This window comes from Herbaspirillum sp. 1130 (assembly GCF_017833835.1).
Classification (GTDB): Bacteria; Pseudomonadota; Gammaproteobacteria; order Burkholderiales; family Burkholderiaceae_D; genus Herbaspirillum; species Herbaspirillum huttiense.
In genome coordinates, this window is record NZ_JAFICQ010000004.1 from 166125 (window position 1) to 391677 (window position 225553).

The 225553-nt window shown below is 60.8% G+C and carries 222 protein-coding genes, 2 tRNA genes and 3 pseudogenes (2 of these 227 only partly in view); 86 read left to right on the forward strand and 141 right to left on the reverse strand.

Annotated features, from left to right (window positions below):
- Positions 1–610, reverse strand: the 5' portion of a protein-coding gene (locus tag JOD78_RS18525; RefSeq protein ID WP_134137452.1) for a fumarylacetoacetate hydrolase family protein. It extends 134 nt beyond the left edge of the window; the window shows 610 of its 744 coding nt (coding positions 1–610); the start codon lies at positions 608–610; the stop codon falls past the left edge of the window.
- Positions 611–834: 224 nt separating this feature from the next.
- On the opposite strand from JOD78_RS18525, the gene JOD78_RS18530 reads away from it, so the two are divergent.
- Positions 835–1281 carry a MerR family transcriptional regulator gene (locus tag JOD78_RS18530; RefSeq protein WP_209567308.1) on the forward strand — a complete coding sequence of 149 codons (447 nt, stop codon included), beginning with the start codon at positions 835–837 and terminating at the stop codon, positions 1279–1281.
- A complete protein-coding gene (locus tag JOD78_RS18535) occupies positions 1278–2309 on the forward strand; it encodes an aldo/keto reductase (protein WP_121045185.1) in 1032 nt (343 codons plus the stop codon). Before JOD78_RS18530 ends, JOD78_RS18535 begins: the two co-directional genes overlap by 4 nt.
- A 22-nt stretch (positions 2310–2331) precedes the next feature.
- On the opposite strand, the gene JOD78_RS18540 is transcribed toward JOD78_RS18535, so the two are convergent.
- Positions 2332–2970, reverse strand: a complete 639-nt coding sequence (locus JOD78_RS18540) for a carbonic anhydrase (protein ID WP_034338314.1) — start codon at positions 2968–2970, stop codon at positions 2332–2334.
- Between the two features lie 299 nt (positions 2971–3269).
- Here JOD78_RS18540 and JOD78_RS18545 point away from each other — a divergent pair, with 299 nt between their 5' ends.
- The 3 genes from JOD78_RS18545 to JOD78_RS18555 are packed head-to-tail and all read left to right on the forward strand — an operon-like array spanning position 3270 to position 4998.
- Positions 3270–3938, forward strand: a complete 669-nt coding sequence (locus JOD78_RS18545; protein WP_204725811.1) for a CsgG/HfaB family protein — start codon at positions 3270–3272, stop codon at positions 3936–3938.
- 29 nt (positions 3939–3967) lie between these two features.
- A complete protein-coding gene (locus JOD78_RS18550) occupies positions 3968–4339 on the forward strand; it encodes a DUF4810 domain-containing protein (RefSeq protein ID WP_121045189.1) in 372 nt (123 codons plus the stop codon).
- Positions 4336–4998, forward strand: coding sequence for a DUF799 domain-containing protein (locus tag JOD78_RS18555; protein ID WP_121045191.1), 663 nt, complete (start codon positions 4336–4338; stop codon positions 4996–4998). Before JOD78_RS18550 ends, JOD78_RS18555 begins: the two co-directional genes overlap by 4 nt.
- 104 nt (positions 4999–5102) lie before the next feature.
- Here JOD78_RS18555 and JOD78_RS18560 read toward each other — a convergent pair whose 3' ends face one another.
- The 4 genes from JOD78_RS18560 to JOD78_RS18575 form a co-directional block, all read right to left on the reverse strand.
- Entirely contained in the window at positions 5103–6434 is a 1332-nt protein-coding gene (locus JOD78_RS18560; protein ID WP_121045193.1) for a sigma-54 dependent transcriptional regulator, read from the reverse strand.
- Positions 6427–8247 carry an ATP-binding protein gene (locus JOD78_RS18565; RefSeq protein ID WP_121045195.1) on the reverse strand — a complete coding sequence of 607 codons (1821 nt, stop codon included), beginning with the start codon at positions 8245–8247 and terminating at the stop codon, positions 6427–6429. The genes JOD78_RS18560 and JOD78_RS18565 overlap by 8 nt, the downstream gene beginning before the upstream one ends.
- A 108-nt stretch (positions 8248–8355) precedes the next feature.
- Entirely contained in the window at positions 8356–9747 is a 1392-nt protein-coding gene (locus tag JOD78_RS18570) for an MFS family transporter (RefSeq protein WP_121045197.1), read from the reverse strand.
- 424 nt (positions 9748–10171) lie between these two features.
- Complete coding sequence (locus JOD78_RS18575; protein WP_134137456.1) at positions 10172–12484, reverse strand: NADP-dependent malic enzyme; 2313 nt, start codon at positions 12482–12484, stop codon at positions 10172–10174.
- A 402-nt stretch (positions 12485–12886) separates the two neighbouring features.
- Between JOD78_RS18575 and thiL the strand changes: the two genes are divergently transcribed.
- From thiL to JOD78_RS18590, 3 genes are all read left to right on the forward strand, one after another.
- Positions 12887–13852 (forward strand): thiamine-phosphate kinase, encoded by a 966-nt coding sequence (gene thiL / locus JOD78_RS18580; protein ID WP_134137457.1) that lies wholly within the window; start codon positions 12887–12889, stop codon positions 13850–13852.
- Complete coding sequence (locus JOD78_RS18585; protein ID WP_134137458.1) at positions 13849–14394, forward strand: phosphatidylglycerophosphatase A; 546 nt, start codon at positions 13849–13851, stop codon at positions 14392–14394. The genes thiL and JOD78_RS18585 overlap by 4 nt, the downstream gene beginning before the upstream one ends.
- Before the next feature lie 139 nt (positions 14395–14533).
- Positions 14534–15016 carry a CinA family protein gene (locus JOD78_RS18590; RefSeq protein WP_088754874.1) on the forward strand — a complete coding sequence of 161 codons (483 nt, stop codon included), beginning with the start codon at positions 14534–14536 and terminating at the stop codon, positions 15014–15016.
- Between the two features lie 73 nt (positions 15017–15089).
- Here the strand turns inward: JOD78_RS18590 and pyrF are convergent, their stop codons facing one another.
- Positions 15090–15908, reverse strand: a complete 819-nt coding sequence (gene pyrF / locus JOD78_RS18595) for an orotidine-5'-phosphate decarboxylase (protein WP_121045205.1) — start codon at positions 15906–15908, stop codon at positions 15090–15092.
- A gap of 165 nt (positions 15909–16073) precedes the next feature.
- Between pyrF and JOD78_RS18600 the strand changes: the two genes are divergently transcribed.
- Genes JOD78_RS18600 through JOD78_RS18610 form a run of 3 tightly spaced genes read left to right on the forward strand, consistent with a single transcriptional unit; the run spans position 16074 to position 18084 of the window.
- Positions 16074–16667 carry a LemA family protein gene (locus JOD78_RS18600; RefSeq protein WP_039784541.1) on the forward strand — a complete coding sequence of 198 codons (594 nt, stop codon included), beginning with the start codon at positions 16074–16076 and terminating at the stop codon, positions 16665–16667.
- A 21-nt stretch (positions 16668–16688) separates the two neighbouring features.
- Positions 16689–17549 carry a TPM domain-containing protein gene (locus tag JOD78_RS18605; protein WP_204725816.1) on the forward strand — a complete coding sequence of 287 codons (861 nt, stop codon included), beginning with the start codon at positions 16689–16691 and terminating at the stop codon, positions 17547–17549.
- A 1-nt stretch (position 17550) separates the two neighbouring features.
- Positions 17551–18084, forward strand: coding sequence for a TPM domain-containing protein (locus JOD78_RS18610; RefSeq protein WP_134137461.1), 534 nt, complete (start codon positions 17551–17553; stop codon positions 18082–18084).
- Between the two features lie 307 nt (positions 18085–18391).
- Here the strand turns inward: JOD78_RS18610 and dacB are convergent, their stop codons facing one another.
- Positions 18392–19840 (reverse strand): D-alanyl-D-alanine carboxypeptidase/D-alanyl-D-alanine-endopeptidase, encoded by a 1449-nt coding sequence (gene dacB / locus JOD78_RS18615; protein WP_121045216.1) that lies wholly within the window; start codon positions 19838–19840, stop codon positions 18392–18394.
- Between the two features lie 362 nt (positions 19841–20202).
- On the opposite strand from dacB, the gene JOD78_RS18620 reads away from it, so the two are divergent.
- Complete coding sequence (locus tag JOD78_RS18620) at positions 20203–21441, forward strand: diguanylate cyclase (RefSeq protein WP_245202204.1); 1239 nt, start codon at positions 20203–20205, stop codon at positions 21439–21441.
- Positions 21442–21653: 212 nt separating this feature from the next.
- Here the strand turns inward: JOD78_RS18620 and JOD78_RS18625 are convergent, their stop codons facing one another.
- On the reverse strand, positions 21654–21836 hold the full coding sequence (locus tag JOD78_RS18625) for a hypothetical protein (RefSeq protein WP_006462830.1): 183 nt from the start codon (positions 21834–21836) through the stop codon (positions 21654–21656).
- 885 nt (positions 21837–22721) lie between these two features.
- Between JOD78_RS18625 and mgtA the strand changes: the two genes are divergently transcribed.
- A complete protein-coding gene (mgtA, locus tag JOD78_RS18630) occupies positions 22722–25484 on the forward strand; it encodes a magnesium-translocating P-type ATPase (protein ID WP_121045218.1) in 2763 nt (920 codons plus the stop codon).
- 127 nt (positions 25485–25611) lie between these two features.
- Here the strand turns inward: mgtA and JOD78_RS18635 are convergent, their stop codons facing one another.
- Both JOD78_RS18635 and JOD78_RS18640 read right to left on the reverse strand, forming a co-directional pair.
- The gene (locus tag JOD78_RS18635) at positions 25612–26010 is read right to left on the reverse strand and encodes a CPCC family cysteine-rich protein (protein ID WP_245202206.1); all 399 of its coding nucleotides are present in this window, start codon (positions 26008–26010) and stop codon (positions 25612–25614) included.
- Positions 26011–26019: 9 nt separating this feature from the next.
- Positions 26020–26361: a hypothetical protein gene (locus tag JOD78_RS18640; RefSeq protein ID WP_121045220.1), complete on the reverse strand. Its 342-nt coding sequence runs from the start codon at positions 26359–26361 to the stop codon at positions 26020–26022.
- A 478-nt stretch (positions 26362–26839) separates the two neighbouring features.
- Between JOD78_RS18640 and JOD78_RS18645 the strand changes: the two genes are divergently transcribed.
- From JOD78_RS18645 to JOD78_RS18685, 9 genes are all read left to right on the forward strand, one after another.
- The gene (locus tag JOD78_RS18645) at positions 26840–27733 is read left to right on the forward strand and encodes a nitrilase family protein (RefSeq protein WP_034336282.1); all 894 of its coding nucleotides are present in this window, start codon (positions 26840–26842) and stop codon (positions 27731–27733) included.
- A 78-nt stretch (positions 27734–27811) separates the two neighbouring features.
- On the forward strand, positions 27812–28984 hold the full coding sequence (locus JOD78_RS18650; RefSeq protein ID WP_121045222.1) for a substrate-binding protein: 1173 nt from the start codon (positions 27812–27814) through the stop codon (positions 28982–28984).
- Positions 28985–29066: 82 nt separating this feature from the next.
- Positions 29067–29900 (forward strand): branched-chain amino acid ABC transporter permease, encoded by an 834-nt coding sequence (locus JOD78_RS18655; protein ID WP_034337308.1) that lies wholly within the window; start codon positions 29067–29069, stop codon positions 29898–29900.
- A 73-nt stretch (positions 29901–29973) separates the two neighbouring features.
- On the forward strand, positions 29974–31704 hold the full coding sequence (locus JOD78_RS18660; protein WP_245202227.1) for a branched-chain amino acid ABC transporter ATP-binding protein/permease: 1731 nt from the start codon (positions 29974–29976) through the stop codon (positions 31702–31704).
- The gene (locus tag JOD78_RS18665) at positions 31701–32408 is read left to right on the forward strand and encodes an ABC transporter ATP-binding protein (RefSeq protein ID WP_121045226.1); all 708 of its coding nucleotides are present in this window, start codon (positions 31701–31703) and stop codon (positions 32406–32408) included. Before JOD78_RS18660 ends, JOD78_RS18665 begins: the two co-directional genes overlap by 4 nt.
- A 123-nt stretch (positions 32409–32531) precedes the next feature.
- Positions 32532–33533: an asparaginase gene (locus JOD78_RS18670; RefSeq protein WP_209567312.1), complete on the forward strand. Its 1002-nt coding sequence runs from the start codon at positions 32532–32534 to the stop codon at positions 33531–33533.
- Positions 33534–33542: 9 nt separating this feature from the next.
- On the forward strand, positions 33543–34703 hold the full coding sequence (locus JOD78_RS18675; protein ID WP_121045229.1) for a transporter substrate-binding domain-containing protein: 1161 nt from the start codon (positions 33543–33545) through the stop codon (positions 34701–34703).
- A gap of 4 nt (positions 34704–34707) precedes the next feature.
- Complete coding sequence (locus JOD78_RS18680; protein ID WP_199725133.1) at positions 34708–35349, forward strand: ANTAR domain-containing protein; 642 nt, start codon at positions 34708–34710, stop codon at positions 35347–35349.
- Positions 35350–35594: 245 nt separating this feature from the next.
- Positions 35595–35747, forward strand: coding sequence for a hypothetical protein (locus JOD78_RS18685; RefSeq protein ID WP_158601286.1), 153 nt, complete (start codon positions 35595–35597; stop codon positions 35745–35747).
- A 187-nt stretch (positions 35748–35934) separates the two neighbouring features.
- Here JOD78_RS18685 and JOD78_RS18690 read toward each other — a convergent pair whose 3' ends face one another.
- From JOD78_RS18690 to JOD78_RS18750, 13 genes are all read right to left on the reverse strand, one after another.
- Positions 35935–36858 (reverse strand): formylglycine-generating enzyme family protein, encoded by a 924-nt coding sequence (locus tag JOD78_RS18690; protein WP_227022826.1) that lies wholly within the window; start codon positions 36856–36858, stop codon positions 35935–35937.
- A gap of 229 nt (positions 36859–37087) precedes the next feature.
- Positions 37088–37645 carry a TetR/AcrR family transcriptional regulator gene (locus JOD78_RS18695; RefSeq protein WP_209567314.1) on the reverse strand — a complete coding sequence of 186 codons (558 nt, stop codon included), beginning with the start codon at positions 37643–37645 and terminating at the stop codon, positions 37088–37090.
- Positions 37646–37654: 9 nt separating this feature from the next.
- Complete coding sequence (locus JOD78_RS18700) at positions 37655–38125, reverse strand: nuclear transport factor 2 family protein (protein WP_121045233.1); 471 nt, start codon at positions 38123–38125, stop codon at positions 37655–37657.
- A gap of 234 nt (positions 38126–38359) precedes the next feature.
- Positions 38360–38974: a hypothetical protein gene (locus JOD78_RS18705; RefSeq protein ID WP_227022821.1), complete on the reverse strand. Its 615-nt coding sequence runs from the start codon at positions 38972–38974 to the stop codon at positions 38360–38362.
- A gap of 17 nt (positions 38975–38991) precedes the next feature.
- Complete coding sequence (locus tag JOD78_RS18710) at positions 38992–40110, reverse strand: HAMP domain-containing sensor histidine kinase (RefSeq protein ID WP_121045235.1); 1119 nt, start codon at positions 40108–40110, stop codon at positions 38992–38994.
- Positions 40107–40742, reverse strand: a complete 636-nt coding sequence (locus JOD78_RS18715; RefSeq protein WP_039784527.1) for a chemotaxis protein CheB — start codon at positions 40740–40742, stop codon at positions 40107–40109. Before JOD78_RS18715 ends, JOD78_RS18710 begins: the two co-directional genes overlap by 4 nt.
- Entirely contained in the window at positions 40739–41590 is an 852-nt protein-coding gene (locus JOD78_RS18720) for a protein-glutamate O-methyltransferase CheR (RefSeq protein ID WP_039784526.1), read from the reverse strand. Before JOD78_RS18720 ends, JOD78_RS18715 begins: the two co-directional genes overlap by 4 nt.
- Positions 41575–45063 (reverse strand): response regulator, encoded by a 3489-nt coding sequence (locus tag JOD78_RS18725; RefSeq protein ID WP_199725140.1) that lies wholly within the window; start codon positions 45061–45063, stop codon positions 41575–41577. Before JOD78_RS18725 ends, JOD78_RS18720 begins: the two co-directional genes overlap by 16 nt.
- Before the next feature lie 274 nt (positions 45064–45337).
- Entirely contained in the window at positions 45338–45997 is a 660-nt protein-coding gene (locus JOD78_RS18730; RefSeq protein ID WP_209567316.1) for a DUF1345 domain-containing protein, read from the reverse strand.
- Positions 45998–46126: 129 nt separating this feature from the next.
- Positions 46127–46651, reverse strand: coding sequence for a preprotein translocase subunit SecD (locus tag JOD78_RS18735; protein ID WP_204725822.1), 525 nt, complete (start codon positions 46649–46651; stop codon positions 46127–46129).
- Positions 46648–46866, reverse strand: coding sequence for a hypothetical protein (locus JOD78_RS18740; protein ID WP_034330326.1), 219 nt, complete (start codon positions 46864–46866; stop codon positions 46648–46650). The genes JOD78_RS18735 and JOD78_RS18740 overlap by 4 nt, the downstream gene beginning before the upstream one ends.
- 115 nt (positions 46867–46981) lie before the next feature.
- The gene (locus JOD78_RS18745) at positions 46982–48445 is read right to left on the reverse strand and encodes a sensor histidine kinase (RefSeq protein ID WP_121045241.1); all 1464 of its coding nucleotides are present in this window, start codon (positions 48443–48445) and stop codon (positions 46982–46984) included.
- A 16-nt stretch (positions 48446–48461) separates the two neighbouring features.
- Positions 48462–49124 (reverse strand): response regulator transcription factor, encoded by a 663-nt coding sequence (locus JOD78_RS18750; protein ID WP_008331064.1) that lies wholly within the window; start codon positions 49122–49124, stop codon positions 48462–48464.
- A gap of 373 nt (positions 49125–49497) precedes the next feature.
- On the opposite strand from JOD78_RS18750, the gene JOD78_RS18755 reads away from it, so the two are divergent.
- Together JOD78_RS18755 and JOD78_RS18760 are read left to right on the forward strand one after the other, a co-directional pair.
- Positions 49498–51729 (forward strand): TonB-dependent siderophore receptor, encoded by a 2232-nt coding sequence (locus JOD78_RS18755; protein WP_209567318.1) that lies wholly within the window; start codon positions 49498–49500, stop codon positions 51727–51729.
- A 17-nt stretch (positions 51730–51746) separates the two neighbouring features.
- Positions 51747–52433 carry a Fe2+-dependent dioxygenase gene (locus JOD78_RS18760; protein ID WP_034330332.1) on the forward strand — a complete coding sequence of 229 codons (687 nt, stop codon included), beginning with the start codon at positions 51747–51749 and terminating at the stop codon, positions 52431–52433.
- 7 nt (positions 52434–52440) lie between these two features.
- Here JOD78_RS18760 and mdtD read toward each other — a convergent pair whose 3' ends face one another.
- The 5 genes from mdtD to JOD78_RS18785 form a co-directional block, all read right to left on the reverse strand.
- The gene (mdtD, locus tag JOD78_RS18765) at positions 52441–53868 is read right to left on the reverse strand and encodes a multidrug transporter subunit MdtD (RefSeq protein WP_209567321.1); all 1428 of its coding nucleotides are present in this window, start codon (positions 53866–53868) and stop codon (positions 52441–52443) included.
- Between the two features lie 101 nt (positions 53869–53969).
- Positions 53970–54824, reverse strand: coding sequence for an ABC transporter permease (locus JOD78_RS18770; RefSeq protein ID WP_121045247.1), 855 nt, complete (start codon positions 54822–54824; stop codon positions 53970–53972).
- 56 nt (positions 54825–54880) lie between these two features.
- Complete coding sequence (locus JOD78_RS18775) at positions 54881–55708, reverse strand: ABC transporter ATP-binding protein (RefSeq protein WP_121045249.1); 828 nt, start codon at positions 55706–55708, stop codon at positions 54881–54883.
- 124 nt (positions 55709–55832) lie between these two features.
- Positions 55833–56846 (reverse strand): ABC transporter substrate-binding protein, encoded by a 1014-nt coding sequence (locus tag JOD78_RS18780; protein ID WP_121045251.1) that lies wholly within the window; start codon positions 56844–56846, stop codon positions 55833–55835.
- A gap of 66 nt (positions 56847–56912) precedes the next feature.
- On the reverse strand, positions 56913–57968 hold the full coding sequence (locus tag JOD78_RS18785; RefSeq protein WP_121045253.1) for an ABC transporter substrate-binding protein: 1056 nt from the start codon (positions 57966–57968) through the stop codon (positions 56913–56915).
- 158 nt (positions 57969–58126) lie between these two features.
- On the opposite strand from JOD78_RS18785, the gene JOD78_RS18790 reads away from it, so the two are divergent.
- From JOD78_RS18790 to xylB, 9 genes are all read left to right on the forward strand, one after another.
- Positions 58127–58798, forward strand: coding sequence for a response regulator (locus JOD78_RS18790; protein WP_034338420.1), 672 nt, complete (start codon positions 58127–58129; stop codon positions 58796–58798).
- Complete coding sequence (locus JOD78_RS18795) at positions 58791–60170, forward strand: sensor histidine kinase (RefSeq protein ID WP_121045255.1); 1380 nt, start codon at positions 58791–58793, stop codon at positions 60168–60170. Before JOD78_RS18790 ends, JOD78_RS18795 begins: the two co-directional genes overlap by 8 nt.
- A 208-nt stretch (positions 60171–60378) precedes the next feature.
- On the forward strand, positions 60379–61650 hold the full coding sequence (locus JOD78_RS18800; RefSeq protein WP_204725825.1) for a sugar ABC transporter substrate-binding protein: 1272 nt from the start codon (positions 60379–60381) through the stop codon (positions 61648–61650).
- Between the two features lie 77 nt (positions 61651–61727).
- Positions 61728–62606, forward strand: a complete 879-nt coding sequence (locus tag JOD78_RS18805; RefSeq protein ID WP_209567323.1) for a sugar ABC transporter permease — start codon at positions 61728–61730, stop codon at positions 62604–62606.
- Complete coding sequence (locus JOD78_RS18810) at positions 62594–63406, forward strand: carbohydrate ABC transporter permease (protein ID WP_134223054.1); 813 nt, start codon at positions 62594–62596, stop codon at positions 63404–63406. The genes JOD78_RS18805 and JOD78_RS18810 overlap by 13 nt, the downstream gene beginning before the upstream one ends.
- 9 nt (positions 63407–63415) lie before the next feature.
- Positions 63416–64453: an NAD(P)-dependent alcohol dehydrogenase gene (locus JOD78_RS18815; protein WP_209567325.1), complete on the forward strand. Its 1038-nt coding sequence runs from the start codon at positions 63416–63418 to the stop codon at positions 64451–64453.
- A 2-nt stretch (positions 64454–64455) separates the two neighbouring features.
- Positions 64456–65676: a sn-glycerol-3-phosphate ABC transporter ATP-binding protein UgpC gene (ugpC, locus tag JOD78_RS18820; RefSeq protein WP_209567327.1), complete on the forward strand. Its 1221-nt coding sequence runs from the start codon at positions 64456–64458 to the stop codon at positions 65674–65676.
- Complete coding sequence (locus JOD78_RS18825; RefSeq protein WP_134223057.1) at positions 65612–66493, forward strand: AraC family transcriptional regulator; 882 nt, start codon at positions 65612–65614, stop codon at positions 66491–66493. The genes ugpC and JOD78_RS18825 overlap by 65 nt, the downstream gene beginning before the upstream one ends.
- 32 nt (positions 66494–66525) lie before the next feature.
- Positions 66526–68007 (forward strand): xylulokinase, encoded by a 1482-nt coding sequence (xylB, locus tag JOD78_RS18830; protein ID WP_121045270.1) that lies wholly within the window; start codon positions 66526–66528, stop codon positions 68005–68007.
- Positions 68008–68019: 12 nt separating this feature from the next.
- On the opposite strand, the gene JOD78_RS18835 is transcribed toward xylB, so the two are convergent.
- The 5 genes from JOD78_RS18835 to JOD78_RS18855 all read right to left on the reverse strand — a co-directional run bounded on the left by JOD78_RS18835 (position 68020) and on the right by JOD78_RS18855 (position 71907).
- Positions 68020–69429, reverse strand: a complete 1410-nt coding sequence (locus tag JOD78_RS18835; RefSeq protein ID WP_121045272.1) for a DUF2130 domain-containing protein — start codon at positions 69427–69429, stop codon at positions 68020–68022.
- 140 nt (positions 69430–69569) lie between these two features.
- Positions 69570–69644 (reverse strand) — tRNA-Val (locus JOD78_RS18840).
- Between the two features lie 148 nt (positions 69645–69792).
- Positions 69793–70527: a DNA polymerase III subunit epsilon gene (gene dnaQ, locus JOD78_RS18845; RefSeq protein ID WP_039784504.1), complete on the reverse strand. Its 735-nt coding sequence runs from the start codon at positions 70525–70527 to the stop codon at positions 69793–69795.
- A 62-nt stretch (positions 70528–70589) separates the two neighbouring features.
- Positions 70590–71024 carry a ribonuclease HI gene (gene rnhA, locus JOD78_RS18850; protein WP_034340887.1) on the reverse strand — a complete coding sequence of 145 codons (435 nt, stop codon included), beginning with the start codon at positions 71022–71024 and terminating at the stop codon, positions 70590–70592.
- An 88-nt stretch (positions 71025–71112) separates the two neighbouring features.
- Positions 71113–71907, reverse strand: coding sequence for a class I SAM-dependent methyltransferase (locus JOD78_RS18855; protein ID WP_034340883.1), 795 nt, complete (start codon positions 71905–71907; stop codon positions 71113–71115).
- A gap of 62 nt (positions 71908–71969) precedes the next feature.
- Here JOD78_RS18855 and gloB point away from each other — a divergent pair, with 62 nt between their 5' ends.
- A complete protein-coding gene (gene gloB / locus JOD78_RS18860; RefSeq protein WP_209567329.1) occupies positions 71970–72764 on the forward strand; it encodes a hydroxyacylglutathione hydrolase in 795 nt (264 codons plus the stop codon).
- Positions 72765–72782: 18 nt separating this feature from the next.
- Here the strand turns inward: gloB and JOD78_RS18865 are convergent, their stop codons facing one another.
- A complete protein-coding gene (locus JOD78_RS18865) occupies positions 72783–73043 on the reverse strand; it encodes a hypothetical protein (RefSeq protein ID WP_134040367.1) in 261 nt (86 codons plus the stop codon).
- Positions 73044–73104: 61 nt separating this feature from the next.
- On the opposite strand from JOD78_RS18865, the gene JOD78_RS18870 reads away from it, so the two are divergent.
- Positions 73105–74637: a transglycosylase SLT domain-containing protein gene (locus tag JOD78_RS18870; RefSeq protein WP_209567331.1), complete on the forward strand. Its 1533-nt coding sequence runs from the start codon at positions 73105–73107 to the stop codon at positions 74635–74637.
- Between the two features lie 152 nt (positions 74638–74789).
- Here the strand turns inward: JOD78_RS18870 and JOD78_RS18875 are convergent, their stop codons facing one another.
- The 4 genes from JOD78_RS18875 to JOD78_RS18890 all read right to left on the reverse strand — a co-directional run bounded on the left by JOD78_RS18875 (position 74790) and on the right by JOD78_RS18890 (position 80395).
- On the reverse strand, positions 74790–76379 hold the full coding sequence (locus tag JOD78_RS18875; protein ID WP_209567333.1) for a dipeptide ABC transporter ATP-binding protein: 1590 nt from the start codon (positions 76377–76379) through the stop codon (positions 74790–74792).
- Positions 76376–77431 carry an ABC transporter permease gene (locus JOD78_RS18880; protein WP_121045278.1) on the reverse strand — a complete coding sequence of 352 codons (1056 nt, stop codon included), beginning with the start codon at positions 77429–77431 and terminating at the stop codon, positions 76376–76378. Before JOD78_RS18880 ends, JOD78_RS18875 begins: the two co-directional genes overlap by 4 nt.
- Positions 77428–78498 (reverse strand): microcin C ABC transporter permease YejB, encoded by a 1071-nt coding sequence (gene yejB / locus JOD78_RS18885; RefSeq protein ID WP_209567335.1) that lies wholly within the window; start codon positions 78496–78498, stop codon positions 77428–77430. Before yejB ends, JOD78_RS18880 begins: the two co-directional genes overlap by 4 nt.
- Before the next feature lie 70 nt (positions 78499–78568).
- The gene (locus JOD78_RS18890) at positions 78569–80395 is read right to left on the reverse strand and encodes an extracellular solute-binding protein (protein ID WP_121045280.1); all 1827 of its coding nucleotides are present in this window, start codon (positions 80393–80395) and stop codon (positions 78569–78571) included.
- A 370-nt stretch (positions 80396–80765) separates the two neighbouring features.
- Here JOD78_RS18890 and fabI point away from each other — a divergent pair, with 370 nt between their 5' ends.
- Together fabI and JOD78_RS18900 are read left to right on the forward strand one after the other, a co-directional pair.
- Complete coding sequence (fabI, locus tag JOD78_RS18895; protein WP_121045282.1) at positions 80766–81548, forward strand: enoyl-ACP reductase FabI; 783 nt, start codon at positions 80766–80768, stop codon at positions 81546–81548.
- A gap of 401 nt (positions 81549–81949) precedes the next feature.
- Positions 81950–83491 (forward strand): DEAD/DEAH box helicase, encoded by a 1542-nt coding sequence (locus JOD78_RS18900; RefSeq protein WP_121045284.1) that lies wholly within the window; start codon positions 81950–81952, stop codon positions 83489–83491.
- Positions 83492–83569: 78 nt separating this feature from the next.
- Here the strand turns inward: JOD78_RS18900 and JOD78_RS18905 are convergent, their stop codons facing one another.
- From JOD78_RS18905 to JOD78_RS18920, 4 genes are read right to left on the reverse strand one after another with little or no spacing between them, the layout of a single operon-like run.
- Positions 83570–84205, reverse strand: a complete 636-nt coding sequence (locus JOD78_RS18905; protein ID WP_121045286.1) for a PqiC family protein — start codon at positions 84203–84205, stop codon at positions 83570–83572.
- A complete protein-coding gene (locus JOD78_RS18910; RefSeq protein ID WP_121045288.1) occupies positions 84202–85830 on the reverse strand; it encodes an MlaD family protein in 1629 nt (542 codons plus the stop codon). Before JOD78_RS18910 ends, JOD78_RS18905 begins: the two co-directional genes overlap by 4 nt.
- The gene (locus JOD78_RS18915; RefSeq protein ID WP_051156264.1) at positions 85827–86588 is read right to left on the reverse strand and encodes a paraquat-inducible protein A; all 762 of its coding nucleotides are present in this window, start codon (positions 86586–86588) and stop codon (positions 85827–85829) included. The genes JOD78_RS18910 and JOD78_RS18915 overlap by 4 nt, the downstream gene beginning before the upstream one ends.
- A complete protein-coding gene (locus JOD78_RS18920) occupies positions 86585–87226 on the reverse strand; it encodes a paraquat-inducible protein A (protein ID WP_209567337.1) in 642 nt (213 codons plus the stop codon). Before JOD78_RS18920 ends, JOD78_RS18915 begins: the two co-directional genes overlap by 4 nt.
- A gap of 780 nt (positions 87227–88006) precedes the next feature.
- Here JOD78_RS18920 and leuA point away from each other — a divergent pair.
- Positions 88007–89710 (forward strand): 2-isopropylmalate synthase, encoded by a 1704-nt coding sequence (gene leuA / locus JOD78_RS18925; RefSeq protein WP_121045291.1) that lies wholly within the window; start codon positions 88007–88009, stop codon positions 89708–89710.
- A 338-nt stretch (positions 89711–90048) separates the two neighbouring features.
- Positions 90049–91788, forward strand: a complete 1740-nt coding sequence (locus JOD78_RS18930; RefSeq protein WP_121045293.1) for a methyl-accepting chemotaxis protein — start codon at positions 90049–90051, stop codon at positions 91786–91788.
- Between the two features lie 85 nt (positions 91789–91873).
- Here the strand turns inward: JOD78_RS18930 and egtB are convergent, their stop codons facing one another.
- Both egtB and egtD read right to left on the reverse strand, forming a co-directional pair.
- A complete protein-coding gene (gene egtB / locus JOD78_RS18935; RefSeq protein WP_121045295.1) occupies positions 91874–93241 on the reverse strand; it encodes an ergothioneine biosynthesis protein EgtB in 1368 nt (455 codons plus the stop codon).
- A 54-nt stretch (positions 93242–93295) separates the two neighbouring features.
- Positions 93296–94270 carry an L-histidine N(alpha)-methyltransferase gene (egtD, locus tag JOD78_RS18940; RefSeq protein WP_134137506.1) on the reverse strand — a complete coding sequence of 325 codons (975 nt, stop codon included), beginning with the start codon at positions 94268–94270 and terminating at the stop codon, positions 93296–93298.
- Positions 94271–94589: 319 nt separating this feature from the next.
- Here egtD and JOD78_RS18945 point away from each other — a divergent pair, with 319 nt between their 5' ends.
- Positions 94590–96425 carry an ABC transporter transmembrane domain-containing protein gene (locus tag JOD78_RS18945; RefSeq protein ID WP_245202207.1) on the forward strand — a complete coding sequence of 612 codons (1836 nt, stop codon included), beginning with the start codon at positions 94590–94592 and terminating at the stop codon, positions 96423–96425.
- 97 nt (positions 96426–96522) lie between these two features.
- Positions 96523–97641, forward strand: a complete 1119-nt coding sequence (locus tag JOD78_RS18950) for an NADH:flavin oxidoreductase/NADH oxidase (RefSeq protein WP_121045301.1) — start codon at positions 96523–96525, stop codon at positions 97639–97641.
- An 84-nt stretch (positions 97642–97725) separates the two neighbouring features.
- Here the strand turns inward: JOD78_RS18950 and JOD78_RS18955 are convergent, their stop codons facing one another.
- The gene (locus tag JOD78_RS18955; RefSeq protein ID WP_034330216.1) at positions 97726–98367 is read right to left on the reverse strand and encodes a DedA family protein; all 642 of its coding nucleotides are present in this window, start codon (positions 98365–98367) and stop codon (positions 97726–97728) included.
- Positions 98368–98743: 376 nt separating this feature from the next.
- Between JOD78_RS18955 and JOD78_RS18960 the strand changes: the two genes are divergently transcribed.
- The 4 genes from JOD78_RS18960 (at position 98744) to JOD78_RS18975 (ending at position 102765) form a co-directional block, all read left to right on the forward strand.
- On the forward strand, positions 98744–99529 hold the full coding sequence (locus JOD78_RS18960; RefSeq protein WP_121045303.1) for an SDR family oxidoreductase: 786 nt from the start codon (positions 98744–98746) through the stop codon (positions 99527–99529).
- A gap of 53 nt (positions 99530–99582) precedes the next feature.
- Positions 99583–100515 (forward strand): 3-keto-5-aminohexanoate cleavage protein, encoded by a 933-nt coding sequence (locus JOD78_RS18965; RefSeq protein WP_121045305.1) that lies wholly within the window; start codon positions 99583–99585, stop codon positions 100513–100515.
- A gap of 162 nt (positions 100516–100677) precedes the next feature.
- Complete coding sequence (locus JOD78_RS18970) at positions 100678–101649, forward strand: thymidylate synthase (protein WP_034330222.1); 972 nt, start codon at positions 100678–100680, stop codon at positions 101647–101649.
- A gap of 54 nt (positions 101650–101703) precedes the next feature.
- Positions 101704–102765: a nitronate monooxygenase gene (locus JOD78_RS18975; RefSeq protein ID WP_134223077.1), complete on the forward strand. Its 1062-nt coding sequence runs from the start codon at positions 101704–101706 to the stop codon at positions 102763–102765.
- A gap of 13 nt (positions 102766–102778) precedes the next feature.
- Here JOD78_RS18975 and JOD78_RS18980 read toward each other — a convergent pair whose 3' ends face one another.
- From JOD78_RS18980 to JOD78_RS18995, 4 genes are all read right to left on the reverse strand, one after another.
- A complete protein-coding gene (locus tag JOD78_RS18980) occupies positions 102779–104260 on the reverse strand; it encodes an efflux transporter outer membrane subunit (protein ID WP_034330232.1) in 1482 nt (493 codons plus the stop codon).
- Positions 104261–104349: 89 nt separating this feature from the next.
- On the reverse strand, positions 104350–105561 hold the full coding sequence (locus JOD78_RS18985; protein WP_134137512.1) for an efflux RND transporter periplasmic adaptor subunit: 1212 nt from the start codon (positions 105559–105561) through the stop codon (positions 104350–104352).
- Between the two features lie 114 nt (positions 105562–105675).
- On the reverse strand, positions 105676–108342 hold the full coding sequence (gene mdoH, locus JOD78_RS18990; protein WP_209567339.1) for a glucans biosynthesis glucosyltransferase MdoH: 2667 nt from the start codon (positions 108340–108342) through the stop codon (positions 105676–105678).
- Complete coding sequence (locus tag JOD78_RS18995; RefSeq protein ID WP_121045313.1) at positions 108315–109940, reverse strand: glucan biosynthesis protein G; 1626 nt, start codon at positions 109938–109940, stop codon at positions 108315–108317. The genes mdoH and JOD78_RS18995 overlap by 28 nt, the downstream gene beginning before the upstream one ends.
- Before the next feature lie 345 nt (positions 109941–110285).
- Here JOD78_RS18995 and JOD78_RS19000 point away from each other — a divergent pair, with 345 nt between their 5' ends.
- Complete coding sequence (locus tag JOD78_RS19000; protein ID WP_134137514.1) at positions 110286–110780, forward strand: dihydrofolate reductase; 495 nt, start codon at positions 110286–110288, stop codon at positions 110778–110780.
- Between the two features lie 211 nt (positions 110781–110991).
- Positions 110992–113244: an arginine/lysine/ornithine decarboxylase gene (locus JOD78_RS19005; RefSeq protein WP_121045317.1), complete on the forward strand. Its 2253-nt coding sequence runs from the start codon at positions 110992–110994 to the stop codon at positions 113242–113244.
- 80 nt (positions 113245–113324) lie between these two features.
- Here the strand turns inward: JOD78_RS19005 and JOD78_RS19010 are convergent, their stop codons facing one another.
- Together JOD78_RS19010 and JOD78_RS19015 are read right to left on the reverse strand one after the other, a co-directional pair.
- Complete coding sequence (locus JOD78_RS19010; protein WP_034330199.1) at positions 113325–113855, reverse strand: chromate transporter; 531 nt, start codon at positions 113853–113855, stop codon at positions 113325–113327.
- The gene (locus JOD78_RS19015) at positions 113852–114484 is read right to left on the reverse strand and encodes a chromate transporter (RefSeq protein ID WP_121045377.1); all 633 of its coding nucleotides are present in this window, start codon (positions 114482–114484) and stop codon (positions 113852–113854) included. The genes JOD78_RS19010 and JOD78_RS19015 overlap by 4 nt, the downstream gene beginning before the upstream one ends.
- A gap of 100 nt (positions 114485–114584) precedes the next feature.
- On the opposite strand from JOD78_RS19015, the gene JOD78_RS19020 reads away from it, so the two are divergent.
- A complete protein-coding gene (locus JOD78_RS19020) occupies positions 114585–115511 on the forward strand; it encodes a LysR family transcriptional regulator (protein ID WP_134137515.1) in 927 nt (308 codons plus the stop codon).
- 105 nt (positions 115512–115616) lie between these two features.
- Here the strand turns inward: JOD78_RS19020 and dcd are convergent, their stop codons facing one another.
- Together dcd and JOD78_RS19030 are read right to left on the reverse strand one after the other, a co-directional pair.
- Positions 115617–116186: a dCTP deaminase gene (dcd, locus tag JOD78_RS19025; RefSeq protein WP_039784915.1), complete on the reverse strand. Its 570-nt coding sequence runs from the start codon at positions 116184–116186 to the stop codon at positions 115617–115619.
- 121 nt (positions 116187–116307) lie between these two features.
- Positions 116308–117129 carry an enhanced serine sensitivity protein SseB C-terminal domain-containing protein gene (locus JOD78_RS19030; RefSeq protein WP_245202208.1) on the reverse strand — a complete coding sequence of 274 codons (822 nt, stop codon included), beginning with the start codon at positions 117127–117129 and terminating at the stop codon, positions 116308–116310.
- Between the two features lie 115 nt (positions 117130–117244).
- On the opposite strand from JOD78_RS19030, the gene JOD78_RS19035 reads away from it, so the two are divergent.
- Positions 117245–118699 carry a hypothetical protein gene (locus tag JOD78_RS19035; RefSeq protein WP_209567341.1) on the forward strand — a complete coding sequence of 485 codons (1455 nt, stop codon included), beginning with the start codon at positions 117245–117247 and terminating at the stop codon, positions 118697–118699.
- 167 nt (positions 118700–118866) lie between these two features.
- On the opposite strand, the gene hrpA is transcribed toward JOD78_RS19035, so the two are convergent.
- On the reverse strand, positions 118867–122925 hold the full coding sequence (gene hrpA, locus JOD78_RS19040; RefSeq protein WP_209567342.1) for an ATP-dependent RNA helicase HrpA: 4059 nt from the start codon (positions 122923–122925) through the stop codon (positions 118867–118869).
- Positions 122926–123110: 185 nt separating this feature from the next.
- Here hrpA and argA point away from each other — a divergent pair, with 185 nt between their 5' ends.
- The 3 genes from argA to JOD78_RS19055 all read left to right on the forward strand — a co-directional run bounded on the left by argA (position 123111) and on the right by JOD78_RS19055 (position 127695).
- Entirely contained in the window at positions 123111–124424 is a 1314-nt protein-coding gene (argA, locus tag JOD78_RS19045; RefSeq protein ID WP_199725134.1) for an amino-acid N-acetyltransferase, read from the forward strand.
- Between the two features lie 97 nt (positions 124425–124521).
- A complete protein-coding gene (locus JOD78_RS19050; protein ID WP_008331210.1) occupies positions 124522–124794 on the forward strand; it encodes an oxidative damage protection protein in 273 nt (90 codons plus the stop codon).
- A 147-nt stretch (positions 124795–124941) separates the two neighbouring features.
- Positions 124942–127695: a pitrilysin family protein gene (locus JOD78_RS19055; RefSeq protein ID WP_209567344.1), complete on the forward strand. Its 2754-nt coding sequence runs from the start codon at positions 124942–124944 to the stop codon at positions 127693–127695.
- Between the two features lie 88 nt (positions 127696–127783).
- On the opposite strand, the gene rpiA is transcribed toward JOD78_RS19055, so the two are convergent.
- From rpiA to JOD78_RS19070, 3 genes are all read right to left on the reverse strand, one after another.
- A complete protein-coding gene (gene rpiA / locus JOD78_RS19060; RefSeq protein ID WP_039784469.1) occupies positions 127784–128464 on the reverse strand; it encodes a ribose-5-phosphate isomerase RpiA in 681 nt (226 codons plus the stop codon).
- Positions 128465–128549: 85 nt separating this feature from the next.
- Entirely contained in the window at positions 128550–130313 is a 1764-nt protein-coding gene (locus JOD78_RS19065; protein WP_034331239.1) for a cation:proton antiporter, read from the reverse strand.
- 476 nt (positions 130314–130789) lie between these two features.
- Positions 130790–131302, reverse strand: a complete 513-nt coding sequence (locus JOD78_RS19070) for an Lrp/AsnC family transcriptional regulator (protein ID WP_008331218.1) — start codon at positions 131300–131302, stop codon at positions 130790–130792.
- Between the two features lie 202 nt (positions 131303–131504).
- On the opposite strand from JOD78_RS19070, the gene JOD78_RS19075 reads away from it, so the two are divergent.
- Positions 131505–132647, forward strand: coding sequence for a branched-chain amino acid ABC transporter substrate-binding protein (locus JOD78_RS19075; protein ID WP_039784467.1), 1143 nt, complete (start codon positions 131505–131507; stop codon positions 132645–132647).
- Positions 132648–133054: 407 nt separating this feature from the next.
- Here JOD78_RS19075 and JOD78_RS19080 read toward each other — a convergent pair whose 3' ends face one another.
- Positions 133055–134473: a hypothetical protein gene (locus JOD78_RS19080; RefSeq protein ID WP_209567346.1), complete on the reverse strand. Its 1419-nt coding sequence runs from the start codon at positions 134471–134473 to the stop codon at positions 133055–133057.
- Positions 134474–134705: 232 nt separating this feature from the next.
- On the opposite strand from JOD78_RS19080, the gene JOD78_RS19085 reads away from it, so the two are divergent.
- On the forward strand, positions 134706–136349 hold the full coding sequence (locus tag JOD78_RS19085) for a DNA repair protein (protein WP_209567349.1): 1644 nt from the start codon (positions 134706–134708) through the stop codon (positions 136347–136349).
- A gap of 86 nt (positions 136350–136435) precedes the next feature.
- Here JOD78_RS19085 and JOD78_RS19090 read toward each other — a convergent pair whose 3' ends face one another.
- Positions 136436–137278: a site-specific integrase gene (locus tag JOD78_RS19090; protein ID WP_245202209.1), complete on the reverse strand. Its 843-nt coding sequence runs from the start codon at positions 137276–137278 to the stop codon at positions 136436–136438.
- A gap of 86 nt (positions 137279–137364) precedes the next feature.
- Positions 137365–138096, reverse strand: coding sequence for a hypothetical protein (locus JOD78_RS19095; protein WP_209567350.1), 732 nt, complete (start codon positions 138094–138096; stop codon positions 137365–137367).
- A gap of 269 nt (positions 138097–138365) precedes the next feature.
- On the opposite strand from JOD78_RS19095, the pseudogene JOD78_RS19100 reads away from it, so the two are divergent.
- Positions 138366–139166 (forward strand): annotated as a pseudogene (locus tag JOD78_RS19100) (branched-chain amino acid ABC transporter substrate-binding protein); the annotation flags it as partial.
- 213 nt (positions 139167–139379) lie between these two features.
- Here the strand turns inward: JOD78_RS19100 and JOD78_RS19105 are convergent.
- The gene (locus JOD78_RS19105) at positions 139380–139706 is read right to left on the reverse strand and encodes a plasmid stabilization protein (protein WP_209567351.1); all 327 of its coding nucleotides are present in this window, start codon (positions 139704–139706) and stop codon (positions 139380–139382) included.
- A 297-nt stretch (positions 139707–140003) separates the two neighbouring features.
- On the opposite strand from JOD78_RS19105, the gene JOD78_RS19110 reads away from it, so the two are divergent.
- Together JOD78_RS19110 and JOD78_RS19115 are read left to right on the forward strand one after the other, a co-directional pair.
- Entirely contained in the window at positions 140004–140510 is a 507-nt protein-coding gene (locus tag JOD78_RS19110) for a hypothetical protein (RefSeq protein ID WP_209567352.1), read from the forward strand.
- A 118-nt stretch (positions 140511–140628) separates the two neighbouring features.
- Positions 140629–140704 (forward strand) — tRNA-Thr (locus tag JOD78_RS19115).
- 413 nt (positions 140705–141117) lie between these two features.
- On the opposite strand, the gene JOD78_RS19120 is transcribed toward JOD78_RS19115, so the two are convergent.
- The 11 genes from JOD78_RS19120 to JOD78_RS19170 form a co-directional block, all read right to left on the reverse strand.
- The gene (locus tag JOD78_RS19120; RefSeq protein ID WP_209567353.1) at positions 141118–142158 is read right to left on the reverse strand and encodes a tyrosine-type recombinase/integrase; all 1041 of its coding nucleotides are present in this window, start codon (positions 142156–142158) and stop codon (positions 141118–141120) included.
- A gap of 43 nt (positions 142159–142201) precedes the next feature.
- The gene (locus JOD78_RS19125) at positions 142202–142450 is read right to left on the reverse strand and encodes a DUF4224 domain-containing protein (RefSeq protein ID WP_209567354.1); all 249 of its coding nucleotides are present in this window, start codon (positions 142448–142450) and stop codon (positions 142202–142204) included.
- Positions 142447–143487, reverse strand: coding sequence for a DNA cytosine methyltransferase (locus JOD78_RS19130; RefSeq protein WP_209567355.1), 1041 nt, complete (start codon positions 143485–143487; stop codon positions 142447–142449). The genes JOD78_RS19125 and JOD78_RS19130 overlap by 4 nt, the downstream gene beginning before the upstream one ends.
- On the reverse strand, positions 143487–143858 hold the full coding sequence (locus tag JOD78_RS19135; protein ID WP_209567356.1) for a hypothetical protein: 372 nt from the start codon (positions 143856–143858) through the stop codon (positions 143487–143489). Before JOD78_RS19135 ends, JOD78_RS19130 begins: the two co-directional genes overlap by 1 nt.
- On the reverse strand, positions 143855–144001 hold the full coding sequence (locus JOD78_RS19140; protein ID WP_008330650.1) for a hypothetical protein: 147 nt from the start codon (positions 143999–144001) through the stop codon (positions 143855–143857). Before JOD78_RS19140 ends, JOD78_RS19135 begins: the two co-directional genes overlap by 4 nt.
- Positions 143998–146049 carry a replication endonuclease gene (locus JOD78_RS19145; RefSeq protein WP_209567357.1) on the reverse strand — a complete coding sequence of 684 codons (2052 nt, stop codon included), beginning with the start codon at positions 146047–146049 and terminating at the stop codon, positions 143998–144000. The genes JOD78_RS19140 and JOD78_RS19145 overlap by 4 nt, the downstream gene beginning before the upstream one ends.
- Positions 146039–146392: a hypothetical protein gene (locus JOD78_RS19150; protein WP_209567359.1), complete on the reverse strand. Its 354-nt coding sequence runs from the start codon at positions 146390–146392 to the stop codon at positions 146039–146041. Before JOD78_RS19150 ends, JOD78_RS19145 begins: the two co-directional genes overlap by 11 nt.
- A 94-nt stretch (positions 146393–146486) precedes the next feature.
- Positions 146487–146714 (reverse strand): hypothetical protein, encoded by a 228-nt coding sequence (locus JOD78_RS19155; protein ID WP_209567361.1) that lies wholly within the window; start codon positions 146712–146714, stop codon positions 146487–146489.
- Positions 146715–146793: 79 nt separating this feature from the next.
- The gene (locus tag JOD78_RS19160) at positions 146794–147144 is read right to left on the reverse strand and encodes an ogr/Delta-like zinc finger family protein (RefSeq protein ID WP_245202210.1); all 351 of its coding nucleotides are present in this window, start codon (positions 147142–147144) and stop codon (positions 146794–146796) included.
- Between the two features lie 135 nt (positions 147145–147279).
- Positions 147280–147477 (reverse strand): hypothetical protein, encoded by a 198-nt coding sequence (locus JOD78_RS19165; protein WP_134136198.1) that lies wholly within the window; start codon positions 147475–147477, stop codon positions 147280–147282.
- A gap of 18 nt (positions 147478–147495) precedes the next feature.
- Positions 147496–147711, reverse strand: a complete 216-nt coding sequence (locus tag JOD78_RS19170; RefSeq protein ID WP_134040294.1) for a hypothetical protein — start codon at positions 147709–147711, stop codon at positions 147496–147498.
- 78 nt (positions 147712–147789) lie between these two features.
- Between JOD78_RS19170 and JOD78_RS19175 the strand changes: the two genes are divergently transcribed.
- Together JOD78_RS19175 and JOD78_RS19180 are read left to right on the forward strand one after the other, a co-directional pair.
- On the forward strand, positions 147790–148248 hold the full coding sequence (locus JOD78_RS19175) for a helix-turn-helix transcriptional regulator (RefSeq protein ID WP_245202211.1): 459 nt from the start codon (positions 147790–147792) through the stop codon (positions 148246–148248).
- A gap of 91 nt (positions 148249–148339) precedes the next feature.
- Positions 148340–149035, forward strand: a complete 696-nt coding sequence (locus JOD78_RS19180; protein ID WP_209567363.1) for a DUF1496 domain-containing protein — start codon at positions 148340–148342, stop codon at positions 149033–149035.
- Here JOD78_RS19180 and JOD78_RS19185 read toward each other — a convergent pair whose 3' ends face one another.
- Genes JOD78_RS19185 through JOD78_RS19250 form a run of 13 tightly spaced genes read right to left on the reverse strand, consistent with a single transcriptional unit; the run spans position 149036 to position 159744 of the window.
- On the reverse strand, positions 149036–150265 hold the full coding sequence (locus JOD78_RS19185; RefSeq protein ID WP_209567365.1) for a contractile injection system protein, VgrG/Pvc8 family: 1230 nt from the start codon (positions 150263–150265) through the stop codon (positions 149036–149038).
- Positions 150262–150813, reverse strand: a complete 552-nt coding sequence (locus JOD78_RS19190) for a phage tail protein (RefSeq protein ID WP_209567367.1) — start codon at positions 150811–150813, stop codon at positions 150262–150264. Before JOD78_RS19190 ends, JOD78_RS19185 begins: the two co-directional genes overlap by 4 nt.
- Before the next feature lie 11 nt (positions 150814–150824).
- Complete coding sequence (locus tag JOD78_RS19195; RefSeq protein WP_209567369.1) at positions 150825–153449, reverse strand: phage tail protein; 2625 nt, start codon at positions 153447–153449, stop codon at positions 150825–150827.
- On the reverse strand, positions 153450–153563 hold the full coding sequence (locus tag JOD78_RS19200) for a GpE family phage tail protein (protein WP_209567371.1): 114 nt from the start codon (positions 153561–153563) through the stop codon (positions 153450–153452).
- An 8-nt stretch (positions 153564–153571) separates the two neighbouring features.
- Complete coding sequence (locus tag JOD78_RS19205) at positions 153572–153889, reverse strand: phage tail assembly protein (RefSeq protein ID WP_209567373.1); 318 nt, start codon at positions 153887–153889, stop codon at positions 153572–153574.
- A 59-nt stretch (positions 153890–153948) separates the two neighbouring features.
- A complete protein-coding gene (locus tag JOD78_RS19210) occupies positions 153949–154458 on the reverse strand; it encodes a phage major tail tube protein (protein WP_112076923.1) in 510 nt (169 codons plus the stop codon).
- Between the two features lie 57 nt (positions 154459–154515).
- Positions 154516–155691 carry a phage tail sheath protein gene (locus tag JOD78_RS19215; protein ID WP_209567375.1) on the reverse strand — a complete coding sequence of 392 codons (1176 nt, stop codon included), beginning with the start codon at positions 155689–155691 and terminating at the stop codon, positions 154516–154518.
- A 24-nt stretch (positions 155692–155715) separates the two neighbouring features.
- On the reverse strand, positions 155716–155994 hold the full coding sequence (locus JOD78_RS19220; protein ID WP_209567377.1) for a phage tail protein: 279 nt from the start codon (positions 155992–155994) through the stop codon (positions 155716–155718).
- A 2-nt stretch (positions 155995–155996) separates the two neighbouring features.
- On the reverse strand, positions 155997–157229 hold the full coding sequence (locus tag JOD78_RS28045) for a phage tail protein (protein ID WP_245202212.1): 1233 nt from the start codon (positions 157227–157229) through the stop codon (positions 155997–155999).
- Complete coding sequence (locus JOD78_RS19235) at positions 157226–157846, reverse strand: phage tail protein I (protein ID WP_209567379.1); 621 nt, start codon at positions 157844–157846, stop codon at positions 157226–157228. Before JOD78_RS19235 ends, JOD78_RS28045 begins: the two co-directional genes overlap by 4 nt.
- Positions 157839–158762, reverse strand: a complete 924-nt coding sequence (locus JOD78_RS19240; RefSeq protein ID WP_209567381.1) for a baseplate J/gp47 family protein — start codon at positions 158760–158762, stop codon at positions 157839–157841. The genes JOD78_RS19235 and JOD78_RS19240 overlap by 8 nt, the downstream gene beginning before the upstream one ends.
- Positions 158759–159103: a GPW/gp25 family protein gene (locus JOD78_RS19245; RefSeq protein ID WP_204727237.1), complete on the reverse strand. Its 345-nt coding sequence runs from the start codon at positions 159101–159103 to the stop codon at positions 158759–158761. The genes JOD78_RS19240 and JOD78_RS19245 overlap by 4 nt, the downstream gene beginning before the upstream one ends.
- A complete protein-coding gene (locus JOD78_RS19250; RefSeq protein ID WP_209567384.1) occupies positions 159100–159744 on the reverse strand; it encodes a phage baseplate assembly protein V in 645 nt (214 codons plus the stop codon). The genes JOD78_RS19245 and JOD78_RS19250 overlap by 4 nt, the downstream gene beginning before the upstream one ends.
- A 199-nt stretch (positions 159745–159943) precedes the next feature.
- Between JOD78_RS19250 and JOD78_RS19255 the strand changes: the two genes are divergently transcribed.
- Positions 159944–160093 (forward strand): hypothetical protein, encoded by a 150-nt coding sequence (locus JOD78_RS19255; RefSeq protein WP_209567385.1) that lies wholly within the window; start codon positions 159944–159946, stop codon positions 160091–160093.
- Positions 160094–160474: 381 nt separating this feature from the next.
- Here the strand turns inward: JOD78_RS19255 and JOD78_RS19260 are convergent, their stop codons facing one another.
- From JOD78_RS19260 to JOD78_RS19320, 13 genes are all read right to left on the reverse strand, one after another.
- Positions 160475–160723, reverse strand: a complete 249-nt coding sequence (locus JOD78_RS19260; RefSeq protein WP_209567388.1) for a hypothetical protein — start codon at positions 160721–160723, stop codon at positions 160475–160477.
- Positions 160724–160798: 75 nt separating this feature from the next.
- Complete coding sequence (locus tag JOD78_RS19265; RefSeq protein WP_348534274.1) at positions 160799–160942, reverse strand: phage virion morphogenesis protein; 144 nt, start codon at positions 160940–160942, stop codon at positions 160799–160801.
- A gap of 13 nt (positions 160943–160955) precedes the next feature.
- Positions 160956–161384: a DUF2267 domain-containing protein gene (locus JOD78_RS19270; protein ID WP_209567390.1), complete on the reverse strand. Its 429-nt coding sequence runs from the start codon at positions 161382–161384 to the stop codon at positions 160956–160958.
- Positions 161385–161532: 148 nt separating this feature from the next.
- Complete coding sequence (locus JOD78_RS19275; RefSeq protein ID WP_209567391.1) at positions 161533–162003, reverse strand: phage virion morphogenesis protein; 471 nt, start codon at positions 162001–162003, stop codon at positions 161533–161535.
- The gene (locus JOD78_RS19280) at positions 162000–162485 is read right to left on the reverse strand and encodes a phage tail protein (RefSeq protein ID WP_209567393.1); all 486 of its coding nucleotides are present in this window, start codon (positions 162483–162485) and stop codon (positions 162000–162002) included. The genes JOD78_RS19275 and JOD78_RS19280 overlap by 4 nt, the downstream gene beginning before the upstream one ends.
- On the reverse strand, positions 162439–163008 hold the full coding sequence (locus JOD78_RS19285; protein WP_209567396.1) for a lysis system i-spanin subunit Rz: 570 nt from the start codon (positions 163006–163008) through the stop codon (positions 162439–162441). The genes JOD78_RS19280 and JOD78_RS19285 overlap by 47 nt, the downstream gene beginning before the upstream one ends.
- The gene (locus JOD78_RS19290) at positions 163005–163535 is read right to left on the reverse strand and encodes a glycoside hydrolase family 104 protein (RefSeq protein ID WP_209567398.1); all 531 of its coding nucleotides are present in this window, start codon (positions 163533–163535) and stop codon (positions 163005–163007) included. Before JOD78_RS19290 ends, JOD78_RS19285 begins: the two co-directional genes overlap by 4 nt.
- On the reverse strand, positions 163532–163942 hold the full coding sequence (locus JOD78_RS19295) for a hypothetical protein (protein ID WP_245202213.1): 411 nt from the start codon (positions 163940–163942) through the stop codon (positions 163532–163534). Before JOD78_RS19295 ends, JOD78_RS19290 begins: the two co-directional genes overlap by 4 nt.
- A gap of 4 nt (positions 163943–163946) precedes the next feature.
- Positions 163947–164156, reverse strand: coding sequence for a tail protein X (locus tag JOD78_RS19300; protein WP_209567400.1), 210 nt, complete (start codon positions 164154–164156; stop codon positions 163947–163949).
- A complete protein-coding gene (locus JOD78_RS19305) occupies positions 164156–164647 on the reverse strand; it encodes a head completion/stabilization protein (RefSeq protein WP_209567402.1) in 492 nt (163 codons plus the stop codon). Before JOD78_RS19305 ends, JOD78_RS19300 begins: the two co-directional genes overlap by 1 nt.
- 89 nt (positions 164648–164736) lie before the next feature.
- The gene (gene gpM / locus JOD78_RS19310; RefSeq protein ID WP_209567404.1) at positions 164737–165456 is read right to left on the reverse strand and encodes a phage terminase small subunit; all 720 of its coding nucleotides are present in this window, start codon (positions 165454–165456) and stop codon (positions 164737–164739) included.
- Positions 165456–166499 (reverse strand): phage major capsid protein, P2 family, encoded by a 1044-nt coding sequence (locus JOD78_RS19315; RefSeq protein WP_209567406.1) that lies wholly within the window; start codon positions 166497–166499, stop codon positions 165456–165458. Before JOD78_RS19315 ends, gpM begins: the two co-directional genes overlap by 1 nt.
- Positions 166500–166550: 51 nt before the next feature.
- Complete coding sequence (locus JOD78_RS19320; RefSeq protein WP_209567408.1) at positions 166551–167393, reverse strand: GPO family capsid scaffolding protein; 843 nt, start codon at positions 167391–167393, stop codon at positions 166551–166553.
- A 143-nt stretch (positions 167394–167536) separates the two neighbouring features.
- Here JOD78_RS19320 and JOD78_RS19325 point away from each other — a divergent pair, with 143 nt between their 5' ends.
- The 8 genes from JOD78_RS19325 (at position 167537) to JOD78_RS19360 (ending at position 174153) form a co-directional block, all read left to right on the forward strand.
- Positions 167537–169318, forward strand: coding sequence for a terminase ATPase subunit family protein (locus JOD78_RS19325; RefSeq protein ID WP_209567409.1), 1782 nt, complete (start codon positions 167537–167539; stop codon positions 169316–169318).
- The gene (locus JOD78_RS19330; RefSeq protein ID WP_209567410.1) at positions 169318–170370 is read left to right on the forward strand and encodes a phage portal protein; all 1053 of its coding nucleotides are present in this window, start codon (positions 169318–169320) and stop codon (positions 170368–170370) included. The genes JOD78_RS19325 and JOD78_RS19330 overlap by 1 nt, the downstream gene beginning before the upstream one ends.
- A 342-nt stretch (positions 170371–170712) precedes the next feature.
- Positions 170713–171075 carry a hypothetical protein gene (locus tag JOD78_RS19335; protein WP_209567411.1) on the forward strand — a complete coding sequence of 121 codons (363 nt, stop codon included), beginning with the start codon at positions 170713–170715 and terminating at the stop codon, positions 171073–171075.
- A gap of 549 nt (positions 171076–171624) precedes the next feature.
- The gene (locus tag JOD78_RS19340) at positions 171625–172032 is read left to right on the forward strand and encodes a response regulator (protein WP_209567412.1); all 408 of its coding nucleotides are present in this window, start codon (positions 171625–171627) and stop codon (positions 172030–172032) included.
- 563 nt (positions 172033–172595) lie between these two features.
- A complete protein-coding gene (locus JOD78_RS19345) occupies positions 172596–172826 on the forward strand; it encodes a hypothetical protein (protein WP_209567413.1) in 231 nt (76 codons plus the stop codon).
- A gap of 345 nt (positions 172827–173171) precedes the next feature.
- Complete coding sequence (locus JOD78_RS19350; RefSeq protein WP_209567414.1) at positions 173172–173336, forward strand: hypothetical protein; 165 nt, start codon at positions 173172–173174, stop codon at positions 173334–173336.
- A 216-nt stretch (positions 173337–173552) separates the two neighbouring features.
- Positions 173553–173789, forward strand: coding sequence for a hypothetical protein (locus tag JOD78_RS19355; RefSeq protein ID WP_209567415.1), 237 nt, complete (start codon positions 173553–173555; stop codon positions 173787–173789).
- Between the two features lie 70 nt (positions 173790–173859).
- Complete coding sequence (locus JOD78_RS19360) at positions 173860–174153, forward strand: hypothetical protein (protein WP_204725861.1); 294 nt, start codon at positions 173860–173862, stop codon at positions 174151–174153.
- 1012 nt (positions 174154–175165) lie between these two features.
- Here JOD78_RS19360 and JOD78_RS19365 read toward each other — a convergent pair.
- From JOD78_RS19365 to JOD78_RS19385, 5 genes are all read right to left on the reverse strand, one after another.
- Positions 175166–176221, reverse strand: coding sequence for a DNA cytosine methyltransferase (locus JOD78_RS19365; RefSeq protein WP_209567416.1), 1056 nt, complete (start codon positions 176219–176221; stop codon positions 175166–175168).
- Positions 176222–176238: 17 nt separating this feature from the next.
- Positions 176239–178029 (reverse strand): ATP-binding protein, encoded by a 1791-nt coding sequence (locus tag JOD78_RS19370; RefSeq protein ID WP_209570847.1) that lies wholly within the window; start codon positions 178027–178029, stop codon positions 176239–176241.
- A gap of 632 nt (positions 178030–178661) precedes the next feature.
- Entirely contained in the window at positions 178662–179147 is a 486-nt protein-coding gene (locus tag JOD78_RS19375; protein ID WP_121043181.1) for a YetF domain-containing protein, read from the reverse strand.
- Between the two features lie 189 nt (positions 179148–179336).
- Positions 179337–179543 (reverse strand): KGG domain-containing protein, encoded by a 207-nt coding sequence (locus tag JOD78_RS19380; RefSeq protein ID WP_121043183.1) that lies wholly within the window; start codon positions 179541–179543, stop codon positions 179337–179339.
- A 169-nt stretch (positions 179544–179712) separates the two neighbouring features.
- Complete coding sequence (locus tag JOD78_RS19385) at positions 179713–180255, reverse strand: CinA family protein (protein WP_227022754.1); 543 nt, start codon at positions 180253–180255, stop codon at positions 179713–179715.
- A gap of 85 nt (positions 180256–180340) precedes the next feature.
- Here JOD78_RS19385 and JOD78_RS28050 point away from each other — a divergent pair.
- The 3 genes and pseudogenes from JOD78_RS28050 to JOD78_RS19395 all read left to right on the forward strand — a co-directional run.
- A pseudogene (locus JOD78_RS28050) lies at positions 180341–180490 on the forward strand (capsid portal protein); the annotation flags it as partial.
- Between the two features lie 510 nt (positions 180491–181000).
- Positions 181001–181324: pseudogene (locus JOD78_RS19390) on the forward strand (helix-turn-helix domain-containing protein); the annotation flags it as partial.
- A gap of 95 nt (positions 181325–181419) precedes the next feature.
- Positions 181420–181767: a hypothetical protein gene (locus JOD78_RS19395; RefSeq protein WP_134136752.1), complete on the forward strand. Its 348-nt coding sequence runs from the start codon at positions 181420–181422 to the stop codon at positions 181765–181767.
- A gap of 13 nt (positions 181768–181780) precedes the next feature.
- Here JOD78_RS19395 and JOD78_RS19400 read toward each other — a convergent pair whose 3' ends face one another.
- From JOD78_RS19400 to JOD78_RS19410, 3 genes are all read right to left on the reverse strand, one after another.
- Positions 181781–182002, reverse strand: a complete 222-nt coding sequence (locus JOD78_RS19400; RefSeq protein WP_121043187.1) for a hypothetical protein — start codon at positions 182000–182002, stop codon at positions 181781–181783.
- Positions 182003–182137: 135 nt separating this feature from the next.
- The gene (locus tag JOD78_RS19405) at positions 182138–182500 is read right to left on the reverse strand and encodes a hypothetical protein (RefSeq protein ID WP_209567719.1); all 363 of its coding nucleotides are present in this window, start codon (positions 182498–182500) and stop codon (positions 182138–182140) included.
- A 405-nt stretch (positions 182501–182905) separates the two neighbouring features.
- Positions 182906–183376 (reverse strand): Lrp/AsnC family transcriptional regulator, encoded by a 471-nt coding sequence (locus tag JOD78_RS19410; protein ID WP_209567419.1) that lies wholly within the window; start codon positions 183374–183376, stop codon positions 182906–182908.
- A gap of 108 nt (positions 183377–183484) precedes the next feature.
- Between JOD78_RS19410 and JOD78_RS19415 the strand changes: the two genes are divergently transcribed.
- Positions 183485–184048: an alpha/beta hydrolase gene (locus JOD78_RS19415; RefSeq protein WP_166675591.1), complete on the forward strand. Its 564-nt coding sequence runs from the start codon at positions 183485–183487 to the stop codon at positions 184046–184048.
- A 199-nt stretch (positions 184049–184247) separates the two neighbouring features.
- Here the strand turns inward: JOD78_RS19415 and JOD78_RS19420 are convergent, their stop codons facing one another.
- The 6 genes from JOD78_RS19420 to JOD78_RS19445 form a co-directional block, all read right to left on the reverse strand.
- The gene (locus tag JOD78_RS19420) at positions 184248–184502 is read right to left on the reverse strand and encodes a hypothetical protein (protein WP_209567420.1); all 255 of its coding nucleotides are present in this window, start codon (positions 184500–184502) and stop codon (positions 184248–184250) included.
- Between the two features lie 188 nt (positions 184503–184690).
- The gene (locus JOD78_RS19425; protein WP_209567421.1) at positions 184691–184987 is read right to left on the reverse strand and encodes a barstar family protein; all 297 of its coding nucleotides are present in this window, start codon (positions 184985–184987) and stop codon (positions 184691–184693) included.
- 94 nt (positions 184988–185081) lie between these two features.
- Positions 185082–185786, reverse strand: a complete 705-nt coding sequence (locus JOD78_RS19430; RefSeq protein ID WP_209567422.1) for a hypothetical protein — start codon at positions 185784–185786, stop codon at positions 185082–185084.
- 126 nt (positions 185787–185912) lie between these two features.
- The gene (locus JOD78_RS19435) at positions 185913–186578 is read right to left on the reverse strand and encodes a hypothetical protein (RefSeq protein WP_209567423.1); all 666 of its coding nucleotides are present in this window, start codon (positions 186576–186578) and stop codon (positions 185913–185915) included.
- Positions 186579–186685: 107 nt separating this feature from the next.
- Positions 186686–187960 carry a hypothetical protein gene (locus JOD78_RS19440; RefSeq protein WP_134136749.1) on the reverse strand — a complete coding sequence of 425 codons (1275 nt, stop codon included), beginning with the start codon at positions 187958–187960 and terminating at the stop codon, positions 186686–186688.
- Positions 187961–188051: 91 nt separating this feature from the next.
- Positions 188052–188618: a hypothetical protein gene (locus tag JOD78_RS19445; RefSeq protein ID WP_134136747.1), complete on the reverse strand. Its 567-nt coding sequence runs from the start codon at positions 188616–188618 to the stop codon at positions 188052–188054.
- A 403-nt stretch (positions 188619–189021) separates the two neighbouring features.
- On the opposite strand from JOD78_RS19445, the gene JOD78_RS28305 reads away from it, so the two are divergent.
- Positions 189022–189330, forward strand: a complete 309-nt coding sequence (locus tag JOD78_RS28305) for an ATP-binding protein (RefSeq protein WP_310159889.1) — start codon at positions 189022–189024, stop codon at positions 189328–189330.
- Here JOD78_RS28305 and JOD78_RS19455 read toward each other — a convergent pair.
- Positions 189232–189813 (reverse strand): hypothetical protein, encoded by a 582-nt coding sequence (locus JOD78_RS19455; RefSeq protein ID WP_134040312.1) that lies wholly within the window; start codon positions 189811–189813, stop codon positions 189232–189234. The genes JOD78_RS28305 and JOD78_RS19455 overlap by 99 nt on opposite strands.
- Positions 189814–190013: 200 nt before the next feature.
- Positions 190014–190919, reverse strand: a complete 906-nt coding sequence (locus JOD78_RS19460; protein WP_209567424.1) for a LysR family transcriptional regulator — start codon at positions 190917–190919, stop codon at positions 190014–190016.
- Positions 190920–191021: 102 nt separating this feature from the next.
- On the opposite strand from JOD78_RS19460, the gene JOD78_RS19465 reads away from it, so the two are divergent.
- Together JOD78_RS19465 and JOD78_RS19470 are read left to right on the forward strand one after the other, a co-directional pair.
- Positions 191022–191348, forward strand: coding sequence for a nuclear transport factor 2 family protein (locus JOD78_RS19465; protein WP_209567425.1), 327 nt, complete (start codon positions 191022–191024; stop codon positions 191346–191348).
- The gene (locus JOD78_RS19470; RefSeq protein ID WP_209567426.1) at positions 191345–192127 is read left to right on the forward strand and encodes an SDR family oxidoreductase; all 783 of its coding nucleotides are present in this window, start codon (positions 191345–191347) and stop codon (positions 192125–192127) included. Before JOD78_RS19465 ends, JOD78_RS19470 begins: the two co-directional genes overlap by 4 nt.
- On the opposite strand, the gene JOD78_RS19475 is transcribed toward JOD78_RS19470, so the two are convergent.
- The 6 genes from JOD78_RS19475 to JOD78_RS19500 all read right to left on the reverse strand — a co-directional run bounded on the left by JOD78_RS19475 (position 192117) and on the right by JOD78_RS19500 (position 196351).
- Positions 192117–192590, reverse strand: coding sequence for an energy transducer TonB (locus JOD78_RS19475; protein ID WP_121043207.1), 474 nt, complete (start codon positions 192588–192590; stop codon positions 192117–192119). The two genes, JOD78_RS19470 and JOD78_RS19475, sit on opposite strands and share 11 nt — an antisense overlap.
- Before the next feature lie 89 nt (positions 192591–192679).
- Positions 192680–192916 carry a hypothetical protein gene (locus tag JOD78_RS19480; RefSeq protein ID WP_083859584.1) on the reverse strand — a complete coding sequence of 79 codons (237 nt, stop codon included), beginning with the start codon at positions 192914–192916 and terminating at the stop codon, positions 192680–192682.
- Positions 192917–193007: 91 nt separating this feature from the next.
- The gene (locus JOD78_RS19485; protein WP_121043209.1) at positions 193008–193661 is read right to left on the reverse strand and encodes a hypothetical protein; all 654 of its coding nucleotides are present in this window, start codon (positions 193659–193661) and stop codon (positions 193008–193010) included.
- 120 nt (positions 193662–193781) lie between these two features.
- A complete protein-coding gene (locus tag JOD78_RS19490) occupies positions 193782–194381 on the reverse strand; it encodes a hypothetical protein (RefSeq protein ID WP_209567427.1) in 600 nt (199 codons plus the stop codon).
- On the reverse strand, positions 194299–194715 hold the full coding sequence (locus JOD78_RS19495; protein ID WP_209567428.1) for a hypothetical protein: 417 nt from the start codon (positions 194713–194715) through the stop codon (positions 194299–194301). The genes JOD78_RS19490 and JOD78_RS19495 overlap by 83 nt, the downstream gene beginning before the upstream one ends.
- A 13-nt stretch (positions 194716–194728) precedes the next feature.
- The gene (locus tag JOD78_RS19500; protein WP_121043213.1) at positions 194729–196351 is read right to left on the reverse strand and encodes a methyl-accepting chemotaxis protein; all 1623 of its coding nucleotides are present in this window, start codon (positions 196349–196351) and stop codon (positions 194729–194731) included.
- A gap of 419 nt (positions 196352–196770) precedes the next feature.
- On the opposite strand from JOD78_RS19500, the gene JOD78_RS19505 reads away from it, so the two are divergent.
- Positions 196771–197454, forward strand: a complete 684-nt coding sequence (locus JOD78_RS19505) for a hypothetical protein (RefSeq protein WP_121043215.1) — start codon at positions 196771–196773, stop codon at positions 197452–197454.
- A 383-nt stretch (positions 197455–197837) separates the two neighbouring features.
- Here the strand turns inward: JOD78_RS19505 and JOD78_RS19510 are convergent, their stop codons facing one another.
- Positions 197838–198404, reverse strand: coding sequence for a hypothetical protein (locus tag JOD78_RS19510; RefSeq protein WP_121043217.1), 567 nt, complete (start codon positions 198402–198404; stop codon positions 197838–197840).
- A gap of 80 nt (positions 198405–198484) precedes the next feature.
- On the reverse strand, positions 198485–198826 hold the full coding sequence (locus JOD78_RS19515; protein ID WP_121043219.1) for a hypothetical protein: 342 nt from the start codon (positions 198824–198826) through the stop codon (positions 198485–198487).
- Between the two features lie 240 nt (positions 198827–199066).
- Between JOD78_RS19515 and JOD78_RS19520 the strand changes: the two genes are divergently transcribed.
- The gene (locus JOD78_RS19520; protein ID WP_209567429.1) at positions 199067–200224 is read left to right on the forward strand and encodes a tetrahydrodipicolinate N-succinyltransferase N-terminal domain-containing protein; all 1158 of its coding nucleotides are present in this window, start codon (positions 199067–199069) and stop codon (positions 200222–200224) included.
- A gap of 528 nt (positions 200225–200752) precedes the next feature.
- On the opposite strand, the gene JOD78_RS19525 is transcribed toward JOD78_RS19520, so the two are convergent.
- Entirely contained in the window at positions 200753–201094 is a 342-nt protein-coding gene (locus JOD78_RS19525; protein ID WP_121043219.1) for a hypothetical protein, read from the reverse strand.
- 240 nt (positions 201095–201334) lie between these two features.
- On the opposite strand from JOD78_RS19525, the gene JOD78_RS19530 reads away from it, so the two are divergent.
- Positions 201335–202525: a tetrahydrodipicolinate N-succinyltransferase N-terminal domain-containing protein gene (locus tag JOD78_RS19530; RefSeq protein ID WP_134136745.1), complete on the forward strand. Its 1191-nt coding sequence runs from the start codon at positions 201335–201337 to the stop codon at positions 202523–202525.
- Positions 202526–202718: 193 nt separating this feature from the next.
- Here the strand turns inward: JOD78_RS19530 and JOD78_RS19535 are convergent, their stop codons facing one another.
- From JOD78_RS19535 to JOD78_RS19550, 4 genes are all read right to left on the reverse strand, one after another.
- Complete coding sequence (locus JOD78_RS19535; protein WP_209567430.1) at positions 202719–203642, reverse strand: SGNH/GDSL hydrolase family protein; 924 nt, start codon at positions 203640–203642, stop codon at positions 202719–202721.
- Positions 203643–204011: 369 nt separating this feature from the next.
- Complete coding sequence (locus tag JOD78_RS19540; RefSeq protein WP_227022752.1) at positions 204012–204497, reverse strand: hypothetical protein; 486 nt, start codon at positions 204495–204497, stop codon at positions 204012–204014.
- A gap of 24 nt (positions 204498–204521) precedes the next feature.
- Positions 204522–205112 (reverse strand): hypothetical protein, encoded by a 591-nt coding sequence (locus JOD78_RS19545; protein ID WP_209567432.1) that lies wholly within the window; start codon positions 205110–205112, stop codon positions 204522–204524.
- Positions 205066–206160, reverse strand: a complete 1095-nt coding sequence (locus JOD78_RS19550) for a DNA/RNA non-specific endonuclease (RefSeq protein WP_209567433.1) — start codon at positions 206158–206160, stop codon at positions 205066–205068. Before JOD78_RS19550 ends, JOD78_RS19545 begins: the two co-directional genes overlap by 47 nt.
- Before the next feature lie 232 nt (positions 206161–206392).
- Here JOD78_RS19550 and JOD78_RS28250 point away from each other — a divergent pair, with 232 nt between their 5' ends.
- Positions 206393–207727 carry a PAS domain-containing methyl-accepting chemotaxis protein gene (locus JOD78_RS28250; RefSeq protein ID WP_280921004.1) on the forward strand — a complete coding sequence of 445 codons (1335 nt, stop codon included), beginning with the start codon at positions 206393–206395 and terminating at the stop codon, positions 207725–207727.
- A 208-nt stretch (positions 207728–207935) separates the two neighbouring features.
- Positions 207936–208172, forward strand: coding sequence for a hypothetical protein (locus JOD78_RS19560; RefSeq protein WP_039784455.1), 237 nt, complete (start codon positions 207936–207938; stop codon positions 208170–208172).
- A 14-nt stretch (positions 208173–208186) separates the two neighbouring features.
- Here JOD78_RS19560 and JOD78_RS19565 read toward each other — a convergent pair whose 3' ends face one another.
- Complete coding sequence (locus JOD78_RS19565) at positions 208187–208813, reverse strand: LysE family translocator (RefSeq protein ID WP_121043231.1); 627 nt, start codon at positions 208811–208813, stop codon at positions 208187–208189.
- Positions 208814–209038: 225 nt separating this feature from the next.
- On the opposite strand from JOD78_RS19565, the gene JOD78_RS19570 reads away from it, so the two are divergent.
- Together JOD78_RS19570 and JOD78_RS19575 are read left to right on the forward strand one after the other, a co-directional pair.
- Positions 209039–209416 carry a response regulator gene (locus JOD78_RS19570; protein ID WP_121043233.1) on the forward strand — a complete coding sequence of 126 codons (378 nt, stop codon included), beginning with the start codon at positions 209039–209041 and terminating at the stop codon, positions 209414–209416.
- 201 nt (positions 209417–209617) lie between these two features.
- On the forward strand, positions 209618–209920 hold the full coding sequence (locus JOD78_RS19575; protein WP_034333405.1) for a hypothetical protein: 303 nt from the start codon (positions 209618–209620) through the stop codon (positions 209918–209920).
- A gap of 90 nt (positions 209921–210010) precedes the next feature.
- On the opposite strand, the gene JOD78_RS19580 is transcribed toward JOD78_RS19575, so the two are convergent.
- The 8 genes from JOD78_RS19580 to JOD78_RS19610 form a co-directional block, all read right to left on the reverse strand.
- Positions 210011–210196 carry a hypothetical protein gene (locus JOD78_RS19580; RefSeq protein WP_227022751.1) on the reverse strand — a complete coding sequence of 62 codons (186 nt, stop codon included), beginning with the start codon at positions 210194–210196 and terminating at the stop codon, positions 210011–210013.
- A gap of 202 nt (positions 210197–210398) precedes the next feature.
- Positions 210399–211139, reverse strand: a complete 741-nt coding sequence (locus tag JOD78_RS19585) for a hypothetical protein (protein ID WP_134136740.1) — start codon at positions 211137–211139, stop codon at positions 210399–210401.
- Positions 211140–211200: 61 nt separating this feature from the next.
- Positions 211201–211824 carry an OmpA family protein gene (locus tag JOD78_RS19590; RefSeq protein WP_310839838.1) on the reverse strand — a complete coding sequence of 208 codons (624 nt, stop codon included), beginning with the start codon at positions 211822–211824 and terminating at the stop codon, positions 211201–211203.
- Positions 211817–212284, reverse strand: a complete 468-nt coding sequence (locus JOD78_RS19595) for a FecR domain-containing protein (protein ID WP_209567436.1) — start codon at positions 212282–212284, stop codon at positions 211817–211819. The genes JOD78_RS19590 and JOD78_RS19595 overlap by 8 nt, the downstream gene beginning before the upstream one ends.
- 176 nt (positions 212285–212460) lie before the next feature.
- A complete protein-coding gene (locus JOD78_RS19600; protein ID WP_134136737.1) occupies positions 212461–213135 on the reverse strand; it encodes an SOS response-associated peptidase family protein in 675 nt (224 codons plus the stop codon).
- A gap of 91 nt (positions 213136–213226) precedes the next feature.
- Positions 213227–213385 (reverse strand): hypothetical protein, encoded by a 159-nt coding sequence (locus JOD78_RS19605; RefSeq protein ID WP_166675081.1) that lies wholly within the window; start codon positions 213383–213385, stop codon positions 213227–213229.
- Between the two features lie 232 nt (positions 213386–213617).
- Positions 213618–213740, reverse strand: a complete 123-nt coding sequence (locus tag JOD78_RS28255) for a hypothetical protein (RefSeq protein ID WP_255475323.1) — start codon at positions 213738–213740, stop codon at positions 213618–213620.
- Positions 213741–213914: 174 nt separating this feature from the next.
- Positions 213915–215294, reverse strand: a complete 1380-nt coding sequence (locus tag JOD78_RS19610; protein WP_134136736.1) for an iron-containing redox enzyme family protein — start codon at positions 215292–215294, stop codon at positions 213915–213917.
- A 172-nt stretch (positions 215295–215466) separates the two neighbouring features.
- Here JOD78_RS19610 and JOD78_RS19615 point away from each other — a divergent pair, with 172 nt between their 5' ends.
- A complete protein-coding gene (locus JOD78_RS19615; protein ID WP_034334548.1) occupies positions 215467–215715 on the forward strand; it encodes a DUF3297 family protein in 249 nt (82 codons plus the stop codon).
- 212 nt (positions 215716–215927) lie between these two features.
- Here the strand turns inward: JOD78_RS19615 and JOD78_RS19620 are convergent, their stop codons facing one another.
- From JOD78_RS19620 to JOD78_RS19630, 3 genes are all read right to left on the reverse strand, one after another.
- On the reverse strand, positions 215928–217868 hold the full coding sequence (locus JOD78_RS19620; protein ID WP_134136734.1) for a methyl-accepting chemotaxis protein: 1941 nt from the start codon (positions 217866–217868) through the stop codon (positions 215928–215930).
- Between the two features lie 464 nt (positions 217869–218332).
- Positions 218333–219874 carry a methyl-accepting chemotaxis protein gene (locus JOD78_RS19625; protein ID WP_121043245.1) on the reverse strand — a complete coding sequence of 514 codons (1542 nt, stop codon included), beginning with the start codon at positions 219872–219874 and terminating at the stop codon, positions 218333–218335.
- Between the two features lie 243 nt (positions 219875–220117).
- On the reverse strand, positions 220118–220912 hold the full coding sequence (locus JOD78_RS19630) for a transporter substrate-binding domain-containing protein (RefSeq protein WP_121043247.1): 795 nt from the start codon (positions 220910–220912) through the stop codon (positions 220118–220120).
- 809 nt (positions 220913–221721) lie between these two features.
- On the opposite strand from JOD78_RS19630, the gene JOD78_RS19635 reads away from it, so the two are divergent.
- From JOD78_RS19635 to JOD78_RS19645, 3 genes are all read left to right on the forward strand, one after another.
- Positions 221722–222030, forward strand: coding sequence for a hypothetical protein (locus tag JOD78_RS19635; RefSeq protein WP_034334554.1), 309 nt, complete (start codon positions 221722–221724; stop codon positions 222028–222030).
- A gap of 138 nt (positions 222031–222168) precedes the next feature.
- Positions 222169–223074, forward strand: coding sequence for an EamA family transporter RarD (rarD, locus tag JOD78_RS19640; protein ID WP_121043250.1), 906 nt, complete (start codon positions 222169–222171; stop codon positions 223072–223074).
- A 121-nt stretch (positions 223075–223195) separates the two neighbouring features.
- Positions 223196–224755 (forward strand): GGDEF domain-containing protein, encoded by a 1560-nt coding sequence (locus JOD78_RS19645; RefSeq protein ID WP_227022750.1) that lies wholly within the window; start codon positions 223196–223198, stop codon positions 224753–224755.
- 127 nt (positions 224756–224882) lie between these two features.
- Here the strand turns inward: JOD78_RS19645 and JOD78_RS19650 are convergent, their stop codons facing one another.
- Positions 224883–225553, reverse strand: partial view of a class 1 fructose-bisphosphatase gene (locus JOD78_RS19650; RefSeq protein WP_039784418.1) — the 3' portion only. The gene runs 331 nt beyond the window's last position; only the last 671 of its 1002 coding nucleotides appear in the window; its start codon lies off the right edge, out of view; its stop codon occupies positions 224883–224885.

Consider the following 225553-nt stretch of genomic DNA (forward strand, 5'->3'; position numbering starts at 1 on the left):
GGCGCGCGCAATGCAGCGCCAGCCAGCCCAGCATGGGCCACAGGTCAGCCGGGTTGCCGCCGGTGGTGCGGGTGATCTCCTGGCCATCGATGTGCAGACTGGCCGCGATCTGGCGCAACGAAAGCGTGGCCGGCAGCGGCTGGGCGGCACCGATGATCAGGGCACCGTGGCTTTGCAGGTCGGCCATGCCGGCCCAGGGGTTGGTACAGGGCGGATGTCCGAGGCGCGTCTCCACCACTTCGATGGCCGGCAGGATGGCGTCAAAGACCGTGCGCAACTCGGCCTCATCCGGCACCTGATCGCCGGGATGGTAATCACGCCCGACCCGCAAGGCCAACTCCACTTCCAGACCGCGCATGCGCCATTGCGGCCCGCGCAATGGCGCCCCCGAGGCCAGTACGCCGGAGGCCGGCAGCGGCGCACAAGCTGGCAGGCTGCCATCCCCCTTGCTCCCGACCTTCCAGCCCCCGATCGGCCCCAGGCGTTGCAGTTGAGCGTCCTGCACGGCGTAGGCGATATCGGCATCGCCGACGGCCAGGCGGCGCCAGTCCAGGGCCAGACCACTGTGGCGGGCGTCGAGCAGGAGTTGGGTGGCGGCGTCGATATGCATGCGGGAATTCTCCGAAACAGAAAAGAAGGCAGCGCGCATTGTACTGGCTGCCAAGGCGCTCGCCCACAGAAAGCGCGGCCGTGAACTAGCCGCCACCAGCGCACTCCGATCTGAATGCCGATAATGGCAGACAGCGCTTGACTTGGAGCGCACTCCGATCTGAATGCCGATAATGGCAGACAGCGCTTGACTTGGAGCGCACTCCAACTTCTAGACTGGCTGCCATGACGACTTCCCTGACCATTGCCCAAGCGGCCGACGCCACCGGCCTGTCGGTGCATACCCTGCGTTACTACGAACGCATCGGCCTGCTCGATCCGGTGGAACGGCGCGACAACCGCCATCGCCGCTACACCCAGGAAGACCTGAACTGGATCGATTTCCTGAAGAAGCTCAAGGCGACAGGTCTGCCGGTGCGCGCCATGCTGCGCTACGCCGAGCTGCGCCGCGAGGGCAATACCCTGGAAAGCGTCAGAGAACGCAAAGCCATGCTGCAGGCGCATACGCTTTGCGTCCAATACACCCTGGCCGAGCTGCAGGAGAACCTGGCCGTCCTGCAGCGCAAGCTGGTCCTGTACGACGAACTGGAGCAAAACGCCCGTGCTGAACCTGCCCGCGCACTCCCCAACAGCAAAGCCGACGCTCCTCCCCCCGAAAGGATGGCACCATGACCGAACCCCTCACCTCTCACCTGCAACCGGAATCCCACGTGGGTACCCGCCGCCTGGGCAGCAACGGCCCGCTGGTCTCGGCCATCGGCCTGGGCTGCATGGGCATGAGCGATTTTTATGCGCAGCGCGACGACGCCGAATCGCTGGCCACCATCGACCGCGCCCTGGAGCTGGGCATCAACCTGCTCGACACGGCCGACATGTACGGCCCCTACACCAATGAAGAACTGATCGGCCGCGCCCTCCAGGGCCGGCGCGACAAGTTCTTCATCGCCACCAAATTCGGCATCCGGCGCGATCCGGCCAATCCCTCCGCGCGCGGCGTCGACGGCAGCCCGGCCTATATCAGGCAGGCGGTGGAAGGCAGTCTCAAGCGCCTGGGCATCGAAACCATCGATCTCTACTACCAGCACCGCATGGATCCGAACACCCCCATCGAGGCCACCATGGGCGTGCTGGCCGACCTGGTGCAGGCCGGCAAGATCCGCTACATCGGCTTGTCCGAAGCTTCGTCGGCCACACTCGAGCGCGCGCACCGGGTGCATCCGGTGACGGCGCTGCAAAGCGAATATTCCTTGTGGACGCGCGATCCGGAAACCGAGGTGCTGGCCACCTGCCGCGCACTGGGCATCGGCTTCGTGGCCTACAGCCCGCTGGGACGGGGCTTCCTGACGGGCGCGCTGCAACGCTTCGAGGATCTGGCCGAGGATGATTTCCGCCGCACCAATCCGCGCTTCCAAGGCGAGAATTTCGCCCGCAACCTGCGGCTGGTGGAGCAAGTGAAGGAAATGGCAGCCCGGCATGGCTGCACGCCGAGCCAGCTGGCCCTGGCCTGGGTGATGGCCCAGGACCCGCACATCGTGCCGATCCCCGGCACCAAACGCCGACGCTATCTGGAAGAGAACGCGGGCGCGTTCTCGGTGAAGCTTTCTGCGCAGGACCTGATGGCGCTGGAGGCCGTCTTCCCGCGCGGGGCAGCCGCCGGGGAGCGCTATACCGAGGCCAGCATGAAGATGCTCAACCTCTGACCAGCGCCTTTCTCAAGGCAGGTCAGTCGTTGCTGCTGGCTGCCGGATGCTGGGCCAGCGGCACGAAGGTATTGGTCGCCGTATCGTGCGCCAGGATGGACCCGCTCTCGATGTCGTAGACCCAGCCATGCAGCCCCAGCCGGCCCTGTGCCAGCGCCACGGCCACCGAGGGATGGGTGCGGATGTTGTTCAGTTGCGCAATCACGTTCTCGCGCACCATGCCGTCGATGCGGTCCTTTTCGGTTTCGTGGTGGCGCGACTCGTTGATCATCCGGGCGGCATCGGTGTGATGCAGCCAGTTGCGCACGGCCGGCATGTGGTCCAGGCAGGCGCAGGTAGCCACGGCCGTCATGGCGCCGCAATCGGAGTGGCCGCAGATGACGATGTCCGACACCTTCAGCTGGGCCACCGCGTATTCCACCGTGGCGCTCACGCCGCCCGGCTCCGGACCGAAGGACGGCACGATGTTGCCGGCATTGCGGATGACGAACAGGTCGCCCGGTTCGCGCTGGGTCACCAGCTCGGGCACCATGCGACTGTCGGAACAGGAAATGAACAGGGTGGTGGGCGTCTGGCCGTTGGCCAGGCTCTTGAACAGTTCTTTGCGGGAAGGGAAGACATCCTGCTGGAAACGCAGGAAGCCATTGATGATGTCGCGCATGTGGGGAATAGCCTTGATTCTTGATGAAGATGGACGCCAAGCGTCCGCGTGAGGCGGATGATATCACCCGCCATCATGCGGGCCCGCACGGACCGTGATCAGCATGATCAGGGATCTGCTTTTCCATTAAATTTCATCAAGAAATAGCGATTTTTCTACATCTTTTCCTCTTGTCTGCTGATAAAATTGCCGCCTCGAAACTTGCCCACACGCAATGTGCGACACTTTCGAGCGCATCAACATGAATCGAAGGGCAGTCGGGCTGCCCTTGTCGACATCAACAATTCGGGGAAAAGACTATGTTTAGCAGGTATGTCACGACCGTGGCGGTAGTTGCCATGGTGACGGCGCTGGGGGGGTGCGCCACGGAGAATTCACGCAGTCTGCCGGTGGCCCAGGTGGCCAGCGCGCAACAGGCCTACCAGGGAGCGCGCAGCCCGATCGCCGTCGGCAAGTTCGACAACCGTTCCAGCTATCTGCGCGGCATCTTCTCGGATGGCGTGGACCGTCTGGGCGGCCAGGCCAAGACCATCCTGATCACCCATCTGCAGCAGAGCAACCGCTTCTCCGTGATGGACCGTGACAACATGGGCGAGCTGGCGCAGGAAGCCAAGCTGAACAAACAGACGCAAGCCCTCAAGGGGGCCAACTATGTGGTCACCGGTGACGTCACCGAGTTCGGCCGCAAGGAAACCGGCGACCGCCAGCTGTTCGGCATCCTTGGCCGAGGCAAGTCGCAGGTGGCCTATGCCAAGGTCGCGCTGAACATCGTGGACGTGAACACCTCGCAGGTGGTGTACTCGGCGCAAGGCGCAGGCGAATACAGCCTGGACAACCGCGAGATCGTCGGATTCGGCGGCACCGCCAGCTACGACTCCACGCTCAATGGCAAGGTGCTTGACCTGGCCATCCGCGAAGCGGTGCAGAACCTGGTGACCGGTATCGATTCCGGCGCATGGAAGCCCTGAGCCCCTCCCACGAACGCAAGAGACCGACCATGATGAACAAGAAACTCGCTGCCGGGTTCGCCCTCGGCCTGGCGCTGGCCCTCTCCGGCTGCGCCAATCACCAGCAGAAATCCCTCTATGGCTGGGGCAATTACCAGGACCAGCTGTACGAACACTTCAAGACCGAAGGCAACGGCAATGCCGCCGAAATCGCCGCGCTTGAAGAGAACCTGCAGAAGATGCGCGCCAACAACGACGCCGTGCCCCCCGGCTACCACGCCCACCTGGGCATGCTGTACGCCGCCATCGGCAAGGAAGACCAGCTGATCCAGGAGCTGCAGACCGAGAAGACGCTGTTCCCGGAATCGGCGCCTTACATGGACTTCCTGATGCGCAACTACAAGAAGGGATTGAGCAAATGATGCTGAACAAATTCAAGGCGCTTGGCGCCCTACTGCTGGCATTGCTGGCTTCGGGCTGCGCCACCAAGCAAAAGCCGTATGACTATGCCGAGTTCAAGGCGGCGCGTCCGGCCTCGATCCTGGTATTGCCGCCGATGAACAGTTCTTCCGAAGTCATCGCCCCCTACGGCATGCTGGCGCAGGCCACCCAGCCGCTGGCCGAATCGGGCTACTACGTGATCCCGGTCTCGCTGGCCAGCGAGACCTTCAAGCAGAACGGCCTGGCCAACGCGGCCGACATTCACGAGGTGCCGGTCAAGAAGCTGCGCGAGATCTTCGGTGCCGACGCCGGGCTCTACATCAACATCACCGACTATGGCACCTCCTACAAGGTGGTGCAGAGCGATACGGTGGTGTCGGCTGAGGCCAAACTGGTCGACCTGCGTTCCGGCAAGACCCTGTGGCAGGGTTCGGCCAGCGCTTCCAGTGCGGAAGGTCGTCAGAACCAGAACAATGGTCTGCTGGGTGTACTGCTCTCGGCCGTGGTCAACCAGATCATCAGCACCACCACCGACGCCAGCTACAAGATGGCCAGCGTGACCAGCAACCGCCTGCTGCGTGCCGGTGGCAACAACGGCCTGCTGTATGGCCCGCGTTCGCCGCAATACCAGAAGGACTGAGCAGGCCCCTGCTCGCAATGCTTGCGTCGCAAGCTCTGCTGAACAGCACAACGCCGCTGCGGATCCTCACCGCAGCGGCGTTTTTTCATCTGCACACAGGGCAGTCAAGACCCGGCCAACTGATATTTGCGGATCTTGTCGTAGAGCGTCTTCTTCGGAATGCCCAGCCGCTCGGCCGCCTGCGCCACGCTGCCCTCGCTGTCCTTGAGCGCGGCGGCGATCAGCCCGGCCTCGAACTGCTCCACCTGCTCCGGCAACGATAGCGCCGGCGATGGCAGTACACCAGCGGTAGCCATCTGCTCCACACCCAACACCCAGCGGTCGGCGAAATTGCGCAGCTCGCGCACATTGCCCGGCCAGTCGCGCTGCTGCCACTGCTGCATCTGCGCCGCCGTCCACGACGGCACCTCGCGCCGGTAGCGCACCGCTGCGGCCTGGCAGAAATGCGCCAGCAGGAGCGGGATGTCGCTGCTGCGCTGGTTCAGCGCCGGCAGGTCGATGGAAACCACACCGATACGGTAATACAGGTCTTCGCGGAACTGCCCCTCGGCCGACAGCTTGAGCAGATCGGCCTTGCTGGCCGCTACCACCCGGCAGTCGATGGCCACCGATTCATTGCCTCCCAGCCGCTCCAGACGGCGTTCCTGCAGCACGCGCAACAGCTTGACCTGCAGGGCCAGCGGCATGCTTTCGATTTCATCCAGGAACAGCGTGCCGCCGTTGGCATATTCCAGCTTGCCGATGCGGCGCTTCTGGGCACCGGTAAAGGCCCCCGCTTCATGGCCGAAGATCTCGCTCTCGAACACCGTCTCCGGCAAGGCCCCACAGTTCAGGGCCACGAACGGCCCCTTGCGGCCACTGGCAGCGTGCAGCTGGCGCGCCACCACTTCCTTGCCGCTGCCGGTCTGGCCATTGATGAGCACATCCACGTCGGCCGGCCCCAGGCTGCGGATCAGCGTGCGCACCCGCTCGATGGCCGGTGACTGGCCCACCAGCGGCGGCAGTTCGGGATCATGTGCCCAGGCTTCGCGCAGGCGACGGTTCTCCAGCACCAGGCTGCGCTTCTCCTGGGCGCGCAGGGCGATCTCCAGCAGGCTGTCCGAGCCGAACGGTTTTTCCACGAAGTCATAGGCCCCGGCGCGCATCGCCTCGACCGCCATGCTGACATCGCCATGGCCGGTGACCACGATCACCGGCAAATCCGGATCGATGTGCATGACATGGGCCAGCACCTGCAAACCCGACCAGCCCGGCAGGCGCACGTCGGTCACCAGCACGCCGGGGAAATCCCGGGTCAGCAGCGGCAGGGCCTCTTCGGCACTGGCGCAGGCGGTCACCGTAAAACCTTCCAGCTCCAGGGCCTGGGCCGTGGCGCGGCGCACCGCCTGTTCATCTTCGATCAGCAAGGCGCTGGGGGCAGCGGCGGGGTTATCCATCAGATTCATTCTCCGTCTTCAACAGCGGCAGGCGCACCACGAATTCAGCGCCGCCCTGTTCATGATTATGTGCGCTCAACTGGCCGTTCATGGCCTGGACGATGGACGAGGAAATCGCCAGCCCCAGTCCCAACCCCTTGCTCGACGACTTGGTCGTGAAGAAAGGCTCGAACAGGTGCGGCACTACCTCATCAGCGATGCCGGCACCGGAATCGCGGATCCGCAGCACGGCCTGCTGGCGCTCTGCGTCGACCTCCAGGATCACGCAGACGCACTTGCGGGGTGCTTCTTCCACCGCATCGAGCGCATTGCGCAAGAGATTGACGATGACCTGCTCGGTGCGCACGGCGTCGCCGGTCACATGCACAGCCAGCGGCATGGCGATGTGCGTCTCGACCTCTTGCTTCTCGAAGTCGCTGGACAGCAGCCGTAGCGATGCCTCCACCGCGTGGCGCAAGTCGACGGCCGCCACGGCTTGCCCGCTCTTGCGTGCAAACCCCTTCAGTTGGCCGATGATCTTGCCCATGCTGGCACTGGCGTGGCTGATGTGTTCCAGGTTCTCGGCCACCTGCGCGTTCTGGCCGCGTGCCAGAAACTTCACCGAGTTGTCGGCGAAGGCGCGGATGGCGGCCAGCGGCTGGTTCAGTTCATGCGTCATCCCGGCGGCCATCTGGCCCAGCATGGCCAGTTTGCCAGCCTGCACCAGTTCATCTTGGGTGGTGCGCAACAGGCTCTCGGTCTGCTGCAGCTTGGCGTACTTGGCGGCGATGGCCTGGTTGGCCGCAGTCAGTTCCTGGGTGCGCTGGGCGATCTTCTGGTCCAGTTCCTCGGCGGCGCGGCGCAGGGCGTTGCGCGAGGCCAGCCGCTCCTGCAGGCGGCGCCGGTGCTGGTACCAGGCCAGCAGCGAGATGGCCAGCGCCACCATGAAGAGCGCGGCCGCCATGGCCGAGAGCATGGCCGAACGCTGCATGCGCGCCTGCGAGGGAAACAGCATCAACTGCCATCCCAGCCGCCCCACCGGCCGCGATACATGCGTACCGAAGCCGCGCTGCAAGGTCGGCGGCAAGGTCGAGACCGGCGTGATGGGCAGGTCCGCATACTGATGGGTTCCCTCCAGCTCACGCTGCACCGGCGCGCTCAGGGCTTGCAGGCTGTGGTACTTCCATTCGGGCCGGTTGCTGAGGAACACCACGCCGCCGGCATCGGTGAGCGTGATCGGATCGCTGCTGCTGCGCCAGGTATGTTCGAACTCGGCCAGGTCCACCTTGACCACCATCACCCCGATGGGCAGGTCACCCTCGGCCTGGTCCTGTCGGCGATAGATGGGCTGGGCGATGAAATAGCCCGGCTCGCTGGAGATGTTGCCGATGCCGTAGAAGCGCCCCGCCCTGCCCTGGATGGCCTCGCGAAAGTAGGGACGAAAACCGAAGTCGCGGCCGACGTAACTGAATTCTTCATCCCAGTTGCTGGAAGCCAGCGTCACCCCATCGCGGTTAAGCATGAAGATATTGACCGCGCGCGACTGCTGCTGGATGGTCTTGAACGCGCGATTGAGCCGATCCACCGACAGCGCATCCTCGGGATGCTGCAAGACCTGCCGCACATCGGACTGGAAGCCCAGGGCAAAGGGCAAAGCTTCATATTTCTGCAGGATCGATTCCAGGTCCAGCGCGGCGATCTGCAATTGCGCGGCGGCCTGATTCTGCTGATCGCTCGCGGCGCGCCCCAGCGCGATGCGATAGGTCAGCCCGCAGACCAGCAAGGTGGCCGCCAGGAAGAGGGTCAGGATCAGCAGGTTTCGTCGCGCGCGCATGAAGGATAGGGTCAAAAGCAGCGCGGCGCCCCGCAGGGCGCCGCGTTGGAGGCGTCATGATAGCGCGCCGCGCGCCACCGCAGGCAGCCGCGCGCGGGCCAGCACCGATCAGGCTGGCTTGTGCAGCTTGCCGGAAGCGGCATCGGCCTCGCCGTGCTCATCGTCCGGGTTCATGGCGACATCACCCTTGAGGTGGCCGTCACGTTGCGGGTCCGGCATGCGCAGGCTGATGATCAGCGCCACCAGGCACAGTGCGCTCACGTACCAGTAGAAGGCCGATTCCACGCCCGCCGACTTCAGCGACAGCGCCACAAATTCAGCCGAACCACCGAAGATGGCGTTACCGACCGCATACGACAGGCCCACGCCCAGCGCACGCACTTCAGGCGGGAACATCTCGGCCTTGATCAGGCCGCTGATGGAGGTGTAGAAGCTGACGATGGTCAGGGCCAGGATGGCCAGGGCCATGGCCACGCCGGGGCTGGAAACGTCCTTGAGGAAGTGCAGGATCGGGAAGGTGCCGACCATGCCGAAGAAGGCGAAGCACAGCATGGAGTTGCGGCGGCCGATCTTGTCGGAGATGGCACCGAAGATCGGTTGCAGGATCATGTAGACGAACAGCGCGCCGGTCATGACGCCGTTGGCGACCTTGGGGTCCATGCCGGCGGTGTTGACCAGGTACTTCTGCATGTAGGTGGTGAAGGTGTAGAACATCAGCGAGCCGCCGGCGGTGAAGCCCACCACGTTCAGGAAGGCGCGCTTGTGCTGCAGCAAGCCCTTGAGGGTACCGGCTTCCTTCTTCTTGCGGGCACCGGCCGAGGAGGTCTCGGCCAGCGAGCTGCGCAGGTACATCGCCACCAGCGCACCGACCGCGCCCAGCACGAAGGGAATGCGCCAGCCCCAGGCCATCAGCTCGGCCTTGGTCAGCCACTGCTGCATGGCGAACAGCACCAGCACGGCCAGCAACTGGCCGCCGATCAGGGTCACGTACTGGAAGGAGGCGAAGAAGCCACGGCGGCCATTGGGCGCCACTTCACTCATGTAGGTGGCCGAGGTGCCATATTCACCGCCCACCGACAGGCCCTGGAACAGGCGCGCCAGCAACAGCAGCGCCGGAGCCCAGGCGCCGATGGTGGCGTAGGTCGGCAGCACGGCCACGGCCAGCGAGCCGCCGCACATCATCAGCACCGAGATCAGCATGGAGGTCTTGCGGCCGTGCTTGTCGGCAATGCGGCCAAACAGCCAGCCGCCGATGGGACGCATCAGGAAACCGGCAGCAAACACGCCCGCCGTGTTCAGCAACTGGCTGGTGGGGTCGCCCTTGGGGAAGAAGGCCGGCGCGAAGTAGATCGCACAGAAGGAATAAACGTAGAAGTCGAACCACTCCACCAGATTGCCGGAGGAGGCGCCAAGGATGGCGAAGATGCGCTTGCGGTATTCGGTGGCGCTCAAGGGCGTGCTGGTGGTGCTGGGCGCGCTGCTTTGCGGGGTGACACTCATGGAGATCTCCTGTTATGGCCACAGGCCCGTCCGATGGACGCGACGTGCGGCGGGTCATCTTGCTTTGATTGAACCGGAACAAGGCATAACGCAGAGGCCAGCGGGACCAGGCGCGTGAAGACGATGCAAGAGCGCATCAGGTGTCTGTCTCCGTGTTTGCTTTTTTGTTTTGATGTTCATATTGCAGGCTTCGTGCCAGCACGAAAAGCTGGGCAATCAGATCGCAAGCCATTGATTGCAAACGGTTTTATAAAGATCAGCCAAAAAGAACCCGCCAAGCCGGTGCGGATTCCCGGAATGCTGCTGCGCGGCATGTCCGGGAATCCAGCCAGGCGCGCAATGAAAAACGGCGCATGTCTTTCGACATGCGCCGTTTTCAAGGTCTTGCGGTCTTTACGGTCTTGCGATCCGACCGAGGCTGCGATCAGCGTTCGGACAAGGCATCCATGACGCACAGGGCCGTCATGTTGATGATGCGGCGCACGGTCGCCGACGGGGTCAGGATATGCACCGGCTTGGCGCAACCCAGCAGGATCGGGCCAATGGCCACACCGTTGCCCGATGCAGTCTTGAGCAGGTTGTAGGCGATGTTGGCGGCATCGATGTTGGGCATGACCAGCAGGTTGGCGTCACCCTTCAGCGGCGAATCCGGAATCACCGCATTCAAGAGCTTGGAATCGAGCGCGGTATCGCCGTGCATTTCGCCATCGACTTCCAGGTCCGGCGCGATTTCGCGCAGGATGGCCAAGGCTTCGCGCATCTTGCGGGCCGATTCGCTGTTGCTGGAACCGAAGTTCGAATGCGACAGCAGTGCAGCACGCGGATGCAGGCCGAAACGACGCATTTCTTCAGCGGCCAGCATGGTGATCTCGGCCAGCTCGCGGGCGTTGGGGTTTTCGTTGACGTGGGTGTCCACCATCACCAGCTGGCGATTGGGCAGGATCACCGCATTCATCGCGGCATAAACGTTCACGCCTTCACGCTTGCCCAGCACCTGGTCGATGTAGTGCAGGTGCAGCTGGGTGGTGCCGTAGGTGCCGCAGATCATGCCGTCGGCATCGCCCTTGTGGATGGCCATGGAGCCGATCAGGGTATGGCGGCGGCGCATTTCCAGCTTGGCGTACTGCTCGGTGACACCCTTGCGGCGCGACATCTCCAGGAAGCTCTGCCAGTAATCGCGGTAGCGGTTGTCGAAGTTGGGGTTGATGACCTCGAAGTCGGTGCCGGCACGCAGGCGCAGGCCGAACTTCTTGATGCGCTGTTCCAGCACTTCCGGACGGCCCACCAGGATGGGCTTGGCCAGGTTTTCATCGACGATCACCTGGACGGCACGCAGCACGCGCTCTTCTTCACCTTCGGCGTAGACGATGCGCTTCTTGGCCTCGGCAGCCTTCTTGGCGACCTGGAAGATCGGGCGCATGAAGGTACCGCTGTGGTAGACGAACTGTTCCAGCTTCTCGATGTAGGCATCCATGTCCTGGATCGGACGGGCGGCCACGCCGGAGCTTTCGGCAGCACGCGCCACGGCCGGCGCGATCTTGATCATCAGGCGCGGGTCGAAGGGCTTGGGAATGATGTATTCCGGGCCGAAGGACAGGTTGGCGATGCCATAGGTCGAGGCCACGATATCGGACTGCTCGGCCTGGGCCAGCTCGGCGATGGCGTGGACGGTTGCGATCTCCATCTCGCGGGTAATGGTGGTGGCACCCGAATCGAGCGCGCCGCGGAAGATGTAGGGGAAGCACAGCACGTTGTTGACCTGGTTCGGATAATCCGAACGGCCGGTGGCGATGATGGCGTCGTCACGCACGGCCATCACTTCTTCCGGCAGGATTTCCGGGGTCGGGTTGGCCAGGGCCAGCACCAGCGGACGGGCCGCCATCTGCTTGACCATCTCGGGCTTCAACACGCCGGCAGCGGACAGGCCCAGGAAGATGTCGGCATCCGGGATCACTTCGGCCAGGGTGCGGGCGTCGGTTTCGCGGGCGAAACGTTCCTTGTCCGGGTCCATCAGTTCCTTGCGGCCCTTGTAGACCACGCCGGCCAGGTCGGTGACGAAGATGTTTTCGATCGGGAAGCCCAAATCGACGATCAGGTCCAGGCAGGCCAGCGCCGCTGCGCCCGCGCCGGAGACCACCAGCTTGACGTTCTTGATGTCCTTGTTGACGACTTTCAGGCCGTTCAGGATGGCCGCGCCGACGATGATGGCGGTACCGTGCTGGTCATCGTGGAAGACCGGGATCTTCATCTTCTCGCGCAGCTTGCGCTCGATGTAGAAGCATTCCGGCGCCTTGATGTCTTCCAGGTTGATGCCGCCGAAGGTCGGCTCCAGGGCCGCGATGACGTCGATCAGCTTGTCCGGGTCGGTTTCATTGATTTCGATGTCGAAGACGTCGATGCCGGCGAACTTCTTGAACAGCACGCCCTTGCCTTCCATCACCGGCTTGGAAGCCAACGCACCGATGTTGCCCAGGCCCAGCACGGCGGTACCGTTGGTGATCACGGCCACCAGGTTGCCACGGGCGGTGTAGCGGAAGGCGTTGAGCGGGTCGGCGACGATTTCTTCGCAGGCCGCCGCCACGCCCGGAGAATACGCGAGGGAGAGATCACGCTGGTTGGTCAGCAGCTTGGTGGGCGTGACCGCGATCTTGCCCGGGGTCGGAAACTCATGGTAATCCAGCGCTGCCTGACGAAGTTGCTGACGCACTTCTTCTTTCTTACTGATCATCGAATCCATACTCTGTATTCTCTAGTTGACTTGCGAAGGGGGTCGATTCTAGCAGAGGTCGGCCTTCAATCATAGGCCGCCGGGCTCATGCTGCTCCGCGCAAAGCCTTTTCCGGACTGGCTTTGCGGCCTGTCACCCCAAACCCGTGATGACCGCGAACATGGCCTTTCCGGAGCCAGATGACGACCAGTTGTCGCCTGATGTGCGCAGTTGCGCGCAGCTTGATTTCCCGTACGAGAGGCTGACACCGCCCTTGACTATCCGGTATTGGGGAAAACCCCTATCCCTTCACTCGCCTCACTTGCGTCCTGCCGTAACGCCACATCAAGGCAATTTGCGCTGCATCGCAACATGCGTCGTCGCCGGGATATTGTGCGCCTGAAGCCGTGACGGATTGGTTACAATCGCGCCATGCTTTCCGAATTCGAACTCATCGCGCGCTATTTCAGCCGCCCGCCCGCTCCTGACAGCCGCACGGCCTTGGGTGTGGGTGACGACTGCGCGCTGATGACACCGGCCCCGGGGATGCAGCTGGCCATTTCCAGCGACATGCTGGTGGCAGGCCGCCACTTCTTCCCGGATGCCGATCCCCTGCTGCTGGGCCACAAGTGCCTGGCCGTCAATCTCTCCGACCTGGCCGCCATGGGCGCGCAGCCGATCGCCTTCACGCTGGCCCTGGCCTTGCCGGAAGCCCGCGCTGACTGGCTGGCACCGTTCTCGCAAGGCATGCTGGCGCTGGCCGATGCCCATGGCTGCGAGCTCATCGGCGGCGACACCACCAAGGGCCCGCTGACCATCAGCATCACGGTCTTCGGTGAAGTGCCACCGTTACAGGCGCTGCGCCGCGATGCTGCCCGTGCGGGCGATGACATCTGGGTCTCCGGCACGCTGGGCGATGCCCGTCTGGCACTGGCCGGCTACCGCCAGGAATTCGACATCAACAGCGAAGCGCTGCAGCTGGCTGCCCCGCGCATGCATGCGCCTACCCCGCGCGTGGCGCTGGGTCTGGCCCTGCGCGGCATAGCCCATGCCGCCATCGACATCTCCGATGGCCTGGCGGGCGACCTCGGCCACATCCTCGATCGTTCACATGTGGGGGCGACGCTGGACGTGGACGCCCTGCCGCCCGGCCCGGCCTTGCAGCAGCGCGACCTGCACCTGCGCCGCCGCTTTACCTTGTCCGGTGGCGACGATTACGAACTTTGCTTCACTGCCCCGGCGCGCCAGCGCGAGGCGGTCCTGAAGGCGGCCCAGTCCGCCGGCACCACCGTCACCCGCATCGGCCAGATCGATGCGCAGGCCGGTCTGCGGCTGCTGGATGCCGCTGGTGAACCGCTGCAGGACACACCGGATTCCTTCGATCATTTCCGTTCATGAACCCAGCTTCTTCGCCCTTCCCGCCGCCGCCTTCGGCCTCTCCCCGCAAACGCAAGCCGACCCCGCACTTCATGCTGGCGCATCCGGCCCACTGGATCGCCCAGGGCTTCGGCAGCGGCCTCTCGCCCATCATGCCGGGCACGGCCGGAACGCTCTTCGCATGGCTGTCCTACGTGGTGCTGTCGACACGCTGGCCGCACGTCTTCACGGCGGCCAACTGGCTGGCGATCATTGCGGCCGGGTTCATCATCGGCATCTGGGCCTGCCATCGTACCGGGCAGGCGCTCAATTCGCCCGATGACGGCAGCATGGTGTGGGATGAGATCATCGCCTTCTGGCTGGTGCTGGTGCTGGTGATGCCGGCCAGCCTGAAGACGCAGTTCGCGGCTTTTGTGGTGTTCCGCTTCTTCGACATGGTCAAGCCGCCCCCGATCGCCTGGTTCGACCGGCGCTTCAAGGGCGGTTTCGGCGTGATGTGGGATGACATCGTGGCGGCCTTCTACACCTTGCTGGTGTTCGCGTTTTGGCGCACTTATTGGTAACGGGAAGTGAACAATCGGAGCTTGTCCGATACAACATTTCCTGACATCGGAGTATGCTAGTTCACGCACGTCGTTGATCAACCGACCGCAGCGCGCCCGCCACCCTGGGCAGACTGCGGCACAGCCGAGGATGACACTCATGGACAGCACCCTGGACCTGGCCACCCGCGTCGGCCACACCCTCAAAGCCAAAGGCCTGCTCCTGGCCACTGCAGAATCCTGTACCGGTGGCGGCATCGCCCACGCCATCACTGAAATCGCCGGATCCTCGGAATGGTTCGATTGCGGTTTCGTGACCTATTCGAATGCTTCCAAGAACGAATTGCTGGATATTTCCGAAGCCCTGATCGCCCAGCATGGCGCAGTCAGCGAGGAAATCGCCGGTGCCATGGCCGAAGGGGCAGTGGCCAACAGCAGCTCGGACGTGGCCGTCTCCACCACCGGCATCGCCGGCCCCGGCGGTGCGGTACCGGGCAAGCCGGTTGGCACGGTCTGCTTCGGCTGGCGCGTGGGCGACAAGACCTATACCGAACGCCTGGTCTTCAAGGGCGACCGCCAGCAGGTACGGGCCCAGACCGTGGAACATTCGCTCAAGGGCTTGCTGAAGCTTCTGGCAGACTGAAGCGGCACGCATGAAGAAAAAGGCGGCGCTCCCATGGAGTCGCCGCCTTTTTCTTCATCTGTGCTTGCGCGGATCAGCGGAAGCGGTTGATCTCGTCACGCGTCTGGATGGCCACCCGGCGCGCCGCAGCGGCGAAATCTTCGCCGGCTTCCGGCTTGGCGTAGAGGATGGCACGTGAAGAATTGATCATCATGCCCGTGCCCGAGGCCGTCTTGCCGGAGGTGACCGTCGCTTGCACGTCGCCCCCCTGGGCACCCACGCCCGGCACCAGCAGCGGCATGTCGCCGATGATGGCGCGCACCTGCGCCAGTTCGTGCGGGAAAGTGGCACCGACCACCAGGCCGCACTGGCCATTGGTATTCCACTTCTCGGCCACCAGGCGCGCCACGTGCTGGTACAGCGGCTTGCCATCGACTTCCAGGAATTGCAGGTCGGAACCACCGGCGTTGGAGGTGCGGCACAGCACGATCACGCCGCGATCCTTCCATTCCAGATAGGGCGAGACCGAGTCCCAGCCCATGTAGGGGCTGACCGTGACGACGTCGGCGTCATAGCGCTCGAAAGCTTCGCGGGCATACTGCTCGGCAGTGGCGCCGATGTCGCCGCGCTTGGCATCGAGCACCAGCGGGATCTCGGGGTAGTTCGTGCGCAGGTAGGCGCAGATGCGCTCCAGCTGCTCTTCCGCGCCGAGGGCAGCGAAATAGGCGATCTGCGGCTTGAAGGCACAGGCGGCTTCGGCGGTGGCATCGATGATGGCGCGGCAGAATTCGAAGATCGCGTCCGGCTTGCCCTGCAGCTCGGCGGGGAATTTCTTGAGGTCGGGGTCCAGGCCGACGCACAGCAGGGAATTGCGCGAAGTCCACGCAGCGTTGAGTTTCTCGATGAATGTCACGGTGATGCCTTTAACTGAAAGATGCGCTATTGTAGCGCGCCGGCCTGTCCAGACCTCGATTTTTGACTGATGTTCAGGGTTTTTCACGGAACATCGGGCACTTCAGGAGGTTTGCATGGTCTCATGCGCTCCCTTTGCTTCACTTTTTGCTACGAGGAAAACAACATGAAAAAACTCTTCGCCTGGCTGGCCATTGCCATGACGGCCCTCACCCTCTCCGGCTGCGGCTACAACGAATTCCAGGCCAAGGATGAAGCCACCAAGGCGGCTTGGGGCGAAGTGGTCAACCAGTACCAGCGCCGCGCCGACCTGATCCCGAACCTGGTCAACACCGTAAAGGGCTATGCCTCGCACGAGAAGGACACCCTGGAAGCCGTCACCCGCGCCCGCGCTGCGGCCACCAGCTTCCAGATCACCCCGGAAGTGCTCAACGACCCCAAGGCCTTTGCCAAATTCCAGGAAGTACAGGGGCAATTGTCGTCGGCGCTGTCGCGCCTGATGGCGGTCTCCGAGAACTACCCGCAGTTGAAGGCCGACACCAGCTTCCGCGACCTGCAATCCCAGCTGGAAGGCACCGAAAACCGCATCACCGTAGCCCGCCAGCGCTATATTGCCGCTGTGAAGGATTACAACATCCTGGCGCGCAGCTTCCCCACCAACATCACGGCCAAGCTGTTCAGCTATGAAGTCAAACCCTCGTTCACGGTAGAAAACGAAAAAGCCATCTCGACCGCGCCCGCGGTCAACTTCGGCAAGTAAGCACAGGAGCCCAGATTGGCCATGCGCAAGCTGCTCCTGACCTGCTGGCTGCTGGCGTGGATCGCGCTGGCCGCCCCGGCCCGTGCCGATGACGGCCTGGTGCCGGTGCCGCCGCTATCGGCCCACGTGATCGACCAGGTCCACCTGCTGCAGCCGCAGCAGCGCCAGGCCCTCGAAGGCGTTCTGGCCGAGATCGAACAGCGCACCGGCAGCCAGATCGGCGTGTTGCTGATGTCCTCCACCGCGCCCGAAGCCATCGAGCAATACAGCATCCGCGTGGCCGAGGCCTGGAAGCTGGGCCGCAAGGGCGTCGATGACGGCGTGATCCTGATCGTCGCCAAGGACAATCCCAAATCCCTGCGCCGCCTGCGCATCGAAGCAGGGCGTGGGGTACAGGGCAGCCTCACGGATGCGCAATCCAAACGCATCCTGGAAGACGTGATCGCCCCGCATTTCCGCCAGAACGATTTCTATGGCGGGCTGGCGGCGGGAGTGACGGCCATCACCACCTTGCTGGAACAGGAAAAGCTGCCACCGGCCAAGCGCTCGTCCAGTGCGGTACAGACCGATGATGGCGGCGGATGGATCACGCTGATGGTGATCGGGCTGTTCCTGGTCGTGTTCTTCACGGTATTGCTCAAGTCGCGCCGCAGCAGCCGCAATGCCCTCAACAGCAATGACTGGGGCCGCGGCGGCAGCACGACCGCCGGCGTCATCATCGGCAGCCTGGTCGACGAGGCCTTGCGCCAGGCCAGTTCCGGACGGGGCGGTTCGCGTTCGGGTGGCGGCGGCTTCGGTGGTGGATTTGGCGGATCATCCGGCGGCGGCTTCTCCGGCGGTGGCGGCACATTCGATGGCGGCGGTGCCTCGGGAGACTGGTGACATGGCGCACAACAACGCATCCCCTTCCCTGTTTGCGCGCATGTTGCGCCACTTGCGCATGACGCGTGCGGCGGCACGGCGCATCTTTCCCTCTTCCACCCTCAAGGCGATCCAGGCCAGCATCGGCGAAGGTGAGCGGCAGCATCGCGCGCAAGTGCGCGTGATCGTCGAAGCCGCGCTCACGCTGGGCGCAGTGCGGCGCGGCGAGAGCGCGCGGCAGCGCGCGCATGAGCTGTTTTCGCATTACCGCATCTGGGATACCGAAGAAAACTGCGGCGTGCTGGTCTATCTCAACCTGGCCGACCGCAAGGTCGAGATCGTGGCTGATCGCGGCATCAACGCCCGCGTCACGCGGGAGCAATGGCAGCAGGTGTGCAAGCAGATGACTGCCGGATATGCCGCCGGCCAATACGAGGCCAGCACACTGCAGGCACTCGCCAGCCTGCACGCCATCCTGGCGAAGGTCTTGCCGCGCGACCCTGGGGGCCGCGACGAGCTGCACAACGAACTCTCGGACAAACCCTTGCTACTTTGATGCCATGAAAATACTGTTCTGGCTGGTGGCGCTTGCCGCACTGTTGCTGCTCCTGCGCATGATCATGCGCCGCGTGATGCCCCGGCCGCAGCCACCCGTGCATTATCGCGCTCCCTCCTATTACACCAAGGCACGCTATAGCTCACCGGGTGTTCCTGCAAGCAACGGCGCTGGCTGGGCCGGCGACGTCAGCAGCTCCGGCAGTGGCTCTGACGGAGGAAGCGGGGGCGACTGCGGCGGCGGGGATGGCGGCGGAGGGGGTGATGGCGGAGGCGGCGGCTGCGATTGAAGCCGCCCGTTCTTCATCTCAACCGTTTTCGTAGACCCACTGCAACAAGGCATCCTGCGCCTGCTGCCCATTCGGCGCAGCAGCGTGATTGATCAGGAACACCACCACATAAGTCTTGCCCGAGGCCGCCTGCACATAGCCCGCAATCGAACGCACGTCATTGAGCGTGCCCGTCTTGATGTGCGCCTGTCCGGCCACGCTTTGCGTCTTCAGGCGACGGCGCATGGTGCCGTCGTAACCGACCAGCGGCAGCGAGGAGACGAATTCCGGCATCAACGGCGAACGGTAGGCCTGTACCAGCACGCTGGCCAGCAGCGCCGGCGTGACGCGCTCCACGCGCGAAAGACCGGCGCCGTTCTCGATGGCCAGGCCATTGGTATCGATGCCCTTGTCATTGAGCCAGCCGCGCACCGCGCGCGCGGCATTGACGGTGTCACCGGGCTGGCCGGTCATCTCCGCCCCCAGCGTCAGCAGCACCTGGCGCGCCATCACGTTGTTGCTGTACTTGTTGATGTCGCGGATGACTTCCGGCAACGGCGGCGACTGCACTTCCACCATCAGCCGCGCCGAAGGCGTGACCTGCCCGTTGACCACACGCCCGGCAAAACTGCCGCCGAGGTCGGCCCACATTTGTACAAAACTCGCGCCTACATACTGCACATTGTTCATGCGATACGGATGGACATACCACACGCGCGGCCCGCAGTCGGCGCTGTAGCTGCCGGTGAAACTGACGGCGTTGGGGTCGTTGTTCATCTTCAGCTTGCCCTGCCAGTCGCCGCAGGGCTCCTGCGACAAGCGCGGCGGCGTGACGGTGATGCCGGCCATCGGTGGATCCATGCTCACGCTGACCACGCCACTGGCGGCATCCGGCTCAAAACGGAAAGCCTGGGTGCGGTAATTCATCAGCAGGGCATCGGGGCCGGCGTTGTATGGCTTTTGCGGATCGCCATCGAACTGCGAGGGGTCATAGCTGGACTCCGCAAAATACGTACGATCCAGCACCAGGTTGCCGCGAATGTCCTTGATGCCGCGTGCGCGCAGCTGGCGCAGGAACAGCCAGAAATTCTCCAGCACCAGCTTGGGATCGCCCCCGCCCTTGAGGATCAGGTCGCCATTGAGCACGCCCCCGGCAAGCGTGCCATCGATGTAGGCCTGGGTCTTCCAGGTATAGGTCGGCCCGAGGATTTCGAGCGCGGCATCCGTGGTCACCAGCTTCATCACGGAGGCCGGATTGAATGGCTGCCCGGTATTGTTGGCCGCCAGCATGCGCTTGCCGTTGTCGGCATCGACCACCACGACGCCGGTATTCTGCTGCGGAATATGGGCCACGCGCAGCGCCCCCACCACCGCAGGCGGCAAGCCCTGTGCATGGACGAGGGGGACGGCGCTGCTGGCCAGCAGCGCCAGCCACAACGAAGAAAGACCAAGCCGGGGAGACTTCACGAGACGGGGGAAGCGGAACATGATGGAGACGGAAATGAGGAGCAGGCATTATAAGGGGATGCATGACCGGCCGTCGGTGCAGCAGGCGGGGATGACGACATCGGCGCGTCACCTTGCCATGCGACACTAGAGTCTGTTCTCATCCTGCTTGAAAGACGCGATGTGAACGGCCCGGCCTGACACTGACCAATGCCCGGCGGAAACGGTTCCCCGTGTGCGCAAGATCCCGGTCAAGGCAAGCGCAGAGCGGGCTTGCGAACAGCCGCCAGATGGCGTTACGCTGCGTGACTGATAATCATCGCTTGCATGTAATCGTGCGTACCAGAAACTCCGGCGACCGCTGGCCCGGCTGACATCACCCGCGGACCAGACGAAAGAAAAACATGAACATGTCCTCCCCCTCCAATCCCGATTGCCCCACCCCGCGACCGCCCGCTGCACGCCTGCTGGCCTTGCTGCTGGACGTACTCAATCCGATCGCCCTGCTACGCCAGCGTCCCGCGCGTTCCGGCGAGGCGAGCCAGGCGGCGCTGGCCGGCAAGGGCGTGCGCTTCGTGCAGCGCATCTACCGTCTGCGGGTGATTGGCCTTGGCGTGGGATTTTTCTGCGTCGCCGCCGGCTTCCTGCAGCATCCCGTGCCATGGCCGCTGTGGCTGTTGCTGGGTGTGCATGGCTACCTGTGGCCGCATCTGGCGCGCCAGTGGGCCCTCAGGTCGGCGATCCCGTATCGTGCCGAACGACGCAACCTGGTGATCGACGCCGCCTTTGGCGGTTTCTGGATTGCAGCGCTGCAGGGCAACCTGGTGCCCAGTGCGGTCATCATCTCGATGCTGTCGATGGACAATATCGCCGCCGGCGGACTGCGCCTGTTCATGCGCGGCCTGTACGCAACCCTGGTGGCGGGCGTGCTGGGATGGTGGCTGCTGGGTGCGCATTTCCTGCCGCAGTCGGACCTGACCACCATCCTCGCCTGCCTGCCGATGATGATGCTCTATCCCCTGGCGCTGGGACAGTCGACCTACCTGATGTCGAAGAAGCTGGCCGATCGCTCACGCCAGTTCGAAATCGTCAGCCAGCTCGACGGGCTCACGCTGCTGTTCAATCGCCGCTACTGGGAGAGCCTGCTGCTGGGCGAATTCGAACGCCTGCACCGCCAGAGCTCCGCGCAGCACCAGACCTTCCTGCTGTTGCTGGACCTGGACCACTTCAAGAGCATCAACGACACCTGGGGCCACCTGATCGGCGACGAAGTGCTGCGCAACTTCGCGCGCCTGCTGCGGACCATGCTGCGCGAACAGGATGCGATCGGACGTTACGGCGGTGAGGAATTCGGCGTGATCCTGCGCGACGTGTCGCCAGCCGATGCGCTGGCGCTGTCACAGCGGGTGATCGAAGCGGCGCGCACCAGAAATGATGAAAACAATTTATATGGTTGTACGGTCAGTGCCGGACTGGTGCCCTTCTCTGCGGACATGGACGCTCATTTCGTCTGGCTGCAACGCGCCGACCACGCCATGTACTGCGCCAAGGAAACCGGGCGCGATCGCCTGGTGGTCTGGGATCCGGCGCTGGAGCGCGCGCCGCGCATGCCCAATCAGCCGCCGCCTCCCTGCTGCGTATAGGCGTGCAGCGAAGAAGCCACGAAAGCGATGGACGCAAAAAAGGCCGATGTTTTCGGGGCCGCCACGAGACCACTGTGAAAACATCGACCTAGGGAAATCAAGGCGGGGCGATCAGCATGACGGAATGATAGGCGTACTTCCCTAAAAAAATGCCTGCGCCGATGCCCCGGCCACTGCCGCAACGAGCGGCAAAGCGGGCCGCAGAAAGCCCGCTAAATTAGCACTGGCAGTGCTTCCAGTACTAAAAGCGCAAGCAGTGCGCCGAAGACCGCACCCACTGCTCTCAAACTGGTTCGGACCATCCGTGACGCCACCGGAACCTCGCCGCAGAGCAACAAACCCGCCAGCGCCATGGGAATGAAGAACATCAGATTGTTCATGATGAGGTTGGGCATGATGCGTCTCCTGGTCGAGTTTATTGGTTTTGCGCGGGGTTACTGCGCGTACTCTGTTCGGGCTTGCCTCGTTTCGAGTATAGGCCGTACACCATGGAAGACAAGGCTCACCCGGCGAGAATCGGTGCTGCACAGCAGCGTCCAGAGCAGCGAAATACCGCTTCACCATCCTCGCTGTGAAGCAGAAAGCTTCCGCTCCGTCTTGTTGCAGATGCACAAATTTTCGGCAACGCGGGCGAATTTGCCTTGACCCTGTTTTCCGCGCGGGCGTAGAATTCGCCCGTTCTCATTTTTTGGAGTCCCTCTCATGGGCACTTGTTCGGGTGACAGTTGTTGCCGGTTAATTCCGGGTTAAGCCTCAGCAAGGATTTCAGCAGGACTTCATCCTGTCGTCATCTTGCACCAGGCAGATGACGGCAATTCATGTCGGCAGCGCGCGGTCTTTCCAGGCCGGTTTTCAGCAGCGCCGCTGACAACGACATTCCCTCACAACGACAGATCGACGATCGACCGCCGCAGACACGGCGTCAGAACGCAGCTGCATCGCGACCGCATTGCCCGCTCCATCGAGCCGGCAGCCGGCTCGCCTGATGCCGCGCGCGTCATGACGCACCGCCTTCCGCATGGCCAGCCGCCATGCGGCTGCACGTCTGTTGCCGCCGTCAGGTGCCGATGACAGGGTCTCCGCTCAACCAGGCGGAGGCTGCAATGCGACAGACACATTCATCATGAACACGCGAAGACCCAGCGCGCCGCGTCCGGCCGCCCGTCTTGGCGGGGGCCGTCCACGGCGCTGACCCCGATGCCGGCCTGCCCTGCTGCAGGCCGACGCGATGCAAACCGCTTCGTCCACGGGACGAGGCCCAACAAGAAAAGAAGCACGCCATGAATCTGAACCTGCTGAAAGAAACCTTTGTCAGCTTCATCCGCGCACGCGGTATGGACCGTCACTTCCGCCGCCTGGGCATGGACATGTTCCGCAGCGCCCCGGTGACCAAGGAAGTCCCGCAAACCCTGGCCGAGCAATTGAGCGAAGCCTCCCGCAGCGAAGCCCAGGCCCTGCTGCAGCGCCTGCAGTCGCGCCCCGACGGCCTGACCGAAGCGGAAGCCGATGCCATCCGTGAACACAGCGGCCCCAATGAAGTCGAGCACGAAAAGCCGCTGACCTGGTACGTCCACCTCTGGCACTGCTACAAAAACCCCTTCAACCTGCTGCTGACCCTGCTGGCCGCGGTCTCCTTCTACACCGAGGACATGAAGGCCGCCATCGTCATCGGCACCATGGTGGTGGTCTCGACCTTGCTGCGCTTCGTGCAGGAAGCACGTTCCAACACCGCCGCCGACAAGCTCAAGGCCATGGTCAGCAACACCGCGACCGTGATGCGCCACGACCAGGTCGAAGAGATCGCCGCCGAAGCGCAGCGTTACTTCGACGTGTTGCTGCACCCCAAGGGCGCGCGCCGCGTCGAGGTACCGATCCACAAGCTGGTGCCGGGCGATATCGTGCTGCTCTCGGCGGGCGACATGATCCCCGCTGACCTGCGCCTCTTGGCCGCCAAGGACCTGTTCGTGAGCCAGGCCGCGATGACCGGCGAATCGCTGCCCGTAGAAAAATTCGTCACCCCCAGCAACCTCAACACCAGCAGCCCGCTGGAGCTGGACAACCTCTGCTTCATGGGCACCAACGTCGTCAGCGGCTCGGCTACGGGCGTGGTGCTGACCACCGGCAAGCGCACGTATTTTGGTGCGCTGGCTGAGCGCGTCACCGCCACTGACCGCACGCCGACTGCCTTCCAGGCGGGCGTCAACAAGGTCAGCTGGCTGTTGATCCGCTTCATGCTGGTGATGACGCCGGTGGTGTTCTTCATCAACGGTTTCACCAAGGGCGACTGGGTGGAAGCCTTCCTGTTCGGTCTCTCCGTGGCCGTAGGCCTGACGCCCGAGATGCTGCCCATGATCGTGACCTCGACCCTGGCCAAGGGCGCGGTGGCACTGTCGCGCAAGAAGGTGATCGTCAAGCGGCTCGATGCGATCCAGAACTTCGGTGCGATGGACGTGCTGTGTACCGACAAGACCGGCACGCTCACGCAGGACAAGATTTTCCTGGAACGTCATACCGACATTCATGGCGAACCCGACGACGAAGTGCTGCAATACGCCTACCTGAACAGTTATTACCAGACCGGCCTGAAGAACCTGCTGGACGTGGCCGTGCTGGAGCACGCCGAGCTGCAACGTGAAATGTCCATCGCCTCGGCCTATCGCAAGGTCGACGAAATTCCTTTCGACTTCCAGCGCCGCCGCATGTCGGTGGTGGTGTCCGAGCGCGAGGATCACCACGAGCTGATCTGCAAGGGTGCGGTCGAGGAAATCGTCTCGGTGTGCTCGCGCGCCCGCGTCAATGGCGAAGTGGTACCGCTGACCCCGGCCTTGCTGGAAGAGATCCGCGCCACCACCGGCAGCCTCAACGCCGAGGGCCTGCGCGTGGTCGGCGTGGCCGCCAAGGACTTGCCGCCGACCAAGGAGGTGTACAGCCTGGCTGACGAATCGGATCTGGTGCTGATCGGTTACATCGCCTTCCTCGATCCGCCCAAGGAATCGACCGCCCCTGCCCTGGCCGCATTGCGTGCGCATGGCGTGAAGGTCAAGATCCTGACCGGCGACAACGAACTGGTCACCGCCAAGATCTGCCGTGAGGTCGGGCTGGAGGTCAAGGGCATGCTGCTGGGTTCGTATGTCGAGAAGATGAGCGATGCGGAGCTGTCGCAGGCGGTGGAGACGGTGACGGTCTTCGCCAAGCTCTCGCCGGCGCACAAGGAACGCATCGTGCGCGTTCTGCATGATCGCGGACACGTGGTCGGCTTCATGGGTGATGGAATCAATGATGCGCCGGCCCTGCGTGCTGCCGACATCGGTATCTCGGTGGATACGGCGGTGGATATTGCCAAGGAAGCGGCGGATCTGATCCTGCTGGAGAAGAGCCTGATGGTGCTGGAAGAAGGCGTGCTGGAAGGCCGCAAGACCTTCGCCAACATGCTGAAATACATCAAGATGACGGCCAGCTCCAACTTCGGCAATGTCTTCTCGGTCCTGATTGCCAGTGCCTTCCTGCCTTTCCTGCCGATGCTGCCCTTGCATCTGCTGGTGCAGAACCTGCTGTATGACGTCTCGCAGATCTCGATTCCCTTCGACAACGTCGACAAGGAATTCCTGGAAAAGCCGCAGCGCTGGGATGCCGGCGACATCGGCCGCTTCATGGTCTTCTTCGGTCCGATCAGCTCGATCTTTGATATCACGACCTTTGCGCTGATGTGGTATATCTTCGGCGCCAGCACGCCGGAACATCAAACCCTGTTCCAGTCCGGCTGGTTCATTGAAGGGTTGCTGTCGCAGACGCTGATCGTGCACATGATCCGCACGCGCCGCATCCCCTTCTTCCAGAGCCGCGCCTCGTGGCCGCTGATGGGGATGACACTGGTCATCATGGCCATCGGCATTGCGATCCCGATGACGCCGCTGGCGCATTACTTCAAGCTGGAGGCGCTGCCGCTGTCGTACTTCCCGTGGCTGGTGGCGATCCTGGTCGCCTATGCGGTGCTGATCCAGGGGATGAAGGGGTGGTATGCCCGGCGGTATGGGTGGCAGTGAGCTGATGAATCAGTAACGATCGTTACTGATCAGAGTTGATCAGAGTTGAAATGAAAACGCCTGCTCGATGGAGCAGGCGTTTTTGCGTGAGCAGAGTTCTGCGCCTGTTGATCGCCGCTTGCCCGCTTCAATTGCTATCGGGCCACGATTGTCGAATCCAGCAATACAGGCCACCGAGCGATGTCACGCTCTTGCGCTCAATCCCATCGATGCCGGGAAGATCAACAGGCCGCTCCCGGAGCGGAAACCAACCGGCGTCTCGCGTATTACCTTCCATGAGCTTGCGTGCAGTTTTCACCATTGCTCGGTCGCAAGCACCAAACTGCACGAAATTGACTTGGGCCTCCATCAGGCTGCAGGAATTGGCACCGCTTGCATAAGGATAGTACAGCTGCAGTTCATCGTCCTCCCAGAAGCAGACGGAGCAAATTTCATGAGAACCTGGTGGTTCAGAAAACACCTCGTGGCCACAGCAGGGGCAGGTGAACATGATGTCTGGACTTTCATTTTGGCCAAAATCGTTCATCCGATTCTGCTACCGATAGTGCAGCAGTGCTACCCAAAGCATGGTCAGCATCACTCCTGAAAAACCCACACAGAGTGTGATCGAGAACATTCGGGCGGCAAGAATCAAGAAGCGTAGCTGTTTTTCCTTGAGCATGTCTTTTGATGCAGGCCCCCAAACAAGCTCACGCGAGAGAGACGTTCCAATCCCACCTTGCGTGATCGAATACCATCTCGCTCCGATGGGGAAATTTTTTGCTTTCAAGATCCGTGCGAAGAGCGACTCCCGGATAAGCTGACGCGCAATAATTGAAACCCCTGTTAATGGGGCGAAGACGATGAAGAGAAGCAAATCAGGTCGATCAATGATCATCAGCTCGAGAAATCAATGGGTGCTTTTTGGATTGAACATACTCGCTAAAGCGATACATCTTGGGGGAGCAAGGAATCATGATATTAGCGGCGGAAGCAGTCCTTCACTAATGAAATAACTGACGATACTCCCTACTGTGGATATCGATATCGGGACTTGGGCCCCATGCACGACCTGCGAAAAAAACCACCGCAACAGAAAGCAGTCCAGCTGGATTTTTCGTCTCCCCCTCTTCAGTTAGCCTGACGTTTCGGACGACGCTGATCACAACATCGCCTTTACAAGGGCAAGGTGTGACACGACCAGCAATGATGACACGTATTGACGCGTTCATTTGAGTGATGCAATAATCGCCTCGCTGCCTAGGAACGCCACCAGGCAGTACTCCCAGCAATATTGCTGACCATACATACCGGCTATGAAAGCCCCTGACATGCGCATCAAGCGCAGTCAGGGGCTTTTTGTTTTGGAGATTCGCATGTCGTCACAGGAAAACACCTCGCCGCCCTCGTTTCCATTGATCAAGGTGGCAAGCGTCCAGATGGAGCCCCACATTGGCCGCAAGGAAGAGAATGTTGCCCGTTCCATTGCCTTCATCGATCGCGCCGCCGCCGAGGGGGCCGAGCTGGTGGTCTTGCCCGAGCTGGTCAACAGCGGCTATGTCTTCGCCAGCCGCGCCGAAGCCTTCGCCTTGGCGGAAGTCCTGCCCGACGGCCCCACCACCCAGGCCTGGATGGCCGCCGCGCGGCGCAACGGTATCCATGTCGTGGCCGGCATCGCCGAACGCGAGGGCGACCGGCTCTACAATTCCGCTGTGGTGATTGGCCCGGACGGCTGGCTGGGCGTCTACCGCAAGCTGCATCTGTGGGGCGACGAACATCTGTTCTTTGAAGCTGGCGACAAGGGATTACCCCTGTTCCACACACGCTGGGGACGACTGGGCGTGGCGATCTGCTACGACGGCTGGTTCCCGGAAGTGTATCGGTTGCTTGCCATGCAGGGTGCTGACGTCGTGGCGATGCCAACCAACTGGGTACCGATGCCAGGGCAGCCAGACAACCGCCAAGCCATGGCAACTTCACTGGCGATGGCCAATGCCCATAGCAACGCGCTCACCATCGTGTGCGCCAACCGTACCGGCACCGAGCGCGGCCAGCCCTTCATCGGACAGAGCGTGATCATTGGCGCGCAAGGCTGGCCGCTGGCCGGGCCGGCACCGGAGGACGGCGAGCAAATACTGTATGCCAGCCTCAATCTCAAGGAGTCGCGCCAGGCACGCCACCTCACTCCCTTCAACCATGTGCTGCGCGACCGTCGCGACGACCTCTACGACCCGATGCTGGGCACGGGTTGGCCGCTGCCGCGGCACTGAACCGCTTGCCGTTTGCCGTACCGCTTTTCTTTCAGGATCCATTCCATCCATCCACTCACACCGACTGAGGAGTTCATGATGAACAGATTCACTTTCGCGCTGCCCCATGGCGTATTTGCTGTCGCATTTTCCCTGCTTGCCGCAGCTGCGCCGGCCCACGCCGCCGAGCCCATCCGCATCGGCGTGGCGGTCGGGCTATCGGGTGCCAACAGCGTGGTGGCACCGGCCGTAGTGCAGTCCTCGCAACTGGCGGTCGATGAAATCAACGCCGCGGGCGGCATCATGGGACGCAAGCTGGAGCTGGAAATCGTCGATGACGCCTCCGGCGCAGTGGGCGCGCAGAAAGCTTTCGATACGCTGGTGTTCCAAAAGAGGGTCAACGCCGTCATCGCCATGGAAACCAGCGCCGCACGCAATGCCGCGCTGCCGGTGATCAGCCGCGGCAAGGTACCTTACATCTACACGTCCTTCTACGAAGGTCGCTCGTGCAATAAATGGATGTACGCCAACGGCTGGGTGCCGGAGCAACAGGTGGCGCCGGTAGTGGATTACTTCAGCAAGTCCATGAATGCCAAGACCTTCTTCCTGGTCGGCAGCGACTACGCCTTTGGCCGAGGCATGCTGGAATTCACCAAGAAGTACATCGAGCAGAAAGGCGGCAAGGTCGTCGGCGAAGAATACCTGCCCATCGACGGCAGCGACTGGACCACGGTAGTTTCGAAGATCCGTGCCAGCAAGCCGGACGCCCTGATCAGCGCCACCGCCGGCGGCGCACCCAATGTGTCGCTGGCGAAGCAGCTCAAGGGAGCCGGTCTGACGCTACCCTACGGCAACCTCGCCATTGACGAGGGTACCGCCAGGACCATGGGCGATGCCGCCACCGGGCTCTACATGTCGGCTTCTTACCTGACCAGCATCGATACGGCGGAAAACAGGAAATTCATGGACGCGCTGAAGAAAAAATTCGGCGCCGACCTGAAGACCCCCAATGAATTGTCCGAGCCCCAGTACGAAGCCTTCTATCTGTACAAGGCCGCCGTCGAGAAAGCCGGATCGACTGACAGCGACAAGGTGAGCAAGGCGCTCGGCGAAGTGTCGTTCAACGGTCCGCGTGGCACGGTGGCGATGAACAAGAGCCATCATGCGCCGCTTTCCATGCGCCTGGGCCAGGTGCAGGCCGACGGATCGATCCGTATTCTGGAGACCTTCGCCAGCGTCGACCCCGGCAACCAGTGCCCGAGCATCAAGTGATGGCGGCAGGCAGGACCGCCTTGCGATAACAACGCCGCCGCGGCCATGACCGCGGCGGCCTGAGAAACGAGAGGAGAGCGCCATGGCGCTATTGCTGGATATGCTGACGACGGCCGCGATGCTGTTCGTCGTCACCGCCGGACTGATGATGATCTTCGGTGTCATGAAGATCGTCAATTTCGCCCACGGGGCCTTGCTGACCTTGGGCGGTTACGCCAGTTACGTAACCACGCGTCTGCAACTCGATCCCTGGCTGGGATGGCCGCTGGCGCTGGTAGCTGGTATCGCCGTGGGCATGCTGGTCGAAGGCGTGATCGTTCGCCGCCTTTACAAGCGGCCGCTGGACGCCATCCTGGCGACATGGGGACTGAGCATCGTGATTGGCCAGCTGATCGTGATGGCCTTCGGTCGAGAGGTGCAGTTCGTCAACGCACCGCTGACCGGGACCTGGAACATCCTCGGCGTCGACTACTCCGCCTACCGCCTGTTGCTGGTGCCGCTGGCGCTGGGCATCTGCCTGCTGCTCACGGCGCTGCTCAACGGTACGGATTTCGGCGTGCGTACCCGCGCAGTGATCATGAATGAGGAACTGGCCAGCAGCCTGGGCATCCATTCCGGCCGCGTACGCTTCGTCACCTTCAGCCTGGGTGCCGGACTGGGCACACTGGCCGGCGCGATGATCACGCCGCTCTCCAGCGTCGACCCCAATATGGGCCTGCCCTGGCTGATCAGTGCCTTCATGCTGGTGATGATCTCCGGCCACTCAATCCTGAGCCTGCTGCTGGCCTGCATGGTATTCGGTGCTGCGCAGGTGCTGGTCAGCACCTACGCCAATCCTGTGCTCGGCGGTCTCACCATCGCCGTCCTCGCTGCAGTGACCTTGCGTATCCGACCGAAGGGGCTGGCCCGTGCGTAACTCCTCTTATTCTTCCGCCGCACCTTCCTCACGGGCGGGTGCCGCACGCGTACGCCATTCTCTGCGCAGCGTCTTGCTGTTCGTCGGTGTGGGCCTGCTGTTGCTGGCTGCCGGGCCGTGGATCTTCGACACCTACCTGCAAAACATCCTCATCAAGGCCTATTTCATGGCCATCGTTGCGATGACCGTCGATATTCTGTGGGGCTATACCGGCTACCTCACGTTCGGCCAGTCGGCTTTCTTCGGAATCGGTGCCTATGCCGCCGGACTGGTGTTCACGCATGGCGGCTTCAGCCCTGTCACGGTCATGCTGGCAATCGGCACCACCATCGCCGCCGCAGCAGCGGTGGCGGCGCTGGCCGGATGGCTGTCGTTCTATCGCGGTGCGTCGCCGTTCTTCGCCACCGTGATTTCGCTGGTGCTGCCCATCGTGCTGACCCAGCTGCTGCTGTCGGGTGGCAGCTGGACCGGCTCCAGTTCCGGGCTGACCGGTTATGACAGCTTCGATTTTTCCCTCGACGCCTGGTATTGGATCTCGGGCGGCATGCTGGCAGTGGCTGCGCTGGCCGGCTGCTTGCTGGTGCGCTCCGATGCCGGCCGCCTGCTCGCCGCCATCCGCGACAATGAGCAGCGCTGCAGCTATCTGGGCATCAACACCTCGCTGGTGAAAATTACGCTGCTGGTGGCCATGGCAGTACTGGCCGGTCTGGCCGGATTCGGCTACGGCGCTTTCAGTGGCGTGGTCGCACCCGAGCTGGCCGGCTTCGCGCTGGGCACGGAATTCATCATCTGGGTCGCGCTGGGCGGGCGCGGCAGCCTGTGGGGACCACTGATCGGTGCCGTATTGATCAATGTTGCCACCGCCTATCTCAGCAGCAGCATGCCCTTTGCCTGGCAATTGATCCTGGGCGCAGCGTTCATCCTGGTGATCGTACTGCTGCCCCAGGGCCTGGTGCCGCTGCTGTTGCGACCCCTTGGCCTGGGCCGCGCAAGCGCGCATCAGCCGGGCCTGGAAGAATGTGCCGGCGTGACCGGCGGCGATGCGCAGGCGGAGGCGATCCGCATGCGGGGAGTGGCCCGCCACTTCGGCCCGCTGAAGGTGCTGCGCGGCATCGACTTCGCCGCCCGTGCCGGCGAGCTGGTCGGGCTGATCGGTCCCAATGGAGCCGGCAAGACTACACTGATGCGCTGCATGAGCGATGGTGCCGAGCGCAGCGCCGGCAGCATCGCGCTGTGCGGCAGCGACATCGGCCAATTGCCGCCGGAGGCCTGCGTCAGCCTCGGGCTGGGACGCAAGTTCCAGAACGCCAATATCTTCGACACACTGACCGTGGCGCAGTGCCTGCGCATCGCCCGTGCGCGGCTTGAACGGCCGGCCCTGTTCCGGCGTGCGGACGTGCTGCATCTCCCCCCTTATGCCTTGCACGTGATGCGCGCCACCGGTCTGGATGAGAAACTCGACAGCGTCGCCGGGGATCTCTCCCACGGCCAGCAGCAGGCGCTGGAACTGGCCATGGTGTTGGCGCTGGAGCCCCGTGTGGTGCTGCTGGATGAACCTACCGCCGGGCTCACCAAGGCCGAGCGTACGCAGATCGGCGGGGTACTGTCTTCGCTCGCGCTCAAGTACCGGCTGTGCTGCCTGCTGGTGGAGCATGATGTTGATTTCGTGCAGCAGATCGCCACCCGCATCGTGGTGCTGCATCAAGGTGCGATCGCCATGGAAGGCAGTTTCGATGAGGTGGTCAATTCGGAACTGGTCAACACCATTTATTCAGGCAGTATCCACGCAACGGAGGCGCAATGAGATCATCGGCACTGGTGTTGGACGGCATTACCAGCGGCTATCGTGCGTCGGTCGTGCTGCGCGGCGTGTCGCTGAACATCGCGCAAGGCGAGGCCGTAGCCCTGCTGGGCAAGAATGGCATGGGCAAGAGCACTCTGCTCAAGACCATCATGGGCTACCTCGGCAAGCAGGGCGGTGCGATCCACCTGCACGGGCGCAACATCACACACTTGGCACCGCACCGCATCGCGCGCCAGGGGGTGGCCTATGCGGCACAGGAGAACGCCCTCTTCGCCGAACTGAGCATCGGCGACAACCTGCGCCTGGGGCTGGCGCAGCCGGCGTTGTTCGAAGAGCGCTTCGCTGCCGTCGACCCCCTGTTCCCGGTGTTTCGCAGCCGGCTGCAGCAATACGCCGGCACCCTCTCCGGCGGTGAGCAGAAGATGCTGTTGCTGGCACGCGCCCTGATGATGCGGCCCTCGGTGATCCTGCTGGACGAGATCACCGAAGGCTTGCAGCCCTCGGTCATCGACCGCCTGGCCAACGCGCTGCAGGAGGAGCGCAGGCAGCACGGCACCACGCTGCTGCTGGTTGAACAGAACGTGCCCTTCGCGCTGCAAGTGGCGGACCGCTACCTCATCATCAAGCAGGGCGAGCTGGTCGAGGAGGGGCCCGCCAAGCGCGACGGCGCGGCAGAACTTGTCTTCGGGCACTTGCGCGTATGACGTGGGCATGGGTTGCGCCGCTTGTCCCGGCACCCGCTCTGTGACGATAATCGGTGCGATCCCCCATCCCGCGTGCCGGGCCGCTGCGGCCGCGGGCATATTTCTTGCCAACCATTCGATGCCATGATGAGTTCAGCCCAATCCAACCTGCCCCTCTGCGTTTACATCTCCACCGGTGGCACCATTGCCATGAAAATCGACCCGGTCCGAAAGGCGCCGGTGCCCGCCCTCTCGGGCGATGAGCTGCTGGCCACCGTGCCCGGCATCCGCGCCATCGCGCAGCTGGAGGTCGTCAATCTGTTCAACGTACCGTCCGGCTATATGGATCCGCCACGCTGGATCGCCCTGCAGCAGGCGGTCGCAGCCGCGCTGGAGCGCCCGGAAGTGGACGGCGTGATCGTCTCCCACGGCACGGATACGCTGGAAGAAACCGCGTGGTTCCTTGACCTGACCCTGGCCAGCGACAAGCCGGTAGTGCTGATCGGTGCGCAGCGCAATGCCTCCAGCCCGGATTTCGACGGACCGCGCAATCTGCTCAACGCAGCGCGTGTGTGCGCCAGCGCGCAAGCGCACGGCCTGGGCGCGATGATTGCGATGAACAACCAGATCAACGCCGCCCGCGATGTCAGCAAGACCCATACTGCCGACGTCGAGAGCTTCAAGTCCGGTGATTTCGGCGTGCTGGGGGTAGCCGATGAAGATCGCGTAGTTCTCGCGCGCCGGCCGATGCGCCGCCAGCATCTGCCCTTGCTCGGCGGTACTTTGCCACGGGTCGAGATCATCCCCATGTTCGGCGGAGCCAGCGGTGACTTGCTGCGCGCTGCGGTGACGCTGGGCGCAAGCGGGATCGTGATCCAGGCGCTCGGCTGCGGCAACGTGAATGCCGACATGTATGAGGCAATCCGGTACGCCACCGGACAGGGCATCCCGGTGGTGATCTCCACCCGTGTGCCCCATGGCCGCGTATCGCCGTCCTACGGTTTCGACGGCGGCGGTGCTACCCTCAAGGCTGTCGGCGCAGTCTTCGCCGATGACCTGAGTCCGCAGAAAGCCCGTATCCTGCTGATGCTGGCCCTGCAATCCACGCAAGACACGGACCGCTTGCAGGCGCTGTTCGACCGATAAGGACCGACCATGAATTCCACTTCATTCCAGGATACGCGCGTGCGACAGGAAGATGGCTGGCGCATTGGCGTGCTGTTTTCTCGGTCGGGCGCAACCGGGGTCACGGAATCTGAACACTTTTTCGGGACCGCGCTGGCGATCGAAGAGATCAACCAGCTCGGTGGTGTGCTCGGCCGGCCCTTGGTGCCGGTGGCCTACGACCCCAAGGGCGACATCGCGGAATATCGCAAGCTGGTCACGCGCCTGCTGCTGGAGGACGAGATCAACGTGGTATTCGGCTGCTCGCGCTCATCCAGCCGCAAGGCGGTGCTGCCGGTCATCGAACGCAACAACGCACTGCTGTGGTACTGCTCCTTCTATGAGGGTTTCGAGTATTCACCCAACGTGATCTATACCGGTGCCGTCCCGAACCAGAACAGCGTGCAGCTGGCCGCCTACCTCATGCAGAACAAGCGCACCCGCTTCTTCCTGGTAGGTACCGACTACATCTATCCGCGCGAATCCAATCGCGTCATGCGCGACATGGTGGAGCAGCATGGTGGCGAGATCCTCGATGAAATCTATCTGCCGCTGGAAGCCGGCCGGGGCGAACTGGAAGAGGTGCTGACCGACATCAAGGCGGCCCAGCCCGACGTGGTGTTTTCGACGCTGGTGGGACAATCGGCGCGGCTGTTTTACCAGCTTTATCCCGAGTTCGGATTCGATCCGACGACCACACCGATCGCCAGCCTCTCGATGGCGGAGGAAGAGATCCGCCTGATCGGTGCCCGGCACTGCGCGGGCCACATCACAGCCGCGACCTATTTCGGTTCGCTGGACAATGAGAGCAACCGGCATTTCCTCGCCCTCTGGCGCAAGCGTTTCGGCGACCGGCCCACCAGCACCTGGTCGGAGATGGCCTATGCCCAGGTCCACCTGTTTGCGCGCGCCCTGCAGCGCGCAGGCAGCCTGGACCGGCGCAAGCTGGTGGAGGCCACTCATACGGTGTCATTCGATTCGCCTGAAGGGCGCATCAGTGTCGACGCAGACAACAATCATTGCGCCCTTACCCCGCGCATTGGCATCTGCCGTAGCGACGGACAGTTCGACATCGCCTGGGAAGCGTCGGAGCCCGTCAAGCCGGACCCCTATCTTTCCACTTTCGGCTTTTCCGGTTTCTGGTTGAGGTAAGGTCATGGGACAAAGCCTTCGCCGACTTTACGAGGACCTGCGCAGTATCTGCGTAGCCGTCGTCTATCCGCCCGGAGAAGACCGGGACGTAGTGATCCAGCAGTTGCAGCGCATCGGTTGCCGGCTGCGCGTGATCTGGCCTAGTCCAACGGAGCCGCCGACCGGAGCCGACGTCATTTTCTTCCAGATATCGCAGGAGCTCGAAGGACGCAGCGGATGGAATGCCAGCGCCGTGGATGCGGCCCTGGTCGCCTTGTCCGACTATGAAAGCCCGACCACCTTGAAGCTGTTGCTGGACACCAAGGCGCACGGTGTGCTGACACGTCCGTTCCGCTCGCAAGGCATCCTGAGTACGCTGGTGCTGGCGCGCTCTTCACAGGGTTTTCAACAACGGCAGCAGGCCAAGATAGACAAGCTCGAATCGACCATCAAGTCACGCCGGCAGATCGAGAAGGCGATTCGTGTGCTGGTTGAATACCAGAAGCACAGCGAAGAAAGCGCTTACCAATTCATGAGGGAGCGTGCCACTGGCCTGCGAGTGACTGTCGCGGAAGTAGCAACGATGCTGTTGGAAACCCAGGATGCGATGGAGAAACTGGGTTTCCTCGCAGCGGGAAAGGGGAAGAACCCCGGTGACGGGGTATAACGATGACACTCCTGTAGTGCGATGAACAGACGGCGTTCAAGCAGGTGAAACGTTCGTCCGTTCTTCGCCGGAGGGAGAGTTTTTCTTGCTTGAGAATCTCAACCCACCCACTCCCTCCGCGCGTTGCCGAACGCCCCCATTTCAACTGAAACACGTCTCCGCTCCGCTGAAATCCGGTTGAAACCCCCGAGGATCAAGCTTCACCCATACCAGCCGCACCGATCCTCACCCAACCGGAGAACACCATGCGCATCCACGCTACCTGCCTCGTCGCTGCCCTCATGTCCCTGGCTGCTGCCGGCAACGCCGCTGCCACCACCATCTGCCGCTATCGTGCCGACGACGGCCACTGGTTCATGCACATGCTGGAAGCGCTGGCCAACATCACTTACTGCTGAGTCTCGCAGTCACCCTCACCGGAGCAATCACATGGACTACTTCATCCACTCTGCGTTCGACCTGATCTGCTCGGACGTGCCAACCATCGTCGCTGGCTTGTTCGTGAAAGTGATTTGACGTCCTGCGCTACTGAGCCATTCTGGCCGGATGCGGAAGCCGACGCGCTGGCAGCGCCCGACGCAATTTTCAATGCCGGACTTCCACATCCCGCACCAGCCTGATCCCCACCAGCGTATAGCGCGTGCTGACGGTATTCCAGTTCCGGAAGGCACACCGCGCATACAGTGACCAGGTATGCCACGAGCCGCCGCGCCGCACCTTGGTTTCCCCGTTGGACGGCCCACGCGGGTCGGCCAGCGGCGAACGCGCATAGGTCTCTTCGCCATACCAGTCGGCGGTCCATTCCCAGGCATTGCCTACCATGTCATACAGCCCGAAGGCATTCGCCGGGAAACTGCCCACCGGCGAGGTGAAGGCGAAGCCGTCGTGACTCTTCAGCGCGCGACCGGCCATGCGTGGCCAGTAGGGAGCAGCGTCGGCATCAAAGGTGTTGGAGATCTGACTCAGGCCCTCCGGATCATCGCCATTGGGATAGCGCGTCGTCGTCCCCGCGCGGCAAGCGTATTCCCATTCGGCTTCGGTCGGCAGACGATAGTGCGCGTGCTCTTTCTCACTGAGCCAGGCGGCAAGGGCTGATGCATCATTCCAGGTGACGTTGAGTACCGGATGATCATCGGTCTGGGGGAAGCCGGGGTTTTTCCAGCTGTATTGCGGGCTGCGGCCTTCGAATGCGTCTTTGCGTTCGGTCTTCTCAGGATCGTAGTGCGGGTTGTAGCCGTAACCGCCGGTCTGATCGCGAATGGATTCCGGGGTATAGCCCGACTCGGCCACGAATTTCGCGAACTGGGCCACGGTGACCAGATGCTTCCCGAGATAGAACGGATGGGTGATCAGCACCTTGTGCCGCGGCCGTTCATCGTCGAGATCGCGCAGCCGCCGCTCCTCATAATCCGGATAGGCCTGCTTCAGCGCGGCCAGCGACTCCTCGGTTCCCATCCAGAATTCGCCCGCCGGGATCAGCACCATCTGCATGCCAATGGAGTTTTCCATCGTCACAGGCGGTTGAGTTTTTTCCTCTGCAGAAGCGAACAGGCATGTCGACCAAAGCAACATCGCCGTCCATCTGATGAATCGGTGTTTCAAGGTACTCCCCCCTTGTATCCGCAGTTGTCGTCCTCGTTGAAACTCAAACATCAAGTACACGGCCTGTCCGATGACGGATCGCTCGCAGAACACGACGGCAACCCCATGCCGTTGCATTCACCTGCTGGACGGGAGATCAGCCCAACAGCCGCTTCTGGAAGCGCTTCAACGCATCGGCAAACACATCGGTACTGTCCAGGGCGCGCGCCAGCACCAGCGCCCCCTGTATTCCGCCCACGACTTCCTCGGCCCGCGTTCTGGCTTCCTTCGGCTTGCGCCCGGTCCGCACCAGGGCGGACGCGAGCGCATCGATCCAGGCGATGAAGTAATCACGCACCATCACGGCAAAGCGATCGCGCTCATTGCCCAGCGCAAAGACGCCGACCAGGCAGACACGCTGCCCCGAGAGGAAATAGCGGCTGACGTCGTCGAACATGGCCTTGATGCCTGCCACGGCATCGTCACGCTCGTTCAACGGCTCGAACACATGCTGCCGGAACCACGCATCCACGTGGCCCAGCACGGCTTGCGCCATCTCCTCCTTGCCGCCCGGGAAAAAGTGATAGATGCTCCCCTTGCCCAGCCTGGTCCCTTCGCTGATGCGCGCCAGGCTCGCCCCTTCGAAGCCATAGGTGCGGAAGACTTCCGCCAGCAGGGGGATCACATCGTCTTTTTCCGCAATGACTCTAGCCATTCATTTTCCTCAGATACCGAAATCGCTCAGCCCGGGATGATCCGCCGGGCGCGGGCCACTATTGTCCCACAGGAATTTGCGTTCTTCCGGCTTGATCGGATGCTCGTTGATGCAAGCGTGACGGTGATGCATCAGGCCCTGCGCATCGAATTCCCAGTTCTCGTTGCCGTAGGCGCGATACCACTGGCCGGAATCATCATGGTACTCGTAGGCAAAGCGCACGGCGATGCGCGCACCGTCGAAGGCCCACAGCTCCTTGACCAGGCGGTAATCCAGCTCACGCGTCCACTTGCGCTTGAGCAGTGCGGTGATGGCTTCACGGCCCTGTGCGAATTCGGCGCGATTGCGCCACCAGCTGTCTTCGGTATAGGCCAGTGCAACTTTTTCAGCGTCACGGGTATTCCAGCCGTTTTCGGCAAGACGGACTTTTTCGATGGCGGTTTCACGAGTGAAAGGGGGAAGCGGCGGGCGAATCGACATGATGTTTCTCCAATTAGTGTACCTTTCAGTACCGTATGTACTGTTCGGTACACACAATATAGACCGATCAACTTTGAATGACAAGCGATTTCTCGACGGATGTCGTCTTGCCGGCACAGCTTGAATCCAGCCTGTGCAAGACCAGGAGAATATTGCGAGGAGATTTCGCAGCGCCTAAAAAAAACCTGCTTCGAGGAGCAGGCGTTTCGGGTACAAGACAAGTATGACCAGGCCCTAATGCCTGGCCTTCAAGGACGCAAGATCGTTCTGTTGGAGCCGGGCCAGATTCATTCCCGATGCCACCAATATAACGGAAGCTGCCCAGCACCAGAATGCCGGGTACTGGGTGAACTCTTTCGCAAAGAGGGGAGCGAACAAGGTGTCCACGGCCGCCAGCGTAAAGAACAAAGAGCAGCGTGGATGGCTGATCAGTGGCCCCTTCCAGGCGATGAAAAGGGAAACGATCATGCCGGCGTTGACCAAGGCGTAACTGCCCATCCAGATCAGTTGCGGTTCCAGTCGATCAAAGATGGACATCAGGAAGACGAACGAATAGATCAGGGCCGCGTATCCCAGATCAGTGTTCTGCAAAGGAAGGAACAGCGAGATCATGAACAGCACCCATCCCGCCACCACCAGATAGCGCGCCTTGTTCAGATGTGGCGTGGTGGCAGAATTATCGGGATTGGCGTTGTGCATGGACGTCGATGGCTCCGGATCGAAAAGTTGAAATGCTTCCGTACTTTGTTGGCAGAAGACCGATGGAAAAGCGGAAGGTTCTTCACCTTCAGAAGTCTGGTTGACTCCGTAGTTCTGCTTGCCGCCGTGGCCATCGCCCAATTCATTCACTGCGGACTCAACGACGCTCAGCGCCTCGGCAACCTCACCGTCACCATGGTCTGCACCTGGTCATCCGAACTCATGGTGATGCTTCCACCATGCGACTTGACGATCTGCTGGGCAATGAACAGGCCCAGTCCGAGACCTTCCTTGCGGCCGACCTCACGCTCGCCACCGCGGAAGGGATCGAAGATCACCGGCAACAAGGCCGCCGGAATGACGCCGCGATTGGCGATGGTCATGACCACTTCCTGCTCGCTGCGGCCATCGATGCCGATGCAGATCGGACTGTCCGCCGCGCCGTGCTGCAAAGCGTTGCCCAGCAGATTGGCCACCACCTGGCCCAGGCGGTCGCCATCCCAATAGCCATTGTCATCGCCCTCGATGCGGCGCTCGACCACACTGCCCGGATACGTGGCCTGGTATTCCTGTACGACCCGTTCGGTGATCTCGCCCAGGCAGGCACTGGCACGCACCAGCGGGATGCCGCCGGCCAGGCGCGCGCGGGCCAGATCGAGCATGTTGTCGATCAGCTTGGCCATGCGCTTGCCGCCATTGAGAATCTGTTGCGAGGCCTTCTGTGCCACCTCTTCCTTGTACGTCCGCTGCAGCAGCGTGGCCGCCATCACCACCGCGCTCAGCGGATTGCGCAGGTCGTGGCCGAGGATGGCCACGAACATTTCGTTCATGCGCAGGGTCTCGGTGCGCTGCTTCAACTCCAGCGCCAGCAACTGCTTCTGGCGATACAGCTGGAAGAACACATCGGCCTTGTTGCGCAGGATATGCGGCTCGATGGGCTTGTAGAGGAAGTCCACTGCACCACTCTCATAGCCCTTGAACTGGCGGCGCTCATCACGTACACCCGCCGTGACGAAGATCAGCGGCACGTTGCGGGTACGCTCGCTGCCGCGGATCAGCTCGGCCAGCTCGAAGCCATCCATGTCCGGCATCTGCACGTCCAGGAAGGCCAGTGCCACGTCATGCTGCAGCAGCAGTTCGAGCGCCTCCAGGCCCGAGCGCGCCAGCAGCAGCTCGACATCGTCCCGCTGCAGCAGGGCCGAGAGGGCCAACAAGTTTTCGTCGAGATCATCGACCAGCAGGAATTTCACCCGCGGCAGGTCTCTGTCTTTGTATTTTTCTGTCACCTGCGTTCCTTTTCCTGGTCATTCCCCGATACGCCCAGGGTGCGCAGCAGATCGGCGATCTGCGGGAGCGTGAGCACATAATCAATCTGTCCCAGCGCCAATGCCTGCGCCGGCATGTAAGGTACCTGTGCCTGTTGCGGACTTTGTACCACGGTCACGCCACCGGCGCGCGCAATGGCCTGCAATCCGGCCGCACCGTCATGATTGCCGCCGGTCAGCACGATGCCCAGCAAACGCTCGCGGTAAACATCGGCCGCCGATTCGAACAGCACATCGATGGCCGGGCGCGAATAATTCACCAGTTCATCGTTGGACATGGCCAGCACCGGCCCCTGATCACTGCGATCCACCAGCAGATGATAATCCGGTGGCGCAAAGTAAATCACGCCCGGCTGCGCCGGCTCCTTGTCCTGGGCTTCCACTACCGGCTGGCCGCAGCGATCGGCGAAGATGGTGGCCAGCAGGCTGGGGCGTTCACGCGGAATGTGCAGTACCACCATGGTCGCCACCTGCGCACCACGCCGCAGCGCCGGCAGGATTTCCGACAAGGCTTCCACGCCACCGGCAGAGGCACCGATGACGATTGCATCAATCGCACGGCCACCCAGGGCCGGCAGCGGGACGAGGCTCATAGCTCCCCCTTCTTCTGAAAGATGCGATCTTCCCGCACCACTTCATCGAAGGCAGGACCGTGCGTCGAGAAACGCATCGATTCCTTCGAACCCAGTCCCAGGAAGCCCTTGCGCACCAGCGATTCGCGGAACAGGCCCAGCGCGCGCTCCTGCAAATGGCGATTGAAATAGATCAGCACGTTGCGGCAGGACACCAGGTGCATCTCGGCAAAGACACTGTCGGTGGCCAGGCTGTGATCGGAGAAGACCACGTTCTTGCGCAGCGACTTGTCGAAGACGACGGCACCATAAGCGGCCGTATAGTAATCCGAAAGCGAGGTCTTCGCCCCGGATTTCTGGTGGTTGCTGGTAAAACCGGGGATACGGTCGAGCTCGTAGACGCCGGCCTCGGCCTTCTTCAGCGCGGCCTGGTTGATGTCGGTGGCGTAGATGATGCTGCGGTCGAGCAAGCCTTCCTCGCGCAACAGGATCGCCAGCGAATAGACTTCCTCTCCGCTGCTGCAGCCGGCCACCCAGATCTTCAGGGAAGGATAGGTGCGCAAGAGCGGAATCACCTTTTCGCGCAGCGAGAGGAAATAGCTGGGATCCCGGAACATCTCGCTGACCTGCACCGTGAGGTAATCCATGAGCGCGGGGAATACCGTCGCATCATGCAGCACCTTGTCCTGCAATTGCGACAGCGTTTCGCAGCCGAACCGGATCATGGCGGTGGCAAGGCGGCGCTTGAGTGACGCACCGGCGTAGCCGCGAAAGTCGCAGTGATACTTGAGGTAGATGGCATCCAGCAACAACTGCATCTCGATATCGAAATGCTGGTTGGCCAGTGCCTGATTTATTTCGGCATCCATACGCGTACCAGGGACAGCAGTTTTTCCACATCCAAAGGCTTGGCGATGTAATCGTTGGCGCCGGCGGCCAGGCATTTCTCCTGGTCATCCTTCATGGCCTTGGCGGTCAGGGCGATGATGGGCAGGCGCTTCCAGACGGCTTGCTTGCGGATCTCGCGCATGGCGGTCAGGCCATCCATCTCCGGCATCATGATGTCCATCAGCACCAGGTCGATCGGCGCGCCCGGCTGTTCCTGGCTGCGCTGCAGGGCCTCCAGGGCTTCGCGGCCGTTGCGGGCGATGTCGACCTTCATGCCCTTGGGTTCCAGCACGGAGGATAGCGCAAAGATGTTGCGCACGTCGTCTTCCACCACCAGGATGCGTCGGCCTTCGAAGACCGTCTCGCGGTCGCGCGCCACCTTGAGCATGCGCTGGCTCTCCGGCGGCAGCGTGGTTTCCACCTGGTGCAGGAACAGCGTGACTTCATCGAGCAGGCGTTCCGGCGAGCGCGCATCCTTGATGATGATGGAGCGCGAGAAGCGGCGCAGGTGCTGCTCTTCCTCGGCCGACAGCGAACGGCCGGTATAGACGATCACCGGCGGGAAAGCCACGTGTTCCTGCTCGGCCATCTTTTCCAGCAACTGATAGCCGGACAGATCGGGCAGGTTCAGGTCCATCACCATGCAATCGAAGGTGGTCTCGCGCAGGCGGGCCAGTGCGTCGGCGGCCGTGCGCACGCCGACCAGGTTGATGTTCTCGCCGGCCAGCAACTGGCGGATGCTGTCGAGCTGGCGCGCATCGTCCTCGACCACCAGGACATGGCGCAGGCCCTGCAGGAACTTGGCTTCCAGCTTGCGGATCGCGCCTACCAGTTCTTCTCGCTGCACCGGCTTCAATGCGTAGCCGATGGCACCGCGCTCCAGTGCCTCGTGCGAATAATCGGCCACCGAGACCACGTGTACCGGGATGTGGCGGGTCTTGGGATTGCGCTTGATCTGATCCAGCACGCCCAGGCCGGAGAAGTCAGGCAGGTTCATGTCCATCAGGATGGCGCTGGGGCGATACATCTCCGCCGCCGACACGCCCTCATTGGCCGAATGCGTGACCACGCACTGGAAGCCCATCTCGTGCGCCAGGTCGCGCAGGATCATGGCGAAGGCGGTGTCATCCTCGATTACCAGGATCAGGCGCGAGGACGATTCAATGCGGTGACGGTCATCATCGATGGCGATGTCCTGCAGTTTCGCCGGCGTACCCGGCACCACCTGCGGGCTGGGGATACGGATATCAGGCGCGGTAGCGACTTGCGCCGCCTGCAAGGTCGCAGCCGCCGCCGACGGTGCGGCAACGGCCGCCGGCGTCCGCACTACGGCCTGCTCGCCGCTGTAAACCTGCGGCAGCGAGAGCGTGAAGATGCTGCCCTCGCCTACCCGGCTCTGCACCTGAATATCGCCCCCCAGCAGATGCGCCAGGTCGCGCGAGATCGACAGGCCCAGCCCGGTGCCACCGTACTTGCGATGGGTGCTGCCATCGGCCTGGCGGAAGGCTTCGAAGATGAACTGATGCTGGTCGGCCCCGATGCCGATGCCGGTATCGCGCACGGCGAAAGCGATGCGGCCGCCGGCATCCGCATAGATGCGCAGGCTGACCTCGCCCTTCTCGGTGAACTTGATGGCGTTGGAGAGCAGGTTCTTGAGGATCTGGCCCAGGCGCTGCATGTCCGTTTCCATACGCTGCGGCACGCCCGGATCGACCTCGACCTTGAAGCCCAGGCCCTTCTGCTGGGCCGTCATGGCGAAGCTGGCCTTGAGTTCCTCGGCCATCTTGCTGACCACGAAGGATTCGGAAACGATATCCAGCTTGCCCGCTTCCATCTTCGAGAGATCGAGGATGTCGTTGATCAGGGCCAGCAAATCATTTCCCGCCGAGGAAATGGTTTGCGCGAAACGCACCTGCTCGTCGGACAGGTTGCCCTGCTTGTTGTCGGCCAGCAGCTTGGCCAGGATCAGGGTGGAGTTCAGCGGCGTGCGCAGCTCGTGGCTCATGTTGGCCAGGAACTCGCTCTTGTACTGGTTGGCGCGCTCCAGCTCGGTGGCTTTTTCCACCAGCACCACCTGAGTCTTGGCCAGGTCGTCCTTCTGGATTTCCAGCAGTTGCGTCTGTTCTTCCAGCTGGGCATTGGTTTCTTCCAGCTCGGCCTGCTGCGTTTCCAGGCGCAGCTGCGAGGCCTTCAGGGCCTGGCCCTGCTCTTCCAGTTCTTCGTTGTTGACGCGCAGTTCTTCCTGCTGTGCCTGCAATTCCTCGGACTGGCGCTGGGTTTCTTCCAGCAGTTCTTCCAGACGGGTGCGGTCCTTGGAGGAACGCACGGCAATGGCGATCTGGTCCGACAGGCGCGCCAGCAGCTCTTCTTCCTCGGCCCGCACCTGGCGCAGGAAGCCAAGTTCAAACACGGCCTGCACCACACCATCGGCCGCTGCCGGCACGATCAGCAGCTCACGCGGTGCATGGCGTCCCACGGAAGAGGAAACGGTCAGGTATTGCGCCGGCACTTCCTTGACGTGCATGGCGCGATTGAGTTTGGCGGCCTGGCCCAGCAGGCCCTGGCCATCACGCAGGTGCGGCGGTTGTTCGCTCTCGTTTTCTTCCAGCGCATAGGCTGCGAAGCGCTGGAAGTCGCCGCTATCGGTGCGCAGATAGATCGCGCCGACCTGAGCATTGAGGTAGGCGGTCAGGAAGGCCAGCGTGTTTTCACCCAGCGCCCCCAGGCGTTGTTCGCCCTGCAGGCGTTCGGCCAGGCCCATCTGGCCGTTGCGGATCCAGGTCTGTTTTTCGCGGGCGCGATAATCGCGCGAAGTGGTCATGGCTGCGGCAATGATGAGTACCAGCAGCAAGCCCGAGCCGCCCCAGGCGACGGCGGTGGAAAACACCACGGCATCGCGCCAGTCGGATTGGCGGCTGGCCAGCAGGTCGCGTTCCTGTTCTTCCATGTCGCGCGACAGCACGCGCACGCGGTCCATGAACATTTTGCCGCGATCGGATTGCACCACGGCCAATGCGCCGGCCGCATCGCCATTGCGACGGCGGCTGACGGTCTCGGCCAGTTCTTCAAGTTTGTCGGCGACCACGCGCTCGATCTGCGACAGGCGCTGCAACTGATCCGGATTGTCGGAAAGCAGCTCGCGCAGCCTGGCGATCTCCCCGGGCAACGCGGCGCGTGCCTGGTTGTAAGGGCTCAGATAGGATTCGGTGCCAGTGAGCAGGAAACCGCGCTGGCTGGTCTCGGCATCCTTGAGCGTGGAGACCAGCACCTGCAACTGCTCGCGCACCTTCATGGTATGCGAGACGGCATTGGCGGCCAGGCCCCGGCTGACCGAGGCTTCCCAGGTAAACAGGGCAATCAGCACCACCGCCAGGATGGCGACGGAAAAACCGATCAGCGGCCCCAGCGGCAGCGGCGGTCCGGAAAATGCGCCCTTGCCCTGGCGCTTCAACATGGCAATACGTTCTTCAGCTTGGCTGGAATAAACCCGCACGGTGCGCTCCGTTGTTCGAATCGTTGGTCGAGCTGCGGGGGTTCTGTGTGTCGCTGTGTCCCCCTCCCCTTGGTCTTGCGTCCGGGAAAGCCGCCGATTATACGGGCGGCTTCCGGTTTGCGCAGAGCGCCGGCGCGGCGCTTGATCGCGCACTCACCCGCCTCTGAACCCGGCTAGGACAAAGCGCTGCCGGTTCGGTTCCGCAGCGCTGTCATCCTGGCACTGACACTCGCTTTCAGGTACCGGCCAGGCCGGCCGCGATATTGATGGACAAGCCGATGATGGCGGCATTGAACACGAAGCAGATCAGCGAATGCGCCAGCACCGACTTGCGTAACGCACGCGAGGCCACGGCCACATCCGATGTCTGCACTGCCACGCTGATGGTGAAGGCGAAATACAGGAAATCCCAGTAGCCGGGATTGCGTATGCCGTCCGGGAAGCGCAGCGGCAAGGCCTCCGGGTCATCGTCATCGGCGTAGAAGAGGCGCGCGTAATGCAGCGTGAAGATGGTCCCGATCAGGGCCCAGGAGCCGAACACGGTGGAGGCTGTAAAGGTATAGCGCAACAGCCTGCCGCGCTCGTCGTGATGGCTGCTGCCGCCCAGTTCCAGCAAGATGGCGAGCAAACTCGCAATGGCTGCCACGCAAACCATCACCAGTACCACGTGGGCGCTCTCGTCCTCGGTCTCGGCCAGGCGCTTGACGGCCTTGGCATCGGCCCGCAGCATCATCACCCACAGGCTCAGCAAATAGAACCAGACGCCGGCATTCCAGCCGATCAGGCTGCGGCCGATCCAGGTACTGGCGGGGAGAACGGTGGCGGCGGCGATCCCGATGGCAATGCCGATGAGCAAGCGCGGATGGACCTGGACGATGTGGCGGGCGACGGACATTGTTCTTGTTGATGTTGTGAGTCTTCTGTAAGGGCAGCGTCAATGCAGTGCCGCGAATGGGCAGGACATTAGCATGCCCTGCCCGCCCCTGCCAGCCATGCTTTCCCTCAGCATGCGCGGGCAGGCGGCCTAGTTACCCTTGGACAGCAGGTTGGCCAACCGCACTGCGTCCTCGAAACTGGACAATCCGGTCAGGGCCATGGTGTTGATGGTCATCGGGCCTTGCACGCTGGCCACATTGGTCACGCGACCTTCCAGCACGGCGGCGAGCTGGCGACCCATCAACTCGCGCGAGGCCGCCGCCAGCCTGGCGGTCCCGGTGGGCGAGAATTGCAGTACCAGCACTGCACGTCCGGCCGCATCCTTCTGCGCCGACGCGCGCTGCACGTCGCCGGCATCGAGTGCGGCGCGCGGGGCGAGATAGATGTCGCCACCCGGTGGTTCGCTCAGGCGCGCCTTGATCCAGCCCTGGGTCGGTACGGTAGTCGCACCGCGCAGTTCAAACAGGGTTGATGAGGAGAGGCCAGTGTCCGCGCTGCCCGAGGCACCGCCCGTGGCACAGCCCGCCAGCACCAGGACGGCACCCGCGGCGGCACCCAGCAACAGGGTGCGGCGACGCGCGGAAAAGCAAGGGGAAGCAGGCAGGCGGCTCAAAATTCGTGCTCCTTCAAGGCGCGCTGCGCGCGTTCGCGGGCGCTGGCCAGGGCTTCTTCCTCGGTCGGGAAGAGGCCTACCGGAATGTAGGTTTCAGCGATCTCGGGCTCGCGCGACAGGCGCACGAAGACTTGCGCCTCGAAGCCTTCATCCGGTTTTTCCACCGCATCGTAGCGGGCGATATGGGTGCCACTTTGCAAGACCTTGTCCGTCATGCTGCCTCCTGAGTCGTTCACGATGAAGCCCATTTGACACAGGGGCAGGCATGAGGTTCTGCATGAAAACGATGTCGTGCGGCAACTGCGGCCAGTGCGGCCATCGCCGCCGGGCTCAGCCCGCCAGCGGGAAGCGTACCGTGAAGATGGTGCCCTGCCCTTGCTCCTTGCAATCGACCGTGATGACGCCGCCATGGTCGTGCGCAATCTCGCGCACGATGGCCAGGCCCAGGCCGCTGCCGGCGATCTTGTCATTGGCACGATAGTAGCGGTCAAAGATGAGCTCGCGATGCTCGGGAGCAATGCCTGGGCCGGAATCTTCCACCGAAAGCACGGTGGCCCCCTCTTCTTCCAGGCAGCGCACCGTCACCGTTCCGTGCAAGGGGGAATAGCGCACGGCATTGTCGATGAGGTTGTCGATCAGGTCGGCGAGCAGGAAACGGTCGCCGCGCAGGCGTGCCGGCTGCAGGTCGAAGCCGAGGTCGATGTGTTTCTTGTCGGCCTCTTCGATGAAGTGCTGCACCGATTCTTCCACCAGCTTGTGCAGCGACAGCTCCTCCAGCTTGCGGCTTTCGAACAGGCCCGGCTCCGAGCGCGCCAGTGCCAGCAGCTGCCGGCTCTGGCGGATCATGCGTTCCACCGAAGAGTTCATCATCGCCAGCGAGCGGGCGGTGTCGGGCTGGTCCTGGTGCTTGTCATGCAGCAGTTCCAGTTGCAGCTTCAGGCCCGTGAGAGGCGTGCGCAATTGATGGGCAACGTCGGCCATGAAATTCTGCTGCGCCTGTTCACCCTTGCTGATGCGGGCCATCAGTTCGTTCATGGCCACGATCAGCGGCTGCAATTCCACCGGCGCACCAATGCCATCGATGGCCCCCAGCTTGCCGTGGCCGCGTTGCTCGAGATTGCGCTGCAGGCTCTTCAAGGGACGCAGCCCGCGCCGCACGGCGATCAGCACCACCGACAGCGACCCGAAGGTCAGCCCGCCATCCAGCAGCAGGAAGGACAGCAGGATGGTGTAGTGCGCACGATCGCGCTTGCGGATGGTCTCGGCCACCGCCACCGAGATCACGCCATTCTTGACCCGTACCTGCATGGCGGAAATACGCACCGGTTCACCGCGCATTTCGCCGTCATAGTTGAAGGGCCGGTCGAACGTCTCGCTCTCCGGCAGTTGCGGGAAGCCCTTGTCGCCCACCAGGATCTCGCCCTGCGAATTGCGCACGGCAAAGAAGGTGGTGTCGGAGTGATTGCTGCGCAGGATCTGCTCGGCCTGCTGGGTCAGCTCGGCAGTGGTGCGTTCCTGGCGATGGCGCACCTGGGCATACAGGCCCCAGGTGGAATCCATCAGGTTCTGGTCGAAGGCGTGCTGGGCCGGCAGCCAGGCCAGCCAGTAGGTCAGGCCGGCACCGACCAGATTGAGCAGCAGCAAGGGCGCGATCAGCCACTTGAGCAGATCGCGCCGGATGCTGGCGTGGGTGACAGGTGCTGCGGGCGGCGTGGCAGGGGAGGCACTGGTCGAGTTATCCGCGCTGCTCGCATTGGCCGCACTGGCGGGCGGCTGCTGGTCGATGACCGTCATGACGCGGCCTGCCGGCTCAGTTCTCGCTCTTTTCGAGCATGTAGCCGAAGCCGCGGATGGTACGGATGACCACGCCCGAATCCGCAATCTTCAGACGGATGCGCGAGACATACACCTCCACCGCATTGATCGTGAAATCCTCGCCCCAGGGCAGGACGGCATCGATGATCTGCTGCTTGGAGACCACGCGCGAAGCGTGTTGCATCAGGTATTCCAGCACCGTCCATTCGCGCAGGGACAGTTCGATCTTGCGGCCGTCGATGTCGGCGCGCTTGGTGGCGTTGTCCAGCGACAGCCCGCCCACGGTCAGCTGCGCCGGCTGCGGCGCACTGCGGCGGATCAGCGCCTTGATGCGCGCCACCAGTTCGGGGGTGGCGAAGGGCTTGACCAGGTAGTCATCGGCACCCAGCTCAAGGCCATGCACGCGGTCGGGGATGGTGTCGCGTGCGGTCAGCAGCAGCACCGGCGTGTTGTTGCCATTGGCGCGCATGCGGCGCAGGACTTCGAAACCGTCGATGCCGGGCAGGCCGATGTCGAGCACCAGCACGGCCGCGTTGAAACGCTGCGACAGCGCATCGTTGCCGTTGTTGACGGTATGCACGGTAAAACCGTGCGAGTTGAGTACCCGCGACAGACCGTCGGTGAGTACCGGGTCATCTTCGACCAGCAGAACATTCATAGGGGGACTTCGGTAGAGAAAAACGGCGCAAAACATCTGCGTAACCGCTGCATCGTATTGCAGCCCAGGCAATGCTGCAAATCAGGCGATCCCCCAGGCGGGCAGCGGCATGTAAAGAGTGTTTCTTTTTCGTCACACTCAGTTCACCGTCAGCTTCATGACAGCGATTTGTCAGCCTTCCGCCTTAATCTTGCCAGCCATGCGAATGAGAATCCAACTCATTAGCATGCAAAAAAAAAGAACACTGGTCATCAGCCAGCCAAACGGACTTCCTTGTTGCCATTGAAGGACGGAGTAGCCAGCCATTCGAGCCGATCCTGCGCAAGCGGGATCGGCTCATCGTTTCCTACTCCACTTCACCGACAAGAAGAACATGAACCGTCTCACACCGATCGCCGCCGCATTGGTGGCCACGTTTGCCGCTCCCCTCTCCGCCCACGCGCAGCAGGCCGCTCCCGCTACCAGCGCGACCGCCACCACAACCACTGGCAGCCAGCTGGCCCCGGTGACGGTGGAAGGCCGCCGCGATGATTTCGCCAGCACCGGCACGGCCATCACCAAGCTGCCGGCCGACCTGCACGACGTGCCGCAATCGGTGACGGTGGTCAACAAGGCGCAGATGCAGTCGCAGGGCGTCAGTTCGCTGGCCGATGCGCTGCGCAATGTCTCCGGCATCACGCTGGGCGGTGCCGAAGGCGGGCAGATCGGCAACAACATCAACCTCAACGGTTTCTCGGCGCGCACCGACATCTATCTGGACGGCTTCCGCGACCGTGGCCAGTACTACCGTGACACCTTCGCCATCGAAGAAGTGGAAGTCCTGATGGGGCCCTCCTCGATGCTCTTCGGCCGCGGCTCGACCGGCGGCATCATCAATCAGGTCAGCAAGAAAGCCAACCTCAAGGCGGCTACCGAGATCACCGGTTCGGTGACCACCAATGGCCTGGTGCGCAGCACGGTCGACGTCAACCGTCCGCTGTCGGACACCTCGGCCCTGCGCATCGAAGCCATGGCCCAGAACGGCGCGGCCAGCACGCGCAACCAGACCGATGTCCAGGACTTCGGCCTGGCCGGTTCCTATGTCTGGGGTATTGGCACCTCCACCGAAATCACGCTCTCGGCCCTGCTGCAGCACAACCAGGACCAGCCCGATTACGGCCTGCCGCCGCTCAACGGCCACCCCGTCAACGTCGACCGCAACACCGCCTATGGCTTGAACAGCGACCGCACCATCCAGGACGTGGCGGCGTTCAATGCCGGCATCAAGCACAAGATCGCGCCCGACGTCACCCTGCGCAACCAGACCCAGTTCAACTACGTGCACACCAATGCGGTGGAAACCGCGCCCAATACCATCGGCACGGTTTCCTCCAGCGGCTTCACGGCGCTCACCAATGCGGCCAGCAGCCTGCCCCTGTCGAGCCTGTTCGTGCGCGGCCAGAGCCACGACCGCAACATCAACGACTACTCCATCTTCAACCAGACCGAACTGGCCGCCAAGTTCAGCACCGGCAGCGTCAAGCACGATGCGCTGGTGGGCGTGGAAGTTGGTCACGACGGTTACGACAACCAGAATTACTACCGCAACGGCAGCTGCAATGGCCGTTCGCTCAATGCAAGCGGAGCCACCACCGGCTACATGGATTGCGTGAGCCTGGTCAATCCTTCCTACAGCGCCGCCGGCAGCAGCGTGGCCGATACCGCAGGCAACCGTGCCGGCGGCAGTGCCAACACCATCGCCGCCTATGTCGGCGACACCATCGAGCTGGTGCCGCACTTCAAGCTGGTCGGCGGGCTGCGCTATGACCGCTACGTGGCCAGCATCAGCAACTCGATCAACTCGGGCAATACCGCCGGCTCCACCGCACTGGGCTATGCGCAGCAGAGCGTGAACTTCGTGAGCGTGCGTTCGGGGGCGATCTGGCAGCCCAGCGCGGCGCAGTCGTATTACGTTTCCTACGGCACTTCCTTCAATCCCTCGCTGGAGCAGCTGACCGGCACCACCGGCCAGCAGAACCTCGACCCGGAAAAGAACCGCTCCTATGAACTGGGCGGCAAGTGGGACGTGGCCGAAGGCCTGGCGCTGACCGCCGCCGGCTTCCAGATCACCAAGGAAAACGCCCGCAGCCAGGTGGCCACCGGCGTCTATGAGCTGGCCGGCACTGTGCGCGTGAACGGCGCGCGTGCGGGCGCCACCGGCCGCATCACACGCGACTGGCAGATCGCCGCCAACTACACCTACCTGGATGCCAAGTTGGTCGGCGGTGCGGTGGCCGATACCTCGGTCGGCAAGATCCCGGTCAACACGCCCAAGCACACCTTCACCACCTGGACCACGTATGACGTCGCGCCGCACTGGCAGGTTGGCGGCGGCGCGACCTACATGTCGCAGCGCTATGCCAATGCCACCAACACGGTGCAGGTCGGCGGCTACACACGTTACGACGCGATGCTGGCCTACACCACCAAGGCCTACGACATCCGCCTGAACCTCTACAACCTGACCGACAAGATGTATTACGATGCGCTGATCCAATCCGACGGCGGCCGTTCGGTCCCGGGTTCGGGCCGCACCGCGCTGCTGTCGCTGACCTATCGCATGTAAGGAAAGAGGACGCGCCCATGCTCATCACCATCCCCCAGCTGCTGGACCCGCAAGCCCTGCAGACCGTGCGCAGCCTGCTGGACAACGCAGGACCGGCCTGGGTGGATGGGCGCGTCACGGCGGGCTACCAGGGCGCGCCGGTGAAATACAACCAGCAGATCGACGAGCAGTCCGACGTCGCCCTGCAATGCCAGCGCATCATCGTCTCCGCGCTGGAGCGGCACCCGCGCTTCATCAGCGCGGCGCTGCCCAACCTGATCTACCCGCCCATGTTCAATCGTTATGGCGAGGGCATGACCTTCGGTGCCCACGTCGATGGCAGCGTGCGCATCCATCCGCACAGCGGACGCAAGCTGCGTACCGATGTCTCGGCCACGCTGTTCCTGGCCGATCCGGAAGACTACGATGGCGGCGAACTGCAGATCGATGACAGTTACGGCATGCACAGCGTCAAGCTGGCGGCGGGCGACATGGTGCTCTATCCGGCCACCAGCCTGCACACCGTCACCCCGGTCACGCGCGGCGTGCGCGTGGGCTGCTTCTTCTGGGTGCAGAGCCTGGTGCGCGACGATGGCCAGCGCCAGATGCTGTTCGACATGGACAATGCCATCCAGCGCCTGAACCAGACCGACGCCGATGCGCTCGCACGGCGCACGCTGGTAGGCTGCTATCACAACCTCCTGCGCCAGTGGAGCGAGACCTGACCCGCGCTCAGCTGAAGTAACGCGGATCCATCTTGCGGAACACCCAGGCCGAGACCAGGGTGATGAGCCCGACGATCACGAAGGTGATCTGGAAGCTGGCATTGGTGGCGATGCCCGCCTCGCTCTTGAAGAGATTGACCATGGTCCCGCCGATGGTCACGCCCAGGCCGATGGCCAGCATCTGCACCATCGAAAAAAGACTGTTGCCGCTGCCCGCATCTTCCTTGCGCAAGCCCTTCAGGGTCACGCTGTTCATGGCCGCGAACTGCATGGAATTGGACGCCCCGAACACCGCCAGCTGCACGATGGACGCCGCCAGCGGCCAGCCCGGCGTGATCAGCGCGAACGATACGATGGAGATCCCGACGATGGCGGTATTGATCAACAGGAAGCGGTCATAGCCAAAGCGCTTGACCAGCGGCGCGATCCACGGCTTGGCAATGGTGCCCGCAATGGCAGCCGGCAGCAGCAGCATGCCCGCGTGCAGCGGTGAATAGCCCAGCCGCACCTGCAACAGCAGCGGCAACAGGAACGGCACTGCAGACGAACCGATACGGCAGACCAGGTTACCTGCCAGTCCGATGCTGAAGTTGGGTTCCCCGAACAAACCGAGCCGGAACAGTGGACGCGGATGAACGGACGCATGACGCCAGTAGACCAGTACAGTCAGTGCTGCCAGAGCGAACAGTCCCAAACTCCAGCCAGTACGGTGGGTATCGAAAGGCACGTCCAGCGCCAGCGAGAAGGCCACCATGCAGGCGGACAGCAAGGCACAGCCGTATAAATCAAAGCGAGGTGTACCGGTAAGGCTGTCATCGGGGAGGAAGTACAGTACGGCCCCCATCCCCAGTACACCTACCGGAAGGTTGATCAGAAAGATCCAGTGCCAGGACAGGCTTTCTACCAGCCACCCGCCCAGTACAGGACCGACCACCGGACCGAGCTGCCCGGCAATCGAGATCGAGGCCAGTGCAGCGATGTATTGCGCGCCCGGCACTGCCCGCAGCACGGCCAGGCGCCCGACCGGCAGCAGCATGGAGCCGCCCAGCCCCTGGATCACGCGCGCGGCCAGCAACAGCGGCAGGGTCGGCGCCATGGCGCACAGCACCGAACCCAGCGCGAACAGCAGGATCGCCGCGAAATACACGCGGCGCGTGCCGAAGCGGTCGGCCAGCCAGCCCGAGGCAGGCGTGAGCGAAGCCATCGTCAAGGTGTAGGCCACCACCACCGGGTGCATGTTCAGCACCGGCTCGCCCAGGCTGCGCGCCATGGCAGGCAAGGCGGTGTTGACGATGGTGGTGTCCAGCGTCTGCATGAAAAAGCCGGACGCCACGATCCACAGCAGCGCGCGCTGGGTCACGGGATCGTTGAGGGAGGGTGAGGCGGACGGAGTTGCAGCAGTGTCACTCGGGCGAGGCGGCTGGTTGGCTGACATGACGGAAAGGAAGTGGAAACGCGCGGATCAAAACACGGCGGGGACACGTTGGCGTGTCCCCGACCAGTACCGCGTCATTTTACGCCCTCAGGCATTTCTCATCAGAAGGCCTGCGGGCGCCACTTCAGCAAGCGCCGTTCCAGCGCATGCAAGAGCCAGTCCGCCGCCAGTGCCACCACGGCCAGCACGATCATGGCCGCGAACACACCGCTGGCATTGAAGGCCCCTTGGGCGGTGGAGATCAGCAGGCCGATGCCCTGCTTGGAACCGAGGAACTCCCCGACCACCGCACCGACCAGTGCAAACCCGAAGCTCACGTGCAGGCTGGCCAGGATCCACGACAGTGCCGACGGGATCACCACCGCCATGGTCACCTGGCGCGGCGAGGCGCCGAGGATCTGGGCGTTGGCGATCATGTAGCGGTCGGCTTCCCGCACGCCCTGGAAGGCATTGGCGAAGACCACGAAGAACACCATCACCACCGCCAGCGCCACCTTGGAAGCCATGCCCAGCCCGAAGGCGATGACGAAGATGGAGCCCAGCACCACGCGCGGAATCGAATTGGCGATCTGGATGTAGAGGCTGAAGACGTCCGAGAGCAGCTTGTTGCGCCCGAGGATGATGCCGGCGATGACCCCGGCCACCGAACCGATCAGAAATCCCAGCACGGTTTCTTCCAGTGTCACCAGAACCTGCGTCCAGAGCGGGCCTTGCGAGGTGCCCTCGACCATCCACTCGACGATCTGCGCCACGATGGCCGACGGCTGCGAGAAGAAGAAGGGATCGATCCAGCCGAGGCGCGCACCGCCTTCCCAGCCGCCCAGCACGATCACCAGGATGGCGATGCGCAGGCCGATGACCAGTTGTTTTCGCGCGCGGATCTTGCGCCGGGCCTCGGCTTCGACGCCGGCGATGTCCATCGTCGCGGCGCTGTGGCTGGCTTGTGCTTGTGTCATGGGAGTCCCCTGTGGTTCTGAATTGAATAGGCGATGTGGCTGCGTGGCATGGCGCCTCAGGCGATATGCACTTCCTCGCGCAGATCGGCCCAGATGCGCCGCGAGATATCGATGAAGCGCTGCTCGTAGCGCACTTCCTCCATCACGCGCGGACGCGGCAGGTCGATCGGATAGACGCTCTTCAAGGTAGCCGGGCGGGCGGTGAGCACGTAGACCTTGTCGGCCAGCGCAATGGCTTCCTCCAGGTCATGGGTGACGAATACCACCGAACCCGAATGGGCCGACCACAGGCGCAGCAGTTCGTCCTGCATCAGGGTGCGGGTCTGCATGTCCAGTGCCGAGAAGGGTTCGTCCATCAGCAGGATCTCGGGACTGTTGATGAAGGTCTGGGCCAGCGCCACGCGCTTGCGCATGCCGCCGGAAAGCTGGTGCGGATAGTGGTCGCCGAACTTGTCCAGGCCCACGCGGCGAATCCATTCGTCGGCCAGCGCATGAGCCTGCTCCTTGGACTGGCCACGGAACATGGGACCAGCGGCGACGTTGTCGCGCACGCTGCGCCAGGGAAAGACCGCATCGTTCTGGAACACGAAACCGATGCGCGGGTCGATGCCATTGACCGGCTGCCCCATCACCCGCACCTCGCCCAGGGTCGGCTTGAGCAGGCCGGTGATGAGCGAAAGCGTGGTCGACTTGCCGCAGCCGGTCGGGCCGACCACGGCCACGAATTCGCCGCGCGCCACGCTCATGGAAAAATCGCGCAGGGCCACTGTCGCCCGGCCGTCGGCCGTGATGAAGCGGCAGCTCACGTTGCGCAATTCAATGGCAGGCGTGGCCTGGGCGGCCTGGCCGGCGGGGGTGAAGGCCTGCTGGTGGATGGCGTTCATCGTGGGGCTCTTTCGTGGCTTGGGGTTGAATTCGGGTTGAGCGCGCCCCTGACGCGCTGTCGCGCATCATGGCGTATATCGTTTATATAATTTTCAGGAAGACTGGCCCGCAGCCAGTCCCAGCCTATTTCACGGCGTTGACGAACTCATCGGTGTAGGTCTTGGACAAGTCCACATGCTTGCCCTTGACGTTGGGATTGAACCCGGACAGCACGGCCAGCACGGTCTCCGGCCCGCCCTTGGGCATCTTGCCGTCCGGGGAATACATGGGCAGCGAATTGTTCAGGGCCTGTATATACAGCGCCTTGTTGCTGCCGTAGTAGTCCTTGGGCATCTTCTCGGCGATCTGCTCGGCGGTGTGCGTGTTGATGAACTTGAGCGTTTTCACGAAGGCACGTGCCAGCTTCTGCGCTTCCTCCTTGTGGCTGTTGAGCCAGCTGCGCTGTACATACACGCTGGAGGCCGGGTACAGCCCGCCGAGCGCCTTGACCGTTCCCTCCACGGTACGCATGTCGACCAGCACCTGGGCATCGCCATTCTTGAGCAGCAGCGAGGCGGTCGGTTCGGTGGTCATGCCGGCATCGATGCGGCCCTGCTTCATGGCGGCGATGAAGGTATTGTCCGCGCCCACCGGCAGCACCGAGAACTGCTTGGAGGTGATGCCGTGGCGCGAGGCCAGGTATTGGGTCAGGAAGTTGGTGGACGAGCCCAGCCCGGTCACCCCCAGGGTCTTGCCCTTGGCATCGGCCATGCTCTGGAAGTGCGGCGCGGCCTTGGTGGAGACCAGTTCCACTTCGCCCGGCACCTGGCCCAGGATGGTGATGGCCGTGATTTCCTTGCCCTTGGTCTGCAGGTCGATGGCGTGGTCATAGAAACCGACCACCGCCTGCACGGCCCCGGCCAGCAGTTCGTTCTCGGCATCGACCCCGGCCGGCTGCGACTGCAGTTCCACGTCCAGGCCCTCTTCCTTGAAGTAGCCCAGTTGTTCGGCCAGCTTGGCGGGCAGATAGACCATCTTGTTGATGCCACCCACCATGATGGTGACCTTGGCGGCAGCCATGGCGTGGATCGGCAATGCGGCCAGCATGGTGCCGGCAACGGCCAGCGACAGCAGGCCACGGCGGAGATTTTTGTTCACGTCAGCTCCAGGAAATCAGTGCGAAAGCCCGTGGATTCTACGGTGCCTTCATATAACCGGCAAAATTCACTTTACCGCGTCGACAAACTCGTTGGTATAGGTCTTGGAGAGGTCGATGTTCTTGCCCTTGATGTTGGGATTGAACCCGGCCATCACCTTCAACACCTGTTCCGGCCCGCCGGCAGGCATCTTGCCATCGGGCGAATACATGGGCAGCGAAGCCTTGAGCGCCTGCACGTAGATGGCCTTGTTGCCGCCGTAATAGTCCTTGGGCATCTTGTCGGCCACTTCTTCGGCCGAATGGGTCTGGATGTATTTCAGCGTCTTGACGAAGGCGCGCGCCAGCTTCTGTGCGTCGGCCTTGTGGCTCATCATCCAGGAGCGATGCACGTAGAGGCTGGAGGCCGGATACAGTCCGCCCAGCGCGGCCTTGGTGCCTTCCACGCTGCTCATGTCGACCAGCACCTTGGCCGCACCGGAGGCCAGCAGGATGGAGGTGGTCGGCTCGGTGGTCCAGGCCACGTCCACGCGCTTCTGCTTCATGGCGGCGATCAGGGTATTGCCGGCACCGACCGGCAGGATCGAGTAGTCGCCCGCCTTGAGACCGGCGCGGCTGGCCAGGTATTGCGCCAGGAAGCTGGAGGACGAGCCCAGCCCGGTCACGCCCAGGGTCTTGCCCTTGAGATCGGCCATGCTGCGCACGCTGTCGGCGAGGTCGGCGCGCACCATCTCCATGCCGCCCGGCACCAGCAGCAGCTGGGTGATGGAAGTGACTTCCTTGCCCTTGCTCTGCAGGTCGATGGAATGATCGTAGTAGCCGACCACGGCCTGCACGGCCCCGGCCAGCAGTTCATTCTCGGCATCGACCCCGGCCGGCTGCGATTGCAGCTCCACGTCCAGGCCTTCTTCCTTGAAGTAGCCCAGGCTTTCGGCCAGCTTGGGCGGCAGATAGATGAGCTTGTTGATGCCGCCGACCATGATGATGATCTTGTCGGCTGCATGGGCTTGCGGGGCCGCCAGGCCCAGGGCGCAGGCAGCGATGGCGGTGGCGCCCAGGGTCCGCAGGCGGCGGCGCAGTGCAGGCGTTCCGAGGGGCGGGAACACGCGAAGGTCGTGACGCATTATGATTGTCTCCACATTTTGGTTGGATGGTCTGTCGCCATCTCTTGTAGACTGCGGGCCTATTCTAAGAAGCCGAAACCTTCATCCAGCTTTCCAAATTCCGGCTTTCTGCTTTGCAGCGCAACAAAAAAGAACCTCCAGAAACACGAGACCATCGCATGAAATTGCTCCTGATCGAAGACAATCCCCAGCTCGCCCACTGGCTGGAGCAGATCCTCAAGGAACACAAGTTCAAGGTCGATATCGCCGCCGATGGCGAGATCGCCGACCAGGTCCTGCGCGACGAGAACTACGACGTCGTCCTGCTGGACCTGATGCTGCCCAAGCTGCACGGCAAGAACGTGCTGCGCCGCCTGCGCGAGCGCCACAACGGCGTGCCGGTGATGATCCTCACCGCCAGCGGCTCCATCGATGAAAAGGTCGAATGCCTCGGTGCCGGGGCCGATGACTACCTGGTCAAGCCCTTCGAGATCCGCGAACTGGTGGCCCGCATCAAGGTGCTGGTGCGCCGCCAGACACCCGACAAGGCCGCCGAGATCCACTGCGGCGACCTGGTGTATGACAGCAATACGCGCCAGTTCGCGGTGGCCGGCGTGACGCTGGCGCTCCCGGCGCGCGAACATGACGTGCTCGAAGTGCTGATGTTGAAGCAAGGCAAGACGGTTTCCAAGACCGCGTTGATGAAGGGGGTCTTCAGCCTGTCCGAAGAGCCTAGCGCGGACGCCATCGAAATCTACATCTCGCGCCTGCGCAAGAAACTGGAGCACTCCAGCGCGGCCATCATGACCCTGCGCGGCCTGGGCTATCTTCTCAAACAAAAAGATGATTGACAGCCTGCGCCTGCGGCTGCTGTGGTGGCTGCTGATTCCGATGGCGGTCTACGTGGGCCTGTCTACGGGCGACGCGTATGACAATGCCGTCTCCAGCGCCACCCTCGTGCAGGACCGGGCACTGCTGGCCTCGGCCCGCATGATGGCCGGCCAGGTCGGCTGGAACGATGGTGCACCGGTGGTCTCGATCCCTCCTGCAGCGCTGGAACTGTTCGCCTCGCCGGCGCAGGATGCGGTGTATTACCAGGTGCGCATGGATGACGAGACGCTGCTGGCCGGACGCCCCGACTTCCCCGCCGAGCCTGACTTTGCGGCGCTCTATCCGGTCTATACCACGACCACCTTCGAGGGCAAGCCGCTGCGCGTGGTCAGCTACATCCGCGCGCTGTTCGATGAAGGTACGCTGCGCATGGTGGCGGTCTCGGTGGGCCAGACCATGCAGGGACGGCAGGAAATGATCGACGACCAGTGGCATGCCTCGCTGCGGCGTCAGATCGTGCTGCTACTGCTGGCCATCAGCCTGGTGGTGCTGGGCCTGACGATGGAATTGCGGCCGCTGCTGGCGCTCAAGGATGAGCTGGCCACGCGCGAACCGGATTCGCTCACGCCGCTGCGTGCCGGTGGCCTGCAGCAGGAATTGCGGCCCATCGTGGAGGCCATCAACCAGTACATCTTCCGCCTCAATGCCCAGGTGACGGTGCAGAAGCGCTTTGTGGCCGATGCCGCGCACCAGTTGCGCACGCCCCTGGCGGTGATCGATTCGCAGATCCAGTTCGCGCGCCAGCTGGACGATCCGGCGCGGGTGAAACAGGTGCTGGCCTCCTTGCAGGAAGGCAGCCGCAGCATGACCGACCTGACCAACAAGCTGCTGCTGCTCTCGCAGGCTGAAGCTTCCAACAGCAGTGCCTTCCCGCGTGCGCCGGTGGACCTGCTGGCGGTGGCCGCCATGGTGCTGGAGGAACTGGCCGGACTGGCGCTCAAGAAGGGCATCGACCTGGGGCTGGAGACCACGCTGGAGAGCGCCATGGTCAACGGCAATGAGGCGCAGCTGATGGGCTTGCTGATGAACCTGATCGACAATGCCCTGCGTTATACGCCGGAGGGCGGCAAGGTCACGGTGGGACTGGAGCAGAAGCGCAGCCAGATCATCATCACCGTGACCGACAACGGGCCCGGCATCCCGGCCGAGGTCCGCGAGCGCGTCTTCGAGCGCTTCTATCGCAATGCCGCGCCGGACCAGCCGGGCTCGGGCCTGGGCCTGGCCATCGTGCGCGAGATCGTGCAGGCTTCGCAGGGCGCGATCCGGCTCGATGCACCGGCGCAAGGTAGCGGGCTGGTGGCTACCGTGAGCCTGCCGGCGCTGGCGGGCTGAGGCCTTTCTTTCCCATGCAGCGGTAATACAAAAACGCGCAGCCCCCACAACAAACGATCAAAAAGTATCAGCCCGCCGCACGCTTTTGGCGTGGAGCGGCGCGCCCTGCCCTCGTACTCTTGCTCCTGCCTGTGAAGGCAAAGGGTGCTTGCGAATCCCCCCGCCTCTGCGCCCGACCTGAACGATAAAAAATACCAGGAGACAACCCGTGAACAAGATCTGCTTGGGCGCCGCGTGCGCCGTCCTTGGCGCTGCCCTGCCCTTGGTGGCATCGGCGCAGTCCTGCAATGTCCCCGTGCTGAAGGTGCTGGCGCAGAAGAGCCTGGGCCTGACGGTGATGGAGAAATCGCTGGCCGATTACCAGAAGCGCACCGGCACCCGTGTGGAGATCAGCTACTTCGGCGAGAACGACCGGCGCGCCAAGTCGCGGCTGGATGCTTCCACCAAGGCCGGTTCCTACCAGGTGTATTACGTCGATGAAGCCAACGTGGCCGAGTTCGCCTCGGCTGGCTGGATCGTGCCGCTGCTGAAATATTTCCCCAAGGAGGCCGACTATGACGACTTCCTGCCCGGCCGCCGGGCGGTGGCCAGCTACAAGGACGTGGCGTATTTCGCGCCGCTGATCGGCGGTTCCGATTTCCTCTTCTATCGCCGCGACCTGCTGGAGAAGGCCGGCCTGCCGGTACCGCGCACGCTGGACGAACTGGTGGCCGACATCAAGAAACTGCATTCGCCGCCCGGCGTCTATGGCTGGGTGGCGCGCGGCCAGCGCGGCTCGGGCATGAACGTGTGGCGCTGGGCGCCCTTCATGCTGGCCCAGGGCGGCCAGTGGACCGACAAGAACAACCAGCCGGCCTTCAATTCACCGGCGGCTGTCAAGGCTACGCAGCTCTATGCGGAACTGTTCAAGTACGGCCCACCCGGTGCGGCCACCTATGACTGGAGCAATGCACTGGAAGCCTTCCGCTCGGGCAAGGTGGCCTTCATGATCGAGTCCACGCCCTTCGCCGACTGGATGGAAGACAGCAGCAAGTCCAGCGTGGCCGACAAGGTCGGCTATGCCCGTCCGCCGGCACCGCTGCCCTCGGCCGCTTACGGCCACGGGCTGGCCATCTCCGCCATCGGTGCCAAGGACGAATGCACGCGCCAGGCGGCCGGCAAGTTCATCGCCTTTGCCACCGGCAAGGAACAGGAACAGGCGCGCCTGCGCGACAAGGTCTTCAGCGACTACAACCGCACCAGCACCATCCAGAGCGACTACTTCCAGAAGAACGTCAAGCCGCAGATCCTCGCCGGCCTGAAGGACACCACCCCGGTCTCCAAGCTGACCATCTGGCCCAGCCCGCAGTGGCCGGACATCGGCGACAACCTGGGCGTGGCGCTGGAAGAAGTCTTCACCGGTACCCAGAAGGACATCCCCCGTGCCCTGAACGAAGCCGCCCAGTATGCGCAGGATGCGATGGAACACGCGCGTAAATAATTTACTTCATTCAACCGCGTCAAACGATGTAGCCGCCCTGTTCCCTTGCCGGAACGGGGCGGACTCCGGAGTCCTGCATGTTCAATCGTGGAAAGACCTCGCTGCCCTACCTGTTCCTCGGCCCATCGCTGCTGGTGATGCTGGTACTGGGGCTGGTACCGACGGTGGCGGCGATCAACCTGGCACTGAAGAACCGTGTGCTGCGCTATCCCGACAGCGACTACGTCTGGCTGCGCAATGTCGAGCGGCTGATGTCGGACCGTCGCTTCCTCAATGCCATTGAAGTCTCGGCGATCTGGGAAGTGGTCACCGTGCTGGGTGCGGTGGTGGCCGGCATCCTCATCGCCATCTACCTGTTTGAAAACGTCCATGGCAAATGGCGGCAAGCCATGTGCGTCTTGCTGATCACGCCGGTGCTGCTGCCGCGCGTGTCGGCCGCCTTCATCTGGAAATTCATGTATTCGCCGCTGACCGGCATCCTGGGCTGGCTGCTGGGGCTGGCGGGCATCCATGACACGGCCTTCCTCTCGGACCCGCTGCTGGCGCTCTATGCAGTCGCTGCTGTCGATATCTGGCAGTGGGGATTGTTCTTCGCCGTGATCGTCCTGAAGCTGCTGGAAACCCTGCCGCCCGAGCCGCTGGAGGCGGCACGGCTGGACCACGCCCGCACCTGGCAGGTGTATGCCTACATCGCCCTGCCGATGTTGAAGGCCCCGCTCATCAGCCTGGTCTTCATCAAGATGGTGGAGTCGCTGCGTTCCTTCGACCTGATCTACGTGATGACCAAGGGTGGGCCGGGCGTGGCCACCGAAACGTTGGACATGTATGCCTATGCGCAAGGCATCGGACTGTCCGGCAAGGTCTCGTATGCGTCCACCATGGCGGTGCTGATGATGGTGGCCACCACGCTGATCTTTACCCTGATCTGGAAACGGGTGAGCAAATGGGAAGACTGATCGCACGCTGCGCCGTCTGGGGCGTGGGCATCCTGCTGGTGCTGGTGGCAGTGTTTCCGCTGCTGTGGGCGCTGCTCAATTCGCTGAAGACCTTGCTGGATATCGTCACGCCGACACCGCGCTTTCTCTTCACGCCGACGCTGGAGAACTATCGCCAGGTCATCGGCAGTCCGGAAGTGCTGGTGGGCCTGACCAACAGTGCCGTCATCGTCGGCAGCGCCGTGCTGCTGGGTACGCTCATGGGTGTGCCGGCGGCCTACGTGATTGCGCGCTATCACGTGCCGGGCAAGCGCGACATCCAGTTCTTCCTGCTCTCGCTGCGCTTCCTGCCGCCGGTGGCGGTGGCCATTCCGCTCATTGCGATCTGGGTCGACCTGGGGCTGTATGACACGCGCTTCTCGATGATCGTGACTTACCTGCTGACCACGCTCTCCACCATCACCTGGCTGTCGATCCCCGTGTTCCAGCGCATGCCGCGCGAGATCGAGGAAGCCGCCACCCTCGACGGCTATGGCCCCTATGCGGTGTTCTGGAAGATCGCCCTGCCCAACTGCGCCGGCACCTTGCTGGGCGGGATCATCTTCAGCTTCGTGCTGGTGTGGAACGAACTGATGATCGCCCTGGCGCTGACCTCCTCCAACAGCGCCACGCTGCCGGTGGTGGCCTCGGCCTTTACTTCCATGGGGCAGGAAGTGCCGTGGGGCGTGATCAACGCTTCCACCGTGTTGCTGGCGCTGCCGCCCCTGATCTTTGTCGGCGTGTTGAGCCGGCTGTTGAATTCCATCCTCACCGGAAAATAAGGAGACCCCATGCAAGCCCTCGTACTCGAAGCTACGCGTGAACTGGCCCTGCGCGACATCGACCTGCCGCAGGATCTCGGTGCCCAGGATGTGCGCATCCGCATCCACACCGTGGGCATCTGCGGCAGCGACCTGCACTACTACACCCACGGCCGCATCGGGCCCTTCAAGGTGGAAGCGCCCATGGTGCTGGGGCACGAGGCCTCGGGCACCATCATCGAAGTCGGCAGCGACGTTACGCAACTGAAGGTCGGCGACCGCGTCTGCATGGAGCCGGGCATCCCGCGCCTGGATTCGCCGGCCACGCTGCGCGGCCTGTACAACCTCGACCCCTCGGTGCGCTTCTGGGCCACGCCGCCCATCCACGGCTGCCTCACCGGCAGCGTGGTGCATCCGGCGGCCTTCACCTATCGGCTGCCGGACAATGTCAGCTTTGCCGAAGGGGCCATCGTCGAACCCTTGTCCATCGGCCTGCAGGCCGCCACCAAGGCGCGCATGAAGCCGGGCGATACGGCCGTGGTGATCGGTGCCGGCACCATCGGCGCCATGAATGCACTGGCAGCCCTGGCCGGGGGTGCGGCGCGCGTGATCCTGGCCGATGTGGTGGCCGAGAAGCTGGCCCACTTCGCCAACAATCCCGCCGTCATCACGGTGGATGTGACGCAGCAGGCCTTGCCCGACGTGGTGCAGCAAGTCACCGAGGGCTGGGGTGCCGATGTGGTGTTTGAGGCGTCGGGCCATGCCGGCGTCTACCAGACCTTGCTGGATCTGGTGTGCCCCGGTGGCTGCGCGGTGCTGGTGGGCATGCCGTCGGAGCCGGTGGCGCTGGACGTGGTGACCATGCAGACCAAGGAAGTGCGGCTGGAATCAGTCTTCCGCTATGCCAACATTTTCCCGCGCGCACTGGCGCTGCTGAGCTCGGGAATGATCGATGTGAAGCCTTTCATTTCACGCAGCTTCCCCTTCTCCCGGGGGATCGAGGCCTTCGAGGAAGCCGCGCGCGGCCGTCCGCAGGATGTGAAGATCCAGATCGAAATGGAAGGCTGACCATGGCCGACATCCGCTGCCAGGGCTTGTCCAAGCATTACGCCGGTGGCCCGCCGGTATTGCATCCGCTGGACCTCACCATCGGTGATGGCGAATTCGTGGTCCTGCTCGGCCCCTCGGGCTGCGGCAAATCGACCATGCTGCGCATGATCGCGGGCCTTGAAGAGATCAGCGGCGGCACCCTCTCCATCGGCGGCAAGGTGGTCAACGCGCTGCCTGCGCGGGATCGCAACGTGGCCATGGTGTTCCAGAACTACGCGCTCTATCCGCACATGAACGTGTATGACAATATCGCCTTCGGCCTGCGCCGCCTGAAACGCCCGGCCGACGAGATCGACCGCCGCGTGCGGGAAGTGGCGGCCATGTTGAATCTGGATGCCCTGCTCGAGCGCAAGCCGCGCGCCATGTCCGGTGGCCAGCAGCAGCGCGCGGCGATTGCCCGCGCCATCATCAAGACGCCGTCGGTGTTCCTGTTCGATGAGCCGCTCTCCAACCTCGATGCCAAGCTGCGCGCGCAATTGCGCGGCGACATCAAGCGCCTGCACCAGCGCCTGCGCACCACCACTGTCTACGTCACCCACGACCAGCTGGAAGCCATGACCCTGGCTGACCGCGTCATCCTCATGCAGGGCGGACAGATCGTGCAGGCGGGTTCGCCGGCCGAGCTCTATCGTTATCCGCGCACGCTCTTTGCGGCCGGATTCATCGGCACGCCTGCCATGAACTTCCTCGATGGCGTGGTCGAACGCGACGGCGCGACGCTCTCCGTGCGCTGCGAAGACCAGCGCTGGATCCTGCAAGATGAAAGGTTTTCACGCCTGATGCCGGGAATGTCGGTAAAGTTGGCGGTGCGTCCTGACTATGTCCGCATGGCCGGCGAGCAGGACGCCGCCCACAGCCTGACCTGCGCGGTCGATGTGGAACTGGTGGAGATCCTGGGGGCCGATGCGCTCCTGACCACCCGCTGGGGCGCACAGACGCTGACCGCCCTGGTGAGCGCGCAGCACCTGCCGCAGGCGGGACAGCGCCTGCACCTGGCCTTCGATCAGCACGCGTTGCACGTGTTCGATGTACAAAGCGGAGAGAACCTGTCGCTGCCGCCCGCCGCCTTCGCGGCCGGCGGACAAGACGACGGCCCGCATGGCAAGGAGACAAAGCATGAGTCCGGATCTGGAGCTGGTCCATACCCGCCAGGACGAATCGTTCAGGGCGTGGGTGCATGACTACCCGCATACGGTGGCCAAATGGCATTTTCATCCTGAATACGAAGTCCACGTCATCACCGCATCCAGCGGCAAGTTTTTCGTGGGCGACTTCATCGGTGACTTCGCTCCCGGCAACCTGGTGCTGACCGGACCCAACCTGCCGCACAACTGGGTCAGCAACCTGGGCGCGGATGAGCACGTGGGCGCGCGCGACCTGGTGCTGCAATTCTCGCGGCCCTTCGCCGACCGCATGCTGGGGGCCATCCCGGAGCTCTCGCCCTTGCAGGATCTGCTGGAGGGCGCGGCGCGCGGATTGCAGTTTCCTGATGCGCTGGGCAGGTCGATCATTCCGCTGATGCAGGACCTGGCGCAGGCCGGCGGTGCGCGCCGTGTGGTGCTGATGATGAGCGTGCTGGAACAGCTGGCCTCCTGCCGCGAACGCAGGCCGCTGGCCGGCCCGGGATACGACCTGGATGCCCAGCGCCACATGTCGTCCACCATCAACCAGGTGCTTTCCTGCATCCGCCAGAACCTGGGCGGCAACCTGCGCGAGAGCGATGTGGCCGAACTGGCGGGGATGAGCGTAAGCAGCTTTACGCGCTTCTTCAAGCGGCATACGGGCTGCACCTTCATCCAGTACCAGAACGGATTGCGCCTGAACGAAGCCTGTGAATTGCTGATGTGTACCGAACTGAGCGTGACCGAGGTGTGCTACCGGGTCGGGTTCAACAATCTTTCCAATTTCAATCGCCAGTTCCTGGCTCACAAGGGCATGCCGCCCTCGCGCTTCCGTGCGCTGCACCGGCTCAACGATGAAGTCCGGGCGGTCGCGTAGCGCCTCTCCACTTGCACGCAAAGGAAAATGATTTGAGCTATCTCGGCATCGACCTCGGCACTTCCGAAGTCAAGCTTGTCCTCACCGACGACGACTCCCACGTCATCGCCACCAGCAGCGCCCGCCTGCGGGTGGACAACCCGCATCCGCTGTGGTCCGAGCAGGCGCCGCAGGCCTGGTGGAACGCCACGCTCGACGCCATCGCCGCGCTGCGCGCCGAGGCCCCGCAAGCCTTCCAGGCCCTGCGCGGCATCGGCATCTCCGGCCAGATGCATGGCGCCACCCTGCTGGATCGCAACGGCAATGTATTGCGCCCGGCCATCCTGTGGAACGACATGCGCGCCCATGCGGAATGCGTCGAGCTGGAAGCGCTGGTACCGGATGCGCCTGCCATCACCGGCAATCGGGCCATGCCGGGTTTCACGGCACCCAAGCTGCTGTGGCTGTCGAAATACGAACCGGCGGTGTACCGCGCCATCGACAAGGTCTTGCTGCCCAAAGACTACCTGGGCTGGAAACTGACGGGAGAATTCGTCTCCGAGATGTCGGACGCGGCCGGTACGCTCTGGCTGGACGTGGCGCAGCGCGACTGGTCCGACCGCATGCTGGCGGCCACCGGGCTGGATCGCAGCCACATGCCGCGCCTGGTCGAAGGCAGTGACGTGGCCGGCCAGTTGCGCGAGGAGTTGCGACGCGAATGGGGCATCAGCGGCCCGGTGGTGGTGGCCGGTGGTGCCGGGGACAATGCGGCCAGCGCCGTGGGCATCGGCGTGATCCAGGCGGGGGATGCCTTCCTGTCGCTGGGCAGCTCGGGCGTCTTGTTCGCAGCGACTGCACGGCATGCCCCGAATCCACAACAGGGCGTGCATGCGTTCTGCCACTGCCTGCCGGGGCAATGGCATCAGATGAGCGTGATCCTGTCGGCCGCGGCCAGCCTGCATTGGCTCTCGGGCGTGACGGCGCGGCCGGTGGCGGAGCTGGTGGCAGGGGCGGAGCGATTGACGGCGACGCAGCAGGCACAGGCACCGCTGTTCCTGCCGTATCTGAATGGCGAGCGCACGCCGCACAATGATGCGACGGCCAAGGGCGTGCTGTTTGGCATGACGCCCGCGCATGAGACTGCGGATCTGGCCTATGCGGTGATGGAGGGCGTGGCCTTTGCGATGGCCGATGGCTATGCGGCCCTGCAGGCTGCGGGCACTACGCTGGAGAGTGCGGCTTTTGTGGGCGGCGGGTCGCGCAGTGCGTTCTGGGGAGAGCTGTGTGCTACCGCCCTGGGGATTCCTCTGCGACGGCATGCAGGGGCGGAAGTGGGTGCGGCGCTGGGGGCGGCGAGGCTGGGGAGGTTGGCGCGGACGGGGGAGGATGCGGCCAGCGTGTGTACCGCTCCCCAAATTGAACAGACCTATCAACCAGTCACTGCGCATCAGGACCAGAGCGCCCGCAGACTGGAGCGTTACCGCAGCCTCTACCGCGCATTACGCGGCGAGTTTGCGGCCTTCGCCGGGGCGTAAGCCCGGGCTGGCTTACTGTTCCTCCTCGCCCTGCTCCTTCTTGACCTCCGCAAACTTCGCCGCCATGGTCGGATTGCCGCGCGTCAGGCGCTTGATGGTCACATCCTGCGCCTTGTCATTGGCCAGCCGCAGGTTGCGGTCGGTGCCGAGCAGGGCTTCCTTGGTCTTCTGCAGGTGGTCGATGGACTTGTCGATCTCGTCGATGGCGGTCTGGAAGCGGCGCGAGGCCAGGTCGTAGTTCTTGGCAAACGCCGCCTTGAAGGTATCCAGCTCGGATTCGAAATTGGTGATGTCGATGTTCTGCGCCTTCACCACCGCCAGCTCATTCTTGTATTTCAGCGAATTGAGCGCGGCGTTCCTCAACAGCGTGATGATGGGAATGAAGAACTGCGGACGCACCACGTACATCTTCGGATAGCGGTGAAATACATCCACAATCCCGGTGTTGTACAGCTCGCTCTCCGGCTCCAGCAGCGAGACCAGCACGGCGTATTCGCAGCCCTTCTCCTGGCGGTCCTTGTCCAGTTCCTTGAGGAAATCTTCATTGCGATTCTTGGTCGCGGTGCGATCGCTCTCGTTCTTCATCTCGAACATGATGGAGACGATCTCGGTGCCACCTTCATCCGTATCGCGGAAGATGTAGTCGCCCTTGCTGCCGCTGCGCGCATCGTTGTCCTTCTCGAAATACGCACGCGGGAAGGCGGTGGCGCGGATGCGGTTGAACTCCGTCTCGCAGTGCTGCTCCAGGGTCTCGCCGACCATCTTGGTGGAGAGCCGCGCCTTCATGTCCCGCAGGCGCTCGATCATGTCTTCGCGGTCCTTCAGCTGGGTCTCGTATTTGTCCTTCAGTGATTTCTCGGCCAGCTGCTTTTCCAGCTCGGCGTGCATCAGCTTGCTCTTGAGTTCGTCGCGCTGTTTCTCCACCGCGCCGACGGCTTCGTTGACGGCCAGCTTCTGGGTCAGGGCGATGGAATCCATCTTCGCTTTCAAGGCCTGGATCTCGGCATCCTTCTCGCTGGCGGTCTGCTGCAGCTGCTGGGCCAGGCGCGCCTGGGCCAGTTGCTGCTCGGCGAGCTTTTCCCTGCGGGCCTGCTCCAGGTCGTGGGCCAGCTTGTCACGCTCGCGCTCCACGTTGGCCATGGCTTCGGCCACGGCCATCTTCTGCGCCATCTCGCCGGCTTCCAGACGCGCTTTCAATTCCTGGATCTCGGCATCGCGGGCCGCGGCCGCCTTCTGCAACTCGGCTTCGGACTTGGCGCGTGCCAGTTCGATGGCGTTGCGCTTGTCCTGCTCAGCCAGTTCCAGACGCTCATGCAATTGCTGCTCGAAGGCGCTGTCGCGCACTTGCGAGAGGATGTCGGCGTAACCGGCTTCATCGATCTTGAAGGCTTTGCCGCAGTGGGGGCAGATGATGTCGTGCATGGCTGTTCGGATCCTGTTCTTGACGAATGGCCGCTAGCTTAACGGATCACGCCCGTCATGCAGAGAGAGAAAACGAGGAAAGAAAACGGAAGAAAAGGCAGAAATGCGAAAAGCCCGCACAAGGCGGGCTTTTCTGAATTTGGTGGAAAGTGCAAGGTTTGAACTTGCGACCCCTGCAGTGTGAATGCAGTGCTCTACCACTGAGCTAACCTTCCGTACCTGACTGGCTTTTTGCTGCAGCACCAATCGAGAAGCGAGATTATGCCAACGTTTTTCGACCTGCGCAAGTGCTTCGTAAATAATTCTTCATTTTTTATCGACAACGCTGCCGGGCAACGACAACGGCCTCACCACTACGCCGCTTCACGCCGCCTCTGCAGCCGCTTCCGGCGGCGGCGGTTCAAAGCGCCACACGCAGCTGCCGCGCGCTTCCTTGTCGAGCTGGTTGAGCACGTCTTCATGCAAACCCAGTTCTTCCTCGCTGGCGGCCACCACGATCACTTCGGCCAGCGGGGCCAGTTCCAGCTTGCCCTCGCCTTCGCTGACTTCTTCCTCCGCCCCCAGGTCCATGGTCAGCGAATTCTGGCCGCGCGTCATCGACAGATAGACCTCGGCCAGCAGCTCCGCATCCAGCAGCGCGCCGTGCAGCACGCGATGGGCGTTGGAGATGCCGTAACGGTCACACAAGGCATCGAGCGAATTGCGGCGGCCCGGGTGCAGTTCCTTGGCCATCTGCAGCGAGTCCACCACGTCGGAGACGTGCTCCTTGAACGGCGGCAGACCCAGCAAGGCCAGTTCCGCATCCAGGAAGCCGACGTCGAAAGGCGCGTTGTGGATGATGATCTGGGCACCGCGTACATAGTCGAGGAACTCGGCGGCAATCTGCTTGAAGGTCGGCTTGTCGGCCAGGAATTCGGTGGTCAGGCCGTGCACGGCCAGCGCGCCTTCTTCGGAGTCACGCTCGGGATTGATGTAGAAGTGAAGGTTCTTGCCCGAAAGCTGGCGGTTGAGCACCTCCACACAGCCGATTTCCAGGATGCGGTTGCCGTTGCGCGGCGAAAGGCCCGTGGTTTCGGTATCGAGGATGATCTGACGCATGCTTGCTCCTGCTGATGTTGTTTGCTGCTAAAACGCTGATATGAAAGAAAATGCCGGGCCGGTCAGCCTATGCTGTCCACGCCCCGGTTGGCCAGCTGGTCGGCGCGCTCATTGCCGGCGTGGCCGTTGTGGCCGCGCACCCAGCGCCACTCCACCTGGTGCTGCTGCTGGGCAGCATCCAGCGCCTGCCACAGGTCGGCGTTCTTGACCGGCTCCTTGCTGGAGGTCTTCCAGCCGCGTGCCTTCCAGCCGTGGATCCACTCGCTGATGCCCTTCTGCACGTACTGGCTGTCGGTGTGCACCACCACTTCGCAGGGACGCTTGAGGGCATTGAGGGCCTGGATCACCGCCATCAGTTCCATGCGGTTGTTGGTGGTGTTGGGCTCGCCACCGAAGATTTCCTTCTCCTTGCCCCCGGCCACCAGCAACGCTCCCCAGCCGCCACGGCCGGGATTGCCCTTGCAGGCGCCATCGGAATAAATCTCTACTTTGTCCATGCTCTTCACTTCAATCTGGTTGCGTATGCGCATTTGCGCATGACAGGCGGGCCGCGATGATACCTGATCGCGCCGACACGCCCTGGTTTCAATCGGTTTTGTGGATGCGGTTGGTCACCGGCACGCCGCGCGGCGCCTTCAGCTTCTGGCGCTGCAGGGCCGGGCCGATCAGGCGCATGCCGGGCACCCGCTTGATGGCCTGGACGATGTAAACCGCACCGAAATACGGCCACCAGCGGTCGCCCGCCTTCTCCATGAAACCGAAGCGGTCCAGCCATTGCGCCGTCTCGCAGGGCGGCGCGTAGCAGCCGAAGTGGCCGCGGTTGACTTCCATGTTCAGCAGCTTCAGCCAATCTTTCAGGCGCGGCAGGCGGATGAACTCGCCATCCTGCGGCAGGAAGTGGGCACCGGTCAGGCGTCCGGCCACCTGGCGCATGCCCCACAGGCTGCTGGGATTGAAGCCGCAGATGATGACCTGCCCTTCCGGAATCAGCACCCGCTCCACCTCGCGCAGGACCTGGTGCGGCTCGGCTGCGAATTCCAATACGTGGGGCAGCACCACCAGGTCCAGGCTCTGGGTGGCAAAGGGCAGTTCGCCGAAATTCTGCGTCACCACCTGGGGAATTTCCAGCTCGGATTGCCCTTCCACCGGCATGCGGTTGTCAGCCAGCCAGCGATAGGGCATGCGGTTGGCCTGCAGGGCGTGGATCTGGGGCGAACCGATCTGCACCGCGTTGAAGCCGAAGATGTCGGCCGTCAGCGCATTGAGGTGATGCTGCTCCCACTGGCGCAGGTAATCGCCGATGGGCGTCTGCAACCAGGCGGCCAGGTCTATAATTTCCGCGTTGTTCGCAGTCACAGCAGTTTCAGCCTTGTCAGCCATCTCTTCTTTCGCGCCTCATGACCCAGCCAGCCAAGCCAGCTCAAGCAGATCAGAAAACTTCATTGGACGTCCTGGCCGTACCGGCGTTCGACGACAACTACCTGTGGATCATCCATGACGGGCGCCATGCCGCCGTGGTCGACCCCGGCGACGCGGTCCCCGTCCTGGCCGCATTGCAGGCCGAGGGCCTGACGTTGGCCGCTATTCTACTGACTCATCACCACGCTGACCATGTCGGCGGTGTGGTCGAGCTGGCGCGCAGCGCCGTGAGCGACGAGTTCCCGGCCATCCCGGTCTACGGGCCGGCGCGCGAGCAATCCCGCATCAAGGGGATGACGGTCCCGCTGCACGGGAATGACGAAGTGACGATCCCTACGCTGGGCCTTTCATTGCAGGTCATCGACGTGCCCGGCCACACCTTGGGCCACATAGCGTATTACTCGGCAGAACAGGGTTTTGTCTTCTGCGGCGATACCCTCTTCGCCGGTGGCTGCGGCCGCCTTTTCGAAGGCACCCCGGCACAGATGGTGGAGTCACTGGCCAAGCTCAGCAGCCTGCCGGGCGATACCCGAGTGTATTGCGCCCACGAATACACCCTCTCCAACCTCAAGTTCGCGGCCGAGGTCGAGCCCGGCAATGCCGAGCTCAGCGACCGCATCCAGCACGAGCGCGCCAAGCGGGACCAAGGGGAAGCCACCGTCCCGACCAACATTGCCCTGGAGCGCGCGACCAATCCCTTCCTGCGGGCCCATCAAAAAGAAATCCAGGAATCACTGCAAAAGGCAGGCCGATTGACGGAGTTGAATGAAGTTAGCAGCTTTGCAGCGCTGCGCGAATGGAAGAATACCTACAGATAGCGCCAAATTGAGGGCCAGTTAGACGCAAAAACCAGCGAAATCAAGGACTTGGCTTTGTAACAGAGGCCAATTTTTGCTTGACTGGCGAAAAGGGTCTTCCGTACACTCCTCCAATTCCCCAAATTGGGCACCAGTGTTTTTACGAACTTTTACGAAACGCTGTCCTCTCTGCACCACGCCGGGGAAATTCGCAGCTTCCGACCTTGCATTACCGTCAACCTGCACGCGCCCGTGATCGGACTGATCCGGATTCCGCCGGCAGGAGGTGTCGAGCTTCATTACAGCTCTGCAACGGAAGCGCCGCACCCAACTTTTGCCTCTGGCACAGGATATCGCCCACATGCAGCGTACTTTGAAACAACTCGCCATTGCCGCCCTGTTCTGCGCTGGTACCCCGCTGCTCTCCCACGCCAACGATATCTCGATCTACCCCGCCCCCTTCAATGCGATCAATCCCGAACTGGCCGGCAATGCCCTGCCGGGGATGAATGACATCGACATCTGGACGCGCATTCGCAAGGGCTTCGGGATTCCTGATCTGGACAATTCGCTGGTGGAGAGCCAGACCCAGTGGTACAGCTCCCGCCCCGACTACATCCAGCGCACCACGGTGCGCGCCTCGCGTTATCTGTTCCACGTGGTCCAGGAACTGGAAAAGCGCGGCATGCCCACCGAGCTGGCGCTGCTGCCCTTCATCGAATCGGCCTTCAATCCGGAGGCCCTTTCCACCGCCAAGGCAGCCGGCATGTGGCAGTTCATCCCCTCCACCGGGCGTGACTACAACCTCAAGCAGAACATGTTCACCGACGAGCGCCGCGACGTGCTGGCCTCGACCGATGCTGCCCTGACCTATCTGCAGAAGCTCTACGGCATGTTCGGCGACTGGCAGCTGGCGCTGGCGGCCTACAACTGGGGCGAAGGTTCGGTGCAGCGCGCCGTGAACCGCAACCTGGCGGCCGGCCTGCCGATCGACTTCAATACGCTGTCGGCGCAGATGCCCAACGAGACCCGCAACTACGTGCCCAAGCTGCAGGCGGTCAAGAACATCATCGCCACCCCGGCTGCCTTCGACATCGCCCTGCCCAAGGTGGACAACCAGCCCTACTTCGTCACCATCGGCAAGACCCGCAATATCGACGTGAAGGTCGCCGCGCAACTGGCCGAGCTGTCGCTGGACGAGTTCAAGGCGCTGAACCCGCAATTCAACCGCCCCGTCATCATCGGCGGCGAAGATACCAAGATCCTGCTGCCGGAAAGCAATGCCGAGAAGTTCAAGTCCAACATGTCCAAGTGGACCCAGGCTTTCTCGACCTGGACTGCCCACACCGTCTCCAGCGCCCGTGAGCGCATCGAGACCATCGCCAGCAAGTTCGGCACCACGCCTGAAGTGATCCGCAGCGTCAACCAGATCCCGCCGCGCATGGTCCTGAAGGCCGGCTCAACCATTCTGGTCCCGAAGAATGAAGAGACCGCCGCGCTCGATACCGACCTGACCCCGGAAATCGCCGACAACGCCCGTCTGGCCATCGCCCCGGATGTGCCGGAAACCCGCCGCATCTATGTCAAGGCCGGCAAGCGCGACACCCTGGCCGGCATCGCCAGCCGCTACCGCGTGAGCGTGGCGCAGATCAAGGAATGGAATGGCCTGAAGCGTGACACCTTGGCCGCCGGCCAGAGCCTGCAGCTGCAAGTGCCCAATGCCGCCGCCCACGCCGCACCGACGCGCGTAGCGGCCACGCACCACGCTGCCCCGGCACGCCGCCAGGTGGCATCGGCCAAGGCCCCGGTGCGCAAGGCTGCACCGGCACCGGCGCGCAAGGTCGCCGGCAAGCCGCTGACACTGGCCTCGGGCAACGGCGCCCGCAAGCAATAATCCGGAGGAAACCGGAGGAGACCCGGGCGGCTTGACCGCCTACAACAAGAAGACGCGCTCCAAAGCACGGAAGAAGAACAACGATTGCAGTCTGCATGGACCCGAAGCCCCGGAGCTGATCCGGACTTCGGGTTTTCTTTTTGCCGGGCCGCTCAGTGTGCGGCTTCAGCGTAGGTGGCAGCGGCCACCAGGCGGCGTGTGTATTCCTGCTGCGGCTGTTTGAGGACCTGTTCGGCCGGACCGCTCTCGACCACCTTGCCATCCTTCATCACGATCACCTGGTGCGCCATGGCCTGCACCACGGCCAGGTCGTGGGTGATGAACAGATAGGCCAGTCCATGCCGGCGCTGCAGGTCGGCCAGCAGTTGCAGCACCTGCTGCTGCACGGTCACGTCCAGGGCGGAAGTGGGCTCGTCCAGCAACAGCAGTTCCGGCTGCAGCACCAACGCACGGGCGATGGCGATGCGCTGGCGCTGGCCGCCGGAGAATTCATGCGGATAGCGTTCCAGCACCGCTGCCGTGAGGCCGACTTCTTCAAGGGCGGAGACGATGGCCTCGCGTTGCTGCTCCGGCGTCTTCCCGGGATGATGCAGGGCCAGCCCTTCGCCCACGATCTGCTCCACCGTACGGCGCGGCGAGAGCGAGGCGAAAGGATCCTGGAACACCACCTGCATGCGCGCGCGCAAGGGCCGCAGTTCACGGCTGCTGCGCTCGGAAATCGGCGTCCCCTCAAAACGGATGCTGCCCGCTACGCTGGCCGCCGACAGCCGCAGCAAGGCCATGCCCAGCGTGGACTTGCCGGAGCCGGATTCACCAACAATGCCAATGGTCTCGCCGCGCCGCAATTGCAGGTCGATGCCATCGACCGCATGGAAGGCGCGCTTGGCGAACCAGCCCTGCTTGATGTGATAGGTGCAGCGCACTTTTTCCGCCTGCAGGACCACGGGCGCTTGTGCCGGCACGTCGGCCGCATTGCGCTGCGGACGGCTCTGCAGCAGCTTGCGGGTGTACGGCTGCTGCGGATTGGCGAAGAGCTCGGCAACGCTCGCGCTTTCGACCAGTTTGCCCTTTTCCATCACGCCGACGCGATCAGCGAAGTGGCGCACCAGGTTCAGGTCGTGCGAGATGATGAGCACGGCCATGTTCTCTTCGCGCTGCAACTGGTTCAGCAGCGCCAGGATCTGCACCTGGATGGTCACATCCAGGGCCGTGGTCGGTTCATCGGCGATGAGCAGCTTGGGCTTGCAGGCCAGGGCCATGGCGATCATGGCGCGCTGGCGCTGGCCACCCGAGAGTTCATGCGGATACGACAGCGCCCGGCGCGCGGGTTCCGGAATGCCGGTCTTTTCCAGCAGCGCGACGGCCCGCGTAGCGGCATCGCGCGCATTGAGGCCCTCATGCAGCATCAACACCTCGGCGATCTGGTTACCGATGGTGAAGAGCGGGTTCAGGGCCGTCATCGGTTCCTGGAAGATCATCGCCACGTCATTGCCGCGCACCTGCTGCATCTGGCGTTCGCTCTTCTTGAGCACGTCCTGACCGTCGAGCAGGATGCTGCCTTCGTAGCGGGCATCCTGATTGAGCTGCATCACCGCCAGCGAGGACACCGTCTTGCCCGAACCGGATTCCCCCACCAGGGAAAATTTTTCACCGGGTGCAATCGTGAAGCTCACGCGATCCACCACCACGGTGTCGCCGAAGCGCACCGTCAAGTCCTTCACTTCCAGCAGCGGGGCGCTCATGCCTTCCTCCGTACGTCCAGGGCGTTGCGCAGGCCGTTGCCGATATTGGTCAGCAGCAGCAGGGTCACGGTCAGCACCACGAAGGTGGCCACCGCGATCCACCAGGCATCCAGATTGTTCTTGCCCTGGGCCAGCAGCTCGCCCAGGCTCGGGGTCGAGGGCGGCACGCCCAGGCCCAGGAAGTCCAGGCTGGTCAGCGCCAGGATGGCCGCACTCATGCGGAACGGCAGGAAGGTCACCACCGTGGTCATGCTGTTGGGCAGCACGTGACGCCAGATGATGAGGCGATCGGGCAAGCCCATGGCGCGCGCAGCCTGCACGTACTCGAGATTGCGGTTGCGCAGGAAATCCGCGCGCACGTAGTCCGACAGGCTCATCCAGCCGAACAGGGACAGCAGCACCAGCAGCAGCCCCAGGCTGGGCTGGAAGATGGAGGAGAAGATGATGAGCAGGTACAGCTCCGGCATCGAGCCCCAGATTTCGAGCAGACGCTGGGTAATGAGGTCGGTACGACCAGCAAAGTAACCCTGCACCGCACCGGCAGCCACGCCCAGGATCACACCGATGAAGGTCAGCGCCATCCCGAACAGCACCGACACGCGGAAGCCGTAGAGCAGGCGCGCGAAGACGTCACGGCCACGGTCATCGGTGCCCAGCCAGTTTTCGGCGGAAGGCGCCGCCGGATTGGGTTCCTTGGCGAAGTAGTTCAGGGTGTTGTAGCCGTAGCGGTTGAGCGGATAGATGACCCAGTTGCCGTCCTTGCGGAATTGCTGCTCGATGAAGGGATCGAGATAGTCGGCGGGCGAGTCGAAGTCGCCGCCAAAATGCTTGTCTGAATAATCCTTCAGCATCGGAAACATCAGCTTGCCCTGATAGCTGGCCACAAGCGGCTTGTCGTTGGAGACCAGTTCAGCGCCCAGGCTCACGATGAAGAGAATGGAAAAAATCACCAGGCTCCAGTAGCCGGCGCGGTCCGCACGGAACCGCAGCCAGATGCGGCGGCTGGGCGAAATGGAACGGGTGGAGGGAGTGGCGGGGGTCGTCATGCTCATTTCGCCAGGCTTTCGAATTGGACGCGCGGGTCTGCCCACACGTAGCAAAGATCACCGACCAGCTTGACCACCAGGCCGATGAGGGTAAAGAGATACAGCGTGCCCATCACCACCGGATAGTCGCGCCAGATCGCCGATTCATAGGCCAGCAGGCCCATGCCATCGAGCGAAAACAGCGTCTCGATGAGCAGGCTGCCGGCGAAGAAGGAAGCGATGAAAGCCGAGGGAAAACCGGTCACCAGCGGAATCAGGGCATTGCGGAAGACATGCTTGTACAGCACCTTGCGCTCGGAGAGTCCCTTGGCGCGCGCAGTCAGCACGTATTGCTTGCGGATCTCTTCAAGGAAGGTATTGCGGGTGAGCATGGTGATGACGGCAAAGGCACCGATCACCGAGGCGAAGACCGGCAAGGTGATGTGCCACAGGTAATCGGTGATCTTGCCCGTGAAGGAGAGGCTGGCCCAGTTGTCCGAGGTGAGGCCGCGCAGCGGGAACCACTGTACGAAGCTGCCGCCGGCAAACAGCACCAGCAGGAACACGCCCAGCACGAACCCGGGAATGGAATAGCCGACCAGCACCAGGCCGGTAGTGGCGGTATCGAAGCGGCTGCCTTCGCGCACCGCCTTGGCAATGCCCAGCGGCACCGAGATCAGGTAGCTCAGCAGGAAGGTCCACAACCCGATGCTGATGGAGACCGGGAACTTGGATTTGACCAGGGTCCAGACATCACCGTGGTGATAGAAGCTCTTGCCGAGGTCGAAGGTGAGGAAGCCCTTGAGCATGGTCCAGAAACGTTCCACCGGTGGCTTGTCGAAACCGTAGAGCTGCTTGATCTCGGCGATGCGCTGCTCGTCGATGCCCTGCCGTCCGCGATAGGCGGACGCACCACTGGCCGCCCCGCCACCGGAGGCTTCACCACCACCGCCGCGCCCTTTCATCTCCAGCATCGCTTGTTCCACCGGGCCTCCCGGCACGAACTGGATGACCGCAAAGGTGATGGCCACCACGCCGAAGAGCGTGGGGATCATCAACAGCACCCGCTTCAAAATGTAGGACCAGATATTCATGCCTGCCACCATCCTCGTTCTTGTCCGGCGCGCGCGGCGCGGGTCTTGGTCTTTTCATTCATCTGTTGCCTCATCGCGCCTTCTCCTCCCACCAGGTGCCGATCACGTAGGGATCGGCCTGGTAATACAGCGGAGCCACCGCCGGAATCCCGAAGCGGTTCTGGTAGGCGATGCGGTGCGTGGAGGAATACCAGTGCGGCACCACGATGTACTTGTGCAGCAGCACGCGGTCCAGGGCGCGGGCCGCAGCGGTGAGCTTGACCCGCGTATCGGCGGCCACCACCGTCTGCACCAGCTGGTCCACCACCGGGTCCTTCAGGCCCCAGGCATTGTTGGAGCCCTTTTCGTCCGCCGCGCGCGAACCAAACATGTCGAACAGTTCGTTGCCGGGGCTGCTGGTATCGGGGAAGCGCACGCTGGTCATGTCGAAATCGAAGTCTTCCATGCGCTTGGCCACCAGCGCGTAGTCGGCACTGCGCTGGACCACGTCGATGCCCAACGTACGCAGGTTGCGCGCAAAGACGCTGATGACGCGCGACATCGAACTCTGGTCATCGAGGATCTCGAAGGACAGCGGCACGCCCTGGGCATTGCGCACAGCCCCGTCGCGATACACCCAACCGGCCTGGGCCAGCAGTTCGCGCGCCTGGCGCAGGTTGGCGCGCAAGGAAGATGGCGGATTGGTCGAGGGCGGAACCGGTGCCGGTCCGAAGACGGCCGGATCGACCTTCAGGCCCTTGGCCTGCAGCGACTTCAGCAAGGCCAGCTCATCGCCCTGCGGTTCACCGGTAGCCGCCAGCTGGCTGTTGTTGAAGAAGGAGTAGATGCGCGTGTACTGGCCGTAGAACAGCTGGCGGTTCATCCATTCATAATCCAGCGCCAGCCCGATGGCCTGGCGCACCCGCACGTCCTTGAACTGGTCGCGGCGCAGGTTCATCACGAAGCCCTGCATGCCGGCACCGTTGGAATGCTTGAATTCCTTCTTGACGATGCGGCCGTCGCGGAACTGCGGGCCGGTGTAGCTGCGTGCCCAGTTCTTGGCGCTGTATTCCACCACCACGTCGAACTCGCCAGCCTTGAAGGCTTCCAGCCGTGCCAGGTCATCCTTGTAGAAGCGGTAGACGATACGCTCGAAGTTGAACATGCCGCGCCGGGCCGGGACATCCTTGCCCCAGTAGTCCGGATTGCGCTTGTAGATGATGCTGCGGCCGGTGTCATAGCTTTCGATCAGGTAGGGACCGGTGCTGATGGGCGGCGTCAGCTGGATCTGGTCGAAGGGTGTGCCCTGGGCCCACTTCTTTGAGAAGACCGGCACGCTGGAGACGATCAGCGGCAACTCATGGTTGTTGCTGGCGAAATCGAAGCGCACCGTCGCGGCATCGACCACCACGCAGCCCTTCACATCGGCAAAGACCGATTTGTATTGCGGCGCGCCCTTGGCGATCAGGGTATCGAAGGAATACTTCACATCCTCGGCGGTGACCTTGTCGCCGTTGTTGAAGCGCGCCTTGGGATTGAGGTGGAAGGTCATCGACATGCGATCTGCAGCCAGCTTCATATCGTCGGCCAGGAGGCCATAGACGGTGGCGACCTCATCGCCCGAGGAAACGGCCAGGGTCTCGAACATCAGCTGGTCGACGTTGGCGGCGGCCACGCCCTTCATCGACATCGGATTGAACTTGTCGAAACTGGTGCGGCGGTCCGGATTGGCCAGGTACAGCGTGCCGCGCCGGGGCGCATCCGGATTGACGTAGTCGAAATGGGTGAAGCCGGGCCCGTACTTGGGGGTGTCATACAGGGAAAAGGCGGGCTCGGCGGCGGCCGGGGTGCCCTGGGCCAGGGCGGCGGCCAGCAGGCAGGAGAGGAAAATCTGGGCTGTCTTCAGGGGCGGGACCATGCGGTTGTCTGTCTGCACTCTCGTGGGCGGTGATGTCTCGGGGGCAAGCAAGTCCCGCGCCTGTGGGCTCTGGCCGACTGCCTGCAGCCTGCAGGACGGGATCGGGAAACGATTTCCGTGTCGGGGCATTGTAAAGAGAGCAGCGATTACAGGGAAGCAATTAAAGCAACTTAACAAATGCAGCCCGGCCCGCTACACCCTGCCCTGCCAGCGCTGCAAAGGTTGCCCCGCCTGCCGCTAGCCCCTACAATCCGGGTCTGTCCCATCCCGGCTGCCGCCCCGCGCGCTGCCGCTATTACTTACCGGCCGCGCCGCGCCTGCTTCTGCCAGCCAGAGGCGCACCGCACGCGGCGGACCCTACGGAGTCAACATGGCATTTCTGCAAGGCAAAAAAATCCTGATCACCGGCTTGCTGTCCAACCGTTCCATCGCCTACGGCATCGCCCAGGCGTGCAAGCGCGAAGGCGCTGAACTGGCCTTCACCTATGTCGGTGAACGCTTCAAGGACCGCATCACCAAGTTCGCCGAAGAATTCGACAGCAAGCTGGTCTTCGACTGCGACGTTGGCAGCGATGAGCAGATCAATGCCCTGTTCGCCGATCTCGGCAAGTCCTGGACCCAGCTCGACGGCCTGGTGCACGCCATCGGCTTTGCCCCCTCTGAAGCCATTGCCGGCGACTTCCTGGAAGGTTTCTCGCGCGAAGGGTTCAAGATCGCCCACGATATCTCCGCCTACAGCTTCCCGGCCATGGCCAAGGCGGCCATGCCGCTGCTGTCGTCCAACGCCGCCCTGCTGACCCTGACCTACCTGGGTTCGGAGCGCGTGGTACCCAACTACAACACCATGGGCCTGGCCAAGGCCTCGCTGGAAGCCTCGGTGCGCTACCTGGCTGAATCGCTGGGTCCCAAGGGCGTGCGCGTCAATGGCGTCTCCGCCGGCCCCATCAAGACCCTGGCCGCCAGCGGTATCAAGGGCTTCGGCAAGATCCTGGGCGCAGTGGCCGCCACTGCCCCGCTGCGCCGCAACGTCACCATCGAAGACGTGGGCAATGCCTCGGCCTTCCTGCTCTCCGACCTGGCCTCCGGCATCACCGGCGAAATCACTTACGTGGACGGTGGCTTCTCCCGCGTCGTGGGCGGAATGGCAGAGTAATTGCCGGATTAAGCAAGCGTTCCCCACAATAAAGAGACAGTTTCTCGAAATAGCCTCGTGCTAATTTCGATGTTTTAGGGTATGATTCGCCTTGTGCATTGCAATAACCAATGCACAGGCGAATCGGACGTGAAATCTGTCCTGCAGCGTTTCCAGCCGTATTTGCCCAAGCAGCTTCGCAAGCCTTACCTGTCATTACGACAAGTTCCCAGTAAAAGCCCCCCGCCCTTGGCATCCCTTGATGATGCCGTCCCGGCGCAAAGCTTTTGTGCCGAAATTTCTTTGTATTTTTCATAGTCATTTCGTCGGTTGGCGTTGCTTTTTTTCGTTCAGGCACTCGATGTCCGGCGCGCTTTCGTGCGCCCGTCTCGTGCCTGGCGTTCACTTTCACGAAAGAGATTATGACTTTTGAAGCACTCGGCCTGAACCCTTCGATCATCAAAGCCCTGACCGAAGCAGGCTATACCTCCCCGACCCCGGTCCAGGAAAAGGCCATCCCCGCCGCCATCAGCGGCCAGGATCTGCTGGTGTCCTCGCAGACCGGCTCGGGCAAGACCGCCGCTTTCATGCTGCCTTCGCTGCACCAGCTGGCAGACCTGCCGCAGGCACCGCAAGCAGCCCGTACCCCCAACCAGGAACGCCAGGCTACCCGTGCCCGTGGCGAGCGTCCGCGTTACCAGCCGGCCCAGCCGAAGATGCTGGTGCTGACCCCGACCCGCGAACTGGCCCTGCAAGTGACCACCGCCACTGACAAGTACGGTGCCTACATGCGCCGTGTGCGCGTGGTGTCCATCCTGGGCGGCATGCCTTATCCGAAGCAGATGCAACTGCTGTCGCGCAATCCGGAAATCCTGGTGGCGACCCCGGGCCGTCTGATCGACCACATGGAGTCGGGCAAGATCGACTTCTCGCAGCTGCAGATCCTGGTGCTGGACGAAGCCGACCGCATGCTGGACATGGGCTTCATCGACGACATCGAAAAGATCGTCGCCGCGACCCCGGCCACCCGCCAGACCATGCTGTTCTCGGCCACGCTGGACGGCGTCGTCGGCAACATGGCCAAGCGCATCACCAACAACCCGCTGACCATCCAGATCGCCAGCTCGTCGACCCGTCATGAAAACATCATGCAGCGCGTGCACTTCGTGGATGACCTGTCGCACAAGAACCGCCTGCTGGACCACCTGCTGCGCGACACCAGCATCGACCAGGCCGTGATCTTCACCGCCACCAAGCGTGACGCCGACACCATCGCCGATCGCCTGAACATCGCCGGTTTCGCGGCCGCCGCCCTGCATGGCGACATGCACCAGGGTGCCCGCAACCGTACCCTGAACAGCCTGCGCCGCGGCCAGGTGCGCATGCTGGTGGCTACCGACGTGGCAGCGCGCGGCATCGACGTGCCGGGCATCACCCACGTGTTCAACTACGACCTGCCCAAGTTCGCTGAAGACTACGTGCACCGTATCGGCCGTACCGGCCGTGCCGGCCGCAATGGCGTGGCGATCTCGCTGGTCAATCACGCCGAAGGCATGCAGGTCAAGCGTATCGAGCGCTTCACCAAGCAGACCATTCCGGTGGATGTGGTCGAAGGTTTCGAGCCGAAGAAGTCGGCTGCACCGCGCAGCCCGCGCAAGCCGGGCGGCTGGCGTCCGGGTGATGGCCGCAGCAACAGCGGCCCGCGCTTCGGCGCTGGCAACCGCGAAGGCGGCGGTCATCGCGAAGGCGGTTTCGGTGGCAACCGTGAAGGCGGCCATCGCGAAGGCGGCTTCGGCGGCAATCGTGAAGGTGGCTTCGGTGGCAACCGCGAAGGCCGCAGCTTCGGCGGCGCCAAGCCGGCCGGCAACGGCCCGCGTCGCGAAGGCGGCGGCGGCGGTGGCTACAAGGGCAATGGCGGCGGCTTCCGCGCCGACGGCCCGCGTCGCTCCTACGGCGATCGCTGATCGCTGCAAGCTGTCCTGATGTTGAAAAGCCGCTTCCAAGGAAGCGGCTTTTTCTTTGGTGCTACAGAATGCGCTCGTTCAACTTGCGCACTGCCCACCCTGCCCCGTCTGCAGAGCTCGAACATTATCGGCAATCGCCTGCACCGCCTGCCCCACCGCCTTCTGCGTGGCGGCGACAACGTCGGCATTGGCACCGCCGCCGACACGTTCCACCACGGTCAGGCGGCAGGCTGCGCCGCGGCGGTCATCCGAGCGCGTGATGGTCCATCCGAAACTGGCCTGGACCTGGCCGTTGCGGGCTGCGTCGAAATCACGCAGTTCCACGTTGATGCGATAGCTGGCCTGGTCCGCCGGTCGCCCCCCACGCGAGACGTCAATGGCCCCCAGCTTTGCCGCCACGCCCGCAGACAGCGCATCGCGTAATTCATTGTTGAAGGGCGAAGACCAGCGGTCCTGCTCCAGCACCTCCACCCGCGTGGCATCGCTGCGCACCACCAGTTGCGGCCGCGCCAGGCGCTCCGGCACCGACACCGGCATCACTTCGATGAAGGTCTGCGGTCCCTGGCTGGCCGTGCGCGCGACGGCACCGTCGGCCGGTACAGCCAGCGTGTAGAACTGCGTCGGCGGCGAGCTGCCGCAGGCAGCCAGCAGTGCTGCGGCCAGGGCGGCGGCCGTCAGGGTCTTGAGGGAGAACGAAGTCTTGTCTTGCATCATGGCTCCTGTTTGCCCCGGATCAGCGATTCCGGATGCTGTTGCAGGTAATCGGTGAGGATACGGATCGAGGCCGCAGCCTTGCTCAGTTCCTGCATGGTCTGGCGAATATCCGACTGCAGCGGTGCGTCATCCGACAGCGTACGCTCGGCCGCATTCAAGGTCTTGCGCGCATCCTTCATCGCCGCCTGCATCTCCGGTGCGATGTCGTTGTTGATGCGGGCCGCCGTCTGCTCGGCCGTGGTCAAGGTCTTGTTCAAGGTCTTGAGGGTGGTCTGCAGATCGCGGCCGATCTCGTCGAACGGGACCTTGGAGAGCTTGCCGGCAATGTCGGAGAGCTGCTGCTGCAATTCATCCAGGCTGCCCGGGATGGTCGGCAGTTCCAGCGGGACCCTGTCCGGATCGATCTGCGCCGGCTTGGCCTTGGGGAAGAAATCGATCGCCACGTACAGCTGGCCCGTGAGCAGGTTGCCGTTGCGCAGCTGGGCACGCATGCCGCGCTTGACCAGCATGCGCAACAACTGCGCGTTGGAACGGCGCTGCTCGCCGGTCTCTTCGTGGAAGCGACGGCCCAAACGATCCGGATAGATCTGCACCAGCACCGGCATGCGGAATTCACCACGCGTCTTGTCGTACTCCACCCCGATGCTCTTGACCTCACCCAGTACCACGCCGCGGAAGTCCACGGTAGCACCCGGTTGCAGGCCGCGCAGCGACTGGTCGAAATACAGCAGCGCGGTCTGTGGTACGCCGTCCGGTTCCTTCATGGCGGTGCTTTCGTCTTCTACCAACGGATACTCGCTGCCCTCCTTCGCCGGGGGGCTCACGCGCTCTTCATCGCGGTCGCGGAAGGCAATGCCGCCCAGCACCACCGTCGACAGCGCCTGCGTATGCAGCTTGAAGCCGCTGGCATTGAGCTCCATGTCGAAGCCGCTGGCATGCCAGAAGCGCGAAGCCTGGGTGACGAACTTGTCGTACGGCGCGTTGACGAAGATGCGCAGCGTCACGCCACGGCCATCACTGTCGAGGTCATACGCCACCACCTGCCCGACCTTGATGCGGCGATAGAAGATGGGAGAACCGATATCGAGCGAACCGAGGTCATCGGTATGCAGCACGAACTGGCGGCCCGAGGCATCGCGCGTGACGATGGGGGGCTGTTCCAGGCCCACGAAGTTCTTCTTGGTTTCTTCGGAAGCACCGGCATCCGCGCCGATGTAGGCCCCGGAAAGCAAGGTGCCCAACCCCGAAATACCGGAGGCGGCGATGCGCGGACGGACCACCCAGAAACGCGTGTCCTCGGCATTGAAACCGGAAGCATCCTGATTCAGCTGGATACCGACCAGCACGTGCGAACGGTCGGCGGCCAGCTTCAGGCTCTGCACCTGGCCAATTTCGACATCCTTGTATTTCACCTTGGTCTTGCCGGCTTCCAGTCCTTCTGCAGAACGGAAACTGACGGTCACCATCGGGCCGCGTTCGACCAGGATCTTGGCGACCAGGGTCAGCCCGACGATGGCGGCGACGATGGGAATGAGCCACACCAGCGAGGGCAACCAGTTGCGCTGGCGTGCGCGGCGCGGTTGCAGCAGCGCCGGTTTGTCATCGGAATGGTCGGGTGGAGTCATGCGGTTTCCTGTGGCTTGTTGGCGTTGTCATGGGGAGAAGCAGGTTCGGGGAGAGGCTCACTTGAGACGTCCGCAGCCGGATCGGTCGGGCGTTCATCCCAGATCAGGCGCGGATCGAAGGCCAGCGAGGCCAGCATGGTCAGCACCACCACCGCACCGAAGGCGGCGATGCCAATGCCGGCGTGAATGTTGGCGAAGCCGTGGATCTTGACCAGTCCGGTCAGCACCGAGACGACGAAGACGTCCAGCATGGACCAGCGTCCGATGGCCTCGACCACCCGATACAGTTTGGCGCGCTGGAGACGGCGCCAGCGGCTGCGGCGGCGCGCCGAGAAGACCAGGATGCCCAGCGCCACCAGCTTGAACAGCGGTACCAGGAAGCTGGCCACGAACACCACCAGTGCCAGGCCCCATTCGCCGGAAGTCCAGAAATAGATGACGCCGGAAAGGATGGTGTCGCGCTGCTCATCGAAGAGGGTACTGGTGACCATCACCGGCATCATGTTGGCCGGGATGTACATGATGCAGGCGGCAATCAGGAGCGCCCAGGTGCGGGTGAGGCTGTCGATCTTGCGCACGTGCAGCGGTGCATGGCACACGCCGCAGGCTTGATGGGGCTGCGCGCCTTCCCATACGGTGCCGCAGTGATGGCAGCCGATCACGCCGAGGGACGCGGCATCCTGCACGGGCAGGTCTTCGTCCGGCTCCTGGGTGAGGTCGGGCACGTGCGGTGCAGCCTGGCGGGTGAAGACACTCATGCGCCAGCCTCCTTGTCGCCATATTGCTCGACTTGCTGCTGTTCCCATACGTGCCACAGATAGCGTGGATTGAAGGACACCACCACTGTCAGCAGCACCGTCAATCCACCGAAGGACCACAGCGCCGGACCGGGAATCACCTCGGCCATGTTGGAGAGTTTGATCAGCGCCACCAGCACGCCCAGCATGAAGACTTCAATCATGCCCCAGGGCCGGGCTGCCTGCATCAGGCGCAGCAGCAGCACGAAGCCCGGCGGACGCGTATCACGCGCTCCCGGCAGCAACAGGTAGAGCAGCACACCGAGCTGGATCAGCGGGAACAGCAAGGTCGTCGCCAGCACCAGCAGCGCCACTTCCGACATGCCATCGCGGGTCAGTGCCACTACCGCACCGATCAGCGTCGTCTGGCTGGACAAGCCCTGCAGTTCGATGGTGACGATGGGAAAGGTATTGGCGATCACGAACAGGATCAGCGCACCGATGGTCAGCGGCAGCAGATGCTGCAGGCGGCGGCCGGTATCGCGCTCCAGCTCAGCACCGCAGCGCAGGCAGCGGGCGATTTCGCGCTCACCCAGCGCCATGCGCTGGTAGACGGCGTCGCATTCTTCGCAAACGATGAGGTCGGTGCGTTTTTGCATGGATGATGACGGTTCCTGGCGATGCGCTCCCGGGTGGCGGAGGCCTCGCCCTACTGTTGTTCGTTGTTCGTGGCAGACACGGGCGCCGGTACCAGCGCGACATGCGTCGTGCCTTATATGGAAAAAGGACTACTGCAGTGCTTGTTTTTGAGCATTTTCACCCGGCGGCGTTCCATCCTCACAAGGAATTGATGCAGCAGCAATAAAAATAACTGACCCGTTGGTTATTAACAAGACGATTCTAGCAACGAAATTATTGGAGCGCGCTCTTCTTTTACGCTTGTAAAAAAAGATTGCCCTTGACAGACGCGGGGCCAATCTTCTACATTGCACGGATGACTTCCGCAGCAATCACCTCCATCCGCCACAACAGCGCCAGCGCCCTGCTAGCGTTGCTATCGGTGTCGCTACTACTAGCCTCGCGCTAAAATTCGTAGTTCCTGCCGTTTCCGCTGACTCCACGCGATCTGGCAACCTCAAAAAATCCAGCAGTACTCGCAGTACAACCAGGCAGTGACGCGCCATCCGTGATGAAGCCGACGTCGCTGCCCACCAGGCGAAGCATATGCATTCGATGATCCGCACAATCCGCAACCAGCGCACGCAGCCCTTGCAGGCCGGCCGTGCGCTGCGGGAGATGCCGCCTCTGGCTCTATGAAGGGTTGCCTGGCCACGCGCTCGTGGCAGCCAGGCAACCCGATCCGCCACATCTGACGCACTGAAGCATTCCAGTACTTGAACTGAAGCATTCCACGCCATCCGGAAACCAAGAGGTCCATCATGATGTTAAGCAACCCCGCCGCCAAATACCGTCCCTTCCCTGCCATCGACCTGCCTGATCGCACCTGGCCCAGCAAGGTCATCGACACGCCGCCGATCTGGATGAGCACCGACCTGCGCGATGGCAACCAGGCCCTGATCGAACCGATGAACGCCGAGCGCAAGCTGCGCTTCTTCGAACTGCTGTTGAAGACCGGCCTGAAGGAAATCGAAGTCGGCTTCCCCTCTGCCTCGCAAACCGATTTCGACTTCGTGCGCAAGCTCATCGTCGAGAACCGCATTCCCGATGACGTCACCATCATCGTGCTGACCCAATCGCGCGAAGAACTGATCCGCCGCACCGTCGAATCGCTGGAAGGTGCCAAGAAGGCCATCGTCCACCTGTACAACTCGGTGGCCCCGGCCTTCCGCAAGATCGTCTTCAACATGTCGCGCGAGGAGATCAAGAACATCGCCGTCACCGGCACCCGCCTGGTCAAGGAACTGACCGATGCGCGTCCGGGTACCGAATGGCGTTTCGAATACTCGCCGGAATCCTTCAGCACCACCGAACTGGATTTCTCCAAGGACATCTGCGATGCCGTCTGCGAAACCTGGGGTGCCACTCCAGAGCGCAAGGTCATCCTGAACCTGCCCTCCACCGTCGAGTGCGCCACCCCCAACGTCTACGCCGACCAGATCGAATGGATGTGCCGCAACCTGAAGCATCGCGCCAGCGCCATCATCTCGGTGCACCCGCACAATGACCGCGGCACCGCCGTCGCCTCGGCCGAGCTGGCCGTGATGGCCGGCGCTGATCGCGTCGAAGGCTGCCTGTTCGGCAACGGCGAGCGCACCGGCAACGTCGACCTGGTTACGCTGGCACTGAACCTGTACACCCAGGGCGTGAACCCGGGCCTGGACTTCTCCGACATCGACGTGGTGCGCCAGGTGGTGGAAGAGTGCAACCAGATCCCGGTGCACCCGCGCCATCCGTATGTCGGCGACCTGGTCTTCACGGCCTTCTCCGGCTCGCACCAGGATGCGATCAAGAAGGGCTTCGCCAAGCAGCAGCCGGACGCCATCTGGGAAGTGCCCTACCTGCCGATCGATCCGGCCGACCTGGGCCGCAGCTACGATGCCGTCATCCGCGTCAACAGCCAGTCCGGCAAGGGCGGCATGGCCTACCTGCTGGAACAGGAATATGGCCTGGCCCTGCCGCGCCGCCTGCAGATCGAATTCTCGCGCGCCATCCAGCGCGAGGCCGATGCCACCGGCAAGGAAATCGCCGCCTCCGACATCCACGCCATCTTCCAGCGCGAATACCTGGAGCGCGTCGAACCCTACGTCTATCGCGCGCACCGCATGTCGGAAGACACCGCCAAGGCCGAGTCCATCAACATCGAAGTCGACATCGTGCGCAATGGCCAGCCGGTCACCGTGCGCGGTAGCGGCAACGGTCCTATTGACGCCTTCGTGCATGCGCTGGGCCTGGACATCAAGCTGATGGACTTCCATGAACACGCCATCGGTGCCGGTGCCGACGCCAAGGCCGCCAGCTACATCGAGCTGCGCCTGAACGAAGCGCCAACCGGTTTTGGTGTCGGCATCGATGCCAACATCGTGACCGCCTCCTTCAAGGCCGTGCTGTCTGCCGTGAACCGTCAGATCGCCATCAGCGAGAGCGCCAACCAAGCTGGCTCCGCACAGGCCAAGGCTGCCTGAAACGGAATCCGGCCGGCGATCCCGGCCATTTCCTGAACGCAACGCCGCCCTACCGGGCGGCGTTGTTGCGTTAACGGCGTGTCACTTTGCATCAAGCTCTGCCGTTGATCTTGTCCATCTGCCACTGTGGTCCGGCTGCCACGTTGACGCCCGGAAACCCGCGCCAGCCGCGGCTTTCCTTGATTCCAGACAACTCTGCAGAAATTACTTGAGTCAAACGTTCTGATTGCGCGTAACTGGCTTAATATAGGTTTCTGGTTGTCACACCAGTCAAAGACACACGCCACGGTGACATCTCTACCATGCAAGTCGCATCCACATTTTTCGGGGGGAAAATCATGCGCTTCAACAATCTCAACATTTCCACGCGTCTGACCATCGGCTTTTCGGCCCTGATCCTCGTGATCGCTGCCATCGTCACGCTGAGCATGGCCCGGCTGGGCGACATCAACGAGTCGCTGGAACTGGTAGTCAATGACCGCTACAAGAAGATCAACATCGTCAATGCCATATCCGGCAAGGTGGACGATGTCGCCATCTCGCTGCGCAACCAGTTGTTCATGACCGATCCGGCCCAGATTGAGAATGAGCGGAAGACCATCGAAACGCTCTCTGCAGAGAACACCAGGCTCTACGATGAACTGGGCCGCCTGATCATCAATCCCGAAGCCCGCGCCAAGTTCGACAAGGTGACCGAAACCCGCAAGAGCTACTCGGCCCTGCGCAAAGAGATCGACCGGCTCGCCACCACTGGTGAGAAGGATGCCGCCATCAAGCTGATGCTGGAAAAGATGGTGCCGCTGCAAAAGACCTATTTCGCCCAGCTCGATGACCTCTCCGACATGCAGCAGAAGCTGATGGACAAGTCCGTCGCCGATGCCGAGGCCACCTACATCACCACGCGCAACATCATGGTGGTGTCCGGTGTGCTCGCGGCGATGTTCGCCGCTTTCATCGCCTGGACCATCTCGCGCAGCATCACCCGTCCGCTGAGCCGCGCGGTGGAAGTAGCCGAGACCGTGGCAGCAGGCGATCTCACTGCGGTCATCGATGCACATTCGACCGATGAAACCGGACGCCTGCTGCAGGCGCTGGCCGCCATGAACCAGAAGCTCAAGGCCATCGTGCTGGAGGTGCGGCGCGGTACCGACTCCATGGTGACCGCATCGACCCAGATCGCCACCGGCAACCTGGACCTCTCTTCGCGCACCGAGGAGCAGGCCAGCGCGCTGGAAGAAACCGCCTCCTCGCTGGAACAGCTGACTTCCAGCGTCAAGCAGAATGCCGACCACACCCGCAAGTCCAGCGAGCTGGCCGGCAATGCCACGCAAGTGGCCAATCAGGGCGGCCAGGCCGTCAAGCAGGTGGTGCAGACCATGGGGGCCATCAATGACTCCTCGCGCAAGATCGTGGACATCATCTCGGTGATCGACGGCATCGCCTTCCAGACCAACATCCTGGCCCTGAATGCCGCGGTGGAAGCGGCGCGCGCCGGTGAGCAGGGCCGCGGCTTCGCCGTGGTGGCCTCGGAAGTGCGCGGACTGGCGCAACGCTCGGCCACTGCCGCGAAGGAGATCAAGGAACTCATCAATGATTCCGTCGGACAAGTGACGGCCGGTACCGAACTGGTGGCGCAGGCGGGCAGCACCATGGATGAGGTGGTGCAGAGCATTGAGCAGGTCAGCCACATCGTCGGCGAGATTTCCGCTGCCACGCGTGAGCAGAGCGATGGCATCGAGCAGGTCAACCAGGCCATCATGCAGATGGACAACACCACCCAGCAGAACGCCGCGCTGGTGGAAGAAGCCGCCGCTGCGGCCCAGGCCTTGCAGGATCAGGCGCAGCGGCTGCTGGAACTGGTGAGCGTATTCCGTCTGGATGAGCGGGGCGCTGCGCCCGCACCGGTCATGCAAGCCGCACCGCTGCGCAGCGCGGCACCTGCACCGGCCACGGCCCTGCCAGGCAAGCCCGCCCCCGTCAAACCGCAGGCGGTGCGCGCCCCTGCCGCTGCGCCAGCACCACGTGCACTACCCGCCAGCAGCAAGGAAGAGAAATCGGAAGAGTGGGAAACCTTCTGAGACTTCAAGCGTATTTCAGCAATATTGCGCGTAGCACGGACCTGGGCCGCACGGCCCTGAAACATATTGAGGCGAAAAAAACCGATCAGCCTTGGCGGGCCAGCCGTATGCCGCTGACCTGCCAGCGTGCGGTCGCCGGGAAAAAGTTGCGATAGGTCAGCCGCGCATGGTTCAGTGGTGTGGCCGAGGATGAGCCACGCAGCACGTACTGGTTGACCATGAATTTGCCATTGTATTCACCCACCGCACCCGGTGCAGCGCTGAAGCCGGGGTAAGGCGCATAGCTGCTGCTGGTCCACTGCCAGGCCACGCCAAAAAATTCACGTCCGCTTCCTTGCAGGCGTGCGGCGGCATGTTCCCATTCGGCTTCGGTCAGCAAGCGCGCACCAGCCCAGCGGGCATAGGCATCGGCCTCGTAATACGAGAGATGCACGGCAGCCGCATGCGGCTGCAGAGGCTGCGCGCCATACTCGGTGAACTCGCGCCACTGCCCATCAGCGCCACGGCGCCAATACAGGGGATGCGACAGCCCCTCCTGCCTCTTCCATTCCCAGCCTTCAGACAGCCACAGCCCCGCGTCCTCGTAGCCACCGGCCTCGACGAAGGCCAGGTATTCGGCGTTGTTCACCAGCCGCGACGCACACTGGTAAGCCTCGACGAACTGGCGATGGCGCGGGGTCTCGTTGTCGAAGCAAAAGCCGCTGCCGGCATGGCCGATCTCCACCACACCGGCTTCGATGCGATGCCACTGCAGCTCCAGCGCGGCCGGATCATCCAGTTGCAGGTTCATCGGCAGCGGCTGGTACGCAGGCTGCAGCGGGTTCATCGACAGCAGGATCTTGATGTCGGTGAGCATCAGCTCCTGGTGCTGCTGCTCATGCTGCATGCCCAGTTCCAGCAAGGAGAGGAAACCCGCCAGTTGCGGATGGGCCTCCCCCGCTTCGGCCGGGTCGGCCTCCAGCGCATCGATCAGCAGCAGCATGCGTGCGTCCACCTGCTCGCGGTAGGCCAGTATGTCGTCCAGTGAGGGCCGCGTGAGCAGGCCGCGCTGCGGCCGCGGGAATTTCTCGCCGACGCCTTCGTAATACGAATTGAAGAGCACGCGGAACTGCGGATGGAAAGGCGTGAAGCCTCTCTGGAAACGCTCCAGCAGGAAGGTCTCGAAGAACCAGGTGGTATGCGCCAGATGCCACTTGATGGGGCTGGCATCGGGCATGGCCTGCACGCAGCAATCCTCGGCCGAGAGCGGCTCGGCGATCAGCAGCGACTGCCGGCGCAGACGCCGGTAGCGATCGCCCAGCCGTTCGCGCGGGCGATGGTTGACCTGCTGGACGGCGGCGTCGATGACCGCATCGATGGTGGCGGCAGTGGCCGCTGCGACCACCGCCATGGGTTGCTCGGCCAGCTCGTCGTCGTGCGTGGTGGCGCGATCATGGGTAATGACGGAAGGCATCCGGTCTCCTGCAAGAATCATTGAATCAACATCGGCAAGCGTCCCAAACCTTCCTCAACGCGCCTGCGCATGGCACACCGCGAACCAGCGCCGCTCATCGAACCACATACGGCAATTGCCGAATCCGGCCTCTTCCAGCAGGCCGAGGATGTCCTGCTCGGTGAACTTGTGGCTGTATTCGGTATGGATGCGCTCGCCCTGGTGGAAGGTGCGACGCCCGCCCGGCCAGCGCACGATGAGGTCGCGCCGTGCTTCCAGATGCATTTCGATGCGCTGCTGGCGCGCGTTGTAGAAGGCCACGTGGCGCCAGTCGCGCGGGGCGAAGTCGGTCCCGGCCAGGGCGTTGACGTGGTTGAGCACGTTGAGGTTGAACGCTGCCGTCACGCCGATGGCATCGTCGTAGGCCGCTTCCAGGACACGCGCATCCTTCACCAGATCCAGTCCGATCAGGATGCCGCCCTCACCCGGTCCAACCGGCAGGGCTGCACGCACGCGACGCAGGAAATCCAGCGCCTGGGCCGGATCGAAATTGCCCAGCGAGGAGCCGGGATAGAAGAACAGCCGGCGCTGCGCATCCACCGTCTCCGGCAGCGCCAGCGTGGCCGAGAAATCCATCGCCAGCGGCAGCATGGGCAGCTGCGGGAAGCGCTTCTGCAAACCCGCCACCGACTGATGCAGGAAATCGGTAGAAATATCCACGGGCACATACTGGCGCGGCCGCAACGCGTCGAACAGCGAAGCGGCCTTGACGCAGTTGCCTGCGCCCAGGTCGATCAGCGTACAGGACTGGCCGACGGCGGCAGCGATGGCTTCCTGATGCGCGGCGAAAATGGCCGCCTCGGTACGGGTAGGGTAATACTCGGGCAAGGCGCAGATGGCCTCGAAGAGCTTGCTGCCCAGCGGATCGTAGAAATACTTGGGCGAGATGACCGCTTCGCGGGCGGTGAGCCCGGCCAGCAGTTCGGCGTGCGGTGCGCGTACTTTCGGCGCGGCCTCCCATGGGGAGGGGATCAGTGCGGGTTGGGCCAAGCGACTCTCCTTGCCGGTGTGGGGTTGGGATGATGCTGATGCCTGCTGCTGCGCTGCTCCGGTCGGGCCGACCACGCCCGAATCCGGATACTCTAGCAGGGTGATGCAGGCAAGCAATGGCTGACGAACAACATTGCGATACGCTTGCGGTCGCGCGATCCATGCGCGGACTGTCTATACTTATGCCTCTTCCGAGTAAGCCAGCCTCCGTTGGTTCAACGCGGCAACAAGATTTTTCCGGCGGTGGCCAGTGTCTCTGACCGTGCGGCAACATGCACGGACCGGTTGGCCTGGCGGCCTCAACAGCTCATCCATTTCCATGGCCTCCACGACTCCTCTCCGCACCGACTCACCTGCCCCTGACGTGCCGCCCGGCCCCGACTCCCCCACTGCCCGCAAATCCGCCCTGGCAGCCTTGCGCGGACTGGCTCCCTTCCTCGCCCCCTACAAGAAGCAATTCCTGCTGGCCGGCCTGGCGCTGCTGGTGGCGGCCGGTGCCACGCTGGCCGTGCCGTATGCCTTCAAGCAGATGATCGACCTCGGCTTCGGGGCCGCCGGCAGCAAGAGTGCCACGCACATCAACCTGTATTTCGTGGCCCTGTTCGGCGTGGCCTGCGTGCTGGGGGTGGCGACTGCAGCACGCTTCTACATGGTGTCCTGGCTGGGTGAACGGGTGACGGCCGACCTGCGCAGCGCGGTCTATGCCCACGTGGTGACGCAGAGTCCCGAATTCTTCGAAACCACCAAGACCGGCGAAGTGCTCTCGCGCCTGACCACCGACACCACCCTCATCCAGACTCTGGTGGGCACCAGCATTTCGATGGCCCTGCGCAATGCCCTGCTGTTCCTGGGCGGCATGAGCATGCTCTTCATCACCAGTGCCAAGCTGACCTCCATCATCATCGTCATGCTGGCCGCCGTGGTGCTGCCCATCGTGTTCTATGGCCGCCGCGTACGCAAGCTCTCGCGCGCCTCGCAGGACCGCGTGGCCGACGCCGCCGCCATGGCCGGCGAAATCCTCAACGCCATGCCGACCGTGCAGGCCTTCACCCATGAAGAAATCGAAGCGCGCCGCTTCGGCGACTCGGTCGAGCGCGCCTTCCAGACCGCGATGGACCGTATCCGCGCCCGTTCGCTGCTGACCGTGGTGGCGATCCTGCTGGTGTTCGGTGCCATCGTCTTCGTGCTGTGGCTGGGCGCGCATGCGGTCATGCAAGGCAACATGAGCGGCGGCGAGCTGGGCCAGTTCATCCTTTACGCATCCCTCGTGGCGGGTTCGCTGGGGGCGCTGTCGGAAGTGATGGGCGATACCCAGCGCGCTGCAGGTGCCACCGAACGCCTGCTCGACCTGCTGGCGGCGCAGTCGCCGGTGCAGTCCGTGCTGCTGCCGGAGAAATTGCCGCCGCGCACCGCCAATGGCGCCGCGCTGCAGATCGAGGCCGTGGACTTCCACTATCCCTCGCGCCCCGGCAGCGCATCGCTGTCGGGCTTCTCGCTGGACGTGCGTGCAGGAGAAACGGTCGCCGTGGTCGGCCCTTCGGGGGCCGGCAAGACCACGCTGTTCCAGCTGCTGCTGCGCTTCTACGATCCACAGCAGGGCAGCATCCGGCTCGATGGCGTGGACATCCGCTACCTGACCCTGCAGGACCTGCGCAATGCGATCGGCATCGTGCCACAGGACACCGTGATCTTCTCGGCCAATGCGATGGAAAACATCCGCTTCGGCCGCCCCGGTGCCAGCGATGCGGAAGTGATTGCCGCCGCCCAGATGGCGGCAGCCCATGAGTTCATCGAACGCCTGCCGGACGGCTACCAGTGCTTCCTCGGTGAACGCGGCGTGCGTCTGTCCGGCGGCCAGCGCCAGCGCATCGCAATTGCCCGCGCCCTGCTGAAGAACCCGCCGCTGCTGTTGCTGGATGAGGCCACCAGCGCGCTGGATGCCGAATCCGAACGCCTAGTGCAAAGCGCCCTGGAAGCCGCCATGGTCGGTCGTACCACCCTGGTCATCGCGCACCGCCTGGCCACCGTGCAGCGGGCCGACCGCATCATCGTGCTGGAACACGGGCGCGTCGTCGAGACCGGCACTCATGCCGAACTGGTGGCCCGCGATGGGCTTTACGCCAGCCTGGCGGCATTGCAGTTCGAGACGCAATAAGACAATACGCGGGGGGGCGCCGACGCACTTTTTGGAAATCCCCTAGACTGCGCATCTCGGCATCGTCCCGATGCCACGACATGACAGGAGTTCTTGCATGAGCAGTCAATTGTTTTCGCCGCTGACCCTGCGCGGCGTCACCTTGCCCAACCGCATCGCGGTTTCGCCGATGTGCCAGTACTCGGCCGAGGATGGCTTCGCCAACGACTGGCACCTGGTGCATCTGGGCAGCCGCGCCGTGGGCGGGGCCGGCCTGGTCATCATGGAGGCCACCGCGGTCGTGCCGGAAGGCCGCATCACCAGCGCCGACCTCGGCATCTGGAAGGATGAGCACATCGCGCCCCTGCGCCGTATTACCCGTTTCATCGAACAGCAGGGTGCCGTCCCCGGCATCCAGCTGGCTCATGCGGGGCGCAAAGCCAGCGCCCTGCGCCCCTGGGATGGCCCGGCCGGCAGCGTGCCGGTGGCCGAGGGTGGCTGGCTGCCACAGGCACCCTCAGCCCTGCCCTTCGACACGACCTATACCGAGCCGCACGCCTTGACGGTGGCCGAGATCGCCTCGCTGGTGCAGGCCTTTGCCGACGCCGCCCGTCGCGCGCTGGCTGCCGGTTTCAAGGTGATCGAACTGCACGGTGCGCACGGCTACCTGGGTCACCAGTTCCTCTCGCCGTTGAGCAACAAGCGGACCGACCAATATGGCGGCAGCTTCGAGAACCGTATCCGCTTCCTGCTGGAAACGGTGCAAGCCACCCGCGCCGTCTGGCCGGCCGAGCTGCCACTGCTGGTGCGCCTGTCGGCCACCGACTGGACCGAAGGCGGCTGGAATGCCGATGACACGGTCGCGCTCTCGACCCGCCTGCGTGACATGGGTGTCGATCTGGTCGATGTTTCCACGGGCGGCAACCTGCCCTCGGCGGCCATTCCCGTCGGGCCCGGCTACCAGACCGGCTTTGCCGCGCGTGTGAAAAACGAAACGGGGATCGCCACCGGCACGGTCGGCATGATTACCGAAGCGATCCAGGCCGAGCACGTGCTGCGCACCGGCCAGGCCGACCTGGTGCTGCTGGCGCGCGAACTGCTGCGTGATCCCTACTGGCCGCTGCATGCCGCGCAGCAATTGCGCGAAGACGTGGCGTGGCCGCCGCAATACGTGCGGGCCGCGTCCAGCAAGACGCCGTTGCGGCCGGATGTGCAATATGGCGGCAAGCAGGACTGAGCCGCTCCAGCCCGCATCCAAAAAAAATGCCGGTCAGCTCTGCGCTGACCGGCATTTTTCATTGCCTTGACGTCGGTGGAGCAATCAGCCCGGACGGCGTTTGTGGCGGAAGTACTCGATGATGCCCGGCAGGATCGACAAGATCACGATGGCCACGATCAACAGGCTCAGGTTCTTCTTCACGATGGGCAGGTTGCCGAAGAAGTAGCCGGCATAGCCGAAGCTGGCCACCCAGGCGATGCCGCCGATGACGTTGTAGAGGAAGAAGCGCGAATAGGTCATCGCGCCCACACCCGCCACGAAGGGCGCGAAGGTACGCACGATGGGTGCGAAGCGGGCAATGATGATGGCCTTGCCGCCGTGCTTCTCGAAGAAGGCATGGGTCTTCTCCAGGTATTCCTTCTTGAAGATGCGCGAGTTCGGCTTGTCGAACACCTTGATCCCCAGCATCTTGCCGATCTGGTAGTTGGTGCTGTCGCCCAGGATGGCGGCCACGATCAGGGTCAGCAGCATCAGGTGGATGTCATAAGCCCCGGTAGCAGCCAGTGCACCGGTGACGAACAGCAGTGAATCACCCGGCAGGATGGGCGTGACCACCAGGCCGGTTTCGCAGAAGATGATCAGGAACAGGATCAGGAACAGCCAGGGTCCATAGGAAACGGCCAGTTCGGCCAGGTGACGGTCGATGTGGACGATGAAATCGACCAGGAACAGAAGGATATCCATAAGCCTGTGTGAAAGAGGGGAAGTGGCGAAAAGTGGGCATTGTACCAACAGCCTGCCACGCTCCCGTGAATTTTGATGCAGCGCGGCAGCGACGCCCTGCCCGCCTGCCTTCCACGGCGATTGATGAAAGTTTTTCTCCGCCCGCGCAATCTGTTCATCCTGCCCGCGCCCCACCCTCCTCGCCGCTGCGCCCCAGCCCGCTTCCCATGCGCTCCGGCGGCGAAATCGGCCGATTTGATCGGCAGCCGCTGGTCAGGATGCTGTCGTTGACGCTCCGGTCCGGCTCTACTACAGTCGTCCGCACCCGACCGCCCCCCACGACAAGATCAGCCAGCGCTGGCATCCGGGCCGGATGAACCCCTCAGGAGACAAACCCATGGAACTGAATCTGCAGGACCAGAAAGTCATCGTCACCGCCGGTGCCCAGGGCATCGGCCTCGCAATTACAGAAACGTTCATCAAAGCAGGCGCTCAAGTGCATGTCTGCGATATCAATGAGGCTTTCCTGGCCGATGCCCGTGCCCGCCTGGCAGGCGCGGCGGTGAGTTTCAGCCGCACTGACGTGGCCAGGCCCGAGGAAGTCGATGCCATGTTCGCCGACCTGGCCTCGCGCTGGGATGGACGGCTGGACGTGCTGGTCAACAATGCCGGCATCGCCGGACCCACCCTGCCGGTGGAAGACATCGCTCCGGCCGACTGGGACCAGACCATCGCCATCAACCTGACCGGCCCCTTCCTCTGCACCCGGCGTGCGGTGCCGATGCTCAAGCAGAACGGCGGCGGTGCCATCATCAACATCTCTTCAGTCGCCGGCCGGCTGGGCTTTGCACTGCGCACGCCCTATTCGGCCTCCAAGTATGGCGTCATCGGGCTGACCGAGACCTGGGCCATCGAACTGGGGCCGTCCAACATCCGCGTCAACGCCGTCTTGCCCGGCATCGTCGAAGGGCCGCGCCAGGAGCGCATCGTGGCGGCCAAGGCAGCGGCCTACGGCATCGAACATGAAGAAATGCGCGCTCGGCTGCTTTCCAAGGTCTCGCTGCGGCGCATGGTCAGCGCCCAGGATATTGCCAACCAGATCCTCTTCCTCTGCTCGCCCGCCGGCGCGGCCATCAGTGGCCAGAGCCTGTCGGTGTGCGGCAATGTGGAAACGCTGGCCTGAGCTGGCGCAACGGCCTTCTTTCCTTTTCCTTCATCTTTTCAGGAGCTAGCCCCATGGCCCAGCCTCGCAAAGTCATCATCACCTGCGCCATTACCGGTGCCATTCATACGCCCTCCATGTCGCCCTATCTGCCGGTCACGCCCGAGCAGATCCGCGACGAAGCCCTGGCCGCGGCCGACGCCGGCGCGGCCATCGTGCACCTGCATGCGCGCGATCCGCAGAATGGCAAACCGACGCAGGATCCGGACGCCTTCCGCAAATTCCTGCCGCAGATCAAGACCGCCTCCAACGTGGTCATCAACCTCACCACGGGCGGCGCGCCGACCATGGGGGTGGAAGAGCGGCTGCAACCGGCCTTGCAGTTGAAGCCGGAAGTGGCGTCGCTGAACATGGGCTCGATGAACTTCGGCCTGTATGAAATGCTGAACCGCTTCAAGGATTTCAACTACGACTGGGAACAGCCCTACCTGGCCGGCTCCGATGACCGCATCTTCCGCAATACCTTCAAGGACATCGCCTACATCCTCGAATCCTGCAGCGCCAACCAGACCCGCTTCGAGATCGAGTGCTATGACATCGGCCATCTCTACACGGCCGCGCACTTCATCGACCGTGGATTGATCAAGCCGCCCTTCCTGATCCAGTCGGTCTTCGGCCTGCGCGGCGGCATCGGCAACGATGTCGAAGACGTGATGCACATGAAGCGCACCGCCGACCGCCTCTTCGGCGACGCCTACTTCTGGTCGGTGCTGGGTGCCGGGCGCGGCCAGATCCCGATTGCCACCATGGCCGCCGCCATGGGCGGGCATACCCGCGTGGGGCTGGAAGATTCACTCTGGGATGGCCCCGGCCAGCTGGCCAAAAGCAATGCCGACCAGGTGCGCCGCATCCGCACCGTGATCGAGGCGCTTTCCTTGCAGGTGGCGACGCCCGACGAGGCGCGCGCGATGCTGCAGCTCAAGGGCGGGCAGAACGTCGGTTTCTGAGGCAGGCGCGGCCCCATCGATGACACCGGAGCGGGCGACCGCCTCCGGTGTTTTTCTTCATATTGCTGCGATGACAAGCTGTTCCGGTATCCGATGTTCAGGCCGTCGATAGGCTACAATCCCCCATCCTTCGGCCTCCCGGCCAGCCTCCCGAACATTGCAATGAAACAATACCAAGACCTCATCCAGGACGTGCTGACCAACGGCTCCTGGCAAGACAACCGCACCGGCATCCGTACCCTGAGCATTCCCGGCGCCATGATGCGCTTCGACCTGCAGAAGGGTTTTCCGGCAGTGACCACCAAGCGCCTGGCCTTCAAGTCGGTGGTGGGCGAACTGTGCGGCTTCCTGCGCGCCACGCGCAGCGCGGCCGATTTCCGCGCGCTGGGCTGCAAGGTCTGGGACCAGAACGCCAACGAAAACGCCGACTGGCTGGCCAATCCGTTCCGCACCGGCACCGATGACCTGGGCCCGGTGTATGGCGTGCAGTGGCGCGAATGGCCGGCCTACAAGCTGATCGACGCCGCGCACACCGCACAGATCGACGCGGCCCGTGCCAAGGGCTTTGCCATCGTCTCCTCGCTGCAGGACAACGGTGTGGAAAAAGTCCTGCTCTACAAGGCCGTGGACCAGCTGCGCGAGTGCCTGGACACCATCGTCAAGAATCCCGGCAGCCGCCGCATCCTGTTCCACGGCTGGAACTGCGCGGTGCTGGATGAAATCGCCCTGCCCGCCTGCCACCTGCTGTACCAGTTCCTGCCCAACCAGAGCACGGGAGAGATCTCGCTCTGCCTGTACGTGCGCAGCAACGACATCGGCCTGGGCACGCCCTTCAACCTGGCCGAGGGTGCGGCGCTGCTGCACCTGGTGGCACGCCTGACCGGCTACAAGCCGCGCTGGTTCAGCTACTTCGTGGGCGATGCGCACATCTACGAAAACCATATCGACATGGTCAAGGAACAGTTGACGCGCGAGCCCTATCCGCTGCCGCAACTGGCCATCGCCGAGCGCGTGCCGGAATTCGCCAGGACCCGCGAGTACGCCCCGCAATGGCTGGAACTGGTCGAGCCGACCGACTTCTCGCTGGTCAACTACCAGCACCACGCCCCGCTGACCGCGCCCATGGCGGTCTGATCCACCTCGGCAAGCCGGCTCCGTTGAGGGCCGGCCTGCGCTTAGGGAGTTCGCATGTCCAACGCGCTGCTGCAACGACTGGGCCTGGCCCATCCCATCATCCAGGCCCCGATGGCGGGCAGTTCCACCGTGACCATGGCAGCGGCTGCCTCCAATGCCGGTGCGCTGGGCTCGCTGGCGCTGGGGGCCTCTTCGGTGGCGCAGGCGCGCGAGGCGCTGGCGCAATTGCATGCCCTCACCGACAAACCCTTCAACGTCAATTTCTTCTGCCACCAGCCGGCCGTCCTGGATCCCGCCCGCGATGCCGCGTGGGTCAGGCACCTGCAGGGCCATCTGGACGAATTCGGCGGCAGCATCAGCCTGCCCCTGAAAGAGATCTACCAGAGCTTCATCGTCGATACCGGGATGCAGCAACTGGTGCTGGAATTGCCCCCGGCCGTGGTCAGTTTCCACTTCGGATTACCGGACGCTGGCGTCATCCAGTCACTGAAAAACGCCGGTGTCTTCCTGATGGCCACCGCCACCAATCTGGACGAAGCACGCCAGATCGAGGCAGCCGGACTGGATGCCATCGTCGCGCAGGGTATTGAAGCCGGCGGCCATCGCGGCATCTTTGATGAACACAAGGATGAGGAAATCGGCACCTTCGCCCTGGTACGCCTGCTGGCCACGCAGTGCCGGCTGCCGGTGATCGCCGCCGGCGGCATCATGGATGGTGCCGGCATTGCGGCAGCCCTGCGGCTGGGCGCGCAGGCGGTGCAACTGGGCACGGCGTTCCTGCTCACGCGTGAATCGGGTGCCAACGCCGCCTACAGAAATCTGCTCAAGAGTTCACGTGCCCGGCACACGCGCGTGACCGCCGCCATCTCCGGCCGCCGCGCACGGGGCATCGTCAACCGCTTCATGGAAGAAATCGACATATCGCCTGCAACCCCCATCCCTGCGTACCCCGCCGCCTACGACGCCGGCAAGCAGTTGCACGCCATGGCCACCGCCAGGGAGGTGCACGAGTTCGGCGCCCACTGGGCTGGCCAGGGCGCGGCGCTGATCCGGGATGGCTATACGGTCGGGGAACTGGTGCACCTGCTGGTGCAGGAGTGGCAGGCGCAGGGCTGACCCGCGCCTGGATTCAGGAGACGGTGTCGGTGCTGGCAGCGCCGGGCTCCGCCGGCACCTGCTTGTCCTGCCAGCCGCCACCCAGGGCCTTGTAGAGCGAGACAGTCGCCTGCAGGCGCTGCAGCTTGATCTGGCCCAGCTGGTTCTGGGCTTCCGACAAGGTGCGCTGGGTATCGAGCACCACCAGCAGATCCTCGGCCCCGGCGCGATAGCGGATCTCCGCCAGCTCGAAGGCGAAGCGCGCCTGGTCTACCTCATTGACCTTCAGGCGATAGCGCTCTTCCAGACTGCGAATGGCCCCCAGGGCCTTTTCCACTTCCGACAGCGAGGTAATCACGCGCTGGCGATACACCTGCACCAGTTCTTCCTTCTGCGCCTCGGCCAGCGCCTGCTGGTTGCGCAGGTTGCCGCCGTCGAAGATCGGCGCGATCAGGCTGGTACCGAGATTGGCGAACAGATTCGGACCATTGAAGAGCGACAGCAAGGCATTGCTCTGCGCCCCGGTGGAACCGGTCAGCGAGATGCTGGGGAAGAGCGAAGCCCGCGCCACGGCCACATTGGCATTGGCCGCCGCCAGATTGGCTTCGGCACGGCGAATGTCGGGGCGACGCGTCAGCAGTTCCGACGGCAGGCCCGCCGAAATACGCGGCATCTGGATCTTCGCCAGGCCCTTTTCCTCGACCTTGAAATTCTGCGGCGGACGGCCCAGCAGGATGGCCAGCGCGGTCTGCGCGTCCTGCTCCTGCTGCTGCAGGTCGGGGATCAGCTGGCGCTGATTGGCCAGCGCCGAACGCTGGCGCGCCAGGTCCAGCGGCGAGGCCGAACCGGCGCGGCTTTGCGCCTCCACCAGACGCAACACGCGCTCGGCATTGTTGACGTTCTGGCGTGCGATCTCCAGCCGGTCACGCAGCGACAGCACCTGCAGATAGGTGGAAACGATGCCGCTGGTGACCGTCAGCGCCACCGTCTCGCGGTCGTAGCGATTGGCGCGCAAGGTCGCTTCGGCGGCTTCGACACCCGCGCGGTTCTTGCCCCAGAAATCGATTTCGTAGCTGACCTGCAGGCTGGCATTGGCGCTGTTGGTGGGCGTGCCGCCGGAGATGGGCATTTCGCGGTTGGCACCGGCATTCAGGCTCACATTGGGCAGCAGCGGTGCACCGGCGATGCGGGCTTGCGCCTCGGCCTGCTTGATGCGCGAGAAGGCGGCAGCGATTTCGTAATTGTTGCGCTGGCCTTCCTGCACCAGGGAAGACAATTCACCACTGCCAAACTGTTTCCACCAGTCGGTATCGGGCCACAACTGCTCGGCGTGCGCCACGTCCGCAGAAGCACCGCCGCCCCATTTGTCGGGCACCTGCATTTCGAGGATGGGATCGGGCTGCACCTCACGCGTGACGCAGCCGCCGATGGCCAGCACCAGCGCGGCCGCCATCGCCACCCGCGTCATGCGGGGCCATGGAGAAGACGTCAGCAGCGGTGTATTACGCAGTGTCATGGGCTTGAACATCGACAGATGAAAACAGAGAGGACCGGGTCACCCCGCGAAGCCGTTACTTTACAGCAAGCCTCGCGCCCGTCCCGCGATTACTTGGCGGCGGCGTTGCCATCGCCCGCCGGTGCCGGCGGATTGGCCGGCAGCAGTACCTGCTCGCCCTCCTTCAGACCGGACAGCACCTGAGCACGTTCGCCATCGCGAATGCCGATCTTGATCTTGCGCGTTTCCAGCGTGCCATCGGCCAGCACCACCTTGACGGTCTGGGTGCCATCCATGCCGGGCTTGGTCACCAGCGAGCGCGGAATGGCCGGCACGTGTTCCGCCCGCGCCAGCACGAAATACACGTCGGCACTCATGCCGCTCATCAGTTCGCGGCTGGGATTGGCCACATCGAAGAGCACGGTGTAATACGCCTTCTTGCCTTGGCGGCCGGAGTCATCGGTGGGCAGCAGCATGATCTGGCGCAGCTTGCCGCTCCAGCGCTTGCCGGGGTAGCCGGGGGTGGTGAAATACGCGGTCATGCCCTTTTGCAGGCGTGTCACGTCCTCTTCCGATACCGGCACCTGCACCGTCATGCGAGAGAGATCGGCGATACGCATCAGCACTTCCTGGTTGGCGCTGACCATCTGGCCGGGGCGCGCGTTGAGGGTGACGATGGTACCGCTGACCGGGGCCTCGATGCGGGTCTGCTTCTGCACGGCCTCATCTTCACGAATGGCCGCTTCGGTCTGCTGGATCTGGGCGTTGGTGGCGTCCACGCGGGAAGCCGCCGCATACATGTTCATGCGGCTGGATTCGTAGGACTCTTCGCGGGTGGCGTTCTCGGCCTTCAACTGGGTCTGGCGCTGGAACTGCAGTTGCGCAAAGTCCAGCTGCGCATTCTGCCCGGCCAGCTCGGCCTTCAGGCGCGCCAGCGTGGCGCGGTTGCTTTCGATGCGGCTGTTCTGCACGGCCGGCGCGACGGTGGCCAGCAGGCGTCCGGCCTTGACTGCCTCGCCGATCACCACTTCCACGTCCGAGATCTGGCCGGCCACCTTGGAGCCGACGTCCACATAATCCTGGGCCACCACATTGCCGGTGGCGTTGACGACCTGCTCCAGGTCGGCACGTTCGACGGCCACCGTTTCCAGCTTCACCGGAATCGGCTTGGGCGGAGCAGGCGGCGGCGACTGCCGCGCATAGAGCGCATAGCCGCCGCCCAGCACCAGCACCAACGCGACGACACTCCACCAGGCTTTCTGCCGGGCAGGCGCATGGGTGGTCGGGACTACGTGCGGAAGTTGGTCGTGCGGCTCGGTCATGTCACAGGCGGCAAACGTTCAATCAAGTCAGGGTCAACAAAGCGTGATGATCCCTGCAAAAGATGACGGCCGAATGTCTTCGGCCGTCCCCTGTTCCGGTCGTGGTCCGCCCCCTCAGGCGGCCAGTGCCGGTGATGCGATGGCGGCGGCAGGTGCCGCTTGCTGGCGCGCGGCATGCCAGTCCGGATGGACCTCGGCAGCACCGCTCCAGACCGCCTGGTGCAGTTGCGACAGCAGGCCCGGTTCTTCCAGGATGCTGTTTTTCTGCTTGTCGTTCAGCGCGTCCGGCCCGTCCTTGAGCGCGGTGCGCACCAGCTTCTCGCGCAGATGCTGCGTCAGTTGCGGTACGTGCGGATGCGCATGCGCGGTGGCACACATCAGCGCATTGAAGGACGGATCGACCACGGCCTCGACGAAGCCCGGCAGCGGCGGGGTCTCTTCATGATGGCGCACGGTTTCGCGCAGCTCGAACGGTGGCGTGGTCTCTTCAGGGATCTTGAACAGACCCGCACGACGGAAGCCACGGCCATACGTCACGCGTGACGACAGCACCGACACCGGCACCGACACCGCCAGCGAACCGGCAATCGGAATCAGCCAATAGATGAAGGACGGATTGAGCCAGTACACCAGCGCGCCCCAGGCCACGCCCAGCACCGAATGCCAACCGTGGCGGCGCACCGCCTCACCCCAGCCGGTTTCATTGTCGGCACGCGGCGGCGACTTCCAGCCGGCGTTCCAGCCGAGGAAGGCCCCCAGCACGAAGCGCGTATGGAACAGCATGCGCACCGGGGCCAGCGCCATCGAGAACAGCAGCTCAATCACCATGCTCACGAACAGCGCCAGCGCACCGCCGAAGCCGCGCGCGCCCTTCACCGCAAACAGCAGCACGGCCAGGATCTTGGGCAGGAACAGGATGGTGGCGGTGGCCGAGACCAGCGCCAGTGCCTTCTCCGGATGCCATTCCGGCCAGATCGGGAAGAGCTGGCGCGGTGCCGTGAAATACTGCGGATCGATCAGCGTATGCGCTGCCAGCAGCACCGTGGAGAGGATCAGGAACAGCCCCCACAGCGGTGCCGACACGTAAGCCATCACACCGGTGACGAACACCGCGCGATGCACCGCGTGCATGCCACGCGCCAGGAACAGGCGGAAGTTCATCAGGTTGCCCTGGCACCAGCGGCGGTCCCGACTGAGTTCATCGAGCAGGTTGGGCGGCATTTCTTCGTAGCTGCCGTCCAGGTCATAGGCGATCCACACCGACCAGCCTGCACGACGCATCAGCGACGCCTCCACGAAGTCGTGCGACATGATCGGACCGGACAGGTTGCCCTTGCCCGGCAGCGGCGCCAGCGCGCAGTACTTCATGAAGGGCTGCAGGCGGATGATGGCGTTGTGGCCCCAGAAGTGCGACTCGCCCAATTGCCAGTAATGCAGGCCGGCCGTAAACAGCGGGCCATACACGCGGGTCGAGAATTGCTGGATGCGCGCATACAAGGTATCGCGCCCGGCTGCGCGCGGTGCGGTCTGGATGATGCCCGCGCCCGGATGGGCTTCCATCAGGCGGGTCAGCTTGGTGAGGCATTCGCCGGTCATGACGCTGTCGGCGTCGAGCACCACCATGTAGCGATAATCGGCCCCCCAGCGGCGGCAGAAGTCGTCCAGGTTGCCGCTCTTGCGTTTGACGCGACGACGGCGGTGGCGATAGAAGATGCGTCCGAAGCCACCGGTCTCGCGGCACAGGCGGTCCCATGCGGCGGTTTCGGCGGCGCAGATGTCGGCTTCGCCGCTGTCGCTCAGGATGAAGAAATCGAAGTGCTGAATCTGCCCGGTGCGTTCCAGCGACTCGTAGGTCGCGCGCAAGCCGGCGAAAACGCGTGCCACATCTTCGTTGCAGATGGGCATGACGATGGCCGTGCGGGCCTCCGGCGCGATCTCGGTATGGCCGGCCTTCTCGTGCGAGATGAGGTACTTGTCATCACCGCGCATGAGGAGCAGGAATCCGGTCATGGCCGTCCAGAACCCGGCCGAGACCCACAGGAACAGCAGTCCGAACAGGAACAGCACCACCATCTCCAGCGGCTTGGTGCCGTGATACGGCAACACGTCGCTCATGAAATAGGTGGCCATGGAGGTCTGCAGCGCCATCAGCACCAGCAGCGTAATACGGCGGATGTTGCCCGTATGCTGCCAGTGCCCCTTGGGATCGGGGGCCTCGGACTGGTCCAGGTGATCCTCGATGTAGCGCGGTTCGTCATCCACCGGCGGCGCGGCTTCAGCCACCTTGGCGCGGCCCTTGCGGGCGCGGCGCCAGCGGCTGGGACGGCGTTCCAGGCGGCGGTTTTCCTCTTCCACCCAGCGCGAGAAAGGATTGAGTTCGCCCCACGGGCGCGGCACCATCGATTTGCGATGCATCGGCGGGCCGACCGGAATGCGCGGCTGGCCGCGCTCTTCACCAATGGGAGGAACGGGCGCACCCTGCACAGCCTGTGCCGCTTGCGCAGCAGGGACGGCCGCCGGTTGCGCGGCGGGATACATGAGGCGCAGGCGCGCATCGACCGAAGCTTGCGCCGCGGCCGGTACCAGGCTGGCATCGCGCCCGGAGGCCTCGGCCAGCACGCGGTGCAGGTCGGCCACCGGATCGCCGGAGCCGATTGCACCCGCGCGCGCAGCCAGGTCCTGGCGTTGCTCAGGCGACAGCGGCAGACGCGCGAGGTAATCCTCCAGCGTCTGCGAGGCTGCCGAAGTCTGCCTTAGTTGGGGGGTAATATGTAGCTCCACGTTTCAGACAAGGTTGTGCCGCCGTTGGCATTGCGCAGGAAACCGCGCAGCTCGACGGGCTTGTTTTCTTCCAGGCGGCGCAGCTTGACTTCCACGCGCCAGCCGCCGGTCATTTCATTCTTGCGGGTGGTGACGCTGGCCAGCTTGCCATTGGCATCGGCCTCGACCACGCCTTCCACGCGCGCATTGGCGGGCAGCTTCTTGAGGTTGCCGCCGTCGAAGTCGATGGCCAGCTGCTGCACTTCATCCTGCTTGCCTTCCTGCTTGGGACGGTAGCCGTGGCCGAACAGGGTCTGCGTGACGAAGGCCAGCGGCGGACGCTTCTCGTTGTCCTTCTGCCAGGACAGGCGGTATTCCACGTTCAGCGGCTGGCCAGGCTTGGGCAGCGTGTTGGGAATCCAGTAGGCCACGATGTTGTCGTTGGTCTCGTCGGGCGTGGGAATCTGCACCAGCTCCACGCGGCCCGAACCCCACTTGCCCTTGGGCTCGACCCAGGCGCTGGGGCGCGACTGGTAGTTGTAGTCCAGGTCTTCGTAGTGCGAGAAATTGCGGTCGCGCTGCATCAGGCCAAAGCCCTGCGGATTGTCGAAGGAGAACGAAGTCACCAGCAGGCGCTTGGGGTTCACCAGCGGACGCCACAGCCATTCGCCGGTACCCGACTGCATCGACAGGCCGTCCGAGTCATGCACTTCCGGACGGAAGTCATCAGCCGGACCCGGCTGGTTCTCGCCGAAGAGGAACATGCTGGTCAGCGGGGCGATGCCCAGCTTGGTGACATTGCTGCGCAGGTAGAGCTGGGCCTTGACGTCCATGGCGGTATCCACGCCGGGCTTGAGGACGAAGCGATAGGCACCGGTGGCGCGCGGCGAATCCAGCAGCGCATAGATCACCAGTTCCTTGGCCTCGCCCGAGGGACGCTCCAGCCAGAATTCGGTGAAGCGCGGGAATTCCTCGCCCGAATAGAGTGCGGTATCGATGGCCAGCCCGCGCGCGGAGAGGCCATAGCTCTGCCCCTTGCCCATGGCGCGGAAGTAGCTGGCTCCGTGGAAGGTCAGCACGTCATCCTTGACCTTGGCCGAGTTGAGCGGGAAGCGGATGCGGAACCCGGCAAAGCCGATGTTGCGCAGGGTGCGCGGATCGACGCTGCGGTTGGCGCTGTAATCGAAGAGCGCCGGATTGAAATGAATCTCGCGCACGGCGTCGCCGACCACTTCATTGATCTTGACCGGCTCGGTATAGCTCGCGCCCAGATGGATGAAGGACAGTTCGAAAGGCAGCTTCTGGGCGCGCCAGTACGACTTGTCATCGCGGAAGTAGATCTGGCTGGCCTGCTCGTAGCTCAGGTCCTTGAGCGACTTGGGCAGATCATCGGCGGGCTTCTTGTACGACTTGCCGGCCAGCGCCTTGGCGCGGGCGGCCACCGTATTGAAATCAAAGGCCAGGGCAGCTTGCGGCAAGGCCAACGCCAGCAGACCCGCCAGGGTCGCCGGAGCGGCAAGGCGACGCCACCAGGTCGATCGTGCGGCACTGCGCCGGGAAACGAGTCCCTCGTGCGGCCAGGAGGTGGTGTGAAGCAGCATTATTGTTTTGTCTGACATGCAATTTTCTGGTTGATTGCCCCGGCAGACACTGGAAGCAGCGCCGCACCGGAAAGCAGGCGCTAGTTTACCCAAATGTGGCGGGGATTGTTCGCTAGTTCATATGAAGATGGCATGCTTGCAGAGGGAATCGCCCTGAGGGACAGTATTTCCTGAATGAAACTTCATTCGCCTGCAAACCCGGCCCCGGCGCGCGCAAGCGGCCAGCCGGTTCAGGTATAAGGGCAGGTGGCGGCGCATAAAGTTCCGTGCCGCAGCATGGCTGCTGTAACATTATGCTTCTGTCGCCCTTGCATCCGGCCGTGCGCCGGGCTGCAGGCCTTCCGTCCGAACCCAGATTCCCGCATGACCACAGCTTCCGGCTCCCTCACCATCGTCGTCGCCACCGACCTCAACAACGGCATCGGCATTCGCAACACCCTGCCCTGGCATCTGCCGGAAGACCTGGCCCATTTCAAGCGCACCACCTCGGGGCATGCCATCCTGATGGGCCGCAAGACCTTTGAATCGATCGGCCGGCCGCTGCCCAACCGGCGCAACATCGTCATCACCCGCAATGCCGAATGGCAACACGCGGGGGTGGAGACGGCGGCTTCGCTGCAGGAGGCCGCCGCGCTGGCGCAAGGTGCACCGGCCTTCATCATCGGCGGTGCGCAGATCTACGCGGAAGCCCTGCCGCTGGTGGACCGGCTCATCATCACCCGCATCAACCAGGCTTTTGATTGCGACGCCTTCTTCCCGGCCCTGGACCCGCTGCTGTGGCAGGAGACGGCACGTGAGGACCACCGGTCCGAAACTTCCGGATTGGACTACGCTTTTGTGACATACGAAAGACGTTGAACCACGTCGGCGCGAGGCTGTTGTTTTTTCCCTTTTTTGCTTAAACTGCGCACCTCTTTAGCGCAGTTGGCGCGCACGTTGCGCGCATATCTGCGACAATCCCGCTTTCATTTTTCCGGCGCGCAAGCACTGCCAGCCCAGGCGCTTTTCTTTTCACCCCCTGCGCGCGCCCGCCTACCCGGTCCCACGCGCGCAAAGCCTGGAGAAATCCATGAAATTCCGATTCCCCATCGTCATCATCGACGAAGACTTCCGCTCCGAAAACACCTCGGGCCTGGGCATCCGCGCCCTGGCCGACGCCATCGAAGCCGAAGGCATGGAAGTGCTGGGCGTGACCAGCTACGGCGACCTGGCCCAGTTCGCCCAGCAGCAGTCGCGCGCCTCGGCCTTCATCCTGTCCATCGACGATGAAGAAATGGGTGCCGGCTCTGACGAAGAAACCGACCACGCCCTCAAGGCCCTGCGTGCCTTCGTGAGCGAAATTCGTCACAAGAACGCCGACATCCCCATCTACCTCTACGGTGAAACCCGCACCTCGCGCCACATTCCCAACGATGTGCTGCGCGAACTGCACGGTTTCATTCACATGTTCGAAGATACGCCGGAGTTCGTGGCGCGCCACATCATCCGCGAAGCCAAGTCCTACCTGGACGGCCTGGCCCCGCCGTTCTTCCGCGCCCTGGTCGATTACGCCCAGGATGGCTCCTACTCCTGGCACTGCCCCGGCCACTCCGGCGGCGTGGCGTTCCTGAAGTCGCCCGTGGGTCAGATGTTCCACCAGTTCTTCGGCGAACGCATGCTGCGCGCCGACGTCTGCAATGCCGTGGAAGAACTGGGCCAGCTGCTGGACCACACCGGCCCGGTGGCCAACTCGGAACGCAATGCGGCGCGCATCTTCAATGCCGACCACTGCTACTTCGTCACGAACGGTACCTCGACCTCCAACAAGATGGTCTGGCACTCGACCGTGGCACCGGGCGACATCGTCGTCGTGGACCGCAACTGCCACAAGTCCATCCTGCACTCCATCATCATGACCGGCGCGATTCCCGTGTTCCTGATGCCGACCCGCAACCACCTGGGCATCATCGGACCGATCCCGCTGGAAGAGTTCACCCTGGAAAGCATCCAGCGCAAGATCGAAGCCAACCCCTTCGCCCGCGAAGCCAAGAACAAGAAGCCGCGCATCCTGACCATCACCCAGTCGACCTACGACGGCGTGGTCTACAACGTCGAGACCTTGAAGGACATGCTCGACGGCGAGATCGAAACCCTGCACTTCGACGAAGCCTGGCTGCCGCACGCGACCTTCCACGACTTCTACAAGGACATGCACGCCATCGGCAAGGACCGTCCGCGCGCCAAGAAGTCGCTGATCTTCTCGACCCAGTCGACCCACAAGCTGCTGGCCGGCCTGTCGCAGGCCTCGCAGATCCTGGTGCGCGAGTCGGAAACCGTGAAGCTCGATGAAGACGCCTTCAACGAAGCCTTCCTGATGCACACCTCGACCTCGCCGCAATACTCCATCATCGCCTCCTGTGACGTCGCAGCGGCCATGATGGAAGCGCCGGGCGGCACGGCGCTGGTGGAAGAAAGCATCCTGGAAGCGTTGGACTTCCGCCGCGCCATGAAGAAGATCGACCAGGAATTCGGAGATGAATGGTGGTTCCAGGTCTGGGGCCCCAACAGCTTCGCCGCCGACGGCATCGGCGAGCGCGAGGACTGGGTCATCAAGGCCGAGGACGACTGGCACGGTTTCGGCAACCTGGCACCGGGCTTCAACATGCTGGACCCGATCAAGGCCACCATCGTCACCCCGGGCCTGGCCCTGAACGGCCAGTTCGGCGAGAACGGCATCCCGGCCTCCATCGTGACCAAGTACCTGGCCGAGCACGGCGTGATCGTGGAGAAGTGCGGCCTGTATTCCTTCTTCATCATGTTCACCATCGGCATCACCAAGGGCCGCTGGAACACCCTGGTGACGGCGCTGCAGCAGTTCAAGGACGACTACGACAAGAACCAGCCGATCTGGCGCATCCTGCCCGAGTTCGCGCAGCGCAACCCGCGCTACGAGCGCCTGGGCCTGCGCGACCTGTGCCAGCAGATCCACGAGACCTACCGCGCCTACGATGTGGCCCGCCTGACTACCGAGATGTATCTGTCGGACATGCAGCCGGCCATGAAGCCTTCGGACGCCTTCTCCAAGATGGCGCACCGCGAGATCGAGCGCGTCCCCCTGGACGAACTCGAAGGCCGCGTCACCTCGATCCTGCTGACTCCGTATCCGCCGGGCATTCCCCTGCTGATCCCGGGCGAGATCTTCAACAAGACCATCGTCGATTACCTGAAGTTTGCGCGTGATTTCAACGAGAAATTCCCGGGCTTCGAAACCGACGTGCATGGCCTGGTCAAGCGTGAAGTCAACGGCCGCCGCGATTACTTCGTGGATTGCGTCAAGCAGTAAACCTCTGCGCTGCACGTAAAAAAACAGCCGATGCCTGCGAGGGCATCGGCTGTTTTGTTTTCACGCCGGCAGACGCGCCGTCAGAACGTGCCGAGATAAAAGAAGCCCGCCAAGGCCCCGCCAAACAACAACCACAGCGGATGGATCTTGGTCTTGAGCGCGATGATGGCCGTGGCCGCCGTGATCGCCGCCAGGAAGCCGTGGGTGATCGACGCCTGCGTGATCAACAGTGCCGAAGCCGCGACCAGCCCGCCCGTGACGGGCAGCAGGCCGGCCTGCACGTGACGCCGCCAGGGCTTGTCCTTGAACCTCTCCCAGACGTGCAACATGATGACGGTGATGATGGAGGACGGCCCGAACTTGGCCAGGCTGGTCACCAGCATCCCCCAGAAGCCGGCCACATGCCAGCCCACCAGCGTGACCACCATCAGGTTGGGACCGGGTGCCGCCTGCCCCAGGGCGAACAGCGCACTGAAATCTTCGGCGCTCATCCAGTGATGCACTTCCACTACCTGGCGCTGCATCTCCGGCAGGATGGTGTTGCCGCCACCGAAGGCCAGCACCGACAACTGCGTGAAGATGATGGCCAATGCGATCAGGGTCTGGCTCATTGCGCGCCCTCCTGCTTGCCCTCACGCTGTGCCGGCACAGCCTGCGGCTTGGCGGCAAAGCGATCACCGTAACGTGCGGTGAGGACCACGCTGATGGGTGTCATCACCAGCATCACCCACAGCAAGGGAATGCGCAGGAAGGCGATGGCGATGAAGCAGATCACCGCCACGGCCGCCAGCACCAGGTTCTTGCGCAGCGGCAGCGCGATCTTCACGGCCATTTGAATCAGCAGGCCCGCCGCCGCCGCTGCCAGCCCGGCGAACAGATGCTTGACGTTGGGATCATGCTGGAAATGCTGGTAGATCATCCCCAGCAGGATCACCACCATGGAGGGCACGGCGATCAAACCGGTGATGCCCGCCACGGCCCCCTTCCAGCCCCGGAACTTCATGCCCAGCGCCACCGACAGGTTGATGATGTTGCCCCCGGGCAGGAACTGGCACAGCCCCAGCAGCTCGACGAATTCAGGATCGGTCAGCCATTTTCGGCGTTCGACGATCATGCGGTGTGCCAGCGGCAGCGCGCCGCCGAAGGCAGTCATGCCCAGGCCGAGAAAGCCCAGGAACAATTCCCTGGTAGTGGGGATAGGCCGTTGCTCGGCCAGGAGGTCAGGAGTGCTCATCATCATCTCATGCAAGCGCGGCGTGATTGCCGCATGCATGAAAGGCTACGCTTGAGGAGGTTTTTTGTCTAATATATGTCAGAAACCCTATCCATATTTTACCGATATGTCACCATCCATCGACCTGCGCCTGTTGCGCTACTTCATTGCCGTGGCTGAAGAGGGCCACCTGACCAAGGCGGCCGAGCGCATCGGCATCCAGCAGCCGCCGCTGTCGCAGCAGATCCGCCTGCTGGAGCGCGAACTGGGCGTGACGCTGTTCAACCGCCTGCCGCGCGGCATGGAACTCACCGACAGCGGCACCGCCCTGTTCAACGATGCCCGCGCCCTGCTGGCGCAACTCGATACGACGGTGGCCAGCGTGCGCCGCATCGCCCAGGGCAAGATGGGACGCATCGCCGTGGGCTTCACCGAATCGGCCTCGCTGCATCCCTTCGTGCATTCGGTCATTCGCGCCTTCCGTGCCGATGCGCCGGACGTGGCGATGACGGTGGAAGAAAGCAATACGAATGAGCTGATCGAAGCGCTGCGCGCCAAGCGCCTGGACCTGGCCTTCGTGCGTTCTCCCGTGGGGGATTCCGGCGGCCTGACCATCGAGACCATGCTGGTGGAAGACATGGTGGCCGCGTTGCCGATCGACCATCCGCTGGCCGAGCAAGGCAAGCGCAAGAGCATCGCCCTGCACGCGCTGGCCGAGGAATCCTTCATCATGACGCGCCGGCCCAATGGCCCCGGCCTGTACGACACCATCATCGCGGCCTGCCATGCGGCGGGCTTCTCGCCACAGGTGATACAGGAGGCGCGCAAGAATCTCTCCACGCTCTCGCTGGTGGCGGCGGGCGTAGGGGTGGCCGTCATCCCGGCGTCGATGACGCGGGTCAATGCGGAGGGGGTGGTGTACCTCAAACTGACCGGCGCAGCCGAGCTGAAAGCGCCGCTGCACCTGGCTTACCGCACCGGCAGCATCAGCAGCGCGGCACGGCTGATGCGTGAAGAGGCGCTGAAACTGAGTGCGGGGCGCAAGCGGCGCTGATGTCGGCAGACATATTGCCGAGATATGGCAATCCGTTGATCGATACAAAAATGGCTTCCCGCAGGAAGCCATTTTTTTGTACTGCCGATATGGTTTATATCGTTTTCAGGTTTTGGGCAAGGTCACGCCATGCTGTCCCTGGTACTTGCCGCCGCGATCCTTGTAGGAGGTCTCGCAGACTTCATCGCTTTCGAAGAAGAGCACCTGGGCGCAGCCTTCACCGGCATAGATCTTGGCCGGCAGCGGCGTGGTGTTGGAGAACTCCAGGGTCACGTAGCCTTCCCATTCCGGTTCGAAGGGGGTGACGTTGACGATGATGCCGCAGCGCGCGTAGGTGGACTTGCCCAGGCAGATGGTCAGCACGCTGCGCGGGATGCGGAAGTATTCGACGGTACGCGCCAGGGCGAAGGAATTGGGGGGGATGATGCAGACATCGCCCTTGAAATCCACGAAGGATTTTTCGTCGAAGTTCTTGGGATCGACGATGGTGGAATTGATGTTGGTGAAGATCTTGAATTCGTTGGCGCAGCGGATATCGTAGCCATAGGACGAGGTGCCGTAGGAAACGATCTTGCTCCCGTCGGCCGCCAGACGTACCTGCCCGGGCTCGTAGGGTTCGATCATTCCTTCCTGCTCCGCCATGCGGCGGATCCACTTGTCTGACTTGATGGCCATGGTATTCAACGTATTCAAAGAATCCGGCATTTTACGCGAAAACCGGCCCAAGTTGGGCCATCGCGGGCCATCCTGGCACGCCCGGGCCTGCCGCTCTTGCCCGGCAGGCCGGTTGCCCGGACTAGCGTCCTCCGCCGAACAGGGACTTGAAGAAGCCCACGCGTTCGGGTTGGCGGCGTTCATAGAAGGGCTTGGTCTCGGTCAGCATGAAGTCGGCGATGCTGTTGCCGGCCTCCACGCGCAGCATGTCCACCGGTGCATTGGCCGGTCCGTGATCGGCGATCACGGGCGTGATCTCGCGCATCAGGCGTTCCATGTGGCTCGCGGGAAGATCGACGCCTATCACCAAGGTGGGCTGTGGATCGTGACCAAGATTGTGCATGAGGGCCAGGTAGGCGGCCTTGACCTTGTCGTGGCGGGTAAAGAACGCCGACAGCGCGTCCAGCATCGCCTGCGGCGGCTGGTCCGGCACACCCAGCTGCACATTGGCACCGCCCATGTCGCGCGAGGGCGGCACGCCGCCGTTGTCTTGCTGCAGCACATGGGCCACTTCGCCGGGGACGAAGTACTTGGGGAGGGGGCTGTCAGGATAGAGGATGAAAATCGTCCGGCCATCGCCACACATGCGGAAGAGCTCGCGCACCGTCATGCCCAGACAGGAAGCGCCTTCCTCGAAGGCTTGCCCGATTTCCTCCATGGAACTGAACATGGGCAGCATCATCTCGCCGTCTTCGCCGGGCCAGCGCATGATCTGGACCTGCTCGCGGTTGCCGTCGGGCGGCAGGTTGCCGCGCACGAACACGGTGGAGTCCAGCAGCATGCGATAGAAGGCGGGACGCGCTTCCGGGTCTTCGTGGGCCCGGCGCAGGGCTTCTTCGAGGGGGGTGACGGCAGGGGAGGATTCGGCTTGCATGGCGCTCTCTTTCTGGTTGTTGGGGTCCATGCCGTACCGTTCCGGCGAACGGCACAAGGCGCACTTTTGAGCAGGCTGCAAATCGAAGGTTCCCATCTTGTGGGATATCGGCGACAATGAACCGATATTTCCAAAAGGAAACAATATGTTCTTCCTGATTGCGCGTTTGCTCAAGGCCTGGACCCGCCCCATTCCCGGCCCGACCGGCGAAGGCAGCCGGGACCACCTGCCGCACGCCGACGGTGGCGAGCCTGCCGACTGGGGGCCGCGTGTTTACCTGCCGGGCCACGGAGACATTTCATTGCGCCGCGCCTTGCCCAGGGTCGCCGCCATGGAGAAGCCGGAACTGGTCTGCGAGTGCATCACGCAGCATTCGGGCTATCTGCGCCAGGCCGGCATCGAACGCGCGATGGTGTTGAATGACACGCGCTACCTGCCGCTGCTGGCGGCTCGCCTCAACGATTGGAGCGCTCCGGTACGGCAGGCAGCGCAGCAGGCACTGGCGCATTACCGCAGCACGCATCCTGCGGCCGATTTCGTCCCCGCCCTGGCCGCGTTGCATGGCGCGGCACGCGGGCAGCGCTCGGACCGCGCGTGGATCGCCGCATTCGTGCAAGGGCTTGATGCGGATGACACTGCGGATTGGCTGAAGCCCGCGCTTGCGTCACGCGATGCGCCCCTGCGGCGCGCAGCGTATGCGCTGGCAATGGATTACCTGCCGCAGCGACTGGACGAACTGGTGGCCTTCGGCCTGGGCTCGCGCGATCTGATGCAGGCGCACCGGGCGCTGCTCGCCCTGCCCCGGCTTGATGACGAGAGGCGTCGCGCGCATACATCGTTGGGCCTGCGCTCGCCGTTCGGACAGGTGCGCCAGTTCGCGGTCGACCATGCGCCTGCGCCGTTGCCCCGGGAAGCGCTGCTGACGCTGCTGTTCGATCCGATGCCGCGCATCCGGCAGACGGCGGCAGCGCAACTGGCAGCGTTGGGAGAGGATGTGAAGGGCCACGTGCATCAGGCCATCCAGGATGGACAACTGGCCGCGCGTCCGCTGTGCGCCGCACTGGCGCTGCTGGTGCAGTGGCGGCAGCCGGATGTGGAGAATTTGTTGCGCCACCATGCGGACGATGCGCGCGAACGGGTGCGGAGACAGGCCTTGTTCCTGTGGGCCAGGGTGTTGCCGCAGGAACGCGATGCCGTGGCCTCGCGGGCTCTGCTGGACGCGGCGGGCTCGGTGCGCAAGCTGGCGGTGCAGCTGTGCCGGGATGGCGCTTACGTCCGCTTTGAGGATATCGCCACCATGCTGCGTGAGCATGGACATCAGACGGCGGCGCTATCGCTCTGTGCGCGCCATCCTTGGGATATGGTGGCTTGTGTCGTTTTCATTGACAGCCTCGGGGAGCGTCAGCCCTGTCAGGATGAACGCCTGCGCGCCGCGCTGGTACCGTGGCTGGGCAATGCGGAGGCTGGATGGACCAGTCCGCAGCCTTGGCATATCGCGCTGATGCAGGAGCGGGATGGGGTGCGGAGGCTGCCGCGGATCATGTCGCCGGGTTGGGATGCGGAGTTGGATGCGTTGCTGAGCGGGTTGATGGAGCGGTGATGGACTGAAGGGCCGATGCAAGTTTCTGGTGTGACGCTGTGTTGACACTGCTTCGCCAGCGAGAGTGTTGCGGGTACCAGCGGCTTTTTGGCTCACATCACTTCTGCACTTTCTTCTTTCGCACAACATCCGCCAGGACGAAGAGCAAGCCTCCGTCTGGCTCTTCCTCACCGCTGCATGCTCTCCCACACCTTCTGCAAGCGCTTCACCGACACCGGCATCGGCGTCTTCAGTTCCTGCGCATAAAGCGACACGCGCAGTTCCTCCAGCATCCAGCGGAACTCGGTCATCTTGGGATCAACCCGGCCGGCGCGGTCCTTCAGGGCGCGCTGGTAGGGCAAGGCCACCGAATTCCACTCCGCCAGCAGGCGCGTATCGCGGGCGGGATCGGCGCGCAGCTTGTCCAGCCGCACGTTGATGGCCTTGAGGTAACGCGGATAGTGGCTGAGATTTCCGTAATCCGTTTCCGCCACGAAACGCTTGCCCACCAGTTGCGCCAACTGCGCCTGCATGTCAGCCGCCGCAGCCGCATGGGCCTTGATGCCCTGCAGCTTCTTGGGCAGGGCGTGATACTCGGCCAGCACCTGGCCGCACAGGCGCGCGATCTCGTTGACCAGCAAACCCAGCCGCGCCTTGCCTTCATCACGGCGGCGGTTGAATTCATCCGCGTTGCGCGGCAGCGGGTCCTGCAGGAAAGCCCGTTCCAGACCGGCGTTGAGGATCTGTTCACGCAACTCTTCCTGCGAACCCAGCGCCATGAATTGCATGCCCATCTGCTGCAGGCCCGGAATGTTCTTCTCCAGATACTTCAGCTGCTCCTTCATCTGCAAGGCAAACAGCCGACGCAGGCCGGCGTAATGGAAACGCGCCGCCTCGGCCGGATCATCGAAAACTTCCAGATCGCAATGCGTCTTGCGATCCACCAGCGCCGGGAATCCGATCAGCGTCTGCGCCTGCTTGCCGCTGCCACGCGTGATCTCCAGCAGCTCCGGCAATTCACCGAAACTCCAGCTGGTGAGATTGCTGTACTCGCCCACTGAGGCGGGGGCCGCCGGGGCTGCGCTCGGACCGGGCTTGCCGGGTGCGGCAGCGGGCGCGGGTGCGGAGCTGTCCTCATCCTCGCGCGGGGCAATGGCCACCTGCTCGGCCAGCTTCTGGAACTGCTGGCGCGCCTGCCCGCCGAATTCGGCCTGCAAGGCAGCGAGATTGCGGCCCATCTCCAGCTGTCGTCCATGCTCGTCGACGATCTTGAAGTTCATCGCATGGTGCGCCGACAGCGTCTCCTGCTTGAAGTCGCTGGGCTTGACCAGAATCGTGATCTGCTCGCGGATGTCGGCAATGATGGCGTCGATCAGGTTGCCTCGGCCGAAGATCTTGCGCTCTTCCATGCGCTCGCAGAAACGCGCGGCGTAATCGGGCAGCGGCACGCAATGGCGGCGCAGCTTCTGCGGCAGGGATTTGAGCAGCAGGTGCACCTTCTCCTTCAACATACCCGGCACCAGCCAGTCACAGCGGTCCGACGAGACCTGGTTGAGCGCATACAGCGGCACGGTGAGGGTCACGCCATCGCGCGCCGCACCGGGTTCGAAGTGATAGCTCAAGGCCATGGCGATACCCGCCACGTTCATGGTCTTGGGGAAGAGCTCGGTGGTCACGCCCGCGGCTTCGTGACGCATCAGGTCGTCACGGTTCAGGTACAGCAGCTTGGGATCGGCGGCAGTCGCCTCCTTGTGCCACTTCTCGAAATCGACCCCATTGCAGATGTCGTGCGGGATCAGCTTGTCGTAGAAACCGATGATCAGTTCATCGTCCACCAGCACATCGAGGCGGCGCGATTTGTGTTCCAGGTTCTCGATCTCGCGTACCAGCTTCTGGTTGTGCGCAAAGAACGGCGCGCGCGTCTCGAAGTCGCCACCGACCAGCGCGTCGCGGATGAAGATCTCACGCGCTTCAGTCGGGTTGATCTTGCCGTAGTTGATGCGGCGCTGGCTGTACACCACCAGCCCATAGAGCGTGGCGCGCTCGGAGGCGGTGACCTGGGCGGCGCGCTTCTCCCAGCGCGGCTCGCCCCAGGATTTCTTGAGCAGATGGCCGCCGAGTTTTTCCAGCCACTCGGGCTGGATGTTGGCCACGCAGCGCGCGTACAGGCGCGCAGTGTCGACCAGCTCGGCCGCCATCACCCAGCGGCCGGGCTTCTTGGTCAGGTGCGCACCGGGCCAGATGTTGAACTTGATACCACGCGCGCCCAGGTATTGCGCATCGTCCTCGCTCTTGAAACCGACGTTGCCCAGCAAGCCGGTCAGCAAGGCCAGGTGCAGTTGATCGTAGGTGGCCGGGGCCTCGTTCAGACGCCAGCCCTGTTCCTTGACGATGGTCAGCAGCTGCGAATGGACATCGCGCCATTCACGCAGGCGCAGTTGCGAGAGGAAATTCTCGCGGCAATGTTCCTGCAACTGGCGATTCGATTTCTTGTGCGCGATGGCCTCTTCGAACCACTTCCAGATCTTGAGATAGCTGGCAAATTCCGACTTCTCGTCGGCGAATTTCCTGTGGGCGTTGTCGGCGGCATTCTGCGCATCCATGGGCCGGTCGCGCGGGTCCTGTACGGAGACCGCTGCGGCGATGATGAGCAATTCGGTCAGGCAGGCGTTGTCGCGGCCGGCCAGGATCATGCGGCCCACGCGCGGATCCAGCGGCAGGCGGGCCAACTGCTTGCCCAGCGCCGTCAGGCGATTGACGCCGCCCTGCTCTTCCACCGCGCCCAGTTCCTGCAGCAGCTGGTAGCCGTCGGCAATGGCGCGGCCCAGCGGCGGTTCGATGAAGGGGAAGCTCTCCACATCCGTCAGATGCAGCGACTTCATGCGCAGGATGACCGAGGCCAGCGAAGAGCGCAGGATCTCGGGGTCGGTGAACTTGGGGCGCTGCAGGAAATCCTGCTCGTCATACAGGCGGATGCACACGCCCGCCGCCACACGGCCGCAACGGCCGGCGCGCTGGTTCGCCGCCGATTGTGCCACCGGTTCGATCTGCAACTGCTCGACCTTGTTGCGATAGCTGTAACGCTTCACACGGGCCAGACCGGCATCGACCACATAGCGGATGCCCGGCACGGTCAGTGAAGTTTCGGCCACATTGGTCGCCAGCACGATGCGACGGGCATTGCTGGTCTTGAAGACGCGCTCCTGCTCCTGGGCGGAGAGGCGCGCAAACAGCGGCAGGATCTCCACATGCGGCGGATGATGCTTGCGCAGCGCTTCGGCGGCGTCGCGAATCTCGCGCTCACCCGGCAGAAACACAAGCACATCACCGGAACCGATACGCGCCAGTTCGTCCACGGCATCGACCACGGCATCCATCAGGTCACGCTGTTCGCGGTCCTTCTGGGCCTGGCTGGCGCGGCCTTCGGCACGCGCACGGGCCTGCGCCACTTCGGTGGAGACGCCGCTGCGGTCAGCATTGTCGATGGGACGATAGCGGATCTCCACCGGGTACAGGCGGCCCGAGACCTCGATCACCGGGGCCGGCACGAGCTCGCCCTTGAGCTCGCGGCCAAAATGGCGGGCAAAGCGGTCGGCATCGATGGTGGCCGAGGTGATGATGATCTTCAGGTCGGGGCGCTTGGGCAGCAACTGCTTCAGGTAGCCCAGCAGGAAATCGATGTTGAGGCTGCGTTCATGCGCCTCGTCGATGATGATGGTGTCGTACTGGCGCAGCAGCGGATCGGTCTGCGTCTCGGCCAGCAGGATGCCGTCGGTCATCAGCTTGATCCACGCGCCCTTGGACAGCGTGTCGTTGAAGCGGACCTTGTAGCCGACCAACTCGCCTGGCGGGGAATTGAGTTCCTGGGCGATGCGCTTGGCGGTGGAAGAGGCGGCGATACGGCGCGGCTGGGTGTGACCGATCAGGCCCTTCTCGCCACGACCCAGCTCCAGGCAGATCTTGGGCAGCTGGGTGGTCTTGCCGGAACCGGTCTCGCCGCTGACGATGATGACCTGATGGGCCCGCAAGGCCTCGGCGATCTCGTGGCGGCGGCCGGAGACCGGCAGCTCTTCGGGGAAAGTGACCGGCGGCAGCGGATTGCGCACGGGCGGCGCGGCATGGACGGCTGGCTCGGCGGCGGCGCGACGCGGACCGCGCTGCTCGCGCGGGCCGCGCGGACGATCTTGTTGCGGGTTCTGCTGCGCCTGGCCGCCGGGGGGAGTGTTGGATGCTTTGGTAACGGACATGAGGCCGACATTATACCTGCCACCGCCCGCCCGGTCAGGCTGCGTGCGGCTGGACGGCCGATGGTGCAGGTTTGGGGGCGGCTTGCGGGCCGGTTGGCCCCGCTTTGCAACATCCGCACAAGAAATCTGCCCCGAAGCGGCCCGCAAGCCTACGGCCCGCCGCGACGCTGGTTATAATGCGCGTCATGGAAAAACAGACCGAATTCGTCAACTGGCTGCGCTCCGTCGCGCCCTATGTCCACGCCTTCCGCGGCAAGACCTTCGTGGTCGCCTTCCCGGGTGAGCTGGTCACGGCCGGCGGCTTGCAGGTGCTGGCCCAGGATCTCTCGCTGCTGCACGCGCTGGGCATCCGCGTGGTGGTGGTGCATGGCTCGCGCCCGCAGGTGGCCGAACAGCTGGCCCTGCGCAATGTCGAGGCGCGCTTCCAGAACGGCTTGCGCGTGACCGACAGCGCCGCCCTCGAGTGCGCCAAGGAAGCCGCAGGCGAACTACGCCTGGACATCGAGGCTGCCTTCAGCCAGGGCTTGCCGAATACACCCATGGCGCATTCGGCCATCCGTGTGATCTCCGGCAACTTCGTCACCGCCCGCCCGATGGGCGTGATTGATGGCGTGGACCTGCAACTGACCGGCGTGGTGCGCAAAATCGCCGCCGACGTCATCCAGCCCATCATGAACGCAGGCGGCATCGTGCTGCTCTCGCCGCTGGGTTTCTCGCCCACCGGCGAAGCCTTCAACCTGACCATGGAAGACGTGGCCGTGTCCGCCGCCATCGCGCTGCGCGCCGAAAAACTGATCTTCCTCTCGGAAACCCCGCTGATGAAGGATGCCGGCGGCGCTGAAATCCGCGAGCTGTCTTCTCACCAGGCTGAGGCCGTGCTATCGGCCGGCTTCCTGCCTTCGGATGCGGCCTTCTATCTGGCCAGCGTGGTCAAGGCCTGCAACGCCGGCGTCTCGCGCGCCCACATCGTGCCCTTCTCCACCGATGGCTCGGCCTTGCTGGAACTGTTCACCCACGATGGCGTGGGCACCATGGTCACCTACGAGAACCTGGAAAGCCTGCGCCAGGCCACCATCGAGGACGTCGGCGGCATCCTGAAGCTGATCGAACCGCTGGAAGCCGATGGCACCCTGGTCAAGCGCGGCCGCGAACTGATCGAACGGGAAATCCATTACTTCTCCGTGATCGAGCACGACAATGTCATCTTCGGCTGTGCTGCGCTGTATCCCTTCCCCAAGGAACGCATGGGCGAGATGGCCTGCCTCACCGTCAACCCGGAAGTGCAAGGCCAGGGCGACGGCGACCGTATCCTGAAGCACATCGAAACCCGTGCCCGCGAAGCCGGGCTGACCAAGCTCTTCGTGCTCACCACCCGTACCTCGCACTGGTTCCTGAAGCGCGGCTTCGTGCTGGCCGGTGTCAACGACCTGCCGCAAGATCGCCAGCAGATCTACAACTGGCAGCGCAAGTCGCAGGTATTGATCAAGAATTTGTATTAATCATTTTTCCGTCAGGACGTGAGCAGGCTCAACCGCTGACCCCCATCGCTGGCCCGCCCGTCCCAGGCATTTCAATTTAACGAACCAAGGAATCGACATGGCACGCATGGTCCATTGCATCAAACTGAACAAGGAAGCCGAAGGCCTGGACTTCCCGCCCTATCCGGGCGAGCTGGGCAAGCGCATTTATGAAAGTGTCTCCAAGGAAGCCTGGGCCGCCTGGCTCAAGCACCAGACCATGCTGGTCAACGAAAACCGCCTGATGCTGGCCGACGCCCGCGCCCGCAAGTATCTGGCCGCGCAGATGGAGAAGCACTTCTTCGGCGAAGGCGCCGATGCCGCCGCCGGTTACGTGCCGCCGAGCGAATAAGCTGCCCTGGTCGCTTGAGCAAGGCCGCAACGCCGCCCTGGTTCGCCACGGCGGCGTTTGTTTTGGCTGACGCATCGCGCCGGCCGGCTCGTCTACAATGCCGACTCCGAACCCTGATTCCCTACCGACTTCCCGCTGGAGCTCATCTTGTCCCTGCGTCATCTGCGCCTTGCCGTGCTTGCCGTCAGTCTCGGCTTTACCTTTGTTTCCCCCTGGGCCCACGCGGCCACGGCCAGCGCTGCGCCGACGCTGCCAGCCGGCGTCACGCAAGGCCCCAGCGCCGAGGGCATCAGCGAATACCGCTTTGCCAATGGCTTCAAGCTGCTCCTGCTGCCGGACGATTCCAAGCCCACGGTCACCGTCAACATCACCTACCTGGTCGGCTCGCGCCACGAGAACTATGGCGAGACCGGCATGGCGCACCTGCTGGAACACCTGATGTTCAAGGGCTCGCCGCACAACCCGGCGATCCCGCAAGAATTCAGCAAGCGCGGCATGAACTTCAACGGCACCACCTGGCTGGACCGCACCAACTACTACGAGACCTTCGAGGCGGGCAAGGACAACCTGCAATGGGCGATTGCCATGGAAGCCGACCGCATGGTCAATTCCCGTATCGCGCGCAAGGATCTCGACAGCGAGATGACGGTGGTGCGCAACGAGTTTGAATCCGGCGAGACATCGCCCTCGCGCGTGATGTTGAAGCGCATGCAGAGCGTGGCCTACGACTGGCACAGCTATGGCCGCAACACCATCGGCGCGCGCAGCGACATCGAGAACGTGCGCATCGAGAACCTGCAAGCCTTCTACCGCACCTACTACCAGCCCGACAATGCGGTGCTGCTCATTGCCGGCAAGTTCGATCCGGCACAGGTACTGCAATGGGTCAACCAGAGCTTCGGCCGCCTGCCCAAGCCCAAGCGCAAGCTGCCTGAATTCTGGACCGTGGAGCCGACTCAGGACGGCGAACGCCAGTTCGCCATTCGCCGCCGTGGCGACCTGCAACTGGTGGCGCTGGGCTACAAGATGCCCTCCGCGCTGCATCCGGATGCCACCGCCCTCTCGTTTGCCAGCGACATCCTGACCGACACGCCCAATGGCCGCCTGCACAAGCTGCTGGTGGAAAAGGGACTGGCCACGCAGGTCTATGCGATGCCGCTGAGCGGCTACGCGCCGGGGCTGCAGATGATCGTGGCGCAGGTCAAGGCAGGCGCTGACATCGAACCGGTCAAGCAGGCCATGATCAGCGCCGTCGAATCCTTCAGCACCGCACCGCCGACCGCCGAGGAACTGGCACGCCTGCGCCGCGAGAGTGCCAACAACTTCGAGACGCTGCAGAACAATCCACAGCAGATGGCAGTGGCGATGTCCAATGCGATTGCACGTGGTGACTGGCGTCTGGTCTTCATCGAACGCGATCTGGAGCAGCGGCTGACCAGCGCTGACATCGCTGCGGCGGCTGGCCGCTACTTCCGCCGCGATAACCGTACGGTCGGTCTCTACCTGCCGGAAGATCATCCACAGCGTGCCGAGGTCCCGCCCGCACCGAGCGTGGAATCCCTGTTGGCGCAATACCAGCCGCGCCCGGCCATCGCCTCGGGCGAAGCCTTCGACCCGGCCCCGGGCAACATCGAACAGCGCACCACACGCGTAGCGCCAGGCCAGCCGCCCCACACCGCACTGAAGCTGGCCCTGCTGCCCAAGCAGTCGCGTGGACAGACGGTGTCGGTGAGCATGAACCTGGAGTTTGGCGATGCCGATAGCCTGTTCGGCCAGCGTGCGGTCGCCTCGCTGACGGCGGCCATGCTCATGCGCGGCACGCGCGATCTGGATCGCCGCCAGCTGGCCGATGAATTCACGCGCCTGAAGATCAACGGCAACGTCTATCGCTTCCAGACCACGCGCGAGAATCTGGTCCCGGCGTTTGCGCTGGTAGGCGAAGTACTGCGCCATCCGCGCATGGATCCGGCTGAATTCGCGCAGTTGAAGAATGAGACCGTGGCGGCGCTGGAAGCCACGCGCAAGGAGCCGGACGCGCGTGCCGGCGAAACGCTGCAACTGCACTTCAACCATTACCCGGACGGCGACTGGCGCGCTGCGCAGACGCTGGAACAACGCATCGCTGCCGTGCAGGCGGTGACGCTGGAACAGGTGCAGGCCTTCCATCGCCGCTTCTACGGGGCCTCGCATGGTGAAGTCGCGGTAGTCGGAGACTTCGATGCGGAGGCTGCACGCAAGGCCATCGATGCAGCCTTCGGCGGCTGGACCAGTGCCGCCCCCTATGCGCGCGTGCTGCAGACCTGGGCCGACATCCCGCCCAAGCGCATCCTCATCGATACGCCGGACAAGGAAAACGGTGTCTACCTGGCCCGCCAGAACATCCGCCTGCGCGATGATGATCCCGACTATCCGGCCCTGGCCGTGGCCAATTACCTGCTCGGCGGCTCCAGCCTGAAGTCGCGCCTGGCGGATCGCATCCGCCAGAAGGATGGTTTGTCCTATGGCATCAACAGCGGCTTGCAGGTCGGTGCCATCAGCGATGCAGGCTACTTCAGCGTGCGCGCAATCGCTGCCCCGCAGAACCTGGACAAGGTCGATGCCGCCGTGCGCGAAGAAATCGCCCTTCTCATCAAAGATGGCTTCACCGAGGAGGAACTGCTGCGCGCCAAGTCCGGCATCCTGCAGCAACGCAACCAGCAGCGCGCCAGTGATGGCGGCATCGCCACCAGCTGGAGCGCGCTGATGAACCTGAACCGCAGCTTCCTGTGGCAGCAGCAGCTGGACCTGAAGCTGGCCGACCTGACGCTGGCGCAATTGAATGCGGCCATGCGCAAGTACATCGATCCGGCGCGCATGACCGTGGTGATTGCTCGGGATGAGGCCAAGGCCAGCCAGCCGTGAGGCATCCGCCTGAAATCATCGAGATGAAAAAAATGCCCGTGTCCTGCGACACGGGCATTTTTGTTTGCGACTAAGAAAACGGAGGTTCTCAGAACTCCAGTTTCTTGACGCCTTCGGCCGTCCCCAGCAGGCAGACATTGGCCCCTTGGCGCGCGAAGAGGCCATTGGTGACCACGCCGACGATGTTGTTGATCTTGTCTTCGATGTCGGCCGGATCGGTGATGGCCAGGCCCAGCACGTCGATGATGTAGCAGCCGTTGTCGGTAACCAGCGGCTTGCCGTCGCCATTCTTGTTCAGGCGCAGGCGCGGCTCACCGCCCAGTGCGGCCAGCTTGCGGGCCACCACGGCGTGCGACATCGGGATCACTTCCACCGGCAGCGGGAAAGTACCGAGCACATCAACCAGCTTGGAACCATCTGCGATGCAGACGAACTTCTGCGCCACGGATGCCACGATTTTTTCGCGCGTGAGTGCAGCGCCGCCGCCCTTGATCATGGCGCCGCTGCCATTGATTTCATCGGCACCGTCGATATAGACCGGCATGGTCTCGACCTCGTTGAGATCGAACACGGTGATGCCGTGCGAACGCAGGCGCTCGGCAGTCGCTTCGGAGGACGCCACGGCGCCCTTGATGCGGTGCTTGATCTTGCCCAGTTCGTCGATGAAGAAATTGGCCGTGGAGCCGGTGCCCACGCCGATGATTTCGCCGTCGACCACGTAGTCGATGGCGGCCTTGGCCACGGCTTGCTTGAGTTCGTCTTGAGTCATGATGGTTCAGTTCAACGTAAATAAAACCGGGAGCGTCCCCTTTTTGGCAACGCAAAAAATTCTCACCTTGCAGGATCGGCAATGCTCAATGCACGTCATCCGGCTGTTCATCCAGGGTCTCGAAGAGCGCGATCTGCAGGCGCGAATGCAGCTTGACCAGCTTGCTCCACAGCAACCACAGCAGCCCGGCAGCGGCGGCCAGCACGAAGGCCAGCAGGTTCAACGGGGGCAGGATGCTGGCGCTGAGCACGAAGATGAGCAGCATGATGCCCACGATGGACATGATGGGCAAGACCTCCGAGACCACCTTGCGCACTCCGGAAGTATACGCTCCCGCGAACTCCGGCTTGACACTGACCTCCGCCAGCAGCATCGACAGCGCCTGCAGCTTGCGGTAAGTGGCGATCAGGAAGGGCAAGGAAATGACCAACGCGCAGCCCCAGATGATGGCCTTCTGCACCTCCGGATCGGGCGTCCACGCCGAGAGCTGACGCGAGAGGCCATCGACGAAGAAGGCCCCCGCCAGGAACACCGCAATCACCAGCGCCAGGTTCACCATCACCTGCATGAGGATACGGCGGATGATGCGCGTGAGTTCGGCGCGGTCGCCCGTTGGCTGCAGGCTTTCCAGCCAGCGCGAATACATGCCCAGCAGGCCCGAGACGCGCGCCGGCACCAGCGTGACCGCCTTGGCCGAGAGCGGGTCGGCGGCCTTGATGAGGTAAGGGGTGAGCAGCGCCGTCACCGCCGAGACCGCCACCACGATGGGATAGAGGAAATCGCTGGTGACCTTCAGACTCTGGCCAAGTGCGGCGATGATGAAGGAGAACTCGCCGATCTGCGCCAGGCCCATGCCCACGCGCATCGGCGTGCGGCCGCCCTGCCCGGCCACGAAGGTCCCCAGGCCGCAGCTGATGAGTTTGCCGAAGACCACGGCCAGCGTGATGATGGTGATCGGCATCCAGTACTTGACCAGCACGTTGGGATCAAACAGCAGGCCGATGGCCACGAAGAAGATGGCCGAGAACATGTCGCGGATCGGTTCCACCAAGCGTTCGATGCGGTGCAGCTGGCGCGATTCGGCCATGACCGCGCCGACCAGGAAGGCGCCCAGGGCCACGCTGTATTGCAGCTTCATCACCAGCAGGCAGAAGCCGAACAGCACGCCCAGCACGGCCACCAGCAGCATTTCATTGCTCTTGAAGCGGGCGATGAAACTGAGCAGGCGCGGCACCGCGAGAATACCGACCACCAGCGAGACCGTCATGAACAGCACCAGCTTGCCCACCGTCGTAAAGACTTCTGTGGAATCCACCGAGCCGCTGGTGGCCACACCGGAAAGCAGCGCGATCATGCCGATGGCGAGGATGTCCTCGACGATCAGGATACCGAAGATGATCTGCGCGAACTTCTCGTTCTTCATCCCGAGTTCATTCAAGGCCTTGACGATGATGGTCGTGGAGGACACGGCCAGCATCGCGCCCAGGAAGATGGCGTCCATGCGCTTCCAGCCGAAGTAAAGGCCGATTTCGTAGCCGATCCAGATCATCAGCAGGATCTCGGCCGCTGCCGCGATGAAGGCGGTGGCACCGACCTTGGCCAGTTTCTTCAGACTGAATTCCAGCCCCAGCGAGAACAACAGGAAGATCACCCCGAGCTCCGACAGAATGTGCACGGTCTTCTCATCCTGGATCAGGTCATAGGGCGGCGTGTGCGGACCGATGATCACGCCGGCCACGATGTAGCCCAGCACCACCGGCTGCTTCAGCTTGTTGAAGACGACGGTGACAATGCCGGCAATGAGCATGATGATGGCCATGTCCTGGATGAATAACTCGACTTCGTGCATCGTGCGGGATTTCCTTTCTGTGTTCTGCAGCGTGCTGCAGGAGTGGCTGGATGGCTTCGCAGAACCTGCGGCACCGGGCAAGGCTGCGCCCTGCGGCATGGGCCGCGGACGGTGGATGATAGGGATTGCGGGTACTGCTGGCGGGCCGGCCACACGGGCCCGGCGCTGGGTGCTGATCTGTGTCCGCTCTTGTTGCTGATGACCACGGTACTGCTTCAGCGAAGACGCAGCGGCGGGAGACCTCTTCATCGCACACTGCGGGATGCCCCCGAAAATAACACAACTGACAACCGCACTGCAATGCAAAGTACGTGCCTGCCTTGCGGAGCGAACACTCCTGCACAACGGGATCGCCATCCAGCAAAATGAAAAAGTTAGTAAATCCGGGTGCATCCCGAGGAATGGACGCACCGAAATCTAACAAAACGCAATGGATGAGCTTGGCCGCCAACCCCGCGCGGGCAGGCGGCAAGCGTTCAGCCGGGCACGCGCACCTGTACTTCGACCGCCTTTTCATCGAAGGCGATGCGGGTGGTGAACTTGGCCCGCTTCATGGGGAAGCGCGACTGGAAGTGGCGCACATTGCCTGATCCTGAGATCACACGTCTGACGAACTGATAGTAGGCATCCATGTCGATGACATGGACCGCCAGGAAGTAATCGTATTCGCCGGAGACGAAGTAGCACTGCATCACCTCGGCCTCCTTGGCCATGCGCTGCTCGAAGTCCTGCATGTGCTGGTCGGACTGGTTGTTCAGCGAGATCTCCAGGAAGGCCAGCATGCCGTAGCCGAGTGCGAAGGGATCGACCATGGCCACCTCGGCGCTGATGATGCCGGCCTCGCGCAGTTCGCGGATGCGGCGCAGGCAGGTCGGTTGCGAGATGTGCAGTTTTTCAGCCAGAACGCGCGTGGAGATCTGGTTGTCCTTCTGCAGCATGTTGAGCAGTTTGCGATCCACCTTGTCGAGGGTGTGAAGTTTGGCAGCCATGGGACAGAGTCGAGGATGATGGTTCAGGCCGGCCATTCAAAAATTGCTTGGCTTGGCCGATTCTTATGTTGTACCGTCGCATTATTCAGAAAGTCGGGGACGAAAGCAAAGCAGCACGCCTGGTCACCGCAACAAGGATCTGAATAACTGTGTTGTGAGACAAAACATTAAAAGTGGTCAATCCAATCTACAGAGGAGTGTTATGAAATTCAAGAGCGCCATTATTCCATTAACTGCCGCCATCGGTCTGGCATTCGCAGGCGCCGCGCATGCCCAGGAAGTCGTCAAGATCGCCCACGTGGGCCCGCTCTCCGGCCCCAACGCCCACATGGGCAAGGACAACGAGAACGGCGCGCGCATGGCCGTCGAAGAACTGAACGCCAAGGGTTTCACCATTGGCGGCAAGAAGGTCAAGTTCGAACTGCTGGGTGAAGACGATGCTTCCGATCCCAAGCAAGCCACTGCGGTCGCCACCAAGCTGGTCGACCAGAAGGTCGCCGCCGTGATCGGCCACCTGAACTCCGGCACCACCATTCCGGCCTCCAAGATCTACAGCGATGCCGGCATCCCGCAAGTGTCCCCCTCGGCCACCAATCCTAAGTATACCCAGCAAGGTTTCAAGACCACCTTCCGCGTGGTTGCCAACGATGCGCAGCTGGGCGCCGCACTGGGCAAGTATGCCGTGCAGAAGCTGGGCACCAAGCAGATCGCCGTGATCGATGACCGTACCGCCTATGGTCAGGGCGTGGCAGAAGAATTCGCCAAAGGCGCCAAGGCCGCCGGTGGCACCATCGTCGGCACCCAGTTCACCAATGACAAGGCCACCGACTTCAACGCCATCCTGACCTCGCTCAAGGGCAAGAAGCCGGACGTGATCTTCTTCGGCGGCATGGACGCCGTGGGCGGCCCGATGCTGCGCCAGATGAAGCAGCTGGGCATCGGCGCCAAGTTCATGGGCGGCGACGGCATCTGTACCGGCTCCCTGCCGGGCCTGGCCGGTGATGGCCTGGGCGAAGACCAGGTGATCTGTGCCGAAGCCGGTGGCGTGGACGCTTCCGGCAAGAAGGGCATGGATGACTTCCGCGCAGCCTACAAGAAGAAGTTCGGCATCGATGTGGTCTACAACGCGGCCTATGCCTACGATGCCACCATGACCGTGGCGGACGCCATGGCCAAGGCCGGCTCGGCCGATCCCAAGAAGTACCTGCCCGAACTGGCCAAGATCAGCCACAAGGGCGTGACCGGCGTGATCGCCTTCGATGCAAAGGGCGATGTCAAGGATGGTTCGCTGACCCTGTACACCTACAAGGGTGGCCAGCGTACCGTGCTGGCCGTGACCAAGTAAATTTCGGTCGCCCTGCCCTGCTGGCTGGCTTGCGGGCTGGTTTTCAGGGTCGGTTAAAAAATGCAGCGCCCCCGATGGTTGTCGGGGGCGTTGTCGTTTGAAGGGGCTTGTATGCCATGCGTATTGTCCAAGGTCGGCCGCAGCGATATCGCAAATTGTTTTAATTATTTAAGGATAAAGACGCCAGCTGAGGCGTTTGCGTTGGCTTCTTGAGTTGAGCAGGTTTCACTGGGTCATTACAATGGCGGACTCTTGCTGATGCAGCTCAGTTGGTAGAGCAACTGATTCGTAATCACGGAATAGGCTTCAGAACAGTCCGACATCGCATGAAGCAACTACGACGTCAAAGCTTCAATGATTGAAGAGCCCGCTCAAGCGGGCTTTTTTGTTGTCGATATAGATTAAAATTAATCCTCGCCGAGAAAAATCCTGGGCACCTGTGGTGCTCCACACCACTCCGCTACGGCGTTGTAATGCTTAGCGAGCTTCTGAACAACCTCCAGCCCATCACCCACTTTTTGAAGAAAACTGTTCGTAGACGAGCCTACGGCCGCCGCGTCATCGAGCCAAGCTTTCAATTTTTTCATTGCGCTGGACGCCTTCGCATCATCCGGGGTGCTCTTTTCGCCGAGAGCAGCGAAGGCATCCTGCATATCGAGAAGCCGAAGTTGCATCTGCGAATTATCAGTAGTCAACTCTGAAAGGCGTTGCAATTGAAGTAGGATCTCCGGAACATCGTTTCGAATCTGCACAGCATTAGAGACGCAAATAACTGGACTTACATTCACAGCTATTGGGTGACTCTGCGATAACGAATGTCCGATCAGCTGCCTTAAGCTTTTAATTTCCTCCCCCTGCAGCGAAATTATGTCGCGTTGGTTTTCAACTCGGAGCTGTGCAATTCGTAGCTCAGTTTGGAGCTCAACAATCTTTACCTTGTTCTGAAACAGGGAATCAACCGGTGCATCCCCTCGCACAACCATTTCATATTCTTGTAACGCTCGCTCAATCACTTCTCTGTTGCCGTTATCGCTCTCGACTATGAGTCGAACACTCAACCCATCTTGTTCGATTCGAACCCTAGCATCATTTCCCGGATATTTTTCCTCAAGAACTGTGCTGAAGTAACTCAATATTCCAATACCCGCTTGCCTGTATTCAGGAGGAAACTCAATAGCGCGGTTAACAACAACACTCACACTTTGGACATCCACATCTGTAGGAATCTCAATAATTTGGGCTTTGGCCTCGTCGAGCGACAAAGCAATAATAAGAAACGGACTGGGATTGGATAAAGGCGCTAACGCTTGCAGATCCATTTTCAGACGGCTATATACACTCAGAGGCACCGACGGGCGGCCAAGCAACTGCGCCAGATCCTGATCATCGAATACCAGCGCTACGGGGATTCTAACGAACCCATGTTTTGTCGCTAAGGGAGTTATTGTATACAGCCACCGATTCATTGAATCCCGAGTTCGTATAAAAGCTAACGAGGTTTGATCCTGAATAAACCCCAAGCCAGCCATACTTAAACGAGCTCGACGATGTTCGCTTTTAAGGACCAATGCCCAGCCGGCTTGCTCTATCTCGTTATGCACTCCCTGATCAATCTGGCTCCAGTGCAGCCGATTCGTATTAGCCATGTATTTGGGCGCGGGCTGAGCCTTCATCACCTCGCGAGTCAGCCTATCTGCGATGGCATATATCGAATGCAACTGCTCAGGAAACTGTTCTTGCAAATTTGCCCATGCGCCCCCGTAAGAAATCACTTCTTTGACATACATATACCTCTCCCCAAATAAAAAATTGTCGTGAGCAATCATTAATGTCCGTTATTCAGCACATTATCATGATCAGCTTAGCCATTTCATGCCCACATACCTCCAACGATAACGGTATTTCGCCCTAAACAATTCCAATGCGGACATAGCCTGGAGCCGCCGCTGCGAGTTGGGCACGCGTCACCAGTCGTACGAGGCTTCTCATTCTGCGTACGTAGCATGCGGATGCAAGTCATGCTATTCTGATAACACAAATGGAAAAACCGGGGGAAACATGAACAATAAGGATGAGGGAATCGCGTTTAGATTTAAACGTAACGACACTGTCGGTACTGCGGACGCAGAATCTGATGACCAGTATCTCTCAAGCTGTTTCGTATCAACCGGAGATCTAGACACCCTGCGAGACTCCACGGACCCGAAGCGCATAATCGTGGGGCGAACGGGATCCGGAAAGAGCGCTCTGATCCGGAGGCTGAGAGAAGTAGAAGACAACGTAATCGAGTTGCCTCCACAGAACCTCTCGCTCAGCTACATTTCCAACTCGGACATCCTTAAGTTTTTCACTTCAGCTGGAGTGAATTTAGATCTTTTCTACCAGCTGTTATGGAAGCATGTCCTCGCAGTAGAACTACTAAAATATAAATACAAGATCAACAGTGAGGAGCAAAAACGCTCCTTCTTGAGCAAGCTCTTCGAGTCCAAAAAAGACAAGTCAAAAGAAGATGGAATTAGGTATTTGAGTGACTGGGGCGAAAAGTTCTGGGACGAGACTGAATACAGAGTAAAAGAACTAACAACGAAAGTTGAGTCCGACTTGAAGGCGTCCATAGGCGGAACGCTAGGTCCTGTTCATCTTGATGCTTCGGGAAGTCAAAAATTAACTGAGGAGCAGAAGCAAGAGGTCATTCAGAGAGGACGTAAAGTCGTCAATGAAATTCAGATTAAGGCATTGGCCGATGTAATTCGGCTGTTATCTGAAGATATGTTTAACGACCCGCAACAAAAGTATTTCATAACCATAGATGGACTGGACGAACAATGGGTCGAAGACGAACTTCGATACAGTCTTATTCGGGCACTAATTGAAACGGTACGCTCTTTCCAGAAAATAAAGTCAGTAAAAGTCGTCATCTCTCTTCGAGTTGACCTCTTAAACCGAGTAATTAACGCAACCAAGAATTCCGGTTTTCAAGAAGAAAAGTACTCTTCCCTGTATTTGAAATTGCGTTGGACACGCCAGCAAATTTGGGATCTCCTTGACAAACGTATAGAGCAACTTGTTCGCAAACGGTACACATCCCGCCCAGTGAAACTTCTGGAATTATTTCCAAGACAGATTGACCGCCTCGGATTCCTCGACTATTTATTGGAAAGGACGTTCTATCGGCCACGGGACGCGATTTTGTTCGTGAACGGATGCTTAGAAAGAGCTGAAGACAGAAGCTCCATTACAACAAGTATCATCTCAGAGGCCGAGGGCGAATACTCCCGAAAGCGCTTTATTGCATTGCAAGAAGAATGGGGAGCGACATACCCCGAGCTGACCGGTTACGCTAAGATTCTCGAAGAACAACCGATATCTTTCAAGCTTGGAGCGATATCTGCTCAAACACTAGAGCAAATCTACTATTCGACTATCTCTGCTTTTACCGAGACAGACCCGATACTGATGGCTGCGAACGACTACTTTTTAGCAGGGAAAGGCACACTCCACTCAGTCCTGACAAAACTTTTCTTAGTCCTGTATGAGGTTGGCTTAGTAGGAATCAAACCGGATAGCACCACAACTACGTTCTGGTCATTCCATTTAAACGAAGGTCCGAGTGTTGGCTCAATTAAGCCAACCTCTATTATTTACATTCACTCTTCATTCTGGCGGGTTTTAGGTACCAAGCTTCCGACTAAGAAAGGATGAGTAGCTGTAAAAAGCGTTGAGCCCTCGGCACATCTCCCAGGGCCAACCGCAAAAGTTCGCGCAAAATAGCGCCATAACTCTTTCCGTTATACCGGGAAAGTGGTGGGAGGCAAATTTGCTGCGAAAGCGGCGAGATTTATCCTCGAGAAGTGCGCATAGCGCCGCACCATATCCGATGTCTCCCAACCGCCTAGCTCCTGCAGGGCGAGTAGTGGCGTCCCGCTTTGAACGTGCCAACTTGCCCACGTATGCCGTAAATCATGCCACCTAAAGTCATTGATGCCAGCTCGCTTCAGAGCCTTGTACCACGCAGCAGTGCTCACTTGGACGATTTTCTTACCGTTATAGGTAAACACGAACACGGGGTGGCAACCTTTCCTAGCAGTAAGGATGCGCATCGCGTCATCGTTCAATGGAACAGCTTGAGATCTTCCATTCTTCATTAAAGCGCCATCGAAAGAAACTGTCCGCTCTCTCATATCAATCTGCTCCCAACGCAGCCCGGTGACATTTGAGCGGCGCAGCCCGGTCGCCAATGAAAATGCCGCCATAGCGGCCAGATGTGGAGGAAGTTCTTCAAGCAACCGAGCGGCCTGTTTGGGAGACAAAAACCGAACACGGCGCTGAGGCTCGCGCAGCAATCTCACATGTGGTGCGGACTTAAGCCAATCCCACTCAACCACCGCCATCCTCAGAATCGAGCGCAACAAAGCTAGCATGCGATTAACGGTGGCATTAGACACACCACTTGCAATCTTCTTCGTCCGCAAGAGAGCAACAACTTCACGGTCAATATGCAGCAAAGGGATCCCGCGTAGAAACATGTTCAACCAACGAATATTTGACTCATCAGACTTCAATGAGCGCTTCTCCGCTTTGTCTATGAGCCACATCGCTACAGCGTCATCCCACGTTTTCTCAACTACCATCTGCAGCCCCCTTTCCCCCTCATTCAAGGGAAATGTTAACCTCTATGAACAAAAGGAAATCCTCAACATTCCTCAACGTGCGCATCCTAAATTTCCCCCGCCGCAAACCAGTAGAAGGAATTGAGACGGTCATGATATTGGGTGATGTCGTTGAAACCCCGCATAGAAAATTCCTGCGCGATTAGCACCACAATGTCAAAACTGTCCGTATCCGCCTTGAAATAGATTTTGTACTGGTTCGGTTTCGGAATGCCGCGAGAAGCCCAATAGTTTTTTTTGTTGAAGCGCGCTTCCTCCAAATTCTTTGAAACGTATTTGCTGATATAGCTGGCGATACGGTGCGCGGCATTACGCCCGCGCGGCCTAGTGAAATCAACATTGCCATTGTTCTTTCCAACGACACGACGCCACATTGAGCGAATCAGGTTCCAGCTTCTCACACGCATTCCATGCTCATTCTTCAGCCACGCCGGAAACTGCTGACAGGCTATATGCACGTGTAATGCGCCTCGCTTCTGCACTTCCAAGGTGGCGACATAGTGAAACTCACCCAGACTGCGCAGACGCTCCCTGAAGGCCTTAAAGTCAGCCTCGACTCGTGCATAGTCGGTCATGCATTCTCGGTAAGTCAGAGTAAGCAGGCAATCAGCCTCCAGCATTTTCGCCAGCCTGCGCACCTTTGTCTTTGCGCGACGAGCCGCAGCAATCCGGGCCTTCTCGTGATCGCCTTCGCCGCGTTTCGTCGGCTCCTCAACCTCTGTCGCGTAGTCGAATATCTGACCATCACTATGGGTTTCGTACCCCTCGTCCAGGAACATTTCTACGCCCTTCGGGAATTCCGTTACTGTCAGCGTTTTCCAACGCCTTGCATCCGTACCAGCGAAATAGGAACCAAGTGACGCCTTAAGATTTGCATTGGCCGCAGCCTTGTCTATACTCGTCGTAAGCACAATTTCCCCTAAAGATTAGTTGTGTGAGCCCGGCAGCGTTGGCGCGTTGATCCGGGCATTTTTACGTCCATCAAAACCACTTTTCAAACTCGCCGAAAAGGCCATTCTTTCTCTGTTTCCTTAAGTGTTCTAGGTACAAGATCTACAGCGATGCCGGCACCCAGCAAGTAGCCCCCTCGGCCACCAATGCGAAGTACACCCAGCAAGGCTTCAAGACCACCTTCCGCGTGGTCGCCAACGATGCGCAGCTGGGCGCCGCACTGGGCAAGTATGCCGTGCAGAAGCTGGGCACCAAGCAGATCGCCGTGATCGATGACCGTACTGCCTACGGCCAGGGCGTGGCAGAAGAATTCGCCAAGGGCGCCAAGGCGGCCGGCGGTACCATCGTCGGCACCCAGTTCACCAATGACAAGGCGACCGACTTCAACGCCATCCTGACCTCGCTCAAGGGCAAGAAGCCGGACGTGATCTTCTTCGGCGGCATGGACGCCGTGGGCGGCCCGATGCTGCGCCAGATGAAGCAACTGGGCATCGGCGCCAAATTCATGGGCGGCGACGGCATCTGTACCGGCTCCCTGCCGGGCCTGGCCGGTGATGGCCTGGGCGAAGACCAGGTGATCTGTGCCGAAGCCGGTGGCGTGGACGCTTCCGGCAAGAAGGGCATGGATGACTTCCGCGCAGCCTACAAGAAGAAGTTCGGCATCGATGTGGTCTACAACGCGGCCTATGCCTACGATGCCACCATGACCGTGGCGGACGCCATGGCCAAGGCCGGCTCGGCCGATCCCAAGAAGTACCTGCCCGAACTGGCCAAGATCAGCCACAAGGGCGTGACCGGCGTGATCGCCTTCGATGCAAAGGGCGATGTCAAGGATGGTTCGCTGACCCTGTACACCTACAAGGGTGGCCAGCGTACCGTGCTGGCCGTGACCAAGTAAATTTCGGTCGCCCTGCCCTGCTGGCTGGCTTGCGGGCTGGATGTCAGGGCATGAAACAAAGCAACGCCCCCGATGCAGATCGGGGGCGTTGTCGTTTGGCGGCCTACTCGCGCATATTTTTTTAATTGTTTACGCTTTACGCCGGTTTACTTAGTTTTGGAACAGGGTATTGCGGACGGTTCTTTAGTTTTTTCGTGACGTTGCCATTTCCACTTATCGGGAAAGCGCCTTTTCCAGTGCAGCCTTGTTCATCGACGAACGCCCCTTGATACCGCGCGCTGCCGCTTCCGCATACAACTGCTTGAACGTGCGGCCGCCAGATCCGGCATGAGAGCGCAGGCCGCCCCGTCGAGAGGGTGACATATCTTGGGTGGACGTCTTGCTGGCCGTCTTGGATTCACCGTGCTGGGCCCGTTCCTTGTTGACGGTCCGGGCCGCGATCTCCTCGGCGCGCCGAGTGCTGGTGCCGCGTTTGACGGCACCGGCCTTGATGTGTTCATACTGGCGTTCACGTTTCTTGCTCCATGCGGTCTGCGGCATGATGGCCTCCTCTGCGGTTGCGCCAGCCGGTGACATTCTGCACGGACTGGCTAGGGATACGATCAGTGCTGATGCATCGATGTTGCGCTCCCCTATGCCGCCCTTGCATCCCGCTTCGTCTGAAAACGCTGTAAGACTGATGGAGGTCTCGGTCAGCCTCCTGCTCGCCGATGCCCGCAGCGCGCGGCCGCAGCCGATATTGATTCCCCGCGGCAACAAACAACGATGATCCGTGGCGACAACCTTTATGCAACTCATCAGTCCAATCGCTCATCACAAAACGGACGGGAGGAATCAATGAAACAGATCACGGCGGTCTTTGGTGTAGTGCATGCGGTGATCGCGCTGTTGTTTGCACTGGGCGCCCTGGCGCTGATCGCCATTGCGGCGAACATGGGTTACGAGGCGGTCAGCGAAGGCCTGGGGCTGCCGCAGGCCCAGGAGCTGATCGAGGCCATCGGCATCCTGGCGGCTGCGGTGGTGGCATTCCAGATTGCCGAGACCATTACGGAGGAAGAGGTGGTGCGCGACGCCAACATCAGCGCGCCGACGCGGGTGCGGCGCTTCCTGTCACGGTTTTTCGTGGTGGTGATCGTGGCACTGGCTATCGAGGGACTGGTGATGACCTTCCGTGCCGCGCATGAGGAAGCGGCGGACATGATCTATGCTGCCGCCCTGCTGGTCGGGACCGGTGTCTTGCTGGCGGCGTGGGGATATTTCATTTATTGCAACCGTTCTGCTGAGGAATTGGAGCCGGATGCCATGGAAGAGGCCAAGGAAGAGGACAAGAAAATTGATGGCTGAACGCTATGTTGTGAGGCTAGCGCAGGCTTGGCGGGCCTGCCCGAGGGGGTAGAAAGCTGAAAATTTCTGGCCGGGGTGTGGAAGAAGCGGAAAGAACCCGTTATAATCGCGGACTTTTGCTGATGTAGCTCAGTTGGTAGAGCAACTGATTCGTAATCAGTAGGTCGACGGTTCGATTCCGCCCATCAGCACCAGAACAGAAGCGGCTTGCAGCGATGCAGGCCGCTTTTTTTTGCTCCGCAATTCTGGCTTTGCTCCGCAATTTAGCTACTTAGCCGATATTAACAACTTGTAACTCGCATTCGACATCCCCATAATCCAAACGAGCACCAACCGGCTAAAAGAGGAAAAGATGATCGAATGCACGTTGATTTATCGGAACAAAGATGGCGCGGCGTCCGACTCACTACGATTCAAAAAGCAACTGCAAGCGCTCCCTCGCGTCGGGGATCTAATCATGTGGTCGAATACCGATCCAGCATTTATCGTGACGCAGGTTGTCCACTTGTTAGATCAAAGCGGTTACGGGAATGAGATATTGGTGTATTACCAATCGCAATCGTAAAGAGCGCCGACAAAAAGCCGCCTCATTCTTGAGGCGGCTTTATCACTTAGTCGGCGTTACCTTTTGACCGCGACGCTTTCGAACGTAGATTTCCGTCGTCGTCACGCTCTTGTGGCCCAGCTGTCCTTGCGCCGCCCTCACCCCTTCGGAATCAGTCTTGTCCGTGCCTGCCTTGGCGCGCAGGTCTCGGAACTGGAACTCAGCAAACGGAATTCCGGCATCTTCCCTCGCCTTGTCGAACCTGCTCCGCAAGGTTTCATAGGTGAGCGGCTGGCCCTCTTCGTTCACCAGCAGGCGCGTTGTCGTTACTTTTCCGACAATACTTCTCTTCCTGGCCAAGATTTTTTCGACAAGCACCTTCAGCTCCCCCGATATTTCGATGCGCAGCTTGCTGTTGGTCTTGTTCTGCGTCACCTCGATGGCGCCCTCGCGGATGTGCTTCTCGTCCACCTTGAGCACGTCGGCCACCCGGCCACCGAGCAGGTATGCCAGATCCATCGCCTCGCGCAGCACTTGGCCGCTCTTCTCCCATACCAGGGAATACATGTCGTCATAGACATAGACGTCCCGCCCCTCCTCGCGGAACGACTTGATGCCGGCGCAGGGATTGGGCAAATCGGTCAGCCCCTCGGCCCGCGCCGCATTCCAAACGTGCGAAATCAGCGCCTTGTCACGATTGGCCGCTACGCGCCCTTCGTCGCCCTTCACCTCAAGCCCCTTTTCGCGCAAAGAATCCTGCCGCTTCTTGCTACGCCAGGCCATGTACTGGCGGACGTGGATCGGCTTGATTTCTTCGAGCGGCGCCGGTGGATTGTCGAAAAATTCGAAGAGGAACGGGAACTGCCGCAGCTTCTCACGCCTGGTCTTTGGGCTGTTATCCAGCATATATTTCTTCTGATACACCTCGCAGGCATAGCGGAAGGTCACCACCTTGGACACGGTGGAAGGCGGCATCGCCTCCAATTCGGCCCACTTCCGCACGGCCTCGACGTAGTTAGAGCCGAGCGGAATCTCACGACGCGGCTTGCCGCCGGCATCGTAGTAGTAATAGATTACCCCACTTCGCTGCTCACGCGCACGCATGCCACGTGGAAGATTCGAATTTTTCGACGGCCTGCGCCCCATATCATGCCCCAATCACTGCTGGCTTCCATCCCTTTTTCGGGGCCTCTGCCGTGCGGCGCGATTCTACCGCCGACAGCAGTACCACCGGACGGCCGCGCGCATTCGAGATAAACGGAATGCCAATTTCGCGCAGGAACGCGGCCTGCATTTCGTACTTAGTCTGTTTGATTCCGGCCCGCGTTCTGCCACGCCGGATTCCAGTAAGTTCATCAAGCTCGCTAGAATTTAGAAACATGTGTTTTCCCTTCATAAGAGCTCTTGCATCACTTCGACAAAGAGCGCCGCTTGCTCGGCATTGATCGCATTGCCATAACCGCGCAGTCGTCCCACTCGGGCGGGTATCCCATGAGCCAACGGGAATGTGCCGGGTTCAACTGGCCGCCACTTTCCATCCCGGCAGAGCAGCCAATCAGCAGGCCTCCAGAGTCCGTTAGCCGGGCCGGTTGTGGATTCGATGCGAGATTCGCCTGACGCGGCAACTGATCTAGTCGCAGCGATCCGTCTGCCCGCGGCTTGATGTCCGCGCCGCTGTCCTTCCAGTCCCGGCTGGTCGGCGTAGTCCACCCCGCCAATATCGCTGCATGATTCAAGGTGATGTTCGGAGTAGTGAAGTCCTGGGATGGCTGACGCAATGCGTCCGTAGCTGTCGTGCTGGGCCATCCGGCCAGATGCGCGAAATCCTTCAGACCCGAATGCATGCCGTTGCCGCTCGGCCTCTTTTTTCCACTGATCTTCTGCATAGCCACCTTCCAGCTGCCGCCTCCGGAATGATCGTGCGCTGCCGGAGTAGGCCATCCAGTACGCGCGGTCTCGGATGTGCGGAGCACCGACGCCCGCAGACGGGAACGCAACCGCCCCGAAGGCATAGCCCACGGCTTCCAAGTCATCTTGTACAAGGTCGAGCCAAGGATCTGCGTCCTTGCTCGCAACTTGCTCTCCAGCGATGACTGCAGGGCGGCGCTCTTGGATGAGCCAGTAGAAGGCCGGCCAGAGATGCCGCTCGTCACCAAATCCAGCTCCTTGGCCTGCCGTGGAGAAAGGTTGGCACGGACAGGAACCAGTCCAAACAGGTCGATCATCTGGCCAGCCGGCGCGGCGTAGCGCGAGTGACCAGCCACCGATGCCGGCGAAGAAATGGCACTGCTCAAATCCTCGCAAGTCGTCAGGTCGTACATCCTCTATGCTCCTGGTATCTACTTCACCGGCGGCTACGTGGCCACCTTTAATAAGCTCGCGAAGCCATGCAGCCGCGAACGGGTCGATTTCGTTGTAATAGGCGCCCGACATCAAGCCCCCATCAAGGCCCTATCGGGACTTGGCAACGCGCTTTCTAGGCATCCGCTATAGTCGGATAAGCACAGACGGCGCGACTTGGCGCAAGCAGGCGCATTGCGGCGCCCTTCTCCGGCATCGTCGCAGTTGATGATGTCGGCGAGTGGCACGCCACGGAATTGCCCGGCCAGTTCGTTGTCCAGCTCTACCCAGGCGAATCGCTCGCCGTTGCCCAGGTGCTGGCGGATGACCGATACATAGCCGGCCAGCACACCATCGTCGGGCGTTTTGAACGTGATACGGTCCAGGGACCGAGGTGGCTGCATCACGAAGTCACGCGGTTTGCTGGCGGGGGCAATCACATCAAATTTCACAGCTGCATTCATTGCTTCTTCTCCTTGGTGGCCGTTACGGAGCACACGCCAAAGCGATCGACGGCGGCGGCGATCACGTCGCAGCTATGGGCTGCGATGGCGGTGTAGGAATGGCGTGCGCTGGCAGTGCGCACGACGACACGAAACGCGGTCATGGGGCGTTCCCTTTCGTTGGCTTGGTATCAATTGGAAGTTCGGTCACATCGAGCCGGCCGGCGCGCCAGTCGGCCACCTGGCGAGGCGTGCCTTGACGCGGTGACTTGTCCGGCAGCGGCACCATGCGCGGCCAGGGGCATGCCTTGATGGCATCCCAGGCCGCCAGTGCGCGACGCTGTTCATCGGCGGTCATGGCCGGGCCTAGCCATGCCGGCATGTCGTCCACCACCGGTCGAGGCCAGGGACATGCGCCCAGGGCGAGCCAGGCATGATCGATTTGCACGGCTTGGTCGGGCTTGAACATGACCGGTGCCGGTGATGTCTTCGGCTCGAAGGACACATCGGCCGCAAAGTCAGGTCCAGCGGGCTGCGTACAGTTATTTACACGAGTCCAAGGGAACCCCGAACCCGCCGATGCGCGGGCTCCGTGCCCCTGAACTGGGGTCCATGTATGCCGAACGGATTTAAAGACCACGCCCGCCATTTGGCGGCATTGCACGCCATAGGGCATGACACGTTCGCACTCTTCATAGCGGCCGGTGACAGTCTTGGTTTCTTTGGCCAGGGTGACCATCAGATCGTCACGTTTCACGATGGCACCGCCTTGAGCGCGCAAGTAGCTCGCCCAGCATGCACGCTTCTCGCCTTCGACCTTTTGTACGGCATCCCAGGCGGCGGCCATCGCTGGCGGCGCCTCTTGCACCATGTCTGCCGGAACGCGGCGCAGCTCGCGCCAGACGCTCACAGGTGCGCCGCCCCACTGCTGGAACTGCCGAATGCCCCAGCGGGCGGCCCAGGCTTCTACGCGCGCCGATGGCGTCAGCTCATAATCGCCGGCCGTGTCAGTGGTCACCACGTAGCCTTCTTTGGTCTTGTGGTCGGCTACGCCATCAATGTTCTTGGCCACATACTTGGCGATGTAGCCGGCGGCGCTGCCTTTCGACCAGTCAATGCGCTTCACATCCAGGCGGCGCTTGAATGCGCCCGGCTCACCACGGCCCACTCGCCAGGCGTAGCGCTTCATCACGCGGATAGCGCGGCCGGCCACGTCCTTGACGTGCGGGGTGGTGTAGCCCGGCAGAGCGCGCACGAACACCAGCATGTGCCAATGCGGGCATCCATCGTGATGCGGTTCGGCAATGCGGAAGCCGTATAGGCCGATGCCGCGCCGTGCGAGCGCCGAGCGTGCCAGGGCCGTCATCTTGCCTAGATACTTGTTAGCTGTGCGCGGGTCAGAGCCGTCATATTTCGGATTGGGCTTGCCGCTGTGTAGCGTTGCGTGAAAGCGAGACGGGCAAGACCACGTGAGGAACAGTCCTTCGTCCTTGCACTCGCGCGCAATGGTTTCGAAGCCGTTGATGCGCAGCATGAGCTCACCGCGCCGAATGGTTTTATTGGCGGTGGTCTTCTCGGCCAGCTCTGCGATGCTGAATTCCTGGCCGGCCTCGTTCCGCACCATCGTCGCTTCCAACGCCGCTGCATTGCGCTTGTTTTGTGCCAGGCGCGACAGCACTGCATCATTGCTGGCATAGGGCTCACCGTGATAGTGGACATAGCCCAAGCGGATATTGCCCCCCTCGAAGGCACGGCCAACCACCTTGCGCAGTTGACGGCGCCACCAGCGTGGGTCCACTACCCGCGCGATGATGGCGCGCAGGTCATCGTCGTCCACCTCAGGCACGTCAATGCCGTAATCGCTGCATTCCTGCTCGATGATGTCGCGGGCGTGCGTGTCGGAAATCGCCTTCCAAAGCATCTTCTTGACGTTCTCGGCAGCCTTCTCGGCAGTGGCGCAGATTTCCGCATCATCCTGCGAAAGATCAATTCCGGCCGGCACATACTGGTCCGCGAAGTCACGGACAAAATCGAGGGCGACCGGCTCGAAGATCCGGCGCCAGTGCCATACCGACATGAGCTCAAGCGCCTGGCTAACAACACGGCCGCGCCACTTCAGCGGGATGCGTTCCAGTTCGCTGGCAAACTGAGGCGAATCGAGAAAGGCCTTGTGCTGGCGTCGCGTCTTCGCGTCGACTTTTCTATACTGCATTGAGGGCTCTTTCGTAGGTCGAGATTGCGCGAAGCACGGCATGACGCATGGCCAAGCGTTCGGCTTCAGTGAATGAATGGATAGGCGATTCCCAGCGATCTGCCGATAAACCGGCCAGACTCAGGATGTGCCGACGAATGGGCTTGGCAGTAGCCGCCCAGGAGTACGCGACGCCTATCTGGTGGTTCGGCCGCTGGCGAGTGCGCAGCAGGGTCATGGCCTTCTCCAACTCGGCCTTTGCAGCCTGATCGCCTGGTGGCGTGGGCACCTGTGCCGCACGCTCGCGCAGCAGCTCCGTGGCAGGGCGGAACGACGCGTGATCCTTGATACGGGCGCACCGCATGTTCAGCCTTTCACCCAGCCCAGAGCCGACAGCACGGCCGGCGCCAGCAGCAGCAGCAGCAGGCCGGCAACGAAGTAACTCAGCAGGCTACGCATCACCATTCCCCGAGCAGACCATCAATGCGCTGCAGGCGCGCAGCGAGCCTGTTCGAAATGACATTCTTGCCTTCCCAGATGACGTTCCAGCGCAGCTCGTCGATGAGCGCGGCCTTGTGCATCAGCATGCGCTGCGCGCAGCGGAATTCCTTCAAGTCCTCATCCATTCGAAGCCTGACCAAGGTGAGTGCGTTGATGGCTTTTTGCTGATCGGTAATCGTGGCCATGATTTTTCAGGGTGAGCGAATCCCGCGTGCGCCATACGGCGCACGGCAGGCATTGATTTATCGGGAGTGGGGCGACCGCTTAGACGGTCGCGAGATCTAGCGTCATCTGGTTCTTGGCGGCCAGAAATGCGCGCGAGGAAATCGGAATGCGCACTTCTGGATTCGGCATCGCCGACATCGACACGGTGCGCGAGACTTCAAGCGTGGCCACGAAGGTATGGCCGCACTCAACGTTCTGGCACTGGTATGTGATTTCCTTCATCATCGAGGACATGGTGCGACTCTTAGCCGCGCGCACCGGGCTTTGGCAGTGCGGGCATGGCAGGCTGATTACGCGCATGGTTTGGATTTTCCCCCAACGGGATAGAGCGCCCGGCCCCTGCCGGTGATACGCCTCACGCCGTTTCGTACCGCTGTTTTTACGAGCCATTCCAATGCCTGGTCGATGGACTCCAGACCTTCCCGTTGACGGATATTCTCAATCATCTGGCGTTCGTCGTCCGAGAGCATGGTTTCGTTGGAAGGCATTTTCAGTTACTCAAAAGTTGCTTATTCATGCCTTGGTTTAGAACGTTGCGTGGGCTACGCTTTCACCATTGCCAGATGCGAGGATTTCGGCGGCTTGGCGCAGAGCAAGCTGTCGCAAGATAGTTGCGGTCGCTTCACCTTGATAGTGAGCGAGCGATTCAACAATTGCTTGCTCGTAATCATCGAGGCTAAGCATGTGGCGATGCTTGCGGACGCGTTTCGGGTCTGGATACATGGCTTATCCCTTGGCTGTTCAACGGTGGATTTCTTGTTCGTAGGCTTGAATACCCTTCAGCACCATGAGGCGGAGAAAGGACGAGCGAGTTCGATGGTCTTGAACCGCATAGGCCGATACTTTTTCCGCCTCGCGAGAATCAAGGCGGGTGGTCATAACCACCGAAGTGACATCCGTGGCGGCCGGAATATCGGTTTGATTTCTCAATGGCAACGAAATAGCGGATGTAGACATAGAGTAAAATTTGTATACGTCACTTAGCAATGACGGAAATATAGTATTTAAAAACATACCCGTCAAGAGTTTTTCAATATGGAATTAAATACATTCGGCGAGCGATTGAAGAGCGAGCGCAACAGGCTTGGCCTTTCGCAAGAAGCATTCGCTGCAGTCGGTGGCGTCAAAAAATTGGCCCAAATTTCTTACGAACAAGGGAAGACACTTCCTGACATCGGTTTTATGGTGGCGGTATCAAAGATCGGCGTCGATGTCACCTACGTTATGTTTGGCGTGCCTACCCCTGGAGCTTTGTCGGCTGAGGAGGATCAGTTATTAAATGGTTTCCGGAAACTTGATCTGATGGGCAAAGTACGAGTACTAGGCGTTATCGAAGGCGCGGTTCCGCAAGAAAAAACCCAGGCGCGACATGTCGTTTCGATTGGAGGCAGTGTCGGCCATCAGGTCAACGGCGATGTCTATGGGACCGTCAACAATGGAGATACGCCCGGCAAGGTAAAAGCCGCTCGCGTGAAGGCAGAAAAGAAAAAGTAAAAGAGTGTGTAGTTGGGCATTGCCCGTGTCGAGCTCATATCTGGTTGCTCGCGTAACACGTAGTGGGTATTTAAGCGTTATTGGGGAAGTAATGGAGCACAAGTTAAATGTTGAAGGGGAAGTCGTTCATCTGGTTAATGGTAGCGTTCATGAAGCACCACAACTGAGTAGTGTGGTTACTCTAAATCTGCTGGGTGATAACAAGAAGGTAGAAACTCTGACTCAACTTCAGCGTCGCACCATCGCCGATTTAATTGATCAACTTTGCGCGAAGACTGGCGAGGAACCGTTAGCGCTGTATCGCATAATCTTGACGGATTTCGGTGCGACAAAAATGAAATTCATGCCGCGTGAAAAGTATCCACAGGTGAAGGCTCAAATTAATCAGTGGATCGCCGAGGCTAAACAAGGAAATGAATCTCTAGAAAAAGGCACGGTGCCAAGCGGCCCCGCAGTCTCTAAAAGTTCGCCATCCGAAGAGCCCACTCCTCCCGCCGTATCCCCACCTATTTGCTACGCCTGTGCCGAGAAAGACATTGGGTATATGCGTTTACAGCGAAGCACTCGCGGCCTATGGATCTTGGTCATCCTCCTCGCTTCGATATGCGGATGGTTGCTCTACAAAATGCCTGCGCCGGTTGAGCCGGAGCAGGTTGCAGACAATAGCTGCTATTTCGAAGGCAAGGCTTATTCGCGTGGCGGTTCCATCAAAGTGGACGGCGATCTGATCAAGGAATGTATTTACGACGTGACGACCGGCAAATCATTTTGGTCGAAGCCACGATAGTCAATCCGAGTTGTTCTCCGCGATGATCTCGCGGACCTCTTTGATTTTGGCCCACTCCAGTGCAGCTGCGCGGCTGGCGCTTTGCTTGGAGGCATAGGTCCGTTTCAGTGTCTTGGCGTTGTCGGCCTTACCTGCCAGCTCGGTGCCCTTACTGTTTTTCTTCTTTGCTTTGTCGTGCCACTCGGCTTTCACGCCGGTGATACCTTCCTCTGGATCCTGATCAAGCTCGCGCTCTGTATCGGCTTCCTCAGATTTGGTCTCGAACTCAATTCGCGTAGTAAAACCGCTGCCGCTGATGGAATGCGTGACGGTTTTCGATAGCCATTCCGTGGCGTCGATATCTGCCTTGAATCCCGAAACCACTACAGGCGATTGCGGCATGATGCTGGCATCGCCAAGGGCGAGCTGCATCTCGAAGGTGGCCAAGCCACGTTCAATGCGCTGCCACTCGGCCACGGCGGCAGCGCGCGCATCAGTCTCATTCGCGAACGTGGTGCGCAAGCGCTTGCTGTTGCCTGCCTGGCCAGCGACGACACTGCGGCGGCGTCCGTATTTCTCATCCATCCAGAATGCGCGAACGCCGCTATACGCATCGGATTCTGAGCTGTGATATCGGTGCTGGTCCCCCAACGCCCTCACCACCTTCACCACGGGCAGCGGCTTGCCGCTGGCGGTGCGACTCTCGTTGATCGGCATGAACAACAACGTGTCATTTTTCACCGTAGCCACCGCGTCATATTTCTTGCCCAGGCGACGCAGTAGCGCGGAATCGCTCTCATGCGTCTGGTCCAGGTGCTTGATGGCGATGGACCGCAGGCCGGCCGATATCCCCGATGCCAGCCCATTGTCGGCGGCGATGACATCCACCACGGCACCGAGCGTGGTCTCATGGAAACTACGGTCTCGCTGTTGCCGAAACGCATCGATCATGCTGGCCGACCTGGCGCGGATGGTGAGTCGATCCGGGGCGCCGCTGTGCTCCACCTCGGAGACCACAAACGCGCCCTTGTCCACCAGCGGCGAACCCAGCCAGCCGAGCGCGAAATTCAGCTTGGCGCCCTTGGGCGGTATCTTCAGCTTGCCATCGGAGTCGTTCAGCTCGATGTCCAGTTGATCGGCTTCATCACCCCGGCACTCGCGCAAGGTGATGCTCATGAGTCTGTCGGAGACAGGGTGACTGATATCCTTGTCCTCGATGACGATGCGGAATGCCGGCGCGGTGGTGGTCATTGGCCAGCCCCGCCGAACTTACCGACGATGCCGCCGACCTTGGACTTGACGCCATCGATGGCACTGACCACCACATCGCGGGCTTTGTCAGCGATGCTGTTCGTGATGCCGTCGATATCCACCATGTTGCGCAGATCCGAGATATCGCCAAGACCGAGCGACGACAGCACGCTATCGTCGGTGCGCTTTAACTTGATGGTGAACTCAATGCGCTTGGCGTCGCCATAGCCGTCCAGCACAGTGCGCCCTTCATCCATGCTCTCGATCACATAAGAACCATAGATGCGCCCCGTACCCTGGATCAGGAACCAGCTCTTGCCGGTATCGGCCATCAGGCGCAGGGCATCCAGCGAAAAGGCGCTACCCGTCAGCTCCGGTGCAATCCAGCCGGTGAGGGTGATGAGATCATCCCCCTTGCCGGTGAACTGCACCGCATCACGCCGGCCCACGCGCGCATTGCTGGCGAACTTCCATTGCGTCTGCCGCTGCAGCTCTTGATAGGCCAGCGTCGGCAGGCTGAAGACGAACATTCCCAAGACCATCATCATGACGTTTTTCCTTAATCCCAATCTGCGAGGTTCGAGCGCTGGCGCGACGCCTTCATGCGGTCGCGGCGGTCGAGCTCAGCGGCTACCGCGCGGGCGATGGCTTGCTCATCCATGCCGGGCGTCGGCTGGATGATGATTTGCACGGTATCGCCCTGGTAGACGACAGGCTGCGCGCTGCCACCGCTGATCGGTGGCCGGCTATCGAAGGCCATCGCCGGCACGCTGCCCGCACCAATGGCCACGGCCGCGCCAGCGCTAGCCAGCTTGCCGGCGAGACTGCTAACGGTCGACAGCGGCCCGTCCTGGCCCCGATTCAAGCCCACGGCCAGGCCTTGCATGGTGTAGTCGCCCAGCTCGGCAAAGACCCTGCTCGGACTATGGATGTCTAGTTTTTCCTTGAACCAGCCAATGACGCTGGCCCCGGCGCCCAGCACCGCATCCTTGACGGCGCCAATGCCGCTGGTGATGCCGTTGACCAATCCGTGCAGGATCATGGCGCCGAACTCGGTGAATTTGGCCGGCAGCTCGATGCCGAACCAGCTCAGCACGCCCGCAAACGCCTGGTAGAACAGTCCCACCGGAGACCAATTCACGATCAATGCACCAATCCCGGCCAGACCGCCCGCGAACGCGCCGCGCACCTGCTGCCATAGGTTTCCGAAGAATCCGGCAATGGGTTCCCAATTCCGATACAGCAGATAGGCTGCGGCGGCAATGGTGGTCACCGCCAGGCCGATCGGGTTCATCAGGAATACCCGCCCGAGCCACATGAAGACCGTCCCGATACCACGCAGAATGGGCATGAGCAGATTACCCTGCAGGCCAATTTTCGCGAACAGGACGTGCAACATGGCATACGGGCCGATCACGGACGCCAGGGCCAGCATCAGCGGCCCCATCACTACCATGACGGCGGCGATGGCACTGAAGCCCACAATCATGGCCTTGGCCTTGGCAGGATTGCGCTCCATGAAGCCGGTCAGCGCCTGGACGGCGCTGGTAGCCATCTGCAGCCCCGATGCGTAGAGCGGTAGGATCTTCGTGCCCAGCTCCAGTTTCAAGTCCGCTACCTTGGCCAGGGTTTCCAGTTCCTTCCCGCTGGCGGTGTCGCGTCCGAGCTTATCGAGCTCGTCGATATTGGCAGCGCCCCGGTTCAGTTTCTCGTTCTTGTGGATCTGCGTGCGCTGCTGGTACATGGTGGAGAAGAGCTGCGCCGCCGTGCGGTTCGAGAAGATCCCGCCGATGGCGTCAAGGATGCCTTTCTCATCGGTGATGCCCTTGCTGGCCAACTGCGGCAAGAGCACTTTTTCCATCCATTCGAATTGGTTCTCGCGGAACAGATCCGCGCCCTTGATGGCGCCGGGATTCAGGAACGAGACCTGGCCGGCCTTGTCGTGCTTGACCTTAGATTGATCCCCGATCAGGCCCAGGTCCGACAGCATGGCAATGGAACGCTTGGTGGTGCGTCCCTGGTACAGGTTCTGGTAAGCGCTCATCATCGAGGTGCCGACCCGGTTGCCGCCCATTTCCTGCACCAGGGATTCGAGCTGGTAATAGAAGGCTTCATCCTTGATGCCCTTGGCCGCGATGCCGCCTGTCTTGATCAGGTTCAGCCACTCGCTCGGGCCGACCCGGCCGCCCGTGGCGGTCAGCACCTGCTGCACCATGTTGGCCTGCTTGGAGAAGGTGCCGATGTCCTTGGTGCCGTTGCGCATTTCGATGACCTTCAGCATGTCCATGAACTTGCGCTCGTTCTCGGCACCCTCGGCTTCCCCATAGAAGGCGTGATTGCCGAATTTCATCTTGGCCATCATGGGCGCGACCATTTCGGCGTGATGCGTGTCACCAAAGGCCGTGATGCCGTCGCGCAGCAACTGCAGATTGTCGAGCTGGCTGGTGCCGTAGGTCTTCATGTCGCGCGCGAACTTGATCGCTTCGGCGGTCGCCGCCGGCCCCAGGCCGAGCGCACGCACGCGACCGTTCTCAGTTTCGTAGTGCGTGGCTTCTTTCAGACCAGCCAGCATCGGCGCGCCCATGGCAGCGCCACTCGCCGTGGCACCGACGCCCGCCGCTGCCAGGCCGCCGGCCGTACTGCGCAGCTTGTCGGCGCGCTGGCGCGCATTGGCCATGACCTGCTGCTGACGACTGCTGGCGGCCAGCTTCTTTTGCTGTTCAGCCAATTCGGCGTTGGTGGCGGCAATACTGTTCTTGAGCCAGGTCTGCGCGTTGGCAAGCTGGCGCGAACCAACACCCGCATCGGCCAAGCGCTCGCGCAGCGCACGATACTGCGTGCCTTGCCGCTCGCTGGCGTCCTGCAGGGATTTGACGCTGCGCACAGCGGCATTGAATTCACGCGTCATGGCGCGGGTCGGGTTCTCTACACCCTTCATCCTGGCCGCCAGCTCGGTCACGCGCTGCTGCGCGGTGGACAGTTCGGCATTCGTCTTGCGCATGCCCTGATGCAGGTCGCGCAGGCCGTCGAGGTCTTTTTGTTGCTTGTTCAGCTCGCGCAGCCTGTCGCTGGTGTCCTTCAGTGCCTTCCCGGTGTCCTTGGCACCGCTGGCGATCTTCTTCAGCGGGGCGGTGATTTTCTCCATCATGGAGAACACCACTTGCATTTTCAGTTCATTTGCCATTTACTCCGCCCCGCTTCTTACTCGGGCGCGCTCGCGCCACTTCATGAGGTCTGTCAGTTCCAAGTCCTCCATCGCGGCCGGTGGCCAGTGGAACACCGTCGCGATGTCGGCCATGGCGTCTTCTACTTCGATTGGGAGACCAAGGCGCGGTCCGCCTTCGGTGCCAAAAAAACAGAGACCTCCATACCGCACTTGATCAGGTCGGCCGGGTCCATGGCGGCCACATCGAACTGCGTCAGGGCGGGTTCGCTGATACGCGGCAACACCACCTGCAGGGCGCTCACGTTCATGTTCATGAGATCCATCAGGCTCACGCCGCGCAGGGCACCGGACTTGGGACGGCGCAGGGTCAGCTCGGTGATTTGGGAATTGCCGCGCGTCAGCGGTTCGTCCAGCTCGACAACAACGGTTTCGATTTTGGGGGCGGTTGCGGTGGTCATGGTGGTTCCTTGTCAAATTGGGAATTAGGAGAGGCAGGCGGCGGGGTGCCGCCTGGCCATTACAGGCCGATAGCCTTGCGGATGTCGGCGCGGCGATCTTCACCGCCGACGATCTCGATGCCGTTCATGAAGTCGAAATCGAACATCACTTCGTTGTCGATGGTGAGCTTGTAGGCGCTCAGGGGCATGCTGAACTTGTGCGAGGTGTCATCGCCCACCTTGGCATTGCCCATATCCACTTCTTTGTAGCGGCCACGCACGGTGATTTCCACCGCCTGCACAGAACCGTCATCGTCATTCTGGTAAGCGCCTGCGAAGCGCAGTTGCACGGCACCGTGGGACTTGGCCGCGTATTGCTTCAGCGCTTCCTTGACCAGGCCACCGGCGGTCCACTCCAGCTGGATGGCTTCTTGGCCCAGGTCCACCGAGACCGGACCGGACATGCCGCCCGCGCGATATTCCTCCATCTTGCGCGACAGCTTCGGCAAGGTCACCTCCGTGGCCATGCCGGCAAAGCTGATGCCATTCTCGAACAGGTTGAAATCCTTCAGTTTGTGGGGCATGCCCATGTCTTACTCCTATGATGTGAGGACGGGAGGCGGCCAGGCGTACCGGCCGGCTACCCATTAGGCGGCGACGCGCGCGGCGAAGTCGGCCAGGTATTGGTCGGTAATGCGCTGCTGGAACAGCAGGTTCTCCAACGGTGGCACGGGCGTGTAGCCGTAGTCGATGGTCAGCTTGCCGGCCTTCAAGGTGTCCTTGTCGTTGAACTGCTCATCGAACCAGGCTTCACCGTCGATGATGTAGCCACTGGCCTTCAGGGATCGGAACTTGGCATTGATGCTGGCCACCAGATCCTTGACGAGCGAGGGCGTCATCGGCAGGTCCGCAAAGACCATGTGCGCTTCGGCGATGGTGTCGGCCAGCACCTGTGCGGTGCGCGTGTAGTTCTCGAAGGGGAAGTAACCGCCCTGAATTTCGCAGGTGCGCGAGCCCCAGAAGCGGTAGCCGCTCATGTTGATGAGGGTGGTGACTTCCTTGGCATTGAGCACGCCGGCGTCGGTGGCCGGGTCCTGCAGATCCCAGAACACGTCCCGGCTGATGCCCGTCGGCCCGTTCACCACCACATTGGACAGCGTCTTGTGCCAGCCGGTCTGCTCGTCGATCTTGGCGCGCAGACCCAGCGCGTAGGCCACGGCCGAGATACTCACATCGGCATTCGAGGTGGTGTCCCACGAGACGAATTCCGGCCAGATCAGCATCACTTCACGCTGTCCAAACTCCGCACGGTAGGCGGTGGCGGCCACCACCGTGGCGCAGTTCCAGCACGAGGCGTAGACGAAGGCGCGCAGGGTCTGCGCCAGGGAAGCCAGCGCATTGGTCACCGCCTTGGTGTCCAGGCCAGGCGCGCCCAGGATGCGCGGCTTGATACCGAGCTTGGCTTGTGCTGCCAAGAGGGCCTTGGCGCCGGTATAGCGGCCGTCGGCCGAGACGCCGCCGATAACCAGACTGGTTTGCTCGGCTTCGTCGTCGCCCTCAGCCACGCGCACGAGCACCACCAGCGGTTTGGCCTGTGCGGCGATGGCGTCCAGCACGCGGCGCATGGTGCCGCGCTTGCCCGCCTTGGCCTGTGCGGCGACGACATTGGTAATCAGAACTGCGGTATCCAGCGGAAAGGCAGCCGCATCCGCATCATCGGCCGTGACGATGATGCCGATGACGGCGGTGGAGATGGTGCGGATGGGGCGCGTGCCTTCGTTGATTTCGATGACGCGCACGCCATGGTGGTAGTCAGCTGCCATAGTGATAACTCCTAGTGGTTCGGATTAGGCTTGCGCCGGGGATTCTGCGGCCGGCTCTTCCGCCGGTTCCGCCGGTGCGGGAATTTCTTCGATGACCCACTCGCCGGCGGTGTCGTATTCCGGATCCATCGGACGGAAGGGCGAGAGCCAGCGCGCGCGGTGGCCAGCCGGGATTTCCGGCACGGCCGTCTGCACCGCCTGATAAGGCACGTTAAGACGATCCTCCATTGGGAAGGGGTAGGCAGTCACGGTATGCAGAAAAATGCCGTTGTCGTCGGTCTGGTAGCAAGTAATCGGGGGCATGATCAGAGGTGAATACGTGGATTGAATGCGGTGTGTTTGGGCGCTGTTTCTGCGCCTGCGATGCCGGCGGCCACAACACCGGTCACGGCTCGCGTGCCAATGGCTTGTGAACCGCCCGCGCCGTAGGGAACGACATCAGTGCCGCCCACCCCGCTGGAAAAGATCAGGCCGTGGTTGTGGTCCTTGAGCGTGTCGCCCTTATAAGCGCCAAGCGTGCGCGCACTGCCGTTATCGGCATCCGTGCCGGTGAAACGGGGAAACACGTCACGCAGATCCGGAAAGCGGAAGGTATTGGCATCCACATCGGCAAACTTGAACGTCTTCGCGGTCCAGTTCGCGGCGGCGACGCTATGCCCGTTCTGCTGTGCCCATGCCCAAATTGATGCTTGACTCGTCTTCGAGCCAAGCCCACCGACCAGGTCGGCCTCATACGATCGAGGTGCAGCGGTGGTGCCGAATTCCAATGCACCGCAGCGCAAGGTCCGGTAACCATGAAACTCGCCAGTGCCGGCTACGTCCACCCACTCCACCAAGCCAATGCTCTTGACCATCACTACATCGACGAGCTTCTTTGCAGGAACGGCCGTCAGGAAAGGAATTACCCCGGCCATGGCTTGCGCAATCGCGCTGGCCACAAACTCGATATTGGCCACCTGCCCCACATCGGCACCGGCCGCCGGAGTGGGTGCTACCGGCTGGCCAGTGAACACGGGTGATTTGAGTGGTGCCAGGTCGGCATGCGTATGCGCTTTCGGTGCCGCATAGGCCACGATGGCATCATCCGCATATTTGCGCGTGGCCAGCACCACCGCAGGATCAATCTTCAGCTCGACGGCTGCAGTGCTCGACACCAGCAAGACAACGCGCACGACCTGATCCTTTCCGGCACCGTCACTCAGCAGAGGCTTATAGCTGGGCGGGCAGTTCGCGACTGCGCACAAGTTGCCGGCGTCATCGAAGATGCCGATTTCACGCACCCACCAGCCGCCGACATCGGCCGGCAACACCTGCTCAATGATGATCTGACTGGGATTCTTCGGATCTTTTTCCAGGGTATTGATCGGGGCGCGGCGCTGTTCCTTGATCAGGCTTGTCTGCTTGCGGTCGGGCATCGGCACGACGCCATTGCCATCGCCCACGGCCATGTGCGTGAGCTTCAGCGGAATGCCCAGCGCCAGGGCATTGGCGATTCGCGCCTCGCCGATCTCGGTCGGAATAGAAAAATAGGTGCTCATGGGTAGATGCTCATGATTTCAATAATGTGGGTGGCGCAACCGATGAAGGGCCCGCCGGCGGTCTCGATGCTGTCCGGCGACCAGGGATAGACAGTGATGGCCTCGCCGAACTGCGCGTATGCGCCCACGTTGATCTGTCCACGGGTCTCCAGATGGATGCGCAGCCCGGTCAGATGACGCGATAGCGGCTTGGCGTCGTCAATGAGGCGTTCCATTTCGAGGAACATTTCATCGGTGATGCCCGAATCCAGCACGCCGACCTCAAGAGCGAAGGTGCCGCGCGGGCCGCGCGGTTCGGTCTGCCACCATTCACTGATCTTGATGATGTAGCCCAGGGACTCGACCACGCCGCGCACGGCCGCGATGGTGCCCTTGTGCTGGTGGATGTAGCGGGCGGCCTTGATCGTGCCGCGCTTGATGGTCTCGGGCCAGCTATCGTCCCAGCGATCCACCGAAAAGGACCAGGCCAGGAAGGGCAGCAACTCCACCGGGCAGCGGTCGGGATTCCACAGCAGACGAAGCGGCACCGGCGTGTCGGCCAGGGCGGCGCAGGCGCGCGCAAGAGCCCGCTCCAGGGGCGTGGTATTGGGCGGCAGGGTCGGGACCGGGTTATACATCGTCCACCTCTTCCAGCACCTCGGCGGTGATCTTGATGCCGGTGCAGCGTGCCGCTTGCGTGCGCCCGCACAGAATGTCCGCCGTAGGGGATTTCACGACTACATTGCGCACGCCTTCGACCTTCAGCGCAGCCACGTAGGCATTGCGATAGACGCTATAGCCCAGCGGGCGCAGCGGCTTGGAGATGGCGGCGGCGTTCGACCGGGCAGCGTTCAGAGCGATGGCCGCCTCTGGACCTTTCTCTACATACACCACCGCTTCCAGCTCGTAGTCGGTGACCTGGCCCTGTACCACCGAGACCAGATCGCCCAGGGGCCGGACATCCTCGGCCGACAGTGCGGCATCGACGGTTTGCAGCAGGTCAGCCGGCGCCTGCCAGTCATCCGAGTTCGCCAAGACGGCCACCACGACTTCGCACGGTGCTGGGCTGACGGCGCGCGCGTCCAGCACGCGTCCATCAGCACTGCGCGCATGGAATTCATAGGCATTGCGCGGGCCGGCCGTCGAGAGCGCATCAGGCGCTTCCTGAATGCGCAGGCGGTACGCATCGTCGCCTTCCAAGACCTCGGCCACCGGTGGCGAGGCATCCGGATCAGCTTCGACCAATACCAGGCGCTTGACGTTGGTATTAGCGCCGATCTGGTCGAGGTCGGCGCGGATGGCAAACGACAACATGACTGCCTTGGCGGCATCGTTGACGCGATTGCGCAGCAACAGCTCTTGATAGACGTTCTCCTGCAGCAGCTTGGTAGCCGGCTCAGACTCCAGCGACAGCACATTGGCAGCGGCCTCGCGCTCGTCTTCCGGCAGCAGCGCCAGCACGGCCGCCTTGCGACTGGCCAGGATGGTTTCGAAGTCCAGGGTTTCCAGCACTTGCGGTGCCGGTAGCAGGGACAGGTCGATGGGCGAGCTCATTGCGTCGCCCCTTCACGGACCTGCACGGAGAATTCGACAGCGGTGCCATTGGTCACGCCCTGCAGCACTACCGAGATTGCGCCGCTGGCGTCCCGGTTGAGGTTCACCGACGAAAGAGAAATGCGCGGCTCCCAGAGCGTCAGGCGATAGGCAACGGCCGCATAGATGCGCATGACGGTCACTCCATTCAGGGGCTGGTCAATCAGTTCGGGGATTTCCGATCCATAGGCACGACGGTAGATGCGGGTGCCCAGCGGCGTCATGAGGATATCGCGCACGGACTGCCGGATATGATCCAGCAGAGATAGGCTGCTGCCGGTGGATGCGTTCATGGCGATCATGGCAGCGGCACTCCGGATTTTTCATCGCCGCGCTTGATTTCGCCGTGCGGGTGATTGCGCAGGCTGATGTCACCGGCCTTGATGTCGCCTGTGGCCGTCACGTCGCCGTCAATAACGATTGCCGCGCCACCGTCGCCGCCCAGGACCTTGGCCCCATTGTTCAGAGCACTGAAGCCTTCCACCACGAGATTACCTTTGATGGTCACATCACCTGTGCAGGTGGTCTGCGGCGCGTCAGCGGTCACCGCATCTGCCTTCACCAGCGCCGAGCTGCCGGCCGGCAGGATGGCCGACAGGGAGTGCTTGCCGAAATCGTAGAGCACCACGGCGCCATCCGGGTAGTGGATGGAGCGAATTTTCAGGGAGGTCTGCGGTGCCGAGGAATCGGCCGAGAACAGGCCGGCCAGGACTTTACCTTGGGTCAGATCACCATTGGGAGAGAAGACGATGACTTGCTCGCCGATGGACGGCGGGCACCAATCGATGACATCACCCGCGCGCAGAGCAATCCACTGCAGCCAAGTGGTCAGCAACGAAGGCGACAAACGCACGCGCACCTTGTCCGCGTTGATCTCGGCAATCTTGCCAGTGCGGATCAAATTCGGGATGGTGCGAACGAGTTCGGAGAGGTCGGGCTTCATGCAACCCATGTTGCCGGATCGCGCGCGGGAAGGCACTTCGCGGCGGGTTGTTATCCCGGATATTGCCGCTGCACTCTCAATATTCGCAATATTTCAACTGAAATGAGACAGTGACTCTCTGCAATTTAGGCGTAACGCATAGAGAGCAAGATACATCCATACCGAATCTGGATTCGGGTTCAACCTAAAGGAGAACATCATGCGTACCTATCTGGCTCTACTGGCCCTCACCGCAGGTCTGCTCGGAACATCTGGAGCCTATGCCGCCGACACCATCATGTCCACTTCTATCGACTGGGACTTACTGGGTGAATGGATGCTCGAAGCCGGTCGGATGCCTCCTGGCTGAATAGCCCCACTCTTCTCAATCCCACTTTAGGAGAGTAACCATGCGTATCTACCTCGTGTATTTCTTGGTCGTAGTCGGGCTCATCGCAGCGTCTGGTGCACGCGCAGGACAAACTTGCTCCGGGGAGCCAGACGCTCATGGTGCACGCTGCGAGTTGATGAGCACAGCACTGCGCTAAAAGGACGGCTGGTCTAATCTGAGATTGGGCCAGCCACGATCGCTCGGCATGGCCGAATCGAATATTTGTGGAGTGCTTTTGAGAAAGCGGCTACTGGCGCTGATATCCCCACTATTCATGCGTAGTGAAACTTGGTCAGTTCTCGCTGCCGCACTGGAGCCCGTATATAAAGCGTATCTACGACGGTTTTTCTGTGCTCGCAATTATTTAATATCGTCGTTCGAGGCAGCAGTGAGATCCGAATATTCAGCTATGTACATCTCTACCTGAAGGCTCAATATCCTCATCTCTGTCAGCATTTTCCGCAGTGCTCGCATCCCTTCTCTGCATTGCTCGCGCTCAGGTGGAATTCTCATATTCAGGTCTTTTACGGAGGTGAGCACCGCTTCGCATACTTTATTCAATTGCTGCAGCTCAGCGATTTGATTCGCGAACTTTTTCTTCTGCTCCATTTTCTGTCCCGCCATCTGAGAAGAGTGCATCCCAACTCGACAAATTGTCCATCAGCAGTTTATAGCAAGGACATGTCATTTTGTGAGATGTTCCAAGAGGATCCGACGAAGCTCTGCAACATCGCTTGCCGAGAAGCCCAGCAGTGGACGGGCAGGATAGTTGAAGCTCGGCCCGCGCGAAGCCACCTTGTCTTGCAGGCCCTCATGATGCACAAGCACGATGCCAGGTGCCTCAGTGCGGCTTCTCGCTCCAGAACTCTACTGCACCTGCTGGCAGCTCAGCTAGGAGCGCAAAGAATCGTTCCTGATCTACTCGTTTGAGCAGGGCACTGGCCACCACCGCTATAGCGGTATCAGGAGAAAAGTTGTGGCGGCCGCGTAGCGCGCGCACTTCCTCAGTCATGCTAGCTCTGCTACCGAAAGGGACCGTCGGTTCGGACAGATCCCAGCGCCGGATAAGCATAGAACGCAAGCATACTGGTAGCAACTCGGCAAAAGAAATCGTCTGCTGTGGCGTAAGTCGCCGCCGGAATGTATGGAGCACCCCCTCCACCATTGTGTAGGTAACGTGCGTGCTCCACAGGTCGGCGCCGTTACGGGCCTCGACTAGAAAGTCATAGAAAATTTCTGATGCGCGGCTATATTCAACAGGGACTGGCATGGCGACTTCGTTCTCTAGGGATATAGCATCCGGCGAGGAGCGGCCCGGATCGGAAATCAGGAAAGGATACCAACTGGTGACCTCCTTTGGGCGCAGCGAAGGAAAAAGCTTGTAAATCCGCAGATGTAACTGGTGCCGGTGCCGAATTTTACTGGGCACTAGCAATATGTCGTAACAGGCTGTCGCGCACCAGCATTACGTCAGCAGGATTGAACCCTAGAAGCGGGCGGGCCGGATACTTGTAGCTTGGGCCGCGCGGCGCGACCCTATCCGGCAAGCCCTCATGATGTACCCGAGCAATACGCGCCACCTTGCCGAGGAAGCCAACCGACGCCTGGCTAGCATCCGCCTGGACTTGCAGGTAAGCATTCGTGCGCAGCTTGTTGAACATGGCCGCCTTCTGTCGCTTGATCCGACCAGACTTGGAGCGCAGTTCCTTGCGGTTCTTCCGCGCCGGATAAGTCGTGCCATCAGGCGCCACCTGCTGGGCGATCAGGCGCGCATGCTCGCGGCGTAAATCGTTCGCGACCTGGCGCACCAGTTGGCGCCGTTTGGCCGGCTGAACCTTGGCGATCAGGGCGCCGGCCCATTCTTCGAGGCGTTGCAGATCATCACTCATGGCAGCCGCGGCACATCCCATTCGGCCAGCAGGCTATCGCCCTGGTAGAGCTGCCAGAAGTCATCCGCGAATGGCGGCGCGAGATGAGGCTCGGCCACGTGGATGATCTCCAGCCGGCCGCCATCTTGCCGCTTCACAATCGTGCGCTCGGTTAGCGCCAGCTTGATCGACAGATCGAGAGAGTCGGCGCTATTCATGTCCACTTCGAAGCGGATGGCCTTCTTGGCATTTTCCGGGTTGGCAAACGCCTCCCGTTGATGAACCCGCATCCAGGCCAGCAGCGGCACGAACACCAAATCGAGGTCCAGCCCGATGTCGGTCAAGATCAGGTTCAACACATAGTCATATTCAAAGGAGAGCCCGGCGGTGCCGGTCGCACGCGAGCCGCCCTCATCGATGAAGATGTGCAGCTTGTCCGGATTTTGCGCCAGATCCTTAATGGCCTTGCGCAGGTAATCCCGCAGGTTCTTGGGCTTGTACATTCAGTTTCTCGCGCAAGGCGTTGTAGGCGTCGATCAGGGCATTGCTTTGTCGGATGGCGTCATCGCCTTCACTGGCGATGTCGTCAAGAAACTCTGCTGCCGCTGGCGTAAGTTCGGCTCGCGCTTCCTGGCCAGCTCCACCGGTAGCGCCGGTATCTGCGCAGCCGGGCCAGGCTGGCACTGCAGCGTTGACGGGGACTGACAGCCGGATAGCGCCGCTGCGCACGCCAGCAATGTAAGTGTCTTTCTCATGGCGGGCTGCATCCCTTTCATTGGTGAGCTTGTCGGTAATGGCCTGGATGGCGTCGCGTGCGTTGCGCTCGGCCTGTAGAACCTGTTGCGCGCGTTCTGCCCTGGCGTCCGCCGCTACCTGATTGGCCACGGCAATGCCGGTCTTCAGGCGGTCAATGTCGGCATCCTTGCGCCATCCCTGGATTGCCCAGGCGGATACAAAAGCCACCACAAGCAAGCCGACGCCGAGCCCAGCACGCAACCGGGTGCGCCAGGTATCGGCAAGCGTCATGCCAACACCCCGCCTGCATCCAGGAAGGCCAAGTGCAGTTCCTCGCTGGTCTTCAGGGTCGGCAGCACGATTGCTTCGCCGCCTTCCCGCGTAAATGCCTTTTCTAGATCCACATAGCGATGCTCGAACTGACCATAGCCAGCGCCCGGCAAGGAAGCCCAAATGTTCTTGCACTTGGCGATAGCGTCCGCCAGGCGGCCGGCGTCGATATCGGGCAACGCCCGACATTCCTTGATCTGCTGCAGGGCGATGGCGTCTTGCACGTCCGGACCGAACCCCGTCAGCCCAAGCTGCCTGCGGTAGACATCGTAGTAGCGCATCAGTAGCTGATAGCCTCCGGCGGCGGTAGACCAATTCTTGATGCGGGGAATCCAGACCCGCACGCGCGGATGATCGGCGTAGCTGGTAAAGCGGGTGCGGCCGACGATCTGGTCATATCCACGGTCGCGCGTGGTCGGCGAATTGGACGTGCCTTCGGAGAAGCGCAGCATGCCCAGGAAGGCGCGGCGGTTGTCGGTGGCGTTCACAGCGTTTCCTTCACGTCGCGCGCCAGCTCAGCAATGTCCTTGCCTTGGCGTCGCTGAAACCACAGCGCCACGGCCCGCGTAATCCACCAGGCCGGCGCGCCCACCATCAAATCGACCGGCTTCGGCCCCAGCACGGCGGCAATCGTCGGCACGTGCTGCAGTAGCACCGAAAATGCCAGGTCGCCGAACATGATGGAGAAGGCGCCCGCGCACGCCAGGCGCACCACGAATTCCTTTTCGTTGAAGGAGCCATCGAGATTGCGCGGGGGGAGGACGATATAGAGCAGCGCGGCGCCGACCATGCCGAGCACGGCCTTGATACCGTAGATTTTCAGGATGGCAGCGATGCCACCAGCGGATTCTGCTGCCATAACGTGATTTCCCCTTGTCAATAATTTGGTATTCATGTTGTCAGTCCCACAGGCTGATGCTGTCTTGCGCGGTGCTGGGCGCTTCTACTGCAGCAGGTAGCGTGACCATCGTTCCCGCTGGGAGCACGGCCCCCAACGCGGCCAAGGCCGGATTGAGGGCTAAGGCCTGTTCCACATAGCCGCTACTGGCGCCCAGGTAGCGAAACACCAACGCATCGAGTGTGTCGCCCTGCTGGCTGCGCACCTGCATCAGATCAGCTCCACGGTTGCATGCGTGCGGCCGAGAATGTCATTGATGGCCCAATGGCCGTTACGGCGCTGCACGTCCGGCGCGGTGTCCATCCATTCCATGTTTTTCTTGTCGGTCAGGGCACTCGCGGTGGTGTCGTAGTCCCGATAGCTCTCGAAGATGTCAGCCTTGGCGAAGCTGTAGACGGCGCGACGATAGTGCGCGACGTACTGGCTTTCACCGTCCACCTTGAGCGCGGGCACCTCTTCCAGCTTCTGGATGCCCTTGGCTAGGTAACTGGCCTGCCATTCACGTAGTAGCCGATTCGTGGTCAGGATCGCGTCCACCAGGGCCGGACGCAGGCGCGCGTCGGTCACGGTCGAATCCAGCCGCATGGCGTCCCGCATGGCCGGCATGCTGATGTCAGGGAAAAATCCATCATTGGTGATGGCCTTCACATCGGCCGGCACGGTCGGCCCCGCCGTCACCGGCACCTCGTCGATATAGCTCATGGTTTTGAATATGTGGGGGGCGGTGGCCGAGACATCCGACGAACAAAGTCGCTTCCGTCTCGGGCCGCCCCTGCGCCGTGGGGTGCTCTTTACTTGGCCGGTTCGGCAAACTTCTTCAGTCGCCGTTCCAGCCGCTCGATTTCCTTCTTGACGCCGGCCGCCTGGTGCAGCTCGCTCGCACGGGTGAGGTGCTGCAGCGAAGCCGTGGCCCGGTCAGCCGTTGCCGCCGTGATGTTCTCGGCGTCCACCTGATTGACTAACTCAAGCAGTGCCAGGCCCAGCGCCTTATGCACCTTGGCGCGCGCCTGGTCGGGCGTATCGGCATTGCCGGTCATGGCCAGGACCTGTTGCAGGATCTCGGCCGCGCGGGCCGGGTCGTCCTTCAACTTGCCGCCCAGGCTGGCGCCCGCGAAATCGTCCTGCAGCAGCGTGGGCAAGGTCCGGTTGTAGCGATCCGGTAAATTGAACTGGTGTTCCAGGGCATAGGCCGAGAGCTGCAGGGCGCGTTCGTAGTCGCCGACATCGATGTGCCACACCAGTACGTTGACCAGCACTTCGTCGTGGGCGCCACGGCCGCCCGTCAGCACGCCATCAATCCAGTCCTGATAGGCCGGCAGCATGGTCGCCTTCATCTCGATCTTGCGTTCAATAGACTGGATATTCGACAGCGTTCGGCGGTCTTCATGGAGCTTCATCAGCATCAGCTCATAGGCGCTGCCGGTGGTCACGCCGCCCGGCTCGCCGGCGGATGCCGCCAGCTTGCCAAGCATGCGCTCACGGTGGCGCGCGGCAGGAGAGAGGCGGGACATTAGGCGCCGCCCGCTGCCGCATCCTGCAGCACCACGTTTTCCACCAGGGCGGCCAGGCCCTCGTCCTCGATCACATAGGCGTCGTTCGACGACTCGTAGTTCTCGATGCGGTCGGCCTTAGGTTCGTCCACCACGCGACGGCGGCGGCCGCCGTTCTGGAAGTAGATCGACAGATTGTCCAGGCGGGTAATCAGCATGGCATTGGCCGGGAAGGACGGCACCCGCACCGCAGGCAGGCCGCCGATACGCTTCTGGCTGATGATGATGTCCGCGGCCAGGGTCTCAGTCGGGGCCTTCTCCTTGTTGATCAGCGGGAAATACTTGTCGTGCAGCAGTTCACGGCCGACGATGACCGCCAGGCCGGTATCGTCCTGATACCACGGGTCCAGATTGGTGACCGCGTCATACACGGCGGCATCGAGGTTGGCATAGTCCGCACCGGCACCACCGCCGATGACCACTTTGCCGGGCAGATCCTGGCCGACCAGGCCCATGACGCGCTGCGGCGAGTTCTCGCGGATCTGTTGCAACCAGCCCTTGTTCACGTCCTGCAGCAGCGGATACTGCGTCAGATTGGTATCGGCCGCGACCTTCACGCCGTTGAAACCGATCATGATGCGGTCCAGCGCCTGGCGCTTCAGGATCGCGTTCGCCACGCGGGTCTGGAAGTCTTGGAACTTGGCCCAGGCATCCAGCTTGGCATAGGTGATATGGGTATCGAAATTGGTCTTCTCGCAGCGATAGCGGGTATTCGTCATGGCCGACGCGTCGCGGGTGCTGCGGCGCTTGTCACCGCGCGTATCGGTGCGGCTGGCGATGGGACCGGACACGCCCAGGCCGATTTTCTCGCCTTCCAGCTCATCGACGCCGATGATGTTGATGCTGCCCAGGAATTCGGACGATTCCTGCATCTTGTCTTCCAACTTCTGCTGCACGCTCGGGTCCACCGAGAAGGTGGAGTGGACGGCACCGCCGGCAACATCGTTGAGCGTCGCCAGGCGCGAAGTGTAGGCGTTATAGGCGGCGCGGGTCTGATTCTTCATGTGTTCTGCTCCAGTGAAATGCGGAAATGGTGTACTTAGTCGGCCGGCAGCTTAGAACTCGGTCTGCACGGTGCCGCTGTTGCTGCCACCGGTGGCCGGCGGGCGCTGCACGTTGCTCTTGTCGGTCAGGTCGATGGTCTGGCGGAATTGTTCGGCAGCGGTCGATTCATCGCCCACGCGCTTTTCCAGCTTCTCCAGACGCGCCACGGCCTCGGCCGCATCCTTGCTGGCCTGTGTGGCGGCCTGTGCGAACTCGCCGACCTTCTCGGCCACGGCGGTCATGGCGGCAACCACATCGGCGTGCTGGGCATCGGCCTTCTTCTCACCGCCACCAATGCGGCTGAACAGTTGCTTGATGGTCTCGGCCACGCTCGGGCCGTCTTCCTCGAATTCGAGCTTGGCCTCGATGGCTTCAGAGAACAGGTTCTCCGGCTTCAGCTTTCGGGGAGTAAAGGGCGAGGCCTTCGGATTGGTGGCCGAGAACTGCAGAATCTCGGTGCCCAGGCTGGCGGGGCTGTCGGTCACGGCCAGGCCGACCAGATAGGAGCTGCCGGTATCAGCAAACTTGTCGGCCAGCTCGATGCTGGTGAAGATCTTCTGACGATCCTTGTTCATGGCGATCAGTGCGGGCGTCGGTTCGATCTGGGCGAACAGGGCCAGCCGCTTACCGTTCTCGGCGTCGACCTCTTCGGCCTTCACTGCCAGCACATCGCCGTAGGCCTTGAACGGGCCATCAGGAAGCAAGCTGCGCAGATGTTCGACCCACACGCGAGCACCGTAGGTTTTCACGTTGTAGCTGTCGGCCATCTGCTGGATTTGCTCGCGGCTGATGCTACGGCCGTCGGTGGTCGCGCCTTCGGTCGCGACGCGGAAAAATTTGCTCTTGGTTGCCATGAGTTTTCGCGCTCGTTATCGGTTGATCGGATAACGTCATCTTCTGCCGATGGGCGAAATGCATCAATGAACTAAGGGTTGTTATCAGGGATAGCGACTCGGCAAAGTCCCCGCTACGCGCGCGCGCCGCCTACGCTTGCGGCATGTTAGAAATTCCAGAAGACATCAAGGACAACATCGACCAGGCGACAGAGCCTCGGCACGTTGCGCGCCGGCTCTATTTCGAGGGCTGGCGCATCTCGTCGATTGCGCGCCACCTGAAGATTAAGCGTTCCACCGTCAATAGCTGGAAGCACCGCGATGAATGGGAAAAAGTCTCCCGCCTTGAGCGCGTAGAGATTGCCCTTGAAGCGCGCATAGTGCAGCTGATCGCCAAGGAAGTAAAGGGCAACGGCGAGTACAAGGAACTCGACGCACTAATGCGCCAGCTTGTGCAGGCCGCGCGCGTGCGCCGCTATGAGCAGCCGGGAGGCAATGAGACCGACCTTAATCCCAAAATCGCCAATCGCAATGCCGGCCCGAAGAAAAAGCCGGTGCGCAACGAGTTCAGCGAAGAGGCCCAGCAGCGCATTGTCGAGGCATTCAACGATTCCCTATTCGACTATCAAAAGGTCTGGTACCGAAACGGCAACGAGCGCACTCGCATCATCCTGAAATCGCGCCAGATCGGCGCGACCTGGTACTTCGCCCGAGAAGCTTTGATTGATGCGATCCAGACCGGGCGCAATCAGATTTTTCTTTCGGCTTCGAAATCGCAGGCGCACGTCTTCAAGCAATACATCATCCAGTTTGCAAAGGACGCGTGCGGCGTGGAGCTGTCCGGCGATCCTATCGTATTGCCAAACGACGCGCACCTGTATTTCCTTGGCACGAACGCACGCACCGCGCAGGGCTATCACGGTAATTTCTATTTCGATGAATTCTTCTGGACGCACAATTTCACTGAGCTGAACAAGGTGGCGTCCGGCATGGCCTTGCACAAGAAGTGGAGAAAGACCTACTTCTCCACGCCCTCGGCCACCACGCACCAGGCTTATCCGTTCTGGACCGGTGAAGCATTCAACAAGCGCCGCGCCAAGGGAGAAAAGGTCAACATCGATGTGAGCCACAAGCGGCTGTCCTCGGGTTTTACGGGCGAGGACAAAATCTGGCGTCAGATTGTCACGATCATGGACGCCGCAGCCGGCGGCTGCGATCTGTTCGACATCGATGAGCTGCGCGACTTCGAATACTCGCCGGACCAGTTCGACAACCTCTTGATGTGTAACTTCATCGACGATTCCGCGTCGGTGTTCCCCTTGGCCGATCTGCAGCGCGGCATGGTCGATTCGTGGGTGGACTGGGACGACTACAAGCCCTTCACGGCACGCCCCTTTGGCCACCGGCCTGTGTGGATTGGCTATGACCCTTCATTGACGGGCGACAGCGCCGGCTGCTCCGTGATTGCACCACCGCTGGTCCCTGGCGGCAATTTCCGCATCCTTGAACGCCACCAGTGGCGCGGCAAAGATTTTGCGGAACAGGCCGCGCTCATCAAGGAAATGTGCGGCCGCTACAACGTGCAGTACATCGGTATCGACACCACGGGCATGGGCGTGGGCGTCTATCCCCTGGTGAAACAGTTCTTCCCAGGTGCTACCGCCATCAGCTATTCGCCGGAGGTCAAAACGCGGATGGTGTTGAAGGCCCAAAACATCATCCGCAGTGGACGCCTGCAGTTCGATGCCGGCTGGACGGACATCGCGCAGTCCTTCATGGCCATTCGCAAGATCCTCACACCCAGCGGCCGCGCCGTCACCTATGACGCCGGCCGCTCGGAAGAAACCGGCCACGCTGACTTGGCCTGGTCGGTCATGCACGCCCTCGACTATGAGCCCTTCGAAGGCACTACCGCTAACAACACCTCTTCCATGGAGTTCTTCTGATGAAACACAGAGCACGCCGCCGCGCGGCTGCATCCGACAACACGCTGCCGGCCAAGGCCGAGGCGCTGCCGTCGCCAGCCGTTGAAGCGTTTTCTTTTGGCGATCCTTCGCCCGTGCTGGAGGGCCGCGACATGCTGGCCGATGTCGAGTGCTACCGCAATGGCGATTGGTACGAGCCGCCCTTGAGCATGGCAGGCCTGGCCAAGTCCTTGAATGCCAGCGTTCATCACGCTAGTGCGATCTGGTGCAAGGTCAATATCCTGGCCTCGACCTTCCAGCCGTCTGCCGTCTTGTCGCGTGGAGACTTCACGCGCCTGGCGCTGGACTTCCTGCTGTTCGGCAACTGCTACGCCGAGCGGCGCGAGAGCATGACGGGGAAGCTTTTGAACCTCAAGCCGGCATTGGCCAAATACACGCGCGTCGGGGTAGAGCCAGGGCGCTACTTCTTCGTCAATGGCTGGCGAGATACCTACGAATTTGAGCGAGACGGCATCTGGCACTTGCAGGCGCCCGACATCAATCAGGAAGTGTACGGCGTGCCGCAATACGTGAGTGCGCTGCAATCTGCCTGGCTCAATGAGTCGGCCACGCTCTTCCGCCGGCGCTACTACCTCAACGGCTCGCATGCCGGCTTCATTCTCTACATGACCGACACGGCCAGCAACGTCAATGACGTGGACAAGCTGCGCGAGGCAATGCGCAACAGTAAGGGACCGGGCAACTTCCGCAACTTGTTTGTGTATGCACCTGGCGGCAAGAAAGACGGCCTGCAGATCCTGCCGGTATCTGAGATCGCTGCCAAGGATGAATTTTTCAACATCAAAAACTGCACGCGCGACGACGTGCTGGCCGCGCATCGCGTGCCGCCGCAATTGCTCGGAACCATGCCCAACAACACCGGCGGATTCGGCGATGTGACAAAAGCCGCCGCCGTCTTTGGCTGCAACGAGATTGAGCCATTGCAGGCGCAGTTTCTTTCATTGAACGAATGGGCCGACCAAGAGGTGGTCCGGTTCCGTCCCTATCAACTTCCTACCAATGAGGGCAAATAATCGTGAGCGATCATGCAGATAACGCAGACAGCAATATCTACCGAACTATCGCAGCCGGCCTAGCAGCAGCGCGACGCGCTCCATTGCTACAGCCAGATTGTCGTTGCCATTTTTGTGACGAACCGATAGCCGCTGGATTACTGTTCTGCAACAAAGAATGCAGAGATGATTTTCAGTGTGAATTTGAAGCTATGCGGCGCTCGGGTACATCTAGGGTATGAAAATTGGCATTTTGAAAGGATTCAATCTCCATCACTTCCGATTGAATGCGCTGTGTCGGGATTTCCCTGATACAGCCAGTTAGTCGAGCGGATTAGAATTCCTGGAGAAATGGAGAGAGATATGTACACACACTCAAATAAAATCGCGGTCCGATATCTCCGAATTCTGACTTCGATCGCGGAAATGGCAGAAAATGGTGAGCTAGTCAGCGATCTTTCTCACTCTGCAGTCAGAGCGTGTGTATTAGCAATGCAGGCGGACGAAGCGGAGCCTATTGACGTTTATCACATCTTTGGCGATGGACTGAGAGAAAAATATCAGGAAGTCCCAGCAGCGCGCGAAAAGTATAGGGCGGTGCTGGAGTCAGCCTTTACGCATATGGTCTTCATGTTGTTACAGGAGGAATTCGTCGACCGCGGCCATTTCCCTCAGACTGCATCAGGGGAAAACTCTGCGAATGCTGCTGTTGAATTGACCAAATAGGATTCGCCAGTGAATAGACGACAAAAAATAAAAAATTCCTTAGGCGTCAATTCGAGTCGCGTAAAAACAGACCTCACTAAACGTATAGTAATCGCTGGCATAGTCGCTTCAGCTCTGCCACTTTTACTTTGTGCATTTATTGTTCTCCCAAGTGCCGAAGAGGTTTTTTCGGCTGGATTCTCAGGAAGCTTTGAAGAGTTATTCGAGGACTCTTATTCACTTCGAGCATTGATCTACTGCGTTGCATATCCACTCATTTATGCTCTTCTAATGTGGTTTGCAACTTTCTTTCTGAGAACGCAGCGCGTTATTCCAGCATTAATTGCTGGATGGCTGCCGTTGGCTCTCTCTTTGCTCGCAATAGCAAACTCTTCAAGGTTATAACAGCCCTAAAGGCAAGGGCATTCCAAATCAGTCCGGATTTGTAGGTGAAATGTTATCTGATTTGGCTAGATGTCTGATTTTCCTACTTCGTGCTGCAATGCATACTTCCAAATACTGTTCATTTAGATCATCGGGACGCAGCCCATTTAATCGGAGGACTTCCCGATGAAAGAAGAACCCAGCATTATCCGTTGCCTTTTGGTTGTCGAAGATAATGAAGAAGTGAGAAGTATTTTTGTAGATGCATTTGAAGCTGCTGGCTATCAGGTCTTATGTGCCGGACATGGCGAAGAGGCCGTTGAAGTCATGAGCCGCTCAAAATACGAAGTTGATGTAATTCTTACCGACTTGCGTATGCCTGTGATGGATGGACTGGAATTCGCGATAAAAATCAAATCTGACACACGTCATGCCGGAATACCCATTGTGCTTCTCAGCGCAACGCCCACACGCAGCCTAACTGAAACTTTGACGGTATTTTCGGCCGTTCTTCTTAAACCTTGCTCGCTCTCTCTTCTCATCTCGACTGTGGAGGCTGTTTGTACACCCAAGGGGAGTGAAGGTAAAAATTAACAGCTACCACGTCGAGTCTCCGAGGAAAGGTTTCTCGATGACCACGGTAAAATTTCTGATATGTCCATACAGGAAAGACTATGGACTACTCTTCGGCGATTGAAAAATAAATGAGTCTCATATTCGTTTTCGACGTGAATTAAGAGTAAGGTCTGCACATCCCTCCACGGATCCTCTCGTAAGCAAGAGCTAGCTTACATGGTCCGTTTCCCCATCCCGACATCGATTCCGTTCTATTTCCCTTGAGTCCATCCGTTGAGGTGTCGTTAAGTGCTCTTTTTGGAGAACTGTATGAACATGTTCAGCGGTCGGCACACATTGTGCCCGACTTTAGGTGGCGTGGATTTTCCACTATCCCGACCAGAGATATATTCAGGCTACTCTCGGCGACTTGAGGATTTTGAGTGCGTCGAAGAGGTGCTTAGCGAGCGTGCGCGTGGTCGTGGTCAGACCAACGACCTATGCGATCAGTGGCGCATGGTTTTGTCAGAGGACTAGTAACTACATAACAGATCATGACGCTCACAATGTCTTGATGCCAACGTGTCCTATACGGAGAAAAAATGAAACTGTATTCCAACAGCCGCTTTAATAGCGACGAGGTTGCACAGGCTGTAGAGGAGCACCGGCGTCTACACGGCGACTGCTATTTTGAGAATAATGAGCTCAGCGATCCTCTAGCGCTCAACAGAAAAGCAATGAGCTTTAGAAATAAGAGGCTCATGTGGGGAAGAGTTGGCAGTGTCAAACGGCGAGCAACCCTTGCTGTTAAAGGCGGAGGAGGAGAGAAGTAGGTTTTTTCAAAATTCGAGACTAGACCGTATGTGCCGGGTATTGCGCGTCCAAGGGTGTCGTAAAGCTCACTAGATACAGTTCTAGCATGCGCGAGTAGCGCCGCTTCCCTCAACTCAATAAAAAGACGTCCTGCTGCTGTTGTAAAAGCCTTGAAATAGCAGCGCCTATGAATTTGGACAGAAGACTTGCAAAATGCCTGGATGAAGTTCATTCCTTCGACATCGGTCAAGCCAAACTAACAATCACACTGACCGAGAATTCTCATGTCTACATATCAAACGTCGGATAGCTCTGGCAACTTTTCATACGAGCTAAACTACACACAACATGCCGATGGATGGCAAATGAACAGCATCTCCATATCAGAACGTAACAGCGAAATCTTTTCAAAGAAAAATCTCGCTGGCGTTTATCGCGCAGAGGCGGTTTTACTCGCACAAGGTGTGAATATGTGCGAGGCACTTATCGCATGTCGCAGCGCTCACCCATCGCTTACCAGAATGAATTGACACTGTCTTAATGGCCTCTTTGGGCCAAGATGGTGTAGACAATTAAGAGCTGAAACCCAAGAGGGATTCGGCGCGTAAATATCACGTTATCAGCATTCACGTATGCGGACATCTATCACTATTTTCGAATAATGCTCGCGATATGGATGTAGCAGAAATGGCCATTGCGGCCTGTCCATTTACGCTCATATTAGACCGTGATTTAAAGGATCAACAATGTCGAATTTTAATAAAAACCAGGGCGTCAATCGCATCGGAAAGGCAAGCTTCACGCCTCAAAATGAGAAACCTCTGCGTTCTCACGAAGGTGGCTTTGCGACTGCCGAACACGAGCGAAAAAAGCAAGAGCAAGCCGATCAGCAAAGTGACGCCGGCCCGCGTCGCTATGATGGAGGCAACATCTATCGAAAAGGACATCGAGGAGAGAACGAGAAGGCAGATCAATCCTCGTAATCTTCAACAGGATTGTAATTTAGTTTGTTAAGGGGCCGCAGTCGCGGCCCTTTTATTTGAGAGAGCTGCCATGCGATTTTATTTCGAAGATATAGGACACGAGGCCGGTTTTGTATGGCTGAGGATTGGTAAGAAAGAGGTTGTCGAAGTTACAAGCGGGTTGGGCAGTGGCCGAACTAGAGCCGAGTTTCAAATTTGTGATTCACCTACCGACCTAGAAGGGCAGATGATCGTATGCCGAAAAGCAATAGCGCAGTTTATACGCGAAGGCACCGGTAATAAGGAAATTGTATTTTTAGTTTTCGATGCTTCAATTGAGCCTTGGAAGGGGAAATTGTTTGCAATCGCTCCGATGCCCGCGTGAGAGAAAGGTGGAAAGATGTAGAGCGCGGATATGCGATCGATAATAACAAGACCACTAATCAGGATGGAGATGATGAATCACGTCTATACCGAGCAGGCCTATCGAGGCTTTAATATTTTAGTCCGGTGTGGTCGAGAAAAAGGGCTGTGGGTAATTAAGCAGCTATACATCAACCGGAACGGGATTCTCTTCTTGCCGTATAGGTTTGACAAAGCATGGATCTATGAGAGTAGCTCTGCGGCCCTTGAGGCGGGCGTCGCCGAGGGGCGCAGGATTGTAGACGATCGCTACATTCGGAACGGCCCAGCAGCTTAAGAGCTCTCCTAATGAAGACGCTCCGGCTTCTCTCTCACCAGGGTAGGCTTCCTGTACCTATTCTACGATCACAGAACTTGATTAAATTCGCGAGCTCCGACGCATCTGGCCTAGCCAACAAAATATTTTTGACTTGCGATATCTGTAAACGGCTAGGAATAACTTCTGTAGCACTGCGGCATATCCAATTTTCAAGCAAAGATGAAACTTCCTCGGGGCGTAATAATGCGACGTCGGTCCTCGTCGGAACCCGCGTGTTAAAAGCCTGAAGTTTCCATCGCGAAGCGAATTCCGAGGCGGAAGTTCGGTTAGCGAGAGGTACGTCGAAATATTCATGCGAATTCATCACGGCTCCTATTCGGCTGTCCATAGCCGTTCACCCATCATATAGCTATCGCAGTCTCGGGACGAACCTGCCTGGTGGCTTCGCTCAAATATATTTCATAACCTTCGCCCTATTACCTTTGCGGAACCGTGACACCGACGATTCTTGGGACAGCCATAAAGTTGCATATTTGCAATATTTTTATATTATCCGCTCTTCTAGCGCGCGGTTGCCCCCACCCCGCGCCTGCCCGCTACATATGTCACTTTTGACTCAAATTTGCACCAGGTGCCTACTCAAGCCCAGCGTGCTCTACCGCCTCGGATGATGCCCTTCAAAAGCGACGCAATTTGACGCATCTGAGCCCGACTTCTACAAGGCACGCACCTGCACCAGCTTTTTATAATGGCTTATTATTTGTTTACCAACTCTTTTCGCCATCAGGGGAGGAACTGCATTACCGACCTGCCTAGCGCGCGACTTAAGCTGACCTCGAAAAACGTAGTCTCGAGGGAAGGTTTGGAGGCAGGCGGCCTCGCGAATACTCAACGCGCGATCTTCCACCGGATGACCGAAACGTCCATTCGAATAGCTTATGCATTTTGTCGTTAGCCCCGCCGCAGGCCGGTCCCACGCAAGACGGCCGTAGACGTCTGAATGTCCACTATGAGTTTTATGGCAATCAAGCCAAAGTTCTTGCGGCCAGTCATGGCGCCCGCCCCCCTCGGGGGTCGAACGTATCCGCAACAGATTTAGCTCAGACAAGCTGGCCGCTGCATGATCTGGATCCTCCTCAGAAACCTCACCAGCTTGTAGTGGCGGCAAGCCATCTATCCATGTCCGGACAGTGGTATAGGGCTTCAGATCAGGGCCGTGAGTAGCTGTTGGTAGGTGAATCTTCTCGTCCAAGCTTGCAAGGAGGACGAAACGGTCTCGTTTCTGTGGAACTCCGTAGCTCATCGCCGGGATCACCCCGAACGAGAATTTATAGCCAAGACGCTTCAATAGGCGAAGAAAACTAGGCAAAGGACCACTTTTTTCTTGAGCGATCTTTTGCATACCTGGGACATTTTCAACGAACACGTATTCAGGCCGCCAAGCTTTTACGAAACGTGCAAATTCGTCGAGCAAATATCGGCGATCATCGCTCTCATCGGTATGCTTATTTTGCTTGGAAAAAGGCTGGCATGGAGCGCATCCTGAGAATAAAACTGGATGCCTTCGATTCTTCATGAATGGTGCAAGCACGTCAGTGGAAAGCGCTCGGATATCTTCCCGGATAAAAGAAGCACGAGGAAAGTTCGCCTGAAATGTATTGGCCGAATCGGGATCGAAATCCAGACCCAATACGATCTTCATCCCAGCTTGCTCGAAGCCACAGCTAGTGCCACCGCACCCTGAGAAAAAATCAAAGACTTGGATTGCCATGATCAAAATTCCAAAATTTATTTCTGTTGCGCAAAAGCATGCAAAATAGACCTGATTCCCAACAAGTCAGGATGATCGTCTGGAATTGTTGCGAGAGCGATTCTCTGAACACTGAAAATGTCATCACTGTTAACGTCAACGAATTTTTTCGCGCCTAACGCATCCTTAGTGTACTGCTCGAACTTCTTTTTAGCGTTCGTCAGAGGTTTCTCGCCCTCCTGCCGCTGACGGTTCATATTGTTCCACACAAACGCTTCCGGGTTAGCATCGGGCAGGAAGCGTACATAACTTGATGCCCATTGGATGAACCGCCGTTGCGCTGCGATTAGTTGATCCTGGTCTCCTCCATTCTTTCCACCGTCGATAGGAAAGTCAACAGAGCAGCCGGTAAAGGCCTTTATGATGTCAGCCAGTTTGTCATTCTTTGCTAGCGGAATATCATCGGCATTAGGGATAGCCGAGGCGAACTGATCTCCATCTAGCAAAAATAAAACATTCTTTCTCGTCTCAGCAGCATAGCTAGGAGCGTAGTGAGTCCACATACTGCTGGCGCCGCCTGGATAGTACACGACCTTGAATAGCTGACTGAATGCCTCACCCTCAGCTTGCAACACCTTCTCTACAAGCGCTGTTGCAAGTCGATCCTCAACAACAACCATTAACTTTCCTGCCGGTGGCTCGCCCAAGTAGAAAAATGCTTCCTCTGGAAGTGACGACTGCTTCGGCAATATGACTTTTCCCGATGCAGGATCGAGCATCAGCAGTTTAATGGCATCTGGAGGCAGGTTACGGACAATTGCGGGCGAGTGTGTGGATAGTACAACCTGATGCTTCATCTTCTTCACTGCCTCGGCCATGTAGGTCATTAGCCGCTCCTGGGCGCCAGGATGCAAACTTACCTCTGGTTCATCCAACAAGATCAATGAAGCTTGCGGCGCTTTATCCACGGTATAAACCAAGGCCACAACGGAAAACTCGCCGCTACCTGCAAATGCCTCCGTATATTGCAAGTTCGCAGCTTTCATGCGAGCGGTATATCCGTCTTGGCTGTAGTAGCTGTGACGAATCAACGCTATCTCAGTATATTCGCGCCCCAAGATCTCCGAGACTTTCTCGACCTGGTCGGCAGAGAGAAGCAGGTTCTCCGAATTAATGATACGTTCGCCGTGCCATTTCACCGATTTGCTTTTGCTTTCTATTGCAGCCTTTAGGCGAACAGATCGCGCACGGATATATTCTTTTTTTTCCTTAAGATCGTTACCGTGACTTCGAACTTGGCCGTAATAGAAGAACTTATCGAATGCGCTTAGTTGTGATCGGAAGTCGATATACTCAACGTTTTTCCGAATATTTTTCCAGCGCGTACGAGTGCCCCCCGCTGGAGCAACCTCTAAACCGCGCCTGAACGGCTGCATGCCATAACGAGCAATTGGACGTGACGGCTCCCAATAATCTGGCTCCTCCTCTTTGCTGATCCGTGATTTTAAGACTTCCGTGTTCTGCTTCGCTTCTGGATTGTTATAGCCGTAGATGAAGCAGTTCGGTGCTCCATCCCCCTCTTCGATCGGATCGATCGAGGTTGAAAACCAAAGGTTGCCAAGATTGTTGTAGCCAGGTGCTCCATATAAAGCGCGCAGAATCGAGCTTTTGTTTGTGCCATTCTGCCCAACCAGAGCAGTTATTGGGTGCGTAAAATCTACCCGCAGATTTTCGGCCAGATTTTTATAACGAGGGAACCGCAAATGAGTGATATATGGCTCCAATTGTTTTTTCTGCAACAAATTACTCAGAATCTGCTGAATACTCACTTTCTTTCCCCCAAAAAGATTTTCATACGGCGAGAATGTCGCAATTTTCTGGGGAGGTATTGTACATCTGCTTTCCTGCGGCAGCACTGAGCCGGGTCATGCATTGCTCACAATCCGTGCCCAATATTCTGCTCCGCAAATCCAAAATGAGCCGCGCCCTAATTGGTCTTGCGACCCGCCTTTTTCTTGAATTGCGGAGCAAAAAGCATCCTAACCTTTTGATTTATATAACTTTCCCCGCAGATTCGTAATCAGTAGGTCGACGGTTCGATTCCGCCCATCAGCACCATTACACAAGGGTTCCAAGCGATTGCTTGGAGCCCTTTTGTGCTATATGCGCTGCCCTGTGCTCTAAGCGGCTGGACGACCTCCGCCCGCTGGCGGGATACCCGCTGGGTCGTACGACTGTGCGCGTGAGCTAACAGTCCCCTCGCTTGTTCTAGCGTCTCAGCATCACTTGCGCACTTAGCTCGCAGATCATGATCCGTAAAAGATTTCTTTACTTTGGTCTCTGTCATGACGCGTTCCATAAATCTTTGCCAGACTGAGTCCCAACCACATATGCAACTCACGTTACATGTCTAGCATATGCGGTTTCTCGAATAGCCGTGGTTCATACACCTTATCCGTGTCTAACGCCTCTTGAGTACACTGATTTCGCCGTCGCTTTCCATCGTCATTAGTTCTATCTCATTTAGGGACGTGGCATTACTTTCGCGCACCTTAGCTTCTATCTCTTCAGTAGTCACGAACTCTTTGCGCATATTCCGGCGCATTAGCTTCCCGTTTTTCACCAATATGAGCGGACGAGGCTCAAGGACTTTTCGAAGCGCTGCGGAGTGGTAACTGGCGATATCGATGAGGTAGTTCCACGCCATTAGCGTGACCACCAGCAATAAGGCATCGGGCACAGTATCGGAATCCCCACTCATACCGTTTTGAGAAGCGTCGGCAATAATTACCACCAGCAGAAAGTCACCTACTCCAACGTTGCCAGCGTCCCTCCTCAGCACAAAGCGGAAGAAGACAAAAAGGAAGAGATAGATAAGCGTGCCACGAATAATGATTTCAAGTGGCGAGACGCTAAAGCTGATCAAGTCATCCCATTGAATTTGCATTATTGCTCCTGCCCCTCATTAATTCTTGGCCTTGAGGTCGGGTGATGCATCACGAATGAAAAATCGTCGGCTGGGGTGGGTAAATTATTTAGTAAAGTTGTTCCATGCTGACTGAGCCGCGCCACCGCACAGCTATGTCGACGGTAATCAAATAAGGGTCCCGCAGGACCCTTATTTGTTTCGTGCATGTCAGCGGTTGTCGCCGCTGTTGCCGCCATGGCTGTTCTGGCCGCCCTTGCGACCTGCTTCGCGGGCTTCTTCCGAGCTGAACTCGTGTGCCGTTCCCTTTTCGTGAGCGGCCTTACCACCTTGGCTGGCGATCTCGCGTTGTTTGTTCTCGTCCATCGAGGCGAAGCCACGGTTGCTAGTCGAACCTTGATTTTGCTGATTTGCCATCATGAGCTCCTTTGGGTTAATCGAAGTTTTCAGAACATGCCGTCGAACCGATTCGGGCGCGACGTGGTTCAAGCATATGAGGTCCACGCCATAGACTCTATCGGCGATGGGCGCAACCCTGTGAACGAAATTGCTGACGGATTCGCCAGATCATCTGAAGATGAGCCTCTTACAAGCGTCGCTCGTCTTCGTTCCCCAAAAGGCGAATGGCTTCGTTGATCGCGTGAAGCGCCGCTGCATGGCGCACCGCTTGACGATCGCCGTCGAAGAAGCAGGTGGAAGTTCGGAGCTGCTGCTGGGCACCGCGCTGCCACAGCCAAGCAAAGCACACTGTTCCGGCTTTAGTGCCATCGGGCGCATCGTCCGGCCCGGCCACTCCAGTATTAGCTATCGCCAAACTTGCATTGCAACCTGCCAGACCACCGCGCGCCATGCGTTCCGCGACGTATTCGCTCGTCAAGCCATGGGTGTCGATCTCATCCTGTGTAACACCGAGCATGCAGTGTTTGGCCTCTACCGTATAGGTGACAAAGGCTCCCTCCAACCACGCTGCACAACCTTCGACGTCACCGAGTCCGGCGGCAATAAGACCTGCGGTGCAGGATTCCACTGTTACCAGATGCATCCCCTGTTTTCCAAGTATATGGCCCAGCCGTTCACCTGAACTTCTCATCGCTCTCATCGTGGTCTCCTTGAATGGAATTTGTGGCATGTGTCCTCCACTGGTCCGTCAACAGGACGGTCTCTTGCACCTGCAGGCCTCAGAATCAACCCGGAGGAGTATGGGGTGCCGCAGTTACGTGAGCGCGCTACAATCGGCCTAGCTCAATGAGTCGGCCACGCTCTTCGGCCGACGCTACTACCTCAACGGCTCATATGCGGGCTTCATCCCCTACATGACCGACACCGCCAGCAACGTCAACGACGTGGACAAGCTGCGCGAGGCTAACGGCACGGAAGATCCCGGGATATGAGAACTAAAATAGTTTATGCCCGAGTGTAAGGAAAAACCCGATAGCCGCCCTACTCCTATGCCTGCATCATCCGATGGCTTAGTTTGGTGCTAGGGGCCGTTCGCTTGTCGAGAATAGGTTCGATTTCTTAGCAGCTGAACTATTTCCTTGGCGTGGACAGAAATTGAATAACACAAAGACGCTCGACCGTTGTACCAAAGCGGGGCTTGTCGCCTCAGGGGTGCCGATTATTTTTTGTGCATTTCTTTCCGGCCCTAGCGCTGCATCGTTTTTCCACGTTGAGAACATCATCGAGCTTCCATCGATTTTCGCGCACTCTCTTCAAGCAAGGCTATTCGCAGTAAGCCTCAGCTATCCCCTAGTTTTTCTCGTTCAGTTGTTGAATTGCATTTAAATCTGACCCACTTTCTCAGGAAATTTGCATCCTAAGTTGACCCATGTTTAGACCACAATCCTGCTCATGACAGCGAGCGGGAGAACGGAGTGATAAACGTGGCCCTACTTGGAATTATTCGACGCTGGTACATTAGAGACCATATCTCAATCCGGGAAATCGCCCGCCGCCTGGACATCTCCCGCAATACGGTTCGCCGTTATATCCGGTCGGACGCGATCGAACCAGCATACCCAGCAAGGCATTCACCGAGCTCTCTTGATGAGTTTGCTCCCAGGCTCTCCGCTTGGCTGAGCGCTGAGTCCGTTAAATCTCGAAAGCAACGAAGAACCCTGAAACAGATGTTCCTGGATCTAAAAGAACTGGGATATGAAGGGTCGTATGACCGTGTGGCCGCCTTTGGTAGGCGGTGGAAGGTGGGTCAAATGGAGAGGGTCAAATCTGCGAGCAAATCAACAGTGACATAGGAATGTCGTGCGATTACAAGCCAAAATAAACAGGGGAACAAATGTTTGAGGTGTTGTTAAAGGAAATACTGGGACGATATACGCGGTCGATAGAGGAGATAGAAAAAAAAGCTTCACGAGGGGAAGTCGTCGGTGATTTGATACGAAGACAGGTAAGAAGCTGCTTAAATGAGATGCAGGCGGTGGGCGCACAGCCTGACGATATCCGCGCGGCTTTTGACGATCTAGAACATCCTTCATCGGAGGTCTTCACCTCAATGGAACCAAGGGTTTCTAGACTCCTGACGGCGATGAAGCTGCACGTTGACTTTTTGCTCTTTATAGAAGAGCAGCAGAATTTGAATTCTTCTTCGATTAAGAAAAATGGCGAGGGCTTCGGCTTTCATTAAACTAGCGCAGCCATCACTCACTTGGTATGCGTGAGATTTTCAAATGTGCCGTCCAGATGGCAATACTTCGCATGCTCTGAAAGTCAGGATATACGGTCGCGGTATCGCGGATGAGTTCAATATCTGAGCCATTACGCAGCTCAACCGCCATTCGCCAGCCCCCATCAATTTCATAGCCAATGACGGTAACGTCGTAGCCACGGTACTTGAAGCTAAAAGTTTGAGAGGTGGACATAAGTATTCGTTAAATCGCTCACTGCGCGGTGGCTGTGTGGAACTGATGGATGCCAGGTGAATACTTTTCGGTCTTCTGCTTCAGACGTGAATTATATGCGTCCCAAGAAATGAGACAAGCTAAGCCATAGAACCGCTAATGTTGAGCACCACCGCTGCTCTTGAAAAATCTTTCGCATGAGGTCTCCAACAACGGCATTCCCGCCTGCACGCAAAGCCTGGCCTGCGCGAACTCAACCACCCCACGCTCGGTCTGGCGTCGCTCGATCCGCTTGATGACCATGCGAGACGCCTTGATGGCATCCACCTGGACATCCACCAGCTCCATGATGACCTCGCCGCTGTCCCGCTGCAGCCGGGCACCTTTGGTCGGCCGGCGACGGTCACCATCCTCGAAGACTCCCACGCGTAAATCGCCGATATTGCGCGCCTCATCGCCCAGCAGCTCGCGGGCAATCTCTACGCCATTAAGGCGCATCTGATAAACGATCACTTGCATGCTCACCTCACGCGCGGCAGCGGCTTTCAGTCGGTTGTGTAATGCGGCGTCTCGTGCTCGACGCGCGCCGCCCAGAGATGCAGTCCACCGCCACTTTGCGGCCCTCGATGTGTGCACCACTCATGCTCCAGCCGGCCACGTCGATGAGGAGGGAACAGGCGACGCAATCCACATGGTATTGATTCAGGTCTGGCGAATCGGCGGTGTAGTCAGCGCCGGTCCGGAAAAATCTGCATGCAGCTTGTACGTGATGGTTCGATTCCGCCCATAGCACCAGCACACAAGAGTTTCCCGCTTATGCCGGAAACCCATTTCTATCCAAGAATCAGATATCTCAAGGGCATGGGCGACGACTTACTGCTGACTGGGATCATATTCACCACAGACCTCAATCGCAAAGATGATTCAAGCCCTTGAAACGATAACTTTCGACGGGTAACTTGCCAGAATTACTGAAGTGGTAACTGGCCCAAACCGTGCCAGCACATCGATAGCAGCTTCCAGCTGTGCCATCTCTTGAACCACGACACGCACAATGAAGCAATCTTCCCCAGTTATGCGGTGCGCATCAATAATCTCTGGCATCGCCTCAAAGGCAGCCAAGCAGCGTTTGATCTCCGCGTGAGTGGTACGAATCCGCACCATTGCGGAGATATTGTGGCCCACCAGGCGGGAATTTATTCTTGTCGTGTAGCCTTCAATAACACCTCGGTCTTCTAATTTTTTTATGCGTGCCGTGATGGCCGGTTGAGATAAACCAATCTGCTTTCCCAGCTCAGTATTACTAATGCGCGCATTGTGTTGAAGCGCCTCTAAGATGCGCCAGTCCAGGCGGTCTAATGCCTCCGCTTTAATTTCATTTGCCGAGTTCATCATCTTTCGTTAATTCATTGATTCAATGCCACCAATTCATTCGAATGTCGATGTTGCCCTAGTTCCGGCCTCAATACAATGAGCGCTGTTTCATCAATGGAGATTGCGCAAATGCATCATTCCGTCCTTGTGGTTCCCGGTATTGGCAATTCTGGCCCTTCTCACTGGCAGAGCTTATGGCAGTCCTCGCATCCGGATTGGCGGCGCCTCATAGTCGGAAATTGGGACAAAGTAGAATGCGACGACTGGGTATCTGCCCTGGAACGACAACTTGTCAATGCTCCTGCAAACACCCTGCTGGTTGCACATAGCCTTGGATGTCTAGCGGTGGCACATTGGGCCGAACAATCGGGGAAGAAGATTGGTGGAGCCTTGCTGGTCGCAGTTCCCGATCCAGCGGCACCTTCATTTCCACGTGGCTCGGCGCATGGATTCTCACCTTTACCTCTGGTTCCCTTAAGGTTTCCGTCAGTCGTCGTCTGCAGCGCCGACGATCCCTACGGTAGCGTGGAACACGGCCGAGAATGCGCCAATGCCTGGGGCAGCGAGTTCGTCGAGGTTGGAGCGAAGGGACACCTAAATGCGGAAAGCAACCTAGGCGCTTGGCCGGAAGGACTTAATTTGCTCGCAAGATTGTCCACTTCCATCGATTGCGGCAGAGGGACGCTAAAGTAAATATGCTCATCAAGGAAAGAGAATTCCAGTTGCGTTTCCAATCGAACAAAGCCCAATACGGGCTTGTGACGCGACCAGCCTCTAAAGGTTAGAGCACTGTCGAACATTTAGAGGTTGTTCATTTGCGGACATTCACCAGCGGCCTGCATGTCAACTCCTGGCCGATAGCGGAATAAATGCGAAGTTAGTCCGGGCAATCCTACTTGGCCCGTATCTCGTCGGAGACGAAGCCGAGGTCGCAGACGGAACAATAATAACCCTCAACAAATTGCTGCAGAGGTGTATCGCTGATTTTCTCTGGATTGCATTCATCCACTGCGAGTTGATCCTTGCGCTTATACCCAGCGCGCTCCTCTAAAAATAGGGCCTTTGGACTCGCTCGACCAATGAGGACTGTTTTCTTACGGACATGCGTGTTTGAGCAGCATTTTGGACAGGTATCAGTATTTTTCATCGCAATATCCTCCCAGACTTGAGTGCTTTCCATCACAGATATTGTCCGATTGCGGATGCAACGCATCGCACTTTATCATCGCTGCCGCTGACCATACGGATGTACGTCTCGCTTTTCGCCCTTATTGCGTTGACTTGTTGAACGACCGCTTCTGGCCGATTACGAACAATAAAATGCTGCGGACCAAATCACATCAATGATTTGGTGAGAACGATCTGTACACAAGAACTTTCCGGCAAGTCCTTCGCGATACGTTGCAACCCTGCATATAGCCGAGGATTTCGCTTTGCGAACTCATCTACATTCATTAATTCAATTTGACACGGTCCAGGCCAGCCTGGGCCGCCAGCAGACACCGCATCCCATAACGCTTCCAAATTCCGCCCAAAGATATTTGAACCTTCAGGCTGAACCGCTTTGCAATAAAGGCTCCAGAAGTCGTCATCTGTTTCTACCGTGGCGCAGTCCAGAATGATTTTTTTCATGCTTCTTGGGATATTAAAGAGTCTGCTTCTGACAGCGGTTTCAACCGAAAGCAGTACAAAATATTAGTACGCATTAGATCGTATCAAGCCGACATCAGGAGTAAAAAATCGTCACCACGCCGAAATAAATGAAGAGGAGTATTCCAGGCAGATGAAACCACGAAAATTTGTATCCGAACAGAATTGAAATTTTCTTCTTTTTCGCCTCTGCGGGAATCTGAGCCGGCTTGACAGGCGGCACGATCTCAGATGGCCATGTGAATGGCAAATCGTTGTCCAAGGGAGGCCACGATTCAAAACGATGAGCGTAAGCGTCAAAATTGAATTCTTCAAAATGAGCAAGCTCTTGCATGGCCACTTCAACGGCAGCATCCCCATTGACGCTTACTGCATCACCATCCGCACGAAGATATCCGCCGGTTTCTTTTGCAAGGATTGCCATCGCCAACATCTGCATCACCCCCGCCGCCGGACTTCGGCCTGCAGCTGTTCTGGATCCAGCAACATAGCTACAGGGACTTCCAACCCCAAGCCGCGTGCGCCGTTTTTTCCCGCGCCCACCGAGGGGGGAGACACCGTAACCAAACGCGACCAGCAATGGGACGTCCGGCGCCAGTCTGCATATGCGTGAGGGGGTACCGGTGATTTTCAAATATAGAGCACCGACTGGAGGAGACTCTGTTAAAACAAATTCCGGATGAAGTTCGACACCGAAGCCCAGGTCCGCAAAAGCCTGAACGAAGCGAAGATTGAGGTCATCCGTTTCTGGCCCTAAAAATGTCTGAATACTGATACTCATTGCAGAGGAATTTAGTCAGAAAAAATTAAGACGACTTGGACGAAAGTTGAATTCCACAAGGAAATCTAGTCCAGTCTATTTCTGGCCGATTGCCGACTTAGACAAGACTAGCTATTACGCCCGGTACTAGTCTTTCCAAAACTGCCACCAATGCCTCTTCTTTTCCATGGCTTTGAAGAAGTAGCAGCTTGGTTCAAGATTAGTGTCCCAGGGACAGACGCCGAAGTTTCCAACCATACCTTCTTCCAGAATGCGTTTGGTAAGGAAGTATTCGGGCACTTCAATCTCTCGATTACCTTGAAAATATATTTTCTGCCACTCTTCCCTTGGACAGTCGTCCTCTTCTAGATAGAAGTTTGCCGATAGCCAGTTGCGTTCAAAGTCTTTTGCTGTGCCGTACTCAATGAGTGGCTGTCGATGTGCACTACCAACGGTTTGTAGTCGAGAGCGCGTTCTTTTACCGTTTTCAAAGAAGGCGTATCCATAGCTGCCACCGGAATCATAATGACAGAAGGCCATGAACAGTTGAGGAGAGCCGAGTCTCCGATACGTTTGAGTAACGTCAGTCTGTGGGAATTCGAGGAGATCCCAGACGAGGTCGTTATTGCAGACAAAATAGGCGTCTTCAAAGCGTTGGACCATGACATCACCTGGATTTCGAATGTCGAACTGGCCAATATCGGGATGCTCAATCTGTACGACCTTGGTGCCGAACAAACCTGAAACAAATGATTCGATATCAACCAAAGGTTCTAACGGTCTAAATACGATTCCCGCTTGCGCTATGCCCATCACTCGATTTGCTTTCGATAGAACAAAAAGGTTGAGGTGCCACCGTAAGTGAATTCGCGCCCGTACTCGCTCTATGTAACGGTCGCGTCCGATGCATGAATTTTCGCTTACTTGCTGATGGTGAATTCCGGATAGGTCATGGAATCATTTCCCTCCTTGGTCTGAATAGCCAGGCCAAGGTCTTGCAGGAAGGCGAATTCAGTGCGCCTACCGTTGGCGAACGTGCAGTCGAGCAGCACGGCCGATCCAGTCAAGGTCGCGTTGATGTCTGAGGCGGATATTGTTTGTGCGATCTTGCAGGTTTGCTTGCTGGCCTCAGAGGCGCGCTTGGGGGGGCTGCCACTTTGCATCGCACTCTCGAACGTCAAGGTCTCGCCCGCAGCCAGGGTGGCAGGAAGGGTGAGCGTCAGGTCTGTTGTCAGAGCTGGTCGGCCCGATGCAGCTACCCTGTTGATATAGATCTCGGCGCGCAGCTGCTGCAGGCCGGCAAAGGAGACTCGGTCTACGTAGAAAGTGCCGGAGTAGTGTTCGCGGATATGCAGCAGACCATTCACGTTTTCAACCTCCTTGAGCATCGTGAAGGGCTTTTTCCCGTGATAGGAGAGTTGCATGGATATCTTGCTGAAACGCGGGCGCCATATCGAGGCTTGAGGTGCCGCAGCATCAATAGCGGCCAGCACATTCGAGGGCGGGTCCGACTCCTCTGGCTCTTGTGATGAAAGCGGTGGCAGATCATCCGAGCCAACGTCGGGCCGTTCGGTCTTGAGAACGGCGGCAGTCACTGCACCTTGCAGCGAACATGAAACGCGCGTGGCATGCTTGTTGTTCTCCATTCTTTCGATGATGAATGCGCGTTCGATGGTGTTTTTCTGCGGCACGCTGCTTGAACCCGTTTTGATGGCGATCCAGTCAGAGCTACCGATCTTCACCTCCGTGCGGGCGTAGTCTGTTCCGTCGGGGTGGAGGCGATCAGCGTTACTCACCATCGGCCGCAACTTGCCGATGACCTCTGCAACGGTGCCGTCGACGATGAATCCCCAGTAGTAATAGCGTCCCAATTCCTGAAGGTCGGTTATCTCATCGAAATAACCCAGCAGCTTGATGTCACCCACAGTGACTGGGGCGGCGAAGTTGACCTGATTGTCGGGGGCGTTCTTGCGATCCTTGACTTTGATCCAAGCGAGTTCGTCCTTTCGTTCCAGCGCGGGCAACACCTGGCTCGCCGCAGCATCCTTCGCGAGTACGCGGAAGAAGCTGCTGTTGCAGGCGGTGAACTCGCGCATGGTCTGTTCTGCCATTTGCGCCGTGGCCGGCAAGGCCATCATGGCGATACTTGCAAGCATGGCTGCGCGTGCCGCCTGCATGAGGTTTCTGCGTTTCATCTAATCTTTCCCCTGTCTTTATTTCTACATCGGCGTCTCGTTTCGAGTGCATTGCCCCCAATGCAGCAAGAGACTGTATTTCACCTTGTTACTACTTCGGGCAGCCCGGAACGCCAAAACGCGTCGGGTTCACGCCAACCTGCTTGATGGGTACCGGCTTCAGGCCTTCCGTCTCGTCCAGCTCCAGGACGTAGACCATGCATACTTCCGTACTGGTCGTTTTCTCACCGGACCACCAGGATTTGCTCTTGCCCGTTTCGTAGCGCTTGTCGCTTGTCACCAGATAATGCGCATCCTTCCTGGGTTCGAATCGGAGGTTGATCGTGCAGGCGCGCGCGGAAGCGTTGCGGCCGATCTGGCGGTAATACCGCAGGAGTTGCGGGCTCCCCGCCGGGATCTTCAAGGTCTTGGGCGCAGGCGGCGTTTGCGGCAGATCGCGCACGTTGCCGCTCGCGTACAGCGTCGGAAATTCCAGGCATCCATCCTCGTCGGCACGGCCATAGGAGAGACTGGATTCGCCATATTCATTGCCCAAGGCGATGGTGAGCGTTGCGCTAGCCTGGTCCGGCAAGGGTTCCTTGTACGGCTGGACGCTACCACATGCGGATACCAGGAGTGTGGTGGCGGTAATGAGGGAAACTGGATAGACGTTCTTCACGATCTGTGGCTTGGTTAATTGAAATGCGACAAGCGACCGTGCAGATACTGATCATCTTGCCGAGTAGCAAGATGTTAATTGATGCTCGGTGATTTTTGTAAATTTTCTTTAATTGCGAGAATTTATTGTGTGATTCCTGTCGTGTTTAGCATCACCGTACGATAGCTGGCACGCGTGATCTCGAGCAGTTCACCTGGCGACCAACAGGTCTGCAATTGCGAGAGCCGCCAGTGGACGCGACGTACGCTGAATACCCACTTGAACTCATCCTCAGTATTACGCGGATATTTTTTCGTGCCTGTATCAGGCCGATAGCGGACAGGGCAAACGTTATCAGGGTCGGCGACGACGCATTCAACACCGAAAAATCCGCTCCGCAATTGCAAATCGAGGGGCATCCTTATTGGCCTCCAAGCAAGGTGGGAGCATGGGGCTTGGGCTCTATATCGTTCGCGAGGTGGCCAGTGCGCATGGCGGATCAGTTGCCGTCCGCTCTTCCGCGGACGAGGGGACGACATTCACCATCCGCCTCCCGAAAGATCAATCCAGAAGCGAAACAGTTGGCAAGAGCAGCTCTAGCCCAAAGTTAAATTTTCTGATGTGTCTGGACTACTTACTTATCCGTCGAGAAGACGGACACATCAGTAATCCGTTCGCCTTGAGGATTAACGGCATGTCCCTGCGCGAGCTTGATAATTCCTTCACGATATAGGCTGTTGAGGATATCACCGGCCAGCTTCTCCGAGCGCAGCAGCGGTTGGTCGCTGTTGATACTGACTTGCGTACGCCCTCCCCAAATCTTGGCCTGTTTCTGGAAGTCGAACAACGTCAAATCGTAATGCACCCAACATCTTCCGGATTGCGACTGGGAGAATTCGCTGGCTTCAATACGAATCTCATACCTGGTATCCGTTCTGCGAGCGTTGTTGGTCTCGACCTTGGCGACCTTGATCCCGTTGATCTTCAACGTATTCGGCACGCGCGCCAACATCGCCGGCACGTATTTGTAGCGATATGCATCGACGTCTTTGGGCGCTGCAAACCTGGCTTGCCCGATGTCTCCCAACAGCAGCCTGAGCGTGACGGTATCAATGACCTCATCCGGTTGTGCGAACTTCTGCGACTTGTCGGCCGTGGCCGTGCAGCCGGCGAGCGCGATAAACAAACCTAGTACCAGCGATCTGCGCAAATTCATTTTTCCCCCATGCATTGATTGAGCCCATAACATTAGCAGAGCACCTACCTTTACTGTCTTGGTATGGACCCGAGCAACAGAATATTTTTCATGCGGCACTTTTGGTCGTACAGGCAAGGCGGAATACGACAGGCAGAGTACTTCATGCCCAACCAGTTCGGTCGCTTGTCTGCGCCAGCCATCGACCCGCGAGCTCGCTATCAATCGTCTGTATGACGATCCAGCAAACAATCAATGAACGCCCCAAGCAGCGCCGGCCGATGCCGCCTGTTCGGATAATAGAGAAACAATCCTGGCCGCGATATAGACCAGTCCGCCAGCACCTGGACCAGCCGTCCCTGGGCCAGCAGTTCATCCACGCCATCCCGCTCAAAGTGATAAGCAATGCCAAGTCCGTCCAGCGCCGCAGCAATGCCGATGTCAGCATGATTGGTCACGACGGGGCCCTCCACCGCGACCTCGACTTGCCGGCCTCGTTTCTTGAACTCCCAGCGATACTGCCTGCCCTCCGTCTGCAGGCGCCAGTTGATGCACGTATGCGCATGCAGATCCGCAGGAGACCTGGGTATCCCCCGGCGCGCGAGGTAATCCGGAGAAGCCACGGCAACCATCTTCAAGTCAGGAGTCAGGCGAATGGCCACCATGTCCTTCTCGACCCGGTTGCCCACGCGGATACCCGCATCGAAGCGGCCCGCCACGATGTCGGCCAGCGTATCGTCAACCACGATGTCGAGGACCACGCCAGGGTTCGCCTGATGAAAGCGCGCCAGCCGAGGCGCAATGACGGTTCTCGCGGCAATCCCCAACGTGTTGATGCGCAGCGTCCCGCTCATTTTTCCTGTCGCCTCGCTTGCCTCTGCGACGGCGGCAGCCATTTCCCGAAACAGGGGAGCCACGCGACTGTAGAGCAGCTCTCCACTGGCCGAGGGCGCGACGCTGCGCGTGGTGCGGTTCAGAAGACGGGCGCCGATGCGCTCTTCGAGCTGCCGGATGGTCTGGCTCAGTGCCGACGGCGACAGGCCCAGATGCTCCGCCGCGCGCACAAAACTCTGGCGCTCCACCACGGCCACGAATGCCTTCAGTTCGTTAAAATCGGATCCGCGCATTATGTATTTTTTACTACATAGTTCATCAAGATTAAGGGATATTAACTAAATTCACTTTGACGCGCATCCTGTGGCCTTACTGACCGTATGGAGCCAACCAACGTGAACACCCTGATCCTGCCCCCACCCATCGCTGCGTACTTCGCGGCCGAACACAACCCTGAAGCGCTGGCGCGCTGCTTCACGGCGCAGGCCGTCATGAAAGATGACGGCCACACCTACACCGGAATCGCGGCGATCACGGCCTTCCTGGCCAAGGCATCGGCCCAGTACGGTGCGACCAGCGTGCCACTGGACATCCAGCAGGAGGACGGCTTCCAACGCGTTCGCGCCAACGTCGCCGGCAACTTCCCCGGGAGCCCGATTGTGCTGTCCTACCGCTTTGGCCTCGAACGAGGCCTGATCGCATCGCTGGAGATCACGGCATGAGATTTGACCTTTACCTGAGCGGCCTGCGCGCCGTGGTGACCGGCGGCACCCTGGGTCTCGGCGCCGCAGTTGTCAGAACCCTCGCGCAGGCTGGCGCACGGGTGGCCACATCGGCCCGTAGCTTGCCCCGGCATCCGGCCGAGGGCGTCACCTACGTCGCGGCCGACCTGTCCACGGCAGAGGGCACGCGGCATTTTTCCGAGACGGTGTTGAAGCAATGGGGGAGCGTGGATATCCTGATCAACGTGCTCGGCGGATCGAAGACACCCGGGGGCGGTTTCGCCGCAATCAGTGATGAGCACTGGTTCGCCGAACTCAACCTGAACCTGATGCCGGCCGTGCGCATGGACCGTGCGCTGTTGCCGGGCATGCTGGACCAAGGGTCGGGGATCATCATTCACGTCAGCTCCATCCAGCGCGTGCTGCCTTTGCCCGAATCAACGACCGCCTATGCCGCCGCAAAAGCGGCCCTCTCGACCTATAGCAAGGCACTGGCCAGAGAGGTAACCCCCAAGGGAGTTCGCGTGCTCAGCGTTGCACCTGGCTGGATCGAAACCGAGGCTTCGGTAGCATTTGCGCAGCGTACGGCTGCGCATGCCGGCACAGACTACGAGGGCGGCAAAAAAATCATCATGGAGTGGCTGGGAGGTATTCCCGCAGGACGGCCAGCGAAACCCGATGAGGTCGCTGATCTGATCGCTTTCCTGGCATCCCCGAGATCCGCGTCGATCGCCGGGACCGAGGTTCGGATAGACGGTGGTACTGTTCCTACCGTATAGGCTGCTGAAGGAGCCGGCGCGGCGGCAGCAAGCCTTCTGGGGCTTGCTGTCCTCTTTTGAATTTAGTGAGTGGCGCCGCCGGTGGTGCGGGCTCATGGTCCAGACGAAAATTGATGGTCTGCGCCGTTGTATGTTCCTGAGCGATCCCTCCACACATCATCTGCGGATAAATTCTCGAGCCAATTGCGCGTGCGGCTTCGGCATCAAGATCCTGATATCCCGACGTCGATAAAATCGTCATTGCGGAAACTTTGCCATCGCCGTCGATGGTGAACTGGATGCGCACGCTTCCCTCTCGCTCCTCTTGACGCGCCTGCGGTGGATATATGATCGCAGGCATCCCTTCACGGATCGTCGCTGCTTCCCAGCGTATTTCGTCTGCCTTTGTACATACGGACGTTGATTGCGCCGCAGCCGAACCAGCAATCAATGTGAGGATAAAGCCAATGACGGCATATCTCATTTGATTCAAATTCCCCGAATTATTATTTATTACTCAAGTTGAATTGGACTGCTTTCGTTCCGACATTGTCAGCTTCCAACCAATTGTCGTCATGCTGGTTTCGGCAACGGACTACCATCTTCAAAAACACCTGGTTCAGTACGTGCCATGAGAACCAGTTTCTCCATCAGCGGAAATGGCAGCTCGTCTGTAAAAAGAGAGACTTTCAGCGAATGATCAGCGTCACATCGGAAGACTTCGGCAAGGACTTTGCCGATGGGATCTACCAGTTCCAAACCCAGGCCATCGCGGATAACGTCCGACGCTATTTGAAACCGATATTCCATACTGCCCTTTCCAAAGATTGCTGACGTCCGTTACTGGCGGGAAGCAGGCCATTGAGAGCAATCATGAAAGGAAGCGCGCGCATCCATTGATTCATTTGACCGGCACGATGACGATGGGCTGGATCTCTCTAATTGCCTCTCCACCACCTCCCCATGTTCCGAGAGGCAGCAGCCTGATCTCCGTGCGGTCGGCAAATTGTGGATACTTCTTCTTGATGATGGGCAAGTCCCGATCCTGGCGATCCCTGATCTCAGGAGAGGCGTCTGCCACTATCGTAAGGCCAATGATGTTTTTCCCCTCGGCGAGGTTCAGGTGCAGATTGCCAATGTATTGAACCTTGCCGGCTGCCACATGAAATTCCAGCGGGACCATCTTCGCTGATGGCGAAAGGATATATCCGGCGTTCCGAACCAGGCGCCATGACGAAATGGTATGCCTGCCAGCGGGTAATGAAATGGCAAGGACCTGCCCATAACTATCCTTGAACTGACTTCCCATGCGAATCGTCGCGTACTCAGGAAGCGCCTCCAGACGCCTGGGCGGAACAGGTGCGCCGGGCATGCCTTCGTCAAGGTAAAACATGGCCTGAAAATTTCGGGATCCGGCGCGATCAAATGAAACCGAGACGATAACGATGCCTTCATCCGGATTGTTCTCCAGCGAAAAATCGCGATCCACGTTCGATACGGCACAAGCAGTCAGGAATATGGCCAGCAGGCATATAAAGATGCTTTTGTGAGACATGATACTTTTCCCCCTTGGATTTTTGTCGGGGAACTGTAGCAGAAAATCAGCCTGACCTCATCCAGCTTGCTCATCTTGCGGTCGGTTCCTTGAAGTCTCCTGTCGACCGATTGCGGACGCTCAGCTCGAGCATCCAGCCTTCATCTTCAAATCCTTCACACCCTCCCTGAAACTTGCATATTCACGCGGCAAGATGATCTTCCGCTGGGGATCGTGCTGAATTCGGACATCATCAGCATGAAGGCTTTCATCGAACGCCGTACAAGTTGCGTCCTTATTGCCTTGTGCATAATGTGTAAGTGCAATGTTCACGTAAAGATTGGGAATAATGTCGACCAGTCCAGCTTCTCTCGCCAAGGCTGTTGCCCGTTCAAAATAAAGTAATGCCGCGCTCAAACGATTGTCGAAGCTGACCTCTTTGTCCCTGAATCCGTATTGCAGATAGTGTTGCTTTGATCCGCTCACGGCCGCTGACCTCAAGAACAGTCCATAAACACGTTGCCCCTCGACCAGTCCCGCGACATCATGCTTTTCCTTATAAATGGCGATGGCATCGATGATCATCGGTTCAGCCGCAAGTGGACGGTTGTGATTCTCAAAGAGATCTTGAGCAATTTTTAATTTGCTTGCGGGATCATCAACCTTCGGCACCAACGCAGCAGCGCACGACGCCAAAAGCAGAACAGCGGCACAAGCCATGCAGAGTGTGCGAATTTTCAATTTTTTCCCCATGATAATTTTTATGGTCCGCTTCTACCCGATTGCGGACATGGCAAACTTTATCAGGATCGGCGATGACATTCGCATTCCAACACGAAAAATTCGCCACGCAATTCGAGATCGAGGGCGTACTTATTGGCGTTGTGGGCCGTCGGCTTTTTGAATTGCGGAGCGAAATCTCTCCAACCTGATCTATTGATTTATATAATTCCGCTGGCAGATTCGCGATCAGTAGATCGACGGTTTGATTCCGCCCATCAGCACCAGAAAAAAAAGCGGCCTGCAGTAATGCAGGCCGCTTTTTTTCGCCCGCGCCAAGCGGGCGATCTGCCATGTTTTCGGTCTTGTCAGCGCAGTGCCACGGCTCTGACAGCCGCTACCTTGTTTCTTCCAATGCCGGTGACCGTAGCGGAACCTTGCGCATCATGGAGCTTGAATGTGGACACCAATCCAGCCAATTCTCCCGCCTGCTCCATCATCGCATTCGCAGCAGCAGCGGCCTCTTCGACCAACGCAGAATTCTGTTGAGTCGCTTCGTCCATGTGGGTGATGGCGAGATTGACTTGAGTGATTCCGTGACTCTGCTCCTGGCTCGCATGGGAAATTTCCGCCACCACATCGGTCACCCGCTTGACACTGGTGACCACATTTTCCATGGTCATCCCGGCTTGTTCGACCAGGCTGCTTCCCTGGGCAATCTGCGCTACGGAATCATTGATCAGTTCGGTGATCTCTTTTGCCGCCGTAGCGCTCCTTTGTGCCAGGCTACGGACCTCCGATGCAACGACAGCAAAGCCGCGCCCCTGCTCACCGGCCCTTGCTGCCTCGACGGCAGCATTCAATGCCAGGATATTCGTCTGGAACGCAATCCCGTCAATCACGCTGATGATGTCGACGATCTTTCGTGAGGAAGCATTGATACCTTCCATTGTGCTGACCACCTTGCCGACCACCTCGCCCCCTTGGGTGGCGACGTCCGAAGCCGATACCGCCAGCTCGCTTGCCTGCTTGGCGTTATCAGCATTCTGCTTCACGGTGGACATCAGTTCTTCCATCGCCGAAGCGGTCTCTTCCAAGGCACCTGCCTGTTGTTCAGTACGCGCAGACAAATCCAGATTGCCAGTGGCGATCTCGGTGGATGCCTGCTCGATGGCGTGGGTGCCTTCTCTCACCCTGCCCACGATGCCAACCAGGCTGTCGCGCATCTTCTTGATAGCAAACAGCAAGCTGGTGGTATCACCCGCCTTCACGTTCACCTCAGAAGTCAGATCTCCGGCCGCGATCTGCTGTGCAATATCTGCTGCATAGGCAGGCTCTCCCCCCAGCTGCCTCAACAGGCCGCGTGTAATCGCGAATGCGACAAGGGCCGAGATGAGTGCCACGATGATGGTCAAGACCGCAACCACTACAGACGCCTTGGACGCCATAGCGATAGTGTCCTCATGTGCCTTGTCGTTCTCGGCGTCCACCTCAGCGATGAGCTTGTTGATATCGAGTACGATCTGGCGGCGCAGCGGACTACATTCGTTGACCAGGAAGTCACGAAATTCTTCCGACTTTCCACCTTCACGATAGATACGCGGGCGCTTCAACTCCTCGGCCATCTGCAACAGACCGGCACGCACCTTTTCAAAACCTTTGTTGCCCGCAAAATGCGGCTCCATGTCTTTGAGCGCCTTCAGATAGAGCTGTTTTTGCTCATCAACGATGGCCAGCTCCTTCTGCGCATCCGCATCGGTTCTGAAGACATAGGCGTTGCGAGCGGCAAGGCCAGTCTGATCGAGAGCTTCCCGCGCCAGGTAAAGCGGCACCAATCGTTCATCCTGAACTGCGTCCGCCGCCTTGATGGACACAGTCAGCGAATTGATGCTGCTCAGTGCTATTCCAGCGAGCAAAAACGTCAGCATCAAAAGCGCTGCGAACGCTAACGCCAGCTTGGTTCCAATCTTCATATTTCTGAGCGCGGTCATTGTTTCCCCCTTGGGTTAAATACGAGCATTTTTAATTGATCAATCCAAACGGGAATTAATCTGTACCGCCTCGAAATATAAAGTAGACCGAAATTATTGGATTTAGGGATTTTCCTTAGAAAGTCGCGTTGTGGTTTGATACACAAAATAAAGCGAGTAGTAACCCGATTTCATTGACGATGTGCCTATACTCGCTGGCTCTGTTTGGGAAACGTGGGAATGAGCACCATCCGGTCCAACCGAATACAACAGCTAACCGGATCCGGCACGATACAACGGACACTCAGGCCGTTTCTGAGAAATGCGGGCAAAAATCACGCTTGCTCACGCGATTGAAGACTCGGTCTTTTTTCATACTGCTTGAACAAATGTCTTCTACGTGGGTTCAGCCACGCACTACCTATCAAGGAATCAATACCATGATGATTTCCGGCAACCAGGCTTCAGCGGCCATAGCCGCTCCGCAACCCTCGTCCGGCTATCAGACAACGCCGGAGCCAAAGAAGGAACAGGAGACAGAGTCAAGCAAAGTCACTATTTCTTCTGCCGCCTTGGAGAAAGCCACGCAAAGCGAAACACAGACTGATGAGCTTGCAAGTCAGTATCGTTTGAGTGGTCCCGCCACTCTTGTCAGTGCCCTCAATCCCGTTGTTTATAAGATGCCGGAAGCCCTCATAAGGGAAATGGAGGTACGGGGCAAAGAGGAAGCTGTCCGCAACGCAATGAGCGCACAGTACGCAAACGAACACCAATACCAAACTATCGGGCAGGTTCTGGTGGACGGGAAATTATTCGCCGAAGTGAATGATGCTGGCGGCTATGGGTCGATACAAAATGCCATTCCCGGGCTCAGTGACTCACCTTTGAGTCCGCGGGAGCGCGTTGAAGAGATAGCCCAAGCCTTGAAAGGCAAGGGAAAAGTAGAAGTCAGGTATGCCGATTTTGTGCCAGGCCTGGGAGGCTGGGGTGGCCCGGGAGCACCTGACACAATGCTTTCGCCCTTCACGGCACGAAGCCTTCACGACATCTTCGCAGAGGCAATCCAAGGGGCAGAGCGTATGCGCTCTTCGACATTGCAAGCAGCGAAGTCCAGCACGTTGTAGACACCAATCATTGGGGCGCAAGCTCAACAATCAGTCGCCTGCCACAAAATAATTCATTTTCCAGCCTTCTTGCGTTTTCCCGAACCCTGCACGGCAGCCGCCCGCCGTTCCTGAGCCAGAGGATCCCGGCCTCCCGCCCCAGGAAGACACCAGCGTGAAACCTTCGACGGTGCAAAGTGGAGACAATCTTCACTCAAAGAAACAACACCAATTTGACCGCCCCATAGGGGCGGTCACGAAGAGACCTCCCAGATAGATCTTGAGGTAGCGCCGAGAATTGCCTTCAATACGATCACCCAGCCACCTTGATCCATCAGCAAACGAGATCGAGAGATCCAAAACCGCACCCCGCACGTTTCACGCGTAATGTCTGAATGTGTTCATCAATGGAAAACAATGGCCCCATCGTGCGCACACATGGAAAACGCTTTCTTCCAGTTGTCATACGATTCCCGGAAATAATTTTCCGCATGTTCCCTGGCTTGATCGGCGTAGCGCATGAAATCTTTATAAATCTTCTTGCAGACGACCGGACCAATGACTCCCTCAGCATCAGAAAAATTGATGAGTTCCCAAAACGGTCCGCTCTTCAGATTCCATGCAGTCGCATCGTAGCGAAGCTCTGTTTTCCCGTTGAATACATGAGAACTCTGTTGGTAGCCTGCCAGTTTTGCCAACTCATTGCGCCAATGGTTATACCCCGAATAAGTACCTGCCCGGAATTCGAAGTCTGATTTGAATGCATAAACTTTGCCCGCTTCCAGTCCTTCAAAACGCTCCGGGAAGTCGCTCGGAAACAATATTATTTGATTCTGCGCAACGGGAACGCCATCAGCGCTCAGTACGGGAGATTTCACCATGGTCAGGTTTTCATAAGCGGTGATATCCAACCCCGCCTGTGCAGATGCTGTGGTCAGCGAAAAAACTAAAAAGATGAATATGATCTTCATGGTTGGTCGAATGGATGTTTCGCCACATTGTGATTTTCCGGGCGAATCGATGAAGGCCAACTGTCTTGGGACGGATCAGATCAGGAGTACTCAATTGCGATCATATGCACACTCTGACCATGGTCGATCAATACCGCGGCAATCCAGAGCAATATGATAACGCTCCAGACAGCGAACGCCGTCCGCTTCTCATGGACATGCCGGATGATCAGATAAAGCGTCGCAAAGTTCGCCACCGCAAACACCAGCAGGATTGGCCAAATGGCAAAAACAATGAAGAAGGCGTCGCCGGGACCTCCCGGTGTATTCTCTTCTCCCTTGGCAGGCCAAAGCGTCGAAGCCAGGTACAAGTAGAACCCGATACCAATGAGATTGACGATGGCCCACTTCGCTAGTGCAGGCAATTTCTGCAGCCGTATCATGCGAGGCCTTCTCCTGTTGGACTGACTTCAAAACTATCCAGGCCATCACGGCGCGCACCTCACCTGATCCTACAGCAGTTCTTGCTCCAGATACAAAGCCTAAAGGGCAGAAAGGATGCCGCCAACGGAAGCAATACCTGAACACCCTACTTCAACAACGCCCTCCACAACCCGAACCGACGCTAAAATAGCGCTCCCAACGCGCTATAACACTCAAGAAGCATTTCTCAGCAGAAACCCATGAACCAACCACAATCCACCTATCCCGCCACCGTAGACGCTTTCAAACAGGTCGTCGAAGACTTCAAGGCCAGCGCCGGCTACAAGGAGCCGCTGCTGTTCGCCGTCGGCAGCCGCGTCTTTACCGGCAATGGCACCCTGGCCTCCGTGCGCTATCCGGTCGTCAATGGCCCTGGCCAGAATACGGCAAGCGCAGCGATCTGGATGAAAGTGCTGGGGGTGACCCCGGCCGGCGTGCAGAATATCACGGTGTCCGCCGCCCAATTGACCGAGATCCTGGCCTATTTTGCCCCGTTCAAGAACGACGGCAAGTATCACGGCAACGTCATCGCGCTGGAACAAGCGCTGGAAGCCACCAAGTCCGGCCCGGCCAATCGCGTGGTCATCACCTTCATCTTCGATGACATCGATCCCCAGGGCGTGGAAGACAGCACCCTCAAGCTGTATGGCCTGAGCCATCGCTGCTTCAAGCCCAACCAGCTGAACCTGACCAAGGTGTTCACCAAGCTGCCCAATGTGGCCTGGATTGGCGATACCCCGATGGACGCCGAGGAAGTCGAGCAGTCCCTGATGTCGGCCGCTTTCGGCGATGGCAGCTTCGCACCGCACATGGTCGACAAGTTCCCCCTGTATGTCCACCGCATCAATTCCCTGAAAATGGGCGTACGCATCACCGATCAGCACAAGGTTCGCCTGGGTGCCTACCTCGGTGAGGGCACCACGCTGATGCCGGGTGCCAGCTACATCAATTTCAATGCAGGGACCGAAGGCGCTTCCATGGTGGAAGGCCGCATCAGCTCCTCCGTGCTGGTCGGTGCCGGTACCGACATCGGCGGCGGCGCGTCCACGCTGGGTGTGCTCTCCGGCGGCAACAACGTGTTCATCTCCCTGGGCCGCAACTGCCTGCTGGAAGTCAATTCCGCCCTGGGCATTCCGGTCGGTGATGCCGTCATCGTCGCGGCCGAAACCGCGGTCATGGCGTCGTCCCGCGTCTCGGTGCAGATTGAAGGCCACCCGCTGAACGGCAAGGTGGTCAAGGCCGCAGAGCTGCAATGGCCCCATCGTGCGCACACATGGAAAACGCTTTCTTCCAGTTGTCATACGATTCCCGGAAATAATTTTCCGCATGTTCCCTGGCTTGATCGGCGTAGCGCATGAAATCTTTATAAATCTTCTTGCAGACGACCGGACCAATGACTCCCTCAGCATCAGAAAAATTGATGAGTTCCCAAAACGGTCCGCTCTTCAGATTCCATGCAGTCGCATCGTAGCGAAGCTCTGTTTTCCCGTTGAATACATGAGAACTCTGTTGGTAGCCTGCCAGTTTTGCCAACTCATTGCGCCAATGGTTATACCCCGAATAAGTACCTGCCCGGAATTCGAAGTCTGATTTGAATGCATAAACTTTGCCCGCTTCCAGTCCTTCAAAACGCTCCGGGAAGTCGCTCGGAAACAATATTATTTGATTCTGCGCAACGGGAACGCCATCAGCGCTCAGTACGGGAGATTTCACCATGGTCAGGTTTTCATAAGCGGTGATATCCAACCCCGCCTGTGCAGATGCTGTGGTCAGCGAAAAAACTAAAAAGATGAATATGATCTTCATGGTTGGTCGAATGGATGTTTCGCCACATTGTGATTTTCCGGGCGAATCGATGAAGGCCAACTGTCTTGGGACGGATCAGATCAGGAGTACTCAATTGCGATCATATGCACACTCTGACCATGGTCGATCAATACCGCGGCAATCCAGAGCAATATGATAACGCTCCAGACAGCGAACGCCGTCCGCTTCTCATGGACATGCCGGATGATCAGATAAAGCGTCGCAAAGTTCGCCACCGCAAACACCAGCAGGATTGGCCAAATGGCAAAAACAATGAAGAAGGCGTCGCCGGGACCTCCCGGTGTATTCTCTTCTCCCTTGGCAGGCCAAAGCGTCGAAGCCAGGTACAAGTAGAACCCGATACCAATGAGATTGACGATGGCCCACTTCGCTAGTGCAGGCAATTTCTGCAGCCGTATCATGCGAGGCCTTCTCCTGTTGGACTGACTTCAAACCGATCCCGGCCATCACGGCGCGCCCCTCCCCTGCTCCGACCGCAGTTCTGGCTCCAGATACAAAGGGTAAAGGGCAGCAAGGATGCGGCCATGGGAAGCAATACCGGACCACCCTACTTCAACAACGCCCTCCACAACCCGAACCGACGCTAAAATAGCGCTCCCAACGCGCTATAACACTCAAGAAGCATTTCTCAGCAGAAACCCATGAACCAACCACAATCCACCTATCCCGCCACCGTAGACGCTTTCAAACAGGTCGTCGAAGACTTCAAGGCCAGCGCCGGCTACAAGGAGCCGCTGCTGTTCGCCGTCGGCAGCCGCGTCTTTACCGGCAATGGCACCCTGGCCTCCGTGCGCTATCCGGTCGTCAATGGCCCTGGCCAGAATACGGCAAGCGCAGCGATCTGGATGAAAGTGCTGGGGGTGACCCCGGCCGGCGTGCAGAATATCACGGTGTCCGCCGCCCAATTGACCGAGATCCTGGCCTATTTTGCCCCGTTCAAGAACGACGGCAAGTATCACGGCAACGTCATCGCGCTGGAACAAGCGCTGGAAGCCACCAAGTCCGGCCCGGCCAATCGCGTGGTCATCACCTTCATCTTCGATGACATCGATCCCCAGGGCGTGGAAGACAGCACCCTCAAGCTGTATGGCCTGAGCCATCGCTGCTTCAAGCCCAACCAGCTGAACCTGACCAAGGTGTTCACCAAGCTGCCCAATGTGGCCTGGATTGGCGATACCCCGATGGACGCCGAGGAAGTCGAGCAGTCCCTGATGTCGGCCGCTTTCGGCGATGGCAGCTTCGCACCGCACATGGTCGACAAGTTCCCCCTGTATGTCCACCGCATCAATTCCCTGAAAATGGGCGTACGCATCACCGATCAGCACAAGGTTCGCCTGGGTGCCTACCTCGGTGAGGGCACCACGCTGATGCCGGGTGCCAGCTACATCAATTTCAATGCAGGGACCGAAGGCGCTTCCATGGTGGAAGGCCGCATCAGCTCCTCCGTGCTGGTCGGTGCCGGTACCGACATCGGCGGCGGCGCGTCCACGCTGGGTGTGCTCTCCGGCGGCAACAACGTGTTCATCTCCCTGGGCCGCAACTGCCTGCTGGAAGTCAATTCCGCCCTGGGCATTCCGGTCGGTGATGCCGTCATCGTCGCGGCCGAAACCGCGGTCATGGCGTCGTCCCGCGTCTCGGTGCAGATTGAAGGCCACCCGCTGAACGGCAAGGTGGTCAAGGCCGCAGAGCTGGCCGGCATCAATGCGGCGACGTTCCGCCGCAACGACGTCACCGGCGCCCTCGAAGTGCTGCGTACCGGCCGCAATATCGACTTCGCGAAAAAGCTGGAAGATGGCGAAGACATCCTGAACAGCGATCTGCACAAGAACTGACAGTCGCCCCGTCGGAAACTTCAGTACATGAAAAAAGCTCCTTGATCAGGAGCTTTTTTCTTGGGCATCTCGCTGTGGCGACCTGCAGAGGTGGTCCGCCGGTGTTCATTGGCTGCGCCGCATGCAACGCTGCAAGATCGCAGTCTGCCTCCATTGGTTGTGTGAAGAGAGATTTGCCATCAAGCAGCGAGCATCAGGTCCGCCTTTTCTGACAGGAGTTTGCCGCCTGCCCCAATGCAGGCCTGCGTCCGTACGAGAAGCGGCCATGCCAGACGCCATCGCGCAGCACCGCATGAGCATCGCCCCGCGCCAGCGCGATGAGATTGCGCCTCAACAGCAGATCCCTGAGCCTGCCCTGCATGAATTTTCCGATCAGCGCATAGCCTTCCTGGTTGGGATGGATGCCGTCAGGCATGAAGTTCCTGAGCTGACCGGAAGGAATGCGCGCAGAAAGATACTGCTGAACATCGATGAGGCTGATGCCGTGTTTGCGGGCGATATCACGCATGATTTGCGCATAGTCCGCAACCTTCGTGAGCCTGGATGGGTTCGGTGTCTGCAGGAAGACTTCCAGGTTGTTGTCCCTTGAAATACGAATCAGGGTTTCCAGATTGTCTGCATAGGTCTTCTCGTCCAAGGTCAGGCTGTCGTTGATTCCGTAATTGAAAATCACGATGTCGGCGCAGTCGCCTTGCGCAGCCTGCTCCCACGGATGGCCGGAAAAATGGCCATTGAGCATCGTGGCCGTGGACTCGCCGCTGACCGAGACATTGCGAATGACGACCCCAGCGAGATGAATGAATGCCTGAGGAGGTTGCGATACCACGCGGATGTCGGAAGCATTTTTGGCCAGCAACCCTCCATCAATGCCCAGGCCGGTAGAGTCTCCACGGAGCTCGATGACCACCGGTTCGGCACGCACTTGCGCCGCATGGAACAGCCCGGCAACAAGCGCCAGCTTGCACAGCATCACGGCGGCCCGTCGCAGGAAGCCAATATTTTTTATACCATTTATATGGTTTCCATTGCGTTCCTGCATACGGATTTCAGCGTTGTTGCCAGCGCGCGCCGTGCAATGAAAGACAGGCAACGGATAATGGAACAGAGAAGCGATCATCTGCCTGACCAGACCGGTTAGTCCTCTGCGCATACGGAATATTGAGAAATGGGTAGGTGCGTGCTCGCAAATCACAGGAATGCACTCCCGACCAGACATGCCGGAAGCCAATCCCTCATCGCACGCATCAGTCCGTAGCCTGGACCTCTTGCCCTCTTGACGATGCGTACCTCCGCATCGTCGCACATTGCTCTGACAAATCACTGACCTGGCCCAGTCAGTACTACTGGTCATGGCCGACCGCGGACAGGCAAGGTCCCCGAACATGGCAAAGATGTCGTGATGGTGCAGGCAGGAGTTTGCCATGTGCTTGCATCACTGCCATTGGCAGATGGTGAACGTCACGCCGAACGTGCCGTCGCCGGTCAGTCAGCGGTCCTGCTCCAGCATCAGAATTGCCGGCACCGCCTGCTGCAGCAGCGTGATCAGTTCCGGATCCATGTACTTGTAATCGTCCGGAATATCGAGCACATGGACCGGTTTGAACTCAAGCAAACGAGTGTATTCGGCCTTGAGTCGTGAGCGATGTTTTTCTTCCATCACCAGAATCACGTCAGCCCAACGCAGATCACTCTCGGACACGTGGTGTCGTGCATTCGGGCTGGTTCCGCCAGAGCGCACGTTCAGTTGCGGGTGATTGCGCCAGACGGTTTCCGCAGTGGGACTTCGCCACTGATTCCTGCTGCACACGAAAAGTACATTGATCCGCTCACCCGTCTCCGACGCGGCACTTTTTCTCAGTTCCGCATCGGAAACTCTCGGATACTCCATCCCAAGCTGCTTCGCCCGGGCAAGCTTGGTCGACCTGGTGTACAGGACCTTCCAGTTCTTCTCTCTCTTTTCGTCATTCTTCATCGGATGCTCGCGCTCACCAGCAACTCAGCGACAAACCTGGTCTGACAAGGATTTCACGGTATCCAGCGCGGATCTCATGGCTTCAACCTCGCCGCCGTGCGGTCGCACGTAGGTCGCCCGCACCTTCATGAATCGCTTCTCGATCGGCAGAACCCACAAGAAGGAGGCGTAATCGTCGCTGCCTTCATGCCAGATCATCATGGCACCGTTGCCACGCTTGTTCTCGCCGCCGAGCGGCAGGGAGGCCGGACCTCCCATCTGGAGTTTGCTGCCAGGATGCACAGACAGAATTTCCCTGGCCGCATCGATGGCTTCCTTGACGTCTTCCTCGTCACCGTCGGCCACTCTGTCATACAGAAAAAAAGTGACGGCCAGACGATTCTCGTCCTTGTTGTAGCCGGCCAGCAAAGTGTTGCGGTGTGCGCGATTTTGGGCGATCACGGCGTCGGAAAACGACACCCGCTGAAGACCGTCGACGGCAGCAGGTGCACACAGTTGCGGCTCACCTGCATCGCCCTTGCAGGCATCGCATGAAGCCGATGCCTGCGCCATCGACACGAACGGCGCGTTAACCAGAAAGGCTGCGAGGAGGGTCCGTTTCAAGCTGCTTTTCATTTTTATCCTTGAAAGCCATTGAGAATGCGCGGATGTTGGCAACATCGTCGGTCTCGTTGGAAAGACGTCCGGCCTGCATCACCCGCTCGCGGCCACCCGCAACTTTAGCAGGAGATAGGACCGACGTGCTCAACCCCGCCCCCTGCCCCAGCAAGCGCAACCCGGTCTTCCGCACGAAGTCCTCATAAGTGATCGGCGCTCCCACCTCGGTATCGGCGCGATTGGCCTGTATATACGCCCATGACCTGCCCGTGCTGGCGTCAACCACCAGCTTGAACAAGCGGGCCGGGACGGCAATGTGGCCCCGCCCGATCGTCGCCGGTGCCGCATCGAAGAGCGGCCCGGTGAACACGAAAACATCCCCGCCTGCCCGCATCACGTACTTGCGCGTATCCCGTTCGATCTTGGACCAGGGCCCGGAATTGTTCCTCGGATTCTGCGGGACCATGTTGGCCAGCGAAAAACTCTGGGCCATCGCCTCCGGTGTGGACATGTCGCCGGCCGGCGCCATGTGGCCGCGCGCATACCCCGATCCCCGGTAGTCGTCCAGTTCCGCGCGCTCGGCGCGCGGCAGCCGCGCCTCCGGGTAGAAGCGGTCCGTGCGATGCTGCTCGCGCGCATGCAGAAGAGCGGTCCGGTTCAGCCGCTCGGCTACCACGAAGGGCGTCTTGGTCTGACTGTTGTAGAGCACCGCAAACGCGCTGAAACACAATTCCCGCAAATGCGCACCCGCAGGCAATTGCGGCGGCTGCGCGCCGGGGAAGAACTGCGGGCATTGCGCAAAACGCGCAACCGTGTGCCCCGGCTCGGCCTGCCGCACCGGGGCAGGCGCGCTCTCGGCCGGCAATTCGAGGTGCGGCAGACTGAAGCGCTCGCGCAGGCCATCCGTCAGGTGCGGGTTGATGACGCAACTGGCGATGCCGAAGACAAGGATCGTCGTGCTGGTGAAGGAAATCAGAAAGCGACTGAATGATCCCAGTCCCTTCTGCCTGCTTTTTTTGGAGGTGGCCCGCTTGCGGGGTGCTGCCTTTTTCTGTCTTGTTACCATGCTGGCCGCATGTTAACCCGAGTCGACTATTTGTTGCCAGTTCATCAGGAAATCCCCGATGGATTTCTCCCTCGCGACTCATACAATGAGAAGCGAAATCGGGGCAGGTCCCGCGTGGCATGAGACAACGATAGTCCTGCCTCGGCTGACGTCCCCAACAATAAAACCGGACGCATCTCGTCGACGGCGATGAGATGCGTTTCAAGAAAATTTCCAGGATCAGGCGCCCATCATGGCTTTCTTCGACTCGCTCTCGTTTTTCTCACGTCTCAGCAAACGCAAGGCCGACATGCTGGGTCAACTGGCCGCCATCGACAAGGCGCTGGCAGTCATCGAATTCACGCTGGATGGCAAGATCATCAAGGCCAACAAGAATTTCCTCGATCTCATGGGCTACACGCTGGAAGAGATCAAAGGCCAGCACCATCGCATCTTCGTCGCCGAGGAAGAGCGCAACGCGCCTGCCTATGCGCAGTTCTGGCAGAAACTGGGGCGCGGTGAATACGACCAGCGCCTCTATCGCCGCATCACCAAATCCGGACACGAGGTCTGGATCCAGGCGACCTACAATCCCATCATCGATGCCATGGGACGCCCCTTCAAGATCGTCAAGTACGCGCGCGACGTCACGCAGCAGCAGCTGCAGGCCGCCGATTTCTCCGGACAGATCACCGCCATCAACAAGGTGCGCGCGGTGATCGAGTTTGATGTGAATGGCAACATCCTGCACGCCAACAACAACTTCCTGCGCGCGGTCGGTTATTCCCTGTCCGAAATCGTGGGCAAGCATCACGCCATCTTCGTCGAGCCCGCCGAGCGCGCCTCGGCGCACTACCAGGAATTCTGGAAGCGGCTGGCGGCCGGCCAATACGATGCCGGCTTGTATCGCCGCGTGAAAAAGAATGGCGATGCGCTCTGGCTGCAGGCCAACTACAACCCCATCTTCGACATGGACGGGCGGGTCTTCAAGGTGGTCAAGTACGCCACCGACGTGAGCATCCAGACCCAGGCCACGCAGACCCTGCAGGCCGCCGTGGGCGGGCTGTCCGAAGCGCTGAGCACGGGCTCGGCCAGCGCGCAGCAGGCCAACGATCTGGTCAAGGCCACCTCCTCCATCGCGGAACAAGGCGGCGTGGTCATGCAGGAGGTCGTCAACAAGATGGCCGCCATCAACGCCAGTGCCGCCAAGATCACCGAGATCATCGGCGTGATCGACGAAATCACCTTCCGTACCAATCTGCTGGCCCTGAACGCGGCCGTCGAAGCGGCCCGGGCCGGCGAACATGGCCGCGGCTTTGCCGTGGTGGCCGGCGAGGTGCGCAGCCTGGCGCAGCGCACGGCGGCCTCGGCCAGCGAAATCAAGACGCTCATCAGCGGCTCGGTCAATGAAGCAAGACAAGGTACCGAGCTGGTCATGAATGCCGGCAAGACCATGAGCACCATGGTCAACTCCATCAACGACATCACCGGCATCATCGAGACCATCAGCACCTCCGCGAACGACCAGATCAATGAGATCGGGCAGGTCAACGAAGCGGTGAGCCAGTTGCAGGTGCTGATGAAATAAGTGCCACCCGGCTACGGCAGCGCCCGCCGCCACACGCGCACTCGTGCAGTGCCGCAGCTTGTATGGATCATGTCTGCTGGACCCGCCTGCGTCGCCTTGGTTAGAATGCACAGGACACTGTTACGGAAACAGTGACTCGCCTCTGCTACTTTCAGATTCGCAAAGCTGGCACCGGATTTTTCTTCCAGCGATTCAAATGGTCGACATCATGGATTGGGTCCCAATCGTCTTCATCATCTTCAAGGTTGCCGTGCTCGGCATCGGCATGTTCTACGCCATCAAGTGGCATTACGATCAGGGCAAGAAGGGCAAGCAGGCCGAGCGCAACGCGGTGCTGCGCGCCAGCGGGAAAGTGGCAGCGCTGTTCGTGATCTCGCTGCTGGTGCTGGGAGTGGCAACCTTTTTCATCTCCAGGATGATGGGGCTGGAGCTGAGCTTCTCCTGACGCCCCGCAGTCCCTCAGGCTGCCGGCCGCTTGGCCAATGCCAGCAAGGTCCCGAAGAAGATCATCATGCCGCCGCTGATGCGGTTCATCCAGCGCAGACCGCGCGCATTCTGCATCAGTCCGGAGAGGCGCGTGCCGGCGTAGGCATAGGCGGCGATGGCGACCACCTCCAGCGCCAGGAAAATCGCGCCCAGGGTCAGGAAACTGGATAAATAATTTTCCGGTACCACGAACTGCGGGAAGAATGCCGTAAAGACCAGGATGGCCTTGGGATTGCCGATGGCGACCAGAAACTCCTTGCGCACATAACCGGCAATACTGCGCTGCTGCGGCTCAAGCGGCTGGCCGCCCAGCTCCACCCTGGCGAAAAACAGTTTGCAGCCCAGCCAGATCAGATAGGCCGCCCCCAGCACCTTGACCACCGTAAAGGCCATCTGCGAGGCCATCAGCAGTGCGCCCATGCCCACCGCTGCCACCCCTATCATCAGCGCGAAGGCCACCAGCCGGCCGGCCGCTGCCAGCAAGGCCGGGCGCAGACCGTGATGGGCGCCGATGGTAATGGAGAGCAGATTGTTGGGGCCGAAGGCCATGTTCAGTGCAAAACACGAGGGAATGAACAGCAGCAGGCTTTCCAGAGACATCGCGGCTCCTTGGCAGATGAGGGCGACGCGTCGCGTCACCGGAGCCTGTATTCTAGCGGCACGCCACCTGACGCGCAGGTGACGCGCATATTCTTACGAGGATGTCAGCGCGATTTTCCCGCGATACAGGAATTGACTGATGCAACCATGATCATTTCGGTCACATAATCGCGGAGCCGTTCGTTCTGATCTCAGGACGCAGCCCATCCACCCGGAGATCGCTTCATGAATCCGAGCAGTCACGCTCGTACCCTGCTGATCGTTGAAGACAACAAGGATGTCAGAAACATTTTTGCAGAAGTCTTTCAAGGCGTCGGCTATCACGTGCTCGAAGCCGGCAACGGGGAAGAGGCGCTGGCACTGATGGCCCATGAGCACACCGCAGTCAGCGTGGTCCTCACTGACCTGCGCATGCCGGTGATGGATGGCCTGGAACTGGCGACCCGCATCAAGGGCGATGAACGCTTCTCGTCCATTCCGGTGGTACTGCTCAGTGCCACTCCCATGAGCAATTCCTGGCAGGCACTCGAAGTGTTCTCCGCCCTGCTCACCAAACCCTGTTCCTTCGAACACCTGCTGTCCACCATCGAATCCGTGCAGTAAGTCCGTGCAGAACGCCCATGCTCTGCACCCGCAGAGTGATGACAGGCGCCCGTCGGCCAAGCTGATGTATTGCATTGGAGACGCGTCCGACAGTCACAGCCGACAGGATCAAGGGAGCTTGGCCGATGTCTGCGGCGGAGCCAGGGGACGATGATGTAGTTACTGCGCACAAGCGCAGGGCATTCATCAAGGAGTGACATCATGTCGAATCAGAATCAAGGCAACAGCCGCGGTGGTTCCCACGAACAGCACGTCCAGGCAGGCCAGCAAAGCCACAAGAATGACCAGCAGAACCAGAGCAGCAGCGGCTCCGGCCAGCAGCAAGGTGGCAACACCCGGGGCGGCTCGCATGAACAGCACGTACAAGCCGGCCAGCAGAGCCACAAGAACGACCAGCAGAACCAGAGCAGCAGTGGCTCCGGCCAGCAACAAGGCGATTCGAGCCGCGGCGGTTCACATGAACAGCACGTGAAGGCGGGACAGCAGAGTCACAAGAACAGCTGACAGCAACGCTGATCACGCTGCCTTCCCGGGCAGGCCCGGACACGCTCTCCAGGAGATGGAGCGCGCGTCCGGGCCTTTTTCATTACGGTTTCAATGCAAGGCAGCGTGGGATTCGTCGCCCGCTGTCGACTCGACCCTCGCCGGCAGGCTCTGCATCGCCGGCTTGCGCGAAAGCACACGCCACAGAAATACTCCGGTCAACGCCATGCCGACCACGACATAAGCCGCATAGAACGCAGCGAGATAGCTGCCGTAGTGCAGAAGGGACTGGATCATGGCCATGCTTCCTTGAGATGGAAAGGTCGATGCAATGGCGTGATCTTATGTTTTATATCATTTCGCGAATATCAGGAAATTTCCTAGTTGTGTCGCGCGCACGCCATTGATGAGCTATTCGATAGTCCACGATCAAACTCGACAATAAGCAATCTCCGAAAGACGGCGCATACCTTCGTTCAGCTCCACCCGTCTGCGGAGTTCAACGCTTCCAGAACATCCACCACGGCGATGGCGCGGGCAACGCAGCAATCGCCCCGGCGGGCTGTTCCGGGTGCGGTGGCTGCGCCAGTTCGGGCGGCCAGCGCGTGGCCCCGTTGGCCGAACCGGCCAATGTCCAGCTGGCCACCTCGCTGATTGCCAGCTCTTCGTACAGGCCGGCCAGGTCATGCAGCAAGGGGCTCATCTGCCACGCCTGCCGCTCATCCATCACGGCCAGTTCCTGATACGCGGCGCGCAGCTGCTGCTCAAGCTGGCCCCCATCGGACATGACGTCCAGCTCTTCCGTGTTCACCACGATGTTGCGCCGGGGTTCGGCTTCCAGGCGCGCGATCCAGTCCTCATACAAGGCGTGGCGCTCCTCGCCCAGCACCGGACGCAGCATCGCCGAGCGCTGGCGCAGACGGGCGATGCCCGCCAGACGTTCGCACCCCAAGTAGGCAAACGGACGCGGCGCATCCTCATCGACCTCCTCGTACTCATCATCATCGTACTCATCATCGTCCCCCGGACCTTCAGGGCCTTGCTTGCCACTGTGCTCGCCCTCGGTGGCAGGGCCGGACGAGACGTGAATATCGTCCCCGGAAAACAGGCACATCCAGAACAAGGGAAGGCGCGCGGTGGCCTCGTATTCGGTACCGATCATGGTAAAGAATTCGTCGGCCTGTTCCTCCGTAGGCATACCCTCGAAGTCGGTGCAGTAGAGATAGACGCGATTGCCCATGTGATTCCCCTGAGAATGGCAGGACGACAGGCGGCGCTGCATCGGCAGCGTGCCGCCCGGCTCACCTGATCTTGATTTCGACGAAACGATTGCGCGGCTCCGCCACGCCGCGTTTCTGCGGCACGCGCGGATCACGCGCCCCCTTGCCGATGACCTCGATGCTCAGGGCCTTGACCTCCGCCCGTTGCAATTCACGCTCGATCAGGCGCGCGCGCCGCAGCGACAAGGCGTCGTTGGTGGCATCGCTGCCGATGCTGTCGGCATGGCCGGTGAGGATGAATTCCCCGGCGGGGAATTCCTTGATTTCAGCGATGGCCTTCTTGAGCAATTCCTGCGAGGCCGGCGTCAGACGGTCAGTCCCCAGCTCGAACAGCAGATCGTAGCTGCGCGGACGCGCCGGCAGGCTGCGCATGACCTCGGCATATCGCCGGTCCACCTCGGCAGCGGACAGGGTCTGGGTCGGCGCGGGCTTGCCGCCGCGCGTCTCGACCGCTGCATAGGGCGAAGTCAGTGCCGTCTCGCCACTGGCCGTCCTGACCACGATGCTGCTGGCCGAACCATCGGCCTGCGGCAGCAACACGAAACGTTCCGCCGGCCCGGCACATGCAGCCAGCAGCGTCACCACGGCCAGCAAGGCGCAGCGCATCAGCGGCCGGTACAGTGAATGGAGCGATGGCTTATTCACCGGCCACCTCCACGATGAAGTCGGTACCACGGATGCCGATGGTGGCCGTCGGGGTCGACAACCGCTGGCTCTCCGGCGAGCGCTTGCCGATCAGCCCCGAGACGTAGCGCAGCGTGCCCTTGGTCAGCCGCACGGCAACGCTGCCCTCGTCGGTCTTGTCGTTGTAAGCAAATTGTTCGAGCAGGAACTGGCTGTTGGAGCCGAGCGAAATGAGCGTATCGTCGCGCAAGGTAAACCCGACCGCACTGGCGGCACCGGTCAGTACCCGGTCACCCGCATAAAGCCGTTCGCCGGTGGCCAGCGGGCGGGTCTTGCCGCTGCGCTCGGCGCGTACGTCGCCTTGCAGGACCTTGACGATGCCGGCCTGGCTGGCCGTGGCTTCCTGCGCAGCTGCACTGCCCTGGCCCAGCAGCGAAGCGCTGGCCAGCAGCAGGCCAGCCCACCCGGATGCACTCCACATCGGCCCCGCCCTCTTGATCCGCATGCCGCGTTCCCCTGATGTTGTGATGATGACGTGAGTCCTGCGTGTGCCGCACCGGAGGCGCGGCCATGATGCCACCGCGCAATTTCACAGAAAATCATGGGGAAGGTCAACAATTCTTTACATCTGGCGTGCGAAATGGCAGCGGCTGGCCCTTAAAAGAGCAACGAACCCTGCCCTGAGCTGCTCCGCGCTTCGCTCTTGGGCGCAGGCCAGGCCTTCATGGCGCTGGCGGGATAGTTGACCAGCATCCTGCGCGCGTTTTCTGTATCACCGACGTTGAGCCAGTCCGCATAGTCGGCGGGCGGGATGATGACGAGGTTGCGTTTTTCCTCGCCCGGCTTGTGAAAACGATTCATCAGGGGATGCGCATCGGCATTGATGGTGATCTGGGTAAACGAAAATGCATACCCTCCTTCAGGCTCCTCCCAGGCGCGCCACAGGCCGGCCACGCAGAACGGCTGGTCGTCGGCCATGCCGATGGCCCAGCGCTGCGGGCGTCCGGCTTCGTAATTGGGCTCATAAAACCAGTGCATGGGCAACAGGCAGGTTTGCATGGCCCGCCAAGGGCCGGCGTAGCTGCGCTTCTCGCCGATGGTCTCGGCGCGAGCATTCATGGTGGAGATCTGCAATCCGCCCTGCAGCTTGCGCCGGGGCATCATGCCGTAGGTGCCGACGATGAGTTCCGGCTCGCCCTCCAGCCCGGCCCGTACCACGGGGGCGGCGTAGTCCTGCCAGGTCTCCTCGGGCCAGTCTGGCGTAGCGGAGGTGTCGGCGCCGGTCAGCGCGGTGATGATGGATTTGGGAGTGGGCTTGTAGTTGACGCACATGGCAGGACGGATCCAGGTCGCAGCAAGGAGCCGCGATTGTGCCACAGCGCGGCAGCCGTGACGCAAGCGCCGGCTGCCGCCTCCGCCCGTTTCAGCTGAAGAGGCGTCCGATCAGGCGGGCACTGATGTGCAGCAGCATGGGAAGCGGCGATTCGTAGTCAGTGGTGCCGTGGAACAGACTCTCGGCACGCACGGCGGTGGCGGCCAGGCTCAGGAACAGGGCGGTGCAGGTGGTGGTGAGAATGCGCATGATGGTCTCCAGTGAAAGCAGGTTGCGTGGACCGGTTGGCCTCGGAGCTGTGGCTGGCCTTGGCGTTTCGGCATGGAGACAGCTTGCGCCGGGACCGTTGCACTCCGATGTCAGCAAAGCCATTCCATATTGCAATTGAAATCTTGCGCGCAATAAAAAACCGACCGGCAAGGTCGGTTCTTCGGTGCCATACCCGCTGCGCGCAGCGGACTGGAGTAATCCTCCTGCTACCTCAGGCAGCTTGCTTGCCTTCGAGGATGGATTCTTCCAGGGCGATCAGGGATTCGATGGCGGCGATCAGCATGCCGATGCGGTGACGGCGATAGATCAGGCGTTTTCTTGCGCGAATGTTCATGGTTTCTCCAGCAGCCGGCGGAGTGCCGGCGGGTTGACGGGTCGGGCCGCCGCCTCCGCGCCTGCAACTTCACATCGGCTGCGAGCGTGCATCCTGCGGGGCGGCCAGCGGCCAAGGCCCGACATTATAGCCGACTGCCGCTGCGCTCCCGTCACCGGCTGCGTGGCGCGGCGCTTACGCCACACATGCACGCCGGTAACGCTCGCTGTAGCGCCGCGTCGCCTCCAAACCGGGCACGAAATGATGCCGCCCCGGTGCCAGCTCGGCCACCAGCGCATCGAGATCGACCTCGCCCAAGGCCACGGCCGGCACGGCAGGGGCCTCGGCAGCGGCGTTCTCACGGCCGCGCGCCAGTGCGCGGAAGCTCGGCTGACGGCGGCCATCGTTCCAACCGTCCTCGATCCACTCACGGATGACCTGCTTTTCGTAGCCCTCGAAGACCCCGAACATCTGCCCGCCGGCGGCATCGATCAGCCGCCAGAAGCGGCTCTCCTCGGCTGGCTTGCCTCGCGTGATCCACTTGGCCTTTTCCATCTCGGCCAGGAAGCTGGCCATGCCGTCAGGCTGTTCCAGCCACTGGTTGACCGTCTTGCCGCCGATGCGGCAATAGTCCGAGTGCATCATGCGGCCGAAGGGCGCTTTCTCGGCCAGCACCCTGACCACCTCATCCTGCAGGACAAAGGAGCCGATCACGCCCAGCGTGCTCGCGCCCAGCTCATTGAGCAGATAACCGCGCCGCACGCCCTGCATGAAGGCTTGCGGATCCGCAGCCTGGGCGGCCGCCTGCGCGACCGCCTCGGCGGCCTTGCGGGCGTGCCCGCTGGCGGCATTGTCGATGGTGACGTGCAGGGTGAAGTAATACGGGTCGATGCCCAGTTCATTGAGTTCGTAGGCGGTGATGAGCAAGTGCAGCGGCAACTGCTCATAGCCGAGGTTGAAGCCGAACACCTCGGCCTCGAATTCCGCCCCGTGATGGGCCAGCCCCAGCTGGATGGCTCCTTGCACATAATGTTCTTCGGACAACGCCGGTCCGTGCTCGCAGCCGTTGGCGGCCAGCAGGCTGCGATAGAGGGTGACGTGATTCATGGCGGCATCGCCATCGCCCAGCTCTTCCAGATAGGTGAGGATCAGCGGACGGAACAGCGGATCACGCCAGCGCGGGATGGCGCTGTAGAGCCAGGCGCCATCGACCATCTTGGTCGGGCCCACGCAGCGCAGGAAATTGAGCGCATGGGCGCGGCCACTGAAGTAGCGGCGCGGCGCGCCTTTCTGGCGTTCCTTGAGATAGCTTTCATAGGCAACGCCGACTTCAGCGGCGCGCGCTTCCATCCAGCTGGCCAATGCGGCGGGCTCCTGCGGCAGGTCGCAGGGCAGTTCTTGCGCTTCCTGCATCTGTTGCACAAGGTAGTCGCGGCCCATGGCCAGGGCGGCCTCGTCGGGCGTTGCGACGAACAGCTGCGCATACACGTGCGCGGCCTGCAGGCTGCCGGGCTGGTGGCGGTAGGCTTGGGCGGCCGAGCGGGCGGCCTGCATTTCCTCGACGGTAGATCGCATACATCCTCGCGCAAAGTCAGATGCATGGAGCATGCGCGCCGGCACAGGCCAGCGCTATCAGCGGGCGGCCAGCCTTGGTGTCGGAAAATGCCCGGCGGGCGGTAGGAGGATGCAGCAGGGCGGCGTCGGAGGCCCATTGTCTTGGCGGTTCTTATGTCCGATAATCGCGCCCATGAACGATACCGCACAACGCCCAGCCCTCCCCGACCGCCTCAGCGTCGATCCCCGCAGCCCGCACTACGTTGCCGCCATCTTCGAGCATGACATCGGCATCAAGCTCAACGACAAGGAATTCAACAACGTCAGCGAGTATTGCATCAGCGAAGGCTGGATCAAGATTCCCGCCGGCCGTGCACTCGACCGCAAGGGCAATCCCATGCTGACCAAGCTCAAGGGGCGGGTTGAACCGTTCTATCGCTGAGCCGCGCGCCACAGTCAGCGCCATCACATTTCTTTCCCGCATGCAAAAAAGGTCCGCAGCAAGATGCTGCGGACCTTTTCTTTTTACTTGGCAGATCGAAAAACACGCCGTCGGGATTCATCGACGGCATCGCTCAATCTGCCTTGATTGATCGATCGGGCAGATGATCCGTCCAGCCGATATCAGACCGGTACTGCCATCAGCCAAACCGATCATGCCGCCAGTGCCGCCCTTCCGACACGGAACACGGCCACCGCCTGCACCAGCTCGCGGGCCTGGCCCGAGAGGCTGATGGCCGCAGCGGCGCTTTCTTCCACCAGCGCTGCATTCTGCTGGGTGGTGCTGTCCATCTGGGTCACGGCCTGGCCAACCTGGGCGATGCCGGTGTTCTGCTCGGCCGTGGCGGCGTTGATGCCGACCATGATGTCGCTGACACGGCGAATCGAGGTCACGATCTCTTCCATCGTCTTGCCGGCCTGATCGGCCAGCTGCGTACCCTGCCCGACCTGGTCGACGCTGGCGGTGATCAGTTCCTTGATCTCGCGCGCCGCCGTGGCCGAACGCTGGGCCAGGCTGCGCACTTCGGTGGCCACCACCGCAAAGCCGCGTCCCTGCTCACCGGCACGGGCAGCTTCCACCGCCGCGTTGAGCGCCAGGATGTTGGTCTGGAAAGCAATGCCATCGATCACGCCGATGATGTCGCTGATGCGGTCCGAGCCGGCGTGGATAGCCTGCATGGTCTGCACCACCTGCTGCACCACTGCGCCGCCCTGGCTGGCCACCTCGGCGGCATCACGCGCCAGCTGGCCGGCCTGGCGGGCACCGTCGGCATTCTGCTGCACGGTCGATCCCAGTTCTTCCATGGAAGCGGCAGTCTGCTGCAGGGCGCTGGCTTGCTCCTCAGTCCGCTTGCTCAGGTCCGCATTGCCCTGGGCAATCTGGGCGCTGGCGGTGGCCACGCTCTCCGAATTGCTGCGCACGCTGCCGACTACCATGCTCAGTTGCGCCGTCATGGCCTGCATCGCCATGAGCAGACGCGCCACTTCATCACTGCCCTTGACCTCGACATGCTGGGTCAGGTCTCCGGCCGATACCGCCTCGGTCAGGCGCACTGCTTCCGACAGCGAACTGGTGGTGGCACGGGTGATGGCGACCATCAGCCACAGCGCAGCCATGGCCAGCACCGCCAGCGAAGCACACAGCACGATCAGTTCATTGCGCAGGCGCGGAATCTTGGCTTGCAGCTCGTCACGCATCATGTCGAAGGACGACGTCACCAGCACGAATTGCGTATCGATGATGCGCGTCATGGTGGACACCCATTGCGGGGCCGGCATGGTCAGCTGATCGGCGCGCACGATGGCGCTGTCGGCCATTTTGAAGGCTTCGTCGGCAGCGGTGACGGCTGCTGCACGGGCGCTTTCCACCTCGGCCGGCAGGGGGTGGCGGCCCGCAGCCAACGTCAGCGAGCGGCGGGCGCTTTCATAGCTGCGGCGGGCACGGTCGGACAGGTTTTCCAGGCGGGCACGTTCTTCCGCATCGGCCTGGCCGCGTCCCAGCATCACGGCACCGCGCGCACGGGCCTGGCCCAGTGCTTCGGTCAGTTGCGGCAGTTCGGACATGACCGCGCGCTGCACGTAGAACAACGCAGCCTCCGCTTCCAGCGCCAGGCCGGAACTGTTGGCCACGTCATCCAGCAGATCCAGCTCGCGCTTGATCAGTTGCGCATGTTGCAGGTTGCTCTGCGCGCCATTGATGGACTTGCTGGCGATGCTTTGCGTGAGTGCGCGCCAGTCCGCATTGAGGCCATCGAGCGCATCGGTGAGGGCCTTGTCTTCCAGCGGCTTGAGGCCGCTGCGCACACGGTCGAAGGTGGCATCGACTTCCTTCTGGCGCTCTGCGCGGCTGGCGGCTGCGCCATCACCATCGGCCAGATACAGGGCCGACAGGCCGCGATGCTGTTGCATCTGCTTGAGCAGCAGCAGCAGTTCCCGTCCGGGAGCCAGGGCCAGCGATTCACGCTGGGCAGTGGCCAGGTCGTCGAGGTTGGTGCGGACCAGGATGGTGGTCGGCACGATGAATAGCATAAAAGCGAGTGCGCCGATGAGGACGAACTTGCGTGAGTAATTGAGATGATTGATCCAGGAGCGCATGATGTTGTTGGTGTTGGAGTGTAGGAAGGGCCATCGTTGGCCGCTTGCGCTGTTGCGCGAGACGCTCCGTTGCGCCATCAAGCCGCGTCATTGCGGCTTTTTGCAGTCGGGCAATTCTACGGATGCCACCCTGTTTTCACTAGGGATTTGAACAGTGGCGTCCGGTTTTGTTGTGCAATTCCGACCGTCTCGCCTCACACCGCTGTTCCCGATGCAAATACGAGTGCAGACTAGACTATGGCCGTGCAGACAGAGTTCCGTACGGAAAGAAAAATTGGCATGCAAACCTGCATGTGTCACCGGAACTCACCGCGTCTCATTGAAACTCACGCGATTTTCCCGTGCGCGCGACAAAAGAAAATCCGCCGCTTCTGCGCGCTGCGATGTGCAGCGCGCAGAAGCGGCGGATGTGAGAATGAAGGAATGGAAAGCGAGAACGCCGCAGCCCGGGCAAGCCGTGGGACTTAGCGCAGGCCCTGGGCAGCGTCCTGCAGCCGGAACACGGACACCAGTTGTGCCAGTTGCGCGGCCTGGTCCTGCATCGAAGCGGCAGCGGCGGCCGCCTCTTCCACCAGCGCCGCATTCTGCTGCGTCACCTGGTCCATCTGCGTGATGGCGCGATTGACCTCTTCGATCCCCGCACTCTGTTCGCGGCTGGCGGCGCTGATCTCGGCCACCACGTCGGTCACGTGGCGCACGCTGGTGACGATCTCCTGCATGGTGCGGCCTGCCTGCTCCACCAGCTGCGAGCCGTTGTCCACCTTGCTGACCGAATCCTCGATCAGTCCCTTGATCTCCCGCGCCGCCTGCGCACTGCGCTGCGCCAGCGAGCGCACTTCCGAGGCCACCACCGCAAAGCCGCGTCCCTGCTCGCCGGCGCGCGCCGCTTCCACGGCAGCGTTGAGGGCGAGGATGTTGGTCTGGAAGGCGATGCCGTCGATCACGCCGATGATGTCGGCGATCTTGGTGGAAGCGCTGTTGATGTCGGCCATGGTACCGACCACCTGTTCGATCACCTTGCCGCCATTGGTCGCCACGCCCGAGGCGGTGATCGCCAATTGATTGGCCTGGCTGGCGTTGTCGGCATTCTGGCGCACGATGGACGTCAGCTCTTCCATCGAAGACGCGGTCTCTTCGAGCGCACTGGCCTGCTGCTCGGTGCGCGAGGACAGATCAAGATTGCCCGCAGCGATTTCGCCGGAGGCGGTGGCGATGGTGTCCGTGCCCTGGCGCACGCCCTGCACGATGCCAGAGAGGCTGCGGCGCATGGTCTCGATGGAATGCAGCAGGCTGTGGCGGTCATTGGCCTTGAGCGCGACGGCCGTGGACAGGTCGCCTTGCGCGATCTGCTCCACGATCTGCACGGCACGTGCCGGCTCGCCACCCAGCTGGCGCAGGATGGAGCGCAGGATGAAGGCGGCCATGGTGGCGATCGCGCCCATCAGCACGCCGCCCAGCAGGAGCAGCACCAGGGCATTGCGATAGAAGGCCTGATTGATGTCGTCGATGTAGGCGCCGAAACCGATGGTCCAGTCCCACGGGGCGAAGCGCGTCACGGCATAGAGCTTCTGCACCTTCTCGGTGGTATTGGGCCGCGTGCCTTCGGCGATCAGCAGGCCGATCTCCTTGCCCTGCAGGGCGGCGCGATAGCGGTCGCCATCCTCCTTGGCGGTCTTGTCCTGAATGCCCACGCGCTTGGGATTGGGATGCACGTAGTTGAAGTCGTCCGTATAGCCGCGCACGAAGTAGTAATTCTGCTCCTTGACGAAGCTGCCGATGGCCAGCTTGGCCTGGGCCTGCGCCTGTTCGCGCGTGAGCTTGCCGGACTGCTCCAGCGCCTGCGCCTTCTCGGCCGCGGCCTTGGCCAGCGTGACCAGCAGCGAGAGCTGGGCTTCGCGCTCTTCCATCATGGTGCGCCTGAGCGTGGTCAGCGACACCATGGCAATGATCAGGATGCCCACCAGCGTGGTGGCGCACAGCCAGATGATCTTGGTTCGCAGCTTCAAATTGTCCTCTCCGTCTTTTGAATGAAGGCCGGCGCGCGCGCCTGCCTTCTCGGATGGGCATGGTCGTCGCGTGCGGCACGATGTGATGTGTGTGATGCGGCAGCGCGTCCGGGCGACGCACTGCTCCCCAGCCTGTCACTCTATCCCGCGCATGACATGCGGCTGGTGAGGAACAGCGAGGGTTTTACGCTTCTTTCCCGCTGTTGCAGGGGCAAGCGCCGGCTCGTGAGAATGGGCCGGATTTCATTTGGCACGGCCGCTTTGGTCGGGGTTGGCGGTGTCGATGCGCAGATCGGTTTCAAAACTCTGCAGCACCGCCCGCAGCTCACCACTCTTCTGCATCGCTTCCAGCTGCGCGTTGATACGGGGCAGCAGCTTCACGCAGGGACTGGCGCGGCTCATGGCGAGGTAGTTGTCACTCTCGCTGACGAAGGGGCGCAGCGGCATGAAGCGATCGGCAAGGCCGTTCTGGTTCAGGTAGATCACGCCGTTGTAGTAACCGGTGATGAGGTAGTCGATACGGCCCGAATCGAGCTTGGAGAAATTCATGTAAAACTTTTGCGCGGTCTCGATGATGAGATTGTCACGCAGGAATTCATCGAAGCCGCCCCCGAACTGGTTGCCCAGCGTAATGGCACCGCGCTTGCCGATCAGATCCTTCCAGCCGGCGTAGGCGAAGCGCTTGTCGCGCGCCACGAAGACCGCAATCGGATTGGAAAACAGCGGCACCGAGGCAAAAGCGAGGTAGGACTGGCGTTCCGGCGTGTTCTTGAGCGAGGACACCATCGCCACTTGCCCGCTCTCGGCCTCCTTGAGCACGCGGTGGAAAGGACCGACGTAGCGTACCTCATAAGGGATATTGAGCGCACTCAGGGCACGCGTTGCGATCTCGATGCTGGCACCGGTGAGGCGCTTGCCGTCGTACCAGTGCAGGGGCGCGTAATCGGAATCGGCCGAGATGACGACCTTGCTGCATTCGGCAGCGCGGACCGTCAGCGGTGCGCTGAGCGCAGTCACTGCTGCCAGCACGGCCAGCATCGCAGTGCTTGTTGCCTTGTTCATGATGTCCCCCTTGTTCTGCTTCATCAGCCCCCTTGGACAGGCGGCATGAGCAACCCCATGCGACTGAGAATAACCCGGTTGTGCCACCTGCCAAAACGCAATTCGCGCCGCTTGGGAGAGATACGCATTTTTGCCACAGCGAGTTGCACTTCCCTGTCGCAGATCAAGCGGGCGTGGGGCCGAATGAGGCGGGATGGGCGCACATTGGTCCGACCCTCTGTCCGTCTGAACGCATTTGCCCACATTCTCACACAAGCTCGCAAAGGACATTTACAAAGGACATTTACTTAGCGTTTTGCCACTGCGCCAGAATGAGGCAGTGATACGTTTTGTAACGAAACCAGGGCGATGTGTCAGCTTGCAGACTGACACGTCCGGCGCCTGTCACCGCGAAGATGACTCGCACTTTGATCATTTGCACAGGCTGGATTGATACGGCCTGTGCATGGATGAGCTGGATTGCACTCAATTCTGCATCAATCGAAAATCCTGGATTTGCGCTCGGACGCCGATCAAGCCGACTGTCAGACGCGCGCGAAATGTCCGACAAGAACATGCTGGGCTTTCCGACTGTCGCGGCGCTCCGGTCTTCCTATGATGAACCCAAGTTTTCAGGCAATGCAGGCCACCCGACACATTTTTTCAAGTCTTATCGTGCCGTGCCTGCTTTTGGGAAACGAAGGCCAACCTGTGGATGCATGCATGATCGTATCCGCCACTGCAACTGAAGTCCCGATTGCATTCAGCGCCATCGAATGCACAACCAAGGATAAAGGAGAACAGCCATGACCAAGACCTTCCTCACCGCCGCCGTACTGGCCGCTGCCACTTTCGCCACCGGTGCCTATGCCCAGTCCTATGATCAGGGCGGCAGCTCGATGCAGGGCGCGCAGCAGCAGCAATACGATTCGTCCTCGCAGTCGCAGTACTACAACTACCAGGGCCAGCAGACCGCCTCGCCGGCGGCCATGCAGGAAAGCGGCCAGAATGGCCAGTACGTGGACCGCAAGAGCTATGAAGTCCCGAACGGCCAGCCCAACAACTATGCGCGTGAACAGAAGGATGGCCCGCTGGGCACTTCCCCGGGCGCATAATTTCCTCCCTCGCGTCGACCTCAAAGCCCCGGCTCCGGCCGGGGCTTTTTGCATGCGCGCGACCCGCAGCCCCGGCTTGCCGTAGAATCGCGCTTTTGCCGGTGCCTCTTCCTCGCGCCGGACGCACCTGGTCCTGCGATGAATCCTCAACTTGTCGGCCGCGGCATCGGCTTGTCCGTGCTGGCCTCTTCCCTGTTCGCCTTTCTGTCCGGATACACCCGCCTGCTGGCCCCGCTGGATGGCACGGACATCTTTGCCTGGCGCATCCTCATCACCCTGCTCTGCGTGCTCGGCCTGCTGGCCTGGCGCGGCGAACTGCCCCGGCTGCGCGCGGCCATGGCCGAACTGCTGGCCAGCCCCGCGCGCATCGCACTACTGGTGCTGATGGCGGCCCTGCTGGCCCTGCAGCAATGGCTGTTCCTGTGGGGCTCGGTCAATGGCCGGGCGCTGGAAGTCTCGCTGGGCTACTTCATGCTGCCGCTGTCGATGGTGCTCGTAGGCCGCTTCCACTATGGCGAGAAGATGGACCTGCTGCAGCGCCTGGCGGTGCTGTGCGCCTGCGTCGGCGTGGCGCATGAACTGTGGATGACGCGCGCCTTCTCGTGGCCAACGCTGGCAGTGGCGCTGGGCTATCCCCCCTACTTCATGTTGCGCCGGCGCATCCGCCTCGACTCCATGCTCATCTTCGCGGTGGAACTGATGGTGCTGGCGCTGCCCTCGCTGCTGGCCCTGGGGCTCAGCCCGGCCACCGGCCCTACGCTGCGCACACCCGCCATGTGGCTGTTGCTGCCGGGCCTGGGCATTCTCAGCATGATCGCCCTGACCAGCTACCTGCGCGCCGGCAAGCTGCTGCCGATGGGCCTGTTCGGCATCCTCGGCTATGTGGAACCGGTGCTGCTGGTGCTGGTGGCCATGGCGGTGCTGGGCGAAAGCCTGCAGCTGGCGCAGCTGGGCACCTATGTGCCGATCTGGCTGTCGGTGCTGCTGACCGCACTGCACAGCGTCAAGCTGATGCGCCGGCCGGCGGCGCAGCCCACGAATTGAGGGCTTTTTCACGGACTGATCGCGGCCAGTACGGCTGAGCCATCTCCTTATACTGGTTCAAACGGTCCACCCTGGGGAGGGAACAGACCGGCCGGGAGGGGAGACACGGACGATGCGGCCAATGCTGGCAAAGGCAGGGCGGGTAGCGCGCCATTCCGTGGCGCGGCGGGCACGGCTTTTCGTCGCGCTGATCTGCGTGGCCATCGCGGCTGGCCACGTCTGGCAAAGCTTGGCCGCGCGCACGGTGCAGCTGGACAACACCCGCATCTATTCCGGCAACATCGCGCGCGCCCTGGCGCGCCATGCCTATGACGTGTTCCAGGCCACCCACGGCGCGCTGATCAACATCAGCGACCGTATCGACGATGCCGGCACCACCCATGCGCAGCTGCACGCCATGAGCCCGGTCCTGCGCCGCCTGGCCAGCGAAATGCCGCAGCTCGACGGGCTCTACATCTTCGACGAGCACGGCAATCGCGTGGCCAGTTCTTCGCCGCCGCGCCCCAGCGATGCCAACAACAGCGACCGCGCGTATTTCATCTATCACCGCGATCACGACGATCCCCAACCGCACATCCATCCGACCCTGCTCAGCCGCAGTACCGACCAGTGGATCATTCCGATGTCGCGCCGCCTGAATCATCCGGATGGCCGCTTCGCCGGGCTGCTGCTGGCGACCTTGCGGCTGGATCACTTCAACGCCCTGTACCAGACCGTGGAGATCGGCCGCGACAGTTCCATCCTGCTGCTCCTGCGGCCCGGCAAGGTCCTGACGCGGCAGCCTTTCGATCCCGCCTACATCAATCACGACCTGAGCCTGGACCCGGTCATCGGCGAAGCGCTGGCCAGTCCAACCAGCGGCCATGTACTGTTGCATTCGCCGCTGGACGACATCGACCGCTACGTGTCGTACCAGCCGGTGCAGGGCTTCCCGCTGATCGTCACCGTGACCACGTCGAGGGATGAAGCGCTGGCGCCGTGGCAGCAGCAGACCATCGTGTATGGTGCGGCGGTGCTGCTGTTGCTGATCATCATCGGGCTGTTCGGGTGGCGGCTGATCGGGCAGATCGAGCTGCGCCTGGTGGCCGAGGATCGCGCGCTGCAGGTGATGGGCGAGCTGCACCAGGCCAACCAGCGGCTGGAGCAGCTGGCGCATCAGGATGGCCTGACCGGCCTGGCCAACCGTCGCCATCTCGATACCGTACTGGCGGCGGAATTCCGGCGTGCCGCACGCAGCAAGTCGGCTCTCTCGCTGATCATGATCGATGTGGATTTCTTCAAGCAGTACAACGACCTCTACGGCCATCAGGCGGGCGACGAATGTCTGCGCCGCATTGCCGCCGTCCTGCGCGAGCGCCAGCGCCGGCCGGGCGATCTGGCCGCGCGCTATGGCGGCGAGGAAATGCTCATGCTGCTGCCCGATACCGATGCCGACGGTGCGGTGCAGGTGGCGGAAAAGATCCGCGCCGGCATCCAGGCGCTGGACCTGCCCCATCGCGGCAATCCGCGCGGCGTGGTCACGGCCAGCGCGGGCGTGTGTGCCATGGAATTGCTGCCAGCGGGCGAGCGCACCGTGGAAGACTTGCTGGGGCGCGCCGATGCGGCCCTCTATGAAGCCAAGCATGGCGGGCGCAATCAGGTGCGGCTGGCGGAGGCGGGAGCGCCGTCGGCACAGAGCTGACACGCGCGCAGCAGAATCAAGCACAGAAAAACCTGCGGTAAACCGCACAGAAAAGCGGGCATAAAAAATGCCGCCCGGTGAAAACCGGGCGGCATTTTCTGCAGCAGGCGAGTGATTCGCCGGACGCTTATTCCTTGTGATAGGAGGTCACGCGCTCCACTTCATTCTTCGAGCCCAGGAACACGGCCACGCGCTGGTGCAGCTTTTCCGGCTGGATGTCGAGGATGCGCTGCTGGCCATCGGTGGCGGCGCCACCGGCCTGCTCGACGATGAAGGCCATCGGGTTGGCTTCGTACATCAGGCGCAGCTTGCCCGGCTTGCCCGGCTCACGCGCATCGGCCGGGTACATGAAGATGCCGCCGCGGTTCAGGATGCGATGCACGTCGGCCACCATGGAGGCGATCCAGCGCATGTTGAAATCCTTGCCGCGCGGACCGGTGGAGCCGGCCAGCATTTCATCGACGTAGCGGGTGACCGGCGGGAACCAGTGACGCTGATTGGAGGCGTTGATGGCGAATTCCTTGGTGTCTTCGGGAATCTTGATGTCCTTCTGGGTCAGCACCCAGGCGCCCATTTCGCGGTCCAGCGTGAAGCAGTGCACGCCGTCGCCGGTGGTCAGCACCAGCACGGTCTGCGGGCCATAGACGGCATAGCCGGCGGCGACCTGCTTGGTGCCGGGCTGCATGAAGTCCTGCTCGCTGGGTTCGGTCATGCCTTCCGGGGCCTTCAGCACCGAGAAGATGGTGCCGATGGAGACGTTGACGTCGATGTTGGAGGAGCCATCCAGCGGATCGAACA

What these genes read in the sequence shown, in the direction of transcription:
- JOD78_RS19285 (WP_209567396.1), bottom strand. Translation starts at nt 163,008, where the DNA reads ATGACGCTTGCCGATACCTGGCGCACCCGGTTGCGTGCTGGGCTCGGC.
- JOD78_RS18600 (WP_039784541.1), top strand. Translation starts at nt 16,074, where the DNA reads ATGAAAAAACTCTTCGCCTGGCTGGCCATTGCCATGACGGCCCTCACC.
- JOD78_RS18640 (WP_121045220.1), bottom strand. Translation starts at nt 26,361, where the DNA reads ATGATCATTGATCGACCTGATTTGCTTCTCTTCATCGTCTTCGCCCCA.
- JOD78_RS18930 (WP_121045293.1), top strand. Translation starts at nt 90,049, where the DNA reads ATGCGCTTCAACAATCTCAACATTTCCACGCGTCTGACCATCGGCTTT.
- JOD78_RS19105 (WP_209567351.1), bottom strand. Translation starts at nt 139,706, where the DNA reads ATGCCGCAGACCGCATGGAGCAAGAAACGTGAACGCCAGTATGAACAC.
- JOD78_RS18890 (WP_121045280.1), bottom strand. Translation starts at nt 80,395, where the DNA reads ATGGTCCCGCCCCTGAAGACAGCCCAGATTTTCCTCTCCTGCCTGCTG.
- JOD78_RS19000 (WP_134137514.1), top strand. Translation starts at nt 110,286, where the DNA reads ATGACCACAGCTTCCGGCTCCCTCACCATCGTCGTCGCCACCGACCTC.
- JOD78_RS19300 (WP_209567400.1), bottom strand. Translation starts at nt 164,156, where the DNA reads ATGCAGGTGCGCAGCCAGCAGGGCGACACACTCGATGCGTTGGTGTTT.
- ugpC (WP_209567327.1), top strand. Translation starts at nt 64,456, where the DNA reads ATGGCCGACATCCGCTGCCAGGGCTTGTCCAAGCATTACGCCGGTGGC.
- JOD78_RS19275 (WP_209567391.1), bottom strand. Translation starts at nt 162,003, where the DNA reads ATGAGTGATGATCTGCAACGCCTCGAAGAATGGGCCGGCGCCCTGATC.
- JOD78_RS19515 (WP_121043219.1), bottom strand. Translation starts at nt 198,826, where the DNA reads ATGATACGGCTGCAGAAATTGCCTGCACTAGCGAAGTGGGCCATCGTC.
- JOD78_RS18835 (WP_121045272.1), bottom strand. Translation starts at nt 69,429, where the DNA reads ATGCACGACATCATCTGCCCCCACTGCGGCAAAGCCTTCAAGATCGAT.
- JOD78_RS28255 (WP_255475323.1), bottom strand. Translation starts at nt 213,740, where the DNA reads ATGAACATTCGCGCAAGAAAACGCCTGATCTATCGCCGTCACCGCATC.
- JOD78_RS18720 (WP_039784526.1), bottom strand. Translation starts at nt 41,590, where the DNA reads ATGGATGCCGAAATAAATCAGGCACTGGCCAACCAGCATTTCGATATC.
- JOD78_RS19220 (WP_209567377.1), bottom strand. Translation starts at nt 155,994, where the DNA reads ATGCCCCCGATTACTTGCTACCAGACCGACGACAACGGCATTTTTCTG.
- JOD78_RS18995 (WP_121045313.1), bottom strand. Translation starts at nt 109,940, where the DNA reads ATGTCAGACAAAACAATAATGCTGCTTCACACCACCTCCTGGCCGCAC.
- JOD78_RS28045 (WP_245202212.1), bottom strand. Translation starts at nt 157,229, where the DNA reads ATGAGCACCTATTTTTCTATTCCGACCGAGATCGGCGAGGCGCGAATC.
- JOD78_RS19070 (WP_008331218.1), bottom strand. Translation starts at nt 131,302, where the DNA reads ATGGCTGCCAAACTTCACACCCTCGACAAGGTGGATCGCAAACTGCTC.
- JOD78_RS19645 (WP_227022750.1), top strand. Translation starts at nt 223,196, where the DNA reads ATGCTGGCAAAGGCAGGGCGGGTAGCGCGCCATTCCGTGGCGCGGCGG.
- JOD78_RS18825 (WP_134223057.1), top strand. Translation starts at nt 65,612, where the DNA reads ATGAGTCCGGATCTGGAGCTGGTCCATACCCGCCAGGACGAATCGTTC.
- JOD78_RS18635 (WP_245202206.1), bottom strand. Translation starts at nt 26,010, where the DNA reads ATGAACGATTTTGGCCAAAATGAAAGTCCAGACATCATGTTCACCTGC.
- JOD78_RS18950 (WP_121045301.1), top strand. Translation starts at nt 96,523, where the DNA reads ATGAGCAGTCAATTGTTTTCGCCGCTGACCCTGCGCGGCGTCACCTTG.
- JOD78_RS19255 (WP_209567385.1), top strand. Translation starts at nt 159,944, where the DNA reads ATGCGTACCTATCTGGCTCTACTGGCCCTCACCGCAGGTCTGCTCGGA.
- JOD78_RS19150 (WP_209567359.1), bottom strand. Translation starts at nt 146,392, where the DNA reads ATGCGGTGCGCCCGTATCAAGGATCACGCGTCGTTCCGCCCTGCCACG.
- JOD78_RS18730 (WP_209567316.1), bottom strand. Translation starts at nt 45,997, where the DNA reads ATGTCCGTCGCCCGCCACATCGTCCAGGTCCATCCGCGCTTGCTCATC.
- JOD78_RS19030 (WP_245202208.1), bottom strand. Translation starts at nt 117,129, where the DNA reads ATGGACCCCAACAACCAGAAAGAGAGCGCCATGCAAGCCGAATCCTCC.
- JOD78_RS19585 (WP_134136740.1), bottom strand. Translation starts at nt 211,139, where the DNA reads ATGGGCAATCGCGTCTATCTCTACTGCACCGACTTCGAGGGTATGCCT.
- JOD78_RS19095 (WP_209567350.1), bottom strand. Translation starts at nt 138,096, where the DNA reads ATGTTCCTGGACGAGGGGTACGAAACCCATAGTGATGGTCAGATATTC.
- JOD78_RS18560 (WP_121045193.1), bottom strand. Translation starts at nt 6,434, where the DNA reads ATGGATAACCCCGCCGCTGCCCCCAGCGCCTTGCTGATCGAAGATGAA.
- JOD78_RS19575 (WP_034333405.1), top strand. Translation starts at nt 209,618, where the DNA reads ATGTCGAATCAGAATCAAGGCAACAGCCGCGGTGGTTCCCACGAACAG.
- JOD78_RS19420 (WP_209567420.1), bottom strand. Translation starts at nt 184,502, where the DNA reads ATGAAAAATACTGATACCTGTCCAAAATGCTGCTCAAACACGCATGTC.
- JOD78_RS18540 (WP_034338314.1), bottom strand. Translation starts at nt 2,970, where the DNA reads ATGCGCGACATCATCAATGGCTTCCTGCGTTTCCAGCAGGATGTCTTC.
- egtB (WP_121045295.1), bottom strand. Translation starts at nt 93,241, where the DNA reads ATGCCTTCCGTCATTACCCATGATCGCGCCACCACGCACGACGACGAG.
- JOD78_RS18610 (WP_134137461.1), top strand. Translation starts at nt 17,551, where the DNA reads ATGGCGCACAACAACGCATCCCCTTCCCTGTTTGCGCGCATGTTGCGC.
- JOD78_RS18745 (WP_121045241.1), bottom strand. Translation starts at nt 48,445, where the DNA reads ATGACGGTCATCGACCAGCAGCCGCCCGCCAGTGCGGCCAATGCGAGC.
- JOD78_RS18695 (WP_209567314.1), bottom strand. Translation starts at nt 37,645, where the DNA reads ATGGCTAGAGTCATTGCGGAAAAAGACGATGTGATCCCCCTGCTGGCG.
- JOD78_RS18555 (WP_121045191.1), top strand. Translation starts at nt 4,336, where the DNA reads ATGATGCTGAACAAATTCAAGGCGCTTGGCGCCCTACTGCTGGCATTG.
- JOD78_RS19580 (WP_227022751.1), bottom strand. Translation starts at nt 210,196, where the DNA reads ATGATCCAGTCCCTTCTGCACTACGGCAGCTATCTCGCTGCGTTCTAT.
- JOD78_RS19210 (WP_112076923.1), bottom strand. Translation starts at nt 154,458, where the DNA reads ATGGGCATGCCCCACAAACTGAAGGATTTCAACCTGTTCGAGAATGGC.
- JOD78_RS19560 (WP_039784455.1), top strand. Translation starts at nt 207,936, where the DNA reads ATGGATTGGGTCCCAATCGTCTTCATCATCTTCAAGGTTGCCGTGCTC.
- JOD78_RS18530 (WP_209567308.1), top strand. Translation starts at nt 835, where the DNA reads ATGACGACTTCCCTGACCATTGCCCAAGCGGCCGACGCCACCGGCCTG.
- JOD78_RS18900 (WP_121045284.1), top strand. Translation starts at nt 81,950, where the DNA reads ATGACTTTTGAAGCACTCGGCCTGAACCCTTCGATCATCAAAGCCCTG.
- JOD78_RS19085 (WP_209567349.1), top strand. Translation starts at nt 134,706, where the DNA reads ATGAACAATAAGGATGAGGGAATCGCGTTTAGATTTAAACGTAACGAC.
- JOD78_RS18750 (WP_008331064.1), bottom strand. Translation starts at nt 49,124, where the DNA reads ATGAATGTTCTGCTGGTCGAAGATGACCCGGTACTCACCGACGGTCTG.
- JOD78_RS18805 (WP_209567323.1), top strand. Translation starts at nt 61,728, where the DNA reads ATGTTCAATCGTGGAAAGACCTCGCTGCCCTACCTGTTCCTCGGCCCA.
- JOD78_RS19270 (WP_209567390.1), bottom strand. Translation starts at nt 161,384, where the DNA reads ATGCCAGTCCCTGTTGAATATAGCCGCGCATCAGAAATTTTCTATGAC.
- JOD78_RS19280 (WP_209567393.1), bottom strand. Translation starts at nt 162,485, where the DNA reads ATGTACAAGCCCAAGAACCTGCGGGATTACCTGCGCAAGGCCATTAAG.
- JOD78_RS18905 (WP_121045286.1), bottom strand. Translation starts at nt 84,205, where the DNA reads ATGATGCAAGACAAGACTTCGTTCTCCCTCAAGACCCTGACGGCCGCC.
- JOD78_RS18810 (WP_134223054.1), top strand. Translation starts at nt 62,594, where the DNA reads ATGGGAAGACTGATCGCACGCTGCGCCGTCTGGGGCGTGGGCATCCTG.
- JOD78_RS19455 (WP_134040312.1), bottom strand. Translation starts at nt 189,813, where the DNA reads ATGAATTTGCGCAGATCGCTGGTACTAGGTTTGTTTATCGCGCTCGCC.
- JOD78_RS19240 (WP_209567381.1), bottom strand. Translation starts at nt 158,762, where the DNA reads ATGAGCTCGCCCATCGACCTGTCCCTGCTACCGGCACCGCAAGTGCTG.
- JOD78_RS19630 (WP_121043247.1), bottom strand. Translation starts at nt 220,912, where the DNA reads ATGCTGGCCGTGCTGGCAGCAGTGACTGCGCTCAGCGCACCGCTGACG.
- JOD78_RS19325 (WP_209567409.1), top strand. Translation starts at nt 167,537, where the DNA reads ATGTTAGAAATTCCAGAAGACATCAAGGACAACATCGACCAGGCGACA.
- JOD78_RS19205 (WP_209567373.1), bottom strand. Translation starts at nt 153,889, where the DNA reads ATGACCACCGCAACCGCCCCCAAAATCGAAACCGTTGTTGTCGAGCTG.
- JOD78_RS19525 (WP_121043219.1), bottom strand. Translation starts at nt 201,094, where the DNA reads ATGATACGGCTGCAGAAATTGCCTGCACTAGCGAAGTGGGCCATCGTC.
- JOD78_RS19395 (WP_134136752.1), top strand. Translation starts at nt 181,420, where the DNA reads ATGTTTGAGGTGTTGTTAAAGGAAATACTGGGACGATATACGCGGTCG.
- JOD78_RS19175 (WP_245202211.1), top strand. Translation starts at nt 147,790, where the DNA reads ATGGAATTAAATACATTCGGCGAGCGATTGAAGAGCGAGCGCAACAGG.
- JOD78_RS19405 (WP_209567719.1), bottom strand. Translation starts at nt 182,500, where the DNA reads ATGCAAGTGATCGTTTATCAGATGCGCCTTAATGGCGTAGAGATTGCC.
- JOD78_RS19360 (WP_204725861.1), top strand. Translation starts at nt 173,860, where the DNA reads ATGCGATTTTATTTCGAAGATATAGGACACGAGGCCGGTTTTGTATGG.
- JOD78_RS19435 (WP_209567423.1), bottom strand. Translation starts at nt 186,578, where the DNA reads ATGGGCATAGCGCAAGCGGGAATCGTATTTAGACCGTTAGAACCTTTG.
- JOD78_RS18960 (WP_121045303.1), top strand. Translation starts at nt 98,744, where the DNA reads ATGGAACTGAATCTGCAGGACCAGAAAGTCATCGTCACCGCCGGTGCC.
- JOD78_RS18590 (WP_088754874.1), top strand. Translation starts at nt 14,534, where the DNA reads ATGGACAGCACCCTGGACCTGGCCACCCGCGTCGGCCACACCCTCAAA.
- JOD78_RS19185 (WP_209567365.1), bottom strand. Translation starts at nt 150,265, where the DNA reads ATGACCACCACCGCGCCGGCATTCCGCATCGTCATCGAGGACAAGGAT.
- JOD78_RS18785 (WP_121045253.1), bottom strand. Translation starts at nt 57,968, where the DNA reads ATGCGTCACGACCTTCGCGTGTTCCCGCCCCTCGGAACGCCTGCACTG.
- JOD78_RS19320 (WP_209567408.1), bottom strand. Translation starts at nt 167,393, where the DNA reads ATGGCAACCAAGAGCAAATTTTTCCGCGTCGCGACCGAAGGCGCGACC.
- JOD78_RS18715 (WP_039784527.1), bottom strand. Translation starts at nt 40,742, where the DNA reads ATGAGCCTCGTCCCGCTGCCGGCCCTGGGTGGCCGTGCGATTGATGCA.
- dacB (WP_121045216.1), bottom strand. Translation starts at nt 19,840, where the DNA reads ATGTTCCGCTTCCCCCGTCTCGTGAAGTCTCCCCGGCTTGGTCTTTCT.
- JOD78_RS19315 (WP_209567406.1), bottom strand. Translation starts at nt 166,499, where the DNA reads ATGAAGAATCAGACCCGCGCCGCCTATAACGCCTACACTTCGCGCCTG.
- JOD78_RS18955 (WP_034330216.1), bottom strand. Translation starts at nt 98,367, where the DNA reads ATGGATATCCTTCTGTTCCTGGTCGATTTCATCGTCCACATCGACCGT.
- leuA (WP_121045291.1), top strand. Translation starts at nt 88,007, where the DNA reads ATGATGTTAAGCAACCCCGCCGCCAAATACCGTCCCTTCCCTGCCATC.
- JOD78_RS18655 (WP_034337308.1), top strand. Translation starts at nt 29,067, where the DNA reads ATGGCGCTATTGCTGGATATGCTGACGACGGCCGCGATGCTGTTCGTC.
- JOD78_RS18645 (WP_034336282.1), top strand. Translation starts at nt 26,840, where the DNA reads ATGTCGTCACAGGAAAACACCTCGCCGCCCTCGTTTCCATTGATCAAG.
- JOD78_RS19330 (WP_209567410.1), top strand. Translation starts at nt 169,318, where the DNA reads ATGAAACACAGAGCACGCCGCCGCGCGGCTGCATCCGACAACACGCTG.
- JOD78_RS18910 (WP_121045288.1), bottom strand. Translation starts at nt 85,830, where the DNA reads ATGACTCCACCCGACCATTCCGATGACAAACCGGCGCTGCTGCAACCG.
- JOD78_RS18880 (WP_121045278.1), bottom strand. Translation starts at nt 77,431, where the DNA reads ATGAGCATGACGACCCCCGCCACTCCCTCCACCCGTTCCATTTCGCCC.
- JOD78_RS18965 (WP_121045305.1), top strand. Translation starts at nt 99,583, where the DNA reads ATGGCCCAGCCTCGCAAAGTCATCATCACCTGCGCCATTACCGGTGCC.
- JOD78_RS19215 (WP_209567375.1), bottom strand. Translation starts at nt 155,691, where the DNA reads ATGGCAGCTGACTACCACCATGGCGTGCGCGTCATCGAAATCAACGAA.
- JOD78_RS18755 (WP_209567318.1), top strand. Translation starts at nt 49,498, where the DNA reads ATGAACCGTCTCACACCGATCGCCGCCGCATTGGTGGCCACGTTTGCC.
- JOD78_RS19140 (WP_008330650.1), bottom strand. Translation starts at nt 144,001, where the DNA reads ATGACCGCGTTTCGTGTCGTCGTGCGCACTGCCAGCGCACGCCATTCC.
- JOD78_RS19260 (WP_209567388.1), bottom strand. Translation starts at nt 160,723, where the DNA reads ATGGAGCAGAAGAAAAAGTTCGCGAATCAAATCGCTGAGCTGCAGCAA.
- JOD78_RS19165 (WP_134136198.1), bottom strand. Translation starts at nt 147,477, where the DNA reads ATGTATCCAGACCCGAAACGCGTCCGCAAGCATCGCCACATGCTTAGC.
- JOD78_RS19565 (WP_121043231.1), bottom strand. Translation starts at nt 208,813, where the DNA reads ATGTCTCTGGAAAGCCTGCTGCTGTTCATTCCCTCGTGTTTTGCACTG.
- JOD78_RS19015 (WP_121045377.1), bottom strand. Translation starts at nt 114,484, where the DNA reads ATGATGATGAGCACTCCTGACCTCCTGGCCGAGCAACGGCCTATCCCC.
- JOD78_RS19430 (WP_209567422.1), bottom strand. Translation starts at nt 185,786, where the DNA reads ATGAGTATCAGTATTCAGACATTTTTAGGGCCAGAAACGGATGACCTC.
- JOD78_RS19615 (WP_034334548.1), top strand. Translation starts at nt 215,467, where the DNA reads ATGAACGATACCGCACAACGCCCAGCCCTCCCCGACCGCCTCAGCGTC.
- JOD78_RS19235 (WP_209567379.1), bottom strand. Translation starts at nt 157,846, where the DNA reads ATGTATAACCCGGTCCCGACCCTGCCGCCCAATACCACGCCCCTGGAG.
- JOD78_RS19010 (WP_034330199.1), bottom strand. Translation starts at nt 113,855, where the DNA reads ATGAGCCAGACCCTGATCGCATTGGCCATCATCTTCACGCAGTTGTCG.
- dcd (WP_039784915.1), bottom strand. Translation starts at nt 116,186, where the DNA reads ATGGCCATCAAGTCAGACAAGTGGATCCGCCGCATGGCGGAGCAGGAA.
- JOD78_RS19190 (WP_209567367.1), bottom strand. Translation starts at nt 150,813, where the DNA reads ATGATGATGGTCTTGGGAATGTTCGTCTTCAGCCTGCCGACGCTGGCC.
- JOD78_RS19510 (WP_121043217.1), bottom strand. Translation starts at nt 198,404, where the DNA reads ATGAAGATCATATTCATCTTTTTAGTTTTTTCGCTGACCACAGCATCT.
- JOD78_RS19500 (WP_121043213.1), bottom strand. Translation starts at nt 196,351, where the DNA reads ATGACCGCGCTCAGAAATATGAAGATTGGAACCAAGCTGGCGTTAGCG.
- JOD78_RS19595 (WP_209567436.1), bottom strand. Translation starts at nt 212,284, where the DNA reads ATGTGGAGTGCATCCGGGTGGGCTGGCCTGCTGCTGGCCAGCGCTTCG.
- JOD78_RS19475 (WP_121043207.1), bottom strand. Translation starts at nt 192,590, where the DNA reads ATGAGATATGCCGTCATTGGCTTTATCCTCACATTGATTGCTGGTTCG.
- JOD78_RS18760 (WP_034330332.1), top strand. Translation starts at nt 51,747, where the DNA reads ATGCTCATCACCATCCCCCAGCTGCTGGACCCGCAAGCCCTGCAGACC.
- JOD78_RS18675 (WP_121045229.1), top strand. Translation starts at nt 33,543, where the DNA reads ATGAATTCCACTTCATTCCAGGATACGCGCGTGCGACAGGAAGATGGC.
- JOD78_RS19195 (WP_209567369.1), bottom strand. Translation starts at nt 153,449, where the DNA reads ATGGCAAATGAACTGAAAATGCAAGTGGTGTTCTCCATGATGGAGAAA.
- JOD78_RS19440 (WP_134136749.1), bottom strand. Translation starts at nt 187,960, where the DNA reads ATGAAACGCAGAAACCTCATGCAGGCGGCACGCGCAGCCATGCTTGCA.
- JOD78_RS18670 (WP_209567312.1), top strand. Translation starts at nt 32,532, where the DNA reads ATGATGAGTTCAGCCCAATCCAACCTGCCCCTCTGCGTTTACATCTCC.
- JOD78_RS19425 (WP_209567421.1), bottom strand. Translation starts at nt 184,987, where the DNA reads ATGAAAAAAATCATTCTGGACTGCGCCACGGTAGAAACAGATGACGAC.
- argA (WP_199725134.1), top strand. Translation starts at nt 123,111, where the DNA reads ATGGAAAAACAGACCGAATTCGTCAACTGGCTGCGCTCCGTCGCGCCC.
- JOD78_RS19355 (WP_209567415.1), top strand. Translation starts at nt 173,553, where the DNA reads ATGTCGAATTTTAATAAAAACCAGGGCGTCAATCGCATCGGAAAGGCA.
- JOD78_RS19295 (WP_245202213.1), bottom strand. Translation starts at nt 163,942, where the DNA reads ATGAATACCAAATTATTGACAAGGGGAAATCACGTTATGGCAGCAGAA.
- JOD78_RS18945 (WP_245202207.1), top strand. Translation starts at nt 94,590, where the DNA reads ATGGCCTCCACGACTCCTCTCCGCACCGACTCACCTGCCCCTGACGTG.
- JOD78_RS18740 (WP_034330326.1), bottom strand. Translation starts at nt 46,866, where the DNA reads ATGACGGACAAGGTCTTGCAAAGTGGCACCCATATCGCCCGCTACGAT.
- JOD78_RS19200 (WP_209567371.1), bottom strand. Translation starts at nt 153,563, where the DNA reads ATGGCCGACATCGCGACGGTGTTCCACTGGCCACCGGCCGCGATGGAG.
- JOD78_RS19120 (WP_209567353.1), bottom strand. Translation starts at nt 142,158, where the DNA reads ATGCGTGCGCGTGAGCAGCGAAGTGGGGTAATCTATTACTACTACGAT.
- yejB (WP_209567335.1), bottom strand. Translation starts at nt 78,498, where the DNA reads ATGAATATCTGGTCCTACATTTTGAAGCGGGTGCTGTTGATGATCCCC.
- JOD78_RS19005 (WP_121045317.1), top strand. Translation starts at nt 110,992, where the DNA reads ATGAAATTCCGATTCCCCATCGTCATCATCGACGAAGACTTCCGCTCC.
- JOD78_RS18650 (WP_121045222.1), top strand. Translation starts at nt 27,812, where the DNA reads ATGAACAGATTCACTTTCGCGCTGCCCCATGGCGTATTTGCTGTCGCA.
- rnhA (WP_034340887.1), bottom strand. Translation starts at nt 71,024, where the DNA reads ATGGACAAAGTAGAGATTTATTCCGATGGCGCCTGCAAGGGCAATCCC.
- JOD78_RS18605 (WP_204725816.1), top strand. Translation starts at nt 16,689, where the DNA reads ATGCGCAAGCTGCTCCTGACCTGCTGGCTGCTGGCGTGGATCGCGCTG.
- JOD78_RS18550 (WP_121045189.1), top strand. Translation starts at nt 3,968, where the DNA reads ATGATGAACAAGAAACTCGCTGCCGGGTTCGCCCTCGGCCTGGCGCTG.
- JOD78_RS19125 (WP_209567354.1), bottom strand. Translation starts at nt 142,450, where the DNA reads ATGAAGGGAAAACACATGTTTCTAAATTCTAGCGAGCTTGATGAACTT.
- JOD78_RS19460 (WP_209567424.1), bottom strand. Translation starts at nt 190,919, where the DNA reads ATGCGCGGATCCGATTTTAACGAACTGAAGGCATTCGTGGCCGTGGTG.
- JOD78_RS18980 (WP_034330232.1), bottom strand. Translation starts at nt 104,260, where the DNA reads ATGACACTGCGTAATACACCGCTGCTGACGTCTTCTCCATGGCCCCGC.
- JOD78_RS19520 (WP_209567429.1), top strand. Translation starts at nt 199,067, where the DNA reads ATGAACCAACCACAATCCACCTATCCCGCCACCGTAGACGCTTTCAAA.
- JOD78_RS19170 (WP_134040294.1), bottom strand. Translation starts at nt 147,711, where the DNA reads ATGTCTACATCCGCTATTTCGTTGCCATTGAGAAATCAAACCGATATT.
- hrpA (WP_209567342.1), bottom strand. Translation starts at nt 122,925, where the DNA reads ATGTCCGTTACCAAAGCATCCAACACTCCCCCCGGCGGCCAGGCGCAG.
- fabI (WP_121045282.1), top strand. Translation starts at nt 80,766, where the DNA reads ATGGCATTTCTGCAAGGCAAAAAAATCCTGATCACCGGCTTGCTGTCC.
- JOD78_RS18570 (WP_121045197.1), bottom strand. Translation starts at nt 9,747, where the DNA reads ATGAGTGTCACCCCGCAAAGCAGCGCGCCCAGCACCACCAGCACGCCC.
- dnaQ (WP_039784504.1), bottom strand. Translation starts at nt 70,527, where the DNA reads ATGCGTCAGATCATCCTCGATACCGAAACCACGGGCCTTTCGCCGCGC.
- JOD78_RS18625 (WP_006462830.1), bottom strand. Translation starts at nt 21,836, where the DNA reads ATGCCCAACCTCATCATGAACAATCTGATGTTCTTCATTCCCATGGCG.
- JOD78_RS19245 (WP_204727237.1), bottom strand. Translation starts at nt 159,103, where the DNA reads ATGATCGCCATGAACGCATCCACCGGCAGCAGCCTATCTCTGCTGGAT.
- JOD78_RS19550 (WP_209567433.1), bottom strand. Translation starts at nt 206,160, where the DNA reads ATGGTAACAAGACAGAAAAAGGCAGCACCCCGCAAGCGGGCCACCTCC.
- JOD78_RS19620 (WP_134136734.1), bottom strand. Translation starts at nt 217,868, where the DNA reads ATGCGCTCCTGGATCAATCATCTCAATTACTCACGCAAGTTCGTCCTC.
- JOD78_RS18685 (WP_158601286.1), top strand. Translation starts at nt 35,595, where the DNA reads ATGCGCATCCACGCTACCTGCCTCGTCGCTGCCCTCATGTCCCTGGCT.
- JOD78_RS19610 (WP_134136736.1), bottom strand. Translation starts at nt 215,294, where the DNA reads ATGCGATCTACCGTCGAGGAAATGCAGGCCGCCCGCTCGGCCGCCCAA.
- JOD78_RS18690 (WP_227022826.1), bottom strand. Translation starts at nt 36,858, where the DNA reads ATGGAAAACTCCATTGGCATGCAGATGGTGCTGATCCCGGCGGGCGAA.
- JOD78_RS19340 (WP_209567412.1), top strand. Translation starts at nt 171,625, where the DNA reads ATGAAAGAAGAACCCAGCATTATCCGTTGCCTTTTGGTTGTCGAAGAT.
- JOD78_RS19145 (WP_209567357.1), bottom strand. Translation starts at nt 146,049, where the DNA reads ATGCAGTATAGAAAAGTCGACGCGAAGACGCGACGCCAGCACAAGGCC.
- JOD78_RS19485 (WP_121043209.1), bottom strand. Translation starts at nt 193,661, where the DNA reads ATGTCTCACAAAAGCATCTTTATATGCCTGCTGGCCATATTCCTGACT.
- JOD78_RS19135 (WP_209567356.1), bottom strand. Translation starts at nt 143,858, where the DNA reads ATGAATGCAGCTGTGAAATTTGATGTGATTGCCCCCGCCAGCAAACCG.
- JOD78_RS19570 (WP_121043233.1), top strand. Translation starts at nt 209,039, where the DNA reads ATGAATCCGAGCAGTCACGCTCGTACCCTGCTGATCGTTGAAGACAAC.
- JOD78_RS19250 (WP_209567384.1), bottom strand. Translation starts at nt 159,744, where the DNA reads ATGAAGCCCGACCTCTCCGAACTCGTTCGCACCATCCCGAATTTGATC.
- JOD78_RS18665 (WP_121045226.1), top strand. Translation starts at nt 31,701, where the DNA reads ATGAGATCATCGGCACTGGTGTTGGACGGCATTACCAGCGGCTATCGT.
- JOD78_RS18575 (WP_134137456.1), bottom strand. Translation starts at nt 12,484, where the DNA reads ATGGATTCGATGATCAGTAAGAAAGAAGAAGTGCGTCAGCAACTTCGT.
- JOD78_RS19380 (WP_121043183.1), bottom strand. Translation starts at nt 179,543, where the DNA reads ATGGCAAATCAGCAAAATCAAGGTTCGACTAGCAACCGTGGCTTCGCC.
- JOD78_RS19335 (WP_209567411.1), top strand. Translation starts at nt 170,713, where the DNA reads ATGTACACACACTCAAATAAAATCGCGGTCCGATATCTCCGAATTCTG.
- JOD78_RS18680 (WP_199725133.1), top strand. Translation starts at nt 34,708, where the DNA reads ATGGGACAAAGCCTTCGCCGACTTTACGAGGACCTGCGCAGTATCTGC.
- JOD78_RS18985 (WP_134137512.1), bottom strand. Translation starts at nt 105,561, where the DNA reads ATGACCGAGCCGCACGACCAACTTCCGCACGTAGTCCCGACCACCCAT.
- JOD78_RS18585 (WP_134137458.1), top strand. Translation starts at nt 13,849, where the DNA reads ATGAACCCAGCTTCTTCGCCCTTCCCGCCGCCGCCTTCGGCCTCTCCC.
- JOD78_RS18870 (WP_209567331.1), top strand. Translation starts at nt 73,105, where the DNA reads ATGCAGCGTACTTTGAAACAACTCGCCATTGCCGCCCTGTTCTGCGCT.
- JOD78_RS19130 (WP_209567355.1), bottom strand. Translation starts at nt 143,487, where the DNA reads ATGTCGGGCGCCTATTACAACGAAATCGACCCGTTCGCGGCTGCATGG.
- JOD78_RS19410 (WP_209567419.1), bottom strand. Translation starts at nt 183,376, where the DNA reads ATGATGAACTCGGCAAATGAAATTAAAGCGGAGGCATTAGACCGCCTG.
- gpM (WP_209567404.1), bottom strand. Translation starts at nt 165,456, where the DNA reads ATGTCCCGCCTCTCTCCTGCCGCGCGCCACCGTGAGCGCATGCTTGGC.
- JOD78_RS19020 (WP_134137515.1), top strand. Translation starts at nt 114,585, where the DNA reads ATGTCACCATCCATCGACCTGCGCCTGTTGCGCTACTTCATTGCCGTG.
- JOD78_RS18545 (WP_204725811.1), top strand. Translation starts at nt 3,270, where the DNA reads ATGTTTAGCAGGTATGTCACGACCGTGGCGGTAGTTGCCATGGTGACG.
- JOD78_RS18865 (WP_134040367.1), bottom strand. Translation starts at nt 73,043, where the DNA reads ATGAAGCTCGACACCTCCTGCCGGCGGAATCCGGATCAGTCCGATCAC.
- JOD78_RS19385 (WP_227022754.1), bottom strand. Translation starts at nt 180,255, where the DNA reads ATGCCACAAATTCCATTCAAGGAGACCACGATGAGAGCGATGAGAAGT.
- JOD78_RS19160 (WP_245202210.1), bottom strand. Translation starts at nt 147,144, where the DNA reads ATGGCTCGTAAAAACAGCGGTACGAAACGGCGTGAGGCGTATCACCGG.
- JOD78_RS19305 (WP_209567402.1), bottom strand. Translation starts at nt 164,647, where the DNA reads ATGAGCTATATCGACGAGGTGCCGGTGACGGCGGGGCCGACCGTGCCG.
- JOD78_RS19480 (WP_083859584.1), bottom strand. Translation starts at nt 192,916, where the DNA reads ATGGAATATCGGTTTCAAATAGCGTCGGACGTTATCCGCGATGGCCTG.
- JOD78_RS19495 (WP_209567428.1), bottom strand. Translation starts at nt 194,715, where the DNA reads ATGGCAGATCGCCCGCTTGGCGCGGGCGAAAAAAAGCGGCCTGCATTA.
- JOD78_RS19470 (WP_209567426.1), top strand. Translation starts at nt 191,345, where the DNA reads ATGAGATTTGACCTTTACCTGAGCGGCCTGCGCGCCGTGGTGACCGGC.
- JOD78_RS18915 (WP_051156264.1), bottom strand. Translation starts at nt 86,588, where the DNA reads ATGAGTGTCTTCACCCGCCAGGCTGCACCGCACGTGCCCGACCTCACC.
- JOD78_RS19530 (WP_134136745.1), top strand. Translation starts at nt 201,335, where the DNA reads ATGAACCAACCACAATCCACCTATCCCGCCACCGTAGACGCTTTCAAA.
- JOD78_RS19110 (WP_209567352.1), top strand. Translation starts at nt 140,004, where the DNA reads ATGAAACAGATCACGGCGGTCTTTGGTGTAGTGCATGCGGTGATCGCG.
- JOD78_RS18875 (WP_209567333.1), bottom strand. Translation starts at nt 76,379, where the DNA reads ATGAGCGCCCCGCTGCTGGAAGTGAAGGACTTGACGGTGCGCTTCGGC.
- mgtA (WP_121045218.1), top strand. Translation starts at nt 22,722, where the DNA reads ATGAATCTGAACCTGCTGAAAGAAACCTTTGTCAGCTTCATCCGCGCA.
- mdtD (WP_209567321.1), bottom strand. Translation starts at nt 53,868, where the DNA reads ATGTCAGCCAACCAGCCGCCTCGCCCGAGTGACACTGCTGCAACTCCG.
- JOD78_RS19050 (WP_008331210.1), top strand. Translation starts at nt 124,522, where the DNA reads ATGGCACGCATGGTCCATTGCATCAAACTGAACAAGGAAGCCGAAGGC.
- JOD78_RS19365 (WP_209567416.1), bottom strand. Translation starts at nt 176,221, where the DNA reads ATGGCAATCCAAGTCTTTGATTTTTTCTCAGGGTGCGGTGGCACTAGC.
- JOD78_RS18770 (WP_121045247.1), bottom strand. Translation starts at nt 54,824, where the DNA reads ATGACACAAGCACAAGCCAGCCACAGCGCCGCGACGATGGACATCGCC.
- JOD78_RS19080 (WP_209567346.1), bottom strand. Translation starts at nt 134,473, where the DNA reads ATGATTGCTCACGACAATTTTTTATTTGGGGAGAGGTATATGTATGTC.
- JOD78_RS18795 (WP_121045255.1), top strand. Translation starts at nt 58,791, where the DNA reads ATGATTGACAGCCTGCGCCTGCGGCTGCTGTGGTGGCTGCTGATTCCG.
- JOD78_RS28250 (WP_280921004.1), top strand. Translation starts at nt 206,393, where the DNA reads ATGGCTTTCTTCGACTCGCTCTCGTTTTTCTCACGTCTCAGCAAACGC.
- JOD78_RS19600 (WP_134136737.1), bottom strand. Translation starts at nt 213,135, where the DNA reads ATGTGCGTCAACTACAAGCCCACTCCCAAATCCATCATCACCGCGCTG.
- JOD78_RS19415 (WP_166675591.1), top strand. Translation starts at nt 183,485, where the DNA reads ATGCATCATTCCGTCCTTGTGGTTCCCGGTATTGGCAATTCTGGCCCT.
- JOD78_RS19535 (WP_209567430.1), bottom strand. Translation starts at nt 203,642, where the DNA reads ATGATCGCTTCTCTGTTCCATTATCCGTTGCCTGTCTTTCATTGCACG.
- rpiA (WP_039784469.1), bottom strand. Translation starts at nt 128,464, where the DNA reads ATGACTCAAGACGAACTCAAGCAAGCCGTGGCCAAGGCCGCCATCGAC.
- JOD78_RS19065 (WP_034331239.1), bottom strand. Translation starts at nt 130,313, where the DNA reads ATGCACGAAGTCGAGTTATTCATCCAGGACATGGCCATCATCATGCTC.
- JOD78_RS19540 (WP_227022752.1), bottom strand. Translation starts at nt 204,497, where the DNA reads ATGAAGAATGACGAAAAGAGAGAGAAGAACTGGAAGGTCCTGTACACC.
- JOD78_RS19350 (WP_209567414.1), top strand. Translation starts at nt 173,172, where the DNA reads ATGAACAGCATCTCCATATCAGAACGTAACAGCGAAATCTTTTCAAAG.
- JOD78_RS18920 (WP_209567337.1), bottom strand. Translation starts at nt 87,226, where the DNA reads ATGCAAAAACGCACCGACCTCATCGTTTGCGAAGAATGCGACGCCGTC.
- JOD78_RS18725 (WP_199725140.1), bottom strand. Translation starts at nt 45,063, where the DNA reads ATGTTGAAGCGCCAGGGCAAGGGCGCATTTTCCGGACCGCCGCTGCCG.
- JOD78_RS19345 (WP_209567413.1), top strand. Translation starts at nt 172,596, where the DNA reads ATGAAACTGTATTCCAACAGCCGCTTTAATAGCGACGAGGTTGCACAG.
- JOD78_RS18975 (WP_134223077.1), top strand. Translation starts at nt 101,704, where the DNA reads ATGTCCAACGCGCTGCTGCAACGACTGGGCCTGGCCCATCCCATCATC.
- JOD78_RS19090 (WP_245202209.1), bottom strand. Translation starts at nt 137,278, where the DNA reads ATGGTAGTTGAGAAAACGTGGGATGACGCTGTAGCGATGTGGCTCATA.
- JOD78_RS18775 (WP_121045249.1), bottom strand. Translation starts at nt 55,708, where the DNA reads ATGAACGCCATCCACCAGCAGGCCTTCACCCCCGCCGGCCAGGCCGCC.
- JOD78_RS18535 (WP_121045185.1), top strand. Translation starts at nt 1,278, where the DNA reads ATGACCGAACCCCTCACCTCTCACCTGCAACCGGAATCCCACGTGGGT.
- JOD78_RS18855 (WP_034340883.1), bottom strand. Translation starts at nt 71,907, where the DNA reads ATGGCTGACAAGGCTGAAACTGCTGTGACTGCGAACAACGCGGAAATT.
- JOD78_RS18700 (WP_121045233.1), bottom strand. Translation starts at nt 38,125, where the DNA reads ATGTCGATTCGCCCGCCGCTTCCCCCTTTCACTCGTGAAACCGCCATC.
- JOD78_RS18790 (WP_034338420.1), top strand. Translation starts at nt 58,127, where the DNA reads ATGAAATTGCTCCTGATCGAAGACAATCCCCAGCTCGCCCACTGGCTG.
- JOD78_RS19545 (WP_209567432.1), bottom strand. Translation starts at nt 205,112, where the DNA reads ATGAAAAGCAGCTTGAAACGGACCCTCCTCGCAGCCTTTCTGGTTAAC.
- JOD78_RS19155 (WP_209567361.1), bottom strand. Translation starts at nt 146,714, where the DNA reads ATGGCCACGATTACCGATCAGCAAAAAGCCATCAACGCACTCACCTTG.
- JOD78_RS19075 (WP_039784467.1), top strand. Translation starts at nt 131,505, where the DNA reads ATGAAATTCAAGAGCGCCATTATTCCATTAACTGCCGCCATCGGTCTG.
- JOD78_RS18620 (WP_245202204.1), top strand. Translation starts at nt 20,203, where the DNA reads ATGAACATGTCCTCCCCCTCCAATCCCGATTGCCCCACCCCGCGACCG.
- thiL (WP_134137457.1), top strand. Translation starts at nt 12,887, where the DNA reads ATGCTTTCCGAATTCGAACTCATCGCGCGCTATTTCAGCCGCCCGCCC.
- JOD78_RS19400 (WP_121043187.1), bottom strand. Translation starts at nt 182,002, where the DNA reads ATGTCCACCTCTCAAACTTTTAGCTTCAAGTACCGTGGCTACGACGTT.
- JOD78_RS19635 (WP_034334554.1), top strand. Translation starts at nt 221,722, where the DNA reads ATGACCAAGACCTTCCTCACCGCCGCCGTACTGGCCGCTGCCACTTTC.
- rarD (WP_121043250.1), top strand. Translation starts at nt 222,169, where the DNA reads ATGAATCCTCAACTTGTCGGCCGCGGCATCGGCTTGTCCGTGCTGGCC.
- JOD78_RS19035 (WP_209567341.1), top strand. Translation starts at nt 117,245, where the DNA reads ATGTTCTTCCTGATTGCGCGTTTGCTCAAGGCCTGGACCCGCCCCATT.
- JOD78_RS18815 (WP_209567325.1), top strand. Translation starts at nt 63,416, where the DNA reads ATGCAAGCCCTCGTACTCGAAGCTACGCGTGAACTGGCCCTGCGCGAC.
- JOD78_RS19375 (WP_121043181.1), bottom strand. Translation starts at nt 179,147, where the DNA reads ATGCAAATTCAATGGGATGACTTGATCAGCTTTAGCGTCTCGCCACTT.
- JOD78_RS18970 (WP_034330222.1), top strand. Translation starts at nt 100,678, where the DNA reads ATGAAACAATACCAAGACCTCATCCAGGACGTGCTGACCAACGGCTCC.
- JOD78_RS19505 (WP_121043215.1), top strand. Translation starts at nt 196,771, where the DNA reads ATGATGATTTCCGGCAACCAGGCTTCAGCGGCCATAGCCGCTCCGCAA.
- JOD78_RS18565 (WP_121045195.1), bottom strand. Translation starts at nt 8,247, where the DNA reads ATGCGCGCGCGACGAAACCTGCTGATCCTGACCCTCTTCCTGGCGGCC.
- JOD78_RS19180 (WP_209567363.1), top strand. Translation starts at nt 148,340, where the DNA reads ATGGAGCACAAGTTAAATGTTGAAGGGGAAGTCGTTCATCTGGTTAAT.
- JOD78_RS19605 (WP_166675081.1), bottom strand. Translation starts at nt 213,385, where the DNA reads ATGCGCATTCTCACCACCACCTGCACCGCCCTGTTCCTGAGCCTGGCC.